Genomic DNA, 230,686 nt, shown 5'->3' on the forward strand with positions numbered 1-230,686 from the left:
GAATTGACTGATAATTTTTTGTTTCATTCGTCCCGTAGGGACGTCTGATGTCATTTTTGTTATGATCAATCAAACGCTCCTACGGAACGAAATTAACAGAATGTTATTTTACAGAATAGAGAGAACCATTCTTTATGGTTTTCTTATTTAACTTTCCTTTGCTGTATAATTCTTCCAGAATAATTATAGCATCCTTAACAGAAATATCTTGAATAACCGCATATTCTTTTGGTGCTAAAGTGGGATAAACTTCGAAAATGGATAAGGTATTTTTAGCAACGATTTTTTCTTTTTTACTTTCAGGATATAACGCTAACAAAGCATTTTCATAAGCGGAATAAGGTTTAGAACCATAAACGGTTAATTGATTATTATTTCCATCAGAAAAAAACAATGTTGGAAATCCTCTGACACCAAGTGATTTTCCAAGTCTCAAATCTTCTTCAAAAAGTTTTTTGGCATCTCCATCATAATCTTTTTTTAGTTTTTCAGGATCAAGACCTGCAAGTTTTCCTGCCTCGACTATGTTTTCCCATTTGGCAATATTCTTTTTCTCCAAATATAATTTTTCACGAAGAATTCGCATAAATTTTACTGCTTTTTCCTTACTCTGAATTTGTGCCGCTTTCATAGCGATACAAGAGGGATAAGAAGAATCTAATGGGTCTTCCAACCAAACATCGCCATCAATTGGCATTTCGTAATACAAACTTGCTTCGTCCCAATGATGTGCAACGTCAGACGGTTTGCTGATTCCTCCGCTGTTATAATTCCAATCGGGTAATAATCCGCCCATTCTGTAATCGATTTCGAAATCATCTCCGTATTCTAGTTTTAGTTTTCGTAGTTGAGGTTCAATTCCCCAGCAGGAAGAACAGATAGGGTCGGTATAGTAGATTATTTTTACAGGTTTATTTTCAGATTTAATAGCAATATTTTCATTGGATGTTTCGCCAACAGGCATTTCACAGGTTCCGCTCACAGGATCACATAAAAGCGGATTTGTTTTGTTTTCGTTCATTTTAGAATGCGTTTGTGATTGACAGCTTGTACTGAAAATCAAGATTAAGAATAGCGAAAGTACTTTCATATAATTGTTTTAAATTTTCGCCTGGGTTTAAAAAATTAACTTCAAACAAAGTTCGTCAGTAATTAGTCACAAGTCAATTAGTCAAAAAAAAGTGACTAGAAAAAAGAGTTTCAATTTTAAGGAATTGTCATTTTTTTCTAAAAATCAGGTTTAGGAATCATAAAGTAATTGCAATCTTACAAAGAATTACGTATTTTCACATTTCAATAAAATTTTACAAAGCCAAAATGAATTATATTCAAAAGATTAAACGCCTTTATAACTTGTCTGAAAATGAAAACTACGGATTTTCAGAAGCCGAAATTCTTGAACTTGAAAAGGATTTAGAAATTACTCTTCCCATAAAACTTAAAGAATATTATCTTGAATTGGGAAAAGAAGAAAATCTCAATTATGTCTACAACCGATTACTGAAACCTGAAGAAGTTGCTTTTTCTGAAGACGATTTTCTGGTTATTTATGAAGAAAACCAAAATGTCGCTATCTGGGGTATCAAAAATGATGATTTAAAACTGGACAATCCGCCGGTTTACGGAAATTATGATACAATCGAAAGATCGGAATGGGAAATTGAAACACAAACCACAGAGGACTTCTTTTTATTTATGGGAGTTTATAATGGAACTTTAGGCGGTTTACAATACAATGGAAACTATATTGGCGATATAGATTCTGCTATAGTAAAACAGGTAGAAGAAAATTGGACATTTGTACCTGAAATCAGCAGAGACAATCAAAAAGTATATACAGACAATTTTTATGATATAATTAGTTTGTCTTTTGATAAGAACAATAATTGCACTGCTTCTTTTATTGGGAGCAGTAATCAAGAGCGTTTTGATGCTATTTTAGATATAATAGATATTGACTGGTCTTATTTGTCGTATGATGATGAGGATTATGATGAAGAAGATGAAAACGAATAAATATGTGGTTCAGTAAATTTACTTTTTTCGATAAACAAGCAGGTTTAACTGAATCGGTTTCAGAAGATTTTTTTAGCAAACCATTTTCACAAGAAGAGTTTGGAAATTTTCCTGATATACAGAGTTTGTATCCAAATGGTAAGAAGGCTGAATATTTTCCTATTCCGAAACAACTTAGACTTCCTGAGGAATATGTTGAACTTTTACAGCATTCAAACGGAGGCGGAATAATAAACGGCGAACGTGAGTTTGGTTTTTTCTCACTTGAAGAAATTCGGCAGAGGTATATAAATTATGGATTTCCAATTTGGGCGCCGGCATTTCTTCCGATTGCTTTTAACGGCGGAGGAAAATTTTATGCGTATGATCTTAGAAAAGATAATGAATTCCCAATAATTTTGGTTCCGGCCGGAAATCTGGGGTATGATGATGACTGCTGGGTATTTTTAGGCAATACACTCGTAGAAGTTTTGAGTAAAACCACCAATGTAGAAGATGAACTGGATGTACTTTATCCTGAAAAAGAATTAGCTGAAAAAGACAGTAAATCCAGAAAACTTTATCTTGAATTGAAAGATTTAGAGGAAAAGAAAGTCAACGGAAAAGTTGATTTAAAAAACTATCTGCTTACTAAAAAACGAATTGAGGCCGAGCTAAGAAAATTATAATAAAACTTGAGGGAAATGGATAATAATATAATCTGGAAAAAAGTAAGAGAGGCAGTTCTGGCTAAATTTGGTAATTCTGGCACAAGAGAAGATGAGGAACCTTATTATTCTTTAGACGGAAAAAGTATTTTGTATAATGGTTACGAAGTTAAAAATGCCGATTTTGAAAGTTTTACTTATTGCTTTCGTTTTGCTAAAGATAAAAATAACTGCTACAGAACAAATACGAAATACAAGGAAGCAGATCCTGAGACTTTTGAAGTTCTAAATTATCATTTTGCTAAAGACAAAAATCATATTTATTCTATTAATGGAATCGTAAAGAATGTGGATTACGAATCTTTCGAAGTGTTGGATAACGGCTATAAAACGGATAAAGAAGGAAAAAAAGTTTCAGGTCTCTCTTTCAGCAGCGATAAATCAGGAGTTTGGTGGATGGACTATTATTCTTTAAAACCTACTTTGATAAAAGGAACCAATAAAGATACTTTTCAACGAATAGATGATTCTTATTCCAAAGACGATAAATATGTTTATTACGCAGGAACACGTTTGCCAAAAGCAAATCCTTTAACGTGGAAAAGATTAAATGAAGAAACCTATTTTTCTCAGGATGAAGACAAGTTCTATTTCGGACAGGAATTATTAAAAGATGCCGACCCAGATACATTTGAAATTGTAGCATTACCTGAAGCTTTAGGAATAAAACCTTATGCAAAAGATAAAAACGTGGCATACATCTGTCATAATATCGTTTCGCATAAAGAGTTGCAAGAAACCATCAAAGAAGAATTGAAATTTGTTGAGGAACTGAAAAAAGGATAAAACATGCTGAAAATATTGTCTGTAAAGGAAATCGGAATCGATCTTTTATCAAATAAACAATCGATTAGAAATTTTCCAAAATTGGTTTCTTTTCCCTTTGCTGAATTATATAGAGATATTGTGACTCAGATCAAAACCGTTGAAATTTCATCAGAATGTATTTTGTTTGACAGTGTTGAAGCATACAATGAAACAAAAGAGTTTTCAAATCCCGATTACTGGTCTGAAAATACAAAAGAAAGAATAGAAAACTTCTGGTTTTTTGCCCAAAACGGACAAGGAGATTATTGGCTGTTTGATGCTAAACAAAAAGTCTATTTCTACGATCACAATCAGGAAAAAATGTGTACTCAAAACTTTACTGATTTAGGATTGAATTTTGAGAAATGGCTTCAGTTCGCTTATCTAAATAAACAGTTGGATGAAATCTACGAAACAGAAGGTGAAATTAGCGAGGAATTAAAAGCAGAATACAAACAAAGATTAGAAGAAATTAGTGGTCTTTTATTGGAAAAGCATCCTTTTGAAATTTAAAAATTAATTAAAAAGGTTCCGCAAAGAGGAACTTATAAACTCATAGTTAAAATGAAAAACGAAACATTTGACATCATAGAATTACGTCCAGCAACAAAACATTATTATGGAGAGAGTGTAGAAGTAGCAGAGATTTTACTTGAAGATGGATTATTGGTAAAAGCAAGTACAATTGACATTCCGCTGGGACATTCCCGTTATGGAGGACCAATTGCAGATCTTCCAAAAGATTTTCCATATCCAGATGATTTGCGTTTTGCAGGTCAGTTGGATTTAAAACAAATTGCTCCACATGATAAATAGGGGCTTTTACCTAAAACCGGACATTTATTCTTTTTTGCCGATATTATGGAAGACAAAGGACTTGTAGCTTATGCTGATATTGATAACAGCGAATTGGAGAGAGTGGTAAAAGATCATGACGATAATTTTTTTGAAGGTGTTTTAATCAAAGAAGCTTTTGCTAATACCGAAAAATTGACAAGCCGTTATCGTCAGCCTGAATACGAAGATGAAGAAGAATATACTAACGATGAAGGTGTATTATGGGATTATTTTGTAGGAAGCGAAACTTCTAAAATATTCGGAATCTTTACACATTGCCAGTGGCAGGAAGAAGAAATATTAGAAGTTGTCAATTCAGATAAAGTAGTGCTTCTGCAGATTGGAGAAAACGGTTTTAATGACGAAGGTGTTTTCAGCGTTTTAATTGATAAAAATGATTTGAAGAATCTGAATTTTAGTAACTGTGAATTTCATTGGGGACAATCGTAAAGTAAGAATGAAAAAACAAAATTTAATAATTGTGATCTTGTTATTTTTTTCAGGTGTTTATTTACACGCTCAAAAAAATAAAGATCAAACAGAAAAAGGAATGTTATTTACTTTAAAATACGAACATCAGGATTGCTCGTACGAGATACTGGTTAACGATGTACCTGTAGTGAACTTTTTTGGTTTAGGCGGTGGGTTTTCTTTAAAAAAGGAAATTAATCAATATATTTTAAAGCCGGGAAAGCAGGATATTACAATCAGGATTTATCCACAAAAGAAAACTGAAGATTCCTTTGAAGATTTAATAAGCGAATCGGCTAAAGTAAAGATTGTTATAAAGAAAAATAAAGAACCATTATCTATGCTGGATGTAGCAGAAGCAAGAGAAAAAGGAATACAAACCGAATGGGATGTTTTAAGTTTTGAAACTCCAGCAATAGAAAAGAATGTTCCTTATATCGAATTTAAAACCTCTTTTAATGTATTAGATAAAGATATCACATGGAAAATTAAAGGCTGGAGTGAAAGCAGAGATTTAAGAAATGACCCTGATTTAAGAAAACAGGTGGATGCTTTTTACGAGAATTTTAAAAGTATTTTGGCATCAAAAAAACAACAGGAATATCTCAAGTTATTAAAAACAAGCATTCATGAAGAAGCAGAATCGAAACCTTGGTTTGGAGCAGATTTAGAAAAAGATTTATCAAACGAAATGCTCCAGTATGCAAATGAAGAACGAAATTTTATTTATCCTTGTGAAAATGCTGAAATGAAGTTTTATGGAAACGGAAAAATTGTAACCTTGATTTGCAAAGATAGTACCACTTATGGTTATTCTCCATTGATTTCAAAGACTGCAAAAAATGTAATGCCTAAAGTGCATGTATTTTATCTGCATAAACCCAAAGGCTCAAACGAACTGGAAATAATCAGATAGAAAAAAAATCAAAATGATAAAAGATTTAGGACACGGTTATAAAATTATAGACAATAAATTTATTCTTTGTTATGACAGTGAAGTGTTTAAAAAGTTTTATAAAACAATTGACTTTGAGACTTTTGTAATAGTTGCCACTAACGCAGAATTTGATAATGATGGTTTTGCTTCTACAATCTATTTTGCAGATAAAAATCACGTTTATATCCAAAGTGCTTTTACCGCTTTTTCAATTATAGAAGATGCAAAACCAGATGATTTTAAAGTAATAGACATTCAAAAAGGATATACTTTCTCCAACGGAAACCATTATCGCCACGATGATAAAATGCCTTTTGATCTTAGTAAAGCAAAACATCTAAATGATTATCATATTCAGGTTGAAGATCAACTGTATTTTGGAGATGTAAAACGAATTGAAAATGTCGATTCGGAATCTTTTACAATTCCACATCCTGAATTAATCGAAAATCTGGCAATGGATAAAAATCATGTTTTCTTTAAAGGAGAGATAATTCCGGAAGCAGATCCAAAGACATTTAAAATTCTGGAAGGCTGTTTAGATGGAATTTATTATCTGGAATGCGACAACGCTTTTTATGCTAAAGACAACAAACAGGCTTATTTTATCAGAACAACAAGTAGTGAAGTGAAAGTGATAAAATCCAAAAGCCTGAATGATTTTCACTTTAAAGTGATCAACGAAAGAGGATATGCTTTTGATAAAGAATACAGTTATTATATGGGAAAAAGAACCAAACTCTAAAATTATGGCATTATATAAATTTGATGAAGTTTTAAATGATCTAATGGATTATTTTATTCTGGGCGATCCCGATTATTTACTTCAATACAAGATAGAGAATAACCTTCCCGATGATTTGCTGACAGAATTCACAACAGAAGAAACTGGAGATCAGGTTGTAGAAGAAGGTGTAATGGTACCCATGATAGGAATTGAAAATTATCCTTATACCGTTTATTTTAATTTATCAGATGAAACGTCAGAGTTGTTGAAACAAGGAAATGAAGTGCAGCATCAGCGTGATGGATATTGTTTGAAGGTAGTGAATGGCAGAATCTATCTTTATACAATTCCCTATTTAAGAGATTTTACAGAAACCAAATTAGGATTATTAAAGAAATATAAACACGCAACAATAGAATTACCAAACGGCTGGTATTCGGTAGCCATTTTGGCGGGATTGACCAAACAACTTTTAAAAGTAGAAACAGCTTCAGGAGAAATAGAAGAGTTTGAAAGTATGGAACCTACTTTTGAATTTGTTTTAAAACCTACTGTCGAAAAACCAGATTTTATGGCTGATTTTACTTATCCTTTTAAAGTAGAGATACGTGAATAGAAAAATTCAACTAGAAGAAATCAGTAATAACACTTTTTTCTGGAAATTTTATTTCTGCTGGTCAAGAGGTTGTGATCATGAAAAAGAAATAAACATTGATGAGGCTCTGGAAGTGTTAGAAATAGATGAAACTAAATCGTACGAATGGGAAAGATCATTTTTGAATGAAGAAGATATAGAAGAAAATCCAAGATATATTGCAGAAAAACTGACTGACGATTTAAATTACGCAATTGAATTTCAGGAATATGAAATCAACTTTTTTCTGAATGATATTTATATTGGAAATCTGGGCGGACATTTCGAAGCCTGGTTTTTTACATTAGAGGAATTATTAGCTTTTGAAAAATATCCTGAATTATTTCTCCTTTTTCTACCAATGACAGGAATTGTTGAAAATGAAAGATTGGTTTTAAAACCGTTTATAATAAAGCATTTAAATTCAATTCCAAAATTCGAAACGCATTCTGAATATATTGCCAATTGTATTTTAAACGGTTTGGCGATGGAATCTGGATTTTCAGAAAAAGAAGGAGTTGGCATAACCAATAATCAAAATCATAGTGTAAGGAATATAGCAACATATCCACGTTATAAAGAGAACGTTGAAGAATTAAATAAACTTCTGATTAAGCTAAAATAGCTGACTTCAAATAGTATTAATATAAGCCAAATAATCTTTTTTATGGAAAGCAGTATGAACAACCAAAAATTTGAAACCGATACATTTTCTCTTTTAATTCCTTCTGTTTATACAGATATGCAGGTGGTTTGGGAAAGCATCAGAGCAGCGCACGAACTGCCCGATGATGATTATTTATCATACGCAACAACAACTCTTATTCCTGTAGAATTTTTTAATGAATTTGATGGAGAGAATATTGTTTTGCGCTTTTGGCAATCTAATAAACTAGCAGACGAGGAAATTGAGCTGATAGAAGAAAAGGAAATTCAGGTAGCAGGTCATAGTTCGAATATTCGATTAGTGAAATCAAAAGATGATATTTTCTATTATTTGGCTATTGTTCAGATAAGTGATCAATTTTGTTATATTTTTAAAGGCGATTGCAAAATAGAACATAGAGCTTTCTATGAACCGCTGTTTGAAGCTATTTGGCAAAGTTTGGAGTACTTTGGAAATCATCAGGAAGCAATAGATAAACTGCCTAAATTTTTACAAGATTTTTATTATCATAGAAAATCAGAGAATAATTTTAACGAAGAAGAACAATTAGAGGAAAACAGCATTCTTCTAGCTATAGAAGAATTTTCTATTCCGGTAGACGACAAAGAATATTGGATAATAGATGATATTCAATTACAGTTTTTACCAGAATGCAGTGCTTCAATAAATGGAACTTTGTACGTTAATTTAGAGGGAATTATTCCTGAATTTGAAGAGAAAAAACATAGCTACATTGTTGATTCCTATAACGGAGCAGTAGCATTAAATTTTTCTCTTGGTCAGATATACAATCAAGGAATACCTACTGGTCTAGTTCCTTTTGAGAAAGGTAGAGACGAAAGTTATAATCATTATTTATGGGATCGAGGTTTCAAATATTCGCTTGGTTTTACGGGAAATGTTACTTTAAAAGACGGATGGATAGGGCTGAATGGGTATCTGGAAGATAAATGGGATCCTAAAAGATATAAAATAAGCTTAGCTAAAAAAATAGCAACACAAGAATTAGAATGGGAAAAGTATGATTTTACGATGTTCAAAGAATTAGAAAAGACATCACCAAAAATTGTACGTCAATTAAAATTAAAAGATCCCGACCCAACCGAATTAAGAGAAGAGCTTCATTCATTAGTTCATTTGGAATCACTTACAATTCAGTTTTCAAACAACAGTAAAGAGGCTGAAGCATTTACTGAAATACCTTCATCAATTAAGCATTTTAAGAATTTAAAAAGTTTACATCTTTGGGGTATTGCAGCAATTACCAAATTCCCAGAATGGATTGGAGATCTTCGTGAATTAGAATTTCTATTGCTAACGGGAAGTAAAGTTGAAGGAATTCATCCCTACACCTTACAGTATCTTTCGAAGCTTAAATTATGTTTTCTTGAAAATAACAATTTAGGATCTGCTCCTAAGTTACTACCTGATAATTTGGAGGTTTTACATTTAGAAGGAAATCAACTGACGGATGTTCCAAATTCATATACTCAATTAAAGAATCTTAAAAAACTCCATATTAAAAATAACCCTCTTAAATCCCTTCCTAGTGGACTTGAAAATATTCCAGAACTTGACTTGGAACTGGAGAAAAAAATGACTTTACTTGATTACACCTATAAAGGCGCAGATAACAACGGAGTAGTGCCATATGAAGATGAACTATTCTATGCCCGTAACGATTCGGACTTAAATTCAAACCTTCGAAAAGCTATTGAAGAAAAAGGTTTTCAGGAATATGAAAATGGACTTTCTAAAATTGCTCGTCATGCAGTAAATTTTGCTACTATAATTCCAGATTTATACGATGAAGTAGGAAATAATCGAATAGGAGGGCTTCCTGATTTGCCTGTAAATGTAGATTATCCTACAGTAAAAAGCGATGATGAAAAAAAAGGTTATCAGTTCATTGCCCAAATTAATTGCGCCTCTATTGCTAATTTACAGGATTATCTGCCTCGTACAGGAATGCTTTATTTCTTTATTGAAGATCAGCAGGATTTTGTTCCTAGAGTTATTTTTTATGAAGGGGAAACGGATAATCTAAAATCGGCGAAAGAATTGAATATTGATGAAGAGTTTATCTACGATGAATCTGGCATTTACCAGGCGTTTAAGACCAATTCGGAAAAATGTATAAGTCTTCCATCATTTTATAATGATGAGCATTATTATAAAGACATCGCGCCTGAATTAAAGGAATTAGAAGAGAAATACGACGAAACCGAAACCTTAAAAGAAGCACTTTTACCTTTTAATACTAAATCTTCTCACGGAATTAATAATTATGTCTTTAAACAACATGATTCGCCTGAAATAGAAGCAGTCAATACATTGAAAGGAAAACAGGAAGAATGGATGGTACTATTGCGTGTAAGCAGTGATAATAATCCGGGCTTTTGTTTTTGGGATGCTGGAGAAATTTATTTTGTCATTCACAAAAGCGATCTGGCTAAAAAAGATTTTTCAAATGTTTATTGCGGATTAGAAACTAGTTAATTCTTCTAAAAACGCATTTGTATTATTTTGTAGCAACGGATTTCAATTCATTTTTAAATGCAGTCATAGATTATAAAGTTATATAGACACAAAAAAATGTAAATTAAAAATGTGCTGAACCTACGGCTCTCTATTTCGATGCATTTTCTTTACGCTGGATTAAAATCCAGCGCTACAAAATAATTCGAACCGATGGTTCTTTTATATTATGTTTAAACATGATTCTTTGCAAGTACGAAATCTGGAATTCCGTAGGAATGTTTCATTTTGTAGCAACGGATTTTAATCCGTTGTTAAATAATGTACACAAAGATTATAAAGTTCCATAGGAACGACACATATAAAAAAGAATTTCGTGCCTTAGCGCCTTTGTGGCAAAAACAAACTCATTAAACTTTCATTAACAAAAAGTAAGATTCCATTAGTTTATATTTGTAAGGCTCAAATTAATCCTAAAGCGTTTTTTATGAAAATCAAATCAATTTCCTATATATTTTTATGGACTATTTTTTCCGTTTCAGCTTACAGTCAAAATGTGAAGCTGTTGAATATCAATCAGCTCAATGAAAGAATAAAAAATGGAAAAGACAGCACTTATGTCGTTAATTTCTGGGCAACCTGGTGTGCGCCGTGTATAAAAGAATTACCACATTTTGAGAAATTGAGCGGCGAACACAAATCAGAGAAACTGGCTGTATTATTAGTGAGTCTTGATTTCAAATCAAAATTAGAGTCAAATGTAATTCCGTTTGTAAAAAGAAAAAATCTAAAAAATGAAGTATTTCTTTTAAATGAAAGCAGTCCTCAGGAATTCATTGACCGAATCGATCCAAGCTGGTCAGGAAGTATTCCGGCAACACTTTTTATAAAAGGAGACAAACGAAAATTTGTCGAAAGTGAATTTACCTATGAACAATTATTAACTGAATATAAAAAACTATAAATCCGTAAACCATGAAAAAGATAATTTTATTATTCGCATTAGCATTTTCTGCTTTTCTAGCGCAGGCGCAGACAGGAACAACTCTTAAAGCAGGAGATAAAGCACCAGATTTTAAGCTAAAGAATGTTGACAACAAAGAAGTTTCTTTCGGAACTTTTAAAGATGCAAAAGGTTATATTGTTGTTTTTACTTGTAATACTTGTCCGTATGCCATTGGATACGAGCAGAGAATTATCGATTTAGATAAAAAATTCAGACCACAAGGATATCCGGTAATCGCTATCAATCCAAACGATCCGGAAGCTTCGACAGCAGATACTTTCAGTAAAATGCAGGATTTAGCAAAAGAGAAAAAATATCCTTTCCCATACTTATTTGATCCAGGGCAAAAAATTACTGACGAATACGGAGCAAAACGTACACCACACGTTTTCATTATTTCTAAAACAGCAAAAGGAAACGTAGTAGAATATGTTGGAGCAATTGACAACGATCCGGAAGGAAATAAAGCTGATAAAGTAAAATACGCAGAAGATGTAATTGCTTCACTAAAAAGCGGACAGAAACCTGCTATCACGCAAACAAAAGAAATTGGCTGTACAGTTAAAAGAAAAGCAAAAGCTTAATTTTTTTGTTTCAGGTTTCAAGTTTCAGGTTGATATACGATATGTATACATAACCGCAAGGTTCGCAAAGTTTTTACACAAAGCTTTGCGAACTTTGCGTTTTCTATAGATTTTACATATCAAAAAACCTTGCTTGCTTTGCGGTAAGAAAAACACAAAGCATAGCAACCTGAAACCTGAAACCTGAAACAAAAAAACAAAATTCTAAAAAATACGAAACGCCCCTATTAAGGGGCGTTTTTGGCTAGTATAATGAACAAGTTTGCTTTCTATTTTTTATCAATTTTGTAAAGTCTTCCTTGATCGGTAACGGCGTATAATGCTTCATCTTTTCCTTGTGTAATATCTCTGAATCGTTGGCCTTCTCCAGCCAATAATCGTTCTTCTCCAGCTACTTTATTGTCTTTAAAAGCTAGACGTACAATATGCATGCCACTTAAAGCGCCTATGAATAAATTGTTTTCCCATTCTGGAACTCTTTTTCCTGAATAAAATGTCATTCCACTTGGTGAAACTACAGGATCCCAATAATAAACAGGTTGTTCCATTCCCTCTTTTTGTGTTATCCCTTCACCAATTTTTGCACCGCCATATTCGATTCCGTAAGTAATCGTTGGCCAGCCATAATTAGCTCCCGCTTTAATTCTGTTAATTTCATCGCCACCTCTTGGGCCGTGTTCACTCTGCCACAATTCTCCGCTTGTAGGGTGAAGTGCCAATCCTTGAGGATTTCTATGACCGATGCTGTAAAGTTCAGACAAAGCACCAGTTCCTGTAAAAGTTGGATTCCCTGTAGCGGCTTGTCCATTAGTTGTAATTCGGACAACTTTACCTAAGCTACTGTTTACAGCTTGTGCCAATGGGCGAGTTTCTAATACAGATCGTTCTCCAATACTTACAAATAAATTTCCGGTTTTATCAAATAAAACACGGCCTCCGTAATGCAGTGTGCTGGCATTAGGTGTATTAGAACGATAAATAACGGTCACGTTTTCAAGAGCAGTTTCATTATTAGATATTCTTGCTTTTGCAACCGCTGTGATATTGCCACCTGCCACAGCTTCAGAAAATGCCCAATAAATCATTCTATTTGTTTCAAAAGCAGGATCAAGGCAAATTCCTAGCAAACCTCCTTGGTCTGCTGGATTAACTGCTGGAACTCCTGTTAAGGCATTACCAATTACCCCCGCTTGAGTAACAATTTTAATATTTCCCGCTTTTTCAGTAACCAAAAGACGTCCGTCAGGAAGATAAGCAACGCCCCAAGGAGCGCTTAAACCGCTGGTGATAACTTTAGATTCAATTTCGGTGGTAGTCTGAATGCTTCCTGCACGTGTTTGTCCTGAAAATGCTGGTTGGTAAGAAGTGTTAGCCGTTCCCGTTTCTACTGGTGGCCCTGTTGGCCCAACGTTTGTATTATCGTCGTTATCATTGTTGGAACAGCTTCCTAATGCAAGAAATCCAGCAAGAAGTAAAATACTTTTTTGAATTATCATAATGCTTTCATTTTAATGGTTAAAAAATAAATTATGCATTATCGAACATTTCGAAAGAGAAGATTGTTTTTGGAAATCTATTTAAAATGAAATGGTCAGTTTCTAAATAAATTCGCCTTATATTTTCAATTAAGAATGCCTAAATGCTTTGTGCCATTTTATCTGAAGCAAAAGAATTTCAAAAAGCAGAAATTAAACTTCTTTTGGAAAAGCATTTAGTGGGACATGCTTAATTGAAACGGAAATTTGTGAGAGATTATTGTCAATAAAAATTAGATTATTTATTTCGAATCTTAAATTTAACATTCAAATTTTGAATGGCAATATCGACGAGGTCTTGAATTTAAAGGGATTTTTAAAGACTTTTTAGTTTTTTCATGAAGACAGGAAAAACTTCATTTAATTCTTCAAAAAGTGGATTTTTGCGATTTTTAATTTTGATTTCGCTGAATAATTTTAGTCCGATTGCAAATTGAACAGCTTCAGAATCATCAGCAAAAATGTTCTTTTCTTTGATTCTGTCAATGATTCCAAAAATTTCATCGTGATTGTCAAATTCGATTCCTAATTCCTTTGCAGGTTCAGTTTCGCCATTTGCATATTCCTTAAGGCTTAATGTTAAGTAATATTTGTTTGATCTTTTTTCCATAATTATTATAATTTTATTTTAGCCATTTATCAACCATTGTCTTAAAGGCTTCTTTGTATTGTTCGCCAACCGTAATTTCTATCTTATCGATAAAAATGGAGTTTTTACTGATGGCGCTGATTTTATCTAATGAAACGATGAAAGAGCGGTGTACTCGCATGAATTTTGAAGATGGAAGTTTTTCTTCTAAAGCTTTAAGGGATATGAGTGACAGTACGGCTTTCTGCGAATCTTCGAGATGTACTTTTACATAATCTTTTAAACTTTCGATGTAGCAAATTTCTTTTAAAGAAATACGAACCCATTGGTATTCGACTTTTAAAAAGATAAACTCATCATCTGCAGCAATGTTTTGAAAGGCATTATTGTTGGCTTCTTCATGTAATTGAAGGACTTTACTTGAAGCACGCAGAAATTCCTCATAACTAAAAGGCTTTAAAAGATAATCAACAGCATTGACGCGATAGCCTTCAATAGCATAATGATTGTAAGCGGTTGTAAAAACGATTTTTGGCAGAGGCCCGGCTTGATCTTGTAAAAGTCTTGCCAATTCCATTCCTGTCAAGTTAGGCATGTTAATATCGAGAAAAACAACATCTGGTTTTTCTTCCCTGATAATACCCATCGCATCTACAGCATTGTCGCAGGTCGTAATTAATTCTAAAAATGGTGTTTGATGAATAAAGGTTTCAACCAATTTTAAAGCTAATGGTTCATCATCTACTGCTATACATCTTAATATGGTCATTGCTCTAAAGTTATTTTCAATTTAATTTTATAAGTTCCATCTGGAGTAACACCAAAAGTCATAAAATGATGATTGGGGTAAATCAGATGCAGTCTTCGTTTGGTATTGGTTAAACCAATGCCTCCTACATCAGGAATAGAGACTTTTTCGAAGAAAGTATTTTCTACTTCAAACTCTAAATCAGTTCCTTCTTGTGTCAATTTTATGTGTATTTCGCTTTTATCAGTAGCATGAACACCATGTTTAAATGCATTTTCTACTAAAGGTAGTAATAACATTGGAACAATTGGATAATCCTGAATTTTTTCAGGAATCTCACTTGTAATAGTCAATTTGCTGTTAGCACGCAGTTTCATTAAAGCAATAAAATCTTTTAGAAATTCGACTTCTTTTAATAAAGTTGTTCTTTCGCCTTCGGTACTGTAAAGTAGATAACGCATCATACGGCTTAAGGTATGAAGTGCATTTCGAGAATCTTCAATGTCAGTATAAGTAAGCGAATAAATACTGTTTAGTGAGTTAAAGAAAAAATGCGGATTAATCTGTGCTTTCAGCATTGCCAGTTCGGCTGCAGTTTTATCTTGTTCTAATTTTTGTTTGTGTTGTGCGGCTTTTTGCCAATATTGCAGCATCGCCCAACTCGTACTTATTCCTAAAACCAACAGTGTCAGTGTAAAAACATAGTTGTCGAAATAAGGATTTTTATATTTTGTAAAACCAATTGCCTTACTAATTTGATTGTGAAGATCTGTTTGAGATGTATAAAAATAGGCAATTAACTGCATACTTAAAATAGCCAGCAATGCCCAAAGTAAAAAAGGAGAGGTATTGTCTTTTATGATTGTTTTGGGTACAATGATTTTTGCTGTGGAATAAAAAACAACAATTAGTAAAAATAAAATAATACTCTGCCAAAGCCAAAATGCCGACGGGAGCACTACATTCCAAGTTAATGGAATATAAAACAGCATAAGATACCCTAATAATAACCATCCAAGAATGTGTAATCCAGTGAATAAATAGGGTCTAAAAAGGTTAGGTGTCATTGCAGTTTGTTATTTTTAAGGACAATATTACATTTTATTCGAATACAATTTTTAGGCAATCGCCCAACAGGGATTTAGAATCTCTAAAAAGTGTTTTAGAGCCGATAAGACAAAAATTAAACACTTGTTTAATATTTTAAAAAAGTCCATCGGTTCTAAGGTTGCCTTTATCGATTGTCTTTCACTCTTCGTCTATTTGAAAATTTTCGTTTGTTATATTTTAGTTCTTTTGTTGTCATATAATCGATAATCACACATTTTTCACAATGAATAAGCAATCATTTTTAAGTATTCTCGCAGCAGCATTTATTATCGCATCTTGTGGTAAAAATGATAAGTCGGCTCAAGCTGGCGGAGCACCGCAGATAAAGGAGTATAAGACTGTGACGTTACAGCAGAAATCAGCGACATTAAACAGCGATTTTCCAGCAAGTATTCAAGGACAGCAAAACATTGAAATCCGCCCAAGAGTTGAGGGATATATTGATAAAATTTTTGTAGACGAAGGTGCAGTGGTAAAAGCTGGACAGCCTTTATTTAAAATTAGTGCTCCAGAATATGAGCAGCAAGTAAGAACGGCAACTGCAAGTATTAAAAGTGCTCAGGCAGATTTAAGTTCGGCTAAACTGGCTGTGAATAAAGTAAAACCTTTGGTTGAAAAAGGAATCATCAGTAAATATGATTTAGAATCGGCACAATATACTTATGAGTCAGCTTTGGCTGCTTTGGCTCAGGCAAATGCAGCTTTAGTCAATGCTAAAGTTAATTTAGGATATACTACTGTAACAAGTCCAGTAAATGGAGTGGTAGGTTCTATTCCGTTTCGTTTAGGAAGTTTAGTAAGTTCTAATACTACGGAACCTTTAACTACAGTTTCAAGTATTGGTAATGTGTATGCTTATTTTGCAATGAACGAAAAAGCATTATTAAATTTTACTAAAGATTCAGGAGCTTCATTAAACCAAAAATTAAAAAGCATGCCAGCAGTTTCTTTATTGCTTTCAGATGGTTCTGCTTACGATGAAAAAGGACATATTGAAACTGTAAACGGATTAATCAATACTGAAACTGGAACGGTAAACGTTAGAGCGCGTTTTCCAAATTCAAAAGGAATTATCAGAAGCGGAAGCAGTACAACAGTTAGAATTCCAAAAGATATAAAAGACGGAATCATTATTCCTCAAAGTGCAACATTCGAACTTCAAGATAAAATGTTTGCAGTTGTTTTAGGAAAAGACGGAAAAACAAGAAATGCGAATATCACAGTGCTTGAAAATACAGCAGGAAACTATTATGTGGTAACAAGCGGTTTGCAGGCAGGAGACGAAATAGTTTTAGAAGGAGTAGCTTCTCTAAAAGAAGGAACTGAAATTAAAGCGCAAAAGCAAAGTCCAGAAACAGTTTACGCTGATTTAAAATAAAAAAAGAATGTTTAAAAAATTTATACAAAGACCCGTACTCTCGACGGTAATATCTGTTATTATCGTTATTTTAGGTGTTTTAGGCCTAATTGAGTTACCGATTTCCCAATATCCGGATATTGCGCCGCCAACGGTAAACGTGGCAGCGAGTTATACAGGAGCCAATGCGGATGTGGTACTTAAAAGTATCGTAATTCCGCTGGAAGAGCAGATTAATGGTGTAGAAAACATGACTTATATGACTTCTACAGCAACAAACGATGGTAATGCTTCTATTAAAGTTTTCTTTAAAGTAGGAACTAATCCTGATTTAGCTGCGGTAAACGTTCAGAACAGAGTTTCCAGAGCAACAAGTTTATTACCTGTAGAGGTAACGCAGGCTGGGGTTACTGTAACCAAAAGTCAGAGTAGTAACTTATTGATTTTCTCTTTATACAGTGATGATAAAGCTTACGACCAGACGTTTCTTCAAAACTATGCTAAAATCAATCTTGTACCACAGATTCAGCGTGTAGTTGGAGTAGGAGATGTGACCGTTTTTGGTGCAAAAGATTACTCAATGAGAATCTGGCTGAAACCAGACGTAATGCAGCAATACAAACTGATTCCGAGTGATATTTCGGCAGCTTTAGCTGAACAGAATATCGAAGCGGCACCAGGTAAATTTGGTGAAAACGGAAATCAAGCGTTTCAGTATGTAATTAAATACAAAGGACGTTTAACTTCGGCTAAAGAATTCGAGGAGATTATCATTAAATCTGTTGGAAATGGACAAATGCTGCGACTTAAAGATGTGGCTAAAGTTGAGTTAGGATCTTTAAGTTATTCTTCCACAATTAAAACAAACGGTGTAGAATCTGCAGCAATGGCAATCAGCCAGACTCCAGGATCTAATGCACGTGATGTAATTATCAATTCTAAAAAATTAATTGAAGAAGCGGCAAAAAGCTTTCCAAAAGGTATGAAATATACCATCATGGTAGATGTCAACGAAAACTTAGATGCTTCTATTGAGAAAGTAATTCACACTTTAGTTGAAGCATTTATCTTAGTTTTCATCGTAGTTTTTATTTTCCTTCAAGATTTTAGATCGACTTTAATTCCAGCAATTGCGGTTCCGGTTGCGATTGTGGGTACATTCTTCTTCCTGAATTTATTCGGATTTACGATCAACTTATTGACGCTTTTTGCAATGGTACTCGCCATTGGTATTGTGGTCGATGATGCGATTGTCGTCGTCGAGGCCGTCCACGCCAAATTGGATGACGGATATAAATCGGCTAAAAAAGCGACTATTCATGCGATGGACGAAATTTCGGGAGCGATTATTTCGATTACATTGGTAATGGCAGCGGTATTTATTCCAGTAACATTTATTACGGGATCAACAGGGGTTTTCTACAAACAGTTTGGTATTACGCTTGCTGTTGCGATTATTCTTTCGGCAGTAAATGCCTTGACATTAAGTCCAGCTTTATGTGCACTTTTATTGAAACCGCATGCTGACGATCATAAACATAAAAGTTTTTTACAGCGTTTTTATACATCATTTAACGTTGCATTCGATAATGTAACGCAGCGATACAAACGTTCCGTAAGTTTCCTTTCTGTTAAAAAATGGATTGCATTGGGATCTATTGTCATTGCTGGTTTGGCATTGGTTTATATGATGAAAACTACGCCGTCTGCTTTCGTTCCTGCGGAAGATCAGGGAACTGTTTTCGCGAATATCAGTTTACCGCCATCAGCTTCTATGGAGCGTTCGGATATTATTGCTAAAAGAGTTGATAGTATTGCGAAGACTATTCCAGGAGTTAAAAATACACTTCGAATTGTTGGACAGAACTTTACAGCGGGTGCGGGTAGTGCCTACAGTATGGTTATTGTAAAATTGTATCCTTGGGATCAGCGTGATTTAAGTGTTGATGATGTAATCGGACAGCTTTTTGCTAAAACAAGCGGTATTCGTGAGGCTAGTATATTCTTTATTTCGCCGCCAACTATTCAAGGTTTTGGACAAAGTGGTGGATTCGAATTCCAATTACAGGATAAAGGAGGGCATACTACTGCTGAATTCTTCAAAGTAAATAACGAATTCTTAGCGAAGTTATCTGAGCGTCCAGAAATTCAGTACGCAACAACGCCTTTCAACCCTGGATTCCCTCAGTATATGATGGATATTAATTTAGCGAAAGCGAAAGATGCGGGAGTTTCTGTAAATACAATTCTTTCAACAATGCAAGGTTATTACGGAGGATTGTATGCTTCGAATTTCAATAAATTTGGAAAACAGTATCGTGTAATGGTTCAGGCTTCTCCAGAGTTTAGAGCTAATACGCAAGGATTGAATAAAATCTTTGTTCGTAACAGTGCTGGAAATATGGCGCCAATTACAGAGTTTGTAAAAATGACGAGAGTTTTTGGACCAGAATCTATTTCGAGATTTAACTTATTTACGTCGATTTCGATTACGGGAGCACCAAAACCAGGTTATAGTTCTGGAGATGCGATTAAAGCAATTCAGGAAGTTGCTGCAGAAAATCTTCCAGCGGGTTATGGTTATGAATTCTCTGGATTAACACGTGAGGAATTAGCTTCAGGAAGTGAAACAATATTCATTTTCGTATTATGTTTGGTATTCGTTTATTTCTTATTAAGCGCGCAATACGAAAGTTATATTTTGCCATTTGCAGTATTATTGTCAATTCCATTTGGATTAGCGGGAGCTTATTTATTCTCGATTATTTTCAAATTGAACAGTAATATCTACTTACAGATTTCTTTAATCATGTTGATTGGACTTCTGGCCAAGAATGGTATTTTGATTGTCGAATTTGCTTTGGACAGAAGAAGAAAAGGACTGCCAGTTGTACAAGCTGCAATTGAAGGAGCTGTGGCGCGTTTACGTCCAATTTTGATGACTTCTTTCGCCTTTATTTTAGGATTAGTTCCGTTGATGTTTGCTTCTGGAGCAGGAGCGGTTGGTAACAAATCGATTGGTACTGGAGCTGTTGGAGGTATGTTAATTGGAACCATTTTAGGAGTTTTTGTAATTCCGGTTTTATTTATCATATTCCAAAATTTACAGGAAAAAATCAGCGGACCAGCAAAAGATGGTTATGATGATGATGACGACGAAGACGAAATTCATTTAATAGAAGCTCATAAAGAGTAAAATTTAATTAAGAAAGAAATGACGAATAGTTCAAATAAATATATTTTACTGGTAATAACAGCCGCACTAATTAGTGCGTGCTCTGTTACCAAGAAATACGAACGTCCCGCAACCTTAAAAACAGATCAGTTGTATCGTGACCAATCTTCAACAGATTCGACTACAATTGCGGATATGCCTTGGCAGAGTGTTTTTAAAGATGAAAAACTGATTGCATTAATTCAGAAGGGATTAGATCAAAACCTGAATCTGAAAAATGCAATTGAAAATATTGTACAAGCAAGAGCTTCTCTGCGTCAGAGCAAATTAGCTTATTATCCAACTTTACAATTGGACGCAAGCGCTACTCATAATAAGCAATCACAAGCAGGACTTAACTTTCCAGCAGGAATCAATATCAATACTCTAACGACAACCTATAAATTAGGGGCAAGTACTTCGTGGGAACTTGATATATGGGGAAAATTAAGCAGTTCTAAAAGAGCGGCCTTAGCAACTTATTTAGCAACCGATGCTGCAAAACAAGCTATTCAAACACAATTGATTTCTGATATTGCGAATAATTATTTCATGCTGCTGGCTTATGATAAATCGCTTAAAATTACGCAGGAAACCTTAGAAAGCCGTGTCAAAAACGTTGAAACAATTAAAGCTTTAAAAGAAGGTGCAATTGTTACAGGAGCCGCGGTTGTGCAGAGTGAAGCCAACCAACATGCAGCAGAAGTTTTGATTCCAGATTTAAAACAAGATATCCGTGAAACAGAGAATGCATTGAATATCTTGTTAGGGCAGGCACCTGGACCGATTGATAGAGGAGAATTAGAAACACAAATTATCCCCGAAAAAATTGCACTTGGTATGCCAGCTCAGTTATTGCAGAACCGTCCTGATGTCCGTCAAGCGGAATTTAATTTCAGAGTAGCTTTTGAAGCTACAAATTTGGCTAAAACCTATTTTTATCCAAGTCTGACACTTACGGCAAGTACAGGATTTTCGAATTTGGAATTGAAAGACTTTTTTAGTAATTCTATCTTTTATTCCATTATTGGAGGTTTAACACAGCCAATTTTTAATCAAGGATTGAATAAAATGAGATTGACAACGGCTCAGTCAAAACAATTGCAAGCATACAATAATTTCCAGCAAAGCCTTTTAGTGGCAGGACAGGAAGTTTCAAATGCGTTATATTCTTACGAAATGGCAGTTGAAAAAGAAGATTCAAGACAAAAACAAATTGAAGCCTTAGAAAAAGCAGTTGATTTCACACAACAGCTTTTGGAATACAGTTCAGCAACTAACTACACAGACGTATTGACTTCAGAACAAAATCTTTTGGCTGCACAATTAAGCGGTATAAATGATAACTTACAAAAGCTTCAAGCTGTAGTTAATTTGTATAGAGCTTTAGGTGGAGGTTGGAAATAAGATCCCTTTGATTTATAAAAATTACCGTTTGTCGGAAATACTGCACCTTTCGTCTAATAAATAATTAATTATTATAGAATTGGATTTACATTTGACACGGTTAAAATAAAAGTATACTTTTAAGTTCCCACGATCAAGATCATTTGATGATCACTTAATTTAAATAAAAACATGACTATAAAACGCCTCAGAAATGGGGCGTTTTTTTTGTAATCTATATCGGCTGAAAAGGACTATTCGTCGATTAGTTTTACCTTTCTGTATAATGAATACAATAAGTTTAAATATTGGCACTAATTTCGATTCTTATCTACTAAATAAATATTTAAAACTAAAGATCATGAAAAAATTAGTATTCGCCTCAGTACTCTTTATGAGTGTTTTTTTCGCCCAAGCACAAGTGTCAATCAATGTAAATATTGGAACACCTCCAAATTGGGGACCGCAAGGATACGATGACAGCAGATATTATTACCTGCCAGATATCGATGTATATTATGATGTAAATCAAAGCGTATTTATCTACGACAATGGTGGAAAATGGATGCGTGAAAAAAGACTTCCGTCAAGATATAGAAATTATGATTTGTATTCAGGTTACAAAGTAGTTTTGACTGATTACAGAGGAGATTCTCCTTATTACTATCACACGAAACATAGAGCCGATTATCCAAAAGGTTATCACGGAAAACCTCAGAAAAACAGAGGAGAAAAACCTAAAGGCAACAATGGAAATCATTACGGAAACGACAAAGGTAATAAAGGAAAAAACAACTCCAAAAACCACGATCACGGAAACGGAAAACACCGTTAATTCTTAAAATGACTAAATGAAAACGCCTCCAATTTTGGAGGCGTTTTTTGATTTTATAAAAAATAACATCATTATTTTATCATCATGTATTTCAACATAGCCGTGGTTTCAACCACGGGGACGTATTGTAATGATATTGTGTCGCTCCTCCAGAGCTTTATTATAGGTATGTTGTTTTATTTATACTAAACAAAAAACCTCCAGCTTTAGCTGGAGGCAATTGATATTAAAATAAATTTGTGCTAATTTGTGTAATTTGTGGCTAAAAACTATTCCGAAACCGTTTTAACTTTATGTCCAATAGCGCCAAAAGAAAGAATAATCAAGAAACAAACTAACGGAATAATATATCCAGACTGAATATCATCATGATTCATATCGATTAAAGTTCCCATTCCGTACGGAATGATAGCACCGCCGACAATTGACATTACTAACCAAGAAGAACCCGTTTCAGTATTCGATTTTAAGCCTTTAATTCCTAAAGAGAAAATAGTTGGGAACATAATTGACATAAAGAATCCGATTCCGCCAAGAGCGTAAATAACCACAATTCCAGAACCGTAAATAGCAACTAGACAAAGAACAGCGCTCATTACACAATAAATAGATAATAAAACATAATCCTTTACAAAACGTAAAAAGAATGTTCCAATAAAACGTCCAGCCATAAAAAGGAAACCATAAATTCCTAAATAATATCCAGCCGTTTTTTCGTCTAATCCAGCCCCTTGCTGTGCAATACGGATAAAGAAACTTGTAATACAAACCTGTGCTCCAACATAGAAAAACTGAGCCACAACGCCCCAGCTTAAATGTCTGAATTTTAAAACAGAGAAAAATCCTGGTTTAATTTCAGCTTCAGCATGAGTTGCTTTCATTGAAGGCAATTGTACGAAGTAAAATATAATAGCAACCAAAACCAAAATGCTTCCCAAAACGATATAAGGCATTTTTACAGAAGCCGCTTCGCCTAATAAATATGCCGCTTTTTCTGCCTCAGGCATTGCTGCCATTTGTTCTGGTGTATGATTGGTTCCTGAAAGAATAAATAACGAACCTACTATTGGAGCAACCATTGCTGCTAATCCGTTGAAAGAAGCCGCTAAATTCAATCTTTTTGAAGAAGATTCCGCTGGTCCTAAAATCGCTGCATAAGGATTGGCACTAGTTTCTAAAATGGTCAAACCACATCCAATTACGAATAAAGCAAATAGAAACAATTCGTAAGTTCTGGTATTAGCAGCTGGAACAAATAAAAATGCTCCTGCAGCAAAAACTAATAATCCTGTTATAATACTGTTTTTATAGCCAAATCTTTTAATCAGCATTCCAGCAGGAATTGCCATGATAAAATAAGCAAAGAATACAGAAGTATCAATTAAAGTAGATTGACGATTATTCAATTCACAAGCTTTTTTCAAATGCGGAATCAAAACAGAATCTAAGTTGTGGGCCATTCCCCAAAGAAAAAATAGGCAGGTAACAAGAATAAAAGGCAAAAGATATTGATTTCCTTTTCCGCCTTCTGTCGGCACTTCATGTTGATCGCCGGCTTGGTTTGTAATTTGCATTGTTTAGATAGTTTTTTGTTATTTTTTAGGTTCAAAGTGACAGAGAGACAAAGGCTCAAAGTTTTTTTAAACTCATGTCTCTTCGGTGTTGTTTTTTTATTGAAGGTCAAGTGGCAAAAAAATTATAGGTTCAAAGTGTAGAAACCTCTGTCACTTTGCAACTTTGTCTCTTTGTCACTTCAAGAAAAATTATTTTTTCTTCACCAAAAGTAAGTGATCACATACCAAAACGACTTCACCGCGCTGGTTAATGATTTCTACGTGTTCTGTTACAGTTCCCATTTCAGGATTTTTGGCTTCACCTTTTTCAGAAATGGTAACTTCTGAATGGATGGTGTCGCCGATATGAACGGGTTTTACAAAACGCATCTTGTCGTAACCTCTAGAAAAAGCTTCAGGATTTATTTCAGAAGCCGTTAATCCGATTCCGATAGCAAAAACCATGGTTCCGTGGGCAATTCTTTGTCCGAATGGCTGCGTTTTACACCATTCTTCGTCCATGTGATGTGGGAAGAAATCCCCTGTGTGTCCGGCGTGAACTACAAAATCAGTTTCTGTAATGGTTCTGCCTAAAGTTACTCGTTTGTCGTCGATTTGATAATCTTCGAAAAAAGTCGATTTAAAATACATATTTTAGATATTTTTTATCGGTCTAGCTCTTTCAAACAAATGCTAAAAGACATTTGTTTTAAGATGGACTGAAATTTGTTTTTTTTTGGTTTTGAAATATAGTGTTTTAATTACACTTCATCAAAAGAAATTCCACCGTTTTTACTACTCGCGTAACAAGCTTCTACAACTTTCATTGTTCCTAAAACATCCTGAACGCTGGCAGATAAAACTGAGTCAGAACCCTCTTTATAACGCATTAGATTAGACATTGCACCAATAAAAGCTTCAGGAAACCAAGAACCTTCTAATTTTACTTCTGTCCATTCGTATTCATTTTCATTATCTTTTTTTGGCAGCGCGTACTCAAAAACGTCAGGAAGACCGTCAGGATAGTTCATTAACAATCCCATTTTTGCTTTAACAGCACCTTTTGTTCCTTCCCATTTGATATAACTTTCTTCATGTTTTGGTCCAAAGTGATGATCGTGATTCGTATTGATGACAACATGTTTGTCTTCGCCATAATCCAGAATAATTGTAGATCGACTTGAAGATAATTTTTTAAGCGGATGTTTGGCTGTTTTTGCCAATACACTTTTCGGATTTCCCAGAAAAGATCGAATGCAGTCAATGTAATGCACACTGTGAAAAAGAATCTCCAATCTCGGATGTTCTTTAATTAAAGGAAACAATTCCCAAGGCGTATTTACAGTAACTTTAAATTCTAAATCGTATAATTCACCAATAATTCCCTGATCGATTAAATATCGGGCTGCACTTACAAAAGAAGCAAAACGCAATTGGAAATTGATTGCAGCAACCAAATTTTTTCTTTCGCAGACTTCTACAATTTCACGAGCCTGAGCTAAATCATTTCCCATTGGTTTCTGAATTAAAACTGCAGCTCCGTCGGGTAATTGTTCTAAAATTTCGATATATTGATCAGGTAAAACGGTAATATCGTAAACCGCGTTTGAAGGCGCATTTTTAACCGCATCGGCAACACTTTCAAAAACATGATCGATTTTGAATTGTTTCTGTAAATCGTATGCTTTCGAAATCGTTCTGTTGGTAATACCAAAAACTTTAAAACCAGCCATTTCGTAAGCGGGAAGATGTGCATCTTTTACAATACCGCTCGCTCCGATAATCACAATAGGTTGTTCTGTTTGGGGAAGTAAAGGTTTATAGGGAATATTCATTTGTTCTATATTTTGAAATGAAGTCTGCCAAGTTTAATTTTTGACAGAGCTGTGTAATGTTGTTCCTTGACTTAATTCTTTAATTTTTTTCTGAGTTTCCTCTAAAATTATACCTGATGAAATATCAGTTTCAATCGCTTTTAAAACTGCTCCGTCAATTAATTCGGCTACTTTTGGCCAGATTGGTGTTTGAGGTAGTGTTAATGCATTTTCATGAAGCATTTCCAGTTTATGATAAAATGGAATCAAAGTATTGATTTCTTCGTCTTTCCAAGTTGATTTTCGGCACCCGATACCACCTTCAGTAGTCAGTAGTTTATCACTTTCCGGCGTTGTGGCAAATCGTAAAAAATCATAAGCCAGTTTTTTGTGTTTGCTCCCAGAACCAATGGTATACAACCAATATACATTCAAAGAAGCCGTTTTATGACCAGGATCAGATGGGAGGGAAGTGATATCAATTTTCCCTTTCACTTTCGATTCTTCAATTACTTCAGCCATAGAAGCAAATCCGAACCAGTTGATTGCCATTGCGGCTTGTCCTTCGGCGAAAGCCAAACCTGCTTCAACTGAACCAAATTCTCTCGATTTTGGATGAACGGCAGTTACATCATTGACCATTTTTCTATAAAAATCCAATGCTTTTATTGCTGCTTCATTATGAATATCAATCTGATTTTTTTTGTTTAATAATGAACCGCCACGTGTCCATAATTGCAGACAAAAATCAAAAACCATATTATGTCCGTCTGGATAATTGGCAAAAACAGCACCGTATAAATTTTGTTCAGGACGATTAAAGAATGTGGCAATTTCTGTGAATTCCTGCCATGTTTTTGGTGTATCAAGTTCGTAACCAAACTGTTTTTTAAAATTCTCTTTTTCTGTTTCGTTTTCGAATAAATCTTTTCGGTAAATCAGACACTCAGGCCCATCGTGAAATGGAAGTCCGAAAATGCCGTTACTCAGCTTTTGTAAATGTAAAAGCGATTTATGCCATCCAAAAGGATAATTTTCTGGTGGATTTTCTCCAATTAATGAAAATAAATTAAGAACCGCATTTTCGTTTGCTGCATCAAAAATCCAATCGGTATTGATATGAGCAATATCCCATTTTCCTTCTTTTAGACCTTTTTCTGAAATTGTAGTTTCATATAAATCATGAAGTTCTAAGGCAACCATTTCTGCTTCCATTTTTATGTTGTTTTGAAGACAGAAAGTATCCCACAACTTTTGAAGTGTACTTTCGAAAGGATCGAATTTACGAACAGCGATTCTAATTTTTTCCATTAACAGTCAATAAATTCTTTAATAATTTTCTCGTTGTCCTGACCCAGTTTCGGAGAACCTTTTCCAGAAGTCAGATATTCGCCGTCAATTTTTATCGGACAGCGTGTTGTTTTATAAGTATAGCCATCCAACATTTCGACTTGCTGTGTAAAATCCAAAACCTTAAATCCATCTTCTGCAAATAACTGTTGATAGTTTAAAACTCCTGCGCACCAGATGTCGGCTGGTTCTAAAATATCTAACCAAAACTTTGTTTCCTGTGTTTGCAGATGATCGGCAAGAATATTTTTGATTTCGTCTCTAAGCGTAAATTTATTTTCAGGGAAAGCCAATAAAGCATCACATTGGAGCAAAGAAGCTAAAACAGGAATCGATCCCATTGCAAGAGCTAAATAACCATTTTTGGTTTTATAAATTCCGTATGGCGCGCCCAAATAAGCATGTGCGTTGTTGGTTTTAGTTCGAACAGGCAATTCGCCTCCATCATTAAAGAAAGTGGTAATCGTTTCAAACTGAAAATCAAATGCCGATTCTAGCATGCTGACTTGAATTTGTGCGCCAATATTATGAGTTGCTTTTCGGTATAAAGAAGCTAAAATTCCTTGCGCTAAATGAGCTCCGGCAAGCATATCTACAATCGACAATCCCATTGGAACTGGTCCATCTTCTTGATTACCGCTCAGCCAAGTTAAAGCGGTTAAAGATTGTAAAAGCAAGTCTTGTCCCGGTAAATCCTTTAAATCAGGATGTTCTCCAAAACCTGAAATTGACCCATAAATTACATTTGGATTAATGCTTTTTACGTCATCATAACTTAAACCAATGCGTTCCATTACTCCGGGTCTGAAATTATGCATCACAACATCAGCTTTGGCTAATAATTTTTTTAGTTTTTGAAGTTCCTCTGGCTGTTTAAAATCAATGGCAAAAGATTCTTTGTTTCTGTTGATGGTATGAAAAACAGACGATTCTCCGTTCATAATCAAATCAGAAGTATATAAAGTACGGCAGATATCTCCCGTTCCCGGTTTTTCAATTTTTATTACGCGCGCTCCCAAATCTGCCAAACGCAAACTCGCTGACGGCCCCGAAAGAAACTGACTGAAATCTATAATTAAATAATCTTCTAATGGTTTCATTTTTTCTGTTTAACCGTTTATTATGGTTTATTTGTTTAATCGTTTTATTCAACAATTAAAAATCTAATTTGATCTGCTCAAATCATTTTAAATCTGCGCGAAATACTTTTTTTGCGTATAAATTTTGTCACGCAGATTTATTTAGATTAAAGCAGATTAGGCAGATTTTAATCTAAACTGATGAATAATAAATTTTAGCTTATTGTTGAATAAACTCTTTATGTATTACTAAATTATCTTGTCCTACTTTTGGAGCGGCTTTTTCGCTTAATAAAATTTCACCGTCTAACTGAATCGGACTTCTGGTGGTTACCAAAGTTTCGCCTTCACTATTTTTTACGGTTTGTTTTAGCTGTAATTCAGTTACAAAAGGCTGATTGTCCAGTTCTTCGTAATTGAAAACTTTTCCGCACCAAATACCTTCTTTCTGCAATATTTCAATCCAATAATCAGAAGTTTGGGTTTGAATTCTTTCGCTCAAAATCGTTCTGATTTCATCTCTTTTTTCAAACCAAAGATGTTTGTCAGCGAAAGCGTTTAAATCCAGTCCTAATGTTTTTCCAATAAAAATCAAATCGCCCATTGCCAGCGATAAATAACCGTCCTGAGTTGGGTAAACGCCATAAGGAGCGCTTAAGAAAGCATGCGCACTTCCTTTAATATCGCCTCTTTCCGGTTGTTGTCCACCATCATTTAAGAAAGAAGTGATGGCTTCAAATTGTACATCCAAAATAGATTCCAGCAAACTGACTTCTACCAAAACTCCTTTTTTAGTTTTGGCTCTTTTTAAAAGTGCTGCCAAAATTCCTTGTACAAAATGATTCCCGCACATTAAATCGGCTACAGCCAAACCAAACGGAACTGGGCCTTGACTTTTGCGTCCGCTTAACCAGCTTAATCCGGAAAGCGATTGTAACAATAAATCTTGTCCCGGTTTTTTTGCCCACGGACCTTCATTTCCGTAACCTGTAATGGTTCCGTAAATAATCTGTGGATTAATAGCCAAAGCATTTTCAAAATCTAAACCGATTTTTTCCATTACTCCGGGTCTAAAATTATGCGTCATAATATCAGCCTTTTCGATTAGTTTTTTAATCAAAACCAAATCGTCTGGATTTTTCAAATCGGCTGCAAAAGATTCTTTATTTCTGTTAATCGTATGAAATAGTAAACTGCTGTCGTCTACAAATAAATCTTTTATGCTCAATTGTCTGCAGGCTTCACCTTTTACAGGACGCTCAATTTTGATGACGCGTGCACCCAAATCAGCCAGTTTTAACCCAGCCGAAGGTCCTGCTAAAAACTGGCAGAATTCCAGGACAACTAATCCTTCTAAAGGTCTCATACGGTCTGGATTTTTAGAGATTCCGCGTAAAGCGAATTCATTTCTTCCAATACTTTTAATTCATCTCCGCCATTCATCAAATAATTACGAACCACATCTCCAGCATGATCTTGGAAATACATATGTCCATAATATCTCGGACGAAGGAAAGCGCGCTCTAATGCAGGAAGTGTATTTTTGAAATAATCGTGAGTTACACCATTAATTCGCTCGTTTTTCCAAGCTTGCAAATGACCTGGCTGACCTCCGTTATCGGTATAAATATTCTGTTGAACCTGCGATGAACACGTAAATTCAGCATATTTTATGGCAGTTTCCATATGTTCGCCGAATGATGAAACAGCTAAACCAGTGCCGCCCAAAGAAGAAATCATCGGATTATCATTCAGTTTTACTAAATCATAAAAATGTAAAAGGTTTTGGCTGTAGCCAATACGAGAATAATTAGAATAACCGTAAGCAAATGGGCAATAGGCAATTTCGTCTGAATTAACCATTGCTTCGTAAACTTGTATAGGATTTCTATTAAAGTTAGCTGGATCAATTAACTGAGCCAGTTCTCTAAACATTTGAAGTGCTTTGATTCCTGTAGTTTCAGAAATCACTTTTTCTTCTGAAAGAAAAGGAGCTTCGCCCAAACTACAGCAAAACATATAAAAACTCATTAAAACATCTACCGGAATTCCAGCGAAAGCGACTAAGCCTTTTTTCGCTAAAGCCAATAAATCGTCATAAGTTTTTGGAACTTCTAAATTATTTTTTTCTAAAAGATCCAAGCGGGCAGAGGCAACCGGAGTTGCAGCGTCGATTGGAAGCGCCCATAATTTATCATGAAAAACATAACTTTCGTACGATTTTCCAACAGTATTATTTTCTTGATCTTTAATATATTCGTTTGATAAATAATCAGATAACGGAAGAATCGCTTTGGTCTGCGCCCCAAAACCTGTCCAAGGATGATCGATTACCAATAAATCGAACCTTTTGGCCAAGTCTTCGATAGAAGCATCTGCAAATTCTTGTAAACTTCTTTTCTCCCAAGAAATTTCAACATCAGGATGTAATTCTGTAAAACGCTGCGATGTAGCAACCATTGGAAGCAAACCTCTTGTATGGTTCCAAGTTATGCCTTTTAATTTTATCATTTGGATATAGGAATTTTGAGTAGTGAAATCGATTGAAATAATAAATGTAAAATTTACAATTACAAAAGTAGAAATAAGATTTAAATGCACAAGAAATCCTTTCTTTTTAAGAAATCTTTTTTACATAAATCGATAATTAGTGATATAATTTTTACAAACGATCTAAAAAATGTTATAAAAATTTAAAGTTTAGTCATTTTAAGAATAGGAAAACGAAATATCTCTCGGATATTAATTTTTAAAAAGTATTTTTGTAATTGTGATTTTTACATTTATTAATTTTGCTATGTTCTTTTTGAAGAATTTTGAATTGATGAATGAAGAATAACTACAAATTATAAACTAACAACTAAAAATATACGATTATGAAATTAATACGTTTCGGAGAAATCGGAAAAGAGAAACCAGGAGTTTTGATTGGAGAAAAGAGATATGATGTTTCTTCGATTGTAACCGATTTTAACGAAAGTTTCTTTGAAGAAAACGGATTAGAAAAATTACAAAAAGCATTAGAAAGCAATCCAACTTTGCCAGAAGTAGATGCTTCAATACGTTTAGGTTCACCGGTGGCTCGTCCTTCAAAAATTATCTGCATTGGATTGAATTATATTGATCACTGCAAAGAAACAAACGCTCCGATTCCAACAGAACCTATTATTTTCTTCAAATCTACTACTTCGTTATGTGGTCCAGACGATGATTTGATTATTCCAAAAAATAGTGAAAAAACAGACTGGGAAGTAGAATTGGCTTTTATCGTGGGCAAAAAAGCAAGTTATGTTGAAGAAGCAGAAGCTTTAGATTATGTTGCGGGTTACGCTTTATTGAATGATTATAGCGAAAGAGCTTTTCAATTAGAGCGTGGAGGACAATGGGCAAAAGGAAAAGGGAGTGACACTTTTGCGCCTCTTGGACCATTTTTGGCTACAAAAGATGAAGTCGCAGATGTGGACAATTTAAAGATGTGGCTGACGGTAAACGGTAAAAAATACCAAGATAGTAATACACTAAATCTAGTTTTCAAGATTCCTTATTTGGTACATTATTTAAGTCAGTTTATGACTTTGCTTCCGGGTGATATTATCAGTACAGGAACGCCTCCGGGAGTTGGTTTAGGAATTAAACCAGATCCGATTTATATTAAAGCTGGCGATGTTGTTGAATTAGGAATTGAAGGTTTAGGAACAAGTAAACAAAAGGCTGTAGCATATCAAAAATAAAAATTAAGAAAGTATAAAATGAAATATATAGTTTGCGAAAAACCGCAGGAATTTTTACTAAAAGAAACCAGTATTCCGGAACCAAAAGAAGGTGAAGTTTTATTGAAAATTAAAAGAATCGGAATCTGTGGAACTGATATCCATGCTTTTGGTGGGACTCAGCCTTATTTTGAATATCCAAGAATTTTAGGTCACGAATTAGCAGCTGAATATGTAAAAGGAAATGCAGAAGGTTTTAAACCAGGTGATAAGGTAACTTTTATTCCGTATTTCAACTGCGGAAAATGTGTGGCTTGTAGAAACGGACTAACAAATTGCTGTGTAAATATTAAAGTTTTCGGCGTTCATATTGATGGCGGAATGGCTGAATATGTGTCGATTCCGGAACAATATTTATTGCACGGTCAAGGTTTAGATTATGATGAATTGGCTTTGGTTGAGCCATTAGCAATTGCAGCACACGGAGTAAGAAGAGCTGCTGTTAAACCAACAGATACTGTTTTGGTAATGGGAGCAGGACCAATTGGAATTGGTTTGATTCAGTTTGCTAAAATTGCGGGTGCAAAAGTAATCGTAATGGATATTAACGATTACAGATTGAATTTCTGTAAAGAACAATTACAAGCAGATGAAACGATTAATCCGTTGAACGATGATGTTGCTCAAAAATTAGCGGAATTAACCAACGGAGATATGGCGAATGTGGTAATTGATGCAACTGGAAATCAGAAAGTGATGAACAGTGCTTTTAATTATATTTCGCATGGCGGAAGATTTGTTTTGGTTGGACTTCAAAAAGGAGAATTGAATTTCAGTCATCCTGATTTCCACAAAAGAGAATCAACTTTAATGAGCAGCAGAAATGCTACAATTGAAGATTTCGAATATGTAATGAAATGTTTGAAAGAAGGAAAAATCGATCCGAAGAAATACATTACGCACAGAACTAGTTTTGATGAAATGATTACTGATTTTGGGAATTTGATTGACCCTAAAAATAATGTGATTAAGGCGTTGATTGAAATAGAATAATTTTTTTAAAACACATAGAAACATAGATTTTTTTGTTTCTTGAAAGAGAATAGAAAGAAACTAGTTTCTAAAACATAGAACTATGTGAATTAATGCAAGTGAAACGCCTTTATGCGGTTCCAAAACTATGTTTTTATGTGTTTAAAAATGAATCTTAAATAACCACAAAAATGGATTTAAACTTAAAAAACAAAATAGTTGTCGTTTCTGGTTCGGCTGGAAAAGAAGGCAGTATTGGAGAAACAATCATTAATAGATTGGCAGATGAAGGCGCAATTCCGGTTTTAGTTGACAGAAATGCAAGAGGTTTCGAATACGTGGAAAGACTTCAGAAAAGAGGAGTTAATTCTTTATTTGTACAGACTGACGTAACCGACCCTGTTGCAATAGAAAATGCTGTAAAAGTAATCGGAGCAAAATATGGAAGAATTGATGCTATAATTAATAATGTTGGCGTGAATGACGGTGCAGGATTAGATTCAAGCTACGAGGATTTTATGAATTCTTTGAAATTGAATGTGGTAAGTTATTTTTTATTGACTAAATATTCGCTTCCATTTTTAAAAGAATCAAAAGGAAATATTTTAAATATTGGTTCAAAAGTGGCTTTAACAGGTCAGGGCGGCACTTCTGGTTACGCTGCTGCGAAAGGTGGAGTTTTGGGCTTAACTAGAGAATGGGCAGTAGATTTGATTCAGTACGGAATTCGTTCGAATGCCATTATTATTGCTGAAAGTTATACGCCTGCTTACGAGGATTGGATTAAAACATTACCAGATGGAGAGGCAGTCTTGAAAAAAATTAGTAAAACGATTCCATTAGAAAGCCGAATGACCAAAACAGAAGAAATTGCAGATACGGCTCTTTTCATCATTTCTGAAAAATCATCGCATACTACAGGACAATTTGTTTTTGTGGATGGAGGTTACGTACATTTAGACCGCGCTTTAATCAGCGATGTTAATTAAAAAGTTATGAGTAAAAGAATAGATTCGCATCAGCATTTTTGGAAGTTTGATCCCGTTAGAGACAGCTGGATCGATGAAACTATGCAGAATATCCAAAGAGATTTCCTTCCTGAAGATTTACAGCCTTTATTAAAAGAAAACCAGTTTGAAGGCTGTGTTGCCGTTCAGGCAAGCCAATCGGAAGAAGAAACGCAATTTTTATTGGATTTGGCTTCTAAAAATGATTTCATAAAAGCAGTTGTGGGCTGGATCGATTTGAGAAATGAAAACATTGAAGAACGTTTACAATTCTTTTCAGATCAAAAAAAACTGAAAGGTTTCAGACATGTTGTGCAAGGAGAACCAGATGATTTTATGTTCGGAACAGAATTCAGAAGAGGAATCACAGCTTTAAAATCCTTCAATTATACTTACGATATATTGATTTTTGAACGTCAATTACCAGCTGCAATAAGTTTGGTGAAAGATTTTCCAGACCAAAAATTTGTAATTGATCATATTGCAAAACCAGATATTAAATCAGGGAGCATTGATTCTTGGAAAAAAGGAATTGAAGAAATCGCAAAGTATGACAACGTTTGGTGTAAAATCTCAGGAATGGTCACAGAAGCCGACTGGAAAAACTGGAAGCCAGAAGATTTAAAACCTTATTTAGATGTAATTTTTGAAAACTTTTCAGTTGATAAATTGATGTATGGTTCAGATTGGCCGGTTCTTAATGTTGCTTCAGATTATCATGAAGTAGTAAAAACTTTAGAAGATTATATTTCGAAGTTTTCTATTGAAGACCAGAATAAGATTTGGTTTGAGAATGCGAAGGAGTTTTACAATTTATAATTTATGAATTAGCTCGTAAATTAGGAGAGCCTGAAAGGCTCATACCATGAACACAGGGCAACGCCCAGTGACAGCAAATAGAGATATGCAACAAAGCCCTGAAAGGGCGTAAGCAAATTTGAAGACAAATGCTTGCGCCCTTTCAGGGCTTTATGATTGCTGGTGTATATCAATTCATAGGGCGTAGCCCTATGGTGATGCTTTGAGGCCTTTGGCCTATTATTAGAATAATAAAAAAACATAGCCCGTGGTTTCAACCACGGGAGCACAATGTGAGACGTTACAATATTGCGTCCCCGTGGTTGAAACCACGGGCTATATTTGAAAATTGGACTTCACTCGAAATGTCAAAAAATATTTCTAATTCTTCAAAACATTATTTTCTGGAGCCCACTTTTTCTGCCATTCTGGATATTTCTTCAATGCCTTTTCAGGTTTATCCGTATACCAAGCATAACCCGTTCTTCTTTCACGGCTTACCTCGGCTAAAGAATATAGAAATTCGCTGTCACGATCGCTGAATAAAGGTCTGTGTGTTTTTAATTCATAGTAACGAGTCCATATTGGTGGCGCTGTTGGATCGTTTATGATTCTTACGTCATTTTTGATTTTCTTGTATTTGGATTCCATTTCTTCAGCAGCAAAACTTTCAACTCTGGTATTGTAGATTTTAGAATCCTGAAACCATTTTACGGCACCCTGAATGGCATTGATTATCTTTTCATTTGGATTATCAATGTCCATCAAAAACAAAACTATATCAACACTTTCTGCATTACAGATGCTTGGCGGTTCAAATTTACGCGCCCAAGCAGGTTCAAGTGTTATTTCGTCGTGTTGCTGGCACCAAGCGGTTAATTTTCCGTTGTCTTTAATCTGCATTTTTAAAATACACTCTAGTCCTTTTTGATATGCGGTGGCTACTTTTTTTCTAGTTTTGGCATCAATAAAAGCATAATCAGGATCATTGTTTACAATCTTTTTAAGGAGATTCATGATTCCCATATATGCTCCGTCATTAAAAGTAATATGACGGCTATAACCTTTTTCTAAAGGAAAATATTGTGGCCAGCCTCCGTTTGAATATTGTGCTTTTATAGTGAAATTAATACCTCTTAAACACCCATCTTTATATCTTGAATCTTTTGTTAGCGTATAAACCTGCGCTAGATAATGAATATGTGTATAAGTTGTTTCATTATCGAAAGTAGTATGTTCGATGTATTTTGTCTTAACCACACTGTCAATTTGTTGTGGCGTCAAAATAGCTTTCATATCATAATTCTTAGGCCAGCCTCCATTATCACGCTGGAAATAGAGAATATTATCTGCAATTTTGGTGTAATCTGTTTCAGCATATTTCGGCTGATTCGGAATCGGATTTATGATATTGGTTTTGTCTTTGATAAAATACCAATGATTGGTGCCGTCTGTAAAAGGTTTTGTACTGATCTCGCTGTTTGTCTGTGCATTTGAATACAAAAATGAAAAGACACAAAACGCTGATGCCAATAATTTCGAGCTGTTTATGGAATTGAACATAAAATCTCCGTTTTAAAATTTAACAGCTTTCTTAGGAACAGTTTTATCGACAGTAGTAGTTTTTGATAAATTAGAACCGCTTAAATCGATATTTTTACTGGCTTCTCCTGCAATTGTAATGGTATTTGAAGAGGAAGGATTAAATGCTACATTTTTTAAAGAAAGGTTTTGTGCATTGTAAATCTCAAATGCATTTTTAGCTTCAATATCTAATTGTAAGTTATTTAATTTTATTCCTTTAGCGTCAATAATCGAAAACCCTTTTTCAGCTTTGGCGATTAAGTTTGTGATTTCAATATTTTCTAAATTCATTTCTGGAAGACCTTGCAAAAATACGGCTTGCTGAGCACCTTTAATAGTGATATTTTTAATCGAAATGTTTTTAAACTGAGGAGTTTCAACTGTCACAGGCATCGCCTTGTTGACCACTTTGTCTCCGCCTTCTTCTAATGTTTCGGCAATCGATTTTCCTCCGTAATACAAATTAAACGAGATAGCCTGTGATGGAATATCAGTCATAAACACATCTGAAATAAAGATGTTTTCTACGACACCACCTCTTCCGCGGGCACTTTTAAAACGCAGACCTACATCTGTTCCCATAAAAGTACAATTAGAAACGTGAAGGTTTTTTACACCTCCAGACATTTCACTTCCTACTGTAACTCCTCCATGACCATGATAAACAATATTATTTCTCACAATGATGTTTTCGCAAGGAACACCTCTCTCACGTCCGTCTTTATCTTTTCCGGATTTAATGCAGATAGCATCATCTCCCACATCAAAACTTGAATTTTCAACCAATACATTTTTACAGCATTCCACATCAAGACCGTCTCCGTTTTGAGAATACCAAGGATTACGAACACTTACATTGCGAACAATCAAATCTTCCACCATAAAAGGGTGGATATTCCACGCTGGGGAATTCTGAAAGACAGGACCGTCAAATAAAACTCTTTTGCTGTTTTGAATGCTTACCATTACCGGACGAAGAAAATCGTGAATGGTTTCAAATTCTTCTTTTGTTTTTAAATCCGGACGCACATTTTGATCAGCCCCTTTAGAAGCATTCATAAAAATTTCAGAAGGATACCAGCTTGTTTTATCTTTGTTTAAAACGCCACCTCTTGCAATAACTTCTTTCCATTGGCTGTCTGTCACTTTACTTTTCTTAACCTGTCTCCATACTTCTCCAGAACCATCCCAAACTCCGGTTCCAGTAAAAGCAATATTTTCGAGGTTTTTACCATAAATAGGAGAGATGCATCGCCAAGTATTTAAACCTTCAAAGTTGGTTTCAACCAAAGGATACAAAGTTTTGTCTGGAGAAAATTTTATCAGAGCACCTCTTTCTGCATGTAACTCAATATTACTTTTTAATATAATTGGTCCTGTAAGCCAAATTCCAGGAGGAATAATTAGTTTTCCACCGCCTTTTTTAGACAGTGCATCAATCGCATCTGCAAAAGCTTTTGTATTTAAAACGTAGCCTCCATTTACAGCGCCATAATCCTTTAAGTTTACGGTATTGTTAGGAATAACAGGCTCGTTAATTTTTGACATTTTGAACTCAATGTTTTGGTAAGTACTGCCTGAGGTATTTTGAGCATTAAGGTCTTTAGAACTCAGACACATCAAAAAAGCGAGTGCAAGAGAGGCAAATTGTAGTCGGTTGATTTTCATTGTTAGTAATTTTTTTGGTGTTTATTTTATTTATATGAAAATTTAAGTTCTTATAAATAATAATCTTTAAATGTAATCGATTACACAAATCTATTAAAAAAATAATACGAAATAACAGTTTTAGTCAATTTATCACAGATTTTTTATGAATTTAACTTTTTTTGATTCGGAAATGAAAGGATAATTAAAAGCCGAATTTTCGAAATGAATGTCTTGAAGTCAATATTACAGGAGGGTACAGGATGCTCGTAATTTTATATTCTTTTAAATTGTCCCTGTTATTTGGTAAAAGTGTTAAAAATACAATTATTTGTAAAAGTTATAGCGCTTTAAATAAATGCCTCGTAATTTTAGCTCAAGAAAAAAATCAATACTATAAATAATGCGTTTAATTCCTTTCAACAAATTACTAGTCGTTTTTTTACTGGTATTCACAATTTCGGCAAGTGGTGCTGAAATCTGGGTTTCACCATCAGGAAAAGATTCGAACATCGGAACAAAATCAAACCCGCTGGCAACGGTTCACATGGCAATGCGAAAAGCCAGAGAACTTCGTCGCTTAAAAGATCCATCGATAAAAGAGGGAATTCGTATCATAGTAATGAACGGAACATATTATTTAAACGAACCTTTATTTGTAAGACCAGAAGATTCGGGAACTCCAGAAAGTCCAACAATTATTCAAGCTGATGCTAACGCAAAACCAATTATAAGTGGTGGAATCGAAATTAAAAACTGGACAAAATCGACAACTGTTATTAACGGACTAAAAAAAGGTTCGGTTTGGGTGGCAGACGCACCAACGAAAGCAGGAACGTTAATTGATTTCAGACAATTATGGGTAAACGATAAAAAGGCAGTTAGAGCCAAAAATACGGCTGGAACGGCAATGGAACGTATTTTATCTTGGAATCACGAAGAACAAACCTGCTGGATTCCGTTTAAAGATAAATCGGTGAAGTTTGAACCGGGAATGGAAATGTTTATTGTGCAATGGTGGTCGAATGCCAATCTTCGCATCAAAAATATTGAAGTGCAGAAAGACAGCGCCAAACTTTCATTTGAAGAACCTGAAAGCCGAATCCAAAGCGAACATCCTTGGCCAGCGCCTTGGATTTCTAAAAATAACGGAAATTCAGCTTATTTCTTAAACAATGCTTTTTCACTTTTAAACGAACCGGGAGAATGGTATTTAGATAAGAAAAATGCCAAAATCTATTATATCCCAAGAGCTGGAGAAGATATTGCCACAGCTAAAATTACTGCTCCATTTTTAGAAAATCTTTTAGAAGTAAAAGGAACAATCGATTCTCCTGTACATCATTTTCAGTTTAAAGGAATTTCGTTTCAGTACAGCAACTGGCTTCGTCCTTCACAGCAAGGTCATGTGCCGTTGCAATCTGGTTTGTATTTGTTAGATGCTTATAAATTGAAAGTTCCTGGAACGCCAAATCAGGCGAATTTAGAAAATCAGGCTTGGGTGGGAAGACCACGTTCGGCGGTTGAAGTAAATTATGCTAATAATATTCAGTTTGAATCTTGTCGTTTTGAACATTTAGCTTCAACTGGTTTAGATTTAAATAAAGGAACAAATCACAATACTATAAAAGGAAATTTATTTAAAGATATAGGCGGAAGTGCCATCAATGTTGGAATTTTCTCTGAAGAAGCTTTTGAAGCACATTTGCCTTTAATCATAAAAGATGAAAGAGAAATGTGTTCGGATGAAGTGATTTCAGATAATTTAATCACCAATGTAACCAATGAAGATTGGGGAACTCTGGGAATCAGCGCTGGTTTTGTTCGAAATATTACGATTGAACACAACGAAATTTCGGATGTATCGTATTCTGGAATGGCAATGGGCTGGGGTTGGACACATACGTCAAACGTGATGCAGAACAATAAAATTCTAGGAAATAAAATTCATCATTATGCCAAACATTTACATGATGTAGCGGGAATTTATACACTTTCGGCTCAGCCAAACAGCCGAATTGAAGAAAATTATATTGATAAGGTTTACAACAGTCCTTATGCACACGATCCGTTTTTATGGCTGTATTTGTATACTGATGAAGGAAGCGAAGGTTTTACGATTAAAAACAACTGGATTGCCGAAAAGAAAATCCTTAAAAACCACAATGGCCCAAAAGGCAATATCTGGGAACACAATGATCCGTATGTAAGTTCTAAAATTAAAGATGCTGCAGGAATTAGAGCACCGTATAAAGATTTAGAAAAAGAAGTTGTAATCGACGAAAAATGGGGATTGCAGGAAATGCCAAAACCGTATGCAATCGAATTAATAGGTTCTGATTTTGATATCGAAAAAATCAAATCAACTTTAACGGGATTTAGAATTGTAGGTCAGGAATTGTACCAATGGAAAAATCATTTGGTTATTTACGGAAAAATGAATCAACCCGAAAGAACGAAACGTAAATTGGCAGGCGCTTTTCCTTCTTTAGAAATTAAAATCTATGAAGATTTGGTTTATGATTTTCAAAACTTCGAAAGATGTAAAGATTCAAAACCTGCATCAGATTGGGAAAATGTGGTTTTAACAGCCAATCTTCCTGCTGATGAAAAATTGCAAAAAGAATATGTGGAGTATCATAAAACGCAATTCGAAAAATGGCCAGAAGTTGCCAAAGGTTTCTGTAATGCCGATTTTCAGCAATTGCAGGTTTTCAAAAAAGACAGACAATTAATTTTGGTAATCAGTATTCCGAAAGGGGAAAATTTGGATAAATTAAATCCAAAAACCACCCAAAATAATCCAAGAGTTGACGATTGGAACGCCTTAATGAAAAAATACCAATCTGGAATTGAAGGTGCAAAACCAGATGAAACTTGGATTTTCTTAAACAAAGTAGAAGTAGAAGCAAAAAAATAAAAAATAGCCACGAATTCACGAATTTTCTTTTGAAAATCTTTGCGATTATTTTTTCGAATAATTCGAATTAATATTACATCTAGATTGTAAAAAAATAATTCGTGAATTCGTGGCTAAAAAAACTATCAAAAAACTAAAATAAAGACCAATGTTAAAAATAGCCATTCTGGGACTTGGAGAAGGACGAAGCACAATGTCGGCTGCAATCGAAAGTTCAAAACTAGAACTCGTTAAAATATGCGACCGAAACGAAGAATTGTGTAAACAAAGAGCAAAAGAATTCGATTTTCATGCGTACACCACCAGTTACGAAGATTTGTTAAACGATGCATCAATTGATATTATCGCGATTTACACACCGGATCATCTTCACGCACAACATGTAAAACAAGCTTTGTTACATGGAAAGCATGTAGTTTGTACCAAACCGTTTATCGATGATCTTTCGGATGCAAAAGAATTGTTGGAATTAAGCAAATCAACAGGAAAGAAAGTTTTCATTGGGCAAAGTTCCCGTTTCTTCGAACCAGCCAAAAGACAAAGAGCCGATTATGAAGCAGGTTTAATTGGAGATTTAATTACAATCGAGGCGCAATACCATGCCGATCACAGATGGTTTTTGAAGAAAGAATGGTCGCTTTTGCAATCGTTTAAATGGCTTTACGGAGGTTTGAGTCATCCTGTAGATTTTATCAGATGGTATCTTCCAAACATTGAGGAAGTTATGGGGTACGGAATGATCAGCAGTAACGGAAAAAATGCTGGATTAAAAAATGAAGATACTATGCACTTTATTTTTAAAGCAACTGATGGAAGAATTGCTCGTGTAAGCGGGGTGTATACTTCGCCAACTCAGCCAGCACAACGTGACAGCGGCATGAGTACGATTTTAAGAGCAACAGAAGGAGCTAGTCAGGCCGATTATCACGAATTGCGTTATGCAGTTACTGATAAAACTGGAGAAGAAAAAGTGATTACTTGGGGCGACAGCACGATAAAATATTATTTCCGTTTTGAAGGACAAAGTCATCACGGCGGAGAATATCAGAATTATTTAGAATATTTTACAGATAGTATCGAGCAAGGTTTTGAAGCGTATCCAAACATGGAAGAAGGAATTGGAACCGTAGCTTTATTACAAGCAATGGACAAATCTTTACAAACTGGAATGCCGGTTAAAATTGCAGATATTCTTAACGAATACGGACTATGAACAGTATCTACGATAAATTAACCACGCTCGATTTTGTTATTGTTGCGGGTTATTTGGTGGCTTTATTAGTCATTGGGTATGTGGTAAGTATGAAACAGAGAAAGAAAAACGAAACGCTTTTTCTTGCCGGAAATTCTTTAAACTGGTACAGCATCGGGTTTAATATGTGGGGAACCAATGTTGGGCCTTCGTCATTATTGGCTTTTGCGAGTATTGGTTACGCTACTGGAATTGTAGCAGGAAATTTCGAATGGTACGCTTTTGTGTTTTTATTGCTTTTGGCAATGGTTTTTGCACCAAGATATATTGCGAGTAAAGTAAGCACGATGCCCGAATATATGGGAAAACGTTACGGTGACAGTACACAGAACATTCTCGCGTGGTACGCTTTAGTAAAAATATTAGTAAGCTGGCTGTCTTTAGGATTATTTAGTGGAGGCGTTTTAGTACGTCAGATTTTAGGAATTCCGATGTGGCAAAGTGTTACGGTTTTAGTGATTTTCTCTGGAATTTTTACTTTTGCAGGAGGATTAAAAGCAATTGCTAAAGTCAATGTTTTTCAGATGATTCTGTTAATTGTGGTTTCATTAACCCTTTCGTATTTAGGATTGCAAAAAGTGGGTGGCATCGAAGCTTTAGCAGCAAAAACACCGTCGAACTTTTGGAATTTAGTGCGTCCGTCAGATGATGCGAGTTATCCGTGGCCTGCTATTTTGTTAGGATATCCTGTAGCGGCTGTTGCTTTTTTCTGTACCGATCAATCGATGGTGCAGAGTGTTTTAGGTGCGAAAAATCTAGAACAAGGACAACTTGGCGTGAACTTTATTGGATGGCTGAAAGTGATGGCGCTTCCGTTATTTATCTTACCTGGAATTTTGTGTTATGCTTTATACCCGGAATTAGGAAGCAATTCAGACTTAGCTTATATGACAATGGTTACGAACCTTTTCCCAAGCGGCATGAACGGTTTGGTAATCTGTGTGATGATTGCGGTTTTGGTGGGAACAATTGGTTCTTCGTTAAATGCTTTGAGTACTGTTTTCACCAATGATATTTATGTAAAGAAAATCAACCCGACAGCGACGATTCAGGATCAGATTAAAATTGGTCGTTTAACGATTGCTGCCGGATGTGTATTTGCGATTTTGATTGCCGTTGCGATTGACAATATCAAAGGACAAAATTTATTCAACATTTTTCAGGCAGTTTTAGGGTTCTTGGCGCCTTCGTTATCTGTTGTTTTCCTTTTGAGTGTTTTCTGGAAACGCACTACAAAAAAAGCCGTAAATGCAACACTTTCTTGGGGTTCGGCTTTTAGTTTGTTTGTTGGGGTTTTATATCTATGGATTTTTCCTGCCGATAAATATCCAGTTTGGCCTCACTTTTTGTTGATTTCGTTTTACATTTTTGCTGTTTTAATGATTAGCGCGGTTATTATCTCTTTAACCGATAGAAATCCTGAAGTTAATGTTTCAGATGAAACGGATATTCCTAAAACGAGTAAAAAGGTGAAGCTTTTGTTTGGTCTGTTGGGATTGGTGATTTTGGTTTTGTATTTGGTTTTTAATGGAAATTAATAAATTCAAAGAATCTTAAACATAGCCAGTGGTTTCAACCACGGGAAACGTATTTTGATAAACGTAATGTGATATGCTTTGCGTTCCAGTGGTTGAAACCACTGGCTATGTTCAGAAAAAATAGAAAAGGCTTTAGCCAAATTGTAGATATTTGGCTAAAGCCTTTTGAGCGTTATAAAAAGTAACTTGAGGTTTAAATCACTTTTGCTATTTGTGTGTTTACACGAATATTATAAGCTGCATCCAAACCTGGTGTTTCATAAGTGGTGAACGCTAAATTTACACTTGGTCTAAAAAGTAGACAATGTGTGGAGCCTCCAAAATGAAACATTCCTAGTTCGTCGCCTTTTTTCACAATGTCTCCGGCCTTTACTTTTATTTCACAGCTGGAAACTTCTGCCATCCCCACAGGAATTACACACATAAGTCCAATTGCAGGATTATCTGCTTCAATAAATATTATGGCTCTGGTGGCAACTGCTGTTAAAAAAGGTTGTGAATTGTTGGGTGCACTCGAATCGGGTCCCGCCGGATTATAGAAACCTTGATATATATTTTCTAGATAATACGAACCGTTTACAATAGCAGTTTTAACAATTCTGCCGTTTACAGGACTGTGCCAGCGGTGATAGCTCAAGGCACTCAAAAAGGCCTGATAAACTGTTCCACCATCAAATTGTGGGGCTAATTCATCAAAATTCATCATGTTTTCTAATGAATAAGGCTGTCCTTTTAACCAAAATTGATCTGATAATGCTACATTCTTGGCTACTTGTAAAGGTGCCGACTCACAGGCGTTTACAATAATTGAATCGTCATTGGGTGCAGTAACTGGACGGACATTTTGGCAAAACAATCTTGTGAAAAAATCATCCCAGCTTTTGAAACCATAATATAGTTCTGAAGGATTTGATTGAAAAACATCAGAAAATGTAGCATTGGGCGAAATAGGATTCGGTTCTAAACCTAATGCTCCTTGAGCAACTTGCATCATTTCCGATTGTGCTACTTCGCTCAACCAAGCAATTACATCTTCTGAAGGATCATTTTCTACCAAAACATATCTGGAATCTTCCGTAACCAAAAATTTAGACCAGTAGTTTAATATCTTTTTTAACTGCTGATTGACCAAAGTGTTTGAGAAAACATCATAACCAAAACTAGTCGCCATTGGCCAGGCTAATAGAGCGTTAATAGGAAAACCAATCATACCTGAAGGTGTTTGATTTCCGGGAGCGCCAGTTTGGTATGCTTCGGGAGCAGTTTGCATGATTCCGTTGAGTAAGACAAGGAAATCCTCAAAAGTCATAGGTTCTGGTTCCCATTCTAAAGGAGTAGTTTGCTTTAAAAAATAAGCTTCAGCAAACATTCCCTGCACATTAGCATACAAAACAGAGTCTGAATACACTAGATTCTGAAAATCGGCAATTTCGGGAATAAGTTGTGTTGGATTTTCTGCTGTAAATTTCTTGATTTTTTTAATCCAATCCTCGATAATTTGGGGATTTTGTGGCAACCAGCCTCCCAATAATTGTTTTGCTTTAGTAAATTTTGTTGTTTCCATAGTTATTTGGGTTAAATTCATAACGAAGGTATTTTAGAAAATAATCCTACAATGTTAAATAGTCACAGAAGGTTATTTTGGTGTTATGAAGACCTTATATTGCTGACAGGAAACGAAATACTTTTGGAAAAGCAACTTAGATAAAAAAAACACATAGCTTTTCAATCCAGAAAAACTATGTGTTTTATTATGAAATGAAATGCCTCTAAAGACAATCCAATATACTATCCCGAAGCTTCGGGACTATGTGTTTAAAAAAATTACTCAGCCTTTTTCTTTCCTTCAATATTCGGCAAGAACCCAGTAATAACGCCAATCAAAGGCAGAAATGCACAAATCTTAAATACATATTCTATACTCGTTGCATCGGCAATTTTTCCTAAAACAGCTGAACCTAATCCTCCCATTCCGAAAGCAAATCCGAAGAAAAGACCTGCTACAAGTCCGACTTTTCCAGGCATTAATTCAGTTGCATAAACTAAGATTGCAGAGAAGGCCGAAGAAAGAATTAATCCGATGATTACAGATAAAGTTCCAACCCAAAAAAGAGAAACATAAGGTAACATCAAAGTAAACGGAGCAACACCCAAAATAGAAACCCAGATTACATATTTACGTCCGAAACGATCTCCAATTGGACCTCCAATTAAAGTTCCGGCTGCGACAGCTCCAGAGAACAAGAATAAATAGACTTGCGACTGCTGAATCGAAATATGGAATTTATCAATCAAAAAGAAAGTGTAGTAACTCGTAATACTGCTCATGTAGAAGTATTTAGAGAAAATCAAAACCAATAAAATTACAAGAGAAGCAATTACACGGTTTTTAGATAAATGATGCGTTTCAATTTTATGAGCCGATTTATTCGCATTTCTTTCAGATAAATGTTCTGTATACCAAATTGCAATTTTATACAAAGCAAAAACGCCGATTAAAGCAATAATACAAAACCAAGCAATATAAGACTGTCCGTTCGGAATTACGATAAACGCTGCTAATAAAGGGCCAATCGCACTTCCGGCATTTCCGCCCAATTGAAAGATGGATTGCGCCAAACCTCTTTTTCCACCCGAAGCCAAATGTGCTACACGAGAAGATTCAGGATGAAAAATGGAAGATCCAATTCCGATTAAACTAACCGATAATAATAAGTTGATAAAACTGGTAGCAATCGAAACCATAAAAAGTCCGACCATTGTAAAACACATTCCAATAATTAAAGAATATGGTTTAGAATTTTTATCGGTATACATTCCCACAAAAGGCTGAAGGATAGAAGCTACGATTTGGTAGGTAAAAGTAATGATTCCGATTTGAGAGAAACTTAGGTTAAAGTTTTCTTTCAACAACGGATAAATTGAAGGGACTACGGCCTGTAAAAGATCATTAATTAAATGAGAAAAACTGATGATGAATAAAATCGAGTAGGTGGTTTTTTTAACTATGTCAGGATTTGCTTTAATAGTGTCCATGAGATATTTTTTTGATTTTTAAATTAGGTTAAAAAACAACAGCTGTATTATTTTTTGCAAAGATTAAAAGAATAGTAATGTCAGAATTGCTATATTTGGACAATGAATAACCATATTCGGACATATAGAATGGCTCAGGAGCATGGATACAGAGAAGATCCATCGATTCCTGTTATTGGCTATACTGAAATGGTAACCAATGAAATGTGTATTTCGCATTCGCATCCAAGAGGACAATTAATTTATGCAACCCGTGGTGTAATGAACGTGGTTGTGGGCAATCATATTTGGGTTGTGAATCCGTTACAGGGTTTGTGGCTTCCGGGCGGAGTAGAACATCAGGTTACTTTTCAGAAAGATGTTAATTATTACAGTGTTTTTATTGATGCATCTGCAATGGCGGGATTACCAGAGAAAAGTTTTTCATTTGATATTCCGATGTTTTTAAAGCAATTGGTTTTCAAAATCATTTCTTTTGGAATAGAAGGAAATTTAACGCCACCGCAACACAGGATCATATCGGTTTTTCTGGACGAATTGGCTTTAATAGAACCAAGCGCTACTTTCTTGCCAACAACTAATCACGAAAGATTACAAAAAGTAGTCGAACTTTTAATGGAAGATATTGCCAGTAAAAATACGATTGAATATTACGCCGAACTTTCTTTTATGAGTACCAGAACTTTATCTCGATTGTTTATCAAAGAATTGGGAATGAACTTCAGTGACTGGCGTACACGTTTAAAATTGCTTGAAGCCATAAAACGTCTAGGCGAAAAACAATCCATCAAAGAAATTGCATTCAATTTAGGTTACGAAACGACAAGTGCTTTTATTTATATGTTTAAAAAGCATTTAGGCAAAACGCCTTCTAATTATATTTTAGAAGATGAAAATGAGAACGATAAATTATCGGCTTAATTGATGAAACTAAAAATAGAACACGGATAAAACGGATTTACTTCGTAAAGACGCTGATTTAGACGGATTTTTTAAACATATAGAAACATAGGTTTTTATTCTCTTTGCGAAATAGAAATAATAAAAATGACTAGTCATTAACACATAGCTATGCGTATGTATGCAAGTGAAACGCCTTTATGTTCAAAGCAATTCTATGTTTCTATGTGTTTAAAAAATAAAATCCGTTTTCATCCGCGTCTTTGTGATAGCGAATCCGTCTCGTCAGCGTCCCATAAAATTCTAACATCATTTTTTTTAGTACTAAAAAAGTGATACCTCGTAATTTTTCCCTTAAAAAATTATCAAAAAGTATTGTTTTTCATGAAATAGCAGGATAGTGCAGGTTGTCAAATGTGAAAATAACACTTATCTTTAGTCCCAAAATATACTTACTATGCTAAACCGCTCTTCCATTTTTAAGATCTTGCTTATTTTTGTTGCCTTTTTTTCATGTTCATTATCATTTGCACAAGAAAAAACAAAAGAAGCGACATGGATCTGGTATCCAGGAGATTTTGAAGTTTGGTTAAGCAATAAAATGCAGGTAAGACGTACAGAACGTGAAGCTGTATTTCCTCCGCTTTGGCAATATTACAGTCCTTATGCTTTAGTCACTTTTCAGACAGAAGTAGATATTCCACAACCAGACGAAGTAAAAATTTTCTCGGAAGGACCTTTTCAATTGCTTTTAGATGGCGTTCAAATTTATGGACAACCAAAATCGATTACAGTTCCTTCCGGAAAACACAAAATTTCCTTTAAAGTTTATAATCAGGAAGTATTGCCGGCTATTTATATTTCAGGTCAATACGTTAAATCTGATGCTTCGTGGAAAGTTACCAACGAAGATAAACTTTGGATTGACGAAACCGGAAAAGCACAACAATCTGGCACGCCATGGGTTCCTGTTGGTTCTTGGAATTTTAATTCGCCAGAAAATAAACCTTCTGAGTTTAAACTAACAACAAAGCCTTTAAGCGCAAAGAAAACCGAAAAAGTAGGAACTGGTCAATTGGTAGATTTTGGAAAAGAAACTTTCGGTTATATTAAAATTCACGGTTTAAAAGGAAAAGGTAAACTAGCATTGTATTATGGAGAATCTCGTGAAGAAGCTTTGGATTCTGCTAAATGCGAAACTTTAGATCACTTATCTTTTGATGGAAAACAATCTGAAACTTATACTCATAACGGTTCAAAAGCTTTCCGTTATGTTCAGGTGCAGGCAGATGCTGGTGTAAAATACGATTCAATTTCGATGTTGTATGAATATCTGCCATTAGACTATCGTGGCGCATTCAAATCATCGGATGAACAATTGAATAAAATTTGGGATGTGTCGGCTTATACGATGCATTTAACGTCTCGCGAATTTTTTATCGACGGGATCAAACGTGATCGCTGGGTTTGGTCTGGCGACGCTTATCAAAGTTATTTAATGAATTATTATTTATTCTTTGATTCAGCTTCTGTAGAAAGAACTTTGTTAGCACTTCGTGGAAAAGATCCTGTAACGGCTCACGTAAATATCATTATGGATTATTCGCTGTATTGGTTTGTAGGTGTTTACGATTACTACTTACATACGGGCGATACGAAATTCATCAAAACTTTTTATCCAAGAATGAAATCGCTTATGGATTTCTGTTTAGAAAGAAGAAATAAAAACGGATTCCTTGAACCATTAGAAGGCGATTGGGTTTTTATTGATTGGGCTGACGGATTGCCAAAAACAGGCGAAGTTAGTTTTGAGCAAATGCTTTTAGCAAGAAGTTTAGAAGCTATGGCGGTTAGTGCCGAAATTGCTGGGAAAACCGAAGATCAGAAGCAATATCAAAAATTAGGAACTGATTTAAAAACAAAATTATTTGATGTCTTTTGGGATAAAAAGGAAAACGTCATGAAGCACCAGCGTATCGATGGTAAAATGCAAAATATTGTAACCAGATATGCTAATATGTTCGGTATATTTTTCAATTATTTTAATGAAGAACAAAAACAAAGCGTAAAAAACAAAGTACTGCTCAATAAAGATGTTCTGCAAATTACAACACCATACATGCGTTTTTACGAATTGGAAGCCTTATGCGCAATGGGAGAACAAAACTACGTTTTAAAAGAAATGAAAGATTATTGGGGAGGAATGCTGAAAGAAGGCGCAACCTCTTTTTGGGAAGAATACAATCCAAACAAAAAAGGAACGGAACACTTAACGATGTACGGTCGTCCTTACGGAAAAAGCCTTTGTCACGCTTGGGGTGCAAGTCCGATTTATTTATTAGGAAAATATTATTTAGGTGTAAAACCAACCGCTCCAGGTTATGCCGAATATGAAATCAAACCAAATCTTGGCGGATTGCAATGGATGGAAGGAAAAGTGCCGACACCAAATGGAGAAGTGGTCTTGTATGTAAGCAAATCAGAAATCAAAGTAAAAGCAGGCGAAGGAGAAGGAAAATTGATTATTGAAAGTTTGGTTAAACCAAAAACAAACTCGGGAACGATTACAGAATTGGCCAAAAACAAATACCAATTGACGGTAAAACCTAATATTGACTACAAAATAAGTTATAAAGCAGTTAAATAATGATTCAAAAAAGTAAACATATTTATTGGTTATTCTTGGTTTTTTTGAGCATTCAAGTCTCAGCACAAACCACAGCATGGAAACCAGCATCGTTTGAAATTGTAAAATCCAATTATAAAACTTTCAAAACTACGCAATACGCTCATGTATTTTCAGGAAGCAAACACAATATTGTTCGTTTAGCTCCAGAAATGCAAGGTTTAACAGGAATTGAACTTCCTTTAGAAGCTTATAAAAAGGGAACAAATACTTCTCTCCAATTAAAATTTAAAGAATCCGTAACTGTTTTGATTGGAGTTTTTCAGGATAAAAATGCCGAATACCTTCAACTAAACCAAATTGGAAATAATAATGAGATTCTTTCAAATGGAGTAACAATTACAGGTTTACCACCTGTTGATGTTTATGCAATTCCTTACGGAAAAGGAACTCATACTATTTTGCCAAATCAAAAAGGATTATTTGCTGTTTTGGGAGTTTTGAAAATCGACCAGCAGTTGAATGCGAGAGATGCTAAATTACCTGATGGAAAACTTTGGAATCCAACTTTTATAGTAGAAGGATTTTCGGATGAAAAACCACTTTTCGAAATTATTAGCGGAGAAAACAAACCTGTTATTGATGAAGGAATGTCTGGAACAGAAGGAATTCAAGGCGGTTTTGAAGGCGGACGTGTGGTTAAAGTCGGCGATACGTATCATATGTTTCCAACCGAAAGAGCAGGTGAAAAAGGTGTTGATTACTATTATGATCGTGTAAAAACCAAAATTGGACATTGGACAAGTAAAGATGCAATTCATTGGAAAAGAGAATCAACAATTTATCAAGCAAGTGGAACTTACGCTGTTACAGAAGACGATAATCCAATGAACGATCGTCGTGCGGCTATTTGGTCGTATATGCCTGTTTTTAATGAAAAAGCAAACAAATGGTACGGCTATTATTTGGCGTATACTGTGAGTAAAGAAATTGAACCAAACCATTCATTCGGAAGAATATGGCGTTGTGAATCGACTGTAGACGGAATCAACGGAATTGGCGGGCCTTATAAAGATATTGGAATCATTATGGAACCAGGATTGGATTCTCAACCTTGGGAAGGACGTCAGGGTGTTGCCTCGTTTTTCCCATACCAAGTTGGCGATAAATATTTCGGATTCTATAGCGGTGCGTATCCGTTCAATTCATGGGCAGATTATCCGAAGAAATCAGGAAAAGGCTGGTTTGTAGCTTTAGCCGAATCCAAAAGTTTAGAAGGTCCTTGGTTGAGAATGAACAAAGGTTTGGAACCCATTAAAACCATGCATCCGTTATTCGTAGAAAACCCAATTGTAAGTCAATTACCAAACGGACTGTACATTGCAATTTTCGACGGGGGGCCAGACGGCTGGGGACATCATTTACCCAACATGATTGCGTATTCTTTATCAGCAGACGGCGTGAACTGGGCAGAAGCACATTATCTTCCAATAGAAACTAAAGTAGATAAATGGTGGGATATTATGCGAACGCCATTATGTTTAATCCCAGAAGGAAACGATGTTTACACCATAGTCTATAACGCCATCGACCTGAAAAGAAGATTTCATCCAACAGGAATGGTAAAAGTAAAACTGAATAAAGACGTAATGGAATCTAAATTAAAAGAATTGAAAAAATAATTTCACGCAGATTTTACAGATTTAAGCAGATTATTAATTGATTTTTATCTGCGTTAATCAGCCAAAATCTGCAAAATCTGCGTGAAACAAAAAATAAAAAAAACTTAGTCCCGATAGCTATCGGGATAGCGCCTAAAAGGCAAAAAAAAACATGAAAATGAAAATTAAATATCTAATTCTAACCATTTCAGCACTTGCTATAACCAGCTGTGCAACAAAATACAAGAAAAGAGAAATTACCGACAACGTAATGCAGGAGATTTACGAAGAAATCAAAACGCCTTACAAATACGGCTTGGTAATGGTTCCTACCGACAACTCATACAAAATGGATTGTCCGAGTGTATTCAGAAAAGACGGTAAATGGTACATGACGTATTTAATTTATGACGGACGAGGTTATGAAACTTGGTTAGCAGAAAGTGATAATTTGTTAGACTGGAAACATCTAGGAAAAGTAATGTCTTTCTCAGAAAATGAAAAACATTGGGATGTTAACCAAAAAGCAGGATATATTTCGTTACAAGACATGACTTGGGGCGGAAGCTACGAATGGGAAAAATACGATGACAAATACTGGATGAGTTATTTTGGAGGAGACAGCAAAGGTTATGAAGCGGGTGTTTTATCAATCGGAATGGCATATACCAAAGAAGCTCCGACAAAACCACACGAATTTCAGAGATTAGAAAATCCGGTTTTGACTCCAAAAGATAAAGACGCAAAATGGTGGGATAATAGCACAATGTACAAAAACAGTGTGATTCGAGATAAAGATAAATTGACGGGACACAATTTTATTATGTATTACAATGCACGTGGTGATAGTATAAATCCTGCTAAGGGCGCAGAGCGTATTGCTATGGCCGTGTCGGACGATATGAAAGAATGGAAACGTTATGGCGACAAACCTTTAATCAATCATCATAAAGGAATCTCAGGAGATGCTTATATTCAGCGTATTAATGATACTTGGGTAATGTTTTATTTTGGAGCCTTTTGGACAGGCTGGGATCAAGGTGCATTTAACCGTTTTGCCGTTTCGAATGATTTAGTAAACTGGACCGACTGGAAAGGAGACGATTTAGTTAAATCTTCTGAACCTTATGATGATATGTTTGCGCATAAGTCATTTGTTGTAAAACATGATGGCGTTGTTTATCATTTTTATTGTGCCGTTAACAAAGCAGAACAAAGAGGAATTGCAATCGCAACATCTAAAGATTTAGGAAAAAGCAAATTGAATTTTGTAGCTCCGCCGGAGAAAAAGAAGAAGAATTAAGAGGAAAGTACAAAGTACAAAGTACAAAGAATTAAGATATAGTATGCTTTTTAAACCTGATAGGTTTAATTACTTAAAAATAAATAAAGACACAGTTTTGTCATTTTGACGAAGGAGAAATCTCCACAATTAGCTCCACACAGAAAAGCTACCAATCTTTGTAGAATATCGCACGGAGATTCCTCCTTCGTCGGAATGACAAAAAAACTAAAAATAAAATAATGTTTAAGCCATTTCAAATAAATAACTTTTCAAGGTTTCGATTTTCGATACCAAAATCGGTATTCACATTTTTCATTTTACTTCTAACATCTTACACCACGCAAGCCCAATCCGTAACAGGAGAACCAGCGGGAGTTCCGGAATTACATAAAAAATACGAATTTGCTCCGTGGGAAGATCCAACAATTACAAGCATCAACAGACAGCCATCAAGAGCAACTTCATATTCATATTCAAATGTTGAAGACGCATTAAAAGGTGACAGAACCAAAAGCCGAATACAAATGCTAAATGGCGATTGGGATTTTAAATATGCTGTAAACCTAAAAGAAGCTTCTAAAGATTTCTATAAGAATACTGTTTCAGGGTGGGACAAAATCGAAGTGCCTTCAAACTGGGAAATGAAAGGATACGATAATCCAATTTACAAAAGTGCCGTTTATCCGTTTCGACCTATAAATCCGCCTTATATTCCTAAAGATTATAACGGAGTTGGTTCTTACCAACGCAGTTTTACCGTTCCTGAAAACTGGAAAGATATGACTATAACTTTGCATTTTGGAGCTGTAAGTTCAGGTTTTGAAGTTTGGCTAAACGGAGAATTTTTAGGTTATGGAGAAGACAGTTTTCTGCCATCAGAATTCGATATTACACCTTATTTAAAAGCAGGAGAAAATGTGGTTTCAGTTCGTGTAATCCGTTGGACAGATGGTTCTTATTTAGAAGATCAGGATCACTGGCGCATGAGCGGAATCCAGCGTGAAGTTTTCATTATGGCCGAACCAAAATTGCGTATTCAGGATTTCTTTGTTCAAACCAAATTAGACAAACAATATACAGATGCGATTTTCAAATTGCGTCCAAAGGTAGAGAATCTGACTGGAACAAAAATCAAAGATTACACGATGAATGTTCAGTTGTATGATGCCAATAATACGGCAATGTTCAAAGAACCGCTTCAAAGACCAGTAATTGATTTAATCAACGAAAGTTATCCTCGTCTGGATAATGTTCGTTTCGGATTCTTCCAAGAAACGATCAAAAATCCTAAAAAATGGAGTTCAGAAGAACCGAATTTATACACGATAGTCATTTCGATAAAAGATAAAAACGGAAATGTTACCGAAGCCAAAAGCTGTAAAGTTGGTTTCCGTTCGATTGAATTCTCGAAAGAAAACGGAAAAATGCTCATTAACGGAAAAGAAACCTACGTTTATGGCGTAAACCGTCACGATCATCATCCAACAAGAGGAAAAGCGGTTACTAGAGAAGATATCAAGCAAGATATCACTACGATTAAAAAGTTCAATTTCAATTTTATACGTACAAGTCATTATCCAAATGATCCTTATTTCTACGAATTATGCGATCAATACGGAATTATGGTAATGGATGAAGCCAATCAGGAAACACACGGAATAGGTGGAAAATTAAGCAACGATCCGCTTTGGACAAATGCTTATATGGAACGAATGATTCGTATGGTCGAAAGAGATAAAAACCATCCGTCAGTTGTAATGTGGAGTTTAGGAAACGAAGGCGGGAAAGGACCAAATCATTCGGCAATGTCAGGTTGGGTTCACGATTTCGATATTACACGTCCAGTGCATTACGAACCAGCACAAGGAAATGCAAAATTAGACGGATATATTGATCCGCTTGATCCTAGATATCCAAAAACAATCGATCATGCTTACAGATTCGAAAATCCGCAAGACGATTCTTATGTCGATATGGTCAGCCGTTTTTATCCAGGCGTTTTCACACCTAAATTTTTAGTAGATCAAAAGAAAGATACTCGTCCGATTATTTTCGTTGAATATTCTCATGCAATGGGGAATTCGGTTGGAAATTTAAAAGAATTATGGGATGAATTCCGTTCGCTTCCAAGAGTTATTGGGGGCTGTATCTGGGAATTTAAAGATCAGGGAATCTTGAAATTTGATTCCAGATCAGGTCAGAATTATTTTGCTCACGGAGGAGATTTTGGCGAGAAATACCACGACGGGAACTTCAATACAAAAGGAATTGTAGATTCTAACGGAAAACCAAAAGGATCTATTTTTGAAAACAAATGGGTGTATCAGCCGGCGATTTCGACTTTAAACGGAAATCTGCTAGAAATTAAAAATCGTCAAGCCGTTAAATCTTTAGAAGGTTATATTCCAGTTTTAAAAGTGTTGGAAAACGGAAACGTAATCAAAACTCAGATTTTAAAACCATTCAAAGTAGAAGCAGGGCAATCGGAAACTTTAGACATGAGTCAATATCTTCCAAAAATGAAAGCTGATTCAGAATATATTTTAAATATAGAATTCCAGCTTTCAAAAGATGAGCTTTGGGCTTCAAAAGGTTACGTTGTTGCGGAAGATCAGTTTATATTGAAAAAGAAAGAAACTTCAATTGATTTTAGAAATGAAAAAGATTCAACGTATAAAACAACTGAAACAGATTTTGATTTCCAAGTTAGAGGAAAATCTTTTGAAGTAAAAATCAGCAAAGAAAATGGAGCTTTAACTTCGTATATTTTTAAAGGCGAAGAACAAGTTTTTGCTCCTTTACTTCCAAATTTTGTTAGACCTTTAACTGATAATGACAAAAGAGGATGGAAGTCTCAAAAATTATTAAAACAATGGTATAAAGCAAAACCAAAAGTTTTAAGTACAACAATGGGAATTGGAATTGATGGTACTGTAATTACAAGTGAATATGAAATTATAAAAGACAGTGCAAAAGTGCAAGTTGCTTATAAAATCAATGAGAATGGATTAATAAAAGTAAATTACAGTTTAAAAGCTTCAAACAAATTGCCGAACATTCCAAAAATTGGAATGCAGATGGGAGTTAGGAGAAATTTCGATCAGATTTCATGGTATGGAAAAGGTGAACTGGAAAATTACAGCGACAGAAGTTTTGGTTCGTTTGTTGGAAAATATTCGCTTCCGATAAATGATTTTATCGAACATTATCCAAAACCACAGGAAAACGGAAACCGATGCGATGTAAGATGGATGGCATTAAGCGCTCCACAGAAAAACAACGGATTTTTAGTAGTTAACGACTCTAAAGTCTTAAGTATGAGTGCATGGCCTTATACGCAAGAAAACTTAAGCGCATCTGGACATACGTATGATTTGAAAGATCCGGGATTCTTGACTGTAAACATCGATTTAATCCAAATGGGAGTAGGAGGAAACGACAGCTGGACGATTGTTGCACAGCCATTAGAACAATATCAGATTAAATCTGGCAATTATGAATACAGTTTTTATTTGACGCCTTTCAATGGTTCAAAAAATGAATTGGAAAGTAGTTTGAAGAAATTTAAATATTAGTAATTGATAATTGATAATTGATAATTGATAATTGATAATTGATAATTTTAAAATTAAGAACTAATAGTTTAAGGTACAGATTGTCATTTCGAGGGACGAGAAATCTTCGCAAGAAACTTTACAAAGGTGATCCACCATGCGGAGCTACTCACGAAGATTTCTCCTTACGTCGAAATGACAAAAAAGACGAAAAAAAGTAAAAAATCTGCCAAATCAGCCAAATCTGCGAGAGTAAATTTTTCCCGCAGATTTGGCAGATAAAACAGATTATAAAAAAAACAAAGAATAATGTTTCAAAAAAAACACCTCTTTTTTATCCTCCTTTTGGCAAGCCTCGTCTCTGCACAGGAAGTTCATAAAAAAGAATCTTTTCAGCCAACTTTAGACTCCTCAAGACCTTGGGTGTATTGGTATTGGATGAAATCGGCCTATTCTAAACCTGGAATTACAGCCGATTTAGAAGCCATGAAACAAGCCGGGATTGCGGGCGCTTATTTAATGACTATTAAAGGTCCAGCCAATCCGCCATTGATAGATCCGCCAGTTTTACAGTTGACGCCTGAATTTTGGGATATGATTCATTGGGCTTTTAAAGAAGCAGATCGTTTAGGTTTGAAACTGGCTTTTCATGGAGCAGACGGATTTGCCGTTGCAGGCGGGCCGTGGATTACACCAGAAATGTCGATGCAAAAAGTAGTCTGGTCAACAACTGAAATTTTAGGTGGAAAAAAAGTTGCGTCGAAATTGCCAGTGCCAGAACACTATAAGGATTATTATAAAGACATTGCCACATTTGCTAGTCCGATTAAAGAATACCAAATTACTTCGCAGATGCAACTCCCAAAAGTGACAACATCAAACAATACCGATGCATCTTTTTTGGCTGATCCTAAAAAAGATGAAAACTTCAAATTTGTCGATGCGGGTTGGATTCAATACGAATTTGCACAGCCTTTTACCTGCAAATCTATTGTTATTGAAACCAAAGGAAGAGATTTTCAGGCACAGCGTCTTATTGTAGAAGTGAGTGATGACGGAATCAATTTTAGATTCCACGAAAGAATGATCGCACCACGTCATGGTTGGCAGGATATGGATTTCCCAAATACACATACTATTACGCCAGTTACAGCAAAATATTTCCGATTTGTTTATGATCCAAAGGGAACAGAGCCAGGAGCAGAAGATTTAGATTTTGCAAAGTGGAAACAGAATTTGAAAGTGAGTAAAATTACACTTTCGAACCAATCACTGATTAATAATTACGAAGGAAAATCAGGAGCAATCTGGCGTTTGACTCCGCAAACTACAGAAAAAGAAATTCCAAATTCTGATGCATTCAAAAAGTCAGAAATTATCAATATATCCAATTTTGTTGATGCCGATGGAAACCTAAACTGGAAAGCTCCAAAAGGGAAATGGAAAATTATCCGAATGGGACATACTTCTACAGGACATGAAAATGCAACAGGCGGAGCAGGAAAAGGACTGGAAGTCGACAAATTTAATCCAGAATTAATTCGTTTTCAGTTGGATCATTGGTTTGGAGATGCCGTTCGCTCGGCAGGCTCAGAATTGGCTTCAAAAGTTTTAGAAATTCTTCATTTTGACAGTTGGGAATGTGGAAGCCAAAACTGGTCTTCGGTTTTTCAGGCAGAATTTAAAAAGAGACGTGGCTACGATCTTGTAGAATATCTTCCAGTTATGGCCGGAATTCCCGTAGAAAGTGCCAATTTCTCAGAGAAAGTTTTATACGATGTTCGTAAAACAATTGCCGATTTAGTTGCCGATAATTTCTACGGAACTGTAGCGCAAATCGCCAAAGAAAACAATATAAAATTAAGTGCAGAAAATGTAGCGCCAGTTGTAACCAGCGATGCATTGCTTCACTATAAATTTGTCGATTATCCAAGTGGAGAATTTTGGCTGAAAAGCCCAACCCACGATAAACCTTTTGACATGGTTGATGCCATTTCGGGCGGGCATATTTACGGAAAAGATATTATTCAGGCTGAATCTTTTACGGCTCTGAGAATGGATTGGGACGAACATCCCGGAAATCTAAAAACAACGGCAGACCGGAATTATGCTTTAGGAATTAACCGTTTATTCTATCACGTTTTTGTCCATAATCCGTGGACGGATAGAAAACCCGGAATGACCTTAGACGATATCGGAACTTTTTTTCAGAGAGATCAAACTTGGTGGAAACCCGGAAAAGCGTGGTTCGATTATTGCCAAAGAGTGCAGTTTCAGTTGCAAAAAGGTAAACCTGTAATTGATTTGGCAGTTTTTATTGGCGAAGATTTTCCTTCCCGTTCTTTTGTTCCAGATCGTTTGGTTCCTTTTATTCCGAATGTTTTCGGAAAAGAAAGATTGGAAAGCGAGAAAATCCGTTTAGAAAATGAAGGCCAACCAACGGCAAAAATGCCCAAAGAAGTGACCTATTCTAAAAACATAACTGATTTATCACAATGGATTAACCCGCTAAATGGTTACCAATATGATTCATTTAATGCCGATGTTTTAATTAATCGTGCGAAAGTGGTAAACGGAAAAATTTCATTTGAAGGCGGAATAGAATATGGCGCTTTATTCTTCCCAGGAAGTCATAAAATGGCACCAAATAAGATGCTTTCTTTGGCTTCTGCCGAAAAAATCCTGCAGTTGTTAAAAGAAGGAGCGACAATTTTTGTGGATGAAAGACCAAACCTTCAGCCAGGAATTCAATCAGAAACCGATCAAAAGAAATGGCAAAATGTAATTGATGAAATCTGGAATAATGCCAATTCATCAACATGGAAAATCGGAAAAGGAACGGTTGTCAAATTACCGTATTTAGGAAATGATTTTGCGTCAATCGGAATTACTCAGGATGTTTATTTTCCAAATTTAAACCGAGCTGATTCAGAAACATTGGCGTGGGCGCATCGTAAGTCGGAAACAGAAGATGTTTATTTCATTTCGAATCAAAAAGGAGAAAAAAGAACATTCGATGCTTCTTTCAGAATAGCTGGAAAAATTCCTGTTTGGTACAATCCTGTAACAGATGAAACTTCGACTTTAGTCAATTGGAAAATAGAAAACGGAAGAACAATTGTTTCGATAACTTTAGATGCCAACGAATCAGGTTTTGTGATTTTTAAAGGAGAAACGAAAGAAGTTTTAGCACATGAAAAATCATCTGAGTTTGAAAATGTTCAGACTTTAGATGAAAACTGGGAATTACAATTTGATCCTGAATTTAAAGGTCCAAAAGAAGTAGTTAAAACGAACAAACTTTTTGATTGGAGTACTTCTGAAAATGACCAAATTAAGTATTATTCGGGAACTGTAGTTTATAAAAAAGAGTTTGTCTGGAAAGGAAAAGATTCCAATAAAATCTGGCTGGATTTAGGAGAAATCTCAAATATCGCCGAAATCAAAATCAATGGAAAAGACTGCGGAACTCTTTGGACTTTCCCTTTCAAAACTGATATTTCAAAAGCTTTACAAAAAGGAAAAAATACGATAGAAATTAAAATCACAAATACCTGGGCAAATAGATTAATTGGCGATCAAAAATTGCCAAAAGAAGAAAGATTAACATGGACAACAGCGCCGTTCCGTTTAGATGGAGAGCCATTGTTGAAAGCGGGATTATTTGGGCCAGTTACAATTTTACAAGAAAAATAAAGGTTAGCCACGAATTCACGAATTATTTTTAAAATCAGATTAATAAAAAATTCGCGAATTCGTGGCGGAAAAAAATAGAATATGAAAAAATCAATTATTGCATTATTAACGATTTTAGCGAGCTTTCAAATCAATGCCAAAATCAAACTACCAGCATTGTTTACCGACAACATGATGTTGCAACAAAAGTCAAACACACCAATTTGGGGTTGGGCAGAAAAGAACGTAAATATTACAATCAAAACTTCGTGGGATTCTAAAACCTACAAGGTAAAAACAGATGCTTCAGGTAAATGGAAAACAGAATTAAAAACGGTTTCTTTTGGTGGTCCATATACTATTGAAGTTTCAGAAGGAACGGAAAAAATAACCATCAAAAATGTTTTGTTAGGTGAAGTTTGGCTTTGTTCAGGGCAGTCAAATATGGAAATGCCATTAAAAGGATTTCAAGGACAGCCAGTTAAAAACGGAAATGAAATTATTGTGAGATCAACCAATAAAAACATTCGTTTAATTACGATTCCAAGAGCAACCGTTTTAGAACCTTTGCAAGATTTCGAAGGGAAATGGGAGGAAGCTTCTCCAAAATCAACCTCTCGTTTTAGCGCAACAGCTTGGTATTTTGGTTCGCTTTTACAGGAAGTTTTAAATGTTCCTGTGGGATTAATTCACGTTTCGTATGGTGGTTCTAGCATGGAAGCTTGGATGAACAAAGAAATGCTGAAAGATTTCTCAAGTGCTAAAATTCCGACTACAAAAGAAGAATTGGTAAAAGACCCAAATCGTGTGCCAACGACTTTGTTTAACGGAATGCTTTCGCCTGTAATTGGGTACGGAATTAAAGGCTGTATTTGGTATCAGGGAGAATCGAATTACGAAAGAGCAAATGAATATACTGCTTTAATGAAAAAAATGGTAAGCAGTTGGAGAACGCTTTGGAATCAAGGAGATTTTCCTTTTTATTTCGCTCAGATTGCGCCTTTTAATTATGCTTCATTTCATCCAAAAGATTATCAGGAAAAATACAATTCGGCTTATTTGAGAGAAGCGCAGTTTAAGGCTTCGACAGCAATTCCGAACTCAGGAATGGCAGTTTTGATGGATGTAGGTGAAGAAAACAGTATTCATCCAATGGATAAAGAAAAAGGAGGAAATAGATTGGCTTTTCAAGCTTTGGCAAGAACATACGGAATTGAAGGTTTTGAATACGAAAGTCCGAAATACAAATCGATGGAGATAAAAGATGGCGCTGTAACGGTTTCTTTTGATGATGTTAATAACGGAATTACATCTTATGACAAAGAAATAACTGGTTTTGAAATCGCAGGAGAAGACAAAGTTTTTTATCCAGCGAAAGCATCTGTTAGAAGAAAGTCAGTGGTTCTGACTTCTGATAAAGTAAAAAATCCAGTGGCAGTTCGTTATTTATGGAAAGATTTCGCTAAAGCGGAATTGTTTAGTGGCGGAGGTTTGCCGGTTTCTTCGTTTAGAACAGATGAGTGGTAATATATGGAGGACGCTCCTGCAAGGTTTTCAAAACCTTGTAGGTGTGGTTAAGGTATGAGTTTAACGACTAGTCTGTCGTCCCGAGGAACGAGGGATCTCCGCAAGTAACTCGAAAAAGATTTACACACACTTAATTTATAACTCTCGCAGATTTGGCAGATTTTGGAGATAAAAATAAATCTACTCAATCTGCCAAATCTGCGAGAGAAAATAAAAAAATAAAGACCTACAAGGTTTTGGAAACCTTGCAGGAGAGAAAAAGATGAAAAATACGATACTAATAATACTTTTCTTCACAACGCTTTGTCTTAAAGCGCAAATTCCTACGCTTGATAATTACAATCAGGTTTGGACAACGCAAAGTAATAATTCGTCAGAATCGATGCCTTTGGGAGGCGGGGATATTGGTATGAATGTCTGGGTTGAGAAAGGCGATTTGTATTTCTATTTTTCGCGAAGCGGGACTTTCGATGAGCATAATACCTTATTGAAATTAGGTCGTGTAAAAGTCACTTTAACGCCAAATCCGTTTGAAGGGAAAGACGGTTTTCATCAGGAATTAAAACTTAAAGGCGGTTATGTTTTGGTTGGGCAGAATGATACTAAAATCAAACTTTGGGTGGATGTTTTTAAACCAATCATTCATGTTGATTTAGAGAGTAAAAACCCGTTGAAAATGAGGGCTTCTTATGAAAGTTGGCGTTATCAGAACCGTTATCCGAAAGGGAAGGAAAATAATGCCAATTCTTATAAATGGGCGCCTCAGGGAGAACTTATTACGTATAAAGATTCTATTTTGTTTGAAAATAATGGAGTTAAATTTTACCACAGAAATCGAGAAAACACGGTTTTTGATGTTGCGGTAAAACAGCAAAAAATGGAATCGGTTAAAGATCAAATGCTAAACCCGATTGCGAATCTGAATTTTGGTGGATTTATGAAAGGCGATAATTTAAAGTCAGATGGAACATATCTTGGAAAATATCAGGATACCGATTTTAAAGGGTTTAATTTAACAAGCATAAAACCATCCAAAAAACATTCTTTAGAAATTTATTTAAACACCAATCAATCTGATTTTTCTACTTGGGATAATGGATTAAAAAGTTTGATTTCCGCAAATAAAAATACAGCTAAACAAGCCGAAAAAAACACTCAAAAATGGTGGAATAATTTCTGGAATCGCAGTTTTATTTTTACTCAAAAAAATCAATCGATTGCCAAAGATTCAGTGTATCAAATTGGGCAGAATTATCAATTGTTCCGATACATGCTGGGATGCAATGTGTACGGGAAATATCCAACAAAATTCAATGGCGGGCTTTTTACAGTTGATCCTGTTTACACGAATAAAGACCTCAATTTTACACCCGATTTCAGAAATTGGGGCGGAGGAACGATGACAGCTCAAAATCAGCGATTGGTTTATTTTCCAATGGTAAAAAGCGGTGATTTTGATATGATGAAATCACAATTGGATTATTACGTTAGTCTTCAAAAAAATGCTGAACTGCGTAGTAAAGTATATTGGAATCATAACGGAGCATCATTCACAGAACAATTAGAAAACTTCGGCTTGCCAAATCCAGCTGAATACGAATGGAAACGTCCTGCAGATTATGATCCGGGAATGGAATACAATGCGTGGTTGGAATATGAATGGGATACGGTTTTGGAATTCTGTCAAATGATGTTGCAACAGAAAGAATATGCTGGAGAAGACATTCAAAAATACAATCAATTCATCATTAGCTGTCTTCGATTTTTTGATGAACATTATCAATATTTAGCCAAACAAAGAAGCAGAAAAGCTTTGGATGGAAATGGAAAATTAATTCTTTTTCCGGGTTCAGGGGCGGAAACTTATAAAATGGCTAATAATGCCAATAGCACAATTTCGGCTTTACAAGTAATTACAGAAAGTCTTTTAAACCTTTCAGGGAATCAATTGTCAAAAGAAGACTCAGAATATTTAAAAGCATTTCAAACCAGAATTCCGCCTTTAAATTTAGGGCAGATTGAAAACCATAAAGTTTTACTTCCTGCTAAAACTTGGGAAAGAGTTAATAATTCTGAAGTTCCGCAATTGTATCCTGTTTATCCGTGGGGAATTTATGGTGTTGGAAAACCTGATTTGGAAACGGCTTTAAATACGTGGAAATACGATCCAGATGCTTTAAAATTTAGAAGTCATGTAGGTTGGAAACAAGATAATATTTTCTCGGCTCGTTTGGGTTTAACGGAAGAAGCGATGAAATATAATACAATGAAAATAGCGAATTCAGAGAGACGTTTTCCAGCATTTTGGGGACCTGGATTTGATTGGGTTCCAGATCATAATTGGGGTGGATCAGGAATGATTGGCATGCAGGAAATGCTTTTGCAGGAAGCAGACGGGAAAATCTATCTTTTCCCAGCGTGGCCGAAAGAATGGAACGTTCATTTTAAATTACACGCCAAACAAAATACTACAATTGAAGCCGAACTCGTGAATGGAGAATTGAAGGTTTTAAAAGTAATTCCAGAAGAAAGAAAAAATGACATTATAAATCTGCTAGGAAAATCTGAAGCAGAGAAAATGAAATTAAACTAACTATTACCACAAAAAAATGATTAAGAAATTACTAAGTGCAACAGTTTTGTCAATGTTTTTGGCTTCAAACGGACAAGCACAATCAGTTGCAAATACTGATAAGCAAATTGTAAAAGTTGACTTTGATTTTTTTCAAAGAAGACTAGAAGAAGTTCATGATCCAAGCTATGATTCGTGGGTGATAAATGAAGGAAAAGAAGCCGAAAAATCATTTAATTATGTGTCATTTAAGCTGAAAGGAAACTTTACTTCAAAGTGGTACAAAGTAGGAATGAGTGCTCCGTTTTATAATAGATTAGGAAGTGATGGTTTGGTTACGGCCGAGAATTTGGAATTGAAAATCAGTGGACTGAAAGCAGGAAAACATACACTTTTGACTTTTCACAACGCTTTTGATGTCATTACAGGAAAAACTTTTTCTCCAATCAAAATCTTCATAAACGGAAAACTTCAGGAAACAGTAAATGCAAGTCAGAGAGCCAATGCTAAAATTGATGCTTCGATGGCGTATATTACTTTTAGTGCTGAAAAAGGAAAAGATGTAATTGTTCGTTTTGAGATAGATCAAACTTCCAATCCTGATATCGTAAAACAAATTGTGATTAATGGTTTTGAAATTGATACGCCAAACCTTATGTATCAGGCGCGTACTCCTGAACCAAAAAACAGAGACGAACACGTTGAAGTAGGCAAAACTTTAACCTTAAAATGGGATGCTGTAAAAAATGTGGCCTCTCATAAATTGTACTTCGGTGAAGACAAAAACGCGGTAGAAAATGCAACTGAATCTTCAAAAGAATTTAAAGGAAAACTAACTGATAAATCTTTTACAGTTTCTGATTTATATTCAGGAACAACTTATTATTGGAGAGTCGATGAAGTTGATACTAAAGGTGAAGTGACTTTAGGAAATGTATGGTCGTTTAAACCTGCACAATTGGCATTTCCAGGAGCTGAAGGTTACGGACGTTATGCTGTTGGTGGACGTGGAGGAAAAGTAATTGAAGTAACGAACTTAAATGATGACGGACCGGGAAGTTTACGTGATGCTATCAATCAGGAAATTGGGCCAAGAACGATCGTTTTCAATGTTTCGGGAAATATAAAACTGGCTTCGAGATTAGTAGCAAATCAGCCATATATTACTATTGCGGGACAAACAGCACCAGGCGAAGGAATTACGATTAGAAGAGCGCCAATTGGATTGACAGGAAATGATGGTGTAATTCGTTTTCTAAAAGTGAGAATCGGAGGCGGAACTACTTTTGACGGAATGGGATTAACAGGCGCAGATTATAGTATAATTGATCATTGTTCAATAAGCTGGACGATCGATGAATCGTTTAGTTCACGTGGTGCACATCATATTACTTTACAGAGAACTTTAATTTCTGAAGCTTTAAACGTTGCGGGACATGATAAATATGAAGCAGGTAAAATGCACGGTTATGCAGCTACAATTGGCGGCGATATAGGTAGTTTTCATCATAATTTATTATCTCATAATTACGGAAGAAACTGGAGTATTGGAGGAGGTCTAAGCGGAGATGGATTTTATACAGGAAGATTGGATATTACTAATAATGTGGTTTACAATTGGGGGAAAAGAACAACTGACGGTGGTGCAAATGAGGTAAATTTTGTCAATAATTATTATAAACCGGGTGCTTCAACTGGGATTTTTGTAGCTTTAAATGCACAACATGAAGGCGTTGGAAAAGGAATGCAACGTTATTATTTTGATGGAAATGTTATGCCGGGTTATTTCGATGAGAAATCTCAAGATAAAGGCAGAAAATCGACTGTGACAAATAGAGAGAAAGTAGAATATGAAACTTTTGTAGATAAACCATTTTTTCCTTCTTATGTAAACACCCAATCAGCGAAAGCGGCCTATAAAAATGTACTTTCAGATGTTGGTGCTAATCAGCCGTTTTTTGATAAACACGATAACCGAATTATCAATGAAACTTTAAAAGGAACTTTTACTTACAAAGGAAGTAAAAGCGGTTTAGGCGGCATGATTGATAATGAACAGGATGCAGGAGGATGGCCAAATTTTGCGTCAGAAACTCGTCCAGCAGATTGGGATACAGATCATGACGGTTTGCCAAACTGGTGGGAAAAAGTTTTTGGACTAAATGAAAACTCGGCTTCAGGAGATTTCTCAGATGCTAATTCAGATACTGATAAAGACGGATTTACTCAGTTGGATAATTATTTAGATTGGTTGGCTCAGCCTCATTATTTTGTGAATTTAAAAGATAAAAAAGTTTTAAACGTAGCAGACTATTTCAAAGGTTTTGAAAATAAACCTGTTTATACTTTCTCCGAAGTAAAAAATGGAAAAGCAAGTTTAAAAGGGAAAGAAATTCAGTTTACGGCTTCAGATAAAGGTTTCGCTTCTTTCGTAGTAACGGTAAAAGATGCGGATGGAGATTCTATGAGCAGAACTATCAATTTCTTCGTAAAATAAAAAATTAGTTAGCCACGAATTCACGAATTATATTTAAAGATTTTCAAAAAATAATTCGTGAATTCGTGGCGAAAAAAAATATTCAAAATGAAAAAGAATATCATCATATCATCCTTATTTCTTTCAACCGTAATCTTCGCCCAGAACAAAGGTTTGGTTGCAAATTCAGAAAGTCCGTATTCCAAATTACAAAGCGTAGGTTTACAAGATGTAAAATGGACAAACGGTTTTTGGAAAGAGCAATTTGATGTAGAGACCAAAAATACTTTGCCGTACATGTGGGATTTGTATCATAACGATGAAATTTCGCATGCTTACAAAAACTTCGAAATTGCAGCTGGATTAAGCAAAGGAGCTTTCAAAGGACCTTCTTTTCATGATGGAGATTTCTATAAAATTTTTGAAGGAATGGCAGCTACTTATGCTGTTACAAAAGATAAAAAACTCGATGCAGAAATGGATAAAGCTATTGCGCTTTTCGCGAAAGTACAGCGAAAAGACGGTTATATCCATACGCCAGTTTTAATTGACGAACGCTGGGGAACTTTAGGACCAGAAGAAGTTAAGAAACAATTAGGTTTCGAAAAATACAATATGGGACATTTAATGACTGCAGCTTGTATTCATTATCGTGCTACGGGAAAAACAAATTTCCTGAATATTGCTAAAGGTGTTGCAGATTTCTTATATGATTTCTACAAAAAAGCATCGCCAGAATTGGCCAGAAATGCAATTTGTCCATCACATTATATGGGAATTGTTGAGATGTACAGAACTGTAAAAGATCCAAAATATCTGGAATTAGCTAATAATCTAATCGATATCAGAGGAACTACAAATGACGGAACGGATGATAATCAGGACCGAATTCCGTTTAGACAGCAGACAACTGCGATGGGACACGCCGTAAGAGCAAATTATTTATACGCTGGAATTGCCGATTTATATGCCGAAACAGGAGAAAAGAAACTACTAGATAATCTAGAATCAATTTGGGATGATGTAACGTATCGTAAAATGTACATTACGGGTGGTTGCGGTTCTTTATACGACGGAGTTTCGCCAGACGGGACTTCTTATGACCCAACGGTGGTACAGAAAATCCATCAGGCGTATGGAAGACCTTTTCAGTTGCCAAATGCAACGGCTCATACCGAAACCTGTGCCAATATTGGAAATGTTTTATGGAACTGGAGAATGCTTCAAATTACAGGAGATGCCAAATATGCTGATATTGTGGAGTTGGCATTGTATAACAGTGTACTTTCGGGAATGGATTTGGAAGGAGAAAAATTCTTGTATAATAATCCACTGAACGTTTCAAATGATTTACCATTTCACCAAAGATGGGGCAACGAACGCGAAGGTTATATTGCTTTGTCAAACTGTTGTGCGCCAAACGTAACTCGAACAATTGCCGAAGTCGGAAATTATGCTTACAGTCTTTCCAAAGAAGGTTTGTTTGTAAATTTATACGGAAGCAATTCTTTGAATACCAAAACAATTAATGGAGAAGCGTTGCAAATTGAACAGCAGACGAATTATCCTTGGGATGGAAAAATAACTTTGAAAATTGTCAAAGCGCCAAAAGAAGACTATGCAATTCTTTTAAGAATTCCGGGCTGGGGTTCAGGTGCAAAAGTTTTTGTAAACAACTCACAGATTATTGATAAAATCGTTTCAGGGACTTATTTCGAAGTGAATCAAAAATGGAAAAAAGGAGATGTTATTGAATTGAATCTTCCAATGCCAGTTGAACTAATGGAAGCGAATCCGTTAGTGGAAGAAGTTAAAAATCAGGTTGCTGTAAAAAGAGGACCATTAGTGTATTGTTTAGAATCAGATCAATTGCCTGCTAAAATTAGTGTGAATGATGTGGCTTTAAAATTGAATTCACAATTTAAAACAAATCCTTTTACATTAAACAATAGAAACTTAGTGAGTATTGATGCGGAAGCTGTTATAAATTCAAATAATTCATGGGAGAAAACGTTGTACAAACCGCTTTCTGCTAAAAATGAAAATACTGTACAAGTAAAATTGATTCCGTATTTTGCATGGGGAAATAAAGGAAAAGGTGAAATGACGGTTTGGATGTCGCATTAAAATGATATATAGATTCCTGTTTTTTCGTAGAGACGCACTGCAGTGCGTCTACGCCATGTATATCAAACATTGTGGTTACGTTGCGTAGACGCACTGCAGTGCGTCTCTACAGATAAACTTTGTCTAAAAATTCTAATATTAAATATTATGAAATATATTCTGGTTTTATTTTTAACAACACTTTCTCTATCAGCTCAAACGCTTGATAATAGATTATCATTAACCGTTGCCCAAGACGGTTCGGGAGATTTTAGAACCATTCAGGAAGCAATAAATAATGTAAAGGACAATTCTGAAAAGCGAGTTGTAATCACTATAAAGCCAGGAAAGTATGTAGAGAAATTGGAGATTCCAGCTTCTAAATCCTTTATTACTTTAAAAGGAGCAGACCGAAATAAAAGCATTATTTCATTTGATGATTATTCAGGAAAGCCGCTTCGTGAACTAGATCCATCAGGTAAAAAGGAATTTGGAACAGGAACTTCATATTCTTTTTTAATTAAAGGAAATGACTGTACACTGGAAAATCTTACTGTCGAAAATACCGCAGGAAGAGTAGGACAGGCAGTAGCTTTACACATTAAAAGTGATAGAGTTATAGTGAAAACCTGTAATCTTTTAGGAAACCAAGACACTCTTTATTTATCTGAAGAAAAAACTCGTATCTATTTTGAAAATTGTTTCATCAACGGAACGACCGATTTCATTTTCGGAGCAGCGACAGCTTATTTCTATAAATGTACTATTGAAAGTTTAACGAATTCCTATATTACTGCTGCTTCAACTCCGCAAGGGCAGACTTATGGATTTGTTTTTGTTGATTGTAAGCTTACTGCAAAAGACAAATCGGTAGACAAAGTATTTTTGGGAAGACCTTGGAGACCTTATGCGCAAACCGTTTTTATTAATACCGATTTAGGTTCGCATATTATTCCCGAAGGTTGGAATGCGTGGATTGATACTCGATTTCCAGACAAAGATAAAACGGCTTATTACGCAGAATATGGGAGTAAAGGTGTGAGTGCAAAAAATATCTCGCAACGAGTATCATGGTCACATCAGTTAAAGAAAGAAGATATACTGAAATACAGTAGGAATTTAGTTTTAAACGGATGGAATCCTGCTAAATAATTCAGCAATTCCCAAAAAATATATTTAAAATATATTAAACCTGCTATATGAAGACAGTTTGTCTTTGAATAGCAGGTTTTTTTATCGTATTTTAAACATGAAACAGAATAAAAAGTGCGTTTAATTATCGTTAATCAGAAATTACTTTTAAATTTTTTTCTTTTTAATAAATTTATTTCTCATCATTTTGTAACTATCCTGATTCTATTTTTGTAGGCTTTTTAGTGTAAAATGAATTTGTTTTTAATAATTAACTCTATCGTTTTCGTAAAAAAGCGCATTTTTGTAAGAACTTAGGAATCAGTTATGATGTATTTGATTTTGCAGAATAAATAGTAGATGTTTATTTTTGATAAAAATCTTATTATTTTTTAGTCAAAATAGGATATTAAATTTTGTTTTAAGCAAACATTTGTCTCAAATATTCTATTCCGTTTATTTTTTTCATTCAATTTTTATTAATATTGTTTTTTTTGTGTCTTTTTTTTTGAGAATACATGATTAAAACAGGATAGAGCAGGACGGTTCTAATGTAGCATCGTTATATTTTTGGAAGACAAAAAAATAAATGTGTTTTAAACATTTAATGAAATTCTTTAAGATTTCTTTAAGCTAAATTTTGTTAATAATTTGAAACATATTTAACATGACTAACTAACAATTAATAACCTAACCAAAAAAACATTTATGAAACAAGCACTTATAAAAAGATGTAGTTTTCTTTTGTTTACACTGATAAGTGTGCTGAGTTATGCTCAAAACTCAAGTAATACAGTTACTGTTACAGGAACTATTACCGACAATTTAGGAGGACTGTTACCGGGAGTTAACGTAACTGAAAAATCTACTAAAAATTCAGTCACAACAGATTACAATGGAAAATACCAGATTAAAGTAAAAAGTGGAGGAACTTTGGTTTTTTCGTTCATTGGAATGAAAAAACAAGAAATCGCCCTTAATAATCGTACTATCGTTAATGTAAAAATGGAAGACGATTTTAATCAATTAGAAAATATTGTTGTAGTTGGTTATGGTAGTCAGAAGAAAAAAGAACTTACCGGAGCAATCGCTACTATTAAGGCAGATGATTTAATGGACTTGCCAGTTACAAATTTATCTGACGCATTAAAAGGATTAGTTCCCAATCTTAATGTTAGTAGTGGGTCTGGTCGTCCAGGAGAAGCAGGAACTATTCAGATTCGTCAAACTTTTAGTTTGTCTAAAGATGGAGGGTTTGATATTCCATTAATCATCATTGATGATATGATTCAGATAGATCCATCTAATGGTAAGCCTACATTGGAACAGTTTAATAGATTAGATCCTTCAGAGATCGAAAGTATGACTGTTTTAAAAGATGGTTCTGCTGCAATTTATGGTTCTCGTGCTTCACAAGGAGCAATTGTGGTAAAAACGAAGCGTGGTAAAGCAGGCAAAGCAAAATTCTCATACAATAGCCAGTTTGCTATCAATGATGCAATTAGCCATAGTAAAGTATTGAATGCTTACGAATTTGGAGTTTTTAGCAATAGATATTTTAAATCAAGAGTAGCAGCTCCAGCTGTAATTGATCCAGCTACGATATATTCAGATGCAGAATTGGAGCAAATGAAAGGTTTAAATTATAACTGGTTAGATGAAGCTTGGAAACCAGCAATTCAGCAAAAACACTCTTTCAATGTGAGTGGCGGTAATGAAGATATTACCTATTTTGCCGGTGCAACTTATCTAACACAAGATGCTAATTTAGGATATCAAAAATATGAGAAGTGGAATTTCCGTACAGGTATTAATGCAAAAATTGCTAAGAATTTAGATTTTTCTGCTTCTGTTTCTGGAAATGTTGGATTTATCGATAAATCGTTTACTAAAGCATCATCAAATATTAGTGACGGTAGTTATGGTTCTGCAGCTGGTGGGGAACAAGCTGATTATGGATTCTTGTTACACATGCCGCAACATGTGCCTTGGCAAACAACTTTGGATGGAAAAAATTATTATGTATCTCCATTTCCTAATTCAAACAAAAACTTTGGAAGCGCAAATGCAAATAATAACATTGCAGGCTGGAACTATTTTGCAAATTTAAATAATGGCTCACATCAAACTACTGATGATAATACATTTAATGTAAATGCTTCATTGAATTATAAGGTAGCAGCAGTAAAAGGATTGTCTTTCAAAGTAAGTTATTCAAGAAATCAAAGTTCAACTTACAATGAACAAATTCAATTGCCATACGATTTAGTTAGAATTAGAGATTACCAACTTCAAGACAAACACTTAGCAAGTGCAGCTAATCCTAGTTTTTATAATGCGACCACTAATCCGACAGGTAGCTATGTATTAGAAACTAACGTGAGAAACTCAAGAGTATATTATAATAATACAAACGGTAAAAGTACTCAAGGAGATTTCTTAATTAACTATGACAGAACTTTTGGAGATCACCAAATTGGTGCTATGGTAGGTGGTGAAGCTTCAGAAGTATACAATACATTTACACGTTTGGCATACGAACAAACTGGAAAAGACTATTTAGGAGATTATCGTACTGCTGGTACATTGAGTACTTCTAATAGTCAAGCTACAAAAGTAGAAGGAGGTACACTTTCTTATTTTGGACGTTTGAATTATAGTTTCAAACAAAAGTATTTGTTCCAATTTATTTTACGTAGTGATGCTTCTACAAAATTTGCTCCTGAACACTATTGGGGAACTTTCCCATCTGTTCAATTGGGGTGGGTAATGTCCAAAGAAAATTGGTTTGAAAAAAGTGTGCCATGGGTTGACTTCTTTAAAATTCGCTACTCTATCGGTAAAACGGGTAAAGATAATATTATGCCATGGAGATGGGAACAGTATTATGATCTTATCGTAGATAAAGGATTTCAATTCGGTCCTGGTACAGCTACTAGTGGTGGTGGATGGAACGGAAATGGTTTAACTCCTAGAGTAAATCCAAATAGAGATGTAACTTGGGATACTACTATAAAAAACAACGTAGGAGTTGATATTACTTTGTTGAAAAACAGATTAAGCTTAACTTATGATTTCTATTATGATAAAAATAAAGAAATGTTGACAGATATGAGTAGCGCTGTAGGTGTGCCAATTTCTGTAGGAGGAGCTTATGCTGAACAAAATTATGGTAGGATTGATGCATGGGGACATGAAATTAGCCTTAATTGGAGTGATAAGATAAAAAGTAATATGAGTTATAATGTTGGATTAAACTTTGCTTATAATAATAATGAAATCAAATTGTATCCTGATCAGGGAAATATGGTTCCATCTAATCAAACTAAAAGAGAGAGTTATTCAACATTTAATCCAGTATGGGGATTTGCAGTTTGGAAAGGAACATCAACAGGGGATGGTATTTTGCGAACAGATGAAGATATTGCAAATTACTGGGCATATCTAACAGAACGTGCTACTGCAGTTGGTGGAGTACCAAGATATTTTGATATCAATTCTGCTGCTGGGATGAGAAAAGGATCTTTGGCTTATCAAGATGTTGCAGGTCAGCTTAATCCAGATGGTTCAATGTCAGGGGCTGACGGGCAAATTATCAAAGAAAATGATTATGTGAAATTAGCAAATAGTAGTAGAACTTATACTGTTATAACAAACTTAGGTTTCAAATATGACGCATTTTCTTTAAGAACTCAAATATCAACTTCTTGGGGAGGAGCAAATTTTGTTGACTTAGTAAATCAAGGTACGTCATCTGCACACAATATGTGGTCTCGTGAGAGTTTCTGGAGAGATATGTACAGTGAAGATAATCCAAATGGTAAATATCCTAACGTTGCACAATGGACATACATGTCAAGTCCATCAGATTTTTGGCAGATAAGTACTTTCCGTTGCTTTGTTAGAAACTTAAGTCTTAATTATGATATTCCTAAGAAGGTTTTTGCAGACACAAAAATTGCTGCTATAACATTAGGTATAACAGGTAATAATCTTTGGGATTTATACAATCCTTATCCAGATCATTATAGAAATATGTATGATAACTCTTCTGTGAATTATCCTACACTTAGAACTTGGTCGCTTAATTTTAACGTATCATTCTAATCAAATTAAAAAGAAATTATGAAAACACCATTTAAATATATAACACTATCACTATTACTTGCTGTAGGTGCTGCTTCTTGTAGTGATGATTTTCTAAAGGACAAGAAAGGTTATGGTTTTTACGATGATACATTCTACCAGACTCAGGAGCGTGCTCAAGCGTATGTAGATAATCAATATTACGATTTTTATAATGCATATAAGTCGCCAACTGCTACAATTATTGGTTCTTTTACAGATACCAATTCAAGATTGACAGAAGAATTAGGTGGAACACAAGATTTTATAAATCCTAACAAAACTATTATAAACTCGCAAGATGCAAGTGGTTATTATGGAGCAAAATTAGGAACAAGCATAAATAATCATCCTTACAATAGAATTAGAGAATGTAATGCTTTCTTAGAAGATATTGATGTAAAAGGTTCAAACTTAGATAAAACATTTCGTGATCAGGCAAAAGGACAAATGTATTATATGCGTGCCATGCAGTATTTTGATTTGATGCGAGTTTATGGAGGGGTTCCTATTGTAACAACTGTTCAGTCTGCTTCAGCTAATGATCCGTCTATACAGATTCCAAGAGCTAAACCTTCTGAAGTTGTGGCACAAATTGTAAAAGATTTAGACATGGCGGCAAGTTTATTGCCTGGAAATTGGGCTTCTGGCGCATATGGTCGTTTTACAAGAGGTGCAGCTTTGGCACAAAAATCTAGAGTACTTCTAACATTTGCAAGTCCTTTGTTTAATAAAAACTGGGATGGTTCAAACGAGCGTTGGGAAGCGGCTTTAAAAGCTGGATTGGAAGCAGAAGCTCAATTGACTGCAGACGGATATGGATTATATGGAAGTACTGCAAAACAATGGGAACAAATGTTTTTAATTGATAATGCATTTTGTTCAGAAGCTATTACAGTGCAACTTTGTGGAGTTGGTGTTACATCACAGGCTATAAATAATTCTTGGGAGAAAGGAATTCGTTTATTAAGCTTAGGTGGAACAGGAGGAGGAGTTGCTGCTCCTAAAGAAATGATTGATTTATTCCCAATGGCAGATGGTAGTAGACCAACTACAGCAAATGGTTACAACGATTTTACTTTCTTCCTTAACAGAGATCCTAGATTCTATAGAACATTTGCTTTTTCTGGTGTTAAATGGGGAAGTAAAGAAACTCCTAATAGTGTTCTTTGGGCATACCGTTGGGTAGATGGTTCAAATAAAGCTGGTTTTTCAGATGGAAATACAGCTATATCTAGTCCAGCTTTCATTAGAAAAATGTCAAATACTGCTGCTAGTAAAGAAACTAACTTCCAATACTCAGGAACTGATATTTTTGAATATCGCTATGCTGAATTGTTGTTGAATATCGCTGAATGTTATGCTGCTTTAGGTCAAACTAGCAATACTTTAACTTATTTAGGAAGAATTAGAAATCGTGTTGGTATTCCTCAAGGTACTAATAATTATGGTATCGGTACATTATCAGATAAGTACAAAGCTATAGAAGCTGTTTTATACGAACGTAGAGTAGAGTTAGCTTACGAAGGAAAACGTTTTTGGGATGTACAAAGATGGATGTTATATGATAATGAAGTTTTACCTGGAGTTAGTGGAGGTACTGTAAGTAAATTAGGTTTAACCCCGATTAACGGAACAAAACGTACTGGTAACTTCTTACAATACAGAGTTGCAACAACGTCTGCAACTACAGATCCATTGGCAACTGCACGTGCAAGTATAGTGGCTGATCCTGATGCAGCAAATTTCAATACTCAGTTAGCAACTTTAGCAACGTTCTACAACACAAACTTTATTCGTACAAATTTAGTTACCCCTATGGATAATTTTAATGGAGCAGCTGTAAATATTAAGTTCAATCCGAACTATTACATAAATGGTTTGAATACAACTGCTCTAACAGCAAATCCATGGTTGTTGCAAACTATCGGTTGGAATGATAATTTTGGTGGAGCTGGAACGTTCAACTACCAAGAATAAAATAAATCATATAAAAAGAATTATATAAAGCTTTTCACCTGTATTTGTCAAAAGATACAGGTGATTTCTTTAAAAAGAATTACCACAACTAGAAATTAACATGAAAAATTCCGTATTATTTATCGCATCGTCTCTTCTTTTTTTGGGAAGCGCAAAATGTTTTGCTCAATATCCAAAGATAAGCCCAGAAGTTCAGGCTCAGGAAAAAGCAATCAAAGAAGAAGCTCAAAGACTTTCTGACGAAGCTTGGGAAAAAGCTTTAGTTATTATTGAAGAAGAAGCAAAACATGGAAAACCATATATTCCATGGGCAGCTAGACCAACCGATTTACCTCAAGCAGAAATTCCTGCTTTCCCAGGTGCCGAAGGTGGAGGAATGTACACATTTGGAGGCCGTGGAGGAAAAGTGTATACTGTAACAAGCCTAGAAGACCGTGGCCCTGGAACTTTGCGTGAAGCTTGCGAACAAGGAGGAGCGAGAATAGTGGTATTTAATGTTGCCGGAATTATTAGATTAAAAAGTCCTTTAATTATTCGTGCACCTTACATTACAATCGCAGGACAAACGGCTCCTGGTGATGGTGTTTGTATTGCAGGAGAATCAACTTGGATTGATACACATGATGTAATTATCAGACACGTACGTTTCCGTCGTGGAGAAACTTTCGTAGGACGTCGTGATGATGCTATTGGAGGAAATCCTGTTGGAAATATAATGATTGACCATGTTTCTGCAACTTGGGGATTAGATGAAAATATGTCAATTTACAGACATATGTACAATCCAGGACCAGGTTATCCAGATATCAAAGTGGGAACGGTAAATATTACAATCCAAAACAGTTTATTTGGAGAAGCTTTAGATACTTACAATCATGCTTTTGGAAGTACTTTAGGTGGAGAAAACTGTTCTTTTATGAGAAATATGTGGGCTAATAATGCAGGAAGAAACCCTTCTATTGGATGGAATGGAATTTTTAATTTCGTAAATAACGTGGTTTTCAACTGGTACAACAGATCTACAGATGGTGGAGATTATACTGCAAACTACAATATCATCAACAACTTCTACAAACCAGGTCCTGTAACCGATTTAACACAACCAATCAGCTATAGAATCTTAAAGCCAGAGTCAGGAAGAAGTAAATTGCCTTATATGGTTTTTGGTAGAGCGTATGTAAACGGAAACGTTGTAAACGGAAATGAAAAAGTAACTAAAGACAACTGGGATGGCGGAATTCAGCTAGAGAATAAAAAAGGAGAATTAATGACGTATGATGAGGCAAAAGAATACTTCTCTAAAATGAAAGTAGAAAAACCTTTCCCAATGCCATGGTTCAATAAATTTATGACTGCTGAAGAGTCTTACGAATTTGTACTTAAAAATGTTGGAGCTACGCTGCCAATCAGAGATAAAGTGGACGAAAGAATCGTAAGAACAGTAAAAACAGGAGTTCCTGAATATGCAAAAGGATTAGAGAAAAAGACATTCTACCAATTCGAACACAGACGTTTACCGATGGATTCTTATAAAAAAGGAATCATCACTGATATTTCTCAAGTTGGCGGATATCCAGAATACAAAGGAAAACCTTATGTAGATACAGACAAAGACGGAATGCCGGATGCATGGGAGAAAAAATACGGTTTAAACCCGAACGATCCATCTGATGCACAAGGAGATTTAAACGGAGACGGATATACTAATATTGAAGATTATATCAATGGTGTAAATCCTGCGATAAAAGTAGACTGGAAAGATTTGGCTAATAATAAAGAAACATTAGTTAGACCTTTATTAGATTTAAAATAAGGAACAGTTTTTGAAAACATTCTTGTTTCTTAGTAAACAGGAATGTTCTTCAAATAATAAAAAAATAAAATAATGGCACTAAATAAAATAAATGCTGGTTTATTATCGCTGGTTTTCGCATTTTCATCTTTAAATGCGCAACAGCATTTAGATCCTGAATATGTAAAAGTTACTAACGAAAGAGCTGCAAAAATCGTTACCAAATTAGATTTGAAAAACGAAGCAAAAGAAAAAGCAGTTTCAAATATTATTGCACAGCAATTTAGAGATTTAACTGAAATTCAGGACGGAAGAGATGCTGAAATCAAAAAAGTAAAAGAAGATACTTCTTTAGCTAAGGAAAAGCAAAACGAAAAGATTGATAAACTGAAAGCAAAAGCCGACGAATCAATTGCTAAACTTCACAAATCGTACATTAAAAAATTAGGTAAAGAATTATCCGAAGATAAAATTACTGAAGTTAAGGACGGAATGACGTATGGCGTACTTCCAATAACAGTAGCAGGTTACAACGATATGCTTCCAAACTTAACTGCAGAACAAAAAGATTATATCTACAAAGCTTTGGTTGAAGCTAGAGAGCATGCGATGGATGCTGGTTCATCTAAAGAAAAACACGGTTGGTTTGGTAAATACAAAGGAAGAATCAACAACTATTTATCAAAACAAGGTTACGATTTAAATAAAGAAAGTGCTGACTGGCACAAACGTATTGAAGAAAGAGAGAAAAATAAACCAAAAGACTCTACTACAAAAGAATAATCTCTGAAACACTTTACACTAAGAAACTATTAACTACAACCACACAATTCAATGCATAATATTTTTCCAAACCGTACTTTAAAAAGAACATTAATGGCTTTCTCATTTTGTTCGCTTGTTTCGTCGGCGTATGCCCAATATCCCGTAATTCCAAAAGATGTTCAGGCAAAAGCCGATGCTATTTTAGCTGACGAAGAAAAAAGATTGAGCGAAATCTGGAATGCTAATCTTCATATTATTAAAGAAGAAGCAAAACAAGGAAAACCTTATCTACCTTGGGCTTCGTATCCAAAAGATTTTGTTTTTGCGGATATTCCTGCTTTTCCGGGTGCTGAAGGAGGAGGAGCTTATACACAAGGCGGACGTGGCGGAAAAATATTTGTGGTTACAAGTTTAGAAGACAGCGGAAAAGGAACTTTCCGTGAAGCCTGCGAAGCTGTTGGAGCGAGAACAATTGTTTTTAATGTTTCGGGAATCATTCAGTTGAAAAAAAGAATCAGCATGCGTGCGCCTTACGTAACCATTGCAGGACAAACCGCTCCTGGTGATGGAATTTGCATTGCCGGAGAAACTTTAGAAATTGACACACATGACGTTATCATCAGACATATGCGTTTCCGTCGTGGAGCTACAGATGTTACACGAAGAGATGATGCATTAGGAGGAAATCCGATGGGAAATATCATTGTAGACCACTGCTCGGTAAGCTGGGGATTAGACGAAAATGTTTCTTTATACAGACATCAGTTTGCCGCCAATGCAAAATCAAAGCTGGAAAAACTGCCAGCTTGTAATATCACGATTCAAAACACTATTTCATCAGAAGGTTTAGATACATACAATCATGCTTTTGGAAGTACAATCGGCGGATTGAATAGTACTTTTATGCGCAACTTATGGGCAGACAATATTTCCAGAAATGCTTCTATCGGAATGTACGGTGACTTTAATTTTGTGAATAATGTAGTATTCAATTGGTGGAATCGTACGCTGGACGGAGGAGATTATCGTTCAATGTTGAACATCATCAACAACTATTTTAAGCCAGGACCAATTACACCGCAAAATGAGCCAATTTCATATAGAATCGTAAAACCGGAATCGGGTTATATTGAACCAAAACAATATGGAAGAGCTTATGTTTCAGGAAATTTTATTGTTGGTTCTCCAGAAGTGACAGCTGATAACTGGAATGGCGGCGTACAATTGGAAAACCTTCCAGAAGCAGAAACAAAAGAATTTTTGGCAGCTATTAAACAGCCAAAACCTTTCTCAATGCCAAAATTTAATATCATGTCGGCAGAAGAAGCTTATGATTTTGTTTTAACAAATGTTGGAGCAACAATTCCGAAAAGAGATGCTGTTGACGAAAGAATTATCAAACAAGTTAAAACTGGAAAAATTGAAGTAAAAGACGGTTTGGAAAATTCAATTGGAAAAGAATATATCAAAAGAAGATTACCTGCCGATTCATATAAAAAAGGAATCATTACACATCCAGATCAAGTTGGCGGATATCCAACTTACAAAGGAAAAGCCTATAAAGATTCAGATAATGATGGAATTCCAGATGCTTGGGAAAAGAAATATGGTTTAAATCCAAACGATGCTTCAGATGCTAATAAAGATGCAAATGGAGACGGTTATACCAACATCGAAAAATATTTTAACGGAATCGATCCAAACACTAAAGTTGATTGGACGAAAACGGAAAATAATACGGATACTTTAGCGAAGCTGAAATCATTGTTGCAATAATTTCAACTTAAAGAATGTACCCAAAGTTTGTCATTCCGACGAAGGAGGAATCACACTAGAAACTCCACAACAGTACGTAAATCCCGCGTGAGATTTCTCCTTCGTCGAAATGACAAAATTGTGGAAATGCTTAACTTTAGAAAATTGAAAAATATACTTAAAGTGAATTTCATTAAACAAAATATAATCCCTTCCTTCAAAAACACATTAGTGATAATGTGTTTTGCTATGTTTACATCTGGAAACATCACAGCCCAAAACAATTTCCCAGACATCGTAAAAACCAAAGAAGGTAAACTTTCTTTCACAACAGATAATCAAGGAAATCAAATCCCTGATTTTTCTTTTGCAGGATACAGAAACTCAGAAGTTGCCCTTCCAAATTTAGACAACAAAATTTTTGTTTCGAAACAAGAAGAAGATGCAACGCAGAAAATCCAAAATGCAATTGATTATGTCAGTGCATTAAAACCAGATAAATCAGGTTTTCGTGGAGCTGTTTTGTTGGATAAAGGAACGTTCAAAATCAGCGGAACATTATACATCAGAAAATCAGGAGTTGTTTTAAGAGGAAGCGGAAATGCTGAAAACGGAACTGTACTTTTAGGAACCGGATTAGAAAGAGAAGCTTTAATTAGAATTTTGGGTGAAAATGATAAAGTATATAAAGATTCATTTGAATTTGCTAATGCTTACACACCACTTGGAACGCAGAAAATTCAATTAAAAAATACTTCAAAGTTAAAAGTTGGAGACGAAATCGAAATCAGCAAACCTTTAACGGATAATTTCATAAAAGAAGTAAATATGCAAGATTTTGGTGGAGAAACTTCTTGGATTGGTTGGAAAAAAGGAGATTGGACGACAACATGGAATAGAGTTGTAACCAAAATAAACGGAAACGAAGTAACGTTAAATGCTCCGATTACAATGTCGTTAGATGATGTTTTCGGAACTTCAAAAGTAACTGTTTATTCATGGGCAGGAAGAATCGAACATATCGGAATTGAAAATATCTTATTAAAATCAACTTACAATCCTTCAAATTTAAAAGACGAAGAACATCGTTGGCAGGCAATCAGCATTGAAAGCACTAGAAATGCGTGGGTAAAACAAGTAAAATTCAAACACTTTGCAGGTGGAGCCGTTACAGTTTTAAAGACAAGTCAGCAAATTACGGTTGAAGATTGTATCGCTACAGAACCGATTTCAGAAATTGCTTCATTCAGAAGACATACATTTTACACAGAAGGTCAGCAGACTTTATTTCAGCGTTGTTATTCAGAATTTGGATATCATGATTTCGCTGTTGGCGGATTTGGAACAACTGGACCAAATGCGTTCGTACAATGCGAATCACATTTGCCTTTCGAAAACAGCGGAGCAATCGGAAGCTGGGCAACAGGAGTTCTATTTGATATCACTAATATCGACGGAAAAGCATTAAGTTACAATAACAGAGAACAAGGAGGAAGAGGAGCAGGATGGACAGCAGCGAATTCTGTAATCTGGGAATCGTCGGCATCAAAAGTAGAATGTTACAGTCCGCCAACAGCACAAAACTGGGCTTTTGGAGTTTGGGGACAATTTGGAGGAAACGGACATTGGAAAGACGTAAACGGACACATCAGTCCAAGAAGTTTATTCTACACACAGTTAGAAGCCAGATTAGGAAAACTTCCTGTTCAGCCTTTTATTTACGATTTAGGCTCAGAACCCTCTTCAAGTCCGAGTATTGAAGTTGCAGCAGAATTAACTAAAAATTCGACTACAACCGCAAAAAGCTTACAAGAATGGATTGCAGAAGCTTCAAAAGCAAATCCGATTAATACAGACAGTAAAGGTTTAAAAAATGCAAACGATTTAAAATTTGCTTCAAATAAAACTGAAAAATCAGTTTCAAAAGTAACAATAGAAAACGGCTGGTTAACTTTTGAAGGAAAAGTAATTGCAGGAAAACAAACCAACGTTGCTTGGTGGAGAGGCGATTTAACAGATGATTTCGTAAACAAATCGACACCGCATATCACTCGTTTTGTACCAGGAAGAACAGGAAACGGATTGACTGATAAAGTGCAGGAAACGGTAGATTATTTAACTAAAAATAATATCGTTGCCTTAGAACACAATTACGGTTTATGGTACGACAGAAGAATGGACGATCACGAACGTGTTCGCCGATTTGATGACGATGTTTGGCCTCCGTTTTACGAACAGCCTTTCGCAAGAAGCGGAAAAGATTTCGCTTGGGATCATTTAAGCAAATACGATTTAACAAAGTTCAATGATTGGTATTGGAGCCGTTTAGCGCAGTTTGCAACACTGGCAGAACCAAACGGACAACTGTTAATCAACCAGCAATATTTTCAACACAATATTTTAGAAGCAGGAGCGCATTGGGCAAGTTCGCCTTGGCGTTCAGCAAACAATATCAACAGCACAGGCTTTCCAGAACCGCCACCATATGCAGGAGACAAACGTATTTTCATGGCAGAGCAGTTTTATGATATTACGAATGCTCAAAGAAGAAAATTACACGAAGGTTTCATTAGAAAATCATTTGAGAACTTTCAGGAAAACAGCAACGTAATTCAGTTAACTAGCGCCGAATATACAGGTCCGTTACATTTTATGGAATTCTGGTTAGATCAAGCCCAAAAATGGAAAGACGAAACAGGCAAAAAAGGCTTAATTGGTTTAAGTGCCACAAGGGATGTTCAGGATGCTATTTTGAATGATGCCAAAAGAAATAAAACCGTTGATGTAATTGACATTCGTTATTGGTATTACAAAGAAGATGGTTCGGCTTATGCACCACAAGGAGGCGTAAATTTAGCACCAAGACAGCACGCCAGAAAATTAAAAACCGGAAAAGAAACGGATAATCAGGTTTATCGTGCCGTTCGTGAATACAGAGAAAAATATCCTGAAAAAGTCATTTTATATTCAACAGATGGTTCTTCAAGATTCGGATGGCCTGCTTTAATGGCGGGAGCTTCATTGCCAAACATTCCGAAAATCGAATTGCCTCAATTTTATTCCGCTTTAAGCGAAATGAAATTAGTTGGTGGAAATACGTTTTCAGACAATCTATGGAAATTGGAAAACAAAGGAAAAAGCTATCTTTTCTACATGAAAAACGATCAGGATATTACCATCGATTTAGCAAACGAAAAAGGAACATTTGAAGTATTTGCAATTAATGCAACAACAGGAAATGTAACAAAAAAAGCAAACATAAGCGGAGGAAAACAAGTCACAATTCCACAAGTTGAAATAAAAGAAAAAGTACTTTTTGTAGTGAAAAAGTAAAAGGTTTTGATAGCCACGAATTCACGAATTAATCGGAAAGAATTAATTCTGTTTAATTGCTCAAATCTGTGAGAGAAAAATTTCACGCAGATTTAAAAAAGATTTAAGCGGATTTAGCAGATTTTTTAAATTTTAATCTGCGTAAATCTTCCAAAATCAGCAGTCCCGATAGCTATCGGGAGCGTGAAATAAAAACACAAAGATTATAAAAAAATAATTCGTGAATTCGTGGCAACCAAACCCAAGAAACATAAATTCAAAAACAACCAAAATGAATCTGAAAATTAAATCTTTATACGCTCTTAGTATAAGCTTTATGTTGACAGCACAAAGCGGATTTTCGCAATCTGCCAAAACAAAAGCACCTATGCCTGAAATCAAAGTGTCTAAAAATCAGCATTATTTTGTTACCGAAAACGAAAAACCATTTTTTTGGCTAGGTGACACAGGCTGGCTGGCATTCGGAAAACTGGACAGAGCAGGAATTGAGAAATATTTCAAAGACCGAAAAGACAAAGGATTTAATGTAGTTCAGGTGATGGTTTTACATAACATCAATGCCGTTAACGTGTATGGCGATCCGGCTTTAATCAACGAAGACGTTTCTAAACCTTTGATTACAGCAGGAAATGATTTCAAAGACGCAAAACAATACGATTATTGGGATCACATCGATTACACTTTAGACGTAGCTCAGAAAAACGGAATTTATGTTGCGATGGTCCCGGTTTGGGGAACCAACGTGTCAAAAGGAAACAAAGTAAGCAAAGAACAAGCAATAGTTTATGCTGATTTCTTGGCCAAAAGATATAAAAATAGAACTAATGTAATCTGGTTAAACGGTGGGGATACACACGGAAACGAATTTCAGGACATCTGGAATGCCATTGGAAATACTTTAAAAACCAACAATCCAAATCAATTAGTAACTTTCCATCCGTTCGGAAGAACAGATTCTTCAGATGATTATCATAATGCAAAATGGTTAGATTTCAATATGTTCCAGTCAGGACACAGAAGATACGATCAGGATTCTGTAAAAACGAATTTCAAAGAAGATAATTATAAATTTGTCCTAAGAGATTTCGAATTAAAACCAACAAAACCAACACTTGACGGAGAACCATCTTACGAAGGAATTCCACACGGTTTGCATGATACGCTACAGCCAAAATGGACAGCAAACGACGTTCGCCGTTACGGATACTGGTCGGTTTTATCTGGCGGTGCAGGTTATACATACGGACACAACGCCGTAATGCAAATGTTTAGAAAAGGCGATAAACCAGCTTACGGAAACAAAGAATTATGGACGTCAGCGATTAATGCACCTGGAGCAAAACAAATGGTTTACATTAAGAAATTACTGGAAGAAGTGCCATTTTTAGAAGGAGTCCCAGATGTTTCTTTAGTGGTGAATCAAGGAGAAAAATACGATTATATTCCAGCTATAAAAGGAGAAAAATACGCTTTATTATACACTTATAACGGAAGAATAATAGAAGTAAAACTTGGAAAAATTGCTGGAGATAAATTCGAAGCGATTTGGTACAATCCAAGAAATGGCAAGAAAACCAAAATCGGAACATTTGATAACAAAGGAACTCAGAATTTTCAACCCGCTGGTAAAAAAGAAGATGGTAATGACTGGGTTTTGATTTTGAAATCTACTAAGTGATTAGTGAAAAGTAAAAAGTAATTAGTGAAATGCAATTCGTGAGTAAATAATCACGAATTATCCACAATCTTGTCATTTCGACGTAAGGAGAAATCTTCGCAAGAAACTCTATAAAGTTGCTCAAGCATGAGGAGCTACTAACTAAGATTTCTCCTTCGTCGAAATGACAAAAAATGAGAATAAAATATTTCACGCAGATTTAAAATGATTTAAGCAGATTCTGCAGATTATTTAAAATATAAATCTGCGTTGATCTGCTAAAATTTGCAAAATCTGCGTGAAACCAAAAAATAAACTATGAAAAATATACTAATAATACTCTGCTTCATAACAGGATTAAATACCACTTTCGCACAAGACGGCTGGCTAAACATCTTAAAAGAAGGCGGAAACAACAAAGGAATAAAATGCACCCAAGCCATTCAGAATGCTATAGAAAAAGCATCTAAAAACGGCGGAGGAACAATCTTTTTCCCTGCAGGAGAATATTTGACAGGAGCTTTAACATTAAAAAGTAACATTACGATTCACTTGGATTCCGGTGCGCTTTTAAAGTTCTCAGAGAATTTCGATGATTTTCTGCCTTATGTAGAAATGCGTTACGAAGGAATTGTAATGAAAAGTTTCCAACCCTTATTTTATGCGAAAGATGTAGAAAATATCACCATCACAGGAAGAGGTATAATCGACGGACAAGGAAAAGCATGGTGGAACGAAGTATACCGAATAGAAACGGCCAAAGAACCGCTTCCTCCAACCAAATACCAAACCATGTGGGAAGAGCAAAATAAAGGCCTTTACACAGAACCGTATTATAAAAGAACAGTTGATAAAAAGTTTTTCAGACCATCTTTTTTCCAAGCTTACAACTGCAAAAATATTTTAATTGAAGGCGTAACCTTTAAAAACTCACCTTTCTGGACAATCAACCCAGAATTTTGTGATAATGTAACCGTTACCGGAATTTCGATTTTTAATCCGCATTCGCCAAATACAGACGGAATCAATCCTTCTTCTTGTACTAATGTTCATATTTCAAACTGCCATATCAGCGTTGGCGACGATTGTATTACGATTAAATCAGGAAGAGACGGCGACGGACGTAAATACGGAAAAGCAACAGAAAATGTAACCATCACCAACTGCACCATGTTAAGCGGTCACGGCGGAGTGGTAATTGGAAGTGAAATGTCAGGAGGAATCAAAAAGATTACCATTTCAAATTGTGTTTTTGACGGAACAGATCGCGGAATTCGTATCAAATCGGCACGTGGAAGAGGCGGTGTTGTAGAAGATATTCGCGTAGATAATATTGTAATGAAAAACATCAAAGAAGAAGCTATCGTTTTAAGCCTTTTCTACGATAAAGGAACTCAGGTTGAACCTGTAACCGAGAAAACACCGATTTTCAGAAACATCCACATGAGTAACATTACGGCTTCAAACGTAAACAAAGCCGGACAGATTCTTGGAATTACTGAAATGCCCATTCAAAACATCACTTTCTCGAACATCAACATGGATGGGAAAGAAGGGTTTACCGTAAGTACAGCCACAGATGTTGAATTTCATGATGTAAAAGTAAATGCAACTGTTGGTTCGTCTTTCAAAATATCAGATTCAAAAAATGTGATTTTAGACAACGTAGGATCTTCAACAGCCATAAAAGGAGTTCCAGTTATCAAATTAGATAACGTTTCAAATGCGTTGATCAACAATAATTTTCCATTCAATCCAACCGATATTTTTATCGAAGCCGATGGAAAAGACACTAAAAACATTTTCTTGAAAAACAATGTTTTAAACAACGTTACCACAGCAATCAAAAAAGGAAAAGATTTAGATAAAAAAGCAATTATAGAATAGTTTATTCCTGCAAGGTTTCCAAAACCTTGTAGGTATTTAATAATTATATTTAGAAGCAGAAACATCAGGCTTTTTTGGAAACATCGTCCCGCTTTTCGTTGCAATCTTTTGTACTGAACCCCAGTACAAAAGGATTTCCACTGCAATCGGGGCTAAAGAGAAAGATTAGGCTTTTTTGCAATCAGTAGGATTCTGAAATAAACATAAAGATACCTACAAGGTTTTGGAAACCTTGTAGGAGAAAAAAGAAGAAATGAAAAAAATATTCATCATAGTAACCCTTTCACTATTTGCGATTAGTTATTCGCAGAAAAAGAAAGATTTATATCTTTTTACGTCATTTAGAGAACCCGCGACAGAAGGCTTATATTTGGCATACAGCGAAGACGGTTACAATTGGAAAGGATTAGAAGGATCATTTTTAAAACCAGAAATCGGAGCCAGTAAAATCATGCGTGATCCGTCCATCACAAAAGGAGCAGACGGAATGTATCACATGGTTTGGACAACCGACTGGAAAGGCGGAAACGGATTTGGCTACTCAAGTTCAAAAGACCTGATTCATTGGTCAGAACAACAATATATTCCGGTGATGAAAAACGAACCAGAAGTGGTAAACGTTTGGGCACCGGAAATTTTTTATGATGATGTAAAAAAAGAATACATTGTTATTTGGGCATCAACAATTCCGTTCCGATTTCCAAAAGGTGTTGAAGAGGAGAAAAACAACCACAGAATGTACTATGTAACGACTAAGGATTTCAAAACGTTTTCGGACACAAAATTATATTACGATCCAGGTTTCAGTGTAATCGATTGTGTGATTGTCAAAAAAGGAAAGAAAGACTATGTTTTGGTTTTGAAAGACAACACAAGACCCATGCGAAATATAAAAGTAGCTTTCGGGAAATCACCTTTAGGTCCGTTTCAAAAAAGTTCAGAGCCTTTAACGGAGTATTTATCAGAAGGCCCAACAGTAGTGAAAGTCGATAAAAACTGGTTATTGTATTATGACAATTATGGTTCAAAAAATTATAAAGCGTTAAGCACAACAGATTTTGTTCATTTTGAAGATGTATCCTCCAAAATAAGCCTTCCCGAAGGACACAAACACGGAACGATTACAACAATCTCTGCAGACGTTTTAAAAGGATTAATTGATAGAAAATAAAGAGTTTATTCTCAACGTAAACCCGACAGGTTTTTAAAACCTGTCGGGTTTAATCAGGAATTAAAAAATAATAAAATGATTACTTTCCAAAACATAAAAACCAACATTATTACAGCCACAATTCTTTTGGCTTGTACGACTGTAAATGCACAGAACGACACTGTGCGTTATGTTGGTAAAACACTTTCCAACATCGATTATCATCACGGACAATTGAGTCCTGCCGTTGGAGTCCACGCTACACAAATTATGCGTGCAAGTCGTGAACACCCTGAAAAAGCAGATGGATTTGGATGGACATACAACCACCAGCCGATGATGGCGTATTGGAATAATACCTTTTATCTTCACTATTTAAGCGATCCATCAGGCGAACATATTCCGCCAAGTCAAACTTTATTAATGACTTCCAAAGATGGCGTAACGTGGACAAAACCAGAAGTGATTTTTCCAATTTATAGAATTCCTGACGGATGGAAGAAAGAAGGAGTTGAAGGCGTTGCCAAAAATCTGGATGCAATTATGCACCAAAGAATGGGCTTTTATACCTCAAAAGACAATAGACTTTTTGCTTTAGCGTATTACGGAATCGCTATGGATGAAAAAGACGATCCAAACGACGGAAAAGGAATTGGTCGAGTAATCCGTGAAATCAAAAAAGACGGAAGTTTCGGCGAAATCTATTTCATCAGATACAATAAAACATGGGATAAATCGAAATCTAAATTTCCATTTTATACCGCATCAAAAGACAAAGATTTGAAGAAAGCCTGCGAAGAAATTTTATCCGATCCTTTGGTTTTACAACAATGGGTAGAAGAAGCCGATCGTGACGATGAATTAATTCCGTTACAGAAACCGTACAAAGCCTTTAGTTATTACCATTTGCCAAATGGAAACGTGGTAGGTTTATGGAAACATGCTTTAACTTCAATCAGCAGAAACGGCGGAAAATCTTGGGATTATATGCCATTGCGTGCTCCTGGATTTGTAAACAGCAATGCTAAAATCTGGGGACAAAAAACTTCCGATAATCGTTATGCAACGCTTTATAACCCGTCAGAATATCGTTGGCCTTTGGCTATTTCAACAAGTGACGACGGTTTAAATTATAAAGATTTATTGTTGGTTCATGGAGAAGTAAGTCCGATGCGTTACGGCGGAAACTACAAATCTGCTGGTCCGCAATACGTTCGCGGAATTACAGAAAAAAATGGAACTCCGCCAGACGGAAAAATCTGGGTAGGTTACAGTATGAACAAAGAAGATATTTGGGTGGCATCGATTCCTGTTCCCGTTACTTCTGTTGTAACAGAAAATGTAAATGACGTTTTCAATACTCTTCCAGACGGACAAGAATTAAAACTATGGAATACGTACGATCTTTCTTGGGCATCAACAAAAATCGAAAAGAAAGCTGATGGTAAGAAATGGCTGACTTTAAGAGATCAGGATTATTTTGACTATTCGCGTGCTGAAAGAGTAATTCCTTTCGCATCAAAAATGGAAGCTGTTTTCACAGTTAAACCAGAGCAAAATAATCATGGTTTATTACAGATTGAATTCCAAAACAAACAAGGTTTGCCTTCTGTAAGATTGATTTTTGATTCGGATGGAGAATTAAAGGTAAAAAATGGTGCGCGTTTGAGTTCGGTTACAAAGTATGAAGCAAACAAAGCCTATACAATCACAGTTAAATTAGATGCTAAAAACCGTCAGTACACTATAAAAGTAAACGATGGAAAAGAGTCAACCAAGATATTTTATGCGCCAACAGACGGTTTCGAGCGAATCATGTTCCGAACAGGAGAACAGAGACATTCACCAAATCCGGACACAGCGCCAGACACAGACGATTACGACGACCTGCCTCAAACCGGAAAATTAATCCCAGAAGCAGTATTCAATATCGAATCGTTGATTACTAAGAAGTTGTAAAAAGTTGAAATAGCCACAAATTCACGAATTATTTTATAAACGTTGCGTAATTTTTGCCACAGATTATAATCCAATTAATCCTTTAATCTGTGGCAGAAAAAATTAGAGAAATTAAACGCAAAGTAAAAATTTGAGTTAATTCGTGAATTCGTGGCGAAAAAAAAAAATATACAAAGTGAAGTTTTTTAAAAGCATAGTATTATTCGTTTGTCTTCTAGTAACTGTAGTTTCTAAGGGACAAGTTCTTCCTGTACGCCTAACAACAGAAATGGCAGAAAACCCATTAGCAATTGTGGAGAATCAGCCGAGATTGGGTTGGCAATTGGTTTCAAAAGAATCCGATGCCTCTCAGGTAGCATTTCTTATCTTAGTCGCTTCTTCAGAAGAAAAACTAAATAATGACGATGGAGATATTTGGAATTCGGGAAGAGTCAATTCCAATAAAAACCTGCATATTCTTTATAGCGGAAAACCATTAAAAAACGAAACCAAATATTTCTGGAAAGTTAAAGTTTGGAATCAATCAGGAAAAGTTTCAAAATGGAGTAGAATCGCTTCGTTCAGAACGGCGCCCTTGGAATCAGATTTAAATCCAACTTGGATCGGTGCGATTACCAAAGCCGACAGTCATTTGCCGGAAGGCAGAAACTACCACACAGCGACTTTCAACAGAGAAAAAAAGATGTCCTTTATCAATGCTTCCGATTCTTTGGCCCGCAGAAGCATCATACTTCGCAAACCTTTCGAAGTAGAAAAAGCAGTCAAAGAAGCTGTTATTTATATTTCAGGTTTAGGACATTATGAATTGACTATCAACGGGAAAAAAGTGGGTAACAGCCAATTTGCACCTCTGTGGACAGACTACGACAAAACGGTTAATTACAATGTTTACGAATTAAGCGCAAAAGAATTTCAAAAAGGCGATAACGTAATTGGCGTTCTTTTAGGAAACGGAATGTACAACACGCTTGCCGAAAGATATACTAAATTCTTCGTGAGTTTTGGTCCGCCAACTTTATTCTTTAAAATGAAAATTAAATATAATGATGGTTCAGAAGAAATTATAAAGTCAGACAGAAGCTGGAAATACAGCAAAAGTCCGATTACTTATAATAGCATTTTTGGAGGAGAAGATTATAATGCTAATTTAGAACAAAGAAGCTGGAATAAAAAAGGTTTCAAAGATAGAGATTGGAAAAAAGTAGTCATTCAGGAAGCGCCAAAAGGTGTTTTAAGACCGCAGACTGCTCCGCCAGTTACGATTCAGAAACAATACGAAGTGAAAACCGTAAAAGAGCTGAAACCGAATTTCTATGTTTTTGATATGGGACAGAATCTTTCGGGATTTCCAACAATCAAAGTAAAAGGAAAAAGAGGACAGACGATTCGCGTTTGGGTTGCCGAAGGTTTAAATGAAGAGGGTACAATTGCTCAGGGAAGATCTGGAAAACCTTATTATTATGATTACACTTTAAAAAGCGATAAAGTTGAAGAATGGACGCCTAAATTCAGTTTCTACGGTTATCAGTATGTTCAGATTGAAAATATTAATTACAAAGAAGATAAAAACAAAGAGTTTCCAACTTTGGTTGATTTAAAATCGAATTTCATTTACAATTCGGCTGGAGAAGCAGGGAGTTTTGCCTGTTCGAATGAGATTTTCAACAAAACACACGAATTGATAAATAATTCGATCAAAAGTAACTTTCAAAGTGTTTTTACCGATTGTCCGCAACGTGAAAAGTTAGGATGGCTAGAAGAAATTCAGTTGAATGGTCCTGGTTTAATGTTCAATTATAACCTTCAAACTTTCCTTCCTGCAACGATGCAGAACATTTCGGATTCGCAACGTGATAATGGTTTAATTCCGACAATAGTTCCCGAATATGTAATTTTTGGAGGCGATTTCACTGATTCTCCAGAATGGGGAGTTACGGGCGTGATTTTGCCTTGGATGTATTATGAATATTATGGGGATGCTTCATTATTAGAGAAATATTATCCAATAATGAAAAAGTACGTCGATTATTTAGGAACGAAAGCGACAAACAACATCGTTTCTCACGGATTGGGCGATTGGTACGATTATGGAACACATCCTGCAGGATATTCTAAAAATAGTCCGATTGCGCTTTCTGCGACTTCTCATTATTATTATGGCGCTTATTTAGTAGCAAAAGCATCAAAATTACTAGGAAAAACCGAAGATTTTGAGAAATACAATACGTTGGCTTCTGAGATTAAAACGGCTTTCAATGCGGCATTTTTTAACGAAGAAACCAAACAGTACGGAACAAGTAGTCAGTTTAGTAATGCCGTTCCGATTTTTATGGATATCGTAGAACCGAAGTACAAGGAGGCAGTAATGCAGAATTTATTGGCTGATATCAAAGAAAAAGGAGATCGTTTGACAACGGGAGATGTTGGAAATCGTTACTTATTTCAAACGTTAGCAAGAAACGGAGAAAACGAAACGATGTATAAAATGCACAATCATTACGATGCGCCGGGTTATGGTTTTCAGATTAAATTTGGCTTGACCACTTTAACAGAACAATGGGATCCGAGAAAAGGAAATTCGTGGAATCATTTTATGTTAGGGCAAATTGAAGAATGGTTTTACCAAAGTTTAGCCGGAATTATGTCCGATCCTGAAAAACCGGGATTCAAACATTTCTTTATTCAGCCAGAAGTGGTAGGCGATATGACTTTCGCGAAAGCGGACTATCAATCGGTTTACGGAAAAATTGCTTCTTCTTGGGAAAAGAAAGACGGAAAATTTATTCTGACAGTTCAGATTCCAGTAAATACAACTGCGACAATAAAATTGCCGGTTGCTAAAAATTCAGAAATAAAAATTGACAATAAAAAGGTTAGGGTAGGTTTTGATGAAAAAGCTCAAAAGCCCGTTTTAGAATTAGGATCAGGAATTTATACAATAGAATGCACAATATAATGGAACGCGGATGATACGGATTTACTTCGTAAAGACGCGGATAAAAACGGATTTTTCTTTTTTTTTTAATAAATAAAAAATCCGTGTAAATCAGTGTTTTCGCGATAGCGAAACCATTTCATCAGCGTCCCAACACACAACAATATTAAAATGAAAAATTTAAAATACATCTTCTTAGTTTCCATTTTTGCTTTGACATTTGCCAATGCGCAAAGCACTTCTGATACTAATTTTAGAAAGCCAGTTTCAGAGACTTTAAAAAAAATAGAAACTGTTTTTAACGTAACCATCAACGATGACAGAGGTTTATTAAAAGGAAAAGAATTGGACTATGCCGACTGGAGAATTGAACCCGGAAATCTGCCACTTTCGCTGACTAATATTCTAGCGCCGTTTGAATTGATGTATTTTAAACAACCCGATGGAACCTACATCATACGCAAATATGAAAACCATAAAGTTTCGGTAGATAAAGGAAAAGAGCGTTTGTTTTACTTAGAAAGCCTTTATTCGACCAAAGAACAATGGGAGAAACGCAAAACGGAGTTAAAAGCTTGTATGATTGCATCATTTGGATTAGAAAAGGCACCCCCAATGCCCAAGTCTAAACCACTTTTAACTCCAAAAAGAATTTACAAAGACTACAGTGTAGAAAATATAGCTTTGGAAATTCTTCCAGGAGTTTATGCCACAGGATCGATTTACAAACCGTATCCGCTCAATAAAAAGTCGGCTGTAATTATTACGCCAGACGGGCATTTCGGAGACGGACGATACAGAAAAGACGAACAGTACCGTTGTGCCATGATGGCCAAAATGGGCGCCATTGTAGTAGGTTACGATTTATTTGCGTGGGGAGAATCGTTATTACAGTTTCCAGAAGAAACACATAGAAACAGTATTGCATCGACAGTCCAATTGTTGACAGGAATTCGTTTATTGGATTATTTGTCAACCTTAAAAAATGCTGATATGTCAAGAGTTGGTGTAACAGGAGGTTCTGGAGGAGGTTCGCACACCATGTTTTTATCGGCGATTGATGACAGAGTGAAAGTTTCAGCTCCGGTTGTAATGGTTTCGTCTCACTTTTCAGGCGGTTGTCCATGCGAAAGCGGACGTGGAATTCACTTATGTGGAAATGGAACCAATAACGCTGAAATTTCAGCTATGATGGCTCCAAAACCGCAATTGATTGTTTCTGACGGAAAAGATTGGACATTGGCGGTTCCAGAATTGGAATTTCCTTTTATCCAAAGAACGTATGAATTGTATGGAAAGAAAGATTTAGTCGAAAATGCTCATTTTGCAAAAGAAGGACATGATTTCGGAATCTCGAAACGTATGGCTTTGTATCCGTTTATGGCGAAATATTTAAATTTAGATTTGAATAAAGTGAAGAACGATAAAGGCGAAATCGACGAATCGACTTGTGTAATTGAACCAAAAGAAAAGTTGTTGGTTTTTGGAGATAAAGGAGAAAAACTGCCAAAAAATGCTTTAAAAGACATCAACAAATTATATGAAATGCTCGGAGAAAAAAATCTGAAAGTTTACGAGGTTAAGAAGTAAAAAAGATAGCCACGAATTCACGAATTATTTTTTTCTGCCACAGATTAAAATGATTATTAGGATTTTTTATCTGCCAGATTTTTAATCAGTGAAAATCCTTTAATCTGTGGCAAATAAATTAGAGAAATTATACGCAAAGAATAATTAGAGAAAATTCGTGAATTCGTGGCGAAAAAAAATATTTATGAAGATAAGAGTTAAAATACAGCAATTAGGTTTTGGAATTTTACTGATTTTAGCAGGTCAGAATATCATTGCTCAGTCAAGTAACGACCTAAAATTATGGTATGATAAACCTGCGTCCATCTGGAACGAAGCCTTGCCTTTGGGCAACGGACGTTTGGGTGCAATGGTTTTTGGCGATCCAGCTGTAGAACGTTTACAATTAAACGAAGAAACCATTTGGGCAGGTTCGCCAAACAGCAATGCACATACTAAATCGATAAAAGCATTGCCAATTGTTCGTCAGTTAATTTTTGACGGAAAATTTGATGAAGCGCAGGATTTGGCAACGCAGGATATTATGTCGCAAACCAATGACGGAATGCCCTATCAGACTTTCGGAAGCGTTTATATTTCGTTCAATGGACATCAAAAATATACCGATTATTATCGTGATTTAGACATCAGCAATGCTACGGCGAAAGTAAAATACAAAGTAAATGGTGTTGAATTTACACGAGAAATTCTAACCGCATTTTCAGACCAGGTTATTGTGGTAAAACTTACTGCGAGTCACCCGGGACAGATTACTTGTAATGTTTTCATGAACAGTCCGATTGATAAAACGGTGGCTTCGACAGAAGGAAACCAGATTATACTTTCTGGAGTTGGAACTAACTTTGAAGGCGTAAAAGGAAAAGTAAAATTTCAAGGCCGATTAACGGCTAAAAACAAAGGTGGCCAAATCGATGCCAGCAACGGTATTTTAAGCATCAACAAAGCCGATGAAGTGACTTTGTACATTTCGATTGCAACCAATTTCAAAAACTATCAGGATATCTCTGGTGATGAAATTGAGAAAAGTAAAGACTATTTAGCGAAAGCGGAAACAAAAGATTTTGAAACCATAAAGAAAGCTCACATTGATTATTACCAAAAATTTTTCAATAGAGTTTCTTTAAACTTAGGTTCTAATGATTTGGTTAAGAAACCAACAAACGAAAGGATCAGAGATTTTTCGAAACAATTTGATCCGCAGTTAGCTTCGTTATATTTCCAATTCGGACGCTATCTTTTAATTTCGAGTTCACAGCCAGGCGGACAACCAGCTAATCTACAGGGAATTTGGAACGATATGGTCACGCCGCCTTGGGACAGTAAATACACAACAAACATCAATGCCGAAATGAATTACTGGCCGGCACAAGTAACCAATTTGCAGGAAATGCACGAACCTTTTGTGCAAATGGCAAAAGAGTTGGCTGTGACTGGTGCAGAAACGGCAAAAACAATGTACAATGCAAATGGCTGGGTTTTACACCACAATACTGATATCTGGCGTGTAACTGCTCCAGTAGATTCCGCTGCTTCGGGAATGTGGCCGACTGGCGGTGCGTGGGTTTGCCAGGATTTATGGGAAAGATATTTATACACGGGAGATAAAAAGTATTTAGCAGAAATTTATCCAATCATGAAAGGTGCAGCCGATTTCTTTTTGGATTTTATGGTTATTGATCCAAATACAAAATATTTAGTTGTTGTGCCGTCAAGCTCGCCTGAAAATACACACGCAGGCGGAACCGGAAAAGCGACTATTGCATCTGGAACGACAATGGACAATCAGTTGGTTTTTGATTTGTTTACGCATGTTATCGAAGCTTCGGCTTTGGTTTCTCCTGATGCTGCTTATGTCAAAAAAGTGGGCGATGCTTTGGCAAAAATGCCTCCAATGAAAGTGGGAAAACACAATCAGCTGCAGGAATGGCAGGACGATTGGGATAATCCAAAGGACAATCACAGACACGTTTCGCATTTGTACGGATTGTATCCAAGTAATCAGATTTCACCAATTAAAACGCCTGAATTATTTGAAGCAGCAAAACAATCCTTAATTTACAGAACAGACGAATCTACAGGTTGGTCAATGGGATGGAAAGTGAATTTGTGGGCGAGATTATTAGACGGAAATCACGCTTATAAATTGATTCAGGATCAATTGCATTTGGTAACAGCAGATCAAAGAAAAGGCGGAGGAACGTATCCCAATATGTTAGATGCGCATCAGCCTTTTCAAATTGATGGAAACTTTGGATGCACAGCCGGTTTTGCTGAAATGCTGATGCAGAGTCAGGAAGAAGCGATTCATTTACTGCCTGCTTTACCAACGGTTTGGAAAGACGGAAGTATTAAAGGATTAGTTGCCAGAGGCGGTTTTGTAATTGATATGACGTGGAAAAACAATAAAGTTTCGGAGTTGAAAATCTATTCGAAAATTGGAGGAAACTGCCGATTGAAAGTAGAAAATACTTTAAAAGGTTCTACACTTAAAAAAGCAAAAGGAAAAAATCTGAATCCGTTGTTTTATGATATAGAAGTGAAGAAACCGATTATTTCTAATGAAGCAAAATTGCCTAAAGTACAATTGCCAAATTATAGTATTTATGATGTGAATATGAAAGCAGGGCAGACTTATACTTTTACTGGAAATTAAAAATATTTTAAAACCATATAAGTGATATAAGGAAATATAAAATTTAGGACGTTCCTGCAAGGTTTTCAAAACCTTGTAGTTATAATGATAAAGTTTGCGAATAAATAAGACACCTACAAGGTTTTGGAAACCTTGCAGGAGTAGAAACCTTGCAGGAGTGAGAAAACGTAAAGGTCTCTTGCGTGAGTGATGGAAGTGGAGCTCTTTTTTGTGAGGCTTTTTCAGCCGAACAAAAAAAGCGGGAACGGACAGCACGACCCGGAGGGGCACGCCCAAAGAATTAGTTTTAAAATAATAATTAGAATATGTTACAACATTTCAAACATAAAATAATAACACTTTCAATAGTAATCGCTTGTATAAACAGCGGTTGCAAATCAAGTGCGGGACATTCTCAAAAAGGAAAATCGGTTATTTTGGAAGAAGAAAATTTCAAACATTATGTTGATTATTTCAACACGATGGAGGATGAAAATTTAAAATTTGCGATTCCGAATGACAGTGCTTGGGCTTGGATGGAAAAGAATATTCCGTTGTTTGAATGTCCACAGCAGAATTTTGAGGAAATCTATTATTTCAGATGGTGGAGTGTTCGTAAACATATCAAAAATACACCACAAGGATTTGCGATCACAGAGTTTTTAGTTGATCGTTCTTATGCCGATAAATACAATATGATCAGTTGTGCTTTGGGGCATCATATCAACGAATTTAGATGGGTTCATGATCCGAAATACATTGAGCAGGATGTGAAAATCTGGTACCGAGGAAATGATGGAAAACCAATGAACAAATTGTATAAATTCAGCAGTTGGACAGCCGATGCTTTATATAATCGTTATTTGGTAAATAAAGATGAAAAATTCTTATTGGATTTGTACCCAGATATGGTTACCGATTATGCCGTTTGGGAAAAAGATCGTCAGCGTAAAGATGGATTATTTTGGCAACATGATGTGAAAGATGGAATGGAAGAATCCTTAAGTGGCGGGCGTAAAGTACAAAATGCAAGACCTACAATAAACAGTTATATGTACGGGAATGCTATAGCAATTTCTAAAATGGCTGAATTGAAAGGAGATAAGGAAACAGAAACCAAATTCAAGGCTAAAGCTGACGTTTTACAACAATTAGTGGAAACCAAATTGTGGAATCAGAAAAGTGAGTTCTTTGAAACTTTAACAGAAAAAGATACTTTAGCACAAGTTAGAGAAGCCATCGGGTTTATTCCTTGGTATTTTAATCTTCCTGAAAAAGGAAAAGGATTCGAAAAGGCTTGGGAGCAGATTAAGGATGAAAAAGGATTTTCGGCTCCGTTTGGTTTGACAACCGCGGAAAGAAGAAGTCCGAGATTTAGAACGCACGGAACAGGAACCTGCGAATGGGACGGCGCGATTTGGCCATTTGCAAGTTCGCAGACTTTAACTGCTTTAGCCAATGTTTTGAATAATTACAATCAGAATTATGTGGGTAAACCTGATTATTTCAAGCAAATGGAATTATATGTTCAGTCGCAATATTACAGAGGAAGACCTTATTTGGGCGAGTATTTAGACGAAACAACGGGTTATTGGTTAATGGGAGACAGAGAAAGAAGCCGTTACTACAATCATTCGACTTTCAATGATTTAGTGATTACTGGATTGGTTGGTTTGCGTCCGAGAGCTGATGATAAGATTGAAGTAAATCCGTTGATTCCACAGGAAAAATGGGATTGGTTTTGTCTGGACAATGTTTTATATCATGGCAATATTATTACCATTCTTTGGGATAAAACAGGAGAAAAATATAATAAAGGAAAAGGGTTTAGAATCTTTAAAAACGGGAAGGAAATTGCGGTTTCTGAGAAATTGGAGAAGTTAGTTTCTGAATAATTTTAAACCGATAAAGTAAATTTAGTTAAGAATAAAATTTGGAGAAAACAGTATTAAATTATTCAATCAAAGGCGGTGTATTTCATATTGCATGGAATATGATATTTGTGGTTTCAGGGATTTACTTTTTATCAATCATAAATATTGAAAAGATTAGATTTAAATTTGGTGATTTGGTTTTACCAATTGTTACTGTTTTGTTTATCATCGTTTATGGAAAAAAGGCGGTAATGACTCTTTTTAATTTTCATAAAAAAATAATATTCTCACAAGAAGGATTAGAACTTAATGAGATTTTTTATGAATGGAAAGATATTATATTTCCAAGAGTTATTGCGAAAACAGAACACACGGCAAAGTACAATTTGTCCTATAAAGAGTTTTACCTCACTTTTGTTTATAAGCAGAAAACGATAGAAATAAAAATAGATGATTATGATGTGTCTGAAAATGAAATTAAGGAACTTATAAAAAAATATACTCCAAAGTTTACACCAAGCACTACGAGCGAGAATAAAATTGTTTACGAACCTATACATGATTTTGACCAAATCATCACTTTAGAGCAATATTATGACCTTGAACATGAGGATTCAGAAGAAGCAATACAAGATGTTCAAAAATTAGCTGTTAAAGATTTAGATGAAATAAAACGTTTTTGTGAAAATCAACTCTTTACACAGCCTGATAAGGTCAGTTTTATTTACTATTCGCTGAGTGAAGATGAAGATATTGATAAATGGGCAGATTTTCTTTCTGATGAGTTTAGCAGAGTTTTTCAGATTGCGTTAAATCAGAATAAAATAAAAGAACTAACTCCAGTTTTATATGAAATTTTAGTAGAAGATATAAGTTCGTATAATGCGGGACAAGTTAGACAGACATTGCTAAAAGGATTAGATCATAAGGATTTAGAAACCCGTTTAAAGGCTTTGGAATTTCTTCAAGATTGGATTGATGAAGAAGTTTTAAAAAGTAATTCATTTGTAGTATCTAAGCTGAGACAAAAACTGAAAGATCCAGAGTGGAAAATGCGCTGGAAAGCAAGTAAATTGTTAGAACAATATAAAATTGCTTTTGAAAGCTTAAGTACACTTGATAAATTAAGACGATTTATAAATCCATAATTAATTAAGTTTTAGTTTGTCATAAATGACAAAAGAAGCATAATTTCCTCTCGCAGATTTAGGAGATTTTAAATAGAGAAAAGTAATCTGCTCAATCTGCCAAATCTGCGAGAAACAAAAAAATAAAGCCAAAAGCTTAAAATAAAATCATGAAAAACTTTTTTTTACATCTTACCTTAATCATTTCACTTTTTACATTTTCGGCGAAAGCCCAAACCAAAATCAGTGTAAGTGATTTAAAATGCGAAATGCTAACCAATCCCGAAGGAATTGATGTTTTACAGCCAAGATTAAGCTGGAAAATAAAAGCAGATATAAATGATGTAAAACAAACTTCATATCAGATTATTGCTTCTTCAAGTTTAGAAAAATTAAATGCCGGAAATGGAGATTTATGGGATAGCGGAAAGATGCAAAGCGATGAATCTGTAAATGTAATTTATAGTGGAAAAAAGCTAAAAGACAGACAAGACGTTTATTGGAAAGTAAATGTATTTACAAATAAAGGCGAAGTTCAATCAAAAGAAACAGCACATTTCAGTATCGGGATTTTAACGTATTCCGACTGGAAATCGACTCGCTGGATTGGCTATGAAAAATTGTCGAAAGATGACAGCATTTCGCAGTATTCAAAATTGTCAGCGCGTTATCTGCGAAAAGAAATCAACCTGAAAAAACAAGTCAAAAGCGCAAAAGTCTATATCATGGGAATGGGCTTGTACGAGTTGTACATTAATGGGAATAAAATTGGTGACCAGGTTTTGGCACCCGTTCCTACGGACTATACCAAAAATATAAAATACAATGTTTTTGATGTGACTTCGCAATTGAAAGAAGGTAAAAATATGTTGGGAACAATTTTAGGGAACGGACGTTTTTTTGCCATGCGTCAAGATTATAAACCTTATAAAATCAAGTCATTTGGTTTGCCGAAAATGGCTCTGCAGTTGTTTGTAGAATATACCGACGGTAGCAAAGACGTTATCAGAACAGATGATACATGGAAAATCACAACCGACGGCCCGATTTTGGCTAACAATGAATACGATGGCGAAGAATACGATGCCCGCAAGGAAATGAATGGCTGGAATACGACCAATTTTGACGATAAAAACTGGGTAAATGCGAGATACGTTCAGGAACCAGGCGGATTCTACGAAGGACAGATGTCGGCGAATATGAAGGTAAAACGTGAAGTAAAACCAATTTCAATCAAACAAACACCAAAAGGAACTTATATCCTGGATATGGGACAAAATATGGTGGGCTGGCTTCAACTGAAAGTGAAAGGAAGTGCAGGCGATAAAATCACGATGAAGTTTGCTGAATCATTACAATCAGATGGTTCTTTATACATTGCGAATCTCCGTGATGCGAAAACGACTGATATTTATACATTGAAAGGCGAGGGCGAAGAAGTTTGGGAGCCACGTTTTGTTTATCACGGATTTCGATTTGTAGAGATTTCAGGATTTAAAACCAAGCCAGCTTTAGAAAATTTTCTTGGAAAAGTGGTTTATGATGATATTCAGACTACGGGAACTTTCGATTCTTCGAACCCAATTATGAATCAGATTTTTAAGAATGCCTGGTGGGGAATCAGCGGTAATTATAAAGGAATGCCGATTGATTGTCCGCAAAGAAACGAGCGCCAGCCTTGGTTGGGAGACAGAACTACTGGAGCTTACGGAGAAAGCTTTTTATTCGACAATCAGACTTTGTACGCAAAATGGTTAGATGATATTAAAAACTCACAGACTATCGATGGCGGAATTCCGGATGTAGCACCAGCTTTCTGGCGTTATTACGGCGATAATGTGACCTGGCCTGGAACTTATATCACGGTTGCCGATATGCTGTATCAGCAATTTGGAGATACAAAAGTGGTAGAAAAACAATATCCATACATGAAAAAGTGGATGGATTATATGGAAGAAAACTATTTGGTTGATAATATTATGACTAAAGATAAATACGGCGATTGGTGTGTTCCGCCAGAATCGTTGGAATTAATTCGTTCGAAAGATCCTTCACGTTTAACCGATGGAGAATTGATTTCGAGTGCGTTTTATTACCAGCTTTTAAATATCATGAAAAAGTTTGCTGTGATTGCCAATGCTCAAAATGATATTAAACATTATGATGATGTGGCTTCAAGAATCAAAAAAGCATTCAACGCTAAATATTTTAATGTATCAAAAAATAATTACGCCAACAATACGGTAACAGCTAATTTACTGCCTTTAACTTTCGGAATGGTTCCGGAAGAATTAAAACAAAAAGTTTTTGAAAACTTAGTGCATGAAGTAGAAGTAATTAAAAACGGTCATGTAAGTACAGGCGTTATCGGAACTCAGTTTTTAATGCGAACATTAACCAATTTTGGTCGTGGTGATTTGGCTTTCAAACTGGCATCAAATAAAACCTATCCAAGTTGGGGTTATATGGTCGAAAACGGTGCCACAACCATTTGGGAACTTTGGAACGGAAACACAGCAGATCCTGCAATGAATTCGCAAAACCACGTCATGCTTTTAGGCGATTTATTAATTTGGTATTACGAAAATATGGCGGGAATCAAGAGCAATCCTGAAACTCCGGGTTTTAAACAAATCGTTATGAAACCAGATTTTAATGCTGGATTGACTTATGTAAACGCTTCATACGAATCGATTTACGGAACAATTAAAAGTGACTGGAAAAAAGATAAAAAAGCATTGGTTTGGAATATTACGATTCCAGCGAATACATCGGCTATAGTATATCTTCCTGCAAGTGATGTCTCGACAGTTTCCATCAATAAACAAAAATTAGAAAAGACTTCTTATAATCATACAACAGAGAAAAATCAAATATTGGTAACACTTTCGTCAGGAAATTTTACGATAAACGTTAAATAATCTGCATTTTTAATAATTCGGGACAGTACAGGATACATTGTTAATTTTTTGGTGTTATTTTTACACTTATTAAATATTTTTGCCTAAAAAAATGTTGGGTATGTATTTATAGTCAAAAAAAATAATTCATAATTTAATTAAGAATGAAGATATCAAAATTAGCATTTGTCTTGTTTGGACTTTTCCTTTTAGGAAGTTGTAAATCGGCTTTAGAGAGAAAGACATGGAAAGAAGGAATTTTAGTAGATCAGTTTATTTACGATAAAGCACCTTATCCTTCTTGCCACGCCGTTACAATTGTCGAAGCCACAAATGGTGATTTAGTTGCTTCATGGTTTGGAGGAACTCACGAAAGACATCCTGATGTTTGCATTTATGTAGCCATCAAACCAAAAGGAAGCGATACTTGGAACGAAGGCGTAAAAGTTGCCGACGGTGTGATGAAAGAAGGACCAAGATTACCAACTTGGAATCCGGTTTTATATCAGATTCCGGGTGGCGATTTAATGTTATTCTACAAAATAGGCCCAAAACCATCTGAATGGTGGGGCGTAATCAGAACTTCATCTGATGGTGGAAAAACTTGGTCTGAAGCACAAAAAATGCCAGACGGTTTCTTAGGGCCAATCAAAAATAAACCAGTTTTATTAAGCAACGGAATATTATTATGTCCGTCAAGCATTGAAGGCGATGGCTGGAGACTTCGCATGGAATCTACTCCAGATTTCGGAAAAACCTGGGTAATGGGTGATACACTTCCAAGAGGAAAACAAAAAATCAATGCGATTCAGCCGAGTATTTTATTTCATAAAGACGGAAGTATTCAGGCGATTGGAAGAACGAGAAACAGAGCAATTTTCAGCACCTTCTCTAAAGATAACGGAAAAACTTGGTCAGCTGTTGAGTTAATCGGACTGCCAAATAACAACTCAGGAACAGATGCCGTAACACTTAAAGACGGTAGACATTTATTGGTTTACAACCACGTTTTACCTCCGGGAACAGAAGCAAAAGGACCAAGAACACCTTTAAACGTTTCGGTTTCAAAAGACGGAATTAACTGGAATGCCGCTTTGGTTTTAGAAGATTCAAAAATCAGCCAATATTCTTATCCTTCGATTATTCAAAGTTCAGACGGAATGGTGCATATTGTGTACACTTGGAGAAGAGAAAAACTGAAATATGTAAAAGTTGATCCAAGCAAATTAGTGGCACTTCCAATTAAAAATGGAATCTGGCCGGGTGACGAAGGAAAAGTAGTTACAGCGGTAAAAGCCGAAGAAGAGTAATAAAGATATAGCCACAGATTAAAAGGATTAAATGGATTAAAAAAAATCTGCTCAATCTGCCAAATCTGCGTGAAAAAAAAACTCTCGCAGATTTGGCAGATTTTGGAGATGGATGGATTAGAAAAAAAAATCATTTTAATCCTTTTAATCTGTGGCAAAAAAAATATAGCCATGAAATCTAAAAGAAATTTAATTGTTGCGCTATTTGTTGTTCTATCAACAACATTTAACAGCTGTGCGACGGCTCAGTCATCCAACAAAAAGCAAAAATATAAAGTTGCGGTTTGCGATTGGATGATTTTAAAAAGACAGAAATTAGGTTCTTTTGCTTTAGCAGCGGAAATAAAAGCTGACGGAATCGAACTGGATATGGGAGGTTTAGGAAACCGCCCAACTTTCGACAGCAAACTAGGTGATCCTGTTGAAAGACAAAAATTTCTTGATAAATCGAAAGAAACTGGTGTCGGAATAAGTTCGATCGCGATGTCTGGATTTTATGCACAATCTTTTGCTACAAGAGAAATCACACCCATGATTACGGATTGCATTCAGGCCATGAAAAACATGAAAGTAAAAGTGGCTTATCTTCCATTAGGAACACAAACGGATTTAGTTAAAAATCCGGAGTTACGTCCAGAAGTAATTAAAAGATTGCAATGGGCAGGAAAAGAAGTTGGTAAAATAGGTGGAGTAATTGCAATTGAAACCTCTTTGGATGCGACAGAGGAGAAAAAACTTTTAGATGAAGTCGGTTCAAAATATATTAAAAGCTCTTTCAATTTTGCTAATGCTTTAGATAATAAAAGAGATATTTCATCAGAATTGAAAATCTTAGGAAAGAAATATTTAGCCCAGATTCATGCTTCGAATACTGATCAGTTTTGGTTAGAAAATGACAAAGCGATCGATATGCCAAAAATCAAAGCGACATTAGATGAAATGAAATGGAGCGGATGGCTGATTGTAGAACGTTCTCGTGATGTAACACAAGTGCATAATGTAAAAGCCAATTACGGAGCAAATGTGACTTATTTGAAGAAGATTTTCCAGAATTAAATTTTTTTAGCCACAGATTAAAAGGATTAAAATGATTTTTTAAATCTGTAGCAAAAGAATCAATAGAAAATCTGCCAAATCTGCTGAATCTGCGAGAGATAATTTTTTCACGCAGATTCAGCAGATCTAGCAGATTATTTTAGAATGAATACCCAAAAACAGCATACCATGAAATATTTACAATTACTCTTTTTATTTTTTTATATCACTTTCGCGACAGCGCAGAACATCACAGTTGTGAGTGATGTCAATTCGCCGAGAGCAAAATTTGGAGCAGAGAAATTATCAGAAACCCTTTCAGCAAAAGGATTTAGCGTAACTTCTTCTGATAAATTCAAAAAATCAAAAGATAAAGTAATTGTTATTGGAGAAAAAGGAACCGATTTCTGGAAGAAAAATGCTAAAAACGCTAAAATCGACGATAGCAAATTAAACAAGAAAGAAGGTTTTCAGATTCGAACTCAAAATAATGTAATTTACATTGAAGGAACAGATGCTTCGGGAACTTTGTATGGTGCATTAGAATTAGCAGATCGTATTAAAAATTCAGGTCAGCTTCCTTCAGAAATTAATATTGATGATAGCCCAGAAATGGTTTTAAGAGGAGCCTGCATCGGAATGCAGAAACCAGTTTATCTTCCAGGACGTGACGTTTACGAATATCCATATACACCGGAAACTTTTCCGTGGTTTTATGATAAAGCTTTATGGATAAAATACTTAGATATGCTGGTAGAAAACCGTATGAATTCTTTGTATTTATGGAACGGTCATCCTTTTGCTTCTTTAGTAAAATTAAAAGAATATCCGTTTGCGGTTGAAGTCGGCGACGAAGATTTCAAAAAGAACGAAGAAATTTATAAATTCTTAACCGTTGAAGCAAATAAAAGAGGAATCTGGGTAATTCAGATGTTTTACAATATTATTGTTTCTAAGCCTTTTGCAGAGCATTTTAATATCAAAACTCAGGATCGTTCAAGACCAATTACACCTTTATTGTCAGATTATACCAGAAAATCTATTGCCGCTTTTATCGAAAAATATCCAAACGTTGGCTTAATGGTTTGCTTGGGAGAAGCAATCAATACCGTTGATGATGATGTAGAATGGTTTACCAAAACGATTATCCCAGGTGTTCGTGATGGTTTACAGGCATTAGGAAAAACAGAAGAACCGCCGATTATTTTGCGTTCTCATGATACCGATGGGCCTTTGGTAATGGAAAAATCACTTCCATTATATAAAAACTTATATACAGAAAGTAAATATACAGGAGAATCATTAACGACTTATACGCCGGGCGGTCCTTGGGGAGAAACGCATAAACAATTAAGTGCTTTAAAATCAATTCATATTGAGAACGTTCATATTTTGGCTAATTTAGAACCTTTTAGATACGGTTCGCCAGATTTTATTCAGAAAACGGTAAAAGCGATGCATAGTGTTCATGGCGCAAATGCACTGCATTTATATCCGCAAGCTTCATATTGGGATTGGCCATATTCTGCAGATAAAACGAAATCAGGAGAACGTTTATTAGAAATGGATCGTGACTGGATTTGGTACAAGGCTTGGGCAAGATATGCTTGGGATAGCAAAAGAGATCGAAACGAAGAAGTTAAATTCTGGGATAATGATTTAGCTGCGAAATTTGGAACGAGTCAAGAAGCAGCCAACAATATTTTAAAAGCTTACGAAGAAACAGGAGAAATTGCTCCAAAAACATTAAGACGTTTCGGAATTACGGAAGGAAACCGTCAGACTTTACTATTAGGAATGTTTGAAAGTCAGTTGGTCAATCCGTCAAAATGGAGAGTTTATCCAGGATTCCATGAATCTTGTGGGCCAGCAGGTGAGTTGCTTTTGGAATATGCTAAAAAAGAATGGAATAAAGAACCGCATTCGGGTGAACTTCCAACTCAGATTATAGCTGAAATTACAGAACACGGAAGATTGGCCGTTGAAGCTATCGACAAAGCCGAAGCCAGCGTAACCAAAGATAAAGAAGAATTTGAACGTCTTAAAAATGATATTCATGCTTATAAGGCTTTCGCCGATTTCTTCTCAGAAAAAGTAAAAGCAGCTTTATTGGTTTTAAGATACAGTTATTCAAATGATATTACCGATTTAGACAAGGCAATGCCTCATTTGGAGAAAAGCATCGAGTACTATGAGTTATTGGTAAAACTGACAAAAGATACGTATTACTATGCCAACAGTATGCAAACTGCTCAACGCCGAATCCCGATTGGAGGAGACGACGGAAACAACAAAACTTGGGCTGAATTGTTACCGCATTACGAACGTGAATTGGCTAATTTCAAAAGAAATTTAGAAAAGCTAAAAGCATCAAAAGACGGTAAAATAGAAACGAAAGAAGGAAAACCTTGGAAAACGGCAGAAGTAACTTTCATTGATGAAAAACCGGGAACTTATTTAGTTAAAACAGGAACAAAAGTGTATGGAACAGATATTTCTGAGTTAACTAAAGTTGCTCCTGAACTTCAAAATTTAAGAGGATATTCGTTTGTAGAAAATGATCAAAACGAAAAAGGAACGCATTTGAAGTTTAGAAACACAAAAGCGGTTAAATTAGTAGTTGGTTATTTCAATTCAGATCAAAAGAGATTTTTATTACCGCCAAGTTTAGAAACAGATGCGGCAGGAAATGCCCACGGTCAAGCCGAAGTAATTCTAGCAAGTGCGATGAATTTAAAAGAGTTGCCTCGTGTAAACATTCATACCTATACTTTCCAGCCGGGCGAGAATAAATTAGATTTAGGAAAAGGAAAAGTATTGATTTTAGGTTTCATCGATGCAGATCAAACGATAACACCGCGTGATGTGGGATATATTGATGCAGGAGAGAAAGCAGCTATTGACTGGTTGTTTTATTAATTTGCGTTCCTGCAAGGTTTTCAAAACCTTGTAGGTATAATAAAGTTTAGAATTAAAAAAATAATTTGGGCGTGTCCCTCCGGGTCGGGCTTTCGGCTATATCTTTTATTCCGCTCCGCTACATAAAAGGATACCGCCTCAATCCCTCACGCGAACTCGTAATTAATTTAGACCTAACATCTTTTTAAAACTTGTTAGGTCTGTGTTAAAGAAACATATACGTTTCCTGCAAGGTTTTCAAAACCTTGTAGGTATCTAAAATGAACGTTAAAAAGTTAAACCTACAAGGTTTTGAAAACCTTGCAGGAAATAGAAAATATGAATAGAATAGTTTTTTTTATTTTTTGTTTTTTTTCAAGTCTTTGCTTTGTTTGGAGTCAGAGCAAAGATTCAGGGAAGTTTCGTAAAGAAATTTCGCTGAATTCATCTTGGGAAACCGTAATCTTGGAAAATCTTCCTGCACAAGAAGAGAGGTTTGTAGACCATCCAGAAACTGATTCCAATTGGCAGAAGGTTAGTGTGCCTCACAATTGGGATCAGTATTATGGTTTCAGAAGAACAAAACATGGAAATTTGCATGGAACTGCCTGGTACAAAAAAACATTAAGGCTTGACAAAAAAGACAGTTCAAAACAGCATTTTCTTTATTTCGAAGGCGTAAGTTCGTATGCGACAGTTTGGGTAAACGGAAAAAAAGTAGGCGAACACAAAGGCGGAAGAACCACTTTTACTTTAGACATTACCAAAGCGGTTTCTTTCGACAAAGAAAATATCATTTTAGTAAAAGCATCACATCCTTCTTTTATTGCAGATCTTCCTTGGGTTTGCGGAGGTTGTTCAGGAGAATGGGGATTTTCAGAAGGCTCTCAACCAATGGGAATTTTCAGGCCTGTTACTTTGGTAATTACAAACGATGTAAGAATTCAGCCGTTTGGTGTTCATATTTGGAATGATAAATCGGTTTCAAAAGAAAAAACAATTCTTCATACCACTACAGAAATCAAGAATTACAGCACCTCACAACGAAATTTAACTATCGAAAATATTCTTCTGGATGCTTCAGGAAAGAAAGTTGTTATTATTAAAAGCGACAACAAAATCAATTCGGGAGAAACAAAAGAAATAGCACAAACACTTCCAGAGATTCAAACCCCGAAATTATGGTCACCGTCTAGTCCGTATTTGTATAAATTAGTTACTTCGGTTTATGAAAACGGAAAAATAATCGACCAGCTGGCAACGCCTTACGGAATCCGCTGGGTAAGTTGGCCGGTTAGCCGTGACGGAAAAGACAATCGTTTTTTCATCAATGATGAACCTGTTTTTATAAATGGTGTCTGCGAATACGAACATTTAATTGGAAAAAGTCATTCGTTTTCAGATGAAATGATTCATTCCCGAATAGAACAGATCAAAGCAGGCGGATTTAATGCTTTTAGAGAAGCACATCAGCCTCATAATTTATTATATCAAAAAGAATTAGACGAAAACGGAATCCTGTTTTGGAGCCAGTTTTCAGCACATATTTGGTACGATACGCCTGAGTTTAAAGAAAACTTTAAAACTCTTTTACGAGAGTGGATTAAGGAACGCAGAAACAGTCCATCGGTTGTCATGTGGGGATTGCAGAATGAAAGCACAATTCCAAAAGAATTTGCCGAAGAATGCACGCAGATTATCCGTGAAATGGATCCGTTATCAGCATCGCAAAGAATCGTAACAACTTGTAACGGAGGAGAAGGAACAGATTGGAATGTAGTTCAAAATTGGTCGGGAACTTATGGTGGAGATCCATTAAAATACCATTTGGAAATGACAACTCAGTTATTAAATGGAGAATATGGCGCATGGCGTTCAGCCGATTTACATACTGAAGGTGAGTTTGACCAAAAAGGAACTTTAAGCGAAAACCGTTTTTCTCAATTAATGGAAATTAAAGTTAGAGAAGCCGAATCGGTAAAAGATAAAATTGCGGGACAATTCAACTGGCTTTTTGCTTCGCATGAAAATCCTGGACGTGTGCAAAACGGAGAAGGATTTAGAGATATTGACAAAGTAGGCCCAGTCAATTACAAAGGACTTTTTACGATTTGGGGAGAACCTCTGGATGCATTTTATATGTATCGTGCGAATTATGTTTCAAACAAAACCAATCCAATGGTGTATATCGTTTCGCATACTTGGCCAAGTCGTTGGGAAAAACCAGGAATCAAAAACGGAATCGATATTTATTCGAATTGTGATGAAGTAGAATTGTTCAACGATGTCAATAAATCTTCTTTAGGAAAACTAAAAAATCCAGGAATTGGTCAGCATTTTCAATTCAATAATGTCAATATTCAATACAATGTTTTATATGCCGTTGGTTATGTAAATGGGAAAGCGGTTGCTAAAGATTATATTGTTTTAAATAATTTTCCAAAAGCACCAAGTTTTGATGTTTTAACAACCAATAAAGTTGATATTACAAAAGCCAAAACTGGTTACAATTATATTTACAGAGTTAATTGCGGAGGTTCAGAATTGACAGATTCTGCTGGAAATACTTGGTTTACCGATACACATAAAAATGGACAAAATAGTTGGGGTTCGTTATCGTGGACAGATAATTTTGAAAAACTACCAGACTTTTTTGCCAGTCAAAGAACAACTTTCGATCCAATAAACGGAACAAAAGATCCTGAGTTATTTCAAAGTTTTAGATACGGAGTTGATAAACTGCGTTACGAATTTCCAGCATCTGACGGAGAATATTTAGTCGAATTATATTTCACAGAACCTTGGTACGGAACTGGCGGAGGTTTAGACTGCAAAGGCTGGCGTTTGTTTGACGTTGCTATCAACGATAATGTGGTTTTAAAAGATTTTGATATTTGGGCAGAAGCAGGACATGATAACGCTTTGAAGAAAACATTCAAAGTAAAAAGCACAAACGGAAAAATTGTGATTTCGTTTCCAAATGTAAAAGCTTCGCAGGCGATCATTTCTGCGATTGCGATTGCGACAAAAGACATTCATGCAAGACCAGCAACCGAATCTTCAAAAAACATTCAGAATCTGGTTTTAGATTCTTATGATAAGACCAACAGAATAGCTTCATGGCTGGATATTAATTCAAAACAATATTCAGATTCTGATGTTGTTTTTACCGAATTGCCTTCTGAGATTTTTGGAGTAGATTATTTACAGTTTTCATCTAATTCTAAAAATAAAGGATCATTTACAGCTAAAGAAGATTCAGAATTATATCTTTTTATAGATAATAAAAATTTGAATTTAGAGCGATTTTCTGAATATAAAAAAATAGAAGAAAAAGCGAAAAACAGCAACGGAATTTCATTTGATGTTTTCACTAAAAAAGTAAAGAAAGACGAGAAGGTTCTTTTTGATAATTCAGAAAACATAAACACAATTGCAGTGGTTCCAACTTACGACATGGGCGAAAAAGACGATTCGAGACCAGTTGTAATTATCGAAGCCGAAAAGACAAAAACAACGGGAACAGGAATCGAAAAAGGAAATTTCAAAAAAGCTGACTATATAGAGTTCACAAAAAAGACAAACAATAGCATTGAGTTTGAAGTAAAACCTGGAGTTGCCGGAATTTATTTAATGCGTTTCCGTTTTATGAATAGAAATGAAACTCCGATGAAAGTGAAATTCAAAATGGAAGATGCGTATGGAATTTTAATGCGAAATGATATGATTGAGTTTCCTTCTTCGACAGAAAAATGGAAGATTTTGAATACAACATCAGGAGGATATATTAATGCAGGAACTTATAAAATAACACTTGAAGGTGATGATTTAAAGGGATTGATGTTGGACAATTTCGAGTTTCAATAGGTTTTTTTGAGGTTCAAAGATGCAGAGGGACAAAGGGACAGAGGTTTAATTAGGATTGCATTGTAGAGACGCACCGCAGTGCGTCTACGCTCCAAATGTCCATACTTTGTGTTAGACGCACTGCAGTGCGTCTCTACAAATACGTTGTGGATACTTTTGTATAAAACAAGATTAGAATAAAAAACATATTCATGATTAAACATAAAAACATATTTCAAAAAATTACAATTGCCTTATTGTTTTCAGTATCAGTTTTTGCACAAAAACAAGCCAGAATTGTAGAAGACTTCAACAAAAACTGGAACTTTAAATTAGGAGATTATCCCGAAGCAGTAAATAGCAATTTCAATGCTTCTGATTGGAGAACACTTCAATTGCCACATGATTGGAGTATCGAAGGCGCTTTTGACAAAGATGCTAAAACCAAACAAGCACAAGGATTTTTGCCAGCAGGAAAAGGTTGGTATCGTAAAACTTTTACTATTCCAGCGAGTTGGAAAAGCAAGACTATTTCTATTGAATTTGATGGTGTTTTTAAGAACAGTGAAGTTTTTATAAATGGAAAATCATTAGGATTTCGCCCAAATGGGTATATTTCTTTTGGTTATGATTTGTCTCCGTATTTAAATTATGGACAAGCCAATATTATCGCGGTTAAAGTTGATAATGATTCTCAACCAAACTCAAGATGGTATACAGGTTCTGGAATCTACAGAAATGTTAGATTGGTTACAAGCGAAAAATTACATGTTGGAAAGTGGGGAACTTTTGTCACCACGCCTGAAGTTTCAACAAAGAAATCAAAAGTACATTTAGAAGTTACAATCGATAATGATAATGATACTGCCAGAGAATTTACATTGGTTACATCTATTTTAGATGCTAAAAATAAGGAAGTGGCAAATAAAGTTTCTATTGAGAAAATTGGAGCTAAAACATTTGAAACCAAGGTGCATAATCTTGATGTTCTAAAAACACAATTGTGGGATACTGAAAATCCATATTTGTATAAAGTTGTTACAAAAATCTACGAGAAATCTGTACTAGTTGATAATTATGAAACTCCGCTCGGATTTAGATTTTTTAATTTCGATTCAGAAAAAGGATTTTCTTTAAATGGTGTTCCAACTAAAATTTACGGCGTTTGTCTGCATCACGATAATGGTGCTTTGGGTGCGGTTGAAAACATTCATGCGGTTAGAAGAAAACTGACTTTGATGAAAGAAATGGGAGCAAACGCTATTAGAATGTCTCACAACCCACATTCTTTGGAAATGATGCAATTGTGCGATGAAATGGGATTTATCGTTCAAGACGAAGCTTTTGATGTTTGGAAAAAGAAAAAAGTAACTAACGATTACCACAAAGACTGGGATGCCTGGCACAAACAGGATTTAGAAGATTTTATCAAAAGAGACCGTAATCATCCATCGGTTATGATGTGGAGTATTGGGAACGAAATTAGAGAACAGTTTGATTCGACAGGAATTGCGATTACAAGAGAATTGGCTAAAATTGTAAAATCTTTGGACACAACTCGTCCAGTAACTTCGGCTTTGACAGAAAATGTAATTGAGAAAAACTTTATTTACCAATCTGGTGCTTTAGATCTTTTGGGATTCAATTATAAACACGAAGATTATAAAGATTTTCCAACGAAATTTAAAGGACAAAAAATATTGGCTTCAGAAAGTGTTTCGGCTTTAGAAACTCGTGGACATTATGATTTTCCAGACGGAATTAAAGCGTGGCCAACAAAACACGGCGCTACGTTTGATGGAAATGCCGATTGGACTGTTTCGGCTTATGATCAGGTAAAATCGTATTGGGGAGCTACGCACGAAGAAAATTGGAAAACAATTAAAAGTCAGGATTTCATGGCGGGAACTTTTATCTGGACAGGATTTGATTATATTGGAGAACCAGATCCGTATCCGTTTCCTGCAAGAAGTTCTTATTTCGGAATTGTCGATTTAGCGGGACTTCCAAAAGATGTGTATTATATGTACCAAAGCGAATGGTCGAATAAAACTGTTCTTCATATTTTACCGCATTGGAACTGGAAAAAAGATCAGGAAGTAGAAGTTTGGGCTTATTATAATAATGCTGATGAAGTAGAATTATTCTTAAACGGAAAATCTCTCGGGAAAAAAGCAAAACAAAATGATGATTTGCATATTTCATGGCGTGTAAAATTTGAGCCAGGAACTTTAAAAGCGGTTTCAAGAAAGAATGGAAAGGTAGTTTTAGAAAAGGAAATTCATACAGCGGGAGAAGCTTCTAAAATTGATTTAAAAGCTGAAAAAACATCAATTAAAAACGACACTTACGATTTGGTTTACGTAACAGTTTCGATGACTGATAAAGACGGAAACTTATTGCCAACCGCAATGGATTTAATCAATTTTGAAGTTTCTGGCGGTGGAAAATTAGTTGGTGTTGATAATGGTTATCAGGCAAATCTAGATTCTTTTAAAGCCAATTCCTGTAAATTGTTTAATGGAAAATGCATTGCGATTATTCAGTCGAATGGGAAGAAGGAAAATATTCAGTTGAAAGCGACAAGTCAAAATTTACAATCTTCGATTATTGAAGTTAAAACGAATTAATCTCGCAATCCCAAAAGCTATCGGGAGCTAAGTTGCAAAGTTTTTGGACCATATAAGTTATGTAAGTGATTTTAAGTTTTGACTTGATTGAACTTATATGACTTAATATGGTTTATTTTTTTCTAACTAATCCATGTTTCCCATTTTTCTATTATTTTCCACTTTCCATTTACTTTTTTCAAATAAATTGCTTTTCCACTCCCGCAAAGTCCAGCGCAATGATAATTGAGTTGTATATAAGCTAATTTTCTATCTATCGAAAAAACGGGAATTGTCATTTGATAAAATCGATACAATTGATGTTTTTTTCGCTTAGTAAGCATTTCTTCAATGGTAGTTGAATTCAATTTATTTATAAGTTTGTCTTCAATTTCTAATTTTTCAGGATTTAAATTTTGGTTTAATAGGTATAAAGAATCTTTTGGAGAGAATGTTTCTCCTGCTGTTTTATCACTTAGTAATGAAGTAATGTAAATATCTTGTGGCGGAGGTGGTGGTTGAGGTATCCCATCTTTTCTTTTTTCGGGAATAAAAATATTTAATTTTTTTAGTTCATTACAAAACATAGCAGAATCTTCATTCTTAGAAAAAACATCTAAACTGTCCTGAATAATTACAGCTTCAACTACTTCATTAATATCTTTAATTTTTTCAGCGCTTAAATTATAGTTTTCCTTTTTGTTTTGGCAATTGTAAAAGGTTAGGACTATAAAAATGAAGATTATATTTTTCATTAAAATAAAGGTTTGGGTTGTTTTTCAAATATAAAAAAAAGTACTCTTTAAAATGTTTTAAAAGAGCACTTTAATAAATATTACAATAGAAGACTATTGCCAGTTTATATCCAAAATAAAAGTAACTTTTTGATTGGGCACCGATGGGTCATTATATTCTAAAGTAATTGTATTTGGATATTTGTTTGTACCAGTAGTATAATCTATCATTTTTGCAAACATATGACCACCAATTCTATAGCCAAACAATCCTTCTATTCTGCTTATTGAAAATTCATATTCTTTAGATAAATCAGTAATTACTTTAGGACTTGATAGAGTCCATGAAAGTGGTAATTGTGTTTTTGAGATATTTTTAAATACTGAAGAAGATGTTTGGTCTTTATAAGTTTCTTCATCTACAATAGAAAATTGTACATTAAAACTATCCCATTTGTTGCCATTTTCATCACTAAAAGGCATCTCAGCGACAGTTACTTTTGTAATTTTTACAGTAGTTGGAGTAGTTGGGGTAATTGGCGTGATTTGTGCAGAAATTATTATTATTTTTTTTATGACTGCTATTCCGCCTGAACCAGATATGTTTAATTCTACTATATAAGTGCCAGGATAAATGTATGTATGGCTCGGGTTTTTCTCTAAGGAGGTTGTGTTATCGCCAAAATCCCATAGATAATTTGTTGCATTTATAGATTCATTTAGAAAATCAATTTTTGTAGGTGATTTTCCATCACTTTTATGAGAGAACGCTGCAATTGGTTGTTCTTGAGGCTCATCAGGTAATCCATCATTGAAAGAACAAGCTAACAGGACAAGTGATATTATTAGACAGGCTAGTTTTTGTAAGTAATTTTTCATTTTATTTAGTCTTAATTTTTGTAAAAATAATTAAAAAACAAATAAAAAAGTAGTTTAATTCTTATAATTATTGTTTTTTGTAATAATTCGTTCTACTTTTAAAGTTTTAAGGATTCTTATATATTTATAAAAACAAAATGACACCAACTTTCTTCGAAAATCAAAAAGAATTTAGAAAATGGCTTGAGAAAAACCACAAAGACGAAAAAGAACTTTTGGTAGGTTTTTATAAAGTTACAAGTGGAAAGCCTTCTATGAGCTGGTCAGAATCTGTAGATCAGGCGCTTTGTTTTGGCTGGATAGATGGTGTCAGAAAATCTATTGACAAGGATAGTTATACGATTCGTTTTACTCCAAGAAAACCTTCCAGTATTTGGAGCGCCATTAATATTCAAAAAATGGAAGACTTGACTAAAGCCGGGTTGATGACAGATGCCGGTTTAAAAGCCTTTAGCTTTAGAACCGAAAGTAAGTCCAAAATTTATTCGCACGAAAAAGAACCTGTTCCACTTGATTTGGAATATGAAAATCAATTTAAAAGTAACGCAATTGGTTGGGAATTTTTCCAAAAACAAGCACCTTCATACAAAAAAGTAATGATTCATTGGATTATGAGCGCAAAGCAGGAAAAGACCAGACAATCGCGTCTCGAAAAAACAATAAAAGAAAGCGAAAATCAAAAGAGAGTTCTGTAAAAGTTTCAATTGAAATTCCTATTTTAGTATTCTGACATAAAGTAAATTATGGAAAAGCAAAATACCACAAAAATAGGAAATGAGGTTCTTTTAGGAATTATTTTAGCTCTGGAACTTTACGCACTTCCAACACAGTTTTATTTATTAATAGAACAATCTGAATTTACACTTTTCGGTGCGTTAGTCCGCTTTTTCAGTTTTTTTACGATTCTTACCAATTCTGTTGTTTTGATCTGCAGTACCTTTAATTTGTTTGGAAGAAGATTTAAGATAAGCGCTTTTTTCAGAAAGAATGCAACAATAACAGCTATAACCGTTTATATTGTAATTGTGGGACTAGTTTTTAATTTATTACTTCGTCAAGTTGTCGATTTAAAAGGACTTCACAGAATTGTTAGCGAAATTTTTCATACCGTTGTGCCTATTTTATTTTTCTTTTACTGGCTTTTTTATGTTGATTTGGAAAAGATTTCTTTTAAAACTATTATGCTTTGGCTGATTTACCCAATAATTTATGTCGTTTATACCTTATTTCATGGTGTCTACACCGATTTTTATCCTTACCCTTTTATTGATGCTGTAAAGCTCGGTTTTCCCACAGCCATAACCAACGGATTATTTGTTTTATTATCGTTTGTAATTTTATCCTATGTTTTAATTTTTGTCTCCAAACTGAAAAATATCCTCATTAGATAAATCCTTGATTATAAGATTGTCCTTTTTCTAAAAACTAAAGAATCATATTTTTACGTAAATAGAAAGAAGATATTTTTTAGAAGAAAATTAGTAGAAAACAGCAAATGATGAAAAATACAAATCAGCATTTTATTCTTACTTTTTTGCAGTGGTTTAAGGAATTTGATGATAATTATTTGGTAAAAATGATGATTTGTTGATATAAAATTTATATTTGCGCAAAGAAAGGAAGACGAAAATCAGCTCAGAACAAGAAAATATCAGAATTGATGAAACGTATTACAAAGAACTATTTTATTCTTTGTATCCACGTCTTGTGAGCTATAGTTTCTCTTTTGTAAAAGATAGTTTTCTCGCCGAAGAAGTGGTAGAAAACGTCATGTTGCAACTTTGGGAAAACCGAATCAAGTTCGAAAAAATAGTCGATGTCAAATCGTATCTCTATACAATGGTTCGCAATGGTTCTTTATTAGCTTTAAAAAAAGAACAAAAAGTAGTCGAATTAGATCATAAACTTTCAGACGAAACAGCAGAATTTGATTTTAATATTCTGGAAGACGAATTATATTCCACTTTAATAGACGCTTTAAACTCGCTGCCCGAAAAATGTAAAGAAGTTTTTGAACTTTCCTGTTTAGAAGGAATGAAATACAAAGATATAGCTGATCAGCTTAATATTTCCGTGAATACAGTGAAGTCTCAGCGTGCCCGCGCCATAGAATTATTGAAGGAAAAACTTAAAAATCACTCCGAACTTTTATTTATTTTGCTTTTTCTTTAAAAAAAATCAAAATTCTTTCCACCCATTTTTGATATTTCGTACTCTTAGTTATATAACATTTACTTAAACTGTTAATAACCGACACTTAATATCAAAAAATATGTCCCAAGGAAAGAAAGAAATCATAATCGCTACTCTCATAAGAAAAGAACTGCTTACGGGAGAATTATCGATTGAAGAAAAGGCTTTTTTGCAAGAGTGGCTTTCTGTACCCGAAAATCAAGAATATTATCAGAAAATTATTGATTTAGAAACTTTAAAATCAAAAGAGAGATTATATAATGCGATTGATACTGATGCAGCATTCGAAAGAATTAAAGGAAAACTTGGTTTTGAAGATACGCCTATAATTTCTCTTTTCAATTATAAAAGAATATGGCAATATGCCGCTGTTTTGGTGTTTCTTGCAGGAATCACTTCTATTTTCTTTTATATGAATAATGATGCAGCTTCAAAGAATCAAGAAGTGGTTGTAAAAAGTATTGAACCAAAATACAACAATCCAACTTTAGTGTTGGCTGATGGTACAGTGGTTTCCTTAGAACCAAAAAAGGAAAAAATTGTTTCTAAAAATGGAGTAATTTCCAATGTAAACAAAGTTTTGGTTTATGATGCCAAAGATCTAAAAGGAGTTATTTCGACTGGAGACAATACTTTGATTGTTCCTGTTGGTGGCATTTACGCTGTCAGCCTTTCAGATGGAACAAAAGTTTGGTTGAACTCCAAATCTTCTTTAAAATATCCTGTAGAATTTAGCGGAAACAAAAGAACGGTAAACCTTGAAGGAGAAGCTTACTTTGAAGTAAGTAAAGATCCGCATAGTCCATTTACAGTAAAAACCAAATCTGGAAATGTAACTGTTTTAGGAACGCATTTCAATGTTAGCGCTTATGAAGAAGATAAAAACTTTGAAACAACGCTTGCAGAAGGAAAAGTAAAAGTTTCAGACATCAGTAAATCTAAGCCAGCAGAAGAAACTATTTTACAACCAGGACAGCAGGCAAGAGTTAAAAACGAAGCTTTGAGAGTGGTTGAAGTTGATCCGTCAGCTTATACAGCATGGAAAGACGGTAAGTTTTATTTTGAAAATGAAAACCTGAAAAACATTTTGATCAAAATGGCAAGATGGTACAACTTTAAGGTGAAGTTCGAGCAAAAAGCATTAGAGCAGATTAAGTTTACGGGAATTGTTTTAAAAGATGAACCGATAGATAACTTTCTCGACGTAATTAGTAAATCATCCAATGTTAAATATAAAATAACCAAAGTAAACCAAATGTATGAAGTAACCGTAAGTAAGTAAAAAAAGAAAACCGGAAAATGTTGCAGCATTTCCCGGCAAGTATTTGTTCAGTCGAAAAAAAGAGTTCGAAATCCATTAACCAACCAAAACATTTAAAAGTATGAAAAAAAACCTATCCGCAAAAGATTGTGGGGTAAAATCCGCGCTTTGGGATAAATTTCTTGACCTAATGAAGAAATCCCTAATATTATCGATATTTCTTTTTAATGTAGTCGCTTTTGCCTATGCGCAAAAAGTAACTATAAATGCAAGAAACCAATCTGTATCTGCCGTTTTAAAAACAATTACGAGAAAAACCAATGTAGAGTTTTTCTACAGTGATGATGTATTTGATGCCCAGAGAAGAGTAAATATTTCTGTAAATAAAGCCGATGTTATGGCTGTTATCAAAGAATTAATTGGTAACGATTATAAAGCAGAATTTGTAAATAATAAATTGATTGTTATTGCATTAAATCCAAAAGTAAAAACCAGCCAAACTTCTATAGTAGAAGAAAAAATAAAGATTAAAGGAGTTGTTACCAATTCAAAAAAAGAATTTTTAATTGGAGCAACTGTTTGGGTAAAGGGAACTAAAGATGGTGCTATTACCAATTTTGATGGTTCTTATGAAATCATGGCTAAAAAAGGCGATGTTCTTGTTTTTGAGTATTTAGGATACAAAAAAACAGAGGTTACTGTTACGGATAGTTTGATTATCAATCCAGTTTTATTAGAAGATGTTAGCAAGCTTGATGAAGTAAAGATTGTTTCTACAGGATATCAAAAAATTGATAGAGAGCGCTCTACAGGATCTTATGTTGCAATTACAGCCAAAGATTTAGAAAAAGTTCCTGTAAACAATGTGCTTCACAGATTGGAAGGGCAAGTTGCTGGTCTGCAATTAAATATTCAGGATTCTGATAACACTTTTGTTTATGGAACTACATATGGAGATGGTCAAGGCAGAAATAGTTATAATCTTGCCATTAGAGGAAAATCTACTTTTGAAGGTACAACAGGGTCTAATGCAATGCCATTAATTGTACTTGATGGTACGCCTACAGAATTAGATATCAGAACGATAAATCCGAATGATATTGAGAAAATTACTTTCTTAAAAGATGCAGCTTCGGCTTCTATTTACGGTGCAAGAGCGGCAAACGGAGTAATGGTAATTGATACTAAAAAAGGAAAACAGGGACAAACGAGAATCAATTTTTCTCAAAATTATGGTTTTTCGAATAAGCCTTCCTTATCAAAACTTCCATTAATGAATTCAGCTCAGGTTTTAAATTTAGAACAGGAATTTGTAGATAAAAATTTGGTTACAGATCCGGCAAGTATAACGTATATGTTAGCTCCTCCTATTAGTCAGGGAATGGACTTGATGTTTCAATACAAACGCGGTGCTATCTCTGAAGCTCAGAGAAACGCCGGCTTAGATATATTGCGTAATCGTAATACTTATGGACAGACAGAACAGTATTTGCTCCAAGCATCATCCACGCAAAATTATAATTTATCGTTTAGTGGTGCACAAAATGATTACTCTTATTTCATGTCTGGATCGTATTCTAAAGAAGAAACTCAATCAAAAGGAAATAGCGGACAACGTTTGACTTTGTTATCAAATCAGGACTTTAAGCTTTTCAATTATTTAAAAATGAACACAAGCTTGAGAGGTTCTATTTTTAAATACAAAATGAATGGTTTAGGACTTTCTCCACTAGGAATTTCAGCAAATACGTTATTGCCTTACGATCAAATTGTTGGAGATGATGGAAATTCAGTAAATTATTACCACCGTTATTATAGTGCACAAACTATGGCTTTGGAGCAACAGGGGTATTTACCATGGACTTACAATTATATAGATGAATTGAACAATAGCGATAAATCATCAAACGAATTAAATTTTGGTGCTACCATTTCGGCTACAGCTCCTTTATTAAAAGGTTTAGATGCTGTAGGAACTTATTCAATAGAAAATGCACGTACATCAAATGATAATATGTTCAATGAAAAGACATACTATGCACGTGATATGATTAACTCAGCAACTTCTATAAACAGTAATGGCGATTTAGTACATGCAATTCCGCTAGGAGGTATTTATCAAAATAACGAATTTGGAACAAGCAGTTATACGATGAGAGGGCAATTAAATTATGATGGTATAATTGGCCAGGATCATTTGATTAATGCAATTGCAGGTATTGAAGCTAGAGAAACTAGAGAAAGTCAAGACAGTAGAACATTATTTGGATATAATCCAAAAACGCAAACTTCTGTAGATCTTCCATCGCTAAATTACGTTGATGTAAATGGATATAATTATACGCTACAGTATGGTAACCAGCATAAAGATGTTCGCAGAAGATTTTTATCGTATTATGCAAATGCAGGCTATACTTATAAGAACAAATATACACTTACAGGAAGTGCCCGTTTAGATGACTACAACAATTTTGGAGTAGATAAAAAACTAAGAAGAACACCTTTATGGTCAACAGGAGCAAGATGGAATATTAAAGAAGAATCTTTTCTAAAAGACAGTAACTTATTTAACAGTTTAAGTTTAAGAGCTAGTTATGGTTACAATGGTAATATTAATATGGAAGTCTTTCCTTTTACCAATATAACTTTAAATAATTTAGATAGTTTTTCACAGCTGCCTTATGCTTCAATAAGTAAGCCGGCAAATCCTAATTTACGTTGGGAAAAAACAGCAATCTTAAACTTAGGAGTAGATTTCTCTATCTTAAACAGTAGATTAAGCGGTACTGTAGAATATTATAAAAAGAATAGTAAAGATTTGATCGTAGAGTTCCCAATTTCTCCATTTTATGGAGTTCAAAATAACTCGTTAACACAAAACGCAGCAACATTATCTGGAAATGGTGTCGATTTAAGTTTAAACGGAACTATTCTAAAAGCAAAAGATTTTTCTTGGAATGCTGGTCTTGTAGTTACATACAATACTACGGAAGTAACCGATTCTCGTTTTCAAAATTTCAGTCAGTATTTAAATGGATCAGGCGGAACACCGCCAGTTGAAGGTTATCCATTGGGCAGTGTCTTTGCTTTTAGATCAGCAGGATTAGATGCAACTGGTAGAACTCAGGTATATGATAAGTCTGGTAATATTGTAAACTCTTTTACTTCTTTAAAAGACATTGAGGATATGAAATACATGGGAACCAATATCCCTTCATATTTTGGAAGTTTTAGCCACACCTTTACGTATAAAAAATTGTCATTATATATTTTGGCAACTTACAAATTTGATTACGTAATGTTTAAACCAACTTATGGAGGTTATGTAGACAGATCAGGAAGATTTAGCAGATACGATTTAAATACGGATATTGACCAGAGATGGAGAACCCCAGGAGATGAGGCTACTACATCAGTTCCGGGAATTATAGGTTCATCTGGTGTAAGTCTTGTGAGATATTTGTCTTCAGATAACCGTATTATGGAAGGAGATCATATCCGTTTTAGAGAGCTTTCATTAAAATACGATTTAAATGACTTAATCAACAGAGGTTCTATAACAGGTGCTTCGGTAACTTTTACAGCTAGAAATCTTGGTTTCTTCTGGAGAAAAAACAAAGACGGTTTAGATCCTGACTTTTTACCTTACACGGGAACTAACATGAAATTGCCGGCAATGGCCATGTATTCAATTGGTTTTAATGTTAATTTTTAATTTTTTAAAGATGAAAAAATATTTAAAATACATCACGATAATAGCTTTAGGAGCAGTTGTTTTGAGCTGTGATAATTACGTTGATATCAAAACCGAGGGTAGATTAATACCCGAAGAAACTGAAAACTACAGATATCTATTAAATAATACATATGCATTTGACATAAATTATGGAGCTTTAGATGTAGCATCAGATGATATAAGTTTTCAAAATGAAGCTCAGACGACTGCATTAAGTGCTTCAGATTACAATCGTCCTTTTGTGAATCAATACAAGTGGGCAGATCAAATTTATTTTGATGGTGAATTAGATTATAATATGAATAGCATGTATAGTGCTTTGTACAATGCTAATATTGTGATCAATGAAGTAATGCAAAGTAAAGAGGGAACAGAAGCTCAAAAACTAGCCATTAAAGGTGAAGCACAAGTACATCGCGCTTTTATCTTTTTAACTTTGGTAAATGCTTTTGGAAAAGCTTATGATGCCACTACAGCAGCAACAGATCTGGGAATTGTTCTTTTTACAACTCCAACAGTTTCAGACAATATCAGAAGAAGTACTGTTCAAAATGCATATGATATTATTTTAAGCGATTTAAACGATGCTGTAAATTCAGGGTTAAAACCAATTAATTCGGGTAACAATGTTGCGTTTCCTTCGAGAGCGTCGGCTTATGCACTTTTAGCAAGAACGTATCTGTATATGCGTAATTATCCTTTGGCTTTAGAAAATGCAGAAAAGTCATTAGCAATTCAAAGTACATTAAACAACTTGGAAGATTACGAGTTTAGTGCTTTTCCAACCAGAAGACTGGATAGAGAATTAATTTTATCAAAGTGGAACGGATATTCTTCGTTAACTTATGCACCGCAAATTTTATCATTAAGTAATGAATTAATAGATTCATTTGATACTAATGATTTGCGTTATGTATTGTTTACACAGCCAACCAGTACTTTTAGTTCTGATTATACAATAGGAAGGACTTATGCTAAAGAAGGTTTAACAGGAGAAAGCCGAAACGGAGGACCAACAGTACCAGAAATGATGCTTATAAAAGCAGAATGTCTTGCAAGGGCAGGTTCTGGCGATTTGGCAATGGCTGAAATAAATAAATTAAGACAAAAGAGATTTAGAGCGACACAATATGTTGCCATGACAGCAACAGATAGTAAAGATGCTTTAATTAAAGTATTGGCAGAAAGAAGAAGAGAGTTGATGGGACATGGCAATTTTAGATGGTTTGATTTGAAACGATTGAACAAAGAACCTGAATTTGCTAGAACTATTACACATACTTTTGCAGGACAAACATTTACACTTGCTCCAAACAGCGATCGTTACCAAATGCCGTATGCTCCAATTTATTACGATTACGCACCAAACTTACAGCAAAATCCATAATTAGATTAATCATAAAAGTGCACTCATCATTCTTTGAGTGCACTAAAATCAAAAAATAACAGACATGAAAAATATCAAACTGATACTATTACTTTTTAGTATCACTACCACTTTATTTGCTCAAGAAATGGCGATTAAGCTTTCGCCAGAACATCCAAATCCAGGAGACGAGGTTACATTAACGTATGATGCGTCTAATGGACCGCTTGCCAATGCGAAATATGTAAACGGAGTCGTATATACTTATGATAACTTTAAATGGCTTATAAACGATATCACTTTGAAAGCTGATGGAGCTAAAAAATGGACTACAAAGATGAAGCTTTCAGATCACGCTTCTTTTATCAACTGTGTTTTTAAATCGGATACCATTGTAGATAGAGGAGAAAAAATGCCTCATGCTTATATGTTTGCACAAGTTCCAGGAGCTTACACAGGCTGGGGACTTTTACGAAGCAGAGCATTTATGGATGAAGTTCCAAATGTCGTGCACGATAGTGCTTATATAAGAGATGAAGTAGGTTTGATGTGGATTAAATACGAATTGCAATACCATCCTGAAACACGTAAAAATGTTTTCTCTTATGGTTTAAAATTCAAACAACAGTCAACTGAAGGAGATGTGTCACCGATTTTCAAGAAAGAACTTCGTTTTATTTTGAGTGAAAATAACTTAAGCAACGTTACACAGTATCAAATTCAGAAAACATTAGGTTTAATGCCGCAACCAGCCAATAAAGCCTTCACAGATTCTGTTCAAAAGGTTTTAGTGACTAAATATCCAAATGGCGTTTGGGCTCGTGATTTAGAGATTAAAAAAATATTCAATGAGGCTGATTTCAATAAAAAAGTAGCTTTATACAATGCCTTTGAGAAAAATTTTCCGCAAAGTAACTTTCAAGATGTTTTAACTGATACAGAAGCACTTTTTTACGATAAAATGTACAAGGCTATTGCTTACAATTATATCGTAAAAAACAAAGATTACAATTATGCGATCAATAATGTAAAAAAAGCTTCGTACGGAATTGTATTAGATTACGCTTGGCATTTAGTATCTATTCCGTTTGACAGAGATCAGGAAGGAAGCGAAAAAACATCCTTAGAAACATTGAAAAAATATGCAGATGTTATTTATCCAGAATTAGAAAGCAGAGAAGCATTTGTTCCAAAGGAATATGCACAGAAATTATCATTGAAAGAATGGCAGGAGCAATGTTTGAACTTTGGAGCTAGAGAGTTTTTTACGTATGCAAAACTTCAGGAAATTTTCAAAAATTATGATTTAGAAAGAAAATATTTGGACAAAATAAAACCTGTAATGCAGTTTAAAAATGCTTCTTATAACGAAGTATATTCAAGAATGCTTTTAAGAGAAGGAAAGACCGAAGAAGCTAAAGCTTATATTTTAGAAGCAGCAAAACAAAACCAAGTTACGCCTGTAATAATTGCAACTTTAAAAGATTTGTATTTAAAAGAAGGTAAAAAAGAAGCTGATTTCGAGACTTACTTAAATTCTTTAAAAGCAGATAAAAATGAAGAGCATAAAAAGAAATTAATCTCAGAATTAATCAATCTTCCAATTGATGGATTTGAAATGGAAAGCAGCCGTGGCGGAAAAGTAAAATTAGCCGATCAAAAAGGTAAAATTGTAGTTTTAGATTTCTGGGCGATGTGGTGCGGGCCTTGTAAAAATGCAATGCCAGGAATGAATATGGCAGTAAATAAATACAAAGCCGATGATAATGTGAAATTCTATTTTGTAGATACAATGGAATACATTAAAGATTTTAAAGCGCAGACTCAGGCTTTCATTAAAGAAAAAGGTTTTGATTTTACAATTCTGTATGATAGTAAAAATCCAAAAACAGGAAAATTCGATGCGGTTTATGATAAGTATTCAAAAGCATTTCACTTCTCTGGAATTCCTGAAAAAATGATCATCGACCAAAATGGAAATTTAAGATGGATGTCTAATGGTTATTTTGGAAGCCCAAGCGAATTGGTTGACGAAATTTCGATTATCGTTGATTATTTAAAAGCTGAGAAAAAATAATTTAGTTAAGTTATAAAATGAAAATTGTTAATTTTTTATATCTCAGTATAGCAGTATTGTGCTGTCAGATTGGTTTTTCACAAACCATCTGGCAGGGACAGTACCATTCGTACCGAATTGTGGTGAAAGGCGATTTTGATAACGCGAAAGATTCCCTTTTGTTAAGTATCCCAGAACAGCAGTACGAATCGATAAAGGTTGGAGTTCGTAAAAATAAGGATAGTATTTCCTTTAAAAATGAAATGTATAATTTCTCTTTTAAAGGAAAGTACAATGCCGATAAAACTGCAGTTGAAGGAGTTTTTAATCATTATTCAATTCCAAATGCAACGGTTGTTTTGAAAAAGCAAAACGAAATAACGCCTTTGTTTTTTGCACAGCATCCGCAGAAACCTTATCCGTATCAGGTAATTGATATGACTTTCTTAGGGAAAAATACAAAACTTACTTATGGAGGAACATTAACAATTCCGAACAACAAAAAGAAATATCCTTTAGCCATTTTAATTTCAGGAACAGGACAACACGATCGAAATTATACTTTTATGGGAAGAGAATCTTTCACGGTTTTGGCTGATTATCTGGCAAAAAACGGAATCGCTTCTTTACGTGTAGACGACCGTGGATATGGAAAAACTACTGGAGATTTTGAAAATGCCACAACAGGAGATTTTGCTAATGATGTTGAAGAACAAATCGCTTATTTAAAAAGTGATAAAAACATAGATCCCTCTTTTATTGGAGTAATCGGACACAGCGAAGGCGGTATGATAGCCTCAATCGTAAGTTCACGAAATAAAGATGTAAAATTTATGATTAGTCTTTCTGGTGTTGGGGTAAGCGGATTAGAAATGTTGAATCTGCAGAATACAGCCATTTTAAAAAGCTATAAATTCTCAGATAAAGTCGTAGCCAAACAGATGGAAATGTACAACATCATGTTCAACGTAGTTTACAATACCAAAGACAACGAATCGACAAAACCGGCAATGGAGATAAAACTAAAAGAATGGATGCAGCAACAAGACACCACAACTTTAAAAGAAGTACAAATGTGGGATGGACGTGACCAGACTTTCTTATACCGTTATGGAAAAGATGCCGATAGAAAATGGTATCGTTACACGATTCATTACAAACCAGAAAACTTTCTGCCAAAGATTACAGTTCCGGTATTTATAGCAAATGGAGACAAAGATATTCAGGTTCCTGCTGTAGAGAATATCCAATCTTTCAAAAAATATTTGGGAACTAAAGATTTAACTACAAAGATTTATCCGGGTTTAAATCATATGTATCAGCATTGTAAAACTTGTACGCAAGGTGAATCCAAAGAACTTGATGAAGTTTTTGCCCCTGAAGTTTTAGATGATATTGCAAAGTGGATTTTGGCTCGATATAAAAAGTGATTGTAAATTCTTAAAACACATAGAAACATAGATTTTATTTTTTTTGAAAAGAGTATAAAAGAGAAACTCGTTTCTCAACACATAGCTTTGTGTAAGTATTGTGAGAACTTTGTTAAAGTTCAAAACTTTGACAAAGTTTAAAGATCTATATCTATGTTTATTTAAACAAATGAAATGCCTTTTATAGACAATCTAAGTCCTATGATTCTATGTGTTTAAAAACAACATTTAGATAAAAAAATACAATAAGTATATTTCTCTAACATCATGAAAAAAATATTCCTTTTTATCGCAATATTCTTTGCGATAAGCAATCTTACTGCCCAAATTTACGATCCCGTTTCATTTACTACTTCAGTAAAAGAAATAGGAGAAAACAAATATACTTTGAGTATAATTGCTAAAATTGATAAAGGCTGGCATATTTATTCTCAGAACGTTCCATCTGGAGGACCGGCTCCTACAAGTTTTACTTTTCCAAAGTCTAAAAACTACAAGACAATAGGTTCTGTAGTCGAGCCTGCAGGACATGAAGTAGACGATCCTGTTTTTAATATGCGAATTAAATACTTTGCAGATAAAGCAGTTTTTACACAGAATATCGAAAGAAAAACAAACGATGCTTTTACTGTTGATGCCGTAATATTTTTTATGGTCTGCAACGATAACAGCTGTCTGCCTCCAGGAGAAAAAGAAGTAAAATTTACCTTCAAAAAATCGGATGTACCAGTTAAAAACGAAGAATTAGCAAGTACAGCTGCAGAAGAAAAAAATACAGATTTGTCTCCAAAAGACGAATCAATTACTAAACAGGATACCACAAACAACACAACAGATTCTGTTAGCATTGCCAGCAAGGATACTCCTGAAAAATTAGACTTGCCAAAAGAAATTTCTTCAGGAAAAACAGCCCCTGAGGAAAGTTTATGGACGCTATTTTTCTTCAGTTTTTTAGGAGGTCTTGCGGCTTTGTTTACCCCTTGTGTATTCCCGATGATTCCAATGACGGTAAGTTTCTTTACCAAACAAAGTAAAACCAAAGCGGCCGGAATTAGAAATGCTATCATGTACGGAATTTTTATTATCGTAATTTATGTGATTTTAGGAAGTTTAGTAACAGCAATTTTTGGTGCAGATGCTTTAAATGCCCTAGCAACAAACGTTGTTTTTAATATTGTTTTCTTCCTGCTTTTATTGGTTTTTGCCTTGTCCTTTTTAGGCGCTTTCGAAATTGTATTGCCAAGTTCATGGCTGACTAAAATCGATCAGAAGTCGGAAATGGGAGGTGCTTTTGGTATTTTCTTTATGGCATTGGCATTGGCCGTTGTTTCCTTTTCTTGTACAGGACCCATTGTTGGGACTTTATTAGTTCAGGCGGCAAGTCAGGCAGGAATTGCTCCGATTGTTGGAATGCTTGGTTTTTCATTAGCGATTGCATTGCCGTTTGCCTTGTTTGCTGCTTTTCCGGGCTGGATGAATTCACTTCCAAAATCAGGTGGTTGGTTAAACTCCGTTAAAGTGGTTTTAGGATTTTTAGAATTGGCTTTAGCCTTTAAATTCTTAAGCAATGCTGACTTAGTTTTACAATTGCATTTATTAGAAAGAGAAGTATTCCTAGCCATTTGGATTGCCATTTTCACGGTATTAGCTTTTTATTTATTTGGAAAAATCCAATTGTCGCATGATTCGTCCATAACTCATATTTCTGTTGGAAGACTGAGTTTAGGAATTATTGTTTTATCATTTGTAGTTTACATGATTCCGGGACTTTGGGGCGCTCCGTTGCAATATATCAGTGGCTTTCCGCCGGCAAAACAATACAGTGAATCACCAAATGGCTTCGGAAATGTCGTAAGTCAAAACAATGAAAAAACAGCGTTGCCAGAAGGTGCAGAAAGCGGTCCAAACGGAATTCCGACTTTTCATAATTATGACGAAGGATTAGCTTACGCGAAAAAAGTAAACAAACCTGTAATGATTGATTTTACTGGATATGCCTGTGTAAACTGCCGTAAAATGGAAGAACGTGTCTGGCCGGATCCAAAAGTTTTGAATGTCCTAAATAATGATGTGGTTCTAATTTCCCTGTATGTGGATGATAAAAGACCTTTACCAAAAGAGGAACAAGTTACTTCCAAAATTACAGGCAAAGTCCTAAAATATACAGGACAGAAATGGAGTGAACTTCAGATTCTGAAATATAAGACCAATGCACAGCCATATTACGTTTTAATGGATCATCAGGAAAATGATTTGAATAAACCATCGGCTTATAATCCAGATATAAATGCTTATTACGAATGGCTTCAGGAAGGAGTCCGGAATTTTAAAAAATAATTTGGGACACGGATGAAACGGATTTACTTCGTAAAGACGCTGATAAAAACGGATTTTTTTAAATATTATACTAAAATCAGTGAAAATCCGCGTTTTCGCGAAAGCGAATCCGTTAAATCCGCGTACCAATCAACCCAAAAATAAAAAGTATCAAATGAAAATTTTTCAATCAAAATATTGGCTTTTTGTCCTTTTAATTGGATTTAAAAGCGCCGCTCAATTTTCGACTACAGTTCCGTTGAGCAAAGATGTCGTTTCGGGCAAATTAAAGAACGGAATGAAATATTATATCCTGCATAATGAATTTCCAAAAGACCGTGTCTGTTTTTATTTCGCTCAAAATGTCGGTGCAATTTTAGAAAATGACGATCAAAATGGATTAGCGCATTTCTTGGAACACATGGCTTTTAACGGAACACAAAACTTTGAAGGAAAAGGTATTATTGATATGCTGGAGAAAAAAGGAGTTCGTTTTGGTGCCGATATTAATGCTTATACGGCACAAGATCAAACGGTTTATAATTTAAGTAATGTTCCTGCAACAGATTCAAAATTAATTGACTCTTGTCTTTTAGCATTGCACGATTGGTCAGGTTTTCTTTCTTTAAAAGATTCAGAAATTGATGCAGAAAGAGGCGTAATTAGAGAAGAATGGCGTACCAGACGTGATTCTGATTTCAGACTTCGTTTAGAAACCGATAAAACATTATATAAAGGTTCTAAATATGCAAAACGAGACGTAATTGGCGATTTGAATATTATTAATAATTTTGATTATCAGGTTCTTAGAGATTATTATAAAAAATGGTACCGCCCAGATTTACAAGCTGTTATTGTAGTTGGAGACATTGATGTAAAAGAAATTGAAAAGAAGATCATTGAAACTTTTTCTTCTATTGAAATGCCTAAGAATCCAGCGGAACGTTATTATGTTTCGATTCCAAAAAATAAAGGAATGGAATATATTTTGGCAAAAGACAAAGAAGCGCAGGAAACTTCAATTATTCTTTACTACAAAAAAGACTATGATAAAATAAAGAATAACGAAACGATCAGAAGAGATTTGGTCAATAATCTGGCAACCGATATGATGAACAGACGTTATCAAGAATTCATTCAAAACAATGAAACGGCTGTACTAAAAATGGCAACTGGACCTTCGGAAGTTTCAAGACTAACCAATTCGCACAGTTTATATGTGGTTCCAAAAAACAATAAAACACTGGTAGGTTTCAAAGAAATGATGACTGAAACTGAAAGAGCGATTCGTTATGGATTTACGCAGAAAGAATTAGACCGAAACAAAGAAAGCGTTTTGAGTTATTATGAAAATCTGCTTCAAAACAAAGACAAAATTGATAACGACGAATTTTCAGAAGAATTGGTGGAGTATTTCCTGAAAGCTGTTCCTTTTGAAAGTATCGATACGCAATATGAAAACATCAAAAAGAGATTAGCTTCTATTACGCTTGCAGAAATCAATCAGGCCGTTAAAAAGCTTCAGACAACTGATAATATTGTGATGACGGTTACAGGTCCAGATAAAAGTGATGTAGTATATCCGACAAAAGAAGATTATATGAAAATCATGGTAGAAGTTAAGAAAATGTCTCTGGAAAAATACAAAGAAACCGATACAGATCAGCCTTTGATTACAGCAGAATTGAAAGGTTCTAAAGTGACAAAAGAAACGCCGATTGAAGGAATAAAAGGAGCGAAAAGTTATGTTTTAGGAAATGGAGCCAAGATCGTTTTATATCCAACAACATTGGCAAAAGATGAAGTTTTATTTTCTGCTTATAGTTTAGGAGGAAGTTCATTAATTAAAACAGAAGATATCCCGTCTTCTCAAATTGCGGTGAGTTTGGTAGAAAGTTCGGGCTTAGGCACATTCAAAAGCACCGATTTGAAAGATAAATTAAATGGAAAAATTGCCAATGTTAAACCCTATATCTCAGAATTAACAGAAGGTTTTCAAGGTTCCAGTAACCAAAAAGATTTTGAGACTTTATTGCAATTGGTATATCTGTATTTTGAACAGGCAAGATTTGATAAAGAATCGTATACAAGAATGCTGACCGGTTTTAGTAATTCATTAGAAAACGCTGCCAATACCAATCCGAAGGTTTTTCAGGATACTATTTCGCAGTTAAATTACAACCATAACAAAAGAGTTCCTTTGTTGAATGAAGATTTTCTGAAAAGATTAAGTTTCGAAAAAGCTTCGGAAATCTATAAAGAGAGAATTCAAAATGTAGCCGATTTTACTTTTGTATTTACTGGAAATCTTCCTAATAATGCCATTGCATTACTTGAAAAATATATTGGAAGTATATCATCAGATGCAAACAAAAAAGAAAATTTTGTAGACAATCATTTAGATCCTGCGCCTGGAATTGCTAAACAATTATTGGTTCGCGAGATGAATGTTCCAAAAGCGAGTGTTTACATTCGATTTGTAAAACAATTTCCGTACAACTATAAAAATGTATTTACAATGCATATTTTATCTGAATTATTGTCTAAAAAATACCTGGACTTAATTCGTGAAGAAGAGGGCGGAAGTTATGGTGTTCATGTCTCTAATTCAGTAAGCCGTCTACCGTCTGATGAATATTCAATGACGATTAATTTTGATAGTGATCCTGCAAAAGAAGAAAAACTAACGAAAATTGTTTACGAGCAAATCGCTTTAATGCAACAAAAAGAAGCGAAAGAAGAAGACATTCAATCGGTTAAAAATACGGTTTTAAAAGCTAGAGCAGAAAAAGTCCTGACAAACGGATTCTGGCTGAGCAGTTTAAATAATATGATTTTGCATAATGAAACGTTCAAAGACGACGTTATTTACAAAAAAACTTTAAACGAAATCACAGCAGCTGATTTAAAAGCTTTCGCTAAAGAATTCTTTGCAAAACCAAGTACAGTTGAAGTAATCATGAAATCGAAACCGCAGGTTGCTGGACCACAATATTAGCATACATTGGTTTTTCATTTGTTTTAAGAAGTATTTTGAATTAGTAAGCTTATACAACTAACTTGAAAAACCTACAGAGAGCTGTCATTATTGACAGCTCTTTTTATGTTTAACTATTTCTCTCAAGAAGATCAAGTAAATCTTTAGGAAGTTTAATTGTTTTGTTGTCAGCAACTTTTTCACTTGGAAAAAGATAGAATTTATTGTTATGCAACCAATAATAATTTAATGTAATATTTCCAGGATCTTCGTGATAAAATTTTTCATTGTCAGGATTTATAATTTCAATTAGTTCTAAAATATTTCCGTTTTCAATAGGACAAGCTAAGGTTGTTCCTTTAGTTGGAATTGAAATTAATGTTCCAAATTTTCCTTTGAGATATTCTGATTCATTTTTTAAATTTAACATGTATGAAGCACTATAGTCGCCACTAAAGAAAGTATAGATTTTAAAATTTTCATGTAAATCATAAACTTTTGTTTCAATTTCATCTGTTGGAATATTATTTATAGCAATTTCGAAAAGTTCTTCTTCAGTTTGTTCCCATTCTAAAGATTCATCTCTTCTTACATAATGAAATTGCCCTTCAAATTCTAATATTAAGAAGGTGTTGGTTTCTGGAAAATCAACTCTTGAAATGTAATTTTCAATTCCATTCGGTATAATGAAGCTTTCTCCTTTAATTAATACTCTTAAAAATTGAGAGGCATAACTAAAATCTTTATATAAATAGTCAAATGCGGATGGATTGTACTTCAATTTATTGAAATGCTCATAAATGATGTTTCTCCAATTGCCATCTTTATTGCCGGAAAGTGTTCTAACTAAATTATCAAAATAGCGATGTTGAACTTCACCACCAACTTCAGTAACAATTTCTCCTTCATCTATTTTGCTAATTACAAATCCGTTTTCTTCGTGGTATTGAATAGCAGTATTCATAACAAAATTATATTCTTCTTTTGTTACAATTCCTTTGTACATATCTGGTAAATTATAACCAGTTTTCTTTTTGAAGATATCTAAGAATCCCATTTTTGTTTTGTTTGATTGAATGCAAATATAAATTTTATTTGTAAATAAAATCTTAAACAATGATTTGTTATATAAAAGATCTTTATACTATTATTTTGTTCATTTAAGTAATTAAATTTATTTTCTCAACTTAATTTGTCAGACAAAAATTACCTGTTATATTTGACGTAATTTCAATGATTAAAGATTTCTTTATGGATAAAATTCTTTGGGAAAAAGTTCAAGGTTTTGAGTTTGATAATTTACAAGATCAGTATGGTTTTTCTACAAGATTGGCGCTTGAAAATCATTGGACATTATATTTTACTCAAGTTGCTTTGTTGGAGTATAAAAAGTTTATGTTTCTGGCGGCGACGCAAAATGAAATGGTTTCACCTTCAGAAATTGTTGATATTGTCTGGCATCAGCATTTGATTTTTACCAATTCCTATACCGATTTCTGCAGTCTTTTAGGAAAAAGAATCGAACATATTCCGTCGACTCATAATAGAGCTGAGTTTGAAATGTTTAATAAAGCGAAAGAACGTACAAAAGAATTATACGAAAGTAATTTTGGAAAACAGCCTTTAGAAGTTTGGCATTATACCAATGAACTAGATTCTTTAGAACTTGAAAACAGTAGTTTTAATGTTGCTACACTTCGAAAAAACTTTTTAAAGTACTCAATAATTGCTTCGATTCTAGTTTGTCTGTTGATTTTTCCTATCCTAATAAAAATTAAAAATCCAGATTTTTTAATTGGTTATTTTATATTGTTTTTTACTGTTATTCTGTTGCTGGAGTTTTACATCAGAAGAAGTTTTCTTTCTTTATATAATAAAATTAAATCCAATCCAATTGTTCAAAATCTGTCTGCTTTGGAGCTGGTTTTCTTTAAAGAAGGTAAATTAGAAAAAGTGATTCATGGCGTTGTCAATAATTTGATTCAGAATAAAAAAATTAGAATTAGAACAGACAACAGGTTAGAATTACTTGATAAAAGTTTAGGGGATAATAAATATGAAAACTGTGTAATTGAATTTATGAGAGATTCCGAATCTGTTTCTTATAAAGATTTATGTCATACTGTAAAACAGAAACCCATTTTTGACCAATTACAAAAAGCAACTTACAGAATTAGAAACAGGGTTATTACCTCAAAAGACTTTGCATTTATTGCTACTTCTGTGATGGTTGTTTTAGGAGTATTGCTCAGTATTATCTTCAGCCGGTTTATTACAGGAATTTGGAGAGGTAAACCTATAACATTCTTATTGTTTTCCATTGTTCCTTTAGTTTTAATTTCGATTGGCTATATCAATAGACTCACAACTTTTATGTTTTCTAAGGTTATTTCATCTGCATTAAAAAAAGAAATCAGAAATAATAATGAAGTCCAAAACAATTGGGAGTGGAATTATTTTTTGTATGGAAGTGTAGTACTTTCCAGTTTTTTTATTCCAATAGCTAATAGTACAAATTCTAATACTAACAACTTTTTCAGCACAGATTCGGGGACTTCAAGTTCGTCCTCATCCTGCGGTTCTTCGTGTTCAAGTTCTTCTAGTTCCTGCGGAAGCTCTTGTGGAAGCTCATGCGGTGGCTGTGGAGGTGGAGATTAAAAAGTGAAGTTTTCATTGTTTTTCATTTTAGAATGATGAAAAGAAATTTAATTTCTTAAATCGATACATTTAAAACCCAAAACGCTATTAAATCTGCTGTTGGTCGAAATTCTATATTTTAGAAAATCAATTTATAGTACATTTATGTTTTATAGACTCTTTTAACGCAGCTCAGCAATGAAAAACATTTACCTTTCTTTATGTCTTTTTGGTGTAATTTTTAGCAGTTTTGGACAGGAATTTGCCAATGCGCCAAAGCCTTTTGGCCCAGTTCCAACGCAAAAACAAATCGACTGGCAGGAAATGGAATTTTATGCTTTTGTACATTTTTCATTAAACACCTTTACCAATAAAGAATGGGGTTTTGGAGACGAATCGCCGGAACTTTTTAATCCGTCGCAATTAGATGTTCGTCAGTGGGCACGTGTGGTAAAAGAAGCCGGAATGAAAGGAATTATTCTGGTTGCGAAACATCATGATGGTTTTTGTCTTTGGCCTTCGGCTTATACGGAACGTTCTGTAAAGAATTCACCTTGGGAAAATGGAAAAGGAGATTTGGTAAAAGAATTGGCTGCTGCCTGTAAAGAGTACGATTTAAAATTAGGATTATACCTTTCTCCTTGGGACAGAAATCACCCGCAATATGGCAAACCGGAGTATATTACTTATTTCAGAAATCAGTTAAAAGAATTATTGACGAATTACGGCGATGTTTTCGAAATGTGGTTTGATGGTGCAAACGGCGGCGATGGCTATTATGGAGGTGCAAACGAAACTAGAAAAATCAATACGTTAACTTATTATAATTGGGACGAGACTTATAAATTAATTTACAGTATCGTACCAAAAACGTTGGTTTGGGGAGTTGGTCCATCTGAAGCAAGATGGATTGGAAATGAAGAAGGACGCGCAGGAAAAACCAATTGGTCTTTATTACGCCAGAAAGATGAATTGGCTGGAAAAGTACATTATACAGAATTTATGTCTGGACATGAAGACGGAGAAAAATGGGTTCCGGGAGAGGCAGATGTTTCCATCAGACCGGGATGGTTTTATCATTCGGTTGAAGATGATAAAGTGCGTTCGCTTGACGAAATGGTAGATATTTATTATGAGTCAATTGGACGAAATGCGACATTATTATTAAATCTTCCTGTTGACAGAAGAGGTTTGGTTCATGAAAATGACGAAGCAAGATTGAAAGAACTCGTTGCGACAATTAAAGCCGATTTTAGCAAAGAACTTTTAGCAGGAACTCAGGCTCAGGCTTCGAACATTCGTGCAAACGATCCTAATTTTGGTCCTCAAAATGTGATTGACGGAAATAAAAATACCTATTGGGCAACAGACGATAAAGTAAAACAAGCTACAGTTGAATTTACGTTTAAAAAACCAACGGCAATTAATAGAGTTTTGCTTCAGGAATATATTAAATTAGGACAGCGTGTTAAAGCATTTTCTATCGAAGCAAAAATTGACGGACAATGGAAAACAATTGCCAATGAAACGACAATTGGTTACAAAAGAATCCTGCGTTTAGATCGTGTTACTGCAACAGCGCTTAGAGTTAATGTTTTAGATGCAAAAGCGGGATTTGTAATCAGTACAATCGAAGCTTATAATGCACCGACTTTTGTAAAAGAACCACATATTGGCCGAGATAAAAATGGTTTGGTTACGATTAAATCGGAAGAAGGAACTTCGATTTATTATACTTTGGATGGAAAAACACCTTCAGAAAAAAGTACTTTATATAAAGCACCATTTACTTATAATAAAGCGGTAGAAATAAAAGCTATTGCAAGAAATACGAAAGAGAAAATCAACAGTGTGGTTAAATCAGCAAAATATGGTGTTTCTAAAGAAAAATGGAAAATTGTTTCAGTTTCAAGCGGAGATGATAAATCAGCAGAAAGAATTATTGACGGCGATGCCAATACCGATTGGGCTTTTGGAAATGATGAGAACAAACTGCCACAAACTGTTGTTATAGATATGGGAGAATTGGTCAGTATTAAAGGTTTTACCTATACGCCGCAACAGGTTGGCAACAATTTAAATTTGATTTCAAATTATGAATTGTATACAAGTGTTGACAATTTTTACTGGGACAAACAATCAGAAGGAGAATTCTCTAATATTAAACACAACCCAATTGAACAAATTAAGAGTTTTTCTACGGTTAAAGCAAGATTTTTGAAATTTGTCGCTACAAGTGCTGTAGGAAAAGCACAAACAGTTTCAATTGCTGAAATTGGAGTTGTTGAGTAAAAGGCTTTTTATAAATAGGAAACTACTTAAAGTTTCCTATTTTGCTTTCTGCCGAACGTTAGCCGTTATTAGTCGAATTTTTGGTAATAACGGATAATATAATTCTACTTTTATCTTGCATTAATTAAATCAGCAGAGCGGTATGATTAAAGAAGATATAGGTTTTAGGGAAGCAGGGAAATTTGAAGAAACTCGTTTTGAGAAAATTCACAATGTTATTTTCGAATCGTCACAAGAAGCTTCTATATTGGTCGCTCGAGAAATCGCTAATTTAATTCAGAGAAAAAACGAACTGAACGAACCTTGTGTTTTAGGTTTGGCTACAGGATCTTCTCCTATCAAAGTTTACGAAGAACTAGTTAGAATGCACAAAGAGGAAGGGCTTAGTTTTGCTAATGTCGTTACCTTCAATTTGGACGAATATTATCCTATGGATAAAAATGATATGCAGAGTTATTATCATTTTATGCATGAGCATTTGTTTCATCATGTAGATATTCCTTCAGAAAATATCAATATTCCTGATGGACAGGTGAGTGCCGAGGAATTACAACAGTATTGTATCGATTACGAGATGAAAATTATCTCTTACGGAGGTTTAGATTTTCAGCTTTTAGGAATCGGAAGAACGGGACATATTGGTTTTAATGAACCTGGCTCACATGTAAATTCAGGTACAAGAAGTATTACTTTGGATCACATTACCAGAGTTGACGCAGCTTCTTCTTTTTTAGGAATAGATAATGTTCCGAGAAAAGCCATTACGATGGGAATTGGTACTGTTAGAAATGCAAAAAGAATTGTTTTACTAGGATGGGGAATCAGTAAAGCAGGAATTATAAAAAAGACAATCGAAGGGAAAGTTTCTTCGCAAGTGCCAGCGACGTATTTACAAGAGCATGACAACACAACATTTGTTCTAGATACTGAAGCTTCGTCTGAATTGACAAGAGTTAAAACGCCTTGGCTGGTTAAGTCTTGTGTTTGGACAGATGAACTAAAATTGAAAGCGGTGGCTTGGTTGAGTGAGTTGACTAAAAAGCCGTTTTTAAAGTTGACTGATAAAGATTATAACGACAACGGAATGTCAAGTCTTTTGACAGAAGAAGGAACTGCATACGATTTAAACATTAAGATGTTTAATAAAATGCAGCAGACGATTACAGGCTGGCCGGGAGGAAAACCAAATGCTGATGATACGTACAGACCGGAACGTTCTATGCCGGAAAAGAAAAGAGTAATCATTTTTAGTCCGCACCCAGATGATGATGTGATTTCAATGGGAGGAACTTTTGATCGTCTGATAGAGCAGGGACACGAAGTTTATGTAGCGTATCAAACATCTGGAAATATTGCAGTTTCAAATGAAGAAGCTTTGAAGTTTGCAGAAATTTCAAAAGCATTAAATCCTGATTCTAAAATATCTGACGGAATTATCGAATTTCTTCAAAACAGAACAGGAAATGAAATTGATTCTTTAGAAGTTAGAAAACTAAAAGGATTAATTAGAAGAAGTGAATCTTTTGGAGCAACACGTTATTTAGGTTTGCCAGATTCTAATGTACATTTTTTAGATCTTCCGTTTTACGAAACAGGAACAGTCAAAAAGAATAATCTTTCGGATGCAGATGTTGACATTATGTGCGACATTATTGAAGGAATAAAACCGCATCAGATTTATGCTGCTGGAGATTTAGCAGATCCGCACGGAACTCATAAAGTGTGTTTAGACAGTTTGTTTGAAGCTTTAAAAAGACTAAAACATAAAGATTTTATGGATGATTGCTGGGTTTGGCTTTATAGAGGCGCTTGGCATGAATGGGAATCGTACCAAATTGACATGGCAGTACCAATGAGTCCTGATCAGGTTTTAAAGAAACGACATGCAATTTTTTATCACCAGTCTCAAAAAGATGGAGTTATGTTCCAAGGTGATGACAGCAGAGAGTTTTGGGTGCGAGTTGAAGACAGAAACAGATTGACTGCAGAAAAATATCACAACTTAGGATTAGCAGATTATTCGGCTATCGAGGCGTTTAAACGTTATCATTTCTAAGTGCTTTTTGCAGCAATAAAGATAATAGACTATTTCATGGTTTATTTTGGTTAGTTACCTATAATTGAGAGAAAATGCGGTCGTGGTTGGCCGCATTTTCGTTTTTATATGGTTTTTGTTTTTTTGTCGCAGAGTTTTTTTTACCGCAAAGCACGCAAAGATTTTACGCAAAGTTCGCAAAGTTTTTTTGCTTGATAAAGAAAGAAATAAAAAAGTTCGCAAAGCTTAAAGAGTAGGCTTTGCGAACTTTTTTAGTCTCATTTTTTTATACAATATAGAATGAAGTCTTAGCGAACTTTGCGTAAAATCTTTGCGTGCTTTGCGGTTAAACCTAAATCGATGAATTCAGGATTTTTTGTTTCACTTCGTCTATGTAAGATCTTCCTATTACATATCGTAAACCTTCAATTTCAATGCTGTTTCCCTCTACTGCGTCAATTTTGTCAATGGCAATCGTGTATGATCTGTGGATTCTGATGAAATCTCTTTCTGGTAGTAATCCTGTAAAATCTGATAAAGTGCTGTGAATAATGAACTTTCCAGAAGTAGTGCTTATTTTTAAATAATCCTTTAAACTTTCGATTACTAGAATCTCGTTTAAGAAAATCTTCTTCATTTTTTTCTTGTCGATTTTAACGAAGATAAAAGGATTTTCTTTGCTGTTTTCTTGTGGTAATTTACTCGTTGTATTATTAAGACGTTTATTGATTTTGTTCACGGCCTTCATTAATCTAGGAAACTCAATTGGTTTTACCAGATAATCTAAAACATCCAATTCGTAAGTCTCAATTGCAAACTGATCGTAAGCGCTTGTTATAATAAGCAACGGGGGATTTTCTAAACTTTTGATAAAATTAATACCGTCTAAAACAGGCATGTTGATGTCTAGAAAAATTACATCAATAGTATTGTTTTTTAAGAAATTTAATCCTTCAATAGAATTACTAAAGGTGTTTACTAATTCTAAATCCTCAATCTGTTCAATATAATTTTTAATAACGTTTATTGCCAATGGCTCATCATCGATAATTAAACACTTTATTTTCATTTGTAAATAGTATTTTAGGCCGATATTTGGTTTTTTGTAGGTATAGTTTTAGAAACTGCTAAAAGCGAGACTATGTGACCTTTATAGCTAGCTTAACGACAAAAATATTCTTTTTATTTTTAAATGAAAGCTTATAGTCATTTTTATTATATGCCAGCTCTAGTCTTTTTTTGACGTTTTCAATACCTATACCACTTGACTTGTTAAAATTATCCTTATGTACGGTAAATTCGGGCATAGGGTTTGAAATTACAAAATATAAGAAATCTCCCTTTACCTTAAAGTTGATGTCAATTATCACATTTCCTGTATTTTTATTGACACCATGCTTAAATGCGTTTTCGACGAAAGTCAATAATAATACAGGAGAAATTTCTTTGTCATGAATATCTCCAGAAATATACATATTTACTTCCAGTCGTTCTCCGTTTCGGATTCTTTCCAAATCAAGATAATTCTGAATGCACATGATCTCGTTTTCCAAAGTTTGCTTTTTTTCTTTTGTTTCATAAAGCATATAACGCATTAGTTCAGAAAGCTTCAGGACTATTTTAGGAGTTTTATTTGATTTTTCAACAGAAAGCGAATAGATATTGTTTAAAGTGTTGAAGAAAAAGTGAGGTGAGATCTGAGATTTTAAAAACAGAAGTTCTGTTTCCAATTGCGATTTTTCCAAGTCGGTTACACGTCTTTGTTCTTGTAATAAATCGAGTGTTATTTTTATTGCAGTTACAAAAGTCATCACATACAATTCACCCATCATCATGTCTATTGTATAATTTAGCGTTAGTGTATTGATGGTTTGCGGACCTTCAGGCCAGACATTATGTGTAATTAATAAATAGGTGAGATTAAATTTTAGCACAACCATTACAAAAATAGCAGACAAAACGGTTACTATATATAGGAAGTATTTTTTGCGATAAACTAAATACGGCATTAAAACTAGTATGTTCAAATAACATAACGCCATGTGAATTGGGAAACCCAGTAATGTCGTTTTTAAAGAGTACACATAATCGTTAAAATAACTTCCCCAACGAAGTGTATTTAGCATAAAATAGGAGAGCCAAAAGTAGGCATGATAGCGTACAGGAAGCTTATAAGATTTGCTTGAGTTGAAAATCATATTGATAGTGTAAAATGTCGTTTATTACTTTTTTTTGATGTTTAGAGCTGTTTAAATGTCGTCCGTCTAAATTTATTTTGGTAAAAGTTGAATTTATCTAAATTTAAAGTTAAATTAATATTGTTTTGATATGAGGAAAATTACTCTGCTCTTTTTAACGGTAATTTTTATTGCAAGTTGCAAAATAAAAGTTGATAAAAACAAAGATCACAAAAGTTTTGCTGCAAATTATGTGAATCCTTTTATAGGTACTGGCGGCCACGGACATACGTATCCAGGCGCAACAGTTCCGTTCGGGATGTTACAAGTAAGTCCGGATAATGGAATTTCAAGCTGGGATTGGTGTTCTGGTTATCATTATTCTGACTCGATAGTTTCTGGATTTAGTCACTTACACTTAAGCGGAACAGGAATCGGTGATTTGGCAGATATTTTATTTATGCCGACAAACAAAAAATTAGATTTAACCGCCAAAGCCGCTTCACGCGATTTCCTTCCGTATAAATCAAAATATAGTCATGTTAACGAAAAAGCAGTACCGGGTTATTACCAAGTTTTTCTTGAAGATCCTAAAATCAATGTAGAATTAACGTCTACGCAAAGAACCGCATACCATAAGTATACCTATAATAATAACGACACACAATCTGTTGTTGTCGATTTAGGTTTTGCTATTAACTGGGACAAAGCGGTAAAAACGTCCATCAAAATTGAAGATGCCAATACTATTAGTGGATACCGTTATAGTACAGGTTGGGCAAAAAATCAAAAAGTATATTTTGTTGCCAAATTTTCTAAACCAATTACAGAATCTATCATTACTGTTGATAAAAAAGTAGTTTCTGGTTCAGACGCTGAAGGCGAAAATACCGCTTTGCAATTGTTCTTTGATTCTAAAAACTCTAAGGAATTAGGTGTAAAAGTGGCACTTTCTTCTGTAAGTGTTGAAAACGCAAAAGGTAATTTAGATAAAGATCAGGAATTTGAAAAAGTAAAAGCTACAGCTTCTTCTGATTGGAACAAAGCTTTAAGTAAAATTACAGTTGAAACTCCAATTGATTCTCTTAAAACAATTTTCTATACTACTTTATATCATGCACAAGTGGCACCTGTAACGTACAGCGATAAAAATGGTCAGTTTAGAAGAGAAGACGATAAAATTATTACTGCTAAAGATTATACTGCTTATTCTACATTATCACTTTGGGATACCTTTAGAGCAGAAAACCCATTGCTAACTATATTAGAACCTACAAAGGTTTCCGATTTAGTGAATTCAATGTTAGCGTATTACGAAACTAAAAAGATTCTTCCGGTTTGGACATTATATGCCAATGAAACCAATACCATGACAGGATATCATTCGATTCCGGTTATTGTTGATGCTTATATGAAAGGCATTAAAGGTTTTGATGCTGAAAAAGCTTTCGAAGCTATGAAAACAACTATGATGCAGGACGAACGCGGTTTGAATTTCTATAAAAAATACGGTTACATTCCGTACAACTTATTAGATGAATCAGTTACGATTACTTTAGAATATGCTTACGATGATTGGTGCGTTGCTCAAATGGCAAAAGCATTAGGAAAACAAGCAGATTATGAGTTTTTCTCCAAACGTTCAAAAGCTTACGAATATTTATTTGATGCCAAATCTGGTTTCATGAGAGGAAAATCAGAAGATGGAAAATCCTGGAATGAACCTTTCGATCCAAAACACTCTAATCACAGAGAACATACCGATTATACGGAAGGAAATGCTTGGCAACACAGTTGGTTTGTGCCTCATAATGTGGATGATTTTATTAAACTTCACGGAGGAAACGACACTTTCACAAAACGTTTAGAACAGTTGTTCACAGAGAGTTCTGAAATTACAGGAAACAATGTTTCTGCAGATATTTCTGGTTTGATCGGGCAATATGCGCACGGAAATGAGCCAAGCCATCACATAGCTTACATGTTCAATCATGCAGGACAGCCTTGGAGAACACAATATTGGGTACGTCATATTTTGGATACACAATATAATACTACAGCAAACGGTTTAAGCGGGAACGAAGACTGCGGACAAATGTCGGCTTGGTATGTGTTCAGTTCAATGGGATTATACCCAATGAATCCGGCGTCTGGAGAATACGAAATTGGAAGTCCGATTTTTGAGAAATCGACTTTAAATCTTCCAAACGGAAAAACTTTTGTAATTGAAGCTGAAAATGTTTCAGAGAAGAATTTCTATATCCAATCGGCTACTTTAAACGGAAAAGCATTTAATAAAACAGCAATCTCTCACCAAGAATTGCTAAACGGCGGTGTATTGCATTTTGTAATGGGAGCACAGCCAAACCAAAAATGGGGTCAAAACTAACTAATTCAAAATAAATATTTAATGAACATTATAGACGTATCAATCATTTTAATCTATATCGTAATGTCGGTCGGTATAGGAATCTGGATTTCAAGAAAAGCATCAAAAGGACTTGATGATTATTTCCTTGGAGGAAAATCAATCAAATGGTATTTTTTAGGATTGAGTAACGGCTCTGGAATGTTTGATGTTTCAGGAACTTCCTGGATGATTGGCGTTTTATTTCTATATGGTGTAAAAAGTTTCATGTTTATGTGGCTTTGGCCAATTTGGAATCAGATTTTCGTCATGATGTTCCTCGCAGTCTGGATTAGAAGATCAAAAGTAATGACAGGTTCTGAGTGGATTTTAACTCGTTTTGGAAGCGATCAGGCTGGAAAAGCATCACACATTATTGTAGCGATTTTTGCAATCATTTCTACAATTGGTTTCATTGCTTATTTCTTTGTTGGAATCGGAAAATTTGTAACGATTATTCTTCCTTGGGATTTAACAGTTCACTTAAATGGTTCTGTTTTTTTAACGTCTGAACAGGCTTATGCTTTGTTAATCATTTTCTTAACTACAATTTACACGGTTAAAGGCGGAATGTTTTCTGTAGTTGCGACAGAAGTAGTACAATATATTATTATGATTGTTGCCGGGGTTTTAATTGCTGGTTATGCCTTCATTAATTATACAGATATTCAGATCAATTCGGTTATTACACCAGAATGGAAAAATGTTTTCTTCGGATGGGAATTCGAAACACAATGGAGCGATAAATTCGAAACTTTCAACAGATTAATTGACACTGAAGGTTACAAAATGTTCGGCGCTTTTATTGGAATGACCTTGTTTAAAGGTTTCTTCGCGAGTGTTGCAGGACCAACTCCAAGTTATGATTTACAGCGTGTTCTTTCTACAAAATCAGTAAAAGAAGCGGCCTACATGAGTGGTTTCACGAACTTGATTTTATTTATTCCCAGATATTTATTAATCACAGGAATTGTGGTTATTGCATTGGTAAACCTTGCGCCAGAATTAAATGCAAACGTAAATCTAACGGGTGCAGATTTAGAATTATTGATGCCAAAAGTGGTGAATCTTTATATCCCAGTTGGAATTAAAGGAATTCTTCTAGCAGGATTATTAGCGGCGTTCATGTCTGGATTCTCTGCTTTCGTAAATGCAGGGCCAGCGTATATTGTAAATGATATTTATAAAAAATACTTCAAGCCAGTTGCTTCAAACAAACATTATATCAAAGTAAGTCAGATTTCTTCTTTCTTGGTTGTTGGTCTTGGAGTTTTCATGGGATTCTTTGCAGATTCGATTAACTCTTTAACACTTTGGATTACAAGTGCATTATATGGAGGATATGTGGCAGCCAACTTCTTGAAATGGATTTGGTGGCGTTTCAACGGATGGGGTTATTTCTGGGGAATGGTTGGCGGATTAATTGCTGCTTCTCTTCAATTCGTTTTAGATCAGAATAAGGGAAATTTAGCAGCTGGAACATTCTTGCATGACCTTTCGCAAGTACCATCAATCTACTTATTTCCATTAATTTTTGGAATGTCAATTTTGGGTTGCCTTTTAGGAACTTACCTAAGCAAACCAACAGATATGGAAGTCCTAAAATCTTTCTACAGCAATGTAAGACCGTGGGGATTCTGGACTCCAGTTTACAAACAATTGAAAGCGGAAGATCAGTCTTTCCAAAAAAATAATGATTTCTACCTAGATATGATGAACTGTATTATCGGTATTATTTGGCAGTCAAGCATGATTCTGCTTCCAATTTATTTCATTATCAGAGATTATCCAAAAGCGGGAGTTGCTTTGGTGGTTTTCTTAGTGACGACTACAGTGTTGAAGTTTACTTGGCTGGATCGAGTTAGGAAGATTGAAGAGTAGAGATTTTGTAGAGACAAGATTAAAGAAGCAAGATTTTAAAAATTTAAACACATAGAAACATAGATTTTCTTGACTTTGAAAAGAGTGTAGAAAGAAACTAGTTTCTCACACATAGCTTTGAATATAGCCCGTAGTTTCAACTACGGGAACGCAAGATGAACCGTAAAGCTATGTTTATTTAAACAAGTGAAATGCCTTTTATAGACAAAATAAACCTATGTCCCTATGTGTTTAAAAAGAATAAAAGAATAAAAAAACTAATAAATAAAAAAACAAAAAATGAGTACTATTCCTTGGCAAGACAGACCCGAAAACAGTAAAGATGTAATGTGGAGATATTCTGAGAATCCAATTATCGACAGATATTCGATTCCTTCATCAAACAGTATATTCAATAGTGCAGTTGTACCTTTTGGAGACGGATATGCTGGGGTTTTCAGATGTGATAATAAAGCAGTTCAGATGAATATTTTTGCTGGTTTCAGTAAAGATGGGATCAATTGGGACATTAACCATGAACCAATTGAGATGAAATCTGGAAATACAGAAATGATCGAATCTGCTTATAAATACGATCCACGTGTGGTTTGGATCGAAGACCGTTACTGGATTACTTGGTGCAACGGTTACAACGGACCAACAATTGGTATTGGTTATACTTTCGATTTTAAAGAATTTTTTCAATGCGAAAATGCATTTTTACCTTTCAACAGAAACGGAGTTTTATTCCCACAGAAAATCAACGGTAAATATGCGATGTTAAGCCGTCCAAGTGATAACGGACATACACCTTTTGGAGATATCTGGATCAGCTATAGCCCGGATATGAAATATTGGGGAGAACACAGATTGGTGATGAAACCAAGTCCGTTTGAGCAAAGTGCATGGCAGTGCACAAAAGTAGGTGCGGGACCAATTCCGATTTTAACAGACGAAGGCTGGTTAATGATCTACCACGGAGTTATCAATACTTGCAACGGTTTCCGTTACGCAATGGGATCTGCTCTTTTAGATGTTGATTCGCCAGACCAAGTAAAATACAGAACGCAACCTTATTTATTAGGACCAGCAGAAACGTATGAAATGGTTGGAGATGTTCCAAATGTAGTATTCCCTTGTGCTGCTTTACACGATATTGAAGAAGATAAATTGGCAGTTTACTATGGTGTGGCAGATACTCATGTAGCAATCGCTTTCGGAAAATTAAGTGAAGTAATTCAGTTTACAAAAGATAATAGTTTATAATACAAAGATGCATAGTAGAAGTAATTTATTGTCCCTTGCCGTTTTTTTTGTTGGATTGATGAGTTATGCGCAATCTGAAAAACCGGTTACACCGAAAAGTTATATTGCCTATAAAACGTCAAGCGAAATTGTTATTGACGGCGATGAAGCAGATAAAGCTTGGGAAAAAGCATCTTGGACAACTCCTTTTGTCGACATAGAAGGTGTTGAAACTCCAAAATACAAAACTCAGGTTAAGATGCTCTGGGACGATAAATACTACTATATCCTGGCAAAAATGGAAGAGCCTCATGTTTGGGCAAATCTAAGACAGCGCGATACAATTATTTTCTACAATAATGATTTTGAGGTTTTTATTGATCCAGATAATGATACTCATAATTATTATGAATTAGAAATTAATGCGCTGAATACGGCTTGGGATTTATTCATCAATAAACCATACCGAGAAAAAAATACCGTTTTAAACGACTGGAATATAACAGGTTTAAAATCGGCTGTAAAGGTAGACGGAACTTTAAATAATGCTTCGGATACAGATAAAGGCTGGACATTAGAAATTGCCATTCCGTGGTCGGTTTATAAAGCATCTTATTTTGATAACATTGTTCCAAAAGATAAGTTTTGGAGAGTTAATTTCTCTCGGGTAAATTGGCAGCATTCTATCGCTGACGGAAAATACGAAAGAAAAAAAGATTCAGAAGGAAAGTTTCTCCCAGAATACAATTGGGTTTGGTCGCCTATGGGAGTGATAAATATGCATGAGCCCGAAAAATGGGCTTATGTATACTTTTCTTCAAAAGAAAGCGATGATAAATTTACAATTCCGCAGGAAGAAAAAGTAAAATGGGAACTTTATACGTTATACCGTGCTCAAAAGAGATATTTCGATAAGAATAAATCATGGGCAAAATCACTGCAAAGTATCAGTAAAAAAAATATAGTTGTTGATGGAAAAGTTTTAAAACCAGTTTTAGAAAATCATTCATCAGGATTTAATATCTTGGTAAAGAGTCCTTTTTCAAACAAAACCTTAATAATTAAAGAAGATGGTAAAATTATTACGAACGAATAAGCTGCAAAAACTATCAAAAGTTTTAGTATTAGCGCTTTCGCTGAGTTTATTCTCGTGCGGACAAAAAGAAAATAAAGATCAGGAAAACGGTAAATTCACTTTTGGTGTTTGGACAACTGCCGACGCTAAAAAATCGGATGCAGATTATTCAAAAGAATTCAAAAAATACAAAGACGGCGGAATCGACGAAGTTTTAATTAACACGCAAACCGATCCGAAACTATTAGCAAGATTAGTTCCGCTTGCAACAAAAGAAGGACTAAAAGTGCATGCCTGGATTATGGCAATGAATCGTCCAAATGATTCAATTGCGTTACAGCACCCAGATTGGTATCAGGTAAGTAAAGAAGGAAAATCTTGTTTTGATAATCGTCCGTATGTAGATTATTACCAATGGCTTTGCCCTACTAAAGAAGAATCTAGAAACCACGTTTTAGGTTTAGTTGAAGGTTTGGCAAAAGTGGAAGGAATCGAAAGCGTGCATTTAGATTATATTCGTTTCCCGGATATTTTCCTGCCAATCAGTTTATTGCCAAAATACAATTTAGTTCAGGATACAGAATTACCACAATTTGATTTCTGTTATTGTGATGCTTGTGTAAGCAAATTTGAAAAAGAACATCACAAGAATCCAAAAGAAAGCCACAATACTTCAATTGACATGGAGTGGAAAAACTTCCGATTAAATGCGGTAAAAGCGGTGGTGGATGACGCTTACAAAATTGCTCACAAATACAATAAAAAATTAACAGCAGCAGTATTTCCTTATCCTGAAATGGCAGATCACATGGTGCGTCAACGTTGGGATAAATGGAATATTGATGAAGTTTATCCAATGATTTATCATAGTTTTTATGATGAAGAAATTGACTGGGTTGGTTACGCAACAAAACAAGGTGTAGCCGATTTAGAAGGAAAGCCAACGAAAGTAAATACAGGAATTTACATTCCAGGATTAAAATCGGATGCAGAATTAAAAGAAGCAATTCTTCAAGCAAAGAAAAATGGCGCAACCGGAGTTTCATTTTTTGACGGAAATGCCTTATCAGATAGTAATTTAAAAACGATTAGAGAGGTAAAATCGGCTTTGTAGTCGATTTTACTGGGATTAAAAATTATTACTGATTAATTTAGCAACATTAAGAACATTTTGTTTCTGAATGTTGAATTAAAACCAAAAGACATGTCAAATAGAAGAGATTTTATTAAGAAAACGACTTTAGGCACCTTAGCCATAAGTTCTGTTTTTGGCGTAAGCGGATTTGCAGCTAATTCTGAGAATGAAGAAACAGCTGTAGAACCAAAAGAGAAAAAGCAGCAGAAACCGATTATTATTTCGACATGGAATCACGGTCTGCCTGCAAATAAAGAATCCTGGAAAAACCTAAAAGAAGGAAAATCGGCTTTAGATGCTATCGAAGCCGGAATGAAAATACCTGAAGCCGATCCGACTGTCCGCAGTGTTGGTTATGGAGGATATCCGGATCGCGAAGGGAAAGTGACTCTTGACGCCTGTATCATGGATCACAACAGTAATTGCGGTTCTGTTTGTTTTTTACAAGGAATCAAACACCCAATTTCTGTGGCAAAAAGAGTCCTGCAAAACACACCGCATGTCATGTTAGCAGGACAAGGAGCATTGCAATTTGCTTTGTCAGAAGGTTTTAAAGAAGAAAATTTACTGACTCCAGAATCTGAAAGAGACTGGAAAAAGTGGCTGGAAGATTCTAAATACAAACCAGTTATTAATATAGAAAATCACGATACAATAAGTATGCTAATGTTAGACCAAGATGGCAACCTTTCTGGCGGATGTACCACGAGCGGTGCAGCTTGGAAAATGCATGGACGCGTCGGTGACTCCCCAATAATCGGCGCGGGTCTTTTCTTGGACAACGAAGTAGGAGCAGCAGCTGCAACAGGTTTAGGAGAAGCGGTTATTAGAACTGCTGGAAGCGCAATGGTCGTTGAATTAATGCGTCAGGGAAAATCTCCTTATGATGCTTGTAAAGAAATCACAGAACGTATTTACAACAAACATAAAAATCATAAAGACATGGAATATCTGCAGGTTGGTTTTATTGCTTTAAATAAAAACGGCGAATATGCAGGTTACAGCCTAAGATCAGGATTTAATTACGCGGTTTCTGATGATGTAAAAGGACATAGAATGGAAGACGCGAAATTTAAAATGTCTTGGGATAAATAAGATTTTGAGTGAAATTTTTTAAACACATAGAAACATAGATTTTTATTGTGTTTAGAGGCATTTCACTTTTAATAAATAACATAGCATATTGAGAACTTTGACAAAGTTTTACCACAAAGTTTTGTCATTTCGACGAAGGAGAAATCTCCGCAAGAAACTCTACAAAGATTGGCGAGTTACGTTGAGGAGCTACTAACGAAGATTTGCTTCGCCTGTTCGCTATCGCTCGAGTCTCCTAACGTCGAAATGACAAAACTGTGACAAAAAACAAAACATAAAAAAGGAAATCAGTTTCTATGTGCATTAATGCAAAGTGAAATGCCTTTTTAAGCTTTAAAAAACTATGTCTCTATGTGTTTAAAAAACAACCACAAAGAGAAACCAAAAAATAAAGAATGAAAAAATTACTATTCCTATTAACCCTAATCACTTCAATTTTCTCGTCTAACGCGCAGAAAGTGTACACAGAAAGTGATATTCGTATCATTCCGAAACCGGCTCAGACTCTGATCAAAACAGGTGTTTTTGAATTTACAAAAGATACAAAGTTTGTAGTAAACGGTGATTTTCAAAAAGATGCTGCCAATGCTTTGGCTTCTAAATTTGGAACTGCAGCAGGATGGAAACCAGAAGTGACTACAAAAGCTCCAGCGAGTAATTATGTTTTACTAAAAACAGATCCGAATTTAAAAAATGAAGCTTACGTTTTAGATGTAAATCCGACGAACATTATTATTTCTGCTAAAGGAAATAACGGTTTTCTATACGCTTTAGAAAGCATCAGACAATTACTTCCTGAAGCAATTGAAAGTCAGTTTGCGATTACTTCTGCAAAATGGCAGATTCCAAGTTTGACAATAAATGACGAACCTCGTTTTAAATGGAGAGGTTTAATGCTGGATTTTTCACGTCATTTCTTTGATAAAAATTATGTTTTAGCCACAATCGATCGTTTGGCAGCGCATAAAATGAACGTTTTGCACATGCATTTAGTAGACGATCAAGGCTGGAGAATCGAAATCAAAAAATATCCAAAACTGACAGAAGTGGGTGCCTGGAGAGTCGATCAGGAAAACAGAAGCTGGAATGCCAGATTAACGACAAATCCTGACGAGAAAGGAACTTATGGTGGATTCTTCACGCAAGAAGAATTAAAAGAAATTGTAAAATATGCTGCAACAAAAGGAATCGAAGTAATTCCGGAAATCGAAATGCCGGCTCACGTAAGCAGTGCCATTGCCTCTTATCCAGAATTGGCTTGTTTCGATCAGAGAATTGGTGTTCCGTCAGGGGGAGTTTGGCCTTTAACAGATATTTACTGTGCAGGAAAAGAAACGACGTTTGAGTTTTTACAAAATGTTTTAGACGAAGTAATGGAAATTTTTCCTTCAAAATATGTTCATATTGGAGGAGATGAAGCGACTAAAACCAATTGGGCTAAATGTCCTCATTGCCAAAAAAGAATTAAAGACGAGCATTTAAAAAGTGTTGAACAATTACAAAGTTATTTCGTAAAACGCATTGAAAAATATGTGAATTCTAAAGGTAAAAAGCTAATTGGCTGGGACGAAGTATTGGAAGGCGGATTAAATCCTAGTGCAACAATTATGTGTTGGAGAGGAGAAAAAATAGGTGCAGAAGCGGCTAAACAAGGTCATGATGTAATTATGTCTCCGGAATCTCCTTGTTATTTTAACTTCTATCAAGGGCCTCAAAACGAAGAACCTTTAGCTTTTGATGCTTACAATCCTTTAAATAAAGTATATCAGTTTGATCCGGTTGTACAGGGAATGACACCAGAAGATGCTTCACATATTTTAGGAGGACAAGCCAATTTATGGGCAGAACATATTGCAGGTCCAAAAGATTCTGAATATATGATTTTTCCAAGATTAGCCGCTTTATCAGAAACATTATGGAGTCCGAAAGAGAAACGCAATTGGAACGATTTTACATCAAGATTATTCTCAATGTTTAAACGTTACGACTATCAAGGATTAAATTATGCGAAAAGTGCTTATTTGGTAACGGCTTCTTCAAAAGCGGATTTGGCGAATAAACAAGTAAAAGTAGAGCTTAAAAATGAGTTTCCAAATCCAGATATCCGCTATGTTTTAGGAAATCAAAGTATTGATCATCACGCAATAAAATATACAACTCCAATTGAAATAAAAGAAACAACGGTTTTAAAAGCTTCTCTGTTTCAGGATGAAAAACCAGTTGGAAAAACATTCACAGACACTATAGTTTTCCATAAAGCATTTGCTCAGAAAGTAAAATATTTAACTCCTTTTAATGAAAATTATAAAGGAGATGCTAATACAATGGTTAATGCAATCAGAGGAAGTAAAAATTTCCATGACGGTCAATGGCAGGCTTGGTTGGTTAATGATATGGAATTGGTAATCGATCTTGGAAAAGTAGAAAGTGTAGAGCAGGTAATTGTTGGAACTTTAGAAAGCCAGGGAGCAGGAGTTAATTTTCCAATTCAGGTTAAAGTATTGATTTCAAATGATGGAGTTAAATACACGCAAGTTGGAAAAGTAATGCGTCCGTATGCAGCAAATCCAGTTCCGGAGTTGAAAGATTTCAAAATCAATTTCCAAAAACAAAATGTACGTTTTGTTAAAGTAATTGCAGGCAACTTAAAGAAAAGTCCAAAAGGAGAAAGTTCATGGTTGTTTGTGGATGAGATTTTGGTGAATTAAATATTTTTAAACACATAGCTTAACGTGAAATGCTTGTGACAGCTTTGTCAAAGTTTCAAACTTTGACAAAGCTTTAAAGTCATAAATGTATAATCTGAAAAAAAAATGAATAAGATATTATTTAAACTCGGAGTATTATTGATTTGTTTGATGCCGTTTTTTGCAAAGGCTCAAACAAAAGGATTTTCTATATCTAATGGAGAATTTCAAAAAGATGGGAAAATTATAAAAATACATTCGGGAGAAATGCACTATGAGCGTATTCCTAAAGAGTATTGGAGACATCGATTGCAAATGCTTAAAGCGATGGGATTAAACACCGTGGCAACTTATGTGTTTTGGAATTATCATGAAATTGAGCCAGGTGTATGGGATTTTAAAACGGGAAATAGAGATTTGGCAGAGTTTTTACGCATTGCTAAAAGTGAAGGATTATATGTAATTCTTAGACCAGGCCCGTATGCTTGTGGTGAATGGGAGTTTGGAGGATATCCTTGGTGGTTGCAAAATAATAAAGATTTGGTAATTCGTACCAATAACAAAGCATTTTTAGAAGCTTGCAAAACGTATCTGGAACATTTGTATGCAGTGGTAAAAGGAAATTTTGCAAACCAGGGAGGACCAATTATTATGGTTCAGGCTGAAAATGAATTTGGTTCTTATGTTTCTCAAAGAACAGATATCAGTGCTGAAGATCATAAAGCATACAAAACGGCAATTTACAATATGCTTAAAGAAACTGGGTTCCCAGAGCCTTTTTTTACTTCTGATGGCACTTGGTTGTTTGAAGGAGGTGCTGTTGAAGGCGTGTTACCAACCGCAAATGGAGAATCAAATATAGAAAACTTAAAAAAGCAGGTTGATAAATTCCATAAAGGACAAGGACCTTACATGGTGGCAGAGTTTTATTCTGGTTGGTTGGATCATTGGGCAGAACCATTTATTAAAATTGGTTCTGAGGAGATTGCAAGCCAAACTAAAAAGTACCTTGATGCAGGTGTTTCTTTCAATTATTATATGGTGCACGGTGGCACTAATTTTGGATTTACTTCTGGAGCAAATTATAATGAAGAAAGTGATATTCAGCCGGATATTACAAGCTATGATTATGATGCGCCTATTAGCGAAGCAGGTTGGGCAACACCAAAATTCATGGCTATTCGTGAAGTAATGCAAAAGTATTCTAAAACAAAATTAGCACCAATTCCAGAGAAAATACCCGTTACAAAGTATCCTAATCAGCCTATCAAATCGAGTATGGATGTTTTAAGCTGGATCAAAAAAGAAAAAGCGGTTGTAAATGATCAACCATTAACATTTGAAAACTTAGGTCAGGGAAATGGATATGTTTTGTATCGAAAAAGATTTACGCAGCCAATTTCGTCTGGCAAATTGAAAATTGAGGGATTGAGAGACTTTGCTACCGTTTATGTAAATGGATTTAAGGTGGGTGAATTGAATAGAGTTTTCAAAAATTACGAGCTAACAGTTTCTATTCCTTTTAATGGTATTTTAGAAATTCTGGTTGAAAATATGGGACGTATTAATTACGGAGCTGAAATTGTACATAATACTAAAGGAATTATTTCTCCAGTATTCATTAATGAATATGAAATTAGTGGTGGATGGGAAATGTATAAAATGCCGATGAGTGAAGTTCCAGCTGTTAAAAATGAAACCATAAAACCTGGACGACCAATTTTATATGAAGCTGCAGTAAACATCGATAAACCAGCTGATACTTTTCTCGATATGACCAATTGGGGAAAGGGAATTGTATTTGTTAATGGACACAATCTTGGACGCTACTGGAAAGTAGGACCACAACAAACACTGTATGTGCCAGGCTGTTGGTTGAACAAAGGTGAGAATAAGTTTGTTGTATTGGAGCAACTTAACGAAAACACACCAAAAGAGTTGATTTTTGCAGATCAGCCGATATTGGATAAACTAAACTAAAAAACAAAGAATAATAAATTATAAATTAGAGTAAAGATGAAAAAAGGAATATTCATGATCGCCCTTTTATTTTCAGTACAAATGTTCTCTCAGGCCATTTATGAAGATGAAAGATACGTACCAGAAACAGATCCGGCAGTATTAAAAAACTTAGACGAATGGCAAGGCAAAAAATTTGGTCTGCTAATGCACTGGGGAACTTACAGCCAATGGGGAATTGTAGAATCCTGGTCTATCTGTCCTGAAGATTATGGATGGTGTGAACGTAAAAAAGGAAGTAATCCATCTAATTATAATGATTATATTAAAGATTACGAAGGTTTAAGAAAAACATTTAATCCTGTAAAATTTGATCCTGCAAAATGGGCAAAAGCTGCGAAATATGCAGGAATGAAATACATGGTTTTTACCACCAAACACCATGACGGATTCAATATGTATGATACTAAATATTCTGATTACAAGATTACTAGTAAAGATGTTCCATTTCATACCAATCCTAAAGCAGACGTGTTAAAAGAAATTTTCAACTCTTTTAGAGGTGAAGGTATTTCAACCGGAGCTTATTTCTCTAAACCAGACTGGCATAATGAAAATTACTGGGATCCTTATTTTCCGCCATTCGACAGAAACGTAAACTACGATCCGTCTTTATACCCAGAAAAATGGCAGAAATATGTTGATTTCACGCACAACCAAATCTTAGAAATTCTTTCTAACTACGGTAAAGTAGATATTTTATGGTTAGATGGAGGATGGGTTAGAAAAAGAGACCAAGTAAACATCAAAGAAAACTACGACGAGAAATTTACTGAAAACGAATCTAAAAACGGTTTCATCAAACACAGAGTGGTAGATCAAGATCCGAAAATGGATGAATTGGTTGTAAAAGCACGTCAAAAACAACCAGGTTTGATTGTGGTTGACAGAGCGGTTCATGGTAAAAACCAAAACTACTTAACTCCAGAAGGACGTGTTCCTGCTAAAACTTTGCCTTATCCTTGGGAATCTTGTATTCCAGCTGGTGGTGGATGGTCTTATTCTCCAGGTGCTCAATACATGACAGGGAGACAAGGAATTCATTTGTTGATTGATATTGTAGCAAAAGGCGGAAACTTATTATTAAACGTTGCTCCAAGTCCAGAAGGAGAATGGGATAAGGGAGCTTACGATTTATTGCAAGCTTACGGTGACTGGATGAAAGTAAACAGCACAGCGATTTACAACACAAAACCAATCGAGCCTTACAAAGAAGAAAACATCTGTTTCACACAAAATAAAGCTGGAAATGTATTTGCATTTTATTTAGCTAAAGACGGAGAAGATAAAATTCCTGCTGAAGTTACTGTAAAAGCTATCAGTCCTAAAAAAGGAACAAAAATTACAATGTTAGGTTCTAAAACTTCTTTAAAATGGACAAAAGAAGGAAACGGATTTAAAGTAGTAATTCCAGAAAGCTTAAGAAACAATCTTCCAGCGAAAGAAGCTTGGACTTTAAAAATTGAAGCGATCAACAGATAAAAATGAAACCTATGGTTTTAAATACAAATAAATTTAAAACAGCATGTATTTTGTACATGCTGTTTTTTAGCATTACAATTTTTGCGCAAGAGCCAGCAGATTTTGTAAATCCGTTTATTGGAACTTCTAATTACGGTGCGGCTTATCCAGGACCAATTGCCCCACGCGGCATGGCAAGTATCAGTCCGTTTAATGTGGCGGGAGTAAAAAATACTCCAATGGAAAAAGACAGCCAGTGGCTTTCAAATCCTTATGTAAATGAAAATACTTTTTTGACAGGTTTTAGTCAGGTGAATTTAAGCGGAGTTGGCTGTCCGGAATTAGGTGTTATTTTATTGATGCCAACCACTGGAGCAGTAGAAATCGATCACTTAAAATACGGTTCGACTTATTCTAATGAAGTGGCGAAAGCGGCTTATTATAGCGTAAACATTGACAAGTACAAAGTAAAAGGCGAATTTACAGCTTCAAAACGAGTTGGGATTAGCAGATTCACTTTCCCGAAAGGGCAATCTAATATTTTACTAAATCTTGGTTTAGGTTTAACAAACGAAGAAGGTGCAATGGTAAAAGTCGTTTCTTCTACAGAAATTGAAGGAATGCGTTCAGTTGGTTCATTTTGTTACAACAGTCCAGAGGATGCTTACCCAGTTTATTTTGTGGCTCAATTTTCTAAGCCTGCTGATAAATTCGGAGTTTGGAAAAAACCTGCGAAATACAGCGGTGTCGAAGCACAATGGATGGGCTACAACGGAAAAGCCAGAATGATGGAAAATACCATTAAAACCGTAGTAGGTGATAGTATTGGAAGTTATTTTACGTATAAATTCGACAAACAAGAAACGGTTGAAGTGAAGATTGGAATTTCGTACGTAAGTATCGAAAATGCCCGTGAAAATTTAGCAAAAGAAGTGGGTAACAGATCTTTTGACGCAATTTACAAAGAAACCTATAACGAATGGAACGAAGAACTTTCTAAAATTTTGGTTGAAGGCGGTACAAAAGACGAAAACACGATTTTCTACACGGCTTTATACCATACATTAATTCACCCAAATATTTTAAATGATATTAACGGAGAATATCCAGTAATTAAAAGAAGTAAGATTGCTAAAACCAAAGATACCCGTTATACCGTATTTTCTTTATGGGATACGTACCGAAATGTTCATCCGTTAATGTCTTTGGTTTATCCAAAACAGCAATCCGATATGATAAAAAGTATGTTGGATATGTTCGATGAAAACGGCTGGTTACCGAAATGGGAATTGAATTCGACTGAAACTTTTACCATGGTTGGAGATCCTGCAAGTATAGTAATTACAGATACTTATATGAGAGGAATTCGTGACTATGATGTTAATAAAGCCTATTATGCGATGTTAAAGGGCGCAGATAATATTGAAAATAATCCGCTTCGTCCGGGATTGAAAGATTATATCAAAAAAGGATATTTGACAACTGACAACAAAGGCCCAGTTTCTACAACTCAGGAATACAATATTTCAGATTATTCTATTTCGCTTATGGCCAACGAATTCGGTGACAAAGACAATGTAAAACGTTTTAAAGAACGTTCATTATCCTACAGAAAATTATTTGATAAAAACTTAAATCTGCTTCGTCCAAGAACGCCTGACGGAAAATGGTATGAGCCATTTGATCCAAATTCAGGAGCCAATTTTGAAGAAAATGTTGGCTTTATCGAAGGAAATGCTTGGCAATACGCTTTTATGGTTCCTCACGACATTGTCGGATTGAAGAAATTAATGGGAGGTGATATACCTTTTTCGGCACAATTGCAGAAAATATTTGATAGCAAACAATTTGATATGGCAAACGAACCAGATATTGCCAATCCGTATTTATTCAATTATGTAAAAGGTGAAGAATACAAAGCTCAAGAAATGGTAAAGAAATTGGTTCACGAATATTTCAAAAATGAACCAAAAGGATTGCCAGGAAATGACGATACTGGAACAATGTCGGCTTGGTTAGTGTATTCGATGATGGGAATTTACCCAATTTCGCCGGGAGATCCAATTTACACCATTACAGCACCAATGTTTCATAGGGTAACGATCAAATTAGATCCAAGATATTATAAAAAAGAAAACATTGTAATTGAAAGACAAATCAATAATGATGGAAAAATCAATTCGATTGAGTTAAACGGAAAATCACTTAATACCTTTTTTATTTCGCACGACGCTTTTGTTAATGGAACAAAACTTAAAGTGATTCAAAACTAAACACACACACAACTATGTTACAATTAAGAATGAGAAAAACGGCCATTATTTTTGTAATGGCTGTTGGTTTTTTAAACCAGACCCATGCCCAGAAAAAGTATCCGTATCAGGATGCCAAATTACCAGTAGAAGAAAGAGTTCAAGACTTGTTAAGCCGTATGACGCTTGAAGAAAAAGTGCGTCAGATGGATATGTACAGAGGAGATTTTTTTAAAGATAAAGAAGATTTCGCTAAAGGTAAATCGGCAGAAAAAATTGGAAAATTAGGAATAGGAGCGATTCATGACTTGTATCCGCGTTCAGCGAAAATGATCAATGATTTGCAGACTAATGTGATAAAAGGAAATCGTTGGGGGATTCCAGCACTGATTATGTGCGAAATGCTTCACGGCTATTTAGACGAAGGAAGTACCGCTTTTCCAATGAACATTGGTCTTGGAGCAACTTGGGATATTGCTACGATGGACAAAGTGGGTAAAGTTATTGGTATGGAAGCCAGAGCACATGGTGTTCATTTTGGTTTTGGACCCAACTTAGATTTAGGACGTGAGCCAAGATGGGGGCGTGTTGCTGAAACATTTGGCGAAGATGCTTTCTTAAACAGCGAAATAGGTTTGGCTTTCATTAAAGGATTGCAGGGAGACGATTTAAAATCGGATCGTTCTATTATTGCAGAACCAAAACACTTTGCTGTTCACGGTATTCCACAAGCGGGAGGAAATTCTTCACCTATTTTGGTTGGAGAACGTTCTGCAAGGGAAGATCATTTGCCATCTTTTGAAAAAGCATTCAGAAAAGGTGGAGCTTTAGGAACTATGTGTGCTTATTCTGAGTTAGACGGAATTCCTTGTGCTGCCAATCATTGGTTATTGACAGATGTTTTGAGAAATGAATGGGGTTTTAAAGGAATTGTAGTATCCGATTTAGGAGCTATCAAATACATTCAAACGACTCATAAAGTGGCTGATTCTCCAAAAGATGCTATTAGAGAAGCAGTTTCTTCTGGTGTTGATATGCAGTTTTATGATTTTAGTAATGAATTCTGGCAGAACACCATTATTGAATTAGTAAATGAAAAGAAATTGACAACAGAAAATATCGACCGTGCAGCGGGAGGAGTTTTACGTTTGAAATTCTTATTAGGATTATTTGAAAATCCATACACAGAAAAAAATCTAATTAAAGAGCGTTTTCATACTCCAGAAAATCAAGCTGTTGCTTTAGAAGCGGCTCAGAAATCTATGGTTTTATTGAAAAATGAAAACAACACTTTGCCTTTAAGTAAAAACTTGAAGAATATTGCGGTTATCGGACCAAATGCAAATGCTTCAAGATTGGGTGGTTATGCTCCAAAAAATAGTGTGGGTATGACGGTTTACGAAGGAGTTAAAGAATTAGTTGGAAAAACGGCGAATGTAGTTTACGAAGAAGGAGTTCCGTTGATCGTAAAAGGACAGATTATTCCATCTAAATACTTATTTACACCAGACGAATCTCAAAACGGATTAAAAGGAGAATATTTTAACAATAGAGAATTGCAAGGAACTCCGGCATTGACTCGTATCGACAGTCAGTTAGAGTTTGACTGGCCTTGGGCTCCCGGAGATGGTGTTAATGTAGATGATTTTTCTATCAGATGGACAGGATTCTTAAAATCAGATCAAGCATTGGATGGCTGGTTAGGTTTAAGTTCTGATGACGGAATTAGAATGTATATCGATGATCAATTGGTTATCGACAACTGGACAAAAGGAGCAACAAGCATGGTTACAACTCCTAAAAACATTGAAAAAGGTAAAAAATACAAAGTCCGCATCGAGATGTGGGAAGGAGGCTGGGGAGCCAGAGCTCATTTCCGTTGGAATTTAGAAAAAGTAAACTTACAGCCAGCAATCGAAGCCGCTAAAAAAGCAGATGTTGCAATTGTAGTTTTAGGAGAATCTAACGAATTGGTTGAAGAAAACAGAGATGTGGCTTCTTTAGACTTATTCGGAATTCAGCAGCAATTAATTGAAGAGATTCACAAAACAGGAACTCCAGTAGTTTGTGTGTTATTAAATGGTCGTCCGCTTTCTACAAACTGGATTGCTGAAAACATTCCTGCTGTTTTAGAAGGATGGTTCCCAGGTGAATTAGGAGGTAGAGCAGTGGCTGATGTTTTGTTTGGAGATTACAACCCAGGAGGAAGATTGCCAATCACAGTACCAAAATCAGTTGGGCAGTTACCTATATATTATAACCAAAAACCATCTGCAATCCATAAATATGTTGCAGAAAGCGAGCATCCTTTATATTCATTCGGTTACGGATTAAGTTATACGAAGTTTGAATATTCTAATCTAAAACTGAATACTACTGAAATTAAACCAAACGGAGAAGTAAAAGTTTCTGTTGATGTTAAAAATGTTGGGGATAGAGATGGAGATGAAGTGGTTCAATTGTATATTAATGATGTTTACAGCAGTACCACTACACCTGAAAAAACGTTAAAAGGATTCAAAAGATTAAATATCAAAAAAGGAGAAATAAAAAATGTTGAATTTACACTTACACCAGAAGAGCTATCTCTTTGGAACAGAGAAATGAAGCGCGTTGTAGAGCCTGGAGATTTCGAAGTTATGGTGGGCGGAAATTCGACTGATTTGCTTAAAACTAAATTCAAGGTTTTGAACTAAAAACCTAAAAACGCCGAATATTTTTCGGCGTTTTTGCTTTAAAAAAATGAATACAATTATAAAAGGCTAAAATCTCTTCAATAAATAGAGTTCTAGCCTTTAAAATAAGGCAGAGTTGGATTACAAATGAAAACGTTTTCTTTCAATTTTCGACCAAACTTTCACCAACACCTTTTCAAAATTGTCATTTGTCGAAATTATGTATTGTTAACAAAACGTATTCTTAAATTTAACATGTTATTAACTCTAAAAAAACAACTAATATGATTAAAAACGTACTAAAATTACTGTTCGTCATATGCCTTTTTGGGTTCCAAAGCCTAGAAGCGCAGACTACAGTAAAAGGAACGATAACAGATGCTGTTAGCGGAATTCCGATTCCTGGAGCAAATATTATTGTTAAAGGAACAAAAACAAGTGCTTCATCAGATTTTGATGGAAAATACAGCATTAGTGTTCCAAATCAATCGTCGGTTTTAGTATTTACTTATGTAGGTTCTGCTACAAAAGAAGTAGCTGTAGGATCACAAACTACTATTAATGTGTCTTTAGGTGCAGACACACAGCAGTTAGGAGAAGTAGTGGTAACTGCTCTTGGTATTAAGAGAGAGAAAAAAGCCATTACTTATTCTGCACAAAACGTTTCAGTAGATGAGTTATCAGAAGCAAGATCATTAAACGTTGCCAACTCACTTTCTGGTAAAGTTGCGGGTCTTAACTTCTCTACTACTTCAAATGGTGTTGGTTCTTCTTCTAGAATTACTTTAAGAGGTAACAGATCTCTTAATGGTAACAACCAGCCTTTATATGTAGTAGATGGTGTGCCAATTAGTAATGGTACAACAGACACAAACCCTGATATTGATACGGGAGGAACTACACAGCCAGATGGTATTTCTAACATTAACCCAGAAGATATTGCTTCGATGACGGTTTTGAAAGGACCATCTGCGGCAGCACTTTATGGTTCTAGAGCATCAAATGGTGTAATCGTAATTACAACTAAATCTGGGAAAGCAGGAAAAACGTCTGTTACTTTATCATCTAACTTTATGGCATCTTCTGCTTACAACTTGATGAATTTACAAAATGAGTATGGACAAGGAACAAACGGTGCGTATGTCGCAAACTCTTCTTCAAGTTGGGGAGGTAGAATGGATGGAAGCCAAGTTTCAAACTGGCAGTTAGTTCGTAACCCAAATTATGTTGGACCAGCTACACAAAGTTATTCTCCACAGCCAAACAACGTAATTGATTTTTACAAAACTGGGTATAACTTAGCAAACACATTAACTGTTACAGCAGGTAACGAGAAAGCACAAGGATACTTCTCTTATACTAATACACGTGCTGAAGGTATTGTGGGAGGTAACCAAATGGACAGACACAATCTTAACTTAAGATTGACTAGTAAAATTACTGATAAGTTAACTTTAGATGCTAAAACAAATTACATTGTTCAGGATATTGATAACTTACTAAGAACTGGTGAGGAATCTATTGGTACATCTGCGTATTTATTACCTCGTAGTATCGCTTATGACGATTACAAAAACTTCGAATATTTTGATGCAGCAGGACAAAGACAAGTTAACTATTTTCTTGATGAGACTGGGGCTCCTGGAGGAAATCCATTCTGGTCTGCATTAAGAGATGATGCTCGTACAGACAAAAGAAACAGATTTATTGGTTTAGCATCTCTTAAATATGAGTTTACAAAAACATTAAGCTTACAAGGTAGAGTTGGTTTAGACCAAATGACAAACAGAAACATAAGAAACGGTTACGCTACAAATGCTTTTAACAATAACATGGGATCTTACAGAGAATCTTATGAGACAGTTAGTGAGTTAAACATTGATGCATTACTTGCATATAGTGAGAAATTTGGAGATTTTTCTATCGGACTTAATGGAGGTGCAAGTTCATTGCAACAAAGTAATTCTTCTCTAAGTTCAGGTGGTGTTTTAAGTTTAAGAAACTACTTTGCATTAGGTAATGTGCAAACTATACAATCTACCTCTACAGCTTCAGAGAAAAGAATTAATTCTATTTACGGATTTGGTCAAATTGGTTTCAGAAATTATTTATTCTTAGATTTAACAGCGAGAAATGACTGGTCATCTACTTTACCAACAGATTATTTCTACCCATCTGTAGGTCTTTCAGCTGTTCTTTCAGATATGTTTACATTACCAGAAGTAATTAGTTTTGCAAAAGTAAGAGCTTCTTACGCACAAGTAGGTAATGATACTAATCCGTACCAATTAGATCCAAGATACAGATACATTGGAGGTAACGGAGGAATGTTGTATGGAGATACTACAGCGGCTAATCCAAACTTAAAACCTGAGATTTCTTCTTCTACAGAGTTTGGTGTTGATGTTAGATTTTTCAACAACCGTTTAGGTTTAGATTTCACTTATTTCAATACATTGACTGATAATCAAATTTTCTACATCAATACACCTGAGTCATCTGGAGTTTCTAGAGCTGTTGTAAATGGTGGGGATATTGAAAATAAAGGTATTGAGCTTACACTTACTGCAACTCCGATTCAAACAGAAAACTTTACTTGGGATATTACAGCAAACTATGCATCTTATAAATCAAAAGTAAAGTCTATCTTTGAAGGAAGAGATGAATTAGTTCTTGGTGAAGGTCGTTTAGTTAGAAGTAAAGTTGTTGTTGGAGGCGAGTATGGTGACTTATATATTAAAGGATTCCAAAGAGACCCAGAAGGAAATATCATCGTAAATAATGCAGGTATTCCATTAGCAACAAATGGTTTTGATGTTCGTGCTGGTAATTTCAATCCAGATTGGACTGCAGGTTTCAAAAATAATTTTAAATACAAAGATTTCTCTTTAAGTTTCTTGGTTGATTTCAGAATTGGCGGTGAAGTTATTTCATATACTCAGGCTAGACAAGCTGGTTTAGGGGTAAGTGATATTACTTTAGCAGGAAGACAAGGAGGAATTGTAGTTAATGGTGTGGTCTCTAATGGAGATGGTACATACACTCCAAATACAGTAAGTATTAATGCTGAGCAGTACTGGACAGCTATTGGACAAAGAACTCCAATCGCAGAACCATTTATCTATGATGCTACAAATATCAGATTAAGAGAGCTTGTTTTTGGTTATTCATTACCAAAACGTTTGTTAAGTAATTCAGGATTCTCAAGTATCGATTTCTCTTTAGTAGGTAGAAACTTATTCTTTTTCGTTAACAAAGCAGAGCACTTTGATCCAGAAGCGGGTGCAGGAACAGGAAACTTGCAAGGTATTGAATCTTTCAACATCCCTTCTACAAGAGATTATGGGGTAAATGTTAAATTTGGATTTTAATTAAAAAAGAGATATCATGAAATATAGATTTAAAATAAAAACATTAGGAGTTGCATTAATGGCAGTTTCGATTTTATCAAGCTGTACAGGTGACTTTGATGAAATAAACAAAGATCCTAATGCATTGACTGAAGATCAGTTAGATGCTACGTTAGCGGGACCTGCATTTGCATCAGCATTATATGCAGGAATTCACAACGGATCTTATTCATCTCCATCAGGTACAGATGATCAAGGTACTTGGGGGATCGCTACTGGTATTTTATCTTCAACCTTTATTCACTATTTAAACTGTGGATATGGAACAGAAAGAAACGCTTTCGTTAACGGATACGAAGGTAGAGGATGGTTAAGATTTTACACAGTTGCAGCACCAGCTTTAACAAATGCATTTAAAGCATCTGAAGGAAATGCTGAAGCTACCGCAGTTCTTAAAATCTGGAAGGTTTTCATGTACAACCAAATGGTTGATGCTTACGGACCAATTCCTTACACTGAAGCGGGTAATGGTAAAGACAAAGTTCCTTATGATAGTGTAGAATTTATTTATGAAGATTTCTTTAAATTGTTAGATGAAGCTAACGCGACATTGTCTTCGGCTTCTTCAACTACTGTTGCCTCTCTTGCCCCAAATGATAGAGTTTATTCAGGAAGTGTAGACAAATGGAGAATCTTCGGAAATAGCATGAGATTACGTTTGGCTTTAAGAATTTCTGATAAAGATCCAGGAAAAGCAAAAACTCAAGCTGAAGCTGCTGTAGCTGCAGGAGTTATGCAGACTAATGATCAAAGTGCATTTTTTAAAGTAAGTAACATTACTCCAAATAACTTAAACATGATTGTTAATGGTTGGGGTTATGTAATGACAGCTTCTATGGAAAGTATCTTAGTTGGATACCAAGATCCACGTTTGTCAAAATGGTTTGCCCCAGTTGCTACAGGTGCTTATAGAGGAAATCCAGTTGGAGGTTTAGAAGATCAATTTGGAACTACTGAATTCTCTAAATTTAATAATGACGTTCTTGGAAGTGGCGCTGCAAATACACTTAGTGAAACTAAAAATATTGAAATCTTTATGGCTTCTGAAAACTATTTGACTAGAGCAGAAGGAGCTTTAAATGGATGGAATATGGGAGGAGATGCTAAAACTTTGTATGAAACAGGTATTAGATTGTCTCTTGCACAATGGGGAATTACTGATGCTGCTACTGTTAATGCTTATATTAATGGTGTAACATTGCCAACATTGCCAAACATTTTAACGTTATACCCAGCTTTAGATTTACAAGATATTCCTGTGAAATTACCTGTAGCTTGGTCTGCATCAGTTGCTAACCAGCGTACACAGATTGCAGTTCAAAAGTACTTAGCAATTTTCCCAGAATCATGGGAAGCTTGGGCAGATTTACGTAGAAGCGATGCTAAAGTAATCTATCCAGTTTTAAATACGGATAACCCAGATGCTGGAGTTGGTAAATCTCTAATGAAGAGAATTATTTATACTACAAATGAATATTCGTCTAACAAAGCAGCAGTTGAAGATGGTATCGTAAAATTAGGCGGTGCCGATTCAGGTGGAACAAGACTTTGGTGGGACACAAAATAATTAATTTGGTGAGTAAAGATCGACACAGTCCTTACTTAAAATGCAAAAGGAGAGGTAACTCTCCTTTTGTTTTATACTTATGTCGCTAATTGGCATAAAAATTCTATTAACTAAACGATGATGAACTCCAATTCAATACATCATCAAACCAAAAAAAACACAAAATAAAAATGGTTAACGCAAATACCACTAACTCCTCACAAACCAAACCAACCTTAATACCGATATTAATTATTGCAAGTCTGTTTTTTATTTTCGGATTTGTAACCTGGATCAATGGCGCATTGATTCCGTTTATGAAGACGATTAATGAATTAACGTCAGCGCAATCTTTATTGGTTGCTTCGGCCTCTTATATTTCGTTTGTTGTTATGGCACTTCCAGCTTCTTTTATTTTATCTAAAATCGGCTATAAAAAAGGAATGTCACTAGGATTATTCACTATGGGATTCGGAGCATTAATTTTTATTCCAGCCGCTGAAGCCAGGACTTATTGGATGTTCTTGACAGGAATCTTTATTCAAGGTGCTGGAATGACTTTGCTGCAGACGGCTTCAAATCCTTATATTACGATTTTAGGCCCTATTGAAAGTGCTGCGAAACGAATTTCGATTATGGGAATCTGTAATAAAATTGCGGGAGCATTAGGATCTCTTATTTTCGGTTCAATTTTGTTATCGGGAATAGATGAAATTCAGGAAAAATTAAGTTTGGTAAGTATTTCAGAAAAGAATGCACTATTAGATAATATGGCAGACAGTGTGGTAGTTCCTTACATTTCAATGGCAGTTGTTCTATTTATTTTAGGATTATTAATTCTAAAAGCACCGCTTCCAAATGTTGAAGCAGCGCCAATTGAAGAAGCTGAAGAAGGAAAAACGGCTAAAACAAGTATTTTTCAGTTTCCTCATCTTTGGTTAGGTGTATTAACTTTGTTCATGTATGTGGGAGTTGAAGTAATTGCAGGTGATACCATTATTGCTTATGGAATCGCTTTAGGATTTCCTGCAGCAGATGCTAAATTCTTCACCACATTTACTTTATTGGCAATGGTAGCTACTTATGCTTTAGGAGCTTTTTTGATTCCAAAATATATTACGCAGGCTTTAGCTTTAAAAGTAAGTGCAGTTTTAGGAATTATATTGTCTTTTTGCATCGTATTTTCTACTGGATTTACTTCTGTTTTATTTGTAGCAGGATTAGGAATTGCAAATGCTTTAGTTTGGCCGGCAGTTTGGCCTTTAACGTTAAATGGTTTAGGGAAATTTACTAAAACTGGAGCTGCTTTATTAGTTATGGCAATTTCTGGAGGAGCAGTGATTCCGCCTTTGTATGGAAAATTCGTTGACGGTACAAAAGCAGACCTTATTGCTCAAGGAATAAATGAAGTAACGGCTACAGCAACAGCTTCAACAAAAGGATATTGGATTTTACTTCCTTGCTATATTATTATCCTTTATTATGCTATTTCAGGACATAAAGTGGGACTGAAGAATAGTTAGATTTAAGATTTTTTAAAGAAGCGAGAAACAAGATGAAAGACTTATAAATTGAAAATCTTGTTTCTTACTTCTTTCATCTAAAAAAAATAAAATGATATCAAATACAAAATATGTTATAACAACTTTATTAACCATTTTTCTTATTTCTAATGGATTAAATGCACAAATAAAAGCAATTAATATTGAAAGCAGTTATATCGCAGATCCACCAGTGACTACAAATAGTCATGCATCAACTTTAGTAGAACACAAACCAAATGAGATTTTAGCCGCTTGGTTTGGAGGAAAATATGAAGGAGCAAAAGATGTTGGAATTTATATTTCGGATTATAAAGATAAAAAATGGTCAACGCCAAAAGAATTGATTCGGCCGCTAATTAAAAATGGCGATACACTTCCTTGTTGGAACCCAGTTCTTTTTAAAGCTAAAAGCCAAAATTTGTACCTGTTTTATAAAGTGGGAAAGAATCCAAGAGAATGGTTTGGTGCTATGATTGTTTCAAAAGATAACGGAACAACTTGGGGAGAACCAAAATACCTTCCAGACGGAATTTACGGGCCAATTCGTAACAAACCAATTGAGACTACTCCAGGTGTAATTTTATGTGGAAGCAGCACAGAAAGTGTAAATACTGATGAATGGAGAATTCACGTAGAAGAATATACAGAAGCAACTGATTCTTGGAAGAAAATTGCAGTAGAAAACAATCAAAATTTTAATGTCATTCAGCCAACATTTTTAATTCATGGCACGACTGATATTCAAATGTTATCTCGAAGCAAACACAATAAAATAGTTTCAAGCTGGTCGGGAGATAACGGAAAAAGCTGGATTAGAACCAATACGATAAATGTAATCAATTCGAATTCAGGAATTGATGCTTTAACGGTAAATAAAAATCTTTTCTTATTGGTTAATAATCCGTTACCACAAGGAAAGGACTGGTTTAACGGACGTAATATTTTGGACGTAGAATATTCAAAAGATGGTCTAATCTGGAGAAAACTATTTGATCTTGAAAAACAGGAAAAAGGCGAATTCAGTTATCCAGCCATTATTCAGACTACTGATAAAAAAATTCATGTTTTGTACACTTACGACAGAAAGTATATCAAACATACTGCATTCGATTTGAATTAATTATAAACGCGATATGAAATCTTCTAGACTTTCAAATAATGTACTAAAAATAGGAGTTTTATTCTTCTGTTTTCATCTTAATGCCCAGAATGCCAAAACCTTTCATCAGCACGATAAATATTTGTCTTCTGATAAATTAGAAGGTCGTTTTCCTGGAACTAAAGGAAATAATGAAGCTGCTGCTTATATTAAAAAGTACTTTAAAAAGTATGGTTTAAGAGAATTCAATGATTCTTATTATCAGCCTTTTAAGCTTTTTGTGAAAGAAGGAATCAATAAGATGAAATCGGATAGTGTTTCGACGCAGAATGTTTTAGGTTATATTGAAGGATCTGACCCAAAACTAAAAAATGAATACATCGTTATTGGAGCACATTACGATCATTGGGGCTGGGGCGGACAAGGTTCTGGAAGTAAAAAGAAAGACATATTTGCCATTCATAACGGTGCAGATGATAATGCTTCGGGGGTTTCGGCTTTGCTGTGCATTTTAGAAGAAATTTCAAAGCAAAAAGTTAAGCCTAAACGAAGTATCATTTTTATCTCTTTCAGTGGAGAAGAAGAAGGATTGTTAGGTTCTAAATATTTTGTAAATCATCTGCCGGTTCCAAAAGAAGCTGTAAAAGTCATGCTGAATATGGATATGGTTGGAAGATTAAATGATAAAAAAGAACTCTATATGGGAGGTGCAGGAACTTTTCCAAATGGAGTAGAGCTAATGAAAAAACTGCAGGAAAACTCAGGATTAAATCCAGTTATTCATGCAGGTGATGTAGGCGGATCAGATCACGTCACTTTTTACAAAGAATTTATTTCTGCAGTTGGTTTCCACACTGGAGGACATCCGCAGTATCATACACCTGAAGACGATATTGATCTGATTAATTCAGACGGCGGTGCTTTAGTGGCAAAATATATTTATAATGCATTAACGGAAATAGCCAATTATCAAGAAGATTTATTATTTATTAAGCAGAATTAAAATAAAATGAGTTTCATTTTGAATTAGTTAAGTTAGTTTTTGTTGTTTGAAAAGGCGGTGTCTATTAAATAGTATAGACGCCGTCTTTTACTTTAAAAGCCCAAGCAGCCATAGCATCGATTACAGGTAAAAGCCCTTTTCCTGCTTCACTAAGACTATAAGTAACAAAAGGTGGAACCACAGGTTTAGCTTCTCGAATAACCAAACCATCTGTCTCTAATTGTTTCAAATGCTGAATGAGCATCTTTTCGGTCACCGCAGGAATTGCTCTTTTTAGCTCGCTGTACCGTTTATCTCCAGTCGATAAATGATATAAAATAATAGGTTTCCAATACCCTCCAATTTTTTCCATAACAAAAGTCACGGGACATTTTTCCAAGGCATATTGCTTGTTTTCCTGAATTGTAGACGATTCTTTAATTGCTGTCATAATACATACTTTAGGGTAAGTACTTGTATAAAAGTAAGTACAAATATACCTTTGTCTTGTTAAATAAAAAAACATTTAGAGATGAAAATTATAATTTCAGGTTCATTAGGAAATATCGGAAAGCCATTAACGGCTCAATTAGTACAATCAGGTCATGATGTAACGGTTATAAGCAGTAATGCAGATCGAAAATCTGCAATCGAAGCATTGGGTTCAAAAGCAGCGATTGGATCTGTTAGCGATGCTGATTTTCTTGCAGAGACATTTGCCGGTGCGGATGCCCTTTTTGCCATGACACCGCCAAATATGGGAGGTGTAAACATTATTAAAAATACTACCGATGCAGGTGACGCTTTCGCGAAAGCAATACAGCAAGCCAATATAAAAAGAGTAGTAATGTTAAGCAGTATTGGAGCTGATTTACCAACAGGAAACGGACCAATTGCAGGTTTATATAACATTGAGAAAATTTACGAAAAACTAGATACTTCTATTACTTTTTTAAGAGCAGGTTATTTCTATATCAATTTCTTCAACGATATTCCGATGATAAAAGGAGCAGGGATAATGGGAGCTAATTTTCCAGCATCAAATCAAATTCCGTTAGTACATCCAGAAGATATTGCTTGGGCAGCAGTCGAAGAATTACAAAAAACACAAGAAGGCAAAAATGTCCGTTATATTGTTAGCGATGTTAAAACACCTTCGGACATTGTAAAAGCTTTTGGAAATGCTATTGGAAAACCGGAACTTCCTTGGGTTGAATTTACAGACGAACAATATTTTGGAGGAATGACACAAGCGGGAGTTCCAGAAGAAATGGCGGGTTTATATACCGAAATGGGAAGTGGACTAAGAAACGAAACCATTGCATCCGATTTTCTTAAAAATGATGGAAAAGCTGATGGAAAAATCAAACTAGAAGATTTTGCTAAAGAATTTGCTTCAAAATTCTAATTATAAGCTGTTGGTTAAAATTTTTAAACACATAGAAACATTCCCGATAGCTATCGGGATTAAAAAGCATACAAAAGGCGTTTCACTTTTTTAAAAACACATAGCTATGTGTTAAAGCTTGCTTTTTCTATAATCTTAAACGGAAGCAATGAAAGTCTATGTTTCTATGTGTTTAAACAAGATATACTCCCTGTTCATAGTCTATTAAAAAAACATTCCGCTTACTATAAATAGAAGCGGAATGTCTAATTAAAAAAAAACTCAAGTGATGAATTACATACAGTTTGTAATCAAAACTGTATACTTTTAGAATACCCCAATGTAGTGGTTTCCTGGTTTGTTTACTAATTTAGCACCTTTAGTAACTCTTCCTGAAGGAATATCAATTACATAGATGTTTCCGTCTTTTCCAACTGGAGTAACAGCGATATAGAAGTTGTTTCCATCCACAACAAAACCTTGGTATTGACCGAAGTTTAAGTCAGCATCATAAGCGATATCTTCTACTTTTGTAGCTGTTCTAGCGTTTAAGTCTAATCTTGCCAAGAAACCTTGTTCAGTTCCTTCTTGAGCGTAAACTGCATAAGCAATTCCGTTTCCAACATATCTCCACGCATCGATATAAGAACCTTTAATTCCTAAAGCAGTATCTAAGCTAAATACATAAGAATTATCATATTCATTGTTTTGGTTGATTTTTAAGATGTAAGATCCTTTTTGAGTATCTCTTTGAGTAGCTTGGTAAATGTTTCCGTCAGTAGCTACAAAGCTGTTGAAACTTCTGTATCCGCTTGTATCACCAAATCCAACAGTTGAAGTAATTACTTTTGGGTTTTCTAATGATGGATAATCAACCACAACAGATTTTGATCCTAAACGTGTAAAAGATGGTGCATTTTGTCCCGTTGCTGGATCAGTTTTACGCATCCAAGTACCAATGATTAATTTGTTTCCAGCTTTGTTTAATGTTGGAGCATCTAGACGGAAAAAGTGGTGTCCTTGAGCTTCTTCTTCAGCAGTTAGTGGAATTTCGTATTGTTTGTAACCTGAAATTAAAGTTTGCTGCATATCTAAAGCTAATACAGTAGCAACTCCTCTTGTATATTTATATGATTTGTCTTCATTTGTATTTACTACTGGAGCAGTAATATTTACAGCAACACCTGTTTTATCACCATCAAAAAGTTTTACCCATCTTGGCGAAGTTCCAGCATACTGGGAAATATTAACTTTTGCTGTAGATTCTGCAAAATTACTTCCTCCGTTTACTTTGTAAGTCATAAACTCACCGCCGTTTGCACCTGTATAAGTAATGTTAAAAAGAGTGCTTCCATCAACTGAAGATTGTAAACGAGCAGTTCTGCTAGATTGTACAGCTGTACCATTTGCATAAACATCTACAGAAAAATTAGGATCTATTGCATTTTCTTTACTGATTGCATAAACTCTTGTTCCGCCATTTCCATCACCTGGATCTGTCTGCATTAAAGCTCCTGCTACAGTAATCCAACGGCCATCAGTTATTGGATTCACAGGTTCTGAGTTTTTGTTATCGTCACTGCTGCAAGAAGCAGTTAACGCTAATGCACCTAGCAGTAGACCAGATGTAAATAGTTTAAATGTGTTCTTTTTCATATTAGTCGATTTAAAAAATTAGTTATTTAAAATGTGATTAGAATTTATTTATAGCATAGTTCAGTTTGATGAAAAATGCTCTTCCTGGTTTTTGGGCAGCGAAATTGTCGTAAACCTGCTCGTCAAAAATATTTTTAGCATCAAAGCTTACTACAAATTGTTTATTAGGAAAAGCATAGCTTAGACCTAAATCCTGTGGAAACTGAGCTGTCGTTCTGTCAATTTCAAGCCAAGAAGTATAAAATGGAGCCACATAACCGCAATAGTAATATAGATTCAATTCTGATTTGCTTTGAATTACATTTTTAAAATTGTACTGCAGATTACCGTTTACAGTGAAATAAGGCTCATTTGGTAATTGTTTATTGTATAAAGGAAGAATATTTCCGTTTTTATCGTATTTATCCTTGTAAAGTGAATTGAATTTAGAAAGGTTGACGCCAGCAAATAATTTTTCTTTAAACGAATATTGAACCGAAGCCTCAAAACCTACTGATTGTGCTTTTCCTAAATTGACAAATGGAGAAGCTTGAACAGCTTCATTCAGACGGTCACTTATTTGGCGAACAATTTTATCTTCTGTATTTCTCCAGAAAGCATTTCCATATAGATTGAATTTATGATTGTTAATCAAGTAAGGCCCAAGTCTAACGCCAGCATTGATATTGTTACTTTGCTCTGGTCCTAAATTAGCATTACTCAGAATGTTTTCACCTGGAAGTCCAAATATTTCATTTTCAGAAGGCAGTCGAATTGCTTTTTCAGCAGAAAGCATTAGCAGTACTTTTGGCACAATGGCATAAGAACCTGCAAAACCATAACCCGTAAAATTGGTATTTTTAGATGTTGTTTCAACGACCAATGTGCTTTGACCATTTTGATTAGCTAATCTTGGCGTAATTTGCTCGGTTTTTAAATTATAATTTTTAAGGAAAAAGTTACCTTTTAAACGTGATTGAAAAGCCTGCATTTCATAAGCAAGTGAAGATACCGTTTTACTTAAATCACGCGTCGCCATAAAATTACGAACCAGTTCTGGCTGCATTTCGTCAAATTCATTTCGATCTACAGTATAAAACATTCCATTCGCAATGATTTTATGGTTTTCGGTAATGTTATAAGTAAATCCGGCTCTTGTATTAAAAATATCCGATTTTTGATGATTGATTGTTGGAGCTCCCTGCTGAGCACCGGTTACCGATAAAATAGGCTGACCGTACAAGCCTAATGCTCTTTCTCCATTCCAATTGTAATTCCATTTAACTGTATCGTTTACAACATCGTTTCTATGACTGTAAACAGAAATTATAGAGAAGTCAAGTTTCTTTATTAAGAAATCTTTTTTGTTATAATTTAAGCTAAACACATTGGCTGCAGATTCGCTAAAACGTCCTTTATATGGTTTTGTCATATACTGACCGTGCTGAATCTGATTGAAGTCTTCAGAGCCATTATAACTGATAGAGAAATTATCTGCCCATTTTACATCAGTAAAACCTGCTTCAAGTCTGCCTCCGTAAGAGCGATACATACTTTCAAATCGTTTTGCTCTGATGTAATCGTAACGTCCGTTTGGTAAAATATTGTAAACAAATCTTCCCCAAACTTCGTAATCATTATCGGAGTAATTTTGGAAACCATTTGCTTTAACAGTAAAACCAGATTTATCTCTATAAGTAGTACTGAAGTTCGATTGAATAGTATTAAAAGATCCATAAGAAACCGAAGCAGCGATCATATTTTTAGATCCCTTTTTTAGAATCACATTGATCGCTCCTCCCAATGAATCATCTGCCAGATAAGCTGGAACAACACCCTTATAAACTTCTATTCTTTCAATTAAAGCTGGCGGAATACTATTTAAACTGAATGAAGCTCCGTAAGTTTGAATCGGAATTCCATCAATGAAAATTCTAATCGCATTTCCAGACATTCCATTAATATTGTAAGTTACAGCAGAACCTAATCCTCCGTTTTGTCTGATTCTAACACCACCTGAACGATCTAATAAATCGTTGGTCTGAAGATTTCTTTTTGCTGCTTCCTGTGTTTCAATTACATTCACAGCAAAACCTTTCTCCATTATTTCTTTTCTAATAGAAGATTTTTTGATTACAACTTCCTCTAAATCTTTAGGGCCATTTCGATCCAAAGAAATATTAAGTTCTGTATTCGCTTTGTTGATGTTTACTTTTGTAGTTCTTGTCTGGCCTTCCATAGAAGAAGTCTCCAAGATATACTCCCCATATTTTAAGTCTTTAAATTCATAACGACCAAAATCATTTACAATAGCATATTTCTGAGTTCCTTTTATAATAACTGAAGAACCATAAGCTAATTCATTGGTTCCAAATGTCACTTTTCCTGTTAGATTTCCGGTTTGTGACCAAGCTGAAATGGTAAATAAAAATAGTAGTAAAGTTGTTCTCATATTGAGTATTGCGTATAAAGTGCTGCAAACTTATATGATAATTTAAATTTAATCTAAATAAAGCAATTAGAAGATTATTAGAATTGTGAAGATGTTTCTAATGTTATTTTAATATTGAAGAAATATTGATTATGTGTTTGATTATTAGTGGTTTGAAATATGTATTTGATAAAGTATAAAACCATACAAATTATATAAAAACAATTAAGAAAAACTTAAATTACTTATATAACTTATATGGTTTAAAACTTTACGCCTTTGACAGCAAAAATATTGTTTAGATTACAACTTATAAGCAAAGTTTTTAGACTTAACTACTTTTCCTTTATCTGTAATCATAACACAGCTGTATTGCGGGAATTTTTGAAGTAATAATAATCCTTCGGTTTGCCCTAAAACCATCATCGAAGTACTTAATCCGTTGGCAGTTTCGGCGTTTGGGCCTACAACAGTTACACTGCATAAACCTGTTGCAGGATATCCAGTCGCGGGATTTATAATATGAGAATAACGTTTGCCATTAAAAACAACAAACTTTTCATAACTGCCAGAAGTAGTAATAGCGCCATCCTTTAATGGAATTGCCGCTAAAATTTTCTCAGGTTTAAACGGATTGGTAATTCCGATTTTCCAATCGTTTCCGTTAGGTTGTTTCCCCCAAGTGCTCATATCTCCAGAACCATTAATAATTCCGGCTTCAATTCCTTTTTTAATCATCATGGCACGGCATTTATCAGTTGCATAACCTTCGCCTAAAGCGCCAAATCCGATTTTCATTCCTTTTAGTTTTAAGAATATAGTCGATTCTACGCTGTCCAAAATGATATTTCTATAACCCACTTTTTCTACCGATTTTTTTATGGCTTCCGCCGAAGGCATTTCGGTCATTGAACCGTCAAATTTCCAGATTCTGTCCATTGCGGCAAAACTTACATCAAATCCGCCATTGGTAATTTCAGATAGTTTTATGGCTCTTTGGGCTAATTCAAAAACTTCGCGATCTACTTTTATTGGTTTTACACCAGCATTTTGATTCACTTCGGAAACTTGAGAATCAGGTTTCCAATCTGAAATGAGATTTTCAATTCGAGTAATTTCAGCAATGACTTCATTGATATTTTGCTCAGCAGATAACGAGTCTTTTGCGACGATACTAATATCAAATCGTCCGCCCATTAAAAGTGTTGTTCTTTTTCGTAAAACTTGCGAATAGCATGAGAAACTTTGAAGTGTTACAAAAAAAATTAGAAGTTTATATATAATTGATTTTTGCATAAAATCATTTTTTAATTGAATAACGTTCTGATGAAGCAAAATATTTAAATCTAAAATTAAATTCCATCATGCAATCTAAAATCAGAAATTTAAAATTTCTTAATAACAATCCGTTAATAATTGACCATTTTCTTTGTATTCCAAAAGCGTTTTTGTTCCATTAGACAAACATAATTCATCCAAAATAACTTCAACATCTTTCTGCATGGCAAGTGAACCACAGATCATAATAACACCGCCATTTTTTAATAAATTCATAAAAAAGACAGCATCATTTTTAATCAAATCCATTACATAAATATGTTCTGCTTCTCGAGATAAAGCAACATGAAAATGCTCCAAGTGCTCTTTCTGAATCATGATTCCAGCAAATTTTTTATACGCCATCAAAGTAGGAGTAATCATTCTGAAGCCACTGTATAAATGAATTTCTTTCTTTGCTTTATTCTGTTCTATCATTCCTAAAAATGGAGCAATTCCAGTTCCGTTTGAGATTAAAGCTACTTTTTGTGCTTTTTTAGGAAGATGGAATGCAGGGTTTTTTAAAATTTTAGCTTTTATAACATTTCCAGGCTCTAGATTATTCAAATATCCAGAACCGAACCCGTTTGGATGCAATTTCACAACCAATTGAATGTTGCCGGAATGATTTCCAATAGAGTAGAGGCGTTCTCTAGAATCATTGGCAGGATAAATTGCTAATAAATCCCCAGAAGCAAATTTGGTTCTTGAATTGGCACGCAATGTCAATATAAAAGTATGTTCTGTATCAGAAATTGGTGTTTTATCCAAAACCATTAATTTGTCTAATCCTTTTGGAACATGATTGTATAATGATGGAGTTGTCGCTAACGGAATTCCAGTTTTAGCGCTCCATAATTTTACCCATTCTACAAACTCCACAGCCGATTTGTCGTTTACAGTCTGCAAGTCTAAATAACGTTCTGCCCAGTTTTGTTTGGCTAAAAGCTGGTCAATTTCAACAGCAAATCCGCAGAAATCTGGATACGATTTAGAGCCAAAACCAACCACAGAAAAATTGATTTGCTGTTCCTGATTTTGCTTTTCCAGTAATGCTTTGAATTTATTTCCGTTAGAAGGCGCATCTCCCAAACCATGAGTCGAAGAAAAAACAATAATATGTTCTGCCTTTGGATAAGCTGCAAAACGATTTAATTCGGTTATAAAAACTTTATGTCCATGACCAATTAATTGTTTCGAAATGGCATTGGCAAACCTAAAAGAACTTCCGTTTTCAGATCCAACTAAAAGAATAAAAGTGCTTTCGTGTGCTTTAAATTTATTTTTAATTCGGCTTGACCTTCTTTTCAAAGTAATCGCAAAACCAGAATAAATAAAGAACAAAATATTGATACAGGCGATAGCCAAAATTACAGCCCAGATTCCGTTGATTCTTCCGGTATGAAGATCAAGACTTAATGCCGCATATTGAACAGTCATTGGCGAAAGCTTCTCACTAATTACAGCACCTGTAACCTGATTTACTTCAACTTCGCGGTCTTTTAATTCAATGATATAATATTCTTCAGGATCATCTGTAAAAGGAAATTCGATTTTCTTTACATCAGCTAATAAAGTCGTTTTAAAGATTGAAGTGGTTTTGGCTTTCGCCGAAAGTTCAGTCTTAACGGGTTTTGCTTTTTCTTCACCCATAAAAAAGTTGAATCTTTCAAGTGACAAATAAGTTCCCGTTAAAGCAATAATCAAAATCGGGATTAGAGCCAAACGTCCTAAAACAACATGATAATATTGAGCAAAATATTCTTTAACTACTTTAGAAAAGAAGTTGCGAATACCGCGCTGTCTTTTCAATACCAATACAAATCCTGAAAGGGAAATCAGCAGTAAGCAAAATGAGATTACACCAACAAAAAACCTTCCTGCTTCATGAAGAAACAACGAACGGTGAAAACTGGTAATCCATTTAATGAATTCGCTTTTCTTTACTGGAGTTCCTAAAACTTTACCTGTTTTGGGATCAATATAGGCGTTAACATCGTTTCCATTTTCATCAATAGCCTGAAGCGTTACAAATTGATTATAATCAACACTTAATTCTGTAATTTCTGGATAGGCTTTTTTTAGAATTGGAAGCGTTTCTCCCAATGTTATTTTATTAAAATTTTCGGCTTTGTACGGAAGTGTTTTTTCCTGCACTGCATCAACAGCCAAAATAATACCTGTTACCGAAGCCAAAAGCAAAAAAATAGAAGAAAATAAGGCTAAAGCCAAATGTGCGTAACGCCAGAAAGAAAGAGTCATTGCGTGTATTCTAGAATGTAATTAAATGTTTAAAGCTTTGTCAAAATTAGAAACTTTGACAAAGCTTGGATTTTTACTTAAAGTATAAAAGTAGCCTTTATACTTTAACAAGAGGTTAAAAGTAAAATACTAAAGTTTTATATTTTGTTTAATCTTACGTATTTGATGTATCCTTTACCGTCTGTTTTTTCAGCGATACCTTCTGTAGTGAGTGGAATTTCAAGATCGCTCACATAGTATTTCTGATCTTCTACAGCCGATTCAAAACGCAGTTTGTATCCTTTATTGATTTTAGAATTTTCAATTTCGATTGTCGTAACACTGCGGTCTCCGCCTGTAACAGATGCACCTGTTTTAGCGCTGATATCATCATTTTTTTGAGTATGGAATTTGTTCCATTCTTTTAATGATTTGTACCATTTTTTGTCATCGCCCATTACATAAAGTGTTTTTTCGTATTCTCCGTTTGCGTTAACTAAAGAAACTACGATATAAGCACCTTCTCCCATATAATTGTTCATCTGAAGCATGCATTTGTATTTGCTAGACTGTGCATTAGATTGGAAAGAAGCTAAAAAGATAAAAGCACTTGTTAGGGCAATTTTGAATATAGATTTCATGAAATTTATGTTATTTGTTAAGGGTTAAGAGTTATGAGTTGTTATTCGTAAAGTTAAACTTCTAACTTCTAACGAAGAACTCATAACTTTTAAGGACTATTTTAAAAATTCTACAGAGATATTATTTTTTGTAAGCAGCTCATTTTCTTTTGCTAAAGCATAAGCCGTTTCATCAAACTCTGTACTGATGTCTTTTTTTGCACCAGCTTCAACAAGGTATTTCAAAATAGCATCATCTTTTGAAGTCATTGCAGCTCTGTGCAGCGCTGTTAAACCTTCTTTGTTTTTAGCATTAACATCTACTTTTAAATCAGTGATTTTTTTCAAAAGAGATACATCATTTTTGGTAATTGCTAAATGGTATAATGTATTTCCATCTTTTTGTGCAGTTGCTAAATTCAATCCTTTAGCCTGAAGCAATTTTGCTTTTGCGTCAAATGGATCTTCTTTAGGAGTTTCTCTTTCTCTTCCTGCTGGACGATAAGATTGTACTAAATAAACACCTAAATTATTTCCGTCTTTATCTTTTACATTTACGTCAGCACCTTTAGCTAAAAGTAAACTTACAGCTTCTGGCGAACCATTTCTTACTGCATAAGTTAAAGCAGATTCTCCTTTTAAGTTTTGTACATTTATGTTTTTAGCTTTTGAAAGAAAAAGTTCTAAAACAGCCGTTTCTCTTGCCGAAGCAGCTGCCATAATTGGTGTATTACCTTCTTTATCTGCTTTATTTACATCAACACCTTTATCTAAGAAATATTTAATGATTTCCGTCTGATTTGGTTTCCCAGCTAAAATATGCAATACATTTTGTCCTGTTTTGTTTTGAGCAGTTGGTTTGATTTTTACTTCTTCAACCAAATATTTATATGTTTCAATTGGATTAGTTTCTCTACGGCTTCCTTGTGCAGCGATTAAGAGAGCAGTATCAGTTGGCTTAATTCCTTTTTCTAAAAGTTTTTTCAAAAGCGGAATATTTCCAGATCTTGCGGCATATGTAAAAGCCGTATTTCCTTCACTATCTACATCTTTTAATGACATTCCTTTAGTAGCAAAATATTCTGCAGCTTTTAAATCTTTGTCAGAAGCAATAGCTAAAAGTAAAAGATTAGCTCCATTTGCATATTTTTTTGTTGGATTAACACCGGCTTTAAAAAGTGCATCATACATCGCAGGATCTGATTGACCGTTCGAAGCTGCAAAATCTGCTGGAGCTGTACCATGGCTGTCTTCAAAATTAACATCAGAACCTTTAGCAATTAAATATTGAACTAATTCTGTGTTTCCTCTGTAAGCGGCCCAGTGTAAATAAATACGATTATCGTGAGTTGGTTTAGTAATTGAGTTTCCTGGCTGTTCTACTAAAAATTTGATAGTTTCAATAGGGGCGTCATTATTGATGGCTAAAGTTGTAACATCAAAAGCATTTATATTGGCTTCAGCAGGGTTATTTCCTTTTGCTATTTCTGCTTTAACTGTTTCTACTTTTGGAGAAGTCTTCCAAAAAGATTGTTCTAACAGAGTATTTTTTTGCTGTGCACTTGCAAAAAGTGTTGCAGCAAGGGCAAAAGAAACGAAAAAATTCTTTTTCATAATATGCTATTTATGGTTATTGAATTGTACAAGAGTTGATTTACTTCGGGTTATTTTAATCATCTATTTAGAATAATTAAAAATAAAGCAAATGTAGAAATTAATATTCTTAAACCAAGAACAAATTCATGTTAAAAGAGTTTTTTGATACAGTTTTACTAAAAATTAAGAATCAATTAAGCAGATTTTAATTTTTATTTAATGTTACAGCTTTTTTAAAAACAATTTTCATTCAGAATAACTCGAATTAAATAGGATTAAAAAGGGAATCATATTTATCGCCAAGTTTTTTCTTCAAACGTTGTTTTGACTTTTTTACAGCATCGTTTGTAATTCCCAACAGTTCTGCAATTTCGTTATTGCTGAAGTCGAGTTTTTGAAGCAGTAAAATACGTTTATTAGAATCTGTTATCTCTGGGAAATCTTGTTGAATAAGAGCATAAAATTCAGGATATTCTTTCTGAAATTCTCTTCTAAATGCATTCCAATTATTGTCGGTCATTAAATGTGATTCCAATAAGGTACTGAGTTTTCTTTCTCTTTTTTCGATATAAGAAGAAGAAGAGTTTTTGACATTTTCAATAGCCAGTTTAAGGTTCTTTATCTGAATGTTTTTCTCTTTTAGATAGCTAATCTGAGATTTCAGGTTTTCGTGAACTTTAGATAGATTTTCTTCTATTTTTAGTTTTTCTAATTCTAAAGATTTCACTTTCTCTTCATATCTTAAATGTCTGCTTTTATATTGTTTACTGAAATACATAAATACCAGTAAAACTGCAGAAAACAGCATCATAAAAATGATGATATAGAAGTATCTTAAAGTTGTTTCGTATTTAACTGCTTTTTCTGCGTTATCAATATTTTGTTGATATTTTGCCTTTTCAATAAGCCAGTTGGCTTTGTTTATAGCTATGTCACCATCTTCATTTTGAAGGGAATCTTCAATAACAATCATTCGTCTTCTTAAATTCAATTCGTTTTCTGTTGAATCTTGTAATTTTAAAATTTGCAGTTTCAATTTGATAATCTGTAGTTCCGATTTTTTAAAATACGATTTCGAAATAGCGATACTTTCAGCCTTATTTAAAAATGTAAAAGCTTCTTCCAACTGTTTGTCATTTACCAAAACTTCAGCCAATAAAATTGAAGCATACATAGTATTCTGATCGCTTTTATTCTGTTCAGAAATTTGAATATCGTCTTTTAATAATGCAATGGCTTTTTTATAATCGCCTTTTTTCTTACTGATTAAGGCTAAATCGCCAAGTGCTTTGGCGTATCTCACTTCGTCGTGAATTTTTTTGGAAAGCTTTGCCGTTTCGTTCAAATAAAAAGAAGCCATTTTATGATTTCCAATATTGAAATAGTTCATTCCAATGGAGTTCATAATAGAAGCATATTCGGAGGTGTTTTTTGCAGCTGTTTCTTTGGCAAGTCTTAAATAATGTAAAGACTTGTTGTAATCACCAAAGGTGTACAATATCCATCCAATTCTTTTATAAGTTTCAGCAGCAGTTATAATTTGGTTCGCAGCTAAAGGTTCTATTTTTTCTATTAATTCTAATAGAAAAGGAGTAAGCTTGATATAATTTCTATAATAATATAAGTAATTAATATAATTAAGTGTGGACCAGATTTCTAAAGAAATATTTTTTGATGCCTTAGCTTTCTGAATGGAATTAAGATAATACGAATCTGAAGTTTTATTAATGGAATTATAAGCGTTGCTAAATCCGTTTGCCAATAAACCTTGATAAACAACCTGGTATTTTGGATTCTGGTTTAAAGGCAGAAGATAATTTTTTAAGACAATTGTATCAGTCCCAAAATTTTTTTCTTGTCTCAGAATATATTCAATATTGTGAAGATAATTTTTTGAGGAATTGATTTGTAGTTTTTGGGCATTTATAAGTACCGCATGAAGGAATAAAACAATAAAATATATTTTTTTGGCAGACATTAAATTCGTTTTGGCAGATGATATTATTATAATAAAATTCGTGAATAAAATAATGTATTTTTAATAGTGAGACTTTTAAAGTGTTGATTTTATTGATTTTGCGTGATAAAATGTCCCTAATTTGTCCCCTTGTTAAAATGCGTATTTTAGTCGTTAAACTTTACTTTTGTTATGAAATTTTTTAAGGCAAGTTAAATTATTTACTAAAAAAAAATTCAGGTATTAATACCCTATTTCTACAGTTTTAACTTAAGACTTACTAAAGAAAAAAAAAGAACGTTTTTTTCTTTAGTAGATAGACTAGATATAGGTTATGGTTGCAAAAGTTTTCTATGGTTTATAAAAGTTGATAAAAACAATATTTAAGACTTAAAATTAATCTGCCAGATCATAAAAATTTAGTTTCCCAAAAACTAACTAATTGCCCCCAATGTTAAAAGTCTGCTTTTAAAGCAGACTTTTTTGGTTTTATAGACTTACAATTCTAAACGGAAATTTTCTTGTTCTCGACGTTTCTTGACGAAAAATGAATTTTAGATGTTAACAAATCAAAAAACAATTTTTAAATGGCCTGTACAGTAGTTTAAAAATTTTTGATAAAAAAGTTTTTCATGTAACGATCTGTATTAAAAAAGGTTATGATACTTTTTTGTTTTTCGCTATTTAGAATTGTTATTAATAGCTGACGTTTTTTTATTTCAAAACAAGTGGCTGATTTTCCATTTTTATAATCGACCTGTTGATAACTGTTTTTAGTTTCATGCCTAAAAAAATGACTTTTTAATGTTGATAACTTAACATCGATTTTAGGGAAACAGCTAGTTCATTGATAATTACACAAGATTGTTTTCCTGTTGATAAAATTTAGAAAATGACGATTTTTTGTAGTTTTCAAACTGTTGATAATTGATGGGATTTTTAACATCAAAAATTGGACAAGAGAAGAACTGTGGGCTAAATTTGTAATATAGAAAGCACGCTAATACCACTCCCCAAATCACAGCACACGATTTTCTATCATCATTTTGTCACTTAAAACTCTATATATATGTCAATTTTCGATAAAAGAATTAACTATAAACCTTTCGAATATCCTGAGGTTCTGCAATTTACTGAGGCAATTAATAAGGCTTACTGGGTACACACCGAAGTAGATTTTACAGCAGATACGCAAGACTTTCACGCACATTTAAATGAGGCTGAAAAAACGGCAATTAAAAACAGTTTATTAGCAATCGCACAGATTGAGGTAGCCGTAAAAAGTTTTTGGGGTAATATATATGAGCATTTTCCGAAGCCAGAATTCAACGGATTAGGGACAACTTTTGCAGAATGCGAATTTAGACACTCTGAAGCTTATTCTCGTTTGCTGGAAGTTTTAGGTTATAATGATGAATTCGAAAAGTTATTGGATGTTCCTGTAGTTCGCAGACGTGTAGATTATCTTTCAAATGTATTGAAAGACACTAAATCTCAGGACAACAGAAAATATATGGTCTCGCTGATTTTATTCAGTATTCTAATCGAAAATGTTTCATTGTTCAGCCAGTTTGCGATTTTATTGTCTTTTACAAGATTCAAAGGATATATGAAAAATGTAAGCAACATTATTGCATGGACTTCAATCGACGAACAGATTCATGCTAATGGAGGAATTTACATCATCAACAAAATCCGTGAAGAGTTCCCAGAATATTTTGATGTAGAAACTTTGCAATTAATCCGTGAAACGGTTAGAGAATCAATTGATGTTGAAGCGGCTATTCTGGATTGGATTTTTGAAGATGGAGCAATCGAAACGATCAATAAAGAAGAGTTGGTAAACTTTATGAAATTTAGAGTAGACGAAAGTTTAAGACAAATCAATATAGAAACAATTTTTAATGTATCGCCGCAAGATTACGCAGCGATGGCTTGGTTTGAAGAAGAGGTTTTTGCAAACAGTTTAGACGATTTCTTTGCAAAACGTCCAGTAGAATATACGAAACACGATAAAAGCATTACAGCAAACGATCTTTTCTAATACAAGCCCATAATACTTATGAATACAATAGACACAAACCCAGTAAATAATTTTGAACCACAAAATGACAGTAAAATGTGGTGGAAAAATTCAGAAAGCGAACAAATTTTAAATCGTGGTTATCTTTTAAAAGGTGAAACAGTTGAAGGTGCAATTGATAGAATTTGTACCGCAGCAGCCAAAAGATTATACAAACCAGAATTAAAAGAATCTTTTGTTGAAATGATCGAAAGAGGGTGGATGAGTATAAGTTCTCCGGTTTGGGCAAATATGGGAACAGAAAGAGGTCTGCCAATTTCTTGTTTTAACGTTCACGTTCCAGATAAAATTGAAGGAATCACGCATAAATTGGGTGAAGTAATCATGCAGACTAAAATTGGTGGTGGAACTTCTGGTTATTTTGGTGAATTACGTGAACGCGGAAGTGCTGTAACTGACAACGGAAAGAGTAGTGGTGCAGTAAGTTTTATGAAACTTTTTGATACGGCTATGGATACGATTTCACAAGGAGGAGTTCGTCGTGGTGCATTTGCTGCTTATTTGGATGTCGATCATCCGGATATTGAAGAGTTTTTGAAAATTAAAAGTATTGGAAATCCAATTCAGAACTTGTTTACAGGAATTTGCGTGCCAGATTATTGGATGCAGGAAATGATTGATGGTGATGCAGAAAAAAGACAAGTTTGGGCAAAAGTTTTAGAGAGCCGTCAGCAAAAAGGATTGCCTTATATCTTTTTTAGTGACAACGTAAATAAAAATAAACCTCAGGTTTACAAAGATCAGAATCTTAGAATTAATGCGAGTAACTTATGCAGCGAGATCATGCTTCCGTCAACTCATGACGAATCATTTATCTGCTGTCTTTCTTCTATGAATTTAGAGTTATATGAAGAATGGAAAGATACTGAAGCCGTAAAATTGGCTATCTTCTTCTTAGATGCAGTGCTGCAGGAATTCATCGAAAAAACGGAAGGAAACTATTATCTTGCTGCCGCTAATAAATTTGCAAAAAGACACCGCGCATTAGGTTTAGGTGTTTTAGGATGGCATTCTTACTTACAGAAAAATATGATTCCGTTTGAAGGAATGGAAGCTAAAATGAAAACGACTGAGATTTTCAAACATATCAGTGATAAAGCAGATAAAGCAAGTCAAGAATTGGCTAGAATTTACGGAGAACCAGAATTGTTAAAAGGGTATGGAAGACGTAATACAACCACAATGGCAATTGCTCCTACAACTTCGTCTTCTGCAATTTTAGGACAAACTTCGCCAGGAATTGAACCTTTCAGCAGTAATTATTACAAAGCTGGATTGAGCAAAGGTAATTTTATGCGTAAAAATAAATACCTTAAAAAGCTACTGGAAGAAAAAGGCTTAGATAACGAAGAAGTTTGGAGAGGAATTATGCTTAACGGAGGTAGCGTACAGCATATGGAACAACTAACCAAAGAGGAAAAAGATGTCTTTAAAACATTTAAAGAAATCAGTCAGTTGGAAATTGTGCAGCAGGCAGGAATTCGTCAGAAGTTCGTGGATCAAGGACAAAGTTTGAACCTTAATATCCCAGCAGAATTGGCGATTAAAGATGTAAACCGTTTAATGATCGAAGCTTGGCAGCAAGGTGTTAAAAGTTTGTATTACCAAAGAAGCCAAAGTGTTTCTAAAGAATTAGTAACAAGTCTTGTTTCCTGCAGCAGTTGTGAATCATAATAAAAACAAAAGCCGAATCTTATTTTAGATCCGGCTTTTTTATTGGTTTAAAGTTTTACGCAGATTTAAACAGATTTGAGCAGATTTGAGCAGATTTTTAACCAAAAGTGTTTGCGTAGTGTTTGTCATCTTATTTTTCTATTTTACTTTATAAAAAGTAAAGGACTTATCAAATAAAATCCCTCTTATAGTTTTTATCGGATTAGAATTTTTCTCTCGTTTAAATAAACCAATTGTTAACGTAAGCCATGAAAGATTAGGATGTTCGTGATGCACATCGTGGTTTCCAATGCCAAATCCTAAAGGAAACCAGTACGTATTTGTTTTATGTTCTAAAGAAGTGCCCATGTGTTCACACCAGCTTCTTATTGCCGAGATAATATTTAAAACAAAAAGGGTAAGCAGCACAAAATAGATAGGAGGTTTTATAATAAAAAAACAAACAACACTAACACATATTGAAATTGTAAAATAGAATCTGTTGATTTTTAATATGTTGTTGAGTTTTTTAGAATCTTCTCTTTTATTAAAGTCAAAAATTAAATAGAAAGTATATAAGGCAGGAATTGATTCCAGCAGAATATATAAATATCTATATTTTTGATATATTTTTTGGGACATCGGAGAAGCAAGTGGATCTAAATCTGTGTTGGTATATCCGTGATGAATTAAGTGGTATTTTCTATAGTGTTCTCCATAAAAAGGCAAAAAGACTAAAGCTGAACATAAATTTAAAATAAAACGGTCAAATTTAGTTTTGGTTATTGCTTTATGAGATCCCTCATGAACCGTAAGTATTAGAAAAGAATGTACGAGAAGACCAGCTGGTAAAAATGTCCAATAAAATCCTGCTTTATATAAGTACATACAATACCCAATTAAACAAAGCAAAATGAAAGCAAACAAAAAAGTGGTTAGGGGTATTAGCAAAGGATTTTTTCTAAGTTTTTTTTCGATAGAAATTTCTTCTATTAAGTGTTTTTGAATTTTCATTTTTGTTCAAATAAGATCATCTAAATTTTTTTAGCTTAAAATTTTTATGGTATTAAGCAGTAATGCAAACTTAGATTTCCATTTGTCTAACATCGGGTACTATAAGTTTTAAAAATGTAGAAATAAGACATTTGCTCATTTTTCTTTTTGAATAAATAAAATTATCTAAAAAAGTAAACCTGTATAGTGAGCTAAACTACAAAAGAGAAACCCTGTAAATGAATTAGATTTACAGAGTTTATTATTTATTATTTATTATCAATTTGAAATCTAGGATTTGATACGGAAGAACTATCAAACCCTAGACTTCAATCGACTCAAAGTTTCCTGCGAAATATTAATATAAGAAGCTACAATCTTATTAGGAAGTCTTTTCACAATAGCCGGATTAATTTTCAAAAGCTGATTATATCTTTCAAAAGCATCCATCGTGGTAAAAGACATTAATCGGTTGGCATTATTTACATACGCTTTCTCTAAATAGTTGCTGTAAAACTCACGCCATTGCGGAATAATTTTCATTAAATAATTAAAATCGTCATGTGTAATGGTCAGCAATTCAGATTTCTCAATTACTTGAATATTTTCCTGCGAAGGCTTTTTAGTTATAAAACTGACCAAAGCAGTCGCAAACTGATTTTCGAAAGCAATATATCGGGTAACATCTTTTCCTTCTTCATTAATAAAAAAGATCCGAACACAGCCTTTTCCAACAAAAAAAGTCTGCTGGCTGATTTGTCCCTGTGCAAGCAATAACTCATTTTTAGTTTTCTTCAGAGGTTTAAAATAGGAAAGAATCTTATTTAAATCTTCATCAGAAACTTCAATATTTTTTTTGATGTAATTACTTAGCTGTTCGTATATCATTTTATTTATAATCTCGCACGAATTTACGGTAATAGATAATATCTTCAATTGATAAAACTAGTAAATCGTGTCGTTGAGCAAAACTAACAATTTCGTTTAATTTTGCCATTGTTCCATCTTCATTCATTAATTCACAAAGAACGGCTTCGGGTTTTAGATTAGCGAGTTTCATTAAATCGACACTTCCTTCGGTATGACCGTTTCGTTCTAAAACGCCATTATTTTTTGCTCTTAAAGGAAAAATATGTCCAGGTCTTGCTAAATCTTCAGCTTTAGCATTCGAAGCAATTGCAGTTTTGATTGTAGTGATTCGGTCGGCAGCAGAAACTCCTGTGGTTACGCCATTTTTAGCTTCAATTGTAATAGTAAAAGGAGTTTGAAAACTGCTGGTATTGTCTTTTACCATATAGGGAAGTTCCAGTTGATCGGCTTTTTCATTGGTTAAACACAAACAGACAATACCACTGCATTCACGTATCATAAGAGCCATATCGGAAACGTTCATATGTTCGGCAGAAAAAATCAAATCGCCTTCGTTTTCCCGATTTTCGTCATCAATCAGCAGAATTCCTTTTCCGCTTTTAAGTTGTTCTAAAGCATTTTCAACACGGTCTTGGCTTGTAATTCCAAATTGAACCAACGGACTTATTTCTGTATTTATCATTATAATGTATTTTGAAACTTATTAAAAATAGGATTTCAAATGTACAGTTGTACAGCATGTAAAAGTTTGATGTAAGTCAATAAATTGAGTTTTTCTTTTTTTTAATGATATTTTAATTTAGTTAGCAAAAACGTTAATTTAGTGCTCGAAATTTCAATTCCAAAATCGATAAACACCGCCTTTTAAATGGAGAATATTACCGTTATTATAATGCTGCTTTTTGGTGTAGCATTTTTAAGTCTAGTTAGTAAAAGATATAATTTTCCGATACCTATTGTTTTAGTGCTTTGCGGTGTAATTATTAGTGTCGTGCCGGGACTTCCGGTTGTTGCGCTAAGCCCTGAAATTGTTTTTATTATTTTCCTACCGCCTCTTTTGTATCATGCTGCATGGCATACGAGTTGGTCTGATTTTAAACAATCTATCCGTCCGATAACTTTAGCAGCTGTTGGTTTGGTGTTTTTTACTACTGGATTAGTTGCTGTTGTGGCGCATTGGCTTATAGATGATATTTCTTGGCCGTTAGCCTTTTTACTTGGTGCTATCGTTTCGCCTCCAGATGCAGTTTCAGCAACTGCGATTACAAAAGGATTAGGATTAAATCCAAGATTAATTGCCATTTTGGAAGGAGAAAGTCTGGTTAACGATGCCAGCGGTCTTGTAGCTTATAAATATGCTTTAACTGCTATTACAGCTGGAAATTTTGTTTTATGGCAGGCAGGATTGAATTTTGTTTTAATGTCTATTCTAGGTATTGGAATTGGTTTAGCGATTGGTTTTGTTATGTACTATATTCATAAAAGATTTGTTTGCGATGACATTATTGAGGTAACACTTACGCTGCTAACGCCATTTTCATCTTATTTGCTTGCGGAACATTTTCATGGATCAGGAGTTTTGGCAGTCGTAACTACTGGACTTTTTCTAGCAGCGAGATCAGGGACTATTTTTTCTCACGAAAGCCGGATTATGACCAATACGATATGGGATGTTTTAAATAATATTCTAAACGGTTTGATCTTTATTTTAATTGGATTGCAGTTAAGACAGATTATGGAAGGAATCAGCAGTTATTCTGGAACTTCATTATTTATTTGGGGAGCTGTTATTAGCGTTGTCGTCATTGTTGTGCGTTTTTTGTGGGTTGTTCCCGCTACGATTTTGCCAAGAATGCTCAGCAAACGAATACGAGCCAAAGAAGAATTTGATTACCGAAACATGATTGTTTTTGGTTGGTCGGGAATGCGTGGTGTGGTTTCTATGGCAGCTGCTTTGGCGCTTCCGCTAATGTTGAATAAAACAGAAGAATTCCCCCTTCGTAATCTGATTATTTACCTTGTTTTTTGTGTGATATTATCCACTTTAGTTATTCAAGGACTTACACTTCCTTGGCTGATTAAAAAGCTAAAAATTGAACGTTATTCTATTTTAGCAGAAGAATATGATATTCGAAACAAAATTGTTTCTGAAACGATAACGCATATCGAAGATAATTTTTCTTTATTGGATGATGAATTATTGCACAACATTAAAAGTAAGTATGAAGTAAAATTTAACCGACTGCAAAAAACGGAACTTCCTGCTAACTTTTTTGGAAATGGAAAAGTATTAGGCGGACAGATTTTTAATGAGTTTACCAGAGTACAAATTGATCTTTTGAATGTGGAGCGAAATAAACTGGAAACCATGCATAAAAAAGGTTCTGTAAACGAAGAAATTTTTAGAAAAATCGAAAAAGAACTGGATTTAGAAGAAACCCGCTTGTGGATGGAAATGTACGAAGAATAAAGTTTTTGAAATTCCAAATCTTAAAATTCAAATTCCAAAATAGGGCTTTGTCAAAGTTTTAAACTTTGACAAAGCTTTTTCTTTTTAATTAAACAGGAATCTTAACCTCGCTTAACGCTAAGTTTGCACTTGCTTGAGCCATAATTTTAGCAGTATTTTTATTGATTACTTCTGCTTTAATATTGATAATCGTTTTTCCCAATTTCGCCAAAGTAGTTCTTACAATAACGGTTTGCGATTCGAATGCAGGATTAAAATAATCAATGTATAAATTGATTGTCGGATAAAACTTTTCGAGGCCTAAAACCATGAAATTTACACCAATGCAATCATCTATCATTCCGGCTGTAACGCCACCGTGAAGCATACCAACTGGATTCGTCATTTCTTTTCTGACTTCAAATTCGAATTCAACATTTTCTTTTTCAACGGCAATCACTTTTCCGTTTAACCAATGTGCAAAAGGAGAAGGGCTTCCCGTAAAATGTTTACCAATATAACTCTGCAGAAATTCTAGTCTTTTATTGTCCATTTTGATTAATTTTAAATTTATTAGATTTCTATAATTTTGGTTTGTTTGATATTATTAAATAAATTTGCTTGCAAATTGCAAGTGCAAAGATATTTATTACTTGTATATTGCAAGTGATTTTTTAAACTATTTTTATGGCGAGTTCAAAAAAGAGATCAGAATGCCCAATAAGTACATCCTTAGAAATTTGGGGAGATAAATGGTCGTTGTTGATAATCAGGGATTTGATGTTTAAAAAACAATGTACATACGGAGATTTTCTAAAATCGGAAGAGAAAATAGCAACCAATATTCTGGCCAGCAGACTTTTAGTTTTAGAAGAAAACAATATAATTGTTAAACTGGAACATCCAGAAAGCAAAGCAAAAGTACTGTATCGATTAACAGAAAAAGGAATTGAGCTGTTTCCTGTTTTGGTAGAAATCAGTTTGTGGGCAGAGAAGTATTATGATATTCCGAAAGAACGAGAAAGTATTATTGCTAAAGCCAAAAACAATAAGACTGAGTTTATAGCAAAGGGAATACAGAAAATGAAGGAAGGCTTGAATTAAAAGTTGTCAATAGATTTGTTTTAATCTAGCATGGGCTTAAAGTTGGGTTTCACGCAGATTTAAAATGATTTAAGCAGATTCCCCAGATTTTTAATCGAAATAAATCTGCTAAAATCTGCGTAATCTGCGTGAAATAAAATCTTTTGAGCATAACTCATAACTCATAACTCATAACTTTTACCCTTAAATAACGCCCATTTTCTGCATCAAAAATGTAGCACTTTTATTTTTACAAATACCATTTCTTAGTTTGTAATCAAAGTGCAAATCGTTGTTTTGAATTTCAACTTCAAAACATTGATTGGTTAAAATATCAGGATATTCGTTTGTTGTCAAGCATACTTCAATATCATGTGTGGCGATTGCTCCGATAGCTTTTTTAGAAATTATCTTTTTGACAACTTCAATCGTTCCGTTTCTTTTATCGTCAGAATTTGTTCCTCTTAAAATCTCATCTAATAAAACAAAAGCAGACTGATTTTCAAGTGCATCCATGATCTGTTTTAAACGTTTAATTTCAGCAAAAAAGTAAGACTCACTATCAGAAAGAGAATCAGATAATCGCATTGAAACTAATACTGGAAGTGGATGTATTTTAGCTTCTGAAGCACAAACAACTGAGCCAATTCCACCAAGCACCATATTGATTCCTAAACTTCTTAAAAAGGTACTTTTCCCCGACATATTAGAACCCGTCAGAATTACGAAAGAAAGCGGATGAAAATTAGTATCATTTCCAATTCTCGTCGCAGGATTTAATAATGGATGACTTAGGTTTTTGAATTCAATTTTATATTCAGAATTGATTTCTGGGAAAACAAAATCAGCATTATTGTAAGCTAAATTGGCAAGGCTGCTTAAAGCTTCAATTTCGCCAATAATAGAAATCCAATGCTCAATTTCAGAAGAATAATTTTCTTTCCATTTTAAAAGCGCTTTTAAAACATGTAGGTTAAATAAAAACGTTCCGTTGAATAAAGTTGCAGTTACAAAATTACTGATCGTATCCATTCTTGAAAACAACTCTGAAAGCTGTTTCAAATGCTGGCTTGCTTTTGCATTCTTAAAGACAAGCTGTTCTTGCAAACGAATTAACTTTTTGGATTGAAAAGATTCATTCTCAATTTTCTCAATCAATAAACTGTATTGTTTTATGATTTTATCGACATTATCTGCTTTTGCAATTTCTGATTGAATTCTTTTTACAGCTCTTCCTAATACAATTAAATTGGCTATAAAAATGTAAGTTAGATAGGAGAGAATAATGGTTTTTGAAGTAATAAAATAAGCTGCTAGAAAAACAAAAAATAGTGTTGGCAGGATAAATGAAAGTGCATTTAATACTTTAGGTAAAGAATTGTTTTTAAAAGAAGCCCAATACTTTATAGCTTCATAAGATGTTTTAGAATCTTGACTGATGATACCTAAAGCTTGAAATTCCTGTCGCCAGTCCAGTTTATCTTTTAATTCCTTTACAGCTTCTTGATTTTCTAAAATTTCAGTTTCAGAAAGTGTATGCAACAAGAGATTGGCAAGTGTTTTTTTTCCAATAAATGTCGATGTTCTATTTAGATTTTGAAATAAAGAATGTTCGCCAAAAATATCTAAATCATAAGCGTAAGGATGATGAAAATCGATAAATTCCACTCCATTTTCAAAAGACGTTTTTTCTCTTTTTAAGAAAGTAATTTCGTTTCGATTAATTTTTAGAAGTGTATCAGCAAGCAGTTTCTGAAATGATAAGCGCGAATGTATTTTCATTAAAAAAATAAAACCAGCAAAAGATAAAACAGCTAGAAGAACATAAAGTATTTCGTCTGTTTTAATGTAATGGAACATAAAAAACAATAAAAGAAAAATACTTAACAACCTCAAAAGGCTTACGCTGTTATATTTTTTGTTGGTTTTATGATATAGTTCTGAATAAATTTCGATTTTGTCCTGATATGCTTTCATTGTATTATTTTACTGAAATACAAATATAACTTTTAAGAGAGAAAATCGGCAGCTATTCTTGTTTAATCTTCATGCATAATCAATACAGGAATGGAAACTTCCTTAGATATTTTTTTACTAAAACTTGAATCGAAAAGACTTTCAAAGAATGATCTTTTATGAGTAATTGTAGTTAGGATGTCAATGTCTTTGTAAAGAATAAAATCGGTAATGGTCTCTTTTACATCATCACTTGGCAAAACTAAAAACTCGACATTTTCGTTGGCAAATTCTTTTTCCCATTCTTTAATGGTGGTATCAGAAACATCAGAATTGGATGTTTTTACATATAAACTTTTGACTTTAGCATCTGTTTTTTTAGCGATTTTCAAGATTTTTTTCAGTTCTTTTTTGTCTTTTTCGCGGTAACGGGTAGTAAAGCCAATTGTTTTTACTTTTTTGTATTTAGCATCAACTGGAACGCATAGAACCGGAACTTCAACACCAGAAATTACAGAACTGGTATTAGAGCCTGTAAAGAATTTTGTCCAGTCGTAAACACCACTGGTTCCCATGATTACAAAATCGACTTGATCTTCTTCGACTGCATTTTTAAGATTATAGATCAGATCGCCATCCATCAAACGATGTTTAATTACAATATCGTCTAATTTTCGTTCAGTGGCAATAGCGCGCAATTTTGGAATTTCATCTTTGAACATTTCAAATTTTGCTAATTCAATTGAACTGTATATAGAAGCATAATTCTCTGGAAAGAACTGGCTGTCGTAAACAGGAATCTCAAATGTATGAAGCAAGATCAATTCGGCTTTTACAACTTTAGCAAATTCTAAAGCATGAACAAATGCATTTGTAGCAGCATCAGAGAAATCGGTAGGGAATAATATCTTTTTCATTTTATTGAGGATTAAGGTTTGTCTCTCAAATTTACTCATTCTCGCAATAAAACAACCTGATAATTATCAGTATTTTAACACTTAATAATTTGTTAATATTCTTTAATTTAAAGGTTTTTGAAACTAATTTGAAGGAAAGTTTGTTCTTAAGAAATTAGGGCATTTTTTTGTATTTTTGCAGCATGATAAATCAAGATTCTATAGTTGCTTTAGCTACGCCTTCTGGAGCTGGAGCTATCGCCATAATTCGAATTTCTGGAGCTGAGGCCATTACCATTGGGAATTCGGTTTTTAAATCTATTAAAAACAAAGATTTAACGAAACAGAAAACACATACACTCCATCTGGGGCATATTATTGACGGAACGAAAACGCTTGATGAGGTTTTGGTTTCGGTATTTAAAGGGCCAAACTCCTATACAGGAGAAGATACTATTGAGATCTCTTGCCACGGATCAACTTACATTCAGCAGCAGATTATTCAGTTATTATTAAGAAAAGGCTGTAGAATGGCTGATGCAGGAGAATTTACACTTCGTGCTTTCTTAAATGGAAAGTTAGATCTATCGCAGGCAGAAGCTGTTGCCGATTTGATTTCGTCTGATAATGAAGCTTCCCACCAAATTGCAATGCAGCAAATGCGAGGCGGATTTAGTAATGAAATTGCTAAACTTCGTGAAGAACTCTTGAATTTTGCTTCTTTAATCGAATTAGAATTGGATTTTGCAGAAGAAGATGTAGAATTTGCCGATCGAACTCAGTTTCATGAATTATTGAATAGAATTGAATTCGTTTTAAAACGCTTGATTGATTCTTTTGCGGTTGGAAATGTTATTAAAAACGGAATCCCGGTTGCCATTGTTGGGGAACCTAATGTTGGTAAATCGACGTTATTGAATGCTTTATTGAATGAAGAAAGAGCGATTGTTTCTGATATTGCTGGAACAACTCGTGACACAATCGAAGATGAATTGGTCATTGGAGGAATCGGTTTTAGATTTATTGATACTGCCGGAATACGCGATACGAAAGATGTTGTAGAAAGTATCGGAATCAAAAAAACATTCGAAAAAATAGACCAAGCGCAGGTTGTGATTTATTTATTCGACGGATTGAAATTCCAGACATCAAGTTCTGATTTTGTTTCAGAAATTGAACAAATCAAGAATAAATATCCATTAAAACCTCTTTTGATTGTAGTCAATAAAAAAGATATTTTATCTCCTGATGAAGTACAGAATATCACAAGTAAACTGGAAAATTTAAATGCAAAACTATTATTGATTTCTGCAAAAGAAAAAGTAGGAGTGGAGGATTTAAAGAATGAATTGTTATCTTTTGTCAATACTGGAGCACTTAGAAACAATGAAACAATTGTAACTAATACAAGACATTATGATTCTTTATTAAAAGCTTTAGATGAAATTCAGAAAGTAAAATTCGGTTTAGAATCAGGTCTTTCAAGTGATCTTATGGCGTTAGATATTCGCGAAGCTTTATATCAATTTGGACTTATTACTGGTCAAGTCTCAAACGACGAATTGCTGGGGAATATATTCGCGAACTTTTGCATCGGCAAGTAGAAGTGGCAAGGGAAGACAAAAAAATCAAGTATTTAGACTTGGAGTGTTAAAGGCTCAACAATTACATTAAGGTGAAAATTGATTTTTTTACCCTAATTACAAGTTGGTTTATTGGTTTTATAGGCTTTTCCGGTATCATCGAGCCAAATTTTTAAGTCAGTAGAACCTTGATCACCGCTTCCAATGAATGTTATTCTATAGCTGCAGTTAGGATAAAAGATCTGTTTTTTTGTGTATTTATAAATTTTAAAAATAGAATCCAGCTTTACAGATGCAGATGTATGTTTGGAATATAAATCAACTATACAGTCATTTTCTTTACTATTTGTACTGTCACATTCAATTATTATTCTTTTTAATGGCCTATCATTGCAGCTGACTAGAGATTGTTTTTGAATGTCAAAATAAATGTCTGTTGATTGACAGGAATTTAATAAAAAAGAAGTTGAAAAGATGCAAGTTATCTGAAACGTCGAAGTAATCCATTTTTTCATATTTCGTTTTTTTAAGCTTTCCATTATTTGTCAAATTGTTGTTTGTTTTCTAATGCATCATTATCAATTTCTTCATCTAGATTTATGCCGAACATTTCAATAATCAATTTTTCTTTTTCGGAAGAAATATCCAAACCTTTTAGTTCCTGATTGTTAAAAGTCGTTCTTCGAAATATCTGGCGGGGAAACGCAATGTAATCTTTGGTCTTGCTGTCTTTCACAAATAACAGAATAATTTTAGGATAGGTATCTTCTATACCACTGCATCCTGTTATCTTGTAACTTAATTCTATTGTGTTATCGTATTTTATCAAATAATAATTAAAGAGAATATCCGAAATTTTATTTAGTTGATTTTCAGTAAGTAAAATTTTTGAGTCGTGAAATTTTGATTTTAGGTAATTTCTTGGTTCTTTGTCTTCATAGTATTTTGGTGTTGCGACATAGACAGAATCATATTTTGAAAAAGGAAATAATATTTTTCTTTTCTCCAATGGAATTTTAAATAATGGAACTAAAGTATCACTTTCTTTTTTGGGATCTGGTGGCGATGGAGGCATATTTAATAAGGCATTGCGAAATTGTAGATTTTCATGAAAAAATTCGCAATTATTCTCACAATAAGCATCCCTTAATTCTTTTAGTTTTTTTTCTTGACCATATATTGGACTTAGTATTAATACAAAAAAGAAAATTGTTATTTTTTCTCGCAACATAATTTTTTAATATAAACGTTTCCATGAATAGCAGAAAAATATCTTTGGGAAGATCCTTTTTTACAGTTTGATTTTTTGTTAGTTTTTATCTCTTGATGCCAGTCCACATATTTTTACTTCTAGCGAATATATCCATTAATCTATATTTTTATCTATAATTTTTTTCACTTTTTGTATTATAATTTATTCATCTTTTTTATTTAACCATGCTGATGAAACAAATAAAATTAAAATACAAAGAAAAGCTAGAAATGGACCTTTTATGTAGTATCTTACTAGTGTTAAGAATTTTTATCATTTCTTTCGGTGATATAAGAGAAACATTAAAAACGAATTGTATAGTTTTTTAAGATTATAAATTTGGTCTTTTAGCTTAACAATGTTATTGATATAATTTAAATCTGACTGGAAGCTGAATTAAAAAATAAGCAGTAATTTTATCATATATGTAAACACTATTTAAGTTTTTCAAATAAGAGTTTTGATGTTTGATCTCATAGCTTAAAAACCTTTTTTATGTTTAATAAAATACACTTATTAAACCTTTTATCATTTTAAGATTCTAAAATGAGTAACCCAAAACCATTGAAATGAAAAAGATATTTTTAAGCATTATTTTTATTCTTTGCAATGTAATAACTGCCCAGAATAAGGATAAAGAAATAGACGATATTATAAATCGTGAAATGAAGGAGCGAAAAATCCCTGGGCTTCAGGTTTCGATTGTTCAGAATGGAAATATAGTTTTAAGCAAAAGTTATGGCATTGCAAATCTTCAGAATAATATTCCGGTAAACAATCAATCTATTTTTGCCATTAATTCAATTACAAAAGTATTTACTGCCGTTGCTGTAATGAAACTTATTGAAGAAGGGAAGTTAAATCTTTCAGAACCAGTTTCAAAATATTTAGATATTTATCCTTCTGCTTGGGATTCCTCAATTAATATCAAACATTTATTAACGCATACTTCTGGACTTCCAGATATGCTTAAAATTCTAGATCAGAATACAGGAGGTGTTGGAAGCTTAAAAAATGAAGAAGGAGTATGGGAAAAATTAAAAGGCATACCAATGGATTTCAAGCCTGGTGATAAATTTAGTTATAATCAGACCAATGCTTACTTGTTGGGAAAACTCATTGATAAATTTTCTGGGAAACCATTTGCCGAGTACTTCTACGATTTTGAGTTTAAGCCTTTGGGAATCAATAATATCGTTTTTGGTGATTCTCGTGATGTTATCCAAAACTTGGCTCCAACTTACTTTTGGAGAAAAAGTATTGACGGAAAAGAATTAGAAAATCCTGTGTTGATCAATAACTATTTTGAATTTCCATATTTCAGAAGAACAGCTTCTGGTTTAAACAGCTCGGCAGAAGATATTGCTAGATGGATTATTGCCTTACAAAGTGAAAAATTGATCAAGAGATCTTCACTTGAAGTTATGTGGTCGCCTTCTGTCTTTAATAATGGTAAAAGCACACCTTGGAGTCTGGGATGGGGAATGAATAAATTTCGAAAAGTTCATAGAGCTGTAGGAATGTCTGGCGGAGGAAGATCTGCTTTCTTGTTATATCCAGATGACGATTTAGCTGTCATTGTTTTAACGAATTTAGGAGGCAGTTTTCCCGAAGACTTTCTAGAAGAATTAGCAGGAATATATAATCCGGAAATTGTAAAAGCAGACCCTATTACCAATCTAAGGATTGAATTAAGAAAAATTGGTTTTGAAAATGCTATTTCTTTTTCAAAGAAAGAAATGAGAAAGAATCCTCTTTTTGTTCCAAATGAATTTGAAGTTAATGAGTGGGCTTACAGACTAATGATGAAAGGACAAAATAAAGAGGCTTTGGAAATTTTTAAACTCAATACATATCTGTTTCCTGAAAGCTGGAATGTTTACGATAGTTATGGCGAGATCTTACTTAAATTGGGAGATAATAAGCAGGCAGCAGAAATGTATAAAAAATCTATTGTGCTCAACCCAGAAAATGAAAATGGAAAGAAAGTGCTCGAAAAACTGCGTTAGTTTTGGTGTTTAAGATTCATACAGCTGCTTGGAAATTAATGTAAGATTAGAGTGATGTACTTTAAAAATTATTGATTTTAAAATTTTTGTGTATTTATCTCTGTGATTTTCATAGTGTAAGTTTTTTTTATTTTTATGCTCTTTTACCATTAATGACGAAAATATCAATTCATTGTTTTATTTTATTATAGCCACATATTCAGCTTTTTACTATTATTCGGTTAATAGTCATGCAAGAAACTGAAATATTTTTTTGTGTATAAAGTAAAATTAGCGCTACATTTGCAAAGAATTAGTCTAAATAAGGATAATTTATTATTTTTGAATGCCTTTACAAATGAATTTAAAACTTCCAGCAGCCTTACTTGTTTTAGTATTTTTTACCATCAATTTAAATGCACAATCACTTCGCCTAAAGGTTGAAAATGAATCGAAAAACCCTATTTCAAATGCTTCAGTTTCTTCTGGTAATAAAGTTATCGGAACAACAAATAAGTCAGGTGAAGTTTCGATTTTGAGCAATGAAATACAAAGTAATACTGTTTCAATTACGGCTCCAGAATATGAGCCATTTGTACATATTTTTTCGAATTTGCAGGAAAAAAATATAGTTTCAATTGTTTTAATCAGCGAAAATAAATTGCAGGAAGTTGTAATTACCGCTGGTAGAAAACAAGAAAATATTGCCACAGTTCCTTCTTCGATAACGATAATGAGCCAAAAGGAAATACAGGTACAAAGCAGTATTAATACTAATTTATCTTCTATTTTAGGAAATGTTATTCCAGGACTTGGCACATCGACAAATAAAGCAACTAACTCAGGACAGACTTTAAGAGGACGTCAGGTTTTAGTTTTGATTGATGGAATTCCGCAGTCAACACCTTTAATGAATGGGGCTCGTGATATTCGTGTGGTCGATGCTAATGCAATTGAGCGTATTGAGGTGATTAAGGGAGCTACTTCTATTTATGGAAACGGTTCAGGAGGTGGAATTATCAATTATATTACTAAAAAAAGTCCGTTGATTGATAGTTTTCAGGGAATAACTACCGTTGGGACTACTTTTAATCCGCTGCATAGTAAAGAAACTTTTGGTTATCGCGTTTCTCAGTTTTTTAATGGAAGAAAAAACAGATTTAGTTATGTGATTGGTGGAGCTTTTGATTATACAGGACTTCAAAGAGACGCCGATGGCAGACCTCTAGGACAAACAGATGGCCTTTCTAATTCTTCTCAATCAAATGCGTTTGTGAAATTAGGATATGACATGGACGAGCATACTAGTTTTAATGTAGTATACAATTTTTACAGCAGTACTCAGAATGCTAAGTACATTAGTCAAACAGGTGTATATGGTCAGACTCCAACAATTGGCGTAAGAGGTACAGAACCTGGTAAAAATGCAGGAACTCCATTCAATCATAATTTTATGTTTACTTTTTCGAAAAACAATTTATTTAATTCAACACAATTGGATGTGTCGGCTTACTTGAATTCTTTTCAATCTATGAATCGTTATGTAGCTTCAGGAACGGCTTGGTATGGACCTGGACAAACAATGATTAATTCCAATAAAAATGGAACGCGTATTAATTTGAATACGCCATTTACTATAGCTTCAATGTCTTCTGAAATCACGTATGGTATTGATGTCTTAAATGATGTTACTTTTCAGGATTTAGTTGATGGACGTGTTTACATTCCTAAAATGGATATGTTGAATATTGCTCCTTATGCACAATTAAAAGTAGATGTTTTAGAAAACTTAATTTTTAAAGGAGGATTACGTTATGAGAATGCTACAGTGCGTGTTGATGATTATAATACAATTGCTTCTGGACCAAACAATCAAGGAAGTATTTTTGTAGAAGGAGGCAAAATTCCGTACAACGCGACAATGTTCAATGCTGGTCTTCGTTTTAACAAATATGAAATCTTTAATCCGTTTGTGAGTTTCTCTCAGGCATTTGCAATAAATGAATTAGGAAGAATTTTGAGAAGTGCAGAAGAAAGTACTATAGCGAGTTTAGCAACTGACCCAATTATTACGAACAATTATGAAGCTGGTTTTTCTAGTAAGTTTTACAATTTTAATGTAACAGCCGCGTATTATATAAGTACTTCAAAATTAGGAGCTAATTTAATAGAAGTTGATGGTCGTTTGGTTGCACAGCGTGAGCCTGAAAAAATTAAAGGATATGAAATAACATTAGATTATAGGGTTTCTGATAAATTGAATCTAGGTGGAAGTTATTCTTACGTTGAAGGAAAAGCTGAATTTGATGACGGAAGTACTGTTTATTTAAATGGATCTCGTATTGCTCCTCCAAAAGCAACGGGCTATATTAATTACAAACCTACATCAGACTGGTTTTTACAATTATCTTGGGTTAATACAGGTTGCCGTAACCGTTTTGAACCTAATACGAATGGAAGATATAATAATAGTGAAGGACCAATTTCGACAGTGAATCTGATTAATTTTGCAGGAAGTTATGCCTTTAATAAAAACTGGTCGCTAAACTTAGGAGTTGAGAATTTATTAAACAACAGTTATTATTCAACTTTAAGCCAATATCGTGCTGTAAATGCAGATTATGTAATGGGCAGTGGAATGACAACTAGTTTAAATCTGCGTTATAAGTTTTAAAAAACAAATCATTTTTTACATGCTTTGGTTATATTTGAAAACCATTTAGGAAAGATATAGTAAATGAATAAAACACTTAAAAAAAATATTGGCTTTTTGCATCTTTGGCTCGGACTTGCATCCGGGCTAATTGTTTTTATAGTTGCCCTCACGGGAAGTATATTAGTCTTTGAAGATGAACTGGATGAGTTTTTTAATCCTGAATTTTATAAAGTAGCCAGTATAGGGAAGGAAAAGCTTCCAGTAGATGCTATTATTTCTGAAGTGCAGAAAGAATTTCACCTCAAAAAAATTGACCGTATTCACTCATTTGCAGATCCAGAACGAAGCTTAAACATTACAGCAACTGATACTGATAAGAGAAAAATGATTTTTTCTGTTGATCCTTACAGTGGCAAAGTTTTAGGATCAGTACCTGCTAAAAAACGTTTTTTTTCGGTTGTTCTTGATTTGCACCGTCATTTGGTTTTAGGGGATTTTGGACAAGCCGTTACAGGAATTAGTTGTCTCACCTTTGTATTTATGCTTTTGTCAGGACTTGTTTTATGGTGGCCAAATAAAATTAAAAACCTCAAACAAAGATTAACAGTAAAATGGAATGCTTCATTTAAAAGAGTTAATTGGGATTTTCATTCGACTTTTGGTTTTTATACTTTTTTAGTGCTGTTGATTATTTCACTAACAGGTTTAACTTGGTCGTATGATTGGTTTGAAAGCGGTGTTTATTTTGTGGCTGATGGAACTACCAAAAAGCCGTCTAGTAAAGTTGAAAACCCAACTAAAATTGATCCTGAAGGAGATAAAACATTTTTCTATCAAAATATATTTTCTAAAACAGACAGCATCTATGGATATAAAGGAGATACGCAAATCAGAATGCCATCTGATACCATAAATAGTATAATGGTTATCAAGATGAATCTTGAAAAAGAAATACCAAATATTGCTAGTTTCGCCTATTTTGACAAATATACTGGAGAGGTTGTAAAGATAAAATCCTACGAATCATTTAGTAATGGTGATAAAATAAGACGCTTGATTTATCCAATCCACACAGGAAGCATTTATGGATATCCAACAAAAATATTGGCGTTTTTGGTTTGTCTTTTTGCAGTTACACTTCCAATTACGGGACTTTTTATATGGCTTGGAAGGAAAAAAAAGAAAAAGTAATTTTTTATTTTAGAAAATTAAAATTATTTATGAGGAGCGGGATTTGAATATTAAGTTTAAAACCCGCGCATTTCAAGCCTTTCTCCTTTTAAAAAACTATTTTTCTTATTTTACAAGCTAAATTAAAGCGAAGAGCGTTCAATATAACGAAATGGGTTTTTTGAAATTTCCTGCTTTCTGCTAAGAATCAAATCTCCTGCTTTTTGTCCCATTGCTTTAAAATCGGTACTCATAACGGTAATATCCAGAAGTGCTTTTAGCGGTGTTTCATTGTATGAAATAACGCCTACATCTTTCCCTATTTTAAGTTTTTTCTCTTTAATCTGCTGGATCAGGTTAACCAAGTCATGATCTTCAATTGTGATATAAGCCTCTTTGGTTTTAAATTCTAAACCGTCATAGATTTTTTCGGTAATTTCGTATTCAAAGTTATACGCGTTACAGAATGCTAAAAAACCATCAACCAATGATCCAGGAGCAGGAAAAGCTGCTTTTTCGGGATGAACGAAAATTATCTTTTTGTATTTTTTGAGTTTTTTAATTCCTTCCTTCAGTGCATTAAATATATCCGATTTGAAATCCTGATAAACTGCTGTAAAATCACCAGTAATCTCTTCACAGGAATTGTCTAATATCACCAGTTTTTCTTTCGGAATATTTTCGATAAAATTAATGACGTTAGGAGTATAATTTACGTGACCTTCTGCAGCATTTCGAAAATGAGGCATAATGACAAAATAGTTGTAATTATGAATGTTTTTTTTCATGACCTCAATAAAAAGCTGTTCATCATTATAGTAAAGATGCATATCAACATGAACATCGTTTCCCATTGTAGTCACAAAGGAATCATAGACTTCCATTTTATAAGTGCAAGGTTTATTGATTAAAAACAGGATGTTTTTGGATTTTTCATCAGCCATAGTAACAAAATTGCCAACACCCATTACAGAAAAAGCCAGATTTCGGTCTCTTAATTCCTTATAAGCTTTCTCAGCTGTATCACGTGAAATAGATTTTGCCTTGCTCAGTTCATTAATAGACGGAAGTCTATGTCCTTTTTCTATTTTTCCAGACAAAATTTCCTCAGCAAGACCATTGGCAACCTGAATATATTTAGGAATACTGGAATTGGATTCTATTTTTATTTCTGAATGTTCTGTCGGTGGTATCATAGCTTTTGTGGTATTAATTTAAGGATGTAAGCCTTTTGTAATCGGTATTATCGACTAATTGTTGGTTGCTTCTTTTTTTAAGTTATTTAATTCTTCCGAAGACACTTTTATTACGCTTCCATGACGAGTTCCGACTGGAAAACTGATCTGCTCCGAAATATCTTCCCAGCCTTTTGCAGTTTCTTTAACCGCGCCATATTTCTTCTCCGTATATTTATCAAAATAAACAATCCAGCTGTTGTCTATTTTTACAGCAGTTGGTCCTTCTGCCCAATACTTTCCAGTTATAGGTTCGCTCGCTTTGCTGTAGGGCCCTGTAAGATTTTTACTGTAAGCAACTTTAAGATTCTTTTGAACCGGATTTCGGGTTTCATCTTTTAGATACATTACATATTGTCCATCTTGTTTTACAATGGAAGCATCAATTACATTAAAACCAGGATCATAAAGCAATTTGGTTTTGCTGAATTTTTTAAAGTCTTTGGTTGTGGTATAATAAATTCGATGATTATAACCTTTCTCTTCTTCCGATTTTGTTTCAGGAAATTTTCCATCAATTGTAGAAGCCCAGTAAATCATATAGTCTTTGCTTTTTTCATCATAAGTTATTTCTGGAGCCCAAGTATTTCTGGTTTTTTCTTCATGCATCATAACGGGAATAAATTCCTGTTTCGACCAATGAATTAAATCTTTGGACGAAGCGTATCCAATTCCTTTATCGGTCCAGCTTACTGTCCAGACCATGTGGTATAGTCCATCTCCGCCTTTGATTACGCAAGGATCACGCATTAGTTTATCTTTTCCAACTTCAGGAGTTAGGAATGAAGTATCATTTTTAAGAGTATTCCATTTATAGCCATCTTCACTGTATGCGAGATGCAGTCCGTCTTCGCCGTTTCCTTTGAAATAAGTAAAAACATAGGCATCGGACTTAAGAGTGTAATTATTCAAAGTAAGCCATTTTTCGCAAGTTTTTGGCCATAAAGTGTTAGTTCCTTTTACGCCTAAACCAAAACCGTGACCACCGTTTTCATACAAATGCATTTCGGCTGAAACTTTTTCCTTTTTTAAAGCCAAATAATAATTAATACTGTTTTCTACAGGAACAGCCTTGTCATCTGTTGCCTGAACCAAAAAAGCTTTTGGTGTTCCTGCATTTACCTGTTTTTCATTAGAATAGAAGTCAACTAGGGCAGAATCAGGATTTTTTCCAAGTAGATTATCTTTTGAACCCTGATGCGTAATACCTTCCTGAGTTGAAATAACAGGATAAATCAGAATAGAAAAATTAGGTTTTGCGCTGATTGTATCAGACGGAATATATACTTTGTCGTTATAATGAGTGCTTAAAGTAGAGGCCAAATGTCCTCCTGCAGAAAATCCCATAATACCAATTTTATTCGGATTGATTTTCCATTTTATAGAATTGCGTCTTACCATGCGCATTGCTTCTTGCGCATCCTGCAATGGAGCGACGGTTTTGTTTTTCATTATCAAATCGTTTGGCAGACGGTATTTGAGCACAAAAGCATGAATGCCGATACTGTTAAGCCATTCCGCAACTTTAAAACCTTCCTTATTAATGGCAAGCATTCCGTAAGCTCCTCCAGGGCAAATAATGACAGCACTTCCGTTTGATTTTTCGGGGTCGGCAAAATAAGGTGTCAAAGTTGGTATAGTTACTTTTCTGACTCCTTCGGCAATTCCGTCTTTATTATAATCAACTTTTTCTATGTATTCTTTTGACTGAATTTCATCGGGAATTTTATCCCATAATGGTATTTCTTTCTTTTGTGCCGAAGTAGCAAAACTGATCAATAAAGAAGCTAAAAATGTGGTTGCTTTTAGTTTTTGGATGTTAATCGATTTTTTCATAAAATTCTATTTCTACAATGCGTAACTGTCCCGACGCATCAACGGACGTTTTATCTTTAAATAAATCAAGTTCTTTTGTAGGATCTACTTCAGTAATCTTTGAGAAATTGTCTTTTTCGGTGTTAATGCCGATTAATTCAATTGTAATTTTTTCAGCTAAGATAGGTTTTAACGGAATTGTGATATAACCCAAACTTTGAGTTGTATTTCCTTTAAAAACTTCCTGTCCGTCTGCCAAAATTCTGATTGGGTAAATTTTAGATCTCCAGCCTGTAAGTTTTACGACCATTTCATTTACAATGGAGGCTTTTGCCAAAGTATAAGTAATAGTTCCGGTATTGATGTTTCCATCGTTTCTCCATTCTGTCAGCTCATTATCATCATAACTTTTGTAAGTGTCATTGTTGTTTGAAGGAGAGACAGCATTTAAGATATAAACGGGTTTTCTTTTTAGGGTATAAGAGGATGTTTTGGGAGTTTGACCACGCTTTAAGTAAGAAGGAAGATCTGTTCCAGGAAGCTGTTTTGAAAGGCCATTTGAAGTTTCTATTGGCTTGCTTTCAAAAATTAATTCAGCAGATTGTAATCCTTTAGAAGAAGCTGAAATCTTTATTTTTCCTGACTTTATCATAGATTGAATCATCACTCTGTTGATGCCGTTTTCGACCGGAATTTCTTTTGAAAGAATATAATTTTTAGGGCCAAGAGCAATACCTCCAAGCCAATCGGCAGGTCCTTCCAATGTAAAAGAAATCATATTGTTGCTAATTGGACAACGATTTCCTTCTGTATCAACTGTTTCAACATCAACTAATGCCGTATCGGCTCCGTCGGCAGTTAAGCCATTGGGATTGGTGTTTAGTTTTAATTTAATGGCATAAGGTTCGCCAGAAGTACTTTTAGAATCCTCACTCAGAATTGTTCCGTTTTCATCATAACCAATCGCTTTTAAGGTTCCTGATTTCCATTTTATATTTTCAAAAGTAAATAGGAATTCACTGCTTCTTTTCCCGAAACCCTGTGAAGAACCATTTATAAAAAGCTCCACTTTTGAAGCGGTTGAAACCACATAAATATTTTTGGTAACGGAATCAGAATAATTCCAATGTCCCATAATATGGGTACGATGTTTTTCAATATCAACCCAGCCGTCCCACATTACTCGATGTGACCAGAAACCATCTTTAGGAATGCGCATGGCATCGACTTCGCCACTGGTTCTGTAATTTACTTCACCGCGATGATGTGTATTGGAATCCGAAAAAATAATATTGACGCCACCTGAACTGACTCTTTTTCCAGTTCCAGGTCTTTCTCGGTAATAGTCGTACCATCGAACAATGTTTTCAATGGCATGTTTGTCCTGATTATGATTGTAAGCTTCAGCAGGATTACCGCGGTATAAGGGGCCATCGCCTTCTTTATGATAGGGAGGAGAAAACTCATCCCAATATTTGCGTAGTCCTTCATCTCTAGAATATTCGGTTGCCCAAAGCGGTTTTCCAGCGCTTTTGTTAATGTAAAGCATTTCACCTCCGTATTCCGCTTCACGGCTATCAAGCATTTCACGAGAACCAATAGCACGTCCTCCAAAAGGGTCATAAGTGTTGCGAAGGCTTTTCATTTCGTGCATATGAGTTTCGCTGATAGATTCATTGCCACTTTCATAAAAAATAATACTCGGATTATTTCTGTTGTAAATAATAGCATCCCGCATCAGGTTTACTCTTTGTTTCCAAGTATCGCCTTGGGCGTCTTTTTCTGCATCTCCTGCCGGCATTGCTTGCAAGAGCCCAACTCTGTCACAGGATTCGATGTCTTGTTTCCATGGCGTTACATGCATCCAGCGAACCAGATTTCCATTTCCTTCCACAATCATTTTATTACTGAAATCACTGAGCCACGCCGGAACAGACATTCCGATGGCAGGCCATTCGTTGCTGGTTCTTTGCGCATAACCTTTTAACTGCAATACACGATCGTTTAGCCAAAATTGGCCGTCTTTAAAATCAGTTTTTCTGAAACCTGTTCTGGTCACTACTTCATCAGCCGTTTTCCCGTCAATTTTTAAAATCGTTTTTACATTATATAAATACCCATATCCCCAGCTCCAGAAATGCAGTTTTTCAACTAATTGATGCACTTTGATTGTTTGGGTTTCATTAGGTTGAATAAGGATTTTGTTTCCTGAAAAGACAGCTTTTTGATTTCCTTCCAAATCTTCTATCACAACTTCAAATGTTACCGTTTTAGGAGTATCAAATTCATTTTTAATTTGGGATTCAACATTGATAACCGCATTTTCGGATTCTATATTTATTTGAGAAGGATAAATATATACTCCAGTTGTTTTTAGATTAGAATAAAGCGGTAATGTCTGATATAGTTTTCCAGTAATGTGAAGAAATACGTTTTTGGGAATTCCGCCATAGTTTGCATTAAAATTAATGTTATTCCATTGATAAGGCGCTCCGGTAGCTTGTTCTTTGTATTTCCAGTCGTTATCAATTCGGAGTGCGATACAGTTTTCCTGTGGATAAGGTTTAAGCAGGTTTGAAATATCAAATCCAAAAGCCATTACGCCATTTTCATGATGCCCTATTTTCTGTCCGTTTACATAAACCACGCCAGCCTGACGTATGCCTTCAAATTCTATAAAAACTTTATTGTTTTTAATTCCCTTTGGAAGTTTAAATTTTTTGCGATACCAGACAATTCCTGTAGTAAGATGTTCAATATCTTTTTCAAAAGCCTCTTCCTGATTGTAGGCGTGAGGAAGCGTAACTTTTTTCCAATAATTATCATTAAAAGCAGGTAATTCTGCATTTTTAGAATCACCTGCTTTCAGTTTCCAATCAGAATTGAAATTGTATTTTTCTCTCTTAAATTCCTGAGAAAATAAAGCCGTATTAAATAGAATTAACGCAGTATATAAGAGAGCTTTTTTCATTATTTCATTTTATAAATTTCTGAACCAGCCAGTAAAAAACATCCCAATCCGTAATCTTCAAAATCCGGAATTTTGTCATAAGATAATGGTTGTCCGTCTTTAGGCTCTTTTCCAGTTGACTGTAAAAATCCTAAAAATCCGTTTTCGTGAAGACTTTCTTTTGTAAGGGCATTCCAAGCTTTTTCAATTACAGGAAGATATGTTTCTTTTTTCAAAATGCCTTTGTTTACGCCATAAGCCATTCCATAAACAAATAATGCAGTTCCAGAAGCTTCTTTTCCTCCAAAATTAGTTGGGTCGTGCAGACTTACATTCCAAAAACCGTCTGGTCTTTGAATTGGGACAAGTGCAGCAGCCATTGTTTTTAAATCTTTTACATATTGCTCTCTGTGTGGCGCATTTTCAGGAATAATGGTCAATACTTTTGCTAAAGCCGCAATTACCCAGCCATTACCACGGCTCCAATAACAATCTTCTCCGTTTGGTTCTTTGTACGGAGGGTCAAAATCGGCATCACGCCACCATAAACCGTCTTTTGGATTAAAAAGTCCGTGGTCGCCGTGTTTGTTTCTTGAATACATATACATTTGATACATTTTTTCGAAATAACGATTGTCTTTTTCTAAAACCCCCATTTTCGCAAAAACAGGCATTCCCATCTGGATAGCATCAATCCAAGACCAATCATCAAGCTGAGGCGTGTTTAAAAGCATATTCAAATTGGCCTTTGTATTTTTTAATTTTTTAGAATCCTGTTCCAGATTGTACAAATCAATATAGGTTTGGGCTGCGCAGTAATTATCAGCATTTCTCGTAGTGTTGCCACCGTTGAATCCCCATTTGTGGAACTCAGACCACGACATGGCATAATCATAATAAGTCTCTTTTGGGAAAATTTCATGCAGTGCCATTAATCCTTCATAATAAACTCCTCTAGTCCAGATATTACTTGGGCGCTCTTTATTGGTGATAATTGTTTTTCCTGTTTCAGGCCATTTCTGCATAAAATAATCATTGGCCAGAATCATTTGTTTGAGTACTAATTTTTTATCAAATTGCTGTGCGGTGGCATTATAAAAAGCGCCTATAGCGAATATTAAAAGTATTTTCTTCATTTTAGATATCGTTATTTAATAGTTAGTTTAGATGTTAAAGGTGTAATGCTCACTGGGCCTAATAATCCAGAAGGCATGGGGCTCCATTTTGTAGCGTCGAATTTTTTATAATCTTTATCGACCATATTGATTTCATAAAAAATCTTCCATTCTTCTCCTTTTAATTCTTTGTCACGAATTCTGTTAGCAGAAAGATTCGTTACCTGAATCTTTAGAATGTTTTTACCCGATTTTAATTTTCCAATATTCAGTTCATATGGAACAGACCAAGCCGTGCCGATATATTGGTCATTCAGCCAAACTTTTGCGCTTTCGCGGACATCGCCCAGATTTAGATTCCAAGATTCTGTTTTGGCATTCGGGTTATCAAATTCCAAAGTATAGGTTGCAGAACCTGAAAAAGCTTCGGCTTCAGGACTTAAGTTTGTCCATGATTCCAAATTTGAAATTGTAGCGGGACTAGGCAGTTTTGGACCTCCTTTGTCAAAATTAATTTTCCATTTTCCTTTTAGAGGAACGGCTTCGGCGGTTGGTTCAAAATAAGTCCATTTTTTTTGTGAGGTCGTATTTTCTGTTTTTAGAAAATAAGACTTGCCCGGTTCTATTCTGATTTTGACGAATGTTTTATCGCCTGTTTTTTTAACTATAGCATTGCCAAATTCCCTGTTTAGCGGATCAAGAATAATAACTTCTTTATTGCTTATTTGTAGCGGAATAAAATCATCAATTGTTTTGGTAGTATGATTGACCAAATAGTATATTTTTTCTCCGTCGATTGTTCTTCGCGTATATTTTAAACCTGTATTTACAAGTGTTTCTGGGTAAATCTGCACATTTTCTAATGCAGTAAAGATGTCGGAGACTGGTTTTACCTCTTTGTTTTCAGCTAAAAGTGACTGCAGTTTTTCTTCCTGCTTTTTATAATCATTAAAACCGGGAACAGATTCTGGCAGATTTTCAAAAATAATTGAGGCTCCAGCCTTTTTCAATTCAATTAATTTTTGAAGTGTTGCCAAAGGCATTTTTTTACAGGAAGGAATAATTAAAGATTTAAAAGTTCCTCCTGGCAGCACTATTTTTCCATCAATGACTTTGGCATCAGCTATGAAATTATCCGAAATAAAATCAACGCCATATCCTTTTTTCATCAGTTTATTAGTCATGTCATAAAATGGAGTTCCATGCAGCCATTCTGAAAGAGAATGTATTTTGAATTCAAAAAATAAAGTACCTTTTTTGTATTCATTCCAAGTATCAAAAATGGGAAAGTACAATAAGATTTCATTGTCTGATTTTCCTTGTTGGAGCAATGATTGACAGTTAGCGATATAAGAGAATAGAGCAGGAGCATCTTCCCAAATGCTGTTATTGGCATTAAAATTTACAGAAGCGTAAAATTGCCAGCCCGGCCAAGCTGCTCTTTCTGGTGAATAAGTAGAACCATGCAGGAAAATATGATTAATTCCATTTAGCATTAAATCTTCTGCTTCTGGTTTACATTGTGACAATGCCGCTTTAAAATGTTCGCGAAGCCAAGTAAACGTTTCAGAAGAAACCAGATTTTTTCCTGAGATATGTGCTGCAGATGAAGAAAATTTCAACATTACGGGATCTGCATCTCCAGGACGAATATCTTCTTTTTCACGTCTAAAACCTGGAATATCAAAAGGCATTGAACCAAAAGTTTCGCATTCTGGAATATCAGCAGAAGCATACAAATCAATTAAATTCCCAGGAGAACCATGTGCTTGTAGTTTGGTTTTAAAGTTTTTAGAATTTGCCCATTTGGTCCAAGGTTTGTCAAATTTATTCAGTAATAAATCACCAATAGTCTGGCGGTAATCGCTTCGAATTCTGTTGCTTATTTCATCGTCGGTTTCATTGAGAAGCAAAGGAAGTTGTTTTTTAAGATCGTAGCCTCTGAGTTTTAAGAATTCATCAAAAAAAGCAGGAGTAAAATCGGTGCCATATACTTCATAACTGTCATTAAATATAGCCCTGATTTTGCCTTCTCGGCCTTTAAAAGCATTATTAAATGGAACAACATAAGCATTCAGCGCTTCTTCAGAATAATGGTCTAAAGTAAAACCAGCTCCACCCGGCGCTGCTCTTTTTACCTGCTGTCCTGTTTTACCTGTAAAAACAGCATATAACGTATAATCTGTTTTTTTTGCAGTCCATTTTAGTTTATTAGGTTCGGGATTTGGTAATGAAACTGAACTTCCGTCAAAACCTTTGTCCTTTGATTTCGATTTGTTGCCTGCCAGTTGATCTGTGAGATTAATGTAAGATCCGTCACTTCCATAGGCTACAACATATAACAGTGAAGCGGGATTTTTTTCTTTGCCGTTTTCTAGTTTAATAATTCTGTCGATTGTCTCATTTTTTTTAAGAGGATATTTTTCGACTATAAGTTTGGTAGCGGCATATTCAGGTGTAACGTGAGATCCGCCGTATGGCCATCCTGTACCCAATACCATATCGACCTGCATATGAAGACTGTCTGAAACGTGAATAGTATAATCAAGCATTTCCAGCCATTTTGGAGAAAGATAATCGATGAAGTTTTTTTCTTCACCTTTAACCCCATAAATCGGCGTAATTTCAACGCCCCCAATTCCTGCTTTATGAAAGTCGATCAAGCTTCTCTTTAAGTTAGGTTTATCCACTGCACTTCCCATCCACCACCATCTGGTCCATGGCTGGTTAATATTAGTAGATTGTGGCCAAGGTGATTTTTCATTTTTCTGACTAAATGAAATTGCAGTTATAAAGAGGAAAAATACGATATATGATTTTGGTATTCTCATTTTTTTAGCGGTTGGTCGGTTATAGTTGGTAAGGTGTTTGTTTTTAGCTGTTTAAAACGTTTTAATTCGTTCTAACTACTTGTAACAATAAAGTAAAAATATTTTTTGTCAATTAAAATGCTATCCTGTAGCATCCTGTTTTTTTAAGAATTTAATAAATGTATTATTTACAATTATTATTGTTTGTTTTTGAAGAATCTTCTTTTTTGTAATGATTAAATAAGCAATACTTTAATTTTTTTTTAAATAAATTTTGAATGTGAAAATTGGGAGGTTTTAAAAGATTTGCGTGCTTGGAAATCAGTAAGTTGACACTATTTATCTTGTTAAAAAAAGCAAAATAAAAATGTATTAAAAATATAATATATTGATTTCTAACAGGATACTACAGGATACCACGGAGATTGCTTCTAGATACATTTGGATTACTAGCTAACTATTAATTAACCAAATTAAACCTCTATGAAAAACAATCTTAATCTCTTACTGATTATGATCTTATTTTTGCTTGCCTGCTCATCTGGCTATGCACAAGAAAAAACGGTTACAGGAACCGTTACAGATCCAGCCAAATTATCAATACCAGGTGTTAATGTAATTGTAAAGGGGACCAGCAGGTCGACCAGTACAGATTTTGACGGTAAATACTCTATTTCGGCGGCACCCGGAGAAACATTGGTTTTTTCGTTTGTGGGATTTGTTAAACAGGAAGTAAAACTTGGAGCCAACGCGAGTTACAATGTATCGCTTGAAGCTGAGAGTGCGAACCTAAATGAAGTCGTGGTAATTGGTTACGGGACTCAAAAGAAGAAACTAACCTCTGGAGCAATTTCAGGAATTAAAACAGAAACTTTTACAGAACGTCCAATCTCACGAATTGATCAAGGATTAATTGGTCAGGTAGCTGGGGTTCGTGTAAAGCAGACTACAGGTCTCCCTGGACAGCCTTTTAGTATAGAAATCAGAGGGGCTGGTTCTATTACAGCAGGAAACGAGCCTTTGTATGTTATTGATGGATTCCCAATTTACACCGAAGGATCAAACAGCAATGGAGGTTTTTCTAACGGAAGTCCGCTTGACAACATGAATCCAAATGATGTAGCTTCGATTGAAGTTTTAAAAGATGCTTCTGCAGCAGCTATTTATGGCTCTAGAGCATCAAATGGGGTAGTGATTATTACCACAAAGAAAGGTAAAAGAGGAAAACCAAAATTTACTTTCAATACATACGGAGGAGTTAATAAAGAAGCTAATAGAGTGGATATGCTCTCTGCAGAAGGATGGATTAAACGTGCAAAAACTATGATTGATTCGCAATGGGTTGGTTCAGGAATTGCAGGGGCATCTGCAAGTCAGACTACAGCAGAAAGAATAGCGGCTTACAATGCGGTAAACCCTGCGACTCCACTTACTACATCAAATTCAAGATATTTTACATACTTGTATGATGACAGATGGGATATGCCGGGACATCCAGGATTGGACTATATTGACTGGCAGGATAAAGTTTTCCGCACAGGAGAATTCAGTAATTATCAATTAACGGCTTCTGGAGCTACAGATGCTGTGAATTATTATGTTTCTGCCAATTATCAAAAAAATACTGGATACATCATTGGAACTGATTATTCTCTTTTTTCTGCAAGAGCAAATGTAGATGTTAAATTGTCCGAAAACTTTAAAATGGGAATCAATTTGGCACCTTCATATTCCATTAAAAATGATCCCGGGGTTGAAGGAAAAGACAATACTTTGTTTAAAGCTCTTACCGCAACTCCAGTTTTTGAAAGTGCTTCAAACGCTGCAGGAGAAAAATATACAACGCGTTATGCTTGGGGGTCAAGTACAACAAATATGCTGAACGCTTTAGCAAGAACAGGAAGAAATTCCATGTACAGAAATCTAATTTCAGGATATGCTAGTTATCAGTTTGCAAAAAGTTTTACTTTAAAAAGTACTATTAATTTTGATAACTCAGATAATGTGAATGAAAGTTACACACCAAATGATGTCATTGCAAGTATCAGAGGAGCATATAATACCTATAGAAGGCAAAATATTGTAAATGAAAATACGCTTACTTATGATAGAACTTTTGGAAAACACAGTTTTAATGTGCTTTTAGGAGAGTCTTTTAATTCCTATCAAATCACAAAATCTACCATGTCATCGGGAGCGCTTTATAACAGTTCAAGTATAGAAACGCTTCCTGCAGGATCTATTGGCTCTACTACTGCAGAGAAAAATACATTATTGTCTTATTTTTCACGTCTTCAGTATAATTTTAAAGAAAAATACATTTTTGCAGCTAGTATCAGACGTGATGGATCTTCAAAATTTGGAACCGATAGGAGATGGGGGACTTTTTCTTCTCTTTCACTAGGATGGAGAGTTAAACAAGAAGCTTTTCTTGAGAATGTTGATTGGTTGACCGAATTTAAACTAAGAGCAAGTACTGGTATAAATGGAAGTAATAATATTGGAAGTTATGCGCAATATGCAACTCTAGGTACTTATAACTACACAATTGGAGGTGCAGTTGCAATTGGTCAGGGAGCTGCTTCTATACCAAACCCTTCATTGCATTGGGAAGAATCTAAAAGTATTGATTTTGGTTTGGATTTCGGATTTATTAAAAACAGACTTACTGGAACATTTGAATTATACAGGAAAAATAATAGCGAATTACTTTTAAGAGTTCCAGTGCCAGGAGATTCTGGTTTTCAAACGTATTTAAATAACATTGGAGAGGTGCAGAATCAGGGATGGGAGTTTGAATTGAACTCATTAAATGTTAAAACACCAAGTTTTGAATGGAGAACTTCTGCAAACATAAGTCATAATGAAAACAAAGTTTTGGCATTAGGTTCTGGTCAGTCTAAGATTGAAATCAGCAATGCATATGACGGAGGTGTTCCATTTGTAAAATTAGAAGTTGGAAAACCAATGTATACAATCTTTGGATTGAAGCAGAATGGAGTAGTGACTCAGGCAGATATTGATGCAGGCGGAACTACAATTGGAGGAAATAAATTAGTACTGGGAGATCCAAGATATGTTGACCAGAACGGAGACAAAAAAATCAATTCAGAAGATCGTGTTGATTTAGGAAATCCAACTCCAAAATATACGTGGGGTATTACCAATACTTTTAAATATAAAGATCTTGATTTAAACATTTTGGTTCAAGGACAAAACGGAGGAACGGTTTACGGTTTAACAGGGCGCGCTATTGACCGTACCGGAATGGGATCTGTAGAAAATTCATTAAACGTTGATCCAGCCGTTAGAGGAAACTGGAGAACATCTTTTGGTTATCAAGCCAATTCAGACTGGTTATATAAATCAGATTATATAAGTGTTAGGAGTATTTCAATTGGTTATAATTTAAGACAAGCGCTTAAAGGAATTTCAAGAATCGATAACGCCAGATTATATGTAACGGGAGAAAACTGGTTTTACTGGAATAAATACAAAGTAGGTTTTAATCCGGAAGCAGTAAATACTTCGGCAAGTTCAAATAGTGATTTCTCTGTTCCTGTTGATTATGGTGGAGCGCCTTTGGCAAAATCTTTAGTAATTGGGCTTAATATTAATTTTAATTAAAAGAAAATGAAAAAATATATCATCATAGTAGCAGGTGTTTTATTATTTGCGCAGTCGTCTTGTACAGATGAATTGACACAGTTGCCTTTGTCGCAGGGAACAATCGAAAATTTTTATAAAACTCCAGGTGATTTTGTACAAGCTAGAAATGCAACGTATTCAATAGCTTTTCATGGAACAACGGTTTATGGTTATGCAAACCGATTAATGAATTTAAGCGAAACCAGATCAGATAATTTGATGGCTACAACACAGGCATCAAGAGATTGGGAAGGAATCAACAGTTTTTATACATCTATTAGTTCTAATACTTATGTGAAAGAAGCTTATTTGACCAATTACAATGCGATTTATAAAGCCAATCAGTTATTAGAGAAAATAGCAGAAAAAGGAGATGTGATTTTTACGAATCCTGCTGATAAAACTTCAATGGCTGCAGAAGCTCATTTTTTGAGAGCATTTTGTTATTTTGATTTAGTAAGATGGTTTGGCCGCGTACCGTTGATAGAGAAAACATTAACAGCACAAGAAGCGGCAAAAATACCAAGAACAGCTGTTGTAGATGTTTATAAACTCATTATTTCCGATTTGGAATTGGCTATCGCTGATCTTCCGCCATCTTATGATACTGCAAATTTTGGTCGTGTTACTAAATATGGCGCAAAGGCATTATTAGGACTAGTTTACATGACGCGATCAAGTCCAACTTATGGTATTGATGGCGCAACATTAGGATTAAATGAATGGGATAAGGCATACAAAGAATTAAATGATATTAAATTAAGTGGTTTGTATGCTTTCGGAACAGACTACGATCCGATTTTTAAAACAGAGGGGAATGCTAACAAAGAAAATGTACTTGTAATTCCGTATACACAAAATATTTCAACTCCGGTGGGAGGTAATTTTATGGTTGAATTAGGTTATGAGCCTTATTTTGCTTCTTTAAACTTGTCAGCACAAGGAGCTTTAGAATCCAGACCTATTTCAAACGGTTTTATGAGCCTGTTTGCCGCAACGGATAAAAGAAAAATATTCGGAATTGCAACAAGTTATACTGTGGCTTCTGGAACATACAAAGGCAGTTACACACTTCCGGTTTTTAAAAAATATATTGATGCGACAAGATACGGAAATGGTCGTGAGGACTGGGGAGTCGATTTTATGATTACACGTTATACAGATGTATTAATGTTAATGGCTGAATGTACGCTTCATGGCGGTGGAGGTTCACAGACAGAAGTTGATGATATAGTAAATAAAGTAAGAACCAGAGCAGGACTTGCCGCAAATGCTTCTAATATTACTTTAGATGAATTGTTCGTAGAAAGAAGAAAAGAGTTTTTTGCAGAGGGAACAAGATGGTTTGACTTAATAAGATCAGGCAAAGCTGTAACAATTATGAATGCTTGGAAAGCTGCGGAAGATACTGAAAATAAAATCAGGACTATTGATAATAACTCATTGTTATATCCAATTCCGTTATCAGAAATGCTGGCAGTTCCTGGATTGTATGATCAAAATCTTGGTTACGATTAATAAATTTTGCCCCAAGCATTATTTTTTGTTTTTGAAGAGGAAATCGTCTCATTTGAGACGATTTTTTTGTTTTGATATGATGAAAACCGGATAGTATTTCTAAAAAAAATAATTTTAAATGTTGTGGAAATAAATTTTTAAATGTTGAAATCGCACTTATTTTGGGTATTATTTTCTTAGTATGTAAAAAAAAATATAAAAAATTACGACAATCTTAATTATTATATTGATTTGTTTTTTTTAAATGATTTTTTGGTCTTTTCCTTTTGAAATAAGGGCTTGCAAAGATTTTATTGGTTAAAAAAAACTTAATAAGTGTATTTTATACACTGTAAATTAGGCGTGTAAGTCAGGATACAACAGGATACCGTGCAAAATGCTTCTAGATAAATTTGGTTTAACTAATTACTAACCAAATTTAACTTTTTATGAAAAACAAATGGAGTCTATTTGCGGTCTTCTGTATGTGTGTATTTATGCATACTTTAGGTTACGCACAGAACAAAACGGTCAAAGGTACAATTACCGACGTATCTGGGCTGCCTATTCCGGGAGCCAACGTTATTATCAAAGGAACAAAGCAGGGAACTAGCACTGACTTTGACGGGAAATATTCGATTAGTGCTTCTGCGGGGCAGGTTTTAGTTTTTTCTTCTACAGGTTCAAAAACAGTTGAAAAAACTGTAGGAACAAATTCAGAAATTAATGTACTCCTTACAGATGAAATATCCCAGCTTAATGAGATTGTTGTCGTGGGATATGGAACTGTGAAGAAATCTGATGTAACTGGATCAGTTTCGACTATTAATGCGGAGCAATTAATGAACCGACCTGTTTCAAATGCTACTGAAGCTTTACAAGGAAAGATTGCTGGGGTTGATATCACAACAAATGAGCGTCCAGGTAGTCTTGGTACTGTTCGTATTCGTGGTACTCGATCTTTAACAGCAAGTAACGATCCTTTGTATGTTGTGGATGGTGTGCCATTAATGTCTGCTTCTGCAATTGAAACTTTAAATCCAAGAGATATTGAATCGATGGATATTCTTAAAGATGCTTCGGCAACTGCTATTTATGGATCTCGTGGTGCAAATGGAGTTATCATTGTAACTACTAAACAAGGAAAAGCAGGTAGATTCAGTTTGAATTATGCTGGTACAGTAACCACATCTGAAATTGTGGACAGATCGCCATCAATGAGTGCGTCAGACTTTATTACTTTCAGACGTTGGGCTGCGTACAATCTTGATCCAACTAAATATGCTAATCCAGCAACGCCTACTTATGATAATGATAAACTAATTTTTGACAGTGCACTAGATGGCCAGACGTCTAGAGATAATGTGTTAAAAGGATGGGCAAGCGGTTCTTGGGATGCTTCTAAAGTAACCAATACAGACTGGACAGATTATGTAACTCAAGGAGGAGTTAGCACAGAGCACGTTATTAGTGCAAGCGGTGGTTCTGAAAAAGTAAATACTTATGGTTCTGTTGGTTATCTAGATAATCAAGGTACTCAAAAAGGGCAGTGGTACAAACGTTATACTGCAAAACTAACTTCAAATATTAATCCGGTAGATTGGTTTAAAATGAATGCTTCTTTCAATGTTTCATGGAGTGAGCAAGATTATGGTATGTCAACTTTAAGCGCAAGAAGCGGTACTGCTCCAGATGCTATTTATGGTGCGGCTAAACAAATTTATAATATCGCTGTTCCTTATGATGCAAATGGTAATTTGATTATTAATCCAGGTGGTGAATCAGGAGTTTATACTGTTATGGATGAGTGGAATAAAAGTACACAGCAATCTCAGACCATGCGTATTTTGGCTAATTTTTCTGCTAGTTTAGACTTTGGTAAAATGACAAAATCACTGGAAGGACTAACTTATAAGTTAAATTTCGGACCAGATTACCGTCATTGGAGAGAAGGAGCTTATATTGATGGAACATCATCTTTAAAAGTAAATTCAAATGGTAGTGCTGGTGTCAATTTTGCCCGTCTTCAAAACCGTCGTGATTTATCATGGACTGTAGATAATATTATTAACTACGATCGCACATTTGCTGTAAAACATAAAGTAGGTTTAACTTTATTACAAACAGCATCATCTTGGAATATTGAAAACTCTTCAATGAGTGCAAATAATATCCCGAAACCTTCATTTTTATGGAATGCAATGGGATCAGTAGATGCTACAAATGCTGCTAATAATGCTCGTATGAGTTCAGGCCTTACGGAACGTGCTATTAGTTCTTATATGATTCGTACAAATTATGGTTACGATAATCGTTATCTATTGACAGTGTCAGGACGTTGGGATGGAGTTACGCAATTATCTGAAGGACATAAATGGGATTTTTTCCCTTCAGCAGCCTTAGCTTGGCGTATCAACAATGAAAAATTCTTAAAAGATGTGCAGTGGGTTGATAATCTAAAACTCCGTTTAGGTGTTGGTACTTCTGGAAACTCTTCTGTTGATCCTTACGGAACTTTAGGAAATATTAGTCAAATATTCCTTCCTTTTAATGGTCAGAGCAATGCAATAGGTTTTACAACAAATGAACCTTATTATACTTCTACTCAAACAGGAATGCCTAATAAAAACCTAGGTTGGGAAAAAACAACACAGTACAATCTTGGTCTTGATTTTAGTTTCTTAAAAAACAGAATCAGTGGTACTGTTGATGTTTATAAATCGGACACTAAAGATTTGTTATTACAAGTTGATATTCCGCCGGTATCTGGTTATCCATACATTGTTTCAAATATTGGTGAAACAAAAAATCATGGAGTTGAGGTCACGCTTAATCTTATTCCAGTACAAACAGCTAGCGGATTTACATGGGAAACTAATTTAAATGGAGCATGGCAAAAAGATCAAATTGTTAGTTTGGCAAATGGCGCACAAGACATGGTAAGTAACTCATGGTTCATCGGTCAGTCTATTGCTGTTCGTTACGGATATGATAATCAAGGGATTTGGCAAAATACTCCAGAAGATCTTGCTGAAATGGCGAAATGGAATGCTAATGGTTACAAATTTACACCAGGAAACGTAAGACCTAAGGATCAGAATGGGGATTATAAAATGGATGGTACTGATCGTGTAGTTGTAGGTAACAGTAATCCTAACTGGACAATGGGATGGAATAATAACTTTACTTATAAAGGATTTGATTTAGGAATAAATCTTTATGGACGCATGGGATATACAGCTTCTTTAGGAGGTGAAGCATTAACCGCTCATGCTAATCAGCGTGAAACAGATTACTGGACTCCTGATAATCCAAATGCTGAATTCCAAAAACCAATTTTGGGTCAGGCAACTTCAGGTTCTGCAGATGCTTTTTCTGGACTTCTTGGTTTCCAAAAAGCAGCATTTGTAAAAATTCGTAATATTTCTTTGGGGTATAATTTATCTAAAGATTTTGCAAATAAAATTGGGTTAGCAAACATGAAGTTTTATGTTCAGGCGGTTAATCCAGGAAGTATTTACCAGTCATTAGATTGGTATGATTTTGACACTAATAGAACATATTTCAACCGCAGTTTTGTTATGGGAGTTGAAGTTGGGTTTTAATGAATTGTGGCGAATTGAAGTATAACATTAAATGTGAAAAAATGAATAATTTAAAAAATATAGGAATCGGTCTTTTATTAATGACAGGGGTGTTTTTTGCTTCGTGTTCAGAAGACTTTCTAGACGAAGAACAAACAAATGCTTATTCAACAGCTTATTTTGATACACCCGAAGGTCTTCAAGCATTAACAGTGTCGCTTTATGGTAATATCCGCTGGCATTTTGGTTTTGAATGGTCTTACGGAAATACATTGTATGGTACAGATGAATTTACCAATGCAAATGACCTTACCAACGAAATGTGGAATACGTATGACAATAGATTTGGACCAGTAGGAGCCTCAACTGCAACGGGAGCGGCTAATGGAAATGCTACGAATCCAAATGCACTTTGGGATGAAATGTACTATGGTATTGCATCTTGTAATACAATCATTTCTAAAGCAGAAACGGTAATCTCAGATTTAAAAATTAGAAATCGCTGTTTAGCACATGCTTATTTTTTAAGAGGATATAACTATTATAGACTTGTTGCGCAATACGGAGGTGTCGTACTGCAGACAAAACCTATTGAAGGAGTGGTTCGTAACTATGAGCGTGCTACAGAAGAAAAATGTTGGGAACAGGTAATCTCTGATTTCCGTAATGCTTATACTCTTTTTGAAGGTGAAGTTTTTACTTATGGAAAAGGAATTACTTGGACAAAAGCTACTGCAGCACATTTCCTTGCAAAAGCCTTGTTGTTCCGTTCTTCTGAGCGAAATGATGCTTGGAATAGTGCCTACAAAGATTCTGATCTTAAAGAAGCAATTGATGCTTGTTCGTATGCAATTACAGCACGTGGACCATTGACGCCTAATTATAGTGATTTATATGCTAACTGGACAGGAGTTGACTGTCCAAATGAGCAATTAAGTGAAATCTTGATGGCTGCAGGTCATAATGCAGATGCGGCTACAGTTGGTCGTTTTGGAAATCGTACTTACAGTTATTTTGCTCCTCAGTTTTCAAGTTTTTCTGGAGGATGGGTAAGACGTGGTGTTTGGATTGGAAGTATGGACTTTCAGCGCTGTCGTCCAACCGAATATACATACGGAATTTTTGATCACGTAAATGATGCGCGTATGTGGAAAACTTTTAGAACTGTGTATGGTGCTAATACTGTAGTTACTCCTAATCCATCAGGAGTAAAAGTTGGAGATCCTGGTATTGTAATGATCTTGAATACTAAAAATGATAATACCTATAATAGTGCTAAATTTGGTGCTAGCGTACAAGCACCAACTTGGACAGATGTTAATGGTCGTCTTCCAGAATGGAATACTGGAGCAAGACAAACTGCTACTTCTGGGACTTTAGCAGTTAAAAAGGGACAATTTGTACCTAACTCTTCAGTATTATACCAAAATGGGGTTTATGTAGCGCCTACATTTAAAAACCAGCCAATTTGTAACTTCTTTGCAGGTATTAATAAAACAGAGTGCGGATCTCGTACTGCTGAAAGAGGTGATTCACACCGTGATGTAATTATGGCACGTCTTGCAGAGACTTATTTAGTACGCGCAGAGTGTTATTCTCGTTTGGGTCAGTATGGAAATGCAATGCAGGATATCAACGTAGTGAGAGTTAGAGCGCAATGGAAGGCTGGTGAAAACAGATCTTATTACAATGATGGTTCTCAAGCGTTTAAAGTAAATCCTTTAAATACAGGAACTTCAGCTACAAACTTTACAGCTTCTAATTTAGATATGAATACGTATTATTTGTCTAATCCAACACTTGCGGTTACAACTGCGGCTTCAGATTTAAGATTAACTTCTTTTCCAAACAACTTGCCAGCGGAAGACGAAGCAGTTATGGTAAAGGTTGGCGCTTCAACAGATAAAGAACGTGCAATCAACTTTATTCTTAATGAGTCTACTCGTGAGCTTTTAGGAGAATGGCAGCGTTGGGAAACTCTTTCTCGTACAGGAATGCTTATTAAACGTGCTAAAGCATTTAATGCTGAGGCTGCGCCTAATATTACAGTTAATAAACATGAACTTCGCCCAATTCCTCAAACGTTTATTGATGGATTGTTAAATGATGATGGTTCTAATTTGTCTAGTGCACAAAAAGCAGCATGGCAAAATCCAGGATATTAGTACCTTTTTGTTTTTGTTTTGAAGAAGAAATCGTCTCATTTGAGACGATTTTTTTTTGACTTAAAATGTGGTTAATAAACATATAGCATAATTGAAAGTTAGCTTTGTTTTTAAATGTTTTAAAAATAATCTTTCAATTATTAAAATCTCAATTATTTTACGTGTTAATTTATTTGTATATAAAATTTTTGTAAAAAAAATGCAAAAATATAACCCTAGGTGTTTATTTGTTTTATTTTAATGATTTTTTAATATTTCCTTTTAAAATCAAGGCTTTTGAAGATTTTATTGGTTAAAAAAATCTTAATAAGTGTATTTAATACACTGTAAATTAATGATGTAAGTCAGGATACCACAGGACACGGCGAAATTAACTTCTAGATAAATTTGAGTAACTAATTATTTAACCAAATTTAACTTTTATGAAAAACAAATTGAATGTGCTGCTAATAGGCATGCTTGTATTATTTCATACAATCAGTTATGCGCAGAACAAAGTAGTGAAAGGTACTGTCAAAGACGCTGCCGGATTACCGATTCCGGGAGTCAATGTACTCATTAAAGGAAGCCAGAATGGTGTAAGCACAGATCTGGATGGAAGTTACTCCATTAATGCCGCTTCGGGTGATGTTCTTACTTATAGCTTTATTGGTTTTAAAAAGCAAGAAATTTCTGTTGGACAGTCAGCTGTTTACAACGTGGTGCTTAAAGAAGATGACAATTCTCTCGAGGAGGTAGTCGTAGTAGGTTATGGTGTAAGAAAGAAAAAAGACCTTACTGGATCTATAGTAAGTGTTGGTGCAGAAGAAATAGCCTCTAGGCCAGTCGTAAATGCAGTTCAAGCCATGCAGGGAAAAGCCGCTGGTGTTGATGTTTCTTCAAACGAGCGTCCAGGAACCGTTGGCAGCATTACAATTCGCGGAGCCCGTTCTATTTCTGCTTCAAATGCACCTCTTTATGTAGTAGATGGTATTCCTCTTAATTCAAGATTGGTTACAGATGCCTCAACGGGTAAAATTAGCGTCGATGCCAATTCTGGAGGTATAGATTTTTTAAATCCTACGGATATTGAAACTATCGACGTTTTAAAAGATGCGTCAGCTACTGCAATCTATGGTTCTCGTGGTGCAAATGGAGTTATCATTGTAACAACTAAAAAAGGTAAAAACGGAAAATTTACTTTGAATTACGATACCTCATTAATGACAGAGACAATTCATGAAAATGCTCCAATGATGTCTGCTGCGGAATATATTGAATTTCGTCGTTGGGGTAGATATTACTCTAATACTTCTGCTTTTCCAAAAGGAGATGCTCCAACTATTGAAAATGACAGATTGATTTTCTTGGCTTCTGCGGATCCTTCTGCGTGGGCAAATGTCGAAAAAGGATGGAGAGATGCAAATGGAAATCTTACAACGACATGGGACGGTTCTAAAGTTGCTACAACAGACTGGAGCAAATTTGTAACCCGAACAGGAAATACACAGCAACATACTATTGCAGTGAGTGGTGGAACTGAAAAAATGAAAGGTTATGGTTCATTTGGATATCTAAATAATACAGGAACGCTGTTTGGACAAAGCTATGTACGTTACAGCGGTACGGCAAATGTAGATATTAATCCAGCTAAATGGTTTGCCATGGGAGTAAGTCTGAATACAAGTTATGGTATAAATGAGTATGGACAGTCTAACGTGGGAAGAACCGCTGTTACAAGTTCAACAGGAATTTATGCTACAGCCCGAACAAATCTTCCTTATGCAGTTCCTTATGATAGTAATGGAAACAGAATTGACAATCCTGGAGGAGATTCCACCATTAGAACTCCTGTTGATGAGTATAAATTGTCACAAGATCAGCGTGTAACACTCCGTGCTTTTGGTAGTTTATATGCACAGTTTGATTTAGGGGCAATGTTTTCTAAACTAGATGGATTAAAATACCGTATCAACTTTGGACCTGATTTAACTTCCTACCGTGATGGTGTTTATTTAGATGGTAAATCAGCTATTCGTTCGGGAACAAGTTTTGCTTCGCTTGCAAATGAAAAAACCATCTCCTATACACTGGATAACTTGCTTCTTTATAATAAAACTTTCGGAAATCACAATATTGGAGGAACGTTGTTAATGAGCCAGACAGAATATCATAATGAGAATAGCGCAATGTCTGCTAATGATATTAAAAATCCAGCAAATAAATGGAATGCTTTGAATCCTGCAAATGTTACGCTTGCTGGATATTCTTCAGGATTAACAGATACTGGATTGTTGTCTTATATGGGAAGAATAAGTTATGGATATTCAGATAAATATCTGCTTACTGCTTCTGGTCGTTATGACGGAGCATCACAATTGGCACCAAATAACAGATGGGCATTTTTCCCTAGTGCATCTGCAGCATGGGTAATTAATAGAGAAAAGTTTCTTGAAAATGTAAGCTGGCTTAACCAATTAAAAATTAGAGTAGGTTATGGAGTTACAGGTAATGCTGCTGTTCCGGCATATGCTACGCAACCGCCTTTAATTGGTATTGTTTATCCAACGGGATCTGGTGTAACCAATAATACTTCGTTAGGAAATGTTGATTTAGGCTGGGAAAAAACAGCACAGTTTAATTATGGTATAGATTTTTCCATGTTTAGTAACAGAATTTCTGGAGCTTTGGATTATTTCACAAGTAAAACGACAGATTTATTGCTAAAAAGCAGTGTGCCAACAACTACTGGGGTTAAAGATACGTATCGAAACGTTGGAGAAACTGAAGGAGAAGGTGTTGAGCTTACTTTAAACACAATAAACGTTGCACTTAAAGATTTTGAATGGACAACTAATATTAGTGCTTCTTATCAGCAAAATAAAATCGTATCACTTCAAAATGGAAAATTCGATGACATTAACAACAATTTGTTTATCGGAAATTCTCAAAATGTAATTTATGGTTTCGAGTCAAATGGAATATGGAGACCTGAAGATGCTGCTGAGATGGCCAAATTTAATGCCGCAGCAGGTTCAAATATTTTCTCTTTTGGTAATGCAAGACCAGTAGATCAAAATGGTGATTATAAAATTGATGCAAATAATGACCGCGTAATTATTGGTTCCAAAGATCCAAAATATATCGTGGGTATGACCAATACTTTTACCTATAAAAATTTAGACTTTTCAATTTTTGTATATGGACGTATGGGATATTTATATGATACTTTAGGAGAGAATGAAGGAGCGAAGGGAAGCCAAAGAAAAATCGATTATTATACAGATAATAATACAGATGCAGAATATCAGAAACCAATTTATTCTGCTGGAACTGGAGATCCTTATTTTCCTGTTCTTGGATACAGAAATGGATCATTTTTAAAAATAAGAAACATTTCTCTTGGGTATCGTTTTGATAAAGAATTTGTAGAAAAATTAGGTCTTGCAAAACTAAGATTATACTGCCAAGCTAATAATTTAGGGATGATTTTTACTAAAGTGAAATGGACGGATCTGGATACGCAGACAACTGCTTCAAATCGCGGGATGACTTTAGGACTGAATGTCGAATTTTAAAATAATTCAAAAAGACAACATTATGAAAAATTATAAAAATAGATATATTAATGTGATGCTGCTTGCTCTTGTAGCTTTAAGCACTTCATGTAACAAAGATTTTCTTGACGAAGAACTGACTACAGCATATAGTAAAGATTATTATAAAACCGAAGCGGGAATCCAAGCTTTAGCGATAGGAACAAATTATCAGGTTTTAGCAGCCGAATTTGTGGGCGAAGTACCTCTTGCCGTATCACAATCAGGTACAGATGAGTTTCATGCTGGAGGAGATCC

General features: G+C 34.6%; 142 protein-coding genes and 1 pseudogene (2 of these 143 only partly in view). 101 read left to right on the top strand and 42 right to left on the bottom strand.

Features of this window, described 5'->3' with window-relative positions; translation table 11 throughout:
• On the top strand, window positions 1-11 hold the final stretch of the coding sequence (locus GSY47_RS08615; protein WP_179005671.1) for an SMI1/KNR4 family protein. 685 nt of this gene lie to the left of the window's left edge; only the last 11 of its 696 coding nucleotides appear in the window; its start codon lies beyond the left edge, outside the window; its stop codon occupies window positions 9-11.
• A 92-nt stretch (window positions 12-103) separates the two neighbouring features.
• Here the strand turns inward: GSY47_RS08615 and GSY47_RS08620 are convergent, their stop codons facing one another.
• Complete coding sequence (locus GSY47_RS08620) at window positions 104-1,021, bottom strand: DsbA family protein (RefSeq protein WP_179006329.1); 918 nt, start codon at window positions 1,019-1,021, stop codon at window positions 104-106.
• A gap of 296 nt (window positions 1,022-1,317) precedes the next feature.
• Here GSY47_RS08620 and GSY47_RS08625 point away from each other — a divergent pair, with 296 nt between their 5' ends.
• The 13 genes and pseudogenes from GSY47_RS08625 to GSY47_RS08680 all read left to right on the top strand — a co-directional run bounded on the left by GSY47_RS08625 (window position 1,318) and on the right by GSY47_RS08680 (window position 11,871).
• Entirely contained in the window at window positions 1,318-2,016 is a 699-nt protein-coding gene (locus tag GSY47_RS08625; RefSeq protein ID WP_179005673.1) for an SMI1/KNR4 family protein, read from the top strand.
• Window positions 2,017-2,018: 2 nt separating this feature from the next.
• On the top strand, window positions 2,019-2,684 hold the full coding sequence (locus tag GSY47_RS08630; RefSeq protein ID WP_179005675.1) for an SMI1/KNR4 family protein: 666 nt from the start codon (window positions 2,019-2,021) through the stop codon (window positions 2,682-2,684).
• Window positions 2,685-2,699: 15 nt separating this feature from the next.
• The gene (locus tag GSY47_RS08635; protein WP_179005676.1) at window positions 2,700-3,509 is read left to right on the top strand and encodes a DKNYY domain-containing protein; all 810 of its coding nucleotides are present in this window, start codon (window positions 2,700-2,702) and stop codon (window positions 3,507-3,509) included.
• Window positions 3,510-3,512: 3 nt separating this feature from the next.
• On the top strand, window positions 3,513-4,043 hold the full coding sequence (locus GSY47_RS08640) for an SMI1/KNR4 family protein (RefSeq protein WP_179005678.1): 531 nt from the start codon (window positions 3,513-3,515) through the stop codon (window positions 4,041-4,043).
• Between the two features lie 51 nt (window positions 4,044-4,094).
• The gene (locus GSY47_RS26160) at window positions 4,095-4,346 is read left to right on the top strand and encodes a YwqG family protein (RefSeq protein WP_246611294.1); all 252 of its coding nucleotides are present in this window, start codon (window positions 4,095-4,097) and stop codon (window positions 4,344-4,346) included.
• A gap of 21 nt (window positions 4,347-4,367) precedes the next feature.
• Window positions 4,368-4,817: pseudogene (locus tag GSY47_RS26165) on the top strand (DUF1963 domain-containing protein); the annotation flags it as partial.
• 7 nt (window positions 4,818-4,824) lie between these two features.
• The gene (locus GSY47_RS08650; RefSeq protein ID WP_219071237.1) at window positions 4,825-5,754 is read left to right on the top strand and encodes a hypothetical protein; all 930 of its coding nucleotides are present in this window, start codon (window positions 4,825-4,827) and stop codon (window positions 5,752-5,754) included.
• Between the two features lie 13 nt (window positions 5,755-5,767).
• Complete coding sequence (locus tag GSY47_RS08655; RefSeq protein ID WP_179005682.1) at window positions 5,768-6,520, top strand: DKNYY domain-containing protein; 753 nt, start codon at window positions 5,768-5,770, stop codon at window positions 6,518-6,520.
• A gap of 4 nt (window positions 6,521-6,524) precedes the next feature.
• Window positions 6,525-7,118, top strand: coding sequence for a hypothetical protein (locus GSY47_RS08660; protein WP_179005684.1), 594 nt, complete (start codon window positions 6,525-6,527; stop codon window positions 7,116-7,118).
• Entirely contained in the window at window positions 7,111-7,761 is a 651-nt protein-coding gene (locus GSY47_RS08665) for an Imm19 family immunity protein (RefSeq protein WP_219071238.1), read from the top strand. The genes GSY47_RS08660 and GSY47_RS08665 overlap by 8 nt, the downstream gene beginning before the upstream one ends.
• A gap of 42 nt (window positions 7,762-7,803) precedes the next feature.
• Window positions 7,804-10,302 (top strand): YwqG family protein, encoded by a 2,499-nt coding sequence (locus GSY47_RS08670; RefSeq protein WP_218651427.1) that lies wholly within the window; start codon window positions 7,804-7,806, stop codon window positions 10,300-10,302.
• Between the two features lie 466 nt (window positions 10,303-10,768).
• Window positions 10,769-11,245 (top strand): TlpA family protein disulfide reductase, encoded by a 477-nt coding sequence (locus GSY47_RS08675; RefSeq protein ID WP_179005688.1) that lies wholly within the window; start codon window positions 10,769-10,771, stop codon window positions 11,243-11,245.
• 11 nt (window positions 11,246-11,256) lie between these two features.
• Entirely contained in the window at window positions 11,257-11,871 is a 615-nt protein-coding gene (locus GSY47_RS08680; RefSeq protein ID WP_179005690.1) for a thioredoxin family protein, read from the top strand.
• A gap of 269 nt (window positions 11,872-12,140) precedes the next feature.
• On the opposite strand, the gene GSY47_RS08685 is transcribed toward GSY47_RS08680, so the two are convergent.
• The 4 genes from GSY47_RS08685 to GSY47_RS08700 form a co-directional block, all read right to left on the bottom strand.
• Window positions 12,141-13,367: a PQQ-dependent sugar dehydrogenase gene (locus GSY47_RS08685; RefSeq protein WP_179005692.1), complete on the bottom strand. Its 1,227-nt coding sequence runs from the start codon at window positions 13,365-13,367 to the stop codon at window positions 12,141-12,143.
• 355 nt (window positions 13,368-13,722) lie between these two features.
• Window positions 13,723-14,016, bottom strand: a complete 294-nt coding sequence (locus tag GSY47_RS08690; RefSeq protein WP_179005694.1) for a DUF3861 domain-containing protein — start codon at window positions 14,014-14,016, stop codon at window positions 13,723-13,725.
• A 13-nt stretch (window positions 14,017-14,029) separates the two neighbouring features.
• Window positions 14,030-14,764 (bottom strand): LytR/AlgR family response regulator transcription factor, encoded by a 735-nt coding sequence (locus tag GSY47_RS08695; protein WP_179005695.1) that lies wholly within the window; start codon window positions 14,762-14,764, stop codon window positions 14,030-14,032.
• Window positions 14,761-15,810 (bottom strand): sensor histidine kinase, encoded by a 1,050-nt coding sequence (locus GSY47_RS08700; RefSeq protein ID WP_179005697.1) that lies wholly within the window; start codon window positions 15,808-15,810, stop codon window positions 14,761-14,763. Before GSY47_RS08700 ends, GSY47_RS08695 begins: the two co-directional genes overlap by 4 nt.
• A 266-nt stretch (window positions 15,811-16,076) precedes the next feature.
• Between GSY47_RS08700 and GSY47_RS08705 the strand changes: the two genes are divergently transcribed.
• The 4 genes from GSY47_RS08705 to GSY47_RS08720 all read left to right on the top strand — a co-directional run bounded on the left by GSY47_RS08705 (window position 16,077) and on the right by GSY47_RS08720 (window position 22,645).
• The gene (locus tag GSY47_RS08705; RefSeq protein ID WP_179005699.1) at window positions 16,077-17,231 is read left to right on the top strand and encodes an efflux RND transporter periplasmic adaptor subunit; all 1,155 of its coding nucleotides are present in this window, start codon (window positions 16,077-16,079) and stop codon (window positions 17,229-17,231) included.
• A 7-nt stretch (window positions 17,232-17,238) separates the two neighbouring features.
• The gene (locus tag GSY47_RS08710; RefSeq protein ID WP_179005701.1) at window positions 17,239-20,406 is read left to right on the top strand and encodes an efflux RND transporter permease subunit; all 3,168 of its coding nucleotides are present in this window, start codon (window positions 17,239-17,241) and stop codon (window positions 20,404-20,406) included.
• A gap of 18 nt (window positions 20,407-20,424) precedes the next feature.
• Window positions 20,425-21,831, top strand: coding sequence for an efflux transporter outer membrane subunit (locus GSY47_RS08715; protein WP_179005703.1), 1,407 nt, complete (start codon window positions 20,425-20,427; stop codon window positions 21,829-21,831).
• A gap of 340 nt (window positions 21,832-22,171) precedes the next feature.
• Window positions 22,172-22,645, top strand: coding sequence for a hypothetical protein (locus GSY47_RS08720; protein WP_179005705.1), 474 nt, complete (start codon window positions 22,172-22,174; stop codon window positions 22,643-22,645).
• Window positions 22,646-22,914: 269 nt separating this feature from the next.
• Here the strand turns inward: GSY47_RS08720 and fucP are convergent, their stop codons facing one another.
• The 7 genes from fucP to GSY47_RS08755 all read right to left on the bottom strand — a co-directional run bounded on the left by fucP (window position 22,915) and on the right by GSY47_RS08755 (window position 30,952).
• On the bottom strand, window positions 22,915-24,219 hold the full coding sequence (gene fucP, locus GSY47_RS08725) for an L-fucose:H+ symporter permease (protein WP_179005708.1): 1,305 nt from the start codon (window positions 24,217-24,219) through the stop codon (window positions 22,915-22,917).
• A gap of 189 nt (window positions 24,220-24,408) precedes the next feature.
• Complete coding sequence (locus GSY47_RS08730) at window positions 24,409-24,849, bottom strand: MaoC/PaaZ C-terminal domain-containing protein (RefSeq protein ID WP_091495590.1); 441 nt, start codon at window positions 24,847-24,849, stop codon at window positions 24,409-24,411.
• 110 nt (window positions 24,850-24,959) lie between these two features.
• Window positions 24,960-26,033, bottom strand: a complete 1,074-nt coding sequence (locus tag GSY47_RS08735; protein ID WP_219071239.1) for a Gfo/Idh/MocA family protein — start codon at window positions 26,031-26,033, stop codon at window positions 24,960-24,962.
• Window positions 26,034-26,066: 33 nt separating this feature from the next.
• On the bottom strand, window positions 26,067-27,323 hold the full coding sequence (locus tag GSY47_RS08740) for an extracellular solute-binding protein (RefSeq protein ID WP_179005711.1): 1,257 nt from the start codon (window positions 27,321-27,323) through the stop codon (window positions 26,067-26,069).
• A complete protein-coding gene (locus tag GSY47_RS08745; protein WP_179005713.1) occupies window positions 27,323-28,462 on the bottom strand; it encodes a CaiB/BaiF CoA transferase family protein in 1,140 nt (379 codons plus the stop codon). The genes GSY47_RS08740 and GSY47_RS08745 overlap by 1 nt, the downstream gene beginning before the upstream one ends.
• Before the next feature lie 199 nt (window positions 28,463-28,661).
• A complete protein-coding gene (locus tag GSY47_RS08750) occupies window positions 28,662-29,807 on the bottom strand; it encodes a CaiB/BaiF CoA transferase family protein (protein WP_179005715.1) in 1,146 nt (381 codons plus the stop codon).
• Complete coding sequence (locus GSY47_RS08755) at window positions 29,804-30,952, bottom strand: ABC transporter substrate-binding protein (protein WP_179005717.1); 1,149 nt, start codon at window positions 30,950-30,952, stop codon at window positions 29,804-29,806. The genes GSY47_RS08750 and GSY47_RS08755 overlap by 4 nt, the downstream gene beginning before the upstream one ends.
• A gap of 365 nt (window positions 30,953-31,317) precedes the next feature.
• Here GSY47_RS08755 and GSY47_RS08760 point away from each other — a divergent pair, with 365 nt between their 5' ends.
• The 4 genes from GSY47_RS08760 (at window position 31,318) to GSY47_RS08775 (ending at window position 35,009) form a co-directional block, all read left to right on the top strand.
• Window positions 31,318-32,172 carry a fumarylacetoacetate hydrolase family protein gene (locus GSY47_RS08760; protein ID WP_179005720.1) on the top strand — a complete coding sequence of 285 codons (855 nt, stop codon included), beginning with the start codon at window positions 31,318-31,320 and terminating at the stop codon, window positions 32,170-32,172.
• 18 nt (window positions 32,173-32,190) lie between these two features.
• On the top strand, window positions 32,191-33,204 hold the full coding sequence (locus GSY47_RS08765; RefSeq protein ID WP_179005722.1) for a zinc-binding alcohol dehydrogenase family protein: 1,014 nt from the start codon (window positions 32,191-32,193) through the stop codon (window positions 33,202-33,204).
• Between the two features lie 170 nt (window positions 33,205-33,374).
• Window positions 33,375-34,172, top strand: coding sequence for an SDR family oxidoreductase (locus GSY47_RS08770; RefSeq protein ID WP_179005724.1), 798 nt, complete (start codon window positions 33,375-33,377; stop codon window positions 34,170-34,172).
• Between the two features lie 6 nt (window positions 34,173-34,178).
• Window positions 34,179-35,009 carry an amidohydrolase family protein gene (locus tag GSY47_RS08775; protein ID WP_179005726.1) on the top strand — a complete coding sequence of 277 codons (831 nt, stop codon included), beginning with the start codon at window positions 34,179-34,181 and terminating at the stop codon, window positions 35,007-35,009.
• Window positions 35,010-35,369: 360 nt separating this feature from the next.
• On the opposite strand, the gene pelA is transcribed toward GSY47_RS08775, so the two are convergent.
• Together pelA and GSY47_RS08785 are read right to left on the bottom strand one after the other, a co-directional pair.
• On the bottom strand, window positions 35,370-36,551 hold the full coding sequence (gene pelA / locus GSY47_RS08780; protein WP_179005728.1) for a pectate lyase: 1,182 nt from the start codon (window positions 36,549-36,551) through the stop codon (window positions 35,370-35,372).
• A 12-nt stretch (window positions 36,552-36,563) separates the two neighbouring features.
• A complete protein-coding gene (locus GSY47_RS08785) occupies window positions 36,564-38,240 on the bottom strand; it encodes a glycoside hydrolase family 28 protein (RefSeq protein ID WP_179005730.1) in 1,677 nt (558 codons plus the stop codon).
• A gap of 382 nt (window positions 38,241-38,622) precedes the next feature.
• Here GSY47_RS08785 and GSY47_RS08790 point away from each other — a divergent pair, with 382 nt between their 5' ends.
• From GSY47_RS08790 to GSY47_RS08800, 3 genes are all read left to right on the top strand, one after another.
• Window positions 38,623-41,139, top strand: a complete 2,517-nt coding sequence (locus tag GSY47_RS08790) for a right-handed parallel beta-helix repeat-containing protein (protein ID WP_179005732.1) — start codon at window positions 38,623-38,625, stop codon at window positions 41,137-41,139.
• A gap of 148 nt (window positions 41,140-41,287) precedes the next feature.
• Window positions 41,288-42,352: a Gfo/Idh/MocA family protein gene (locus tag GSY47_RS08795; protein WP_179005734.1), complete on the top strand. Its 1,065-nt coding sequence runs from the start codon at window positions 41,288-41,290 to the stop codon at window positions 42,350-42,352.
• Window positions 42,349-43,929 (top strand): sodium:solute symporter, encoded by a 1,581-nt coding sequence (locus GSY47_RS08800; protein WP_179005736.1) that lies wholly within the window; start codon window positions 42,349-42,351, stop codon window positions 43,927-43,929. The genes GSY47_RS08795 and GSY47_RS08800 overlap by 4 nt, the downstream gene beginning before the upstream one ends.
• Window positions 43,930-44,122: 193 nt before the next feature.
• Here GSY47_RS08800 and GSY47_RS08805 read toward each other — a convergent pair whose 3' ends face one another.
• Both GSY47_RS08805 and GSY47_RS08810 read right to left on the bottom strand, forming a co-directional pair.
• Complete coding sequence (locus tag GSY47_RS08805) at window positions 44,123-45,493, bottom strand: phosphatidylserine decarboxylase family protein (protein WP_179005738.1); 1,371 nt, start codon at window positions 45,491-45,493, stop codon at window positions 44,123-44,125.
• A gap of 260 nt (window positions 45,494-45,753) precedes the next feature.
• On the bottom strand, window positions 45,754-46,965 hold the full coding sequence (locus tag GSY47_RS08810) for an MFS transporter (RefSeq protein WP_179005740.1): 1,212 nt from the start codon (window positions 46,963-46,965) through the stop codon (window positions 45,754-45,756).
• 102 nt (window positions 46,966-47,067) lie between these two features.
• Here GSY47_RS08810 and GSY47_RS08815 point away from each other — a divergent pair, with 102 nt between their 5' ends.
• From GSY47_RS08815 to GSY47_RS08970, 32 genes are all read left to right on the top strand, one after another.
• Window positions 47,068-47,886 (top strand): AraC family transcriptional regulator, encoded by an 819-nt coding sequence (locus tag GSY47_RS08815; RefSeq protein WP_246611296.1) that lies wholly within the window; start codon window positions 47,068-47,070, stop codon window positions 47,884-47,886.
• A 436-nt stretch (window positions 47,887-48,322) separates the two neighbouring features.
• A complete protein-coding gene (locus tag GSY47_RS08820; protein ID WP_179005742.1) occupies window positions 48,323-50,512 on the top strand; it encodes an alpha-L-rhamnosidase-related protein in 2,190 nt (729 codons plus the stop codon).
• Window positions 50,512-52,173 (top strand): glycoside hydrolase family protein, encoded by a 1,662-nt coding sequence (locus tag GSY47_RS08825; RefSeq protein ID WP_218651428.1) that lies wholly within the window; start codon window positions 50,512-50,514, stop codon window positions 52,171-52,173. The genes GSY47_RS08820 and GSY47_RS08825 overlap by 1 nt, the downstream gene beginning before the upstream one ends.
• A 157-nt stretch (window positions 52,174-52,330) precedes the next feature.
• On the top strand, window positions 52,331-53,455 hold the full coding sequence (locus tag GSY47_RS08830) for a glycoside hydrolase family protein (protein WP_179005744.1): 1,125 nt from the start codon (window positions 52,331-52,333) through the stop codon (window positions 53,453-53,455).
• Between the two features lie 221 nt (window positions 53,456-53,676).
• Entirely contained in the window at window positions 53,677-57,012 is a 3,336-nt protein-coding gene (locus GSY47_RS08835) for a glycoside hydrolase family 2 TIM barrel-domain containing protein (protein WP_179005746.1), read from the top strand.
• 288 nt (window positions 57,013-57,300) lie between these two features.
• Window positions 57,301-60,687 carry a glycosyl hydrolase gene (locus tag GSY47_RS08840; protein WP_179005748.1) on the top strand — a complete coding sequence of 1,129 codons (3,387 nt, stop codon included), beginning with the start codon at window positions 57,301-57,303 and terminating at the stop codon, window positions 60,685-60,687.
• Window positions 60,688-60,768: 81 nt separating this feature from the next.
• Window positions 60,769-62,193 (top strand): sialate O-acetylesterase, encoded by a 1,425-nt coding sequence (locus GSY47_RS08845; RefSeq protein WP_179005750.1) that lies wholly within the window; start codon window positions 60,769-60,771, stop codon window positions 62,191-62,193.
• Between the two features lie 262 nt (window positions 62,194-62,455).
• Complete coding sequence (locus GSY47_RS08850) at window positions 62,456-64,786, top strand: DUF5703 domain-containing protein (RefSeq protein ID WP_179005752.1); 2,331 nt, start codon at window positions 62,456-62,458, stop codon at window positions 64,784-64,786.
• A 16-nt stretch (window positions 64,787-64,802) separates the two neighbouring features.
• Window positions 64,803-67,262 carry a pectate lyase family protein gene (locus GSY47_RS08855; protein ID WP_179005754.1) on the top strand — a complete coding sequence of 820 codons (2,460 nt, stop codon included), beginning with the start codon at window positions 64,803-64,805 and terminating at the stop codon, window positions 67,260-67,262.
• A gap of 87 nt (window positions 67,263-67,349) precedes the next feature.
• Window positions 67,350-69,368 carry an aceric acid hydrolase gene (locus GSY47_RS08860; RefSeq protein WP_179005756.1) on the top strand — a complete coding sequence of 673 codons (2,019 nt, stop codon included), beginning with the start codon at window positions 67,350-67,352 and terminating at the stop codon, window positions 69,366-69,368.
• Between the two features lie 147 nt (window positions 69,369-69,515).
• Window positions 69,516-70,499 (top strand): pectinesterase family protein, encoded by a 984-nt coding sequence (locus GSY47_RS08865; RefSeq protein ID WP_179005758.1) that lies wholly within the window; start codon window positions 69,516-69,518, stop codon window positions 70,497-70,499.
• Between the two features lie 687 nt (window positions 70,500-71,186).
• A complete protein-coding gene (locus GSY47_RS08870; RefSeq protein ID WP_179005760.1) occupies window positions 71,187-74,585 on the top strand; it encodes a SusC/RagA family TonB-linked outer membrane protein in 3,399 nt (1,132 codons plus the stop codon).
• Window positions 74,586-74,603: 18 nt separating this feature from the next.
• Window positions 74,604-76,583 (top strand): RagB/SusD family nutrient uptake outer membrane protein, encoded by a 1,980-nt coding sequence (locus GSY47_RS08875; protein ID WP_179005762.1) that lies wholly within the window; start codon window positions 74,604-74,606, stop codon window positions 76,581-76,583.
• Window positions 76,584-76,683: 100 nt separating this feature from the next.
• Window positions 76,684-78,396 (top strand): polysaccharide lyase, encoded by a 1,713-nt coding sequence (locus GSY47_RS08880; protein WP_179005764.1) that lies wholly within the window; start codon window positions 76,684-76,686, stop codon window positions 78,394-78,396.
• 72 nt (window positions 78,397-78,468) lie between these two features.
• Entirely contained in the window at window positions 78,469-79,158 is a 690-nt protein-coding gene (locus tag GSY47_RS08885; RefSeq protein WP_179005766.1) for a DUF3826 domain-containing protein, read from the top strand.
• A gap of 51 nt (window positions 79,159-79,209) precedes the next feature.
• The gene (locus GSY47_RS08890; RefSeq protein WP_179005768.1) at window positions 79,210-80,916 is read left to right on the top strand and encodes a polysaccharide lyase; all 1,707 of its coding nucleotides are present in this window, start codon (window positions 79,210-79,212) and stop codon (window positions 80,914-80,916) included.
• Window positions 80,917-81,060: 144 nt separating this feature from the next.
• The gene (locus GSY47_RS08895) at window positions 81,061-84,228 is read left to right on the top strand and encodes a DUF6298 domain-containing protein (RefSeq protein ID WP_246611297.1); all 3,168 of its coding nucleotides are present in this window, start codon (window positions 81,061-81,063) and stop codon (window positions 84,226-84,228) included.
• Between the two features lie 271 nt (window positions 84,229-84,499).
• Window positions 84,500-85,906 carry a glycoside hydrolase family 140 protein gene (locus tag GSY47_RS08900; protein ID WP_179005772.1) on the top strand — a complete coding sequence of 469 codons (1,407 nt, stop codon included), beginning with the start codon at window positions 84,500-84,502 and terminating at the stop codon, window positions 85,904-85,906.
• Between the two features lie 297 nt (window positions 85,907-86,203).
• Window positions 86,204-87,772 carry a glycoside hydrolase family 28 protein gene (locus GSY47_RS08905; RefSeq protein ID WP_179005773.1) on the top strand — a complete coding sequence of 523 codons (1,569 nt, stop codon included), beginning with the start codon at window positions 86,204-86,206 and terminating at the stop codon, window positions 87,770-87,772.
• A gap of 253 nt (window positions 87,773-88,025) precedes the next feature.
• A complete protein-coding gene (locus tag GSY47_RS08910; protein ID WP_179005775.1) occupies window positions 88,026-88,943 on the top strand; it encodes a glycoside hydrolase family 43 protein in 918 nt (305 codons plus the stop codon).
• Between the two features lie 75 nt (window positions 88,944-89,018).
• On the top strand, window positions 89,019-90,881 hold the full coding sequence (locus GSY47_RS08915; protein ID WP_179005777.1) for a sialidase/neuraminidase family protein: 1,863 nt from the start codon (window positions 89,019-89,021) through the stop codon (window positions 90,879-90,881).
• Between the two features lie 175 nt (window positions 90,882-91,056).
• Window positions 91,057-93,837, top strand: coding sequence for a glycoside hydrolase family 78 protein (locus GSY47_RS08920; protein ID WP_179005779.1), 2,781 nt, complete (start codon window positions 91,057-91,059; stop codon window positions 93,835-93,837).
• A 150-nt stretch (window positions 93,838-93,987) separates the two neighbouring features.
• Complete coding sequence (locus GSY47_RS08925; protein WP_179005781.1) at window positions 93,988-95,406, top strand: acetylxylan esterase; 1,419 nt, start codon at window positions 93,988-93,990, stop codon at window positions 95,404-95,406.
• Between the two features lie 184 nt (window positions 95,407-95,590).
• Window positions 95,591-98,059 carry a glycoside hydrolase family 95 protein gene (locus tag GSY47_RS08930; protein WP_179005783.1) on the top strand — a complete coding sequence of 823 codons (2,469 nt, stop codon included), beginning with the start codon at window positions 95,591-95,593 and terminating at the stop codon, window positions 98,057-98,059.
• A 305-nt stretch (window positions 98,060-98,364) separates the two neighbouring features.
• Complete coding sequence (locus GSY47_RS08935; RefSeq protein ID WP_179005785.1) at window positions 98,365-99,933, top strand: MGH1-like glycoside hydrolase domain-containing protein; 1,569 nt, start codon at window positions 98,365-98,367, stop codon at window positions 99,931-99,933.
• 38 nt (window positions 99,934-99,971) lie between these two features.
• Window positions 99,972-101,060, top strand: a complete 1,089-nt coding sequence (locus GSY47_RS08940; protein ID WP_179005787.1) for a HEAT repeat domain-containing protein — start codon at window positions 99,972-99,974, stop codon at window positions 101,058-101,060.
• 149 nt (window positions 101,061-101,209) lie between these two features.
• Window positions 101,210-103,960 (top strand): glycoside hydrolase family 78 protein, encoded by a 2,751-nt coding sequence (locus GSY47_RS08945; RefSeq protein WP_179005789.1) that lies wholly within the window; start codon window positions 101,210-101,212, stop codon window positions 103,958-103,960.
• Between the two features lie 143 nt (window positions 103,961-104,103).
• The gene (locus GSY47_RS08950; protein WP_179005791.1) at window positions 104,104-105,249 is read left to right on the top strand and encodes a sialidase family protein; all 1,146 of its coding nucleotides are present in this window, start codon (window positions 104,104-104,106) and stop codon (window positions 105,247-105,249) included.
• A 171-nt stretch (window positions 105,250-105,420) separates the two neighbouring features.
• Complete coding sequence (locus GSY47_RS08955; RefSeq protein WP_179005793.1) at window positions 105,421-106,305, top strand: sugar phosphate isomerase/epimerase family protein; 885 nt, start codon at window positions 105,421-105,423, stop codon at window positions 106,303-106,305.
• Between the two features lie 168 nt (window positions 106,306-106,473).
• A complete protein-coding gene (locus GSY47_RS08960; protein ID WP_179005795.1) occupies window positions 106,474-109,203 on the top strand; it encodes an alpha-d-galacturonidase in 2,730 nt (909 codons plus the stop codon).
• Between the two features lie 318 nt (window positions 109,204-109,521).
• Entirely contained in the window at window positions 109,522-113,049 is a 3,528-nt protein-coding gene (locus GSY47_RS08965) for a malectin domain-containing carbohydrate-binding protein (protein ID WP_179005797.1), read from the top strand.
• Window positions 113,050-113,240: 191 nt separating this feature from the next.
• Window positions 113,241-115,658, top strand: coding sequence for a sugar-binding domain-containing protein (locus GSY47_RS08970; RefSeq protein WP_179005799.1), 2,418 nt, complete (start codon window positions 113,241-113,243; stop codon window positions 115,656-115,658).
• Between the two features lie 122 nt (window positions 115,659-115,780).
• Here the strand turns inward: GSY47_RS08970 and GSY47_RS08975 are convergent, their stop codons facing one another.
• Window positions 115,781-116,392 carry a hypothetical protein gene (locus GSY47_RS08975; protein WP_179005801.1) on the bottom strand — a complete coding sequence of 204 codons (612 nt, stop codon included), beginning with the start codon at window positions 116,390-116,392 and terminating at the stop codon, window positions 115,781-115,783.
• Window positions 116,393-116,485: 93 nt separating this feature from the next.
• Complete coding sequence (locus tag GSY47_RS08980) at window positions 116,486-117,250, bottom strand: PKD domain-containing protein (RefSeq protein ID WP_179005803.1); 765 nt, start codon at window positions 117,248-117,250, stop codon at window positions 116,486-116,488.
• Between the two features lie 137 nt (window positions 117,251-117,387).
• On the opposite strand from GSY47_RS08980, the gene GSY47_RS08985 reads away from it, so the two are divergent.
• The 10 genes from GSY47_RS08985 to GSY47_RS09030 all read left to right on the top strand — a co-directional run bounded on the left by GSY47_RS08985 (window position 117,388) and on the right by GSY47_RS09030 (window position 134,606).
• Window positions 117,388-117,945, top strand: a complete 558-nt coding sequence (locus GSY47_RS08985; protein WP_179005805.1) for a YdeI/OmpD-associated family protein — start codon at window positions 117,388-117,390, stop codon at window positions 117,943-117,945.
• A 48-nt stretch (window positions 117,946-117,993) separates the two neighbouring features.
• Window positions 117,994-118,641, top strand: a complete 648-nt coding sequence (locus GSY47_RS08990) for a Pr6Pr family membrane protein (RefSeq protein ID WP_179005807.1) — start codon at window positions 117,994-117,996, stop codon at window positions 118,639-118,641.
• A gap of 214 nt (window positions 118,642-118,855) precedes the next feature.
• The gene (locus GSY47_RS08995) at window positions 118,856-119,422 is read left to right on the top strand and encodes an RNA polymerase sigma-70 factor (protein ID WP_179005809.1); all 567 of its coding nucleotides are present in this window, start codon (window positions 118,856-118,858) and stop codon (window positions 119,420-119,422) included.
• 100 nt (window positions 119,423-119,522) lie between these two features.
• Window positions 119,523-120,725 (top strand): FecR family protein, encoded by a 1,203-nt coding sequence (locus GSY47_RS09000; protein ID WP_179005811.1) that lies wholly within the window; start codon window positions 119,523-119,525, stop codon window positions 120,723-120,725.
• Window positions 120,726-120,825: 100 nt separating this feature from the next.
• On the top strand, window positions 120,826-124,419 hold the full coding sequence (locus GSY47_RS09005; RefSeq protein WP_179005813.1) for a SusC/RagA family TonB-linked outer membrane protein: 3,594 nt from the start codon (window positions 120,826-120,828) through the stop codon (window positions 124,417-124,419).
• Window positions 124,420-124,429: 10 nt separating this feature from the next.
• Window positions 124,430-125,827 carry a RagB/SusD family nutrient uptake outer membrane protein gene (locus tag GSY47_RS09010; RefSeq protein ID WP_179005815.1) on the top strand — a complete coding sequence of 466 codons (1,398 nt, stop codon included), beginning with the start codon at window positions 124,430-124,432 and terminating at the stop codon, window positions 125,825-125,827.
• A 64-nt stretch (window positions 125,828-125,891) separates the two neighbouring features.
• On the top strand, window positions 125,892-127,883 hold the full coding sequence (locus tag GSY47_RS09015; RefSeq protein ID WP_179005817.1) for a redoxin domain-containing protein: 1,992 nt from the start codon (window positions 125,892-125,894) through the stop codon (window positions 127,881-127,883).
• A gap of 17 nt (window positions 127,884-127,900) precedes the next feature.
• Window positions 127,901-129,292 carry an alpha/beta hydrolase family protein gene (locus GSY47_RS09020; RefSeq protein ID WP_179005819.1) on the top strand — a complete coding sequence of 464 codons (1,392 nt, stop codon included), beginning with the start codon at window positions 127,901-127,903 and terminating at the stop codon, window positions 129,290-129,292.
• Window positions 129,293-129,559: 267 nt separating this feature from the next.
• Window positions 129,560-131,629, top strand: a complete 2,070-nt coding sequence (locus GSY47_RS09025; RefSeq protein WP_179005821.1) for a protein-disulfide reductase DsbD family protein — start codon at window positions 129,560-129,562, stop codon at window positions 131,627-131,629.
• A gap of 154 nt (window positions 131,630-131,783) precedes the next feature.
• Window positions 131,784-134,606 (top strand): M16 family metallopeptidase, encoded by a 2,823-nt coding sequence (locus tag GSY47_RS09030; RefSeq protein WP_179005823.1) that lies wholly within the window; start codon window positions 131,784-131,786, stop codon window positions 134,604-134,606.
• 109 nt (window positions 134,607-134,715) lie between these two features.
• On the opposite strand, the gene GSY47_RS09035 is transcribed toward GSY47_RS09030, so the two are convergent.
• Window positions 134,716-135,642, bottom strand: a complete 927-nt coding sequence (locus GSY47_RS09035; RefSeq protein ID WP_179005825.1) for a hypothetical protein — start codon at window positions 135,640-135,642, stop codon at window positions 134,716-134,718.
• Between the two features lie 194 nt (window positions 135,643-135,836).
• Between GSY47_RS09035 and GSY47_RS09040 the strand changes: the two genes are divergently transcribed.
• The 3 genes from GSY47_RS09040 (at window position 135,837) to nagB (ending at window position 141,570) form a co-directional block, all read left to right on the top strand.
• Complete coding sequence (locus GSY47_RS09040) at window positions 135,837-137,243, top strand: glycine-rich domain-containing protein (protein ID WP_179005827.1); 1,407 nt, start codon at window positions 135,837-135,839, stop codon at window positions 137,241-137,243.
• A gap of 177 nt (window positions 137,244-137,420) precedes the next feature.
• Entirely contained in the window at window positions 137,421-139,514 is a 2,094-nt protein-coding gene (locus GSY47_RS09045) for an alpha-L-fucosidase (protein WP_219071240.1), read from the top strand.
• Window positions 139,515-139,656: 142 nt separating this feature from the next.
• The gene (gene nagB, locus GSY47_RS09050) at window positions 139,657-141,570 is read left to right on the top strand and encodes a glucosamine-6-phosphate deaminase (protein WP_179005831.1); all 1,914 of its coding nucleotides are present in this window, start codon (window positions 139,657-139,659) and stop codon (window positions 141,568-141,570) included.
• Window positions 141,571-141,901: 331 nt separating this feature from the next.
• Here the strand turns inward: nagB and GSY47_RS09055 are convergent, their stop codons facing one another.
• Window positions 141,902-142,618, bottom strand: a complete 717-nt coding sequence (locus GSY47_RS09055) for a LytR/AlgR family response regulator transcription factor (protein WP_179005833.1) — start codon at window positions 142,616-142,618, stop codon at window positions 141,902-141,904.
• A 70-nt stretch (window positions 142,619-142,688) separates the two neighbouring features.
• The gene (locus GSY47_RS09060; protein WP_179005835.1) at window positions 142,689-143,747 is read right to left on the bottom strand and encodes a sensor histidine kinase; all 1,059 of its coding nucleotides are present in this window, start codon (window positions 143,745-143,747) and stop codon (window positions 142,689-142,691) included.
• 130 nt (window positions 143,748-143,877) lie between these two features.
• Here GSY47_RS09060 and GSY47_RS09065 point away from each other — a divergent pair, with 130 nt between their 5' ends.
• From GSY47_RS09065 to GSY47_RS09140, 16 genes are all read left to right on the top strand, one after another.
• Window positions 143,878-146,115, top strand: a complete 2,238-nt coding sequence (locus GSY47_RS09065) for a GH92 family glycosyl hydrolase (protein WP_179005837.1) — start codon at window positions 143,878-143,880, stop codon at window positions 146,113-146,115.
• Between the two features lie 21 nt (window positions 146,116-146,136).
• Window positions 146,137-148,014, top strand: coding sequence for a sodium:solute symporter family protein (locus tag GSY47_RS09070; RefSeq protein ID WP_179005839.1), 1,878 nt, complete (start codon window positions 146,137-146,139; stop codon window positions 148,012-148,014).
• A 279-nt stretch (window positions 148,015-148,293) separates the two neighbouring features.
• A complete protein-coding gene (locus GSY47_RS09075; protein WP_179005841.1) occupies window positions 148,294-149,259 on the top strand; it encodes a glycoside hydrolase family 130 protein in 966 nt (321 codons plus the stop codon).
• 7 nt (window positions 149,260-149,266) lie between these two features.
• On the top strand, window positions 149,267-150,334 hold the full coding sequence (locus tag GSY47_RS09080) for a carbohydrate-binding family 9-like protein (RefSeq protein WP_179005842.1): 1,068 nt from the start codon (window positions 149,267-149,269) through the stop codon (window positions 150,332-150,334).
• Window positions 150,309-151,427 carry a putative glycoside hydrolase gene (locus GSY47_RS09085; protein WP_179005844.1) on the top strand — a complete coding sequence of 373 codons (1,119 nt, stop codon included), beginning with the start codon at window positions 150,309-150,311 and terminating at the stop codon, window positions 151,425-151,427. The genes GSY47_RS09080 and GSY47_RS09085 overlap by 26 nt, the downstream gene beginning before the upstream one ends.
• Before the next feature lie 90 nt (window positions 151,428-151,517).
• The gene (locus tag GSY47_RS09090; protein WP_179005846.1) at window positions 151,518-152,543 is read left to right on the top strand and encodes an isoaspartyl peptidase/L-asparaginase family protein; all 1,026 of its coding nucleotides are present in this window, start codon (window positions 151,518-151,520) and stop codon (window positions 152,541-152,543) included.
• A 395-nt stretch (window positions 152,544-152,938) separates the two neighbouring features.
• Window positions 152,939-155,251, top strand: a complete 2,313-nt coding sequence (locus GSY47_RS09095; protein ID WP_179005848.1) for a glycoside hydrolase family 20 protein — start codon at window positions 152,939-152,941, stop codon at window positions 155,249-155,251.
• A gap of 105 nt (window positions 155,252-155,356) precedes the next feature.
• On the top strand, window positions 155,357-157,210 hold the full coding sequence (locus GSY47_RS09100) for a glycoside hydrolase family 35 protein (RefSeq protein ID WP_179005850.1): 1,854 nt from the start codon (window positions 155,357-155,359) through the stop codon (window positions 157,208-157,210).
• Between the two features lie 36 nt (window positions 157,211-157,246).
• Window positions 157,247-158,731 carry an alpha-L-fucosidase gene (locus GSY47_RS09105; RefSeq protein WP_179005852.1) on the top strand — a complete coding sequence of 495 codons (1,485 nt, stop codon included), beginning with the start codon at window positions 157,247-157,249 and terminating at the stop codon, window positions 158,729-158,731.
• Window positions 158,732-158,742: 11 nt separating this feature from the next.
• Window positions 158,743-160,983, top strand: coding sequence for a GH92 family glycosyl hydrolase (locus GSY47_RS09110; RefSeq protein WP_246611298.1), 2,241 nt, complete (start codon window positions 158,743-158,745; stop codon window positions 160,981-160,983).
• Window positions 160,984-160,997: 14 nt separating this feature from the next.
• Window positions 160,998-163,658, top strand: a complete 2,661-nt coding sequence (locus tag GSY47_RS09115) for a glycoside hydrolase family 3 protein (protein WP_179005856.1) — start codon at window positions 160,998-161,000, stop codon at window positions 163,656-163,658.
• A gap of 263 nt (window positions 163,659-163,921) precedes the next feature.
• Window positions 163,922-167,008 carry a SusC/RagA family TonB-linked outer membrane protein gene (locus tag GSY47_RS09120; protein WP_179005858.1) on the top strand — a complete coding sequence of 1,029 codons (3,087 nt, stop codon included), beginning with the start codon at window positions 163,922-163,924 and terminating at the stop codon, window positions 167,006-167,008.
• Between the two features lie 16 nt (window positions 167,009-167,024).
• The gene (locus GSY47_RS09125) at window positions 167,025-168,614 is read left to right on the top strand and encodes a SusD/RagB family nutrient-binding outer membrane lipoprotein (protein WP_219071241.1); all 1,590 of its coding nucleotides are present in this window, start codon (window positions 167,025-167,027) and stop codon (window positions 168,612-168,614) included.
• A gap of 170 nt (window positions 168,615-168,784) precedes the next feature.
• On the top strand, window positions 168,785-170,116 hold the full coding sequence (locus GSY47_RS09130; RefSeq protein WP_179005862.1) for a sugar MFS transporter: 1,332 nt from the start codon (window positions 168,785-168,787) through the stop codon (window positions 170,114-170,116).
• Window positions 170,117-170,207: 91 nt separating this feature from the next.
• Window positions 170,208-171,257 carry a sialidase family protein gene (locus GSY47_RS09135; protein ID WP_179005864.1) on the top strand — a complete coding sequence of 350 codons (1,050 nt, stop codon included), beginning with the start codon at window positions 170,208-170,210 and terminating at the stop codon, window positions 171,255-171,257.
• 13 nt (window positions 171,258-171,270) lie between these two features.
• Entirely contained in the window at window positions 171,271-172,239 is a 969-nt protein-coding gene (locus tag GSY47_RS09140; protein WP_246611299.1) for a M20/M25/M40 family metallo-hydrolase, read from the top strand.
• Window positions 172,240-172,303: 64 nt separating this feature from the next.
• Here the strand turns inward: GSY47_RS09140 and GSY47_RS09145 are convergent, their stop codons facing one another.
• Entirely contained in the window at window positions 172,304-172,669 is a 366-nt protein-coding gene (locus tag GSY47_RS09145; protein ID WP_179005866.1) for a winged helix-turn-helix transcriptional regulator, read from the bottom strand.
• An 81-nt stretch (window positions 172,670-172,750) separates the two neighbouring features.
• Between GSY47_RS09145 and GSY47_RS09150 the strand changes: the two genes are divergently transcribed.
• Window positions 172,751-173,626, top strand: coding sequence for an NmrA family NAD(P)-binding protein (locus tag GSY47_RS09150; RefSeq protein WP_179005868.1), 876 nt, complete (start codon window positions 172,751-172,753; stop codon window positions 173,624-173,626).
• A 306-nt stretch (window positions 173,627-173,932) separates the two neighbouring features.
• Here GSY47_RS09150 and GSY47_RS09155 read toward each other — a convergent pair whose 3' ends face one another.
• From GSY47_RS09155 to GSY47_RS09185, 7 genes are all read right to left on the bottom strand, one after another.
• The gene (locus tag GSY47_RS09155) at window positions 173,933-175,261 is read right to left on the bottom strand and encodes a hypothetical protein (RefSeq protein WP_179005870.1); all 1,329 of its coding nucleotides are present in this window, start codon (window positions 175,259-175,261) and stop codon (window positions 173,933-173,935) included.
• 37 nt (window positions 175,262-175,298) lie between these two features.
• Window positions 175,299-177,692 carry a TonB-dependent receptor gene (locus GSY47_RS09160; RefSeq protein WP_179005872.1) on the bottom strand — a complete coding sequence of 798 codons (2,394 nt, stop codon included), beginning with the start codon at window positions 177,690-177,692 and terminating at the stop codon, window positions 175,299-175,301.
• 282 nt (window positions 177,693-177,974) lie between these two features.
• Window positions 177,975-178,967 carry an FAD:protein FMN transferase gene (locus GSY47_RS09165; RefSeq protein ID WP_179005874.1) on the bottom strand — a complete coding sequence of 331 codons (993 nt, stop codon included), beginning with the start codon at window positions 178,965-178,967 and terminating at the stop codon, window positions 177,975-177,977.
• A gap of 99 nt (window positions 178,968-179,066) precedes the next feature.
• Complete coding sequence (locus tag GSY47_RS09170; protein ID WP_179005876.1) at window positions 179,067-181,250, bottom strand: PepSY domain-containing protein; 2,184 nt, start codon at window positions 181,248-181,250, stop codon at window positions 179,067-179,069.
• A 137-nt stretch (window positions 181,251-181,387) separates the two neighbouring features.
• The gene (locus GSY47_RS09175) at window positions 181,388-181,870 is read right to left on the bottom strand and encodes a DUF2271 domain-containing protein (protein ID WP_179005877.1); all 483 of its coding nucleotides are present in this window, start codon (window positions 181,868-181,870) and stop codon (window positions 181,388-181,390) included.
• A 96-nt stretch (window positions 181,871-181,966) separates the two neighbouring features.
• Window positions 181,967-183,463 carry an ankyrin repeat domain-containing protein gene (locus GSY47_RS09180; RefSeq protein ID WP_179005879.1) on the bottom strand — a complete coding sequence of 499 codons (1,497 nt, stop codon included), beginning with the start codon at window positions 183,461-183,463 and terminating at the stop codon, window positions 181,967-181,969.
• A 247-nt stretch (window positions 183,464-183,710) separates the two neighbouring features.
• Window positions 183,711-185,423: a tetratricopeptide repeat protein gene (locus tag GSY47_RS09185; protein ID WP_179005881.1), complete on the bottom strand. Its 1,713-nt coding sequence runs from the start codon at window positions 185,421-185,423 to the stop codon at window positions 183,711-183,713.
• Window positions 185,424-186,471: 1,048 nt separating this feature from the next.
• Between GSY47_RS09185 and GSY47_RS09190 the strand changes: the two genes are divergently transcribed.
• The gene (locus GSY47_RS09190; RefSeq protein WP_179005883.1) at window positions 186,472-187,446 is read left to right on the top strand and encodes a ribonucleotide-diphosphate reductase subunit beta; all 975 of its coding nucleotides are present in this window, start codon (window positions 186,472-186,474) and stop codon (window positions 187,444-187,446) included.
• Window positions 187,447-187,464: 18 nt separating this feature from the next.
• A complete protein-coding gene (locus tag GSY47_RS09195) occupies window positions 187,465-189,159 on the top strand; it encodes a ribonucleoside-diphosphate reductase subunit alpha (protein WP_179005885.1) in 1,695 nt (564 codons plus the stop codon).
• Window positions 189,160-189,297: 138 nt separating this feature from the next.
• On the opposite strand, the gene GSY47_RS09200 is transcribed toward GSY47_RS09195, so the two are convergent.
• From GSY47_RS09200 to ribB, 3 genes are all read right to left on the bottom strand, one after another.
• Window positions 189,298-190,026 (bottom strand): fatty acid desaturase family protein, encoded by a 729-nt coding sequence (locus GSY47_RS09200; RefSeq protein WP_179005887.1) that lies wholly within the window; start codon window positions 190,024-190,026, stop codon window positions 189,298-189,300.
• Window positions 190,027-190,446: 420 nt separating this feature from the next.
• Window positions 190,447-191,019, bottom strand: coding sequence for a Crp/Fnr family transcriptional regulator (locus GSY47_RS09205; protein ID WP_179005889.1), 573 nt, complete (start codon window positions 191,017-191,019; stop codon window positions 190,447-190,449).
• 1 nt (window position 191,020) lies between these two features.
• A complete protein-coding gene (gene ribB / locus GSY47_RS09210) occupies window positions 191,021-191,683 on the bottom strand; it encodes a 3,4-dihydroxy-2-butanone-4-phosphate synthase (protein WP_179005891.1) in 663 nt (220 codons plus the stop codon).
• A gap of 186 nt (window positions 191,684-191,869) precedes the next feature.
• Here ribB and GSY47_RS09215 point away from each other — a divergent pair, with 186 nt between their 5' ends.
• Complete coding sequence (locus GSY47_RS09215) at window positions 191,870-193,471, top strand: Na+/H+ antiporter (protein ID WP_179005893.1); 1,602 nt, start codon at window positions 191,870-191,872, stop codon at window positions 193,469-193,471.
• A gap of 88 nt (window positions 193,472-193,559) precedes the next feature.
• Here the strand turns inward: GSY47_RS09215 and GSY47_RS09220 are convergent, their stop codons facing one another.
• Window positions 193,560-194,003 (bottom strand): PaaI family thioesterase, encoded by a 444-nt coding sequence (locus tag GSY47_RS09220; RefSeq protein WP_179005895.1) that lies wholly within the window; start codon window positions 194,001-194,003, stop codon window positions 193,560-193,562.
• Window positions 194,004-194,137: 134 nt separating this feature from the next.
• On the opposite strand from GSY47_RS09220, the gene GSY47_RS09225 reads away from it, so the two are divergent.
• Entirely contained in the window at window positions 194,138-194,554 is a 417-nt protein-coding gene (locus GSY47_RS09225; RefSeq protein ID WP_179005897.1) for a winged helix-turn-helix transcriptional regulator, read from the top strand.
• Window positions 194,555-194,737: 183 nt separating this feature from the next.
• Here the strand turns inward: GSY47_RS09225 and GSY47_RS09230 are convergent, their stop codons facing one another.
• Together GSY47_RS09230 and GSY47_RS09235 are read right to left on the bottom strand one after the other, a co-directional pair.
• The gene (locus GSY47_RS09230) at window positions 194,738-196,510 is read right to left on the bottom strand and encodes a MutS-related protein (RefSeq protein ID WP_179005899.1); all 1,773 of its coding nucleotides are present in this window, start codon (window positions 196,508-196,510) and stop codon (window positions 194,738-194,740) included.
• 62 nt (window positions 196,511-196,572) lie between these two features.
• The gene (locus GSY47_RS09235; RefSeq protein ID WP_179005901.1) at window positions 196,573-197,406 is read right to left on the bottom strand and encodes a universal stress protein; all 834 of its coding nucleotides are present in this window, start codon (window positions 197,404-197,406) and stop codon (window positions 196,573-196,575) included.
• Between the two features lie 182 nt (window positions 197,407-197,588).
• Between GSY47_RS09235 and mnmE the strand changes: the two genes are divergently transcribed.
• Window positions 197,589-198,989, top strand: coding sequence for a tRNA uridine-5-carboxymethylaminomethyl(34) synthesis GTPase MnmE (gene mnmE / locus GSY47_RS09240; RefSeq protein WP_179005903.1), 1,401 nt, complete (start codon window positions 197,589-197,591; stop codon window positions 198,987-198,989).
• A 92-nt stretch (window positions 198,990-199,081) separates the two neighbouring features.
• On the opposite strand, the gene GSY47_RS09245 is transcribed toward mnmE, so the two are convergent.
• Window positions 199,082-199,483, bottom strand: a complete 402-nt coding sequence (locus tag GSY47_RS09245; RefSeq protein WP_179005905.1) for a hypothetical protein — start codon at window positions 199,481-199,483, stop codon at window positions 199,082-199,084.
• Between the two features lie 23 nt (window positions 199,484-199,506).
• Window positions 199,507-200,043 carry a hypothetical protein gene (locus GSY47_RS09250; protein WP_179005906.1) on the bottom strand — a complete coding sequence of 179 codons (537 nt, stop codon included), beginning with the start codon at window positions 200,041-200,043 and terminating at the stop codon, window positions 199,507-199,509.
• 746 nt (window positions 200,044-200,789) lie between these two features.
• Here GSY47_RS09250 and GSY47_RS09255 point away from each other — a divergent pair.
• From GSY47_RS09255 to GSY47_RS09265, 3 genes are all read left to right on the top strand, one after another.
• Entirely contained in the window at window positions 200,790-202,229 is a 1,440-nt protein-coding gene (locus tag GSY47_RS09255) for a serine hydrolase (RefSeq protein WP_179005908.1), read from the top strand.
• 337 nt (window positions 202,230-202,566) lie between these two features.
• Complete coding sequence (locus GSY47_RS09260; protein WP_246611300.1) at window positions 202,567-204,882, top strand: TonB-dependent receptor; 2,316 nt, start codon at window positions 202,567-202,569, stop codon at window positions 204,880-204,882.
• 63 nt (window positions 204,883-204,945) lie between these two features.
• Window positions 204,946-206,055: a PepSY-associated TM helix domain-containing protein gene (locus GSY47_RS09265; protein ID WP_179005912.1), complete on the top strand. Its 1,110-nt coding sequence runs from the start codon at window positions 204,946-204,948 to the stop codon at window positions 206,053-206,055.
• Between the two features lie 122 nt (window positions 206,056-206,177).
• Here the strand turns inward: GSY47_RS09265 and GSY47_RS09270 are convergent, their stop codons facing one another.
• Genes GSY47_RS09270 through GSY47_RS09290 form a run of 5 tightly spaced genes read right to left on the bottom strand, consistent with a single transcriptional unit; the run spans window position 206,178 to window position 215,980 of the window.
• Window positions 206,178-207,230, bottom strand: coding sequence for a GntR family transcriptional regulator (locus GSY47_RS09270; protein ID WP_179005914.1), 1,053 nt, complete (start codon window positions 207,228-207,230; stop codon window positions 206,178-206,180).
• Between the two features lie 54 nt (window positions 207,231-207,284).
• Window positions 207,285-209,105, bottom strand: a complete 1,821-nt coding sequence (locus GSY47_RS09275; protein WP_179005916.1) for an alpha/beta hydrolase fold domain-containing protein — start codon at window positions 209,103-209,105, stop codon at window positions 207,285-207,287.
• On the bottom strand, window positions 209,089-212,055 hold the full coding sequence (locus tag GSY47_RS09280; protein ID WP_179005918.1) for a glycoside hydrolase family 2 protein: 2,967 nt from the start codon (window positions 212,053-212,055) through the stop codon (window positions 209,089-209,091). The genes GSY47_RS09275 and GSY47_RS09280 overlap by 17 nt, the downstream gene beginning before the upstream one ends.
• Complete coding sequence (locus GSY47_RS09285; protein ID WP_179005920.1) at window positions 212,055-213,170, bottom strand: glycoside hydrolase family 88/105 protein; 1,116 nt, start codon at window positions 213,168-213,170, stop codon at window positions 212,055-212,057. Before GSY47_RS09285 ends, GSY47_RS09280 begins: the two co-directional genes overlap by 1 nt.
• A gap of 11 nt (window positions 213,171-213,181) precedes the next feature.
• Complete coding sequence (locus GSY47_RS09290; RefSeq protein ID WP_179005922.1) at window positions 213,182-215,980, bottom strand: glycosyl hydrolase; 2,799 nt, start codon at window positions 215,978-215,980, stop codon at window positions 213,182-213,184.
• A gap of 462 nt (window positions 215,981-216,442) precedes the next feature.
• On the opposite strand from GSY47_RS09290, the gene GSY47_RS09295 reads away from it, so the two are divergent.
• The 6 genes from GSY47_RS09295 to GSY47_RS09320 all read left to right on the top strand — a co-directional run.
• The gene (locus tag GSY47_RS09295) at window positions 216,443-219,586 is read left to right on the top strand and encodes a SusC/RagA family TonB-linked outer membrane protein (protein WP_179005924.1); all 3,144 of its coding nucleotides are present in this window, start codon (window positions 216,443-216,445) and stop codon (window positions 219,584-219,586) included.
• Window positions 219,587-219,592: 6 nt separating this feature from the next.
• On the top strand, window positions 219,593-221,125 hold the full coding sequence (locus GSY47_RS09300; protein WP_179005926.1) for a RagB/SusD family nutrient uptake outer membrane protein: 1,533 nt from the start codon (window positions 219,593-219,595) through the stop codon (window positions 221,123-221,125).
• A gap of 428 nt (window positions 221,126-221,553) precedes the next feature.
• Entirely contained in the window at window positions 221,554-224,709 is a 3,156-nt protein-coding gene (locus tag GSY47_RS09305) for a SusC/RagA family TonB-linked outer membrane protein (protein ID WP_179005928.1), read from the top strand.
• A gap of 41 nt (window positions 224,710-224,750) precedes the next feature.
• A complete protein-coding gene (locus tag GSY47_RS09310) occupies window positions 224,751-226,853 on the top strand; it encodes a RagB/SusD family nutrient uptake outer membrane protein (RefSeq protein ID WP_179005930.1) in 2,103 nt (700 codons plus the stop codon).
• A gap of 422 nt (window positions 226,854-227,275) precedes the next feature.
• On the top strand, window positions 227,276-230,410 hold the full coding sequence (locus GSY47_RS09315; protein ID WP_179005932.1) for a SusC/RagA family TonB-linked outer membrane protein: 3,135 nt from the start codon (window positions 227,276-227,278) through the stop codon (window positions 230,408-230,410).
• A 22-nt stretch (window positions 230,411-230,432) separates the two neighbouring features.
• Window positions 230,433-230,686 carry the beginning of a RagB/SusD family nutrient uptake outer membrane protein gene (locus tag GSY47_RS09320; protein ID WP_179005934.1) on the top strand. Its footprint extends 1,690 nt past the window's final position, so only the first 254 of its 1,944 coding nucleotides appear in the window; it begins with the start codon at window positions 230,433-230,435; its stop codon lies off the right edge, out of view.

This window comes from Flavobacterium quisquiliarum, assembly GCF_019308285.1.
GTDB classification, from domain to species: Bacteria; Bacteroidota; Bacteroidia; order Flavobacteriales; family Flavobacteriaceae; genus Flavobacterium; species Flavobacterium quisquiliarum.

What these genes read in the sequence shown, in the direction of transcription:
- GSY47_RS08620 (WP_179006329.1), bottom strand. Translation starts at nt 1,021, where the DNA reads ATGAACGAAAACAAAACAAATCCGCTTTTATGTGATCCTGTGAGCGGA.
- GSY47_RS08625 (WP_179005673.1), top strand. Translation starts at nt 1,318, where the DNA reads ATGAATTATATTCAAAAGATTAAACGCCTTTATAACTTGTCTGAAAAT.
- GSY47_RS08630 (WP_179005675.1), top strand. Translation starts at nt 2,019, where the DNA reads ATGTGGTTCAGTAAATTTACTTTTTTCGATAAACAAGCAGGTTTAACT.
- GSY47_RS08635 (WP_179005676.1), top strand. Translation starts at nt 2,700, where the DNA reads ATGGATAATAATATAATCTGGAAAAAAGTAAGAGAGGCAGTTCTGGCT.
- GSY47_RS08640 (WP_179005678.1), top strand. Translation starts at nt 3,513, where the DNA reads ATGCTGAAAATATTGTCTGTAAAGGAAATCGGAATCGATCTTTTATCA.
- GSY47_RS26160 (WP_246611294.1), top strand. Translation starts at nt 4,095, where the DNA reads ATGAAAAACGAAACATTTGACATCATAGAATTACGTCCAGCAACAAAA.
- GSY47_RS08650 (WP_219071237.1), top strand. Translation starts at nt 4,825, where the DNA reads ATGAAAAAACAAAATTTAATAATTGTGATCTTGTTATTTTTTTCAGGT.
- GSY47_RS08655 (WP_179005682.1), top strand. Translation starts at nt 5,768, where the DNA reads ATGATAAAAGATTTAGGACACGGTTATAAAATTATAGACAATAAATTT.
- GSY47_RS08660 (WP_179005684.1), top strand. Translation starts at nt 6,525, where the DNA reads ATGGCATTATATAAATTTGATGAAGTTTTAAATGATCTAATGGATTAT.
- GSY47_RS08670 (WP_218651427.1), top strand. Translation starts at nt 7,804, where the DNA reads ATGGAAAGCAGTATGAACAACCAAAAATTTGAAACCGATACATTTTCT.
- GSY47_RS08675 (WP_179005688.1), top strand. Translation starts at nt 10,769, where the DNA reads ATGAAAATCAAATCAATTTCCTATATATTTTTATGGACTATTTTTTCC.
- GSY47_RS08680 (WP_179005690.1), top strand. Translation starts at nt 11,257, where the DNA reads ATGAAAAAGATAATTTTATTATTCGCATTAGCATTTTCTGCTTTTCTA.
- GSY47_RS08685 (WP_179005692.1), bottom strand. Translation starts at nt 13,367, where the DNA reads ATGATAATTCAAAAAAGTATTTTACTTCTTGCTGGATTTCTTGCATTA.
- GSY47_RS08690 (WP_179005694.1), bottom strand. Translation starts at nt 14,016, where the DNA reads ATGGAAAAAAGATCAAACAAATATTACTTAACATTAAGCCTTAAGGAA.
- GSY47_RS08695 (WP_179005695.1), bottom strand. Translation starts at nt 14,764, where the DNA reads ATGACCATATTAAGATGTATAGCAGTAGATGATGAACCATTAGCTTTA.
- GSY47_RS08700 (WP_179005697.1), bottom strand. Translation starts at nt 15,810, where the DNA reads ATGACACCTAACCTTTTTAGACCCTATTTATTCACTGGATTACACATT.
- GSY47_RS08705 (WP_179005699.1), top strand. Translation starts at nt 16,077, where the DNA reads ATGAATAAGCAATCATTTTTAAGTATTCTCGCAGCAGCATTTATTATC.
- GSY47_RS08710 (WP_179005701.1), top strand. Translation starts at nt 17,239, where the DNA reads ATGTTTAAAAAATTTATACAAAGACCCGTACTCTCGACGGTAATATCT.
- GSY47_RS08715 (WP_179005703.1), top strand. Translation starts at nt 20,425, where the DNA reads ATGACGAATAGTTCAAATAAATATATTTTACTGGTAATAACAGCCGCA.
- GSY47_RS08720 (WP_179005705.1), top strand. Translation starts at nt 22,172, where the DNA reads ATGAAAAAATTAGTATTCGCCTCAGTACTCTTTATGAGTGTTTTTTTC.
- fucP (WP_179005708.1), bottom strand. Translation starts at nt 24,219, where the DNA reads ATGCAAATTACAAACCAAGCCGGCGATCAACATGAAGTGCCGACAGAA.
- GSY47_RS08730 (WP_091495590.1), bottom strand. Translation starts at nt 24,849, where the DNA reads ATGTATTTTAAATCGACTTTTTTCGAAGATTATCAAATCGACGACAAA.
- GSY47_RS08735 (WP_219071239.1), bottom strand. Translation starts at nt 26,033, where the DNA reads ATGAATATTCCCTATAAACCTTTACTTCCCCAAACAGAACAACCTATT.
- GSY47_RS08740 (WP_179005711.1), bottom strand. Translation starts at nt 27,323, where the DNA reads ATGGAAAAAATTAGAATCGCTGTTCGTAAATTCGATCCTTTCGAAAGT.
- GSY47_RS08745 (WP_179005713.1), bottom strand. Translation starts at nt 28,462, where the DNA reads ATGAAACCATTAGAAGATTATTTAATTATAGATTTCAGTCAGTTTCTT.
- GSY47_RS08750 (WP_179005715.1), bottom strand. Translation starts at nt 29,807, where the DNA reads ATGAGACCTTTAGAAGGATTAGTTGTCCTGGAATTCTGCCAGTTTTTA.
- GSY47_RS08755 (WP_179005717.1), bottom strand. Translation starts at nt 30,952, where the DNA reads ATGATAAAATTAAAAGGCATAACTTGGAACCATACAAGAGGTTTGCTT.
- GSY47_RS08760 (WP_179005720.1), top strand. Translation starts at nt 31,318, where the DNA reads ATGAAATTAATACGTTTCGGAGAAATCGGAAAAGAGAAACCAGGAGTT.
- GSY47_RS08765 (WP_179005722.1), top strand. Translation starts at nt 32,191, where the DNA reads ATGAAATATATAGTTTGCGAAAAACCGCAGGAATTTTTACTAAAAGAA.
- GSY47_RS08770 (WP_179005724.1), top strand. Translation starts at nt 33,375, where the DNA reads ATGGATTTAAACTTAAAAAACAAAATAGTTGTCGTTTCTGGTTCGGCT.
- GSY47_RS08775 (WP_179005726.1), top strand. Translation starts at nt 34,179, where the DNA reads ATGAGTAAAAGAATAGATTCGCATCAGCATTTTTGGAAGTTTGATCCC.
- pelA (WP_179005728.1), bottom strand. Translation starts at nt 36,551, where the DNA reads ATGTTCAATTCCATAAACAGCTCGAAATTATTGGCATCAGCGTTTTGT.
- GSY47_RS08785 (WP_179005730.1), bottom strand. Translation starts at nt 38,240, where the DNA reads ATGAAAATCAACCGACTACAATTTGCCTCTCTTGCACTCGCTTTTTTG.
- GSY47_RS08790 (WP_179005732.1), top strand. Translation starts at nt 38,623, where the DNA reads ATGCGTTTAATTCCTTTCAACAAATTACTAGTCGTTTTTTTACTGGTA.
- GSY47_RS08795 (WP_179005734.1), top strand. Translation starts at nt 41,288, where the DNA reads ATGTTAAAAATAGCCATTCTGGGACTTGGAGAAGGACGAAGCACAATG.
- GSY47_RS08800 (WP_179005736.1), top strand. Translation starts at nt 42,349, where the DNA reads ATGAACAGTATCTACGATAAATTAACCACGCTCGATTTTGTTATTGTT.
- GSY47_RS08805 (WP_179005738.1), bottom strand. Translation starts at nt 45,493, where the DNA reads ATGGAAACAACAAAATTTACTAAAGCAAAACAATTATTGGGAGGCTGG.
- GSY47_RS08810 (WP_179005740.1), bottom strand. Translation starts at nt 46,965, where the DNA reads ATGGACACTATTAAAGCAAATCCTGACATAGTTAAAAAAACCACCTAC.
- GSY47_RS08815 (WP_246611296.1), top strand. Translation starts at nt 47,068, where the DNA reads ATGAATAACCATATTCGGACATATAGAATGGCTCAGGAGCATGGATAC.
- GSY47_RS08820 (WP_179005742.1), top strand. Translation starts at nt 48,323, where the DNA reads ATGCTAAACCGCTCTTCCATTTTTAAGATCTTGCTTATTTTTGTTGCC.
- GSY47_RS08825 (WP_218651428.1), top strand. Translation starts at nt 50,512, where the DNA reads ATGATTCAAAAAAGTAAACATATTTATTGGTTATTCTTGGTTTTTTTG.
- GSY47_RS08830 (WP_179005744.1), top strand. Translation starts at nt 52,331, where the DNA reads ATGAAAATTAAATATCTAATTCTAACCATTTCAGCACTTGCTATAACC.
- GSY47_RS08835 (WP_179005746.1), top strand. Translation starts at nt 53,677, where the DNA reads ATGTTTAAGCCATTTCAAATAAATAACTTTTCAAGGTTTCGATTTTCG.
- GSY47_RS08840 (WP_179005748.1), top strand. Translation starts at nt 57,301, where the DNA reads ATGTTTCAAAAAAAACACCTCTTTTTTATCCTCCTTTTGGCAAGCCTC.
- GSY47_RS08845 (WP_179005750.1), top strand. Translation starts at nt 60,769, where the DNA reads ATGAAAAAATCAATTATTGCATTATTAACGATTTTAGCGAGCTTTCAA.
- GSY47_RS08850 (WP_179005752.1), top strand. Translation starts at nt 62,456, where the DNA reads ATGAAAAATACGATACTAATAATACTTTTCTTCACAACGCTTTGTCTT.
- GSY47_RS08855 (WP_179005754.1), top strand. Translation starts at nt 64,803, where the DNA reads ATGATTAAGAAATTACTAAGTGCAACAGTTTTGTCAATGTTTTTGGCT.
- GSY47_RS08860 (WP_179005756.1), top strand. Translation starts at nt 67,350, where the DNA reads ATGAAAAAGAATATCATCATATCATCCTTATTTCTTTCAACCGTAATC.
- GSY47_RS08865 (WP_179005758.1), top strand. Translation starts at nt 69,516, where the DNA reads ATGAAATATATTCTGGTTTTATTTTTAACAACACTTTCTCTATCAGCT.
- GSY47_RS08870 (WP_179005760.1), top strand. Translation starts at nt 71,187, where the DNA reads ATGAAACAAGCACTTATAAAAAGATGTAGTTTTCTTTTGTTTACACTG.
- GSY47_RS08875 (WP_179005762.1), top strand. Translation starts at nt 74,604, where the DNA reads ATGAAAACACCATTTAAATATATAACACTATCACTATTACTTGCTGTA.
- GSY47_RS08880 (WP_179005764.1), top strand. Translation starts at nt 76,684, where the DNA reads ATGAAAAATTCCGTATTATTTATCGCATCGTCTCTTCTTTTTTTGGGA.
- GSY47_RS08885 (WP_179005766.1), top strand. Translation starts at nt 78,469, where the DNA reads ATGGCACTAAATAAAATAAATGCTGGTTTATTATCGCTGGTTTTCGCA.
- GSY47_RS08890 (WP_179005768.1), top strand. Translation starts at nt 79,210, where the DNA reads ATGCATAATATTTTTCCAAACCGTACTTTAAAAAGAACATTAATGGCT.
- GSY47_RS08900 (WP_179005772.1), top strand. Translation starts at nt 84,500, where the DNA reads ATGAATCTGAAAATTAAATCTTTATACGCTCTTAGTATAAGCTTTATG.
- GSY47_RS08905 (WP_179005773.1), top strand. Translation starts at nt 86,204, where the DNA reads ATGAAAAATATACTAATAATACTCTGCTTCATAACAGGATTAAATACC.
- GSY47_RS08910 (WP_179005775.1), top strand. Translation starts at nt 88,026, where the DNA reads ATGAAAAAAATATTCATCATAGTAACCCTTTCACTATTTGCGATTAGT.
- GSY47_RS08915 (WP_179005777.1), top strand. Translation starts at nt 89,019, where the DNA reads ATGATTACTTTCCAAAACATAAAAACCAACATTATTACAGCCACAATT.
- GSY47_RS08925 (WP_179005781.1), top strand. Translation starts at nt 93,988, where the DNA reads ATGAAAAATTTAAAATACATCTTCTTAGTTTCCATTTTTGCTTTGACA.
- GSY47_RS08930 (WP_179005783.1), top strand. Translation starts at nt 95,591, where the DNA reads ATGAAGATAAGAGTTAAAATACAGCAATTAGGTTTTGGAATTTTACTG.
- GSY47_RS08935 (WP_179005785.1), top strand. Translation starts at nt 98,365, where the DNA reads ATGTTACAACATTTCAAACATAAAATAATAACACTTTCAATAGTAATC.
- GSY47_RS08945 (WP_179005789.1), top strand. Translation starts at nt 101,210, where the DNA reads ATGAAAAACTTTTTTTTACATCTTACCTTAATCATTTCACTTTTTACA.
- GSY47_RS08950 (WP_179005791.1), top strand. Translation starts at nt 104,104, where the DNA reads ATGAAGATATCAAAATTAGCATTTGTCTTGTTTGGACTTTTCCTTTTA.
- GSY47_RS08955 (WP_179005793.1), top strand. Translation starts at nt 105,421, where the DNA reads ATGAAATCTAAAAGAAATTTAATTGTTGCGCTATTTGTTGTTCTATCA.
- GSY47_RS08960 (WP_179005795.1), top strand. Translation starts at nt 106,474, where the DNA reads ATGAAATATTTACAATTACTCTTTTTATTTTTTTATATCACTTTCGCG.
- GSY47_RS08965 (WP_179005797.1), top strand. Translation starts at nt 109,522, where the DNA reads ATGAATAGAATAGTTTTTTTTATTTTTTGTTTTTTTTCAAGTCTTTGC.
- GSY47_RS08970 (WP_179005799.1), top strand. Translation starts at nt 113,241, where the DNA reads ATGATTAAACATAAAAACATATTTCAAAAAATTACAATTGCCTTATTG.
- GSY47_RS08975 (WP_179005801.1), bottom strand. Translation starts at nt 116,392, where the DNA reads ATGAAAAATATAATCTTCATTTTTATAGTCCTAACCTTTTACAATTGC.
- GSY47_RS08980 (WP_179005803.1), bottom strand. Translation starts at nt 117,250, where the DNA reads ATGAAAAATTACTTACAAAAACTAGCCTGTCTAATAATATCACTTGTC.
- GSY47_RS08985 (WP_179005805.1), top strand. Translation starts at nt 117,388, where the DNA reads ATGACACCAACTTTCTTCGAAAATCAAAAAGAATTTAGAAAATGGCTT.
- GSY47_RS08990 (WP_179005807.1), top strand. Translation starts at nt 117,994, where the DNA reads ATGGAAAAGCAAAATACCACAAAAATAGGAAATGAGGTTCTTTTAGGA.
- GSY47_RS09000 (WP_179005811.1), top strand. Translation starts at nt 119,523, where the DNA reads ATGTCCCAAGGAAAGAAAGAAATCATAATCGCTACTCTCATAAGAAAA.
- GSY47_RS09005 (WP_179005813.1), top strand. Translation starts at nt 120,826, where the DNA reads ATGAAAAAAAACCTATCCGCAAAAGATTGTGGGGTAAAATCCGCGCTT.
- GSY47_RS09010 (WP_179005815.1), top strand. Translation starts at nt 124,430, where the DNA reads ATGAAAAAATATTTAAAATACATCACGATAATAGCTTTAGGAGCAGTT.
- GSY47_RS09015 (WP_179005817.1), top strand. Translation starts at nt 125,892, where the DNA reads ATGAAAAATATCAAACTGATACTATTACTTTTTAGTATCACTACCACT.
- GSY47_RS09020 (WP_179005819.1), top strand. Translation starts at nt 127,901, where the DNA reads ATGAAAATTGTTAATTTTTTATATCTCAGTATAGCAGTATTGTGCTGT.
- GSY47_RS09025 (WP_179005821.1), top strand. Translation starts at nt 129,560, where the DNA reads ATGAAAAAAATATTCCTTTTTATCGCAATATTCTTTGCGATAAGCAAT.
- GSY47_RS09030 (WP_179005823.1), top strand. Translation starts at nt 131,784, where the DNA reads ATGAAAATTTTTCAATCAAAATATTGGCTTTTTGTCCTTTTAATTGGA.
- GSY47_RS09035 (WP_179005825.1), bottom strand. Translation starts at nt 135,642, where the DNA reads ATGGGATTCTTAGATATCTTCAAAAAGAAAACTGGTTATAATTTACCA.
- GSY47_RS09040 (WP_179005827.1), top strand. Translation starts at nt 135,837, where the DNA reads ATGGATAAAATTCTTTGGGAAAAAGTTCAAGGTTTTGAGTTTGATAAT.
- GSY47_RS09045 (WP_219071240.1), top strand. Translation starts at nt 137,421, where the DNA reads ATGAAAAACATTTACCTTTCTTTATGTCTTTTTGGTGTAATTTTTAGC.
- nagB (WP_179005831.1), top strand. Translation starts at nt 139,657, where the DNA reads ATGATTAAAGAAGATATAGGTTTTAGGGAAGCAGGGAAATTTGAAGAA.
- GSY47_RS09055 (WP_179005833.1), bottom strand. Translation starts at nt 142,618, where the DNA reads ATGAAAATAAAGTGTTTAATTATCGATGATGAGCCATTGGCAATAAAC.
- GSY47_RS09060 (WP_179005835.1), bottom strand. Translation starts at nt 143,747, where the DNA reads ATGATTTTCAACTCAAGCAAATCTTATAAGCTTCCTGTACGCTATCAT.
- GSY47_RS09065 (WP_179005837.1), top strand. Translation starts at nt 143,878, where the DNA reads ATGAGGAAAATTACTCTGCTCTTTTTAACGGTAATTTTTATTGCAAGT.
- GSY47_RS09070 (WP_179005839.1), top strand. Translation starts at nt 146,137, where the DNA reads ATGAACATTATAGACGTATCAATCATTTTAATCTATATCGTAATGTCG.
- GSY47_RS09075 (WP_179005841.1), top strand. Translation starts at nt 148,294, where the DNA reads ATGAGTACTATTCCTTGGCAAGACAGACCCGAAAACAGTAAAGATGTA.
- GSY47_RS09080 (WP_179005842.1), top strand. Translation starts at nt 149,267, where the DNA reads ATGCATAGTAGAAGTAATTTATTGTCCCTTGCCGTTTTTTTTGTTGGA.
- GSY47_RS09085 (WP_179005844.1), top strand. Translation starts at nt 150,309, where the DNA reads ATGGTAAAATTATTACGAACGAATAAGCTGCAAAAACTATCAAAAGTT.
- GSY47_RS09090 (WP_179005846.1), top strand. Translation starts at nt 151,518, where the DNA reads ATGTCAAATAGAAGAGATTTTATTAAGAAAACGACTTTAGGCACCTTA.
- GSY47_RS09095 (WP_179005848.1), top strand. Translation starts at nt 152,939, where the DNA reads ATGAAAAAATTACTATTCCTATTAACCCTAATCACTTCAATTTTCTCG.
- GSY47_RS09100 (WP_179005850.1), top strand. Translation starts at nt 155,357, where the DNA reads ATGAATAAGATATTATTTAAACTCGGAGTATTATTGATTTGTTTGATG.
- GSY47_RS09105 (WP_179005852.1), top strand. Translation starts at nt 157,247, where the DNA reads ATGAAAAAAGGAATATTCATGATCGCCCTTTTATTTTCAGTACAAATG.
- GSY47_RS09110 (WP_246611298.1), top strand. Translation starts at nt 158,743, where the DNA reads ATGGTTTTAAATACAAATAAATTTAAAACAGCATGTATTTTGTACATG.
- GSY47_RS09115 (WP_179005856.1), top strand. Translation starts at nt 160,998, where the DNA reads ATGTTACAATTAAGAATGAGAAAAACGGCCATTATTTTTGTAATGGCT.
- GSY47_RS09120 (WP_179005858.1), top strand. Translation starts at nt 163,922, where the DNA reads ATGATTAAAAACGTACTAAAATTACTGTTCGTCATATGCCTTTTTGGG.
- GSY47_RS09125 (WP_219071241.1), top strand. Translation starts at nt 167,025, where the DNA reads ATGAAATATAGATTTAAAATAAAAACATTAGGAGTTGCATTAATGGCA.
- GSY47_RS09130 (WP_179005862.1), top strand. Translation starts at nt 168,785, where the DNA reads ATGGTTAACGCAAATACCACTAACTCCTCACAAACCAAACCAACCTTA.
- GSY47_RS09135 (WP_179005864.1), top strand. Translation starts at nt 170,208, where the DNA reads ATGATATCAAATACAAAATATGTTATAACAACTTTATTAACCATTTTT.
- GSY47_RS09140 (WP_246611299.1), top strand. Translation starts at nt 171,271, where the DNA reads ATGAAATCTTCTAGACTTTCAAATAATGTACTAAAAATAGGAGTTTTA.
- GSY47_RS09145 (WP_179005866.1), bottom strand. Translation starts at nt 172,669, where the DNA reads ATGACAGCAATTAAAGAATCGTCTACAATTCAGGAAAACAAGCAATAT.
- GSY47_RS09150 (WP_179005868.1), top strand. Translation starts at nt 172,751, where the DNA reads ATGAAAATTATAATTTCAGGTTCATTAGGAAATATCGGAAAGCCATTA.
- GSY47_RS09155 (WP_179005870.1), bottom strand. Translation starts at nt 175,261, where the DNA reads ATGAAAAAGAACACATTTAAACTATTTACATCTGGTCTACTGCTAGGT.
- GSY47_RS09160 (WP_179005872.1), bottom strand. Translation starts at nt 177,692, where the DNA reads ATGAGAACAACTTTACTACTATTTTTATTTACCATTTCAGCTTGGTCA.
- GSY47_RS09165 (WP_179005874.1), bottom strand. Translation starts at nt 178,967, where the DNA reads ATGCAAAAATCAATTATATATAAACTTCTAATTTTTTTTGTAACACTT.
- GSY47_RS09170 (WP_179005876.1), bottom strand. Translation starts at nt 181,250, where the DNA reads ATGACTCTTTCTTTCTGGCGTTACGCACATTTGGCTTTAGCCTTATTT.
- GSY47_RS09175 (WP_179005877.1), bottom strand. Translation starts at nt 181,870, where the DNA reads ATGAAATCTATATTCAAAATTGCCCTAACAAGTGCTTTTATCTTTTTA.
- GSY47_RS09180 (WP_179005879.1), bottom strand. Translation starts at nt 183,463, where the DNA reads ATGAAAAAGAATTTTTTCGTTTCTTTTGCCCTTGCTGCAACACTTTTT.
- GSY47_RS09185 (WP_179005881.1), bottom strand. Translation starts at nt 185,423, where the DNA reads ATGTCTGCCAAAAAAATATATTTTATTGTTTTATTCCTTCATGCGGTA.
- GSY47_RS09190 (WP_179005883.1), top strand. Translation starts at nt 186,472, where the DNA reads ATGTCAATTTTCGATAAAAGAATTAACTATAAACCTTTCGAATATCCT.
- GSY47_RS09195 (WP_179005885.1), top strand. Translation starts at nt 187,465, where the DNA reads ATGAATACAATAGACACAAACCCAGTAAATAATTTTGAACCACAAAAT.
- GSY47_RS09200 (WP_179005887.1), bottom strand. Translation starts at nt 190,026, where the DNA reads ATGTACTTATATAAAGCAGGATTTTATTGGACATTTTTACCAGCTGGT.
- GSY47_RS09205 (WP_179005889.1), bottom strand. Translation starts at nt 191,019, where the DNA reads ATGATATACGAACAGCTAAGTAATTACATCAAAAAAAATATTGAAGTT.
- ribB (WP_179005891.1), bottom strand. Translation starts at nt 191,683, where the DNA reads ATGATAAATACAGAAATAAGTCCGTTGGTTCAATTTGGAATTACAAGC.
- GSY47_RS09215 (WP_179005893.1), top strand. Translation starts at nt 191,870, where the DNA reads ATGGAGAATATTACCGTTATTATAATGCTGCTTTTTGGTGTAGCATTT.
- GSY47_RS09220 (WP_179005895.1), bottom strand. Translation starts at nt 194,003, where the DNA reads ATGGACAATAAAAGACTAGAATTTCTGCAGAGTTATATTGGTAAACAT.
- GSY47_RS09225 (WP_179005897.1), top strand. Translation starts at nt 194,138, where the DNA reads ATGGCGAGTTCAAAAAAGAGATCAGAATGCCCAATAAGTACATCCTTA.
- GSY47_RS09230 (WP_179005899.1), bottom strand. Translation starts at nt 196,510, where the DNA reads ATGAAAGCATATCAGGACAAAATCGAAATTTATTCAGAACTATATCAT.
- GSY47_RS09235 (WP_179005901.1), bottom strand. Translation starts at nt 197,406, where the DNA reads ATGAAAAAGATATTATTCCCTACCGATTTCTCTGATGCTGCTACAAAT.
- mnmE (WP_179005903.1), top strand. Translation starts at nt 197,589, where the DNA reads ATGATAAATCAAGATTCTATAGTTGCTTTAGCTACGCCTTCTGGAGCT.
- GSY47_RS09245 (WP_179005905.1), bottom strand. Translation starts at nt 199,483, where the DNA reads ATGAAAAAATGGATTACTTCGACGTTTCAGATAACTTGCATCTTTTCA.
- GSY47_RS09250 (WP_179005906.1), bottom strand. Translation starts at nt 200,043, where the DNA reads ATGCCTCCATCGCCACCAGATCCCAAAAAAGAAAGTGATACTTTAGTT.
- GSY47_RS09255 (WP_179005908.1), top strand. Translation starts at nt 200,790, where the DNA reads ATGAAAAAGATATTTTTAAGCATTATTTTTATTCTTTGCAATGTAATA.
- GSY47_RS09260 (WP_246611300.1), top strand. Translation starts at nt 202,567, where the DNA reads ATGAATTTAAAACTTCCAGCAGCCTTACTTGTTTTAGTATTTTTTACC.
- GSY47_RS09265 (WP_179005912.1), top strand. Translation starts at nt 204,946, where the DNA reads ATGAATAAAACACTTAAAAAAAATATTGGCTTTTTGCATCTTTGGCTC.
- GSY47_RS09270 (WP_179005914.1), bottom strand. Translation starts at nt 207,230, where the DNA reads ATGATACCACCGACAGAACATTCAGAAATAAAAATAGAATCCAATTCC.
- GSY47_RS09275 (WP_179005916.1), bottom strand. Translation starts at nt 209,105, where the DNA reads ATGAAAAAATCGATTAACATCCAAAAACTAAAAGCAACCACATTTTTA.
- GSY47_RS09280 (WP_179005918.1), bottom strand. Translation starts at nt 212,055, where the DNA reads ATGAAAAAAGCTCTCTTATATACTGCGTTAATTCTATTTAATACGGCT.
- GSY47_RS09285 (WP_179005920.1), bottom strand. Translation starts at nt 213,170, where the DNA reads ATGAAGAAAATACTTTTAATATTCGCTATAGGCGCTTTTTATAATGCC.
- GSY47_RS09290 (WP_179005922.1), bottom strand. Translation starts at nt 215,980, where the DNA reads ATGAGAATACCAAAATCATATATCGTATTTTTCCTCTTTATAACTGCA.
- GSY47_RS09295 (WP_179005924.1), top strand. Translation starts at nt 216,443, where the DNA reads ATGAAAAACAATCTTAATCTCTTACTGATTATGATCTTATTTTTGCTT.
- GSY47_RS09300 (WP_179005926.1), top strand. Translation starts at nt 219,593, where the DNA reads ATGAAAAAATATATCATCATAGTAGCAGGTGTTTTATTATTTGCGCAG.
- GSY47_RS09305 (WP_179005928.1), top strand. Translation starts at nt 221,554, where the DNA reads ATGAAAAACAAATGGAGTCTATTTGCGGTCTTCTGTATGTGTGTATTT.
- GSY47_RS09310 (WP_179005930.1), top strand. Translation starts at nt 224,751, where the DNA reads ATGAATAATTTAAAAAATATAGGAATCGGTCTTTTATTAATGACAGGG.
- GSY47_RS09315 (WP_179005932.1), top strand. Translation starts at nt 227,276, where the DNA reads ATGAAAAACAAATTGAATGTGCTGCTAATAGGCATGCTTGTATTATTT.